This window comes from Streptomyces sp. NPDC043680 (assembly GCF_056436685.1).
The window spans coordinates 522738-738656 of the sequence record NZ_JBWKCE010000001.1 but is presented as its reverse complement, the minus strand read 5'-3'; the positions used below and the strand labels follow the sequence as shown (position 1 = coordinate 738656).

Here is a 215919-nt window from a genome sequence, read left to right as displayed (position 1 = left end):
CCGGACGGGCCGGGGACGCTATGCCGTGACGGGCTGTGTAGCGATCTGACGCGATGGTGGCCCTTGTGGGCCCCGGATGCCCATCTGATTGGCGTTGTCTGCGGCTTGACCCGGGCTGGGCTCGGAAAGGGGGATCTATCGGCCCCGGATGGGGACATGGCAGCCGGGATCGGCCCGTGGATCGCTGACGGGCCCGCTCCTGGACTTTGACCCCCCGGCCATCCTTCGGGGGCTTCCCGGCAGTCTGTTGTCTTTCCGGGGCGGGCCGGGCAGTCAAGGGTGGCCGAAGGCCATCGCGAAGCGACGCGACGAAGGAGCGCCCTTGACGGCCCGGACCGACACGGAAGGACAGTGGACTGACGGGTCGCCCCCGGACTTTCTCTGATGCCGGGTGCGGGCATCCCGACCCCCGACGCCCCCGCCTCGCCTTCCACCCCCGCCCGCGGGTTCCCGCCCACCTCGGTCCCGCCCCGCCTCACACCCCCGCCCGCCGGCATCCCGCCCCCTGAAGCCCCCCTGAAGCCCCCCCGAAGCCCCCGCCCCCTCACCGACCCGCCATATGCGCCAGCGGGGTGATCGTGGTTTCTGCCGGGCCTCGGGCGTCTGCCTCGCGTTGGCGTTCCGCGCTGTCGCTGATGCGGAGCAGCAGGGCGACCATCACCCAGTTGGCCAGGAGGGAGGAGCCGCCCTTCGCCAGGAAGGGCAGCGCCTTGCCCGTCAGGGGGATCAGTCCGGTCACGCCGCCCGCCACCACGAAGACCTGGAGGGCCAGCGCCGCCGACAGGCCCACCGCCAGCAGCTTGCCGAAGGGGTCGCGGGCGCCGAGGGCCATGCGCAGCCCCCGCTGCACGAGGAGCGCGTACAGGAGCAGGACCGCCATGACCCCCGCCAGGCCGAGCTCCTCGCCGACCGTCGTCAGGATGAAGTCGCTGCGGCCCGCGAACTTGATCAGCTCCGGGTGGCCCAACCCCAGCCCCGTCCCCGACATCCCTCCGGTGCCGAAGCTGAACAGCGCCTGCGCGGACTGGTCCGAGGTCACCCCCGGCGGCCGGTCCTTCCAGTAGTACGACAGCGGGTTCAGCCAGGCGGCCACGCGCGCCTTCACGTGCGGCTCCGTCGAGCCCACCACGAACGCGCCGCCCGCCGCCATCAGCAGGCCGCACACGATCCAGCTGGTGCGCTCGGTGGCGACGTACAGCATCACCACGAACACGCCGAAGAAGATCAGCGACGTACCGAGGTCGCGCTCGAAGACCAGTACCAGCAGCGACACGATCCACACCGTGACGAGGGGTCCGAGCTGGCGCATCGGGGGCAGCCGCATGCCGAGGAACCTGCGGCCCGTCAGGGCCAGCGAGTCGCGGTGGATCACGAGGTAGCCCGCGAAGAAGACCGCGATCATGATCTTCACGAACTCGCCGGGCTGGAGCGAGAAACCCCCGACGACGATCCAGCGCTTCGCGCCGTACGTGTCCGCGGGCGAGAAGGCCGGCGCGATCAGCAGCACCAGCGCGGCGGCCATCGTGATGTAGATGAAGCGCTGCAGCAGCCGGTGGTCGCGCAGCAGGGCGACCACCGCGATGCAGGCGGCGACGCCGATGACCGTCCACACCAGCTGTCCCGGCGCGTTGGGATCCGCGCCGTACTTCTCGATGTACGACTGGTCCAGCCGGTGCAGCAGCACCAGCCCCAGCCCCGTGAGCAGCATCGCGAGCGGGAGGACCAGCGGGTCCGCGTAGGCCGCGAACCGGCGCACGCCCAGGTGTCCGACCAGGGCGAGGAGGCTCATGCTGAGGGTGAAGCCGGTGAGGTTGGCGGGGAGCGCCCCGTTCATCGCCAGGCCCGCGCTCGCATGCCCGGCGACGGCGATGGCGACGACGAGGACCAGCAGCAGCGCCTCGGTGCGGCGGCGCGCGCCGGCGGTCGTCAGCGGCCTCAGTCCGCGCACGGGACGCCGCCGTCGTCGACGGACGCCGCGGTTGCGGAGGCCATCGGTCCGATCTGCTCGGCAATGCGGCGCTTTATCTTCATATCGACTATGACGTCGAAGACCCCGCCCTGGTTGCTTCCGCGCCCCGCCCTGGTTGCTTCCGCGCCTCGCCCGCGGCCCGCGCCCGGCCCGCGAGGACCCCGCCGGCGCCCCCTGAAAGCCGCCACGCGGTGGACCGTATTGGCACTCCGCTTGACCGAGTGCTAATCGCCGGAATAGTCTCGCACCTGGCACTCGCCCCCGGTGAGTGCCAACACAGCGACGGGCAGGTCCGGCACCCGCGACGACGGATCCACCTGGTCGCCACCTCAGACAGTTAACCCCGTGAGATCTCCGAAGGGGGAGGTCGGATCGTGACGACCGCCAGCTCCAAGGTTGCCATCAAGCCGCTTGAGGACCGCATCGTGGTCCAGCCGCTCGACGCCGAGCAGACCACGGCCTCCGGCCTGGTCATCCCGGACACCGCGAAGGAGAAGCCCCAGGAGGGCGTCGTCCTTGCCGTGGGCCCGGGCCGCTTCGAGGACGGCCAGCGTCTCCCGCTGGACGTCAACGTCGGCGACATCGTGCTGTACAGCAAGTACGGCGGCACCGAAGTGAAGTACAGCGGCGAGGAGTACCTCGTCCTCTCGGCTCGCGACGTTCTCGCGATCGTCGAGAAGTAATCACTGAAGTCACCACTTCTGCACTTCAGCAGAATGCTTTGAGCTGCGCCCCTGGCCACCCCGCTGATCGCCGGGCGGCGAGGGGCGCAGTTCGTTAAACCCGAGTTTTCGAGAGGGCTGAACCGCTCCCATGGCGAAGATCCTGAAGTTCGACGAGGACGCCCGTCGCGCCCTCGAGCGCGGCGTCAACAAGCTTGCCGACACGGTCAAGGTGACGATCGGCCCCAAGGGCCGCAACGTCGTCATCGACAAGAAGTTCGGCGCCCCCACCATCACCAACGACGGTGTCACCATCGCCCGCGAGGTCGAGCTGGACGACCCGTACGAGAACCTGGGCGCCCAGCTGGTGAAGGAGGTGGCGACCAAGACCAACGACATCGCGGGTGACGGCACCACCACCGCCACCGTGCTGGCCCAGGCGCTGGTCCGCGAGGGTCTGCGCAACGTCGCCGCCGGTGCTTCCCCGGCCGCCCTGAAGAAGGGCATCGACGCCGCGGTCAAGGCCGTCTCCGAGGAGCTCCTCGCGACCGCCCGCCCGATCGAGGACAAGTCCGACATCGCCGCCGTGGCCGCGCTCTCCGCGCAGGACCAGCAGGTCGGCGAGCTCATCGCCGAGGCGATGGACAAGGTCGGCAAGGACGGTGTCATCACCGTCGAGGAGTCCAACACCTTCGGCCTGGAGCTGGAGTTCACCGAGGGCATGGCCTTCGACAAGGGCTACCTCTCGCCGTACATGGTCACCGACCAGGAGCGTATGGAGGCCGTCCTCGACGACCCGTACATCCTGATCAACCAGGGCAAGATCTCGTCCATCCAGGACCTGCTGCCGCTGCTGGAGAAGGTCATCCAGGCGGGTGGCTCCAAGCCGCTGCTGATCATCGCCGAGGACGTCGAGGGCGAGGCCCTCTCCACCCTCGTCGTCAACAAGATCCGCGGCACCTTCAACGCGGTCGCCGTCAAGGCGCCCGGCTTCGGTGACCGCCGCAAGGCGATGCTCCAGGACATGGCCACCCTCACCGGTGCCACCGTCATCGCCGAGGAGGTCGGCCTCAAGCTCGACCAGGCCGGTCTCGACGTGCTGGGCTCCGCGCGCCGCGTGACCATCTCCAAGGACGACACCACGATCGTCGACGGTGCCGGCAGCTCCGACGAGGTCCTCGGCCGCGTCAACCAGATCAAGGCCGAGATCGAGTCCACGGACTCGGACTGGGACCGCGAGAAGCTGCAGGAGCGCCTGGCGAAGCTCGCCGGCGGCGTCTGCGTCATCAAGGTCGGCGCCGCCACCGAGGTGGAGCTCAAGGAGAAGAAGCACCGCCTTGAGGACGCCATCTCGGCGACCCGCGCCGCGGTCGAGGAGGGCATCGTCTCCGGCGGTGGCTCCGCGCTCGTCCACGCCGTGAAGGTGCTGGAGGGCAACCTGGGCCTGTCCGGCGACGAGGGCACGGGTGTCGCGGTCGTCCGCCGCGCCGCGGTCGAGCCGCTGCGCTGGATCGCCGAGAACGCCGGTCTTGAGGGCTACGTCATCACCTCGAAGGTCGCCGAGCTCGAAAAGGGCCAGGGCTTCAACGCCGCCACCGGCGAGTACGGCGACCTGGTCAAGGCCGGCGTCATCGACCCGGTCAAGGTCACCCGCTCCGCGCTGGAGAACGCCGCTTCCATCGCCTCCCTGCTGCTCACGACCGAGACCCTGGTCGTCGAGAAGCCGGCCGAGGAAGAGGCCGACGCCGGTCACGGCCACGGTCACGGCCACAGCCACTGACGCAGGCCGAGCCGAGCTGAACCGGTAAGGGCCCCGGTCACCGCTTCCGAGCGGTGACCGGGGCCCTTCGCCGTGTGCGCCGTGTGCGCCGTGTGCGCCGTGTGCGGCGTACGCCGCGCAAGCCGTGCCGGTGCCGGGTCAGGTGTCCATCATGCCGAGCTGCCGCATCAGGCCCATGGCGTCGTAGTGCCACCACCCTTCCTTGAGCATTCCGTCCGCGCAGCGGAAGACCGTCGTGCCGGTCATCGTGCAGGTCTTGCCGGTCGGGGCGACCCCCATGAACTCGCCCTTGTGCTTGCCTGTCCAGGTCCACAACGTGGTGATGTAGTCGTCCTGGGCCATCTGGGCATCGATCGTGAACGTGAAGTCGAAGGCGCCGCGCCACTGCTGGACGTCCTCGCGCATTCCCTCCGGGCCGATCTTGTCCTGGGGGTTGCCGATGTCGTGGTCGCGGTAGTCCGAGGCGAAGATCTCGTCCGCCGCGGACATGTCGCCCTTCATCGCGAGGTCGTTGAACATTCGGTTCGCGAGCATCGTGTTGAGGTGCTCGTCGCGTACGACGTCCAGGTTGGTGAACCTGGGCATCCCGTCGCAGAGGGCCACCATCTCCTGGAACATCTGGTCCGTCTCCGGGAGATGAGAGTTCTTCATGGCCTCTTCATACGACGGGAATTCGACGACGTCGACGTAGTGGGTGTCCGACTCGCGGTCCTTCGCGATGACGCTGTGGGTCACCGTGCGCTTGCCGTTCGTCTTCTCCAGGTACCGGTCCAGGACCTCGTTCAGGTCCTCGGGCCTGCTCGTCTCATAATCGACAATTTGTACGAATGTCATGGCGTCTCCCGGGCTGGATGGGGTATATCCAGTTTAGGAAGAATTAGCCCATAAGGGGCTACTGAGGGCCGTACTTGCGGCCCGTGCGCGAGCTCACCCCGCCCAGCAGCCCGCGCGGCGCCAGCTTCACCACGCCCATCAGCGCCTTGTACCGCGGATCCGGGATCGAGACCGTCTTGCCGCGCGCCAGGTCGGCCAGCGCCGAGGCCACCAACTTGTCGGCGTCCAGCCACATCCAGCCCGGGATGTTGTCCGTGCCCATGCCGGCGCGCTGGTGGAACTCGGTCCGTACGAAGCCGGGGCACAGCGCCATCAGCCGCACCCCGGATCCCGCCAGGTCCTTCGCCGCGCCCTGGGTGAACTGGACGACCCAGGCCTTGCTCGCCCCGTAGGTGCCGCGCGGTACGAAGGCCGCCACCGAGGCCACGTTGACCACTCCGCCCCGGCCGCGTGAGCGCATCGACGCGGTGGCCGCAGAGGTGAGCCGCAGGACGGCCTCGACGTGCACCTTCAGCATGGCCAGCTCGTCGGCCATGGAGACTTCGAGGTAGCGGCCCTTGTTGCCGAAGCCGGCGTTGTTGACCAGCAGGTCCACCGGGTGCGTGCGGTCGCCGAGGCGCTCTTCCACCGCCGCGATGCCCGCGTCGGTGGCGAGGTCGGCGGTCAGCACCTCGGCCTCGATGCCGTGCCGGTCGTGCAGCTCGGTGGCCTGTTCGGCGAGCCGCTCGGTGTCGCGGGCCACCAGTACGAGGTTGTGTCCCTGGGCGGCGAGCCGCCGGGCGAAGGCGGCGCCGATGCCCGCCGTGGATCCCGTAATCAACGCAGTCGTCATAGGCGCAACCTAGCCGCCCCTGGTGACGGGTTCATCAGCCTGCGCGCGTGATGACTGCGCCTGCATGTACGTACGCACCGTCTCGTGGGCCTGCGGCTCCATCGCCGCGCCCGCCGCCAGCGTGCGCGGGAGCAGCGCGCGCTCCGTGGTGAAGGCGCGGAACCAGAGCCCCACCGTCACGTCGTGGTCCGGGCGGTGCACGATCTCGACCGTGTCGCCGGCGCCGACCCGGCCCTCTTGGATCACCCGCAGGTACGCGCCCGGCCGTGCGGCCTGCGTGAACCGCTTGACCCAGGCCTTCTCGCCGAGGACGCCCTGGAAGGTGCGGCACGGGATGCGGGCCGAGGCCACCTCCAGGACCAGGTCCGCGCCGATCCGCCAGCGCTCGCCGAGCAGCGCGCCGGTCAGGTCCATGCCGGAGGTGGTGAGGTTCTCGCCGAAGGTCCCGCCGGGCAGTTCGCGGCCCAGCTCGCGCTCCCACCAGTCCAGGTCCTCGCGTGCGTACGCGTAGACGGCCTGGTGTTCGCCGCCGTGGTGGCGCAGGTCGCAGACGTCGTCACCTTCGACACCGCTGGCGCCGACCCCTCGGGGGCCCGGCGCGAAGACGCGGACGCTGCCGGGGACCGGGCGCTTGCCGATCCCGGTCAGGCCGCCCTTGGCGTCGGTGTGCTCGACGGCGCTGGCGCGGCCGGTGTTCACGGAGAGAACGTGCCTGCGGGGCGGGGTCGCGGTGGTGTCCGGTGCGGCGGTGTCGGGTCCGGCGGCGGGTCCGGGGATCGGAGGCATGGCCGATACCGTAGCCGAGGTCCCCCAAAGGCGGAACCGGGACATTGGCAGTGTGGTCAAAGCAGGGCTTATGCTCGAAGCATGATCGAGGCACGCCATCTCCGGGTCCTGCGCGCCGTGGCAGGTACGGGCTCCTTCTCCGCCGCCGCCCGCGAGCTCGGCTGCACCCAGCCCGCCGTCTCCCAGCAGATGAAGGCGCTGGAGCAGTCCGCCGGCACCCCCCTGCTGGTCCGCACCGGGCGCGAGATGCGGCTGACCCAGGCCGGTGACGCCCTGGTCCGGCACGCCGCCGGGATCCTCGCCGGGCTGACCGCCGCCGAGGAGGAGGTCGCGGCCATCGCGGGGCTGCGCGCCGGGCGGGTCCGCCTCGTTTCCTTCCCGAGCGGCAGCTCGACGCTGGTGCCGACCGCCCTCGCGGCGATGCGGGCCGAGCACCCGGGCACCCGCATCTCGCTGGTCGAGGCGGAGCCGCCGCGTTCGGTGGAGATGCTGCGCGACGGCGACTGCGATGTGGCGCTGGCCTTCCGGTACGCGGGCGCCTCGGCGCCGGTCGCCGAGTGGGAGGACCTGGTGGTGCGGCCGCTGCTGACGGACCGGCTCGTCGGGCTGGTGCCCGAGGGGCACCGGCTGGCCGGTGCGGAGCGGCTCGGCATGGCGGAGCTGGCCGACGAGCCGTGGATCGCGGGCTGCCCGCGCTGCCGCCGGCATCTGGTGGAGGTCTGCGAGGGCGCGGGCTTCACCCCTCGGATCGACTTCGCCACCGACGACTATCCGGCGGTGGTCGGCCTGGTGGGGGCGGGGCTGGGGGTCGCCGTGCTGCCGGAGCTCGCGGTGGAGTCCGTACGGGCCAAGGGGGTGGCCACGGTGGCCGTGGAGCCGGCCGTCGAGCGCGAGGTCGTGGCGCTGACGCTGCCCGATCTGGCCCGGGTCCCGGCCGTGGCCGCGACCCTGACCCAGCTGGAGCGCGCCGCCACGCGCTGACCGAACCGCCCGTACGGCGGTACTGCGGTTCGGCCGAACGGGTGGCGTGCAGAACCGCTCCCGAGGAGGGAAACGTTACTTCGTACTCTCCAGTCAGTTACCGGTCAATGAGGGGTGGAGGGTCCGATCGTGGTCGATGCGGGGATCAGTCGATGGCGGGCGCGGCCCATCAGTTCCTCGCGCTCGTCCTCGGTGAGGCCGCCCCACACCCCGTAGGGCTCGCGGACGGCGAGTGCGTGCGCGGCGCATTCCGAACGCACCGGGCATCGCATGCAGACCTCTTTGGCCGAGGCTTCGCGCGCACTCCTGGCCGCGCCCCGCTCGCCTTCCGGGTGGAAGAAGAGGGAGCTGTCGACCCCGCGGCAGGCAGCGAGCAGCTGCCAGTCCCAGAGATCGGCGTTCGGTCCGGGGAGGCGGGAGAAATCTGCCATGGGTAGTCCTCTTGGTCGCCGGTACTGAGACGGTTACGGTCCAAGTCTCCACACCTACTGTCGTAGTAGATGTAAATATGACTCATTGGGAATCTAGCCTCAGTCACGTGCCAAACGGAAGGAAAGCCGCCAAATAGGGCATAGCTCCAGATGGTGGACGCGTGTCGAGTGGTTCCGGCATCGTGATCGCTTCCTCACGTAGAGTGCCGAAGGTGTTCGTCCAACCCGTAACTCTTTCGAGTGACCATCGTTGAGAGTGCGAAGGCGGTTGAACCAAGAAGTTCCCGGACAGGTGTCCGAGAGCATCGACCGCACAGGTGACGATACGTACCAGCCTGGAGGCTCAAGGTGACGCGCATCAGCAGCTGCGGAGGGCGGTCATGACATCCGTCCTCGTCTGCGACGACTCCCCGCTTGCCCGAGAGGCGCTCCGTCGCGCGGTTGCCACCGTGCCCGGCGTCGAGCGTGTGACGACGGCTGCCAACGGCGAGGAAGTCCTCCGCCGCTGGGGTGCCGACCGCTCCGACCTGATTCTGATGGATGTACGGATGCCCGGGCTGGGCGGTGTGGAGACGGTGCGCCGACTTCTCTCGGCCGACCCCGGCGCCCGCATCATCATGCTGACGGTCGCCGAGGACCTGGACGGCGTGGCCCTCGCGGTCGCCGCCGGCGCCCGGGGCTATCTGCACAAGGACGCCTCGCGCGCCGAACTGCGGGCCACGGTCACCCAGGCGCTCGCCGACCCCACCTGGCGCCTGGCCCCGCGCCGGCTCCGCTCGGCCGAGATGGGCGCCGCGCCCACGCTCACCGCGCGGGAGATCCAGGTGCTGGAGGGCATGAGCCACGGCCGGTCCAACGCGGAGATCGGGCGCGAGCTCTTCCTCTCCGAGGACACGGTCAAGACGCACGCCCGCCGGCTCTTCAAGAAGCTCGGCGCCTCGGACCGGGCGCACGCCGTGGCCCTCGGGTTCCGCTGGGGCCTGGTCCGTTGAGCGTGCGCTCGCCCGCCGGCCGCTGACCAGCTGACGGAGAGCGGTCCCGTCCGCCACCGGCGGGCGGGGCGGCACGTCCCGACGCGCCGGGCGCCGCCCCGGGAGGACGTCGACCCGCCGGGGGATTGGCGGCGCTCGATCCGGGGGACGTGTCGCTTCGAGCGCGATGCCGCATCCTTGAGGTGTGGCGCATTTTCTGGGATGGGGCCTCAGGGAGTATTCGGGCGAGCGGGAGGGGAGGGCGCAGTGATGAGTTCAGGCGCACCCGCTCATAACGCTTCGATGCACAACACGGACCGTGGTGCCGCGAATGCTCCGGCGCCAAGGCACCATGGATTGATGCGCGACGACGAGGCCCTGGGGTCACCCGCGGCCACAGGACCCACCGGCGCCGCCAAGGGCGGCAGCGCCGGGGCCGTCAGCGCGCTCGTACGCAGGGCGGTCGAGGGCGACGAGCAGGCGACGCACGATCTGCTCGCCTTCGTGCACCCCCTCGCCATCCGCTACTGCCGCACCAGGCTCTCGCGCCTGCCGGGCGATGCCCGCCACTTCGTGGAGGACCTGGCACAGGAGGTCTGCGTCGCCGTCCTTATGGCGCTGCCGCGCTACCGCGACACCGGGCGCCCCTTCGAGGCCTTCGTCTTCGCCATCGCCGCGCACAAGGTGGCGGACCTCCAGCGGGCCGCCATGCGCCATCCCGGCAGTACGGCCGTGCCCTCGGACGAGATGCCGGAGCGGCCGGACGACTCGCTGGGCCCGGAGGAGCGGGCGCTGCTCAGCAGTGACGCCGCCTGGGCCAAGAAGCTGCTCGCCAACCTTCCGGAGAACCAGCGCGAGCTCCTCGTCCTGCGGGTCGCCGTCGGCCTGACGGCGGAGGAGACGGGCCAGATGCTCGGCATGTCCCCGGGAGCGGTCCGGGTGGCACAGCACCGGGCGCTCAGCCGACTGCGCGCGCTCGCCGAGCAATAGCAGAGTCGTAGGAACAGACGAAACTTCTGCTTGACCTTGGTCGTGGAATGAGACGCCTCGGTATCCCGTTAGCATGGACATCCGCGCTGAGCAAGACCATTTGGGAAGGTGTCATGACTGTGAACGCCGACGGAGTGCCCGACAAATTCGCCACCCTCGGGCTCACTTATGACGATGTCCTGCTGCTGCCGGGCGCGTCCGACATGGCACCGGACGAGATCGACACCTCCTCCCTCATCTCGCGCAACGTCCGGGTGAACGTTCCGCTGCTGTCCGCAGCCATGGACAAGGTCACCGAGGCCCGGATGGCCATCGCGATGGCCCGCCAGGGCGGCGTCGGCGTCCTGCACCGCAACCTTTCGATCGCCGACCAGGCCAACCAGGTCGACCTGGTCAAGCGCTCCGAGTCCGGCATGGTCACCGACCCGATCACGGTGCACCCGGACGCGACGCTGCGCGAGGCCAACGAGCTCTGCGGGAAGTTCCGCATCTCCGGCGTCCCGGTCACCGACCCGGCGGGCAAGCTCCTCGGCATCGTCACCAACCGCGACATGGCCTTCGAGCCGGACCGCAGCCGCCAGGTGCGCGAGGTGATGACCCCGATGCCGCTGGTCACCGGCAAGGTCGGCATCTCCGGCGTCGACGCCATGGAACTGCTGCGCCGGCACAAGATCGAGAAGCTGCCGCTGGTCGACGACGCGGGCGTCCTCAAGGGCCTCATCACGGTCAAGGACTTCGTCAAGGCCGAGCAGTACCCGAACGCCGCCAAGGACAAGGAAGGCCGACTGCTCGTCGGGGCCGCCGTCGGTGTCGCCGGCGACGCGTACGAGCGCGCCCAGGCCCTGATCGAGGCGGGCGCCGACTTCATCGTCGTCGACACCGCCCACGGCCACTCCCGCCTGGTCGGCGACATGGTCGCCAAGATCAAGTCGAACTCCTCCGTCGACGTCATCGGCGGCAACGTCGCCACCCGCGACGGCGCCCAGGCGCTCGTCGACGCGGGCTGCGACGGCATCAAGGTCGGCGTCGGCCCGGGCTCCATCTGCACCACCCGCGTCGTCGCCGGCATCGGCGTCCCGCAGGTCACCGCCATCTACGAGGCCGCACTCGCCGCCAAGGCCGCGGGCGTCCCGGTCATCGGCGACGGCGGCCTGCAGTACTCCGGCGACATCGCCAAGGCCCTCGTCGCGGGCGCCGACACGGTGATGCTCGGCTCGCTGCTCGCCGGCTGCGAGGAGTCCCCCGGAGAGCTGCTCTTCATCAACGGCAAGCAGTTCAAGTCGTACCGCGGCATGGGCTCGCTCGGCGCGATGCAGACCCGCGGCGACCGCAAGTCCTTCTCCAAGGACCGCTACTTCCAGGAGGGCGTGGGCGGGGACGACAAGCTCATCCCCGAGGGCATCGAGGGCCAGGTCCCCTACCGCGGCCCGCTCTCCGCGGTCGTGCACCAGCTCGTCGGCGGCCTGCGCCAGTCGATGTTCTACGTCGGCGGCCGCACGGTGCCCGAGCTCCAGGAGCGCGGCCGCTTCGTCCGCATCACCTCGGCGGGCCTCAAGGAGAGCCACCCGCACGACATCCAGATGACGGTCGAGGCGCCGAACTACAGCCGCAAGGGCTGACCGGGCCGGAACAGTGATCGCACCGAGGGGCGGGTCCGCACGGACCCGCCCCTCCGCGTGCGTCCGAAGAGCGGTCAGCGGAACGCAGGTCCCCGGCGTTCGGGGATACTGGACGGGCAGACCCAGAGGAAAGGCCACCACACGTGACTGAGATCGAGATCGGGCGCGGCAAGCGCGGCCGCAGGGCGTACGCGTTCGACGACATCGCCATCGTCCCGAGTCGGCGTACGCGGGACCCGAAGGAGGTCTCCATCGCCTGGCAGATCGACGCGTACCGCTTCGAGCTCCCGTTCCTGGCCGCCCCCATGGACTCGGTCGTCTCCCCGCAGACCGCCATCCGCATCGGCGAGCTCGGCGGCCTCGGCGTGCTGAACCTCGAAGGCCTGTGGACCCGGTACGAGGACCCGCAGCCCCTGCTCGACGAGATCACGGAGCTGGACGAGGACGCCGCGACGCGCCGCCTCCAGGAGATCTACTCCGCCCCGATCCAGGCCGACCTGATCCGGCAGCGGATCAAGGAGGTGCGCGACTCGGGCGTCGTCACCGCCGCCGCGCTGTCCCCGCAGCGCACCGCCGAGTTCTCCAAGGCGGTCGTGGACGCGGGCGTGGACATCTTCGTGATCCGCGGCACCACGGTCTCCGCGGAGCACGTCTCCGGCGCCGCCGAGCCGCTGAACCTGAAGCAGTTCATCTACGAGCTCGACGTCCCGGTCATCGTCGGCGGCTGCGCCACCTACACCGCGGCCCTGCACCTGATGCGCACCGGCGCCGCGGGCGTCCTGGTCGGCTTCGGCGGCGGCGCCGCGCACACCACGCGCAACGTGCTCGGCATCCAGGTCCCGATGGCCACCGCCGTCGCGGACGTCGCCGCGGCCCGCCGCGACTACATGGACGAGTCCGGCGGCCGGTACGTGCACGTCATCGCGGACGGCGGCGTGGGCTGGTCGGGCGACCTCCCCAAGGCCATCGCCTGCGGTGCGGACGCCGTCATGATGGGCTCCCCCCTGGCCCGTGCCACGGACGCCCCCGGCAAGGGCAACCACTGGGGCATGGAGGCCGTCCACGAGGACGTGCCGCGCGGCAAGAAGGTGGACCTGGGCACCGTCGGCACCACCGAGGAGATCCTCACCGGCCCGTCGCACACCCCGGACGGCTCGATGAACCTCTTCGGCGCCCTGCGCCGCTCCATGGCCACCACCGGCTACAGCGAGCTCAAGGAGTTCCAGCGGGTCGAGGTCACGGTCGCGGACTCCCAGCACAGCCGCTGATCGACGCGTGGACGAAGGGCCGGCACCCCGCAGGGGGCGCCGGCCCTTCGGCGTCCGTCCGCCGTACGCGGCGGCGGGTCCGTTCCTCCCCTTCTTCCGGCTTCCGGCGTTCCAGGCAGATGCCCCACGGGACCAGGAAGACGGCCGCGGCGAACAGCCACTTGAGCACGTACTGCGCGTCGTACCGGGACATGTGTGAGTGCGCGGCGCCCCTTTTCGTGCGCCGCGAAGGCGGCGGACACGGCGTCCCAGTCGCGGCGCCGGACGGCCTCGCGCAGGGCGCCGAGGGCGGGGATGCGGTCGGCGGGTTCGAAGACGGGCCGGCTGGGCGGAAGATGAGCAGACACGCGCGGATCATGGATCATAGGGCCGCAGGTGCGGCCGTCAACAGCAGTTTCTTCCGATCGTGCCTGCTCAGGGCCCCTGGGTCAGGCGGCGATCTTCTTGGCCGTGCCGAAGGCGGCATAGGCGCCGATGGCCAGGAAGGCGTAGGTCAGCGGGTCGGCGTCTTCCTTCCAGGCGTCGACGAGGAGGTTCACGCCGAGGCCCAGGACGTCGAGGACGCCGGTGCCGAGCTCGTCCGCGCCGATGAGGGCGATGCCGAAGATCTGGCCCGCGAAGACCGACACCAGCGCGAGCAGGGCGCTGACCACCGGAAGGACGGGGTTGCGGCCGCCGAGCTTGCCGGCGGCGAAGCCGACGAGGGCGCCGACGCCGACCGCGGCGTAGCCGATCTGGTACTTGCTGGCGCCGATGATCCCGCCGTAGACACCGGCCGCGACCAGGGCCGCGGCCACGGCGGCGGCGATGCCGAGCGGGACGTTGCCGGGGCGGCCGGGCGCCTGGGCGGGGGCCGGGGTGAAGCTGTCGGGCGCGGGCGGCGTGAACTGCTGGCTCATGCGGAGATCCCCCCTGGGATGCGGATGCACGTCTGTCCAGGGGACATAAGTGCGAGATAAGTCGCCGCAGGCTAGCAGTCGGCACCGACATCCGCAGGGGGGATTTACCGGTTCAGAGGCGGTGGGCCGCTCCCGCCGGGCTGGCGCCGCGGGTGTCCAGGAGCAGCTGGGCCTTCACCGCCAGGCCCTGGAGGTCGTAGGTGCGGTGGTGCTGGAGCAGGATCGTCAGGTCGGCGTTGGCCGCGGCCTCGTACAGCGATTCGGCACGGGGCACGGGCTGGTCCCGGACGCGCCAGCCCGGGATGTACGGGTCGTGGTAGCTGATCAGGGCTCCCAGGTCGAGGAGGCGGCTGGCGATCTCGCCGGCGGGGGAGCCCTCCTGGTCCGCGAGATCGGGCTTGTACGTCACCCCGAGCAGCAGGACGCGCGCCCCGCGCGCCGATTTTCCGTGCTCGTTCAGCAGGGTGGCCGAGCGCTGGATGACGTACTGGGGCATCCGGCTGTTGATCTCCTGCGCCAGGCCCACCATGCGCAGGGGGTGTCCCGGGGTGCGGGTGGTGTGGGGGAGGTAGTTGGGGTCCAGGGGGACGCTGTGGCCGCCGACGCCGGGGCCGGGGCGGAAGGCCTGGAACCCGTACGGCTTGGTCTCGGCGCACCGGATGACGTCCCACAGGTCGACGCCGAGGTCATGGCACAGGACCGCCATCTCGTTCATGAGGGCGATGTTGACGTGCCGGTAATTGGTCTCCAGCAGCTGTACGGTCTCGGCCTCGCGCAGCCCGCGGGCGCGGACCACCTTCTCGGTGAGGCGGGCGTAGAAGGCGTGTGCCGACTCGGTGCAGGCGGGGGTGAGGCCGCCGATCACCTTGGGGGTGTTGGCGATGCCGTACGTACGGTTGCCGGGGTCGTGGCGGCTCGGGGAGTACGCGAGGTGGAAGTCGCGGCCGGCGCGCAGGCGGGAGCCGGCTTCGAGGATCGGGCGCAGGTAGTCCTCGGTGACCCCCGGATGCGCGGCGGATTCGAGGATGACGGTGGTGTGCGGGCGCAGCCGGGCGGCGAGCGTGCGGCCCGCCTCACCGACGGCCCCGAGGTCGAGCGCACGGTCGGCGCCGAGCTGGGTGGGGGCGCAGATGACGGCCGTGCGGACCCGGCCGAGCTCGGCGGGGTTGGTGGTGATCCGGAAGCCGGCGGCCGACATGCGGCGGACCTCGGCGGCGGTGAGGTTGGAGTCCGTGGCCGGACCGCTGTCGTAGCCGACCGTCTCGATTCCGGCGGCGACGGCCGCCTGGGCCAGAGGGAGGCCGAGGTGGCCGAGTCCGATGACGGCGAGGTCTGCGGGCATGGGTTGCCGTCCCTTCCCTGACATGCATGAGGGGGCTGGGTGCGCAAGTCCTGTGGACCGGAGGAGTGGCCTGACGAAGCTGGCGCGATGTCAGACTAGGCGTATATATGACCGAAGTGTCGTATTACGGGGTGGTAGTCACCCTTGTGTTGTCCACAGGCGGTGGCTGATGTCGCACGGGCGGGTCAGAATCGAGGACGGGGGATGTGAGCCCGCACCGAGCGGGAGACGTCCGTACCGAGCGGGAGACACCCGCACCGACGGGAGGCAGCCGTGAGGACAGCGACACTGGGGCCGGAGCAGCGTGCGAAGGCACTCGCCGGCATGGCCGAGCGGGAACTGGACGTCCTGGTCGTGGGCGCGGGCGTGGTCGGCGCCGGCACCGCCCTCGATGCTGCCACCAGGGGACTCGCGACCGGACTCGTGGAGGCGCGGGACTGGGCCTCGGGCACCTCCAGCCGGTCGAGCAAGCTGATCCACGGCGGCCTGCGCTATCTGGAGATGCTCGACTTCGCCCTCGTACGGGAGGCCCTCAAGGAGCGCGGGCTGCTGCTGGAGCGGCTGGCTCCGCACCTGGTCAAGCCCGTGCCGTTCCTCTACCCGCTCCAGCACAAGGGCTGGGAGCGGCTGTATGCCGGCTCGGGCGTGGCGCTGTACGACGCGATGTCGGTCTCCAGCGGACACGGCCGGGGCCTGCCGGTGCACCGGCACCTGACCCGCAAGCGGGCGCTGCGGGTGGCACCGGCGCTGCGCAAGGACGCGCTGGTGGGCGCCCTGCAGTACTACGACGCCCAGATGGACGACGCCCGCTACGTCACCACGCTGGTGCGGACGGCGGCCGCGTACGGGGCGCAGTGCGCCAACCGGGCGAGGGTGGTCGGCTTCCTGCGCGAGGGCGAGCGGGTCGTCGGCGCGCGGGTGCAGGACGTGGAAGGGGGGCGGGGGCGTACCGGGGAGTACGAGATCCGTGCGAAGCAGGTCGTGAACGCGACGGGCGTGTGGACGGACGACACGCAGGCGATGATCGGGGAGCGCGGCCGGTTCCACGTCCGGGCGTCCAAGGGCATCCATCTGGTGGTGCCGAAGGACCGGATCAATTCGAGCACCGGGCTGATCCTGCGGACCGAGAAGTCGGTGTTGTTCGTCATCCCGTGGGGCCGGCACTGGATCGTGGGCACCACGGACACCGACTGGGACCTGGACAAGGCCCATCCGGCGGCCTCCAGCGCGGACATCGACTACCTGCTGGAGCATGTGAACGCGGTGCTGGCGGTGCCGCTGACGCGCGATGACGTGGAGGGCGTGTACGCGGGCCTGCGGCCCCTGCTGGCCGGCGAGTCGGACGCGACGAGCAAACTTTCGCGCGAGCACACCGTGGCGCACCCGGTACCGGGGCTGGTGATGGTGGCGGGCGGCAAGTACACGACGTACCGGGTCATGGCCAAGGACGCGGTGGACGAGGCGGTGCACGGGCTGGACCAGCGGGTCGCGGACTGCGTGACGGAGGACGTGCCGCTCGTGGGGGCGGAGGGCTACCGGGCGCTGTGGAACGGCCGGGCCGGGATCGCCGCCCGGACAGGTCTTCATGTGGTGCGGGTGGAGCACCTGTTGAACCGGTACGGCTCGCTGACGGACGAACTGCTCGACCTGGTCGAGGCCGACGCGTCCTTGGGTGAACCGCTGACCGGCGCGGACGACTACCTGCGGGCCGAGGTGGTGTACGCGGCCTCGCACGAGGGGGCGCGCCATCTGGACGACGTGCTGACGCGGCGGACGCGGATCTCGATCGAGACCTTCGACCGCGGGACGCGGACGGCGAGGGAATGCGCGGAGCTGATGGCTCCGGTTCTGGGGTGGGACAAGCAGCAGATCGAGAAGGAAGTGGAGCACTACGAGAAGAGGGTGCAGGCGGAGCGGGAATCGCAGCGTCAGCCGGACGACCAGACGGCGGATGCGGCGCGGTTGGGGGCGCCCGACATCGTTCCGTTGTAACTCCGGGATGTGCGGTAGGGAACCGTGGACCCGGGGCTCCCGTCCGTTGCGGAGTGAGGAACAATGAGGGTTCCGCCGGGGCGGGTTACCGCGCGGGTTCTCCCGGGGCGGGCCACCGGACACCCCGGCGGCTCCCGGGGCAGCCGGAGCAGGCGGCACGATCGCAGAGGGGACGCATGTCGAAGCCGGAGCACACCGAGTCGTCTGCGCAGAAGCAGGACCGGGCGGAGCCGGCGGTCCCGCCTGCCACCTCGCCCGGGGCGGAGCCTGAGGACGCGAAGCCGGCGGCGGCCGAGCCGGACCTGGCGAAGACCCCGGTGGTCCCGCCCGAGGCGGAGCCGCAGGCCGCCAAGCCCGCAGTGGCGAAGCCGGACCTGACGCAGCCTGAGGACGCGAAGCCCGTACCGGCGAAGCCGAGCCTGGCGAAGCCGGACCTGGCGAAGCCTGCGGCGGAGCCCGCGGAGGCGAAGCCCGACTCGGCGAAGGCGGATCCGGTGAAGCCCGCTGACGCGAAGCCGGCTGCGCAGCCGAGCCTGGCGAAGCCTGCGGCGGAGCCCGACTCGGCGAAGGCGGATCCGGTGAAGCCCGCTGACGCGAAGCCGGCTGCGCAGCCGAGCCTGGCGAAGCCTGCGGCGCAGCCCGCGGACGCGAAGCCCGGCGCGGCGAAGGCGGATCTGGCCGAGTCCGCTTCGGCGAAGCCCGCGGGCGCGAAGCCGGTCGACCCGAAGCCGGTGGTGGCCAAGGCCGGTTCGGGGGAGCCCGTCAAGAACCCCGTGGTCGAGAAGGCCGATGCCGTGGCCGCAGCCGTCAAGGCGGCCGCCGCCAAGGCCGCCGCGGACGGGCAGGACGAAGGCCGGCTGCTCGCGCGGCGGTACCGACTCCGCTCGGTGCTCGGCAAGGGCGGCATGGGCACCGTCTGGCGCGCCGAGGACGAGACCCTCGGCCGCACCGTCGCCGTCAAGGAACTCCGCTTCAGCACCGGCGTCGACGAGGACGAGAAGCGCAGGCTCATCACCCGTACCCTCCGCGAGGCCAAGGCCATCGCCCGGATCCGCAACGACGGCGCCGTCACCGTCTTCGACGTGGTCGACGAGGACGGCCGTCCGTGGATCGTCATGGAGCTCATCGAGGGCCCCTCGCTGGCCGAGTTCATCCGGGAAGAGGGCCCGCTGAGCCCCCGCCGCGCCGCCGAGGTCGGCCTCGCCGTGCTCGACGTGCTGCGCGCCGCGCACGGCCAGGGCATCCTGCACCGGGACGTGAAGCCGTCCAACGTCCTCATCGCCCGCACCGGCCGCGTCGTCCTCACCGACTTCGGCATCGCGCAGGTCGAGGGCGACCCCTCCATCACCTCCACCGGCATGCTCGTCGGCGCCCCCTCCTACATCTCGCCGGAGCGCGCCCGCGGCCAGAAGCCCGGGCCGCCCGCCGACATGTGGTCGCTCGGCGGCCTGCTCTACGCCGCTGTCGAGGGCGTGCCCCCGTACGACAAGGGCTCCGCGCTCGCCACCCTCACCGCGGTCATGACCGAGCCGGTCGACCCGCCGAAGAACGCCGGGCCGCTGACCGAGGTCATCTACGGCCTGCTGGTCAAGGACCCGGCCCGACGGCTCGACGACCAGCGCGCACGCGCCATGCTCACGGCCGTCATCAACGCGCCGGAGGAGGTCCCCGCCCCGGTCCTCGCCCCCGCCGTCGAGGAGACCCGGCAGATCTCGCTGGCCGATGCCAAGGAGGCCGCGGCCAAGGCCGCCGCCGAGAAGGCCGCCGAGAAGGCCGAGAAGAAGGAGCGCGAGCGGCGCGAGCGCGAGCAGCGCGAGCGCGCCCGCGCGGCACTGAAGGCGGCCCGCAAGGCCGCCGCGACGGCTGCCGCGACGGCCGCCGCGACGACGACCGCCTCCGCCGCCGAGCCCCCGGTGCCCCGCAAGTCCTCGGTCCCGGCTCCGCTCACCGACGTCATGTCCCGCCGTACGATCGCGCTCGCGATAGCCGGCGTCTTCGTCGCGCTGGTGGCCATCGGCTCGCTGATCGCGTACGTCTTCAGCGGTGACGACCCGGCCGACAAGAAGGACCAGGGCAAGGGCGGCTCCGGCCCGGCCGCTTCCGGCAGCCCCAGCCCCGGCGGCTCCGCCAAGAACGGCGAGCCCGGCGCCACTGCCGGCAAGGGCAGCGGCGCAGGCAGCGGCGGCACCGCACAGGGGCAGACGCCCGACACCGGTCAGCAGGGGCAGAGCCAGGGACAGGGCCAGAGCCAGGGTCAGGGCGCCACGCCGGGCGGTCCCGCAGCCGGCGGACTGCCCGCCGGGTACACGATGGTGACGGACCCCGGGTTCCACTTCTCGATGGCGATGCCGCAGGGCTTCCACCAGACCGGCATAGCGGGCGAGAACTCCGGCGGGATATACAGCCGTGACGGCGGCTTCCCGCGCATCCAGGTCGACCACACCTCCAAGCCCGGCACCGACGCCCGCGCCGCTTGGCTCGAATCGGTCGCCAACGTGGCCGATAGCAGTACGAACTACCGGACCATCCGCATCGACACGGTGGACTACCGCGGCTACCCGACCGTCGCGGACTGGGAGTTCGAGCGGGAGCAGAAGGGCATCAAGGTCCGGGTGCTCAACCGCGGCTTCAGGGTCGACGCGAAGAACGGCTACGCCATCATGATCAGCTGCGCCGCCGACCAGTGGGACGGCGCGGAGTGCACGCAGATGCGCAACACGGCGTTCCAGACCTTCCAGCCGCTCGCCTGACGAGCCTTCCCAGCCCCGGGACGCGGGCGCCCTGCGCGACGTATCGTGTCAGCGGGGCCACGGAGAGGCGTGACCCGGGCACTCGGGGGAGGCGAAGTGGAGGACTACGCGGGCCGGATCCTGGCCGGCCGCTACCGCCTGCCGCTGCCGCCCTCGGACGCGTACGAACTGGTCGAGACCCGCGCCTTCGACACCCGCAGCGGGCAGGAAGTCCTGGTGCGCCAGGTGCCGTTGCCCGAAGTCGTGGACGCCGAACTGCTCGACGGGGACGGGCCGAGCGCGCCCGCAGGGGCCGCGGGGCGGCGCCCGGCGGGTGAACTGCCGGCCGTGCGGCGGGCCATCGCGGCCGCGCAGGCGGCGGCGTCCGTGCCGGACCATCCACGGCTGGACCAGGTCTTCGACGTGTTCGCCGAGGACGGGTCGCTGTGGATCGTGAGCGAGTTGGTGCCGGCCCGTCCGCTGGCGGCGCTGATCGCCGACGAACCGCTGACCCCGTACCGGGCGGCCGAGGTGGCCTCGGACGTGCTGACCGCGCTGCGGGTGCTGCACGCGCACGGCTGGACCCACCGCAACATCACGGTCCGGACCGTCTTGATATGCGATGACGGGCGGGTCGTCCTCACCGGGCTGGCGGCGGGGGCCGCGGAGGACGCCCTGTGCGGGTACGAGCCGGTACCGGCCGAGACCGCCGCCCAGGGCTGGGGCGCACCGGCCCCCGCCGTACGCCCGACGCTGCCCGATTCCGGTACGGCCGCTGTCGGTTGGGCGAGCCCGGAAGCCCTGGAGGGCCGGCGTCACCCCGGAGCCGACCCGGCCCCCGCACCGGACGGCCCTGGCCACCCCGGCCCCGCCCCGCGGCCGGGCGTCGGCTTCGACACCGGTACGCCGGCCCCCGGCCCGGAGGGGCGTGCCGAGCACGAGGCGCGGGACATGCGGGACGTGCGGGACGTGCGGTACGCGCCGCTGGTGGCGCCGGGTTACGACACCGGGCCGCGGTACTCCGACCACATCACCCCCGACCGGCCCGAAGACCGGCCCGAAGAGCGGCCCGAAGACCGGCCCGAAGAGCGGCCCGAGGACCGGCCCGAGCTGCGTGCCGCCGCGCGGGCCGGGGCCATCGCCGCGTACCGGGCGGGGGCGCAGGCCGCGGCCGCCCGGGTCATCGAACAGCGCAAGGCCGGGGCCGAACCGGCGCCGGAGCGCCGCCCCGAGGGATCGGCCCTGCCGCAGGGGTACTCCTACCCGTACGGCGACCCGAAGTCGGATTCCGGCAACGGCGGCTCCTGGCACGGCGCCACCCCGCGCCGCCAGGCCCTGGCCCGGGCCGCGGAGGCGGAGACCGAGCCCGCGTCGCCCGAAGCTCCGCCCGCCGGCGCGGAGCCCGCGCGGCCCGTGCTGCCCGCCCCGCTGGCCCTGCCCCAGGGCTACCGCCAGGCCGAAGCCGAGACCCGGGCCGCCGCCCCGACCCCGACCCCCGCCCCCGCCCCCGCCCGCCCGGGCCTGCCCGAACGCCACCCGCAGCCGGACACACCCCTGCTCCGGCCCGCCCCGCCCCGGCAGCGGCTGCCAGAGGCCGCGCCGGCACCTCAGGCCGGACCGGTTTCGCAGACCCCGCAGACCCCGCTGACCAGGCAGGACCGGGGCGGGAGTTGGAGCGGAGGGCCCCGGAGCGGGCTGGGGGCCGAGCGGGCGCGGCAGACGCGGATGGCCGTCGTCGGGGCCGTCACCGAGCGCTGGGCGCCCGAGCAGGCCCGCCCCGCCACCGGACCCTGGCAGCTCGCCGCCCCCGTCGGGCCCGCCACCGACCTGTGGGCGCTGGGCGCGCTGCTCTACCGGGCCGTGCAGGGCCACGCCCCGTACCCCGAGGACAGCGTCGCCGAGCTCGTCGAGATGGTCTGCGCCGAGCCCCCCGCCTTCGCGGAGGAGTGCGGTCCGCTGCGCCCCGTCGTGGAGTCGCTGCTGCGCCAGGACCCCACGGAGCGCCCCGACTTCGAGGAACTCCGCGGGTGGCTGCGCTCCCTCGTGCGCTCCGCGCCCGAGCCGGACGCCCGCTACGGGGTCCTTCCCGTGCCGGAGCCGGATCCCGCGCGGCTGCCCGTCGTACGCAGGCGCGGCGACCTGCACGGCCGCCACCGCAGCCCGGAACGCAGCCGCGCGCCGCGCTCCCTCGGCCGGATCCTGCTGCTGGGCGTCCTCGCCCTGCTCGCGGGGGCCGTGGCGTACGCAGTGCTCTTCATGCCGAAGTCCGCACCGGACGGCGTCGCCGGCCCGGCCGGGTCCGCCACGCCGGCGCCCGCGCAGCCCTCCGCGGGCCCCTCCCGTACCCCCACCGGCACGCCGCAGTCCAAGCCCGCCCCGCAGACGGCCGCACCCGCGCCCGCTCCGCCCGGCTACACCACCCAGCAGGATCCCGAGCACTTCGAGATCGCCGTACCCGCCGGCTGGGAGCGCCGCGGCATGAACGAGGCGGGCCAGGTCCGCTACACGGACGGGGAGTACGTCCTGACGGTGGTCCCCGGCCGGGACAAGGTCGAGGGCTCCCCGGACCCGGCGACGTACCAGAAGGACAAGGAGCCGGAGCTCGCCCCGTACCGCTCCTCCACCTGGGCGAGCGGCGGTGACGTGAAGACCACCAAGGTCGGGCAGCAACTGCGGGCCACCGGCCGGTACACGTGGATCGACGGCAACGGCCGCAGCGTCGTCGCCCGCAACTTCGTCGTCGCGCTCGGCGGCAGCTACCACGTCGTCATGGTGACGGGCCCGCAGGACGGCGAGGGCAAGGTCACCGAGGTCTTCGAGAAGGCCACGGGGAGTTACCGCGCGGGCGGGTGACGGGGAATCAGTACGGCAATTGCGTCACAGTGCTGCCGGAACCGCGCGTTCGCGGTTCCGGCAGCCCCCCGGGCTCCGTAATCTGGCCCGGAGTGCACAGAGTGGCGGGGTTTCGTGGAACAGCAGACAGGTGCGGGCGCGGTGCTCGCTGGCCGGTACCGGCTCGTGGAGCCCATCGGCAGCGGCGGCATGGGCAAGGTGTGGCGCGCGCATGATGAGCTGCTGCACCGGACCGTGGCCGTCAAGGAACTGACGGCGGGTCTGTACGTGGCCCAGGCCGACCGGGAGGTGCTGCACGCCCGGACGCAGAAGGAGGCCCGGGCCGCGGCCCGGATCCAGCACCCTGCGGTGGTGACCGTCCACGACGTGCTGGAACACGACGACCGGCCGTGGATCGTCATGGAGTACATCGACGGCCCGTCCCTCGCCGAGGCGGCCAAGGCGGCCGGCCGGATCGAGCCGCGCGAGGCGGCCCGGATCGGGCTGCACGTCCTCGGGGCGCTGCGCGCCGCGCACGCGGTGGGCGTACTGCACCGGGACGTGAAGCCGGGCAACGTGCTGCTCGCCAAGGACGGGCGCGTCCTGCTCACCGACTTCGGGATCGCGGCGATCGAGGGCGACTCCTCCATCACCCGCACCGGCGAACTCGTCGGCTCCATCGACTACCTGGCCCCGGAGCGGGTCACCGGCGGCGCCCCCGACCCGGCCTCCGACCTGTGGTCGCTCGGTGCGACGCTCTACACGGCCGTCGAGGCCCGCTCGCCCTTCCGCCGGACCTCGCCCATCTCCAGCCTGCAGGCCGTGGTCAACGACGAGCCGCCGGCCCTGAAGCAGTCCGGGGCGCTCGGCCCGGTCATCACCGCCCTGCTGCACAAGGATCCGGCCGGGCGGCCCTCGGCCCAGGAGGCCGAGCGGATGTTGATCGAGGCGATGGAGGGCCGCGAGCCGAAGGCGGCGCAGGCGTACGTGCCCACGCGCGCGGTGAGCCCGCAGGAACTCGCCAACGCGCGGGAGCCCGACACCGACCGGACGGCCGACCAGGCGCGTACGGCCCCGCTTCCGGAGCAGCCCGCATCGCCGCCGGCCCCCGCGCGCCGGGCCGGCGGCCGGGTCAAGCGGGCCGCGGCCGTCGCGCTGGTGGCGGCGCTGGTCGGCGGCGGAGCCGTCTTCGGCGTGCTGAAGTTCACCGGGGACGCGGACGCGGAGAAGGGCGGCTCCGGCAAGAACGCGAGCGCCCCCGACCGGCAGGACGGCGACGGTGACGACGGGCAGGCGGCGGTCGCCCCGCCCGCGGGGTGGAAGGAGGTCACCGACCCGACGGGCTTCGCACTGTTCGTGCCGGACGGCTGGAAGCGCCAGATGGACGGCAACCAGATCGACTACACCGCGGACAACGGCAAGCACTTCATCCGGATCGCCTCCGACCCGACCCCGGACTACGAGAACCCGTACATGCACGTGCTGGACCTGGAAAAGCAGGTGAAGCAGCGGACGGACTACAAGCGGCAGAAGCTGAACCAGAACACCTTCCGGGACAGCACCCGCGCCGCCATCTGGGAGTTCTCCTGGACCGAGAAGGGGACCCAGGCCGGTCCGCGCCGGGCGATCGAGCAGATGTACATCGCCCCGGACGGCACCGAGTACGCGGTGTACATGTCCGGGCCGGCCGCCGACTGGGCGGTCACGCGCGCGCAGTTCGACACCGTGCTCAGCGGCTGGCAGCCCCCCGTGAAGAAGGGCTGAGGCGCCACCTCGGGACGGACCCGGCCATCCTGCCAGCGATCGCTGGCAGAAATGGCAAAATCCGGTTACCGACGGGTACCCAAAGCGTCGCGGGCGCAATACGCTCACCGCCATGACGGACTCGCAGGCCCCGGCCCCCCTCCGCAGCGCACCGCAGCCCACCAACCCGGTCGCCCCCGCCCCGGCCGGTGCCCGCACCGCCGCCGACGTGGTGACCCCCGACCTGGTCACCCGGCTCACCCGCGGAGTGCTCGGCTCGGGCCGCACTGCCAACCACACCCCCTTCACCGGGGCCAAGCTGGCGGACTTGCCCGAGGCGACCCCCGAGGACGTGGCCGAGGCCTTCGACCGGGCCCGCGCCGCGCAGCCGGCCTGGGCCGCCGTCCCCGTACGCGAGCGGGCCGCCGTCCTGCTCCGCTTCCACGACCTGGTGCTGGCCCGCCAGGCCGAGGTGCTCGACCTGATCCAGCTGGAGACGGGCAAGGCCCGCCTGCACGCCCACGAGGAGGTCCAGGCCGTCGCGGTCGCCGCCCGCCACTACGGCCGCAAGGCCCCCGCGTACCTGCGCCCCAAGGGCCACACCGGCGCCATGCCCACCCTCACCAAGGTCACCGAGCTGCGCCAGCCGCGCGGGGTCGTCGGCCAGATCGCCCCCTGGAACTACCCCCTCGAACTGTCCGTCGGCGATGCGCTGCCCGCCTTCGTCTCCGGCAACGCCGTCGTCATGAAGCCCGACACCGAGACCGCGCTGACCGCGCTGTGGGCCCGTGACCTGCTGATCGAGGCCGGGCTGCCCGCCGAGGTCTTCCAGATCGTGCTCGGCGAGGGCCCGGTCGTCGGCCCCGAGGTCGTCCGGCACGCCGACTACGTCTCCTTCACCGGCTCCACCCGCACGGGGCGCGAGGTGGCCCGCGGCGCGGCCGCCCGCCTGGTCGGGGTCTCGCTCGAACTCGGCGGCAAGAACGCCATGCTCGTCCTGCACGACGCCGACGTGGAGAAGGCCGCCGCCGGCGCCGTCCGTGCCTGCTTCTCCTCCGCGGGCCAGCTCTGCATCTCCATCGAGAGGCTGTACGTCCACGCCTCGATAGCCGACGCCTTCGTCGAGCGCTTCGCCGCCCGGACGAAGGCCATGCGGCTCGGCGCCTCCCTCGCCTACGGCGCGGACATGGGCTCGCTGGTCGGCGAGCGCCAGCTGGAGACCGTGCAGCGGCACGTCGACGAGGCCGTCGCCAAGGGCGCCACCCTGGTCGCGGGCGGCACCGCCCGACCCGACATCGGCCCGCTGTTCTACGAGCCCACCATCCTCGACGGCGTCGAGGCGCCGATGGCGGTGTGCGGCGAGGAGACCTTCGGCCCGGTCGTCTCGATCTACCGGTTCACCGACGAGGACGAGGCCGTCGCCCAGGCCAACTCCACCGCCTACGGCCTCAACTCCAGCGTGTGGACCAAGGACGCCCGCCGCGGCCACGCCGTCGCCGCCCGCCTGCGCACCGGCACCGTCAACATCAACGAGGGCTACGCCCCCGCCTACGGCAGCGCGCAGGCGCCCATGGGCGGCATGAAGGACTCCGGCCTCGGCCGCCGCCACGGCTCCGAGGGCATCCTCAAGTACACCGAGGCGCAGACCGTCGCCCACCAGCGGCTGCTGCCGATGGCGCCCTCGCTCGGCATGGACGACGAGAAGTACGCGGCGTTCATGACCCGCAGCCTCAGGGTCATGAAGGCTCTGCGCCTGCGCTAGACCCCCACCGCGGCCGCCAAGGAGGCGCGTCAGTGTCAGAGTCGTACGACTACGACGTCATCGTCATCGGTTCGGGCTTCGGAGGGTCGGTCGCCGCGCTGCGGCTGACCGAGAAGGGCTACCGGGTGGGCGTCCTGGAGGCAGGGCGCCGCTTCACCCGCGAGAGCCTGCCGAAGAACAGCTGGGACCTGCGCAACTACCTGTGGGCCCCGGCCCTCGGGCTGTACGGGATCCAGCGGATCCACCTGCTCGGCAAGGTGATGGTGCTCGCGGGCGCCGGGGTGGGCGGCGGCTCGCTCAACTACGCCAACACCCTGTACGTGCCGCCGACCGCCTTCTTCGAGGACCGGCAGTGGGCGTCCATCACCGACTGGCGCGAGGAACTCACCCCGTACTACGACCAGGCCAAGCGGATGCTCGGCGTACGCCTCAATCCGACCATGACCCCCTCCGACGTCCACCTCAAGGCGGCCGCCGACAAGATGGGGGTCGGGGACTCCTTCCACATGGCCCCGGTCGGCGTCTTCTTCGGCGACGGCGCCGATGCCGAGGGCGGCCCCCAGGTCCGGCCCGGCCAGGAGGTGCCCGACCCGTACTTCGGCGGCGCCGGACCCGCCCGCAGGGCCTGCACCGAGTGCGGGGAGTGCATGACGGGCTGCCGGCACGGTGCGAAGAACACCCTGAACGAGAACTACCTCCACCTCGCCGAGCGCGCGGGCGCCGTCATCCACCCCCTGACCACGGTCACCGCCCTCGCCGAGCACCCGGACGGCGGCCACCGGGTCCGCACCGTCCCCACCGACGCCCGCCGCAAGGGCCCGGCCAAGGAGCTGCGCGCCCGGTACGTGGTGGTCGCGGCGGGCACGTACGGCACCCAGACCCTGCTGCACACCATGAAGGACAACGGGCTGCTCCCGCGGATCTCGGGCCGGCTCGGCGAGCTGACCCGGACCAACTCCGAGGGGCTGGTCGGCGCGCAGACCGACGACCGCCGCTACCGCAGGCGGCACGGCGGCGACCGGCGGACGCGGGCCGATTTCACCCGGGGCGTCGCGATCACCTCGTCCGTGCACCCGGACGCCGACACCCACATCGAGCCCGTCCGCTACGGCAGGGGCTCCAATGCGATGGGGTTCCTGACCGTCCTGCAGGTGCCGTACCACCCGCGCCGGGTCCGGGCCTGGTTCGTGCGGACCGCGAAGCACCCGGTGCAGCTGATGCGCTCGCTGTCCAACCGGCGCTGGTCGGAGCGGACGATCATCGGCCTGGTCATGCAGTCGCTGGACAACTCCCTCACCACCCACCGCAAGGCGGGGGGCCTGGGGAAGGGTCTGCTCACGGCCCGGCAGGGGCACGGCGCGCCGAACCCGGTGCAGATCGAGGAGGCCACCCGGGCGGCGACCCTGCTCGCCGAGGAGATCAACGGCTTCCCCGGAAGCAACATCGGCGAGCTGATGGGCACCCCGCTGACCGCGCACTTCCTGGGCGGCTGCCCGATCGGCGCCTCGCCCGAGCAGGGCGTCGTGGACCCGTACCACCGGCTCTACGGGCATCCCGGGATCTCGGTGGTGGACGGCTCGGCCGTCTCCGCGAACCTCGGGGTCAACCCGTCGCTGACGATCACGGCGCAGGCGGAGCGGGCGATGGCGTACTGGCCGAACAAGGGTGAAGCGGATCCGCGGCCGCAGCAGGGGGAGCCCTACACGCGCCTCGCGGCGGTGGAACCGGTGCGCCCGGCCGTTCCGAAGGAGGCGTTCGGCGCACTGCGGCTGCCGTTCCTGGCCGTGCCGGAGATTCCGCCGCGGGTACCGCGCTCCCCCTCCGAGCGCGGTACCCGCCGCGACACATAAGTGACAGGTGCTCAACTCTGAAGGTTGTACCGGATTCCGGTTGGCATGACTGTGGTGTCCGTCACACAGTGAACCGCGGGGGTGCGGGAGGGCGCGGGGGAGCACACGGAACGGCCGGCCCGGGGCGTCCCCTGGGCCGGCCGTCCTTGTGGGGTGACCGGGCTGCTGTCCCCTGCCGTCCGGTCACGCGATGGAGCGAGGTCCCACGACGCACGTCCCACGGGTCGTACGTCTCATCGCTCCGGCGGAGCCACGCGTGGTGTTGCGCCCCGCGCCTGGCTGACGCGGACATCCACACCAACGAAGGCGCCGGGGGCCGGTCACGGTCCGGACGAGTGACGAACAGGCGTCAGACCCGGCCCCGGCACAGTTCCAGCAAGGTCATCGCGACCGCGGTGCCGGACTTCCCGAGAGCATCGCTCCAATGCGAGAGCACCTCCATCTCGCGCGAGAGGTGCACCCGGCGTCCGCCGGAGGCGATCCGGGCCTCCTGGATGACCGTCGAGACGGCCATCCGCTCCTGGATCAGGCCGATGATCCGGTCGTCGATCGCGTCGATCCGCTCGCGGGAGTCGGCGATCAGCTGCTCGGGGGTGGTGGTGAGGGTGGTCATGGTCTCTCCTGAAGGGTTGTGCCGACAGGAGCGGGAACGCAGAGCGCCCCGGTCCTGTCGGACCGGGGCGCTCTGGGAAGTCAGTGGCTCAGGCGAGCATCACGAGGACCCATGGCGACCGGACCGGCCGGTGCCATAGGTAAAGAGGAAGCTCAGCTGCTTGCGCACGAACCGGATTATTGCCCCCCGCCCCCCTCCGGGCCAACCCGGCCCGGATGCTGAGACGCCCCGGCGGGGCGCGCGACGCGGGCGTGGTCCGTGCACACCCGTCGGAACAGGTCGTGCCCGGTCCGCTCCGGTACCGGTGAGCACGGACTATCAGCAGGCGCGGGAAGCGCTCGGCACACGGTTGCGCGAACTCCGTCTCGCGGCTGCCGGCGGTCGGCTCACCGGTGCGGCGCTGGCCCGGCGGCTGGGCTGGCCCCAGCCCAAGGTCGGCAAGCTGGAGAACGGCAGACAGACCGCGACCCCGGACGATCTGCGCGCCTGGGCGGACGGGACCGGTCAGCCGGAGGTGTACGACGAACTGCTCGCCCGGCTCCGGGGCTTCGAGAGCCACATCCGCTCATGGCGACGCCGGCTCAGCTCCGGGCACAAGCGCGTGCAGGACACGCACCTCACGGCGCACGCCGACGCCACCGTGCTCCGCGGGTGGGAGACGTCCATGATCATGGGGATCCTGCAGACGCCCGACGACGCGCGGTCCCTCTTCACCCGGTATGCCGAGCTCCAGCAGTCGCCCCGGGACGCCGAGGAGGCCGTCCGCTCGCGGATGCGCCGGCAAGAGGCGCTCTACGACCCCGCCAAGCGCTTCCACCTGCTGATGCGGGAGGCGGCGCTCCACGCGCGCGTGTGCCCGCCCGCCGTGCTCGCGGCGCAGCTCGACCGGCTGCTGGGGGTGGTCGGCCTCGACACCGTGGAGCTGGCGATCGTGCCCTTCGGCGCGCCGCTGGAGATCCCGCCCGCCACGGCGTTCTGGATCTACGACGACCGTCAGGTGATCGTGGAGACCTGCACGCAGAGCTCTGGCTGGACGACGCCGACAGCGTCGCCACCCACCTCCGCGTCTGGCAGACGCTCCGCGAGTCCGCCGTGCACGGGGCCGACGCCCAGCGGGTGATCGGCGAGGTGCGCCGCGCGCTGTGACAGCGGCGTTGCCCTCTGTCGCCGGCCGCGCCGCCGCGCTCCCGCGTTCGGATGGTGAGACGAATCGACCCCCGCGTCCCCCGTTAGAATCGACAAAACAGCCCCTCTTCCGCCGGAAGGCCGCCCCCGTGCCAGAAGCACCCTCCGCCGCCCACGACAGCGCCGCCCCGGACACGGTTCTCGTCGTCGACTTCGGCGCCCAGTACGCCCAGCTCATCGCCCGCCGCGTCCGCGAGGCACGGGTCTACAGCGAGATCGTGCCCAGCACGATGCCCGTGGCCGAGATGCTGGCCAAGGACCCCAAGGCGATCATCCTCTCCGGCGGCCCGTCCTCCGTCTACGAAGAGGGCGCCCCGCAGCTCGACCGCGCGATCTTCGAGGCCGGCGTCCCCGTCTTCGGCATGTGCTACGGCTTCCAGCTGATGGCGACGGCCCTCGGCGGCACCGTGGACAACACCGGTGCCCGCGAGTACGGCCGTACGCCGCTCGCCGTCTCCAAGTCGGGCTCCACCCTCTTCGAGGGCACCCCCGAGAACCAGTCGGTGTGGATGTCGCACGGCGACGCCTGCTCCGCCGCCCCGGAGGGCTTCACCGTCACCGCGTCGACGAACGTCGTCCCGGTCGCGGCCTTCGAGAACGACGAGAAGAAGCTGTACGGCGTGCAGTACCACCCCGAGGTGATGCACTCCACGCACGGCCAGCAGGTGCTGGAGCACTTCCTCTACCGCGGCGCCGGCCTGGCCCCGACCTGGACCACCGGCAACATCGTCGAGGAGCAGATCGAGGCCATCCGCCAGCAGGTCGGCGACAAGCGCGCCATCTGCGGCCTCTCCGGCGGTGTGGACTCCGCGGTCGCCGCGGCCCTCGTGCAGAAGGCCATCGGCCCGCAGCTGACCTGTGTGTACGTGGACCACGGCCTGATGCGCAAGGGCGAGACCGAGCAGGTCGAGAAGGACTTCGTCGCCGCGACCGGCGTGCAGCTGAAGGTCGTCGACGCGCAGGAGCGCTTCCTGAACGCGCTCGCCGGCGTCTCCGACCCCGAGACCAAGCGGAAGATCATCGGCCGCGAGTTCATCCGCGTCTTCGAGCAGGCCCAGGCCGAGATCATCGCCGAGGCCGAGGGCGGCCCGGACGTGGCCTTCCTGGTGCAGGGCACCCTCTACCCGGACGTCGTCGAGTCCGGCGGCGGCACCGGCACCGCGAACATCAAGTCCCACCACAACGTGGGCGGCCTCCCCGAGGACATCGAGTTCGAGCTCATCGAGCCGCTGCGCCAGCTGTTCAAGGACGAGGTCCGGATGGTCGGCCAGGAGCTCGGCCTCCCGGACGAGATCGTCCACCGCCAGCCCTTCCCGGGCCCCGGCCTCGGCATCCGCATCGTCGGCGAGGTCACCAAGGAGCGCCTGGACCTGCTGCGCGAGGCCGACGCCATCGCCCGCCACGAGCTCACCGCGGCCGGCCTGGACCGCGAGATCTGGCAGTGCCCGGTCGTGCTGCTCGCGGACGTCCGCAGCGTGGGCGTCCAGGGCGACGGCCGCACCTACGGCCACCCGATCGTGCTGCGTCCGGTGTCCTCCGAGGACGCGATGACCGCGGACTGGACGCGCATGCCGTACGAGGTGCTCGCGCGGATCTCCACCCGCATCACCAACGAGGTCAAGGACGTCAACCGCGTGGTCCTGGACTGCACGAGCAAGCCCCCGGGCACCATCGAGTGGGAGTAGGACTCCCCGCTCACCGCAGCTGACGAAGCCGCCGCTCCCGGGCAGGGGAGCGGCGGCTTCGCCGCGTGTATGGCCACTTCGGGCGCGCGCCGGTACCTTGCGCCGCGACCGAAGGAGGGATCATGGCCGAGCGACCCGCACCCGTGCCCGTGGAGCGGCTGGCTTTCGAGCTGCCGCCGGTGCACGAGGACCCCGCCGAGGAGCGCGCGTACCGCAAGGAGCGCCTCGCGCTGGCGCTGCGGCTGCTGGGTCGGCTGGGGTACGAGGACGGGGTGGACGGGCACGTCAGCGCCCGCGACCCGGAGTTCGAGGACTGCTATTGGGTGAACCCCTTCGGGCAGCCCTTCGGCGTCCTGGCCGCCGAGGACCTGCTCCTGGTCGACGGGGACGGGCGGGTCCTGCACGGAGAGCGGCGGGTCAACGGGCTCGCCTTCGCCGTGCATGCGGCCGTGCACCGGGCCCGCCCCCGGGCGGTGGCCGTGGTGCGCACGTACGGCCCCTATGGCCGGGCACTGGCCGTACTCGGCGAGCTGCTCGCCCCCATCAGCCCGCAGGCCTGCGCGTTCTACGAGGACCACGCCCTCCTCGGCGGGTATGCCGCAGCCGAGGACGCCGACCGGATCGCCCGGGCGCTCGGCCCGTACAAGGCGCTGGTCCTGCGCCACCACGGGCTGCTGACCGTCGGGGACTCGGTGGACGCGGCCGCCTGGTGGTTCGTCGCGGCGGAGCGCGCCGCGCAGGTGCAGCTGATCGCTCGGGCCGCAGGGAAGCCGGCGGTGATCGACCACCGCGGGGCGGCCGCCGCGCGGGAGCGGTTCGGGACCGATCTCGCCGCGTGGGTCAACTACCAGCCGCTGTCCCGGCAGGTGGCGTCAACATCATGAACGGTTAATCACCTGCTCTGACATCGTGCGCAATCCGGAGCACTGCCCCAGTGGTGCACAATTCGCTGGCATTGCACCGAAGTTCAGAGAGGCGGCAGGCACGTGGCTGTCCAAGAGATGTCCCGAAGCACCCACGGCGGATCCTGCACCTGCGACGACTGCCCGCACGGCGCACAGGAGGGGCACCGGCGCGCGGTCGCCGCGTTCCTGGAGAAGCGGGACGAGTTCGCCGCCGGGCAGGGGCTGCCGGCCGCGGTGGCCCGCTCCGCGGGCGCGTCCCGGCAGTGGGTCTCCGACGAGCTGACCCTGTCGGCCCGTACGGTCGCCGACCGGGGCAGGGAGGCCGGCAACTCCTGGCTGTACCTGTTCTCGCGACGGGCCGTCCTCGCCGTGTGGATCGCCGCCGGGGTGCTGCTGCTGGTGCAGGTCGGCACCGCGCTCGGCACCGGCTGGTCCACCACCCGCACCGCCGGGCTGCTGGCCGCGGTGGTGCTGGCCGTGCTGCTGACCGTCGCCGCCCGGGCCCAGTCGCTGCGCGGCGGGCTGCTGGCGCCCCTGGTGGGGGAGGACAACCGGCTGTCCACCTCGAAGGCGGTGCCGAGCGCCTGGGTGGTGCTGACCGCGTTCGCCGCGCTGCTGCCCGCGCTGCGGCTGGCCGCCTCCTCGCCGGGCCCGGAGCGGCAGGCACTGTACGCGGGGCTCTCGCTCGGGCGGGCGCTGCCGCTGCTGGCGGTGGTCGCGCTGACCTCGGCGGTGGCGGTCCTGGTGCGCCGGGTGGTGGCCGTACGGATCATGGCCCAGCGGTTGCAGAAGCTGCCCGCGGACCGGCCGCGCGGGGTGGACCTGCTGACGGACGACGCGGGCCGGGGGAGCTTCCCCGACGCGCAGTACGTGCTGGTCTCCACCGTGGTGCTGGCCTTCGCGGCGGTGTCCCTGGCCCGCTTCCCCGACCGGCTGCCGCGGCTGCCGTGGGCGCTGGCCCTGCTGGTGGCCCTGTCGGCGGCCGTGTACCTGGCGGCGAAGTTCGCGGAGGTGACCCGTCCGCTGGTGCTGTCGGTGGTCCGCAAACGCGAGCCCGGCGATCTGGACGCGGCGATCCGGCCGGGGGACGACATCGAGATCCGGGGCGTGGGGTTCGTACCGCCGGGCGCGCAGACGCCGGAGATGCTGGCCCGGCTCGTGGTCCGCATCGGCGCGGTGCACGTGCACGTGCCGCTGGTGCCGGTGGCGGGCGGATTCACCAACCCCTCCGACGCGGTGCTGACGGTGCCGGTGCCGGCGGAGGTGGAACCGGGGCGCATCGAGATCCAGGTGGTCACCGCTGCCGGGGTGGAATCCAACCGCTGCACCATCGACGTGGCCGAGTGAACGGGGTACACATGGGGCGTGAACCGAACTGATGTGTCCGCCGGTGACGTCGGCGACGTCTCCCGCGGCCCTGCCCATGCCGCCCGCGGAGCCGCTCCCGGGCTGCGGGAACGGGCCGCCCGGTACGCGCTGCTGCCGCTGCGGGTCTTCCTCGGCGTGACGTTCGTCTACGCGGGTCTGGACAAGCTGACCGACTCCGCGTTCCTGTCCGCTTCCGGCAACGGCTCGATCGGCGAGCTGATGCGCGGCGTGCGCGACACCTCCGCCGTCCCCGTCCTCGTGGACTGGGCCCTGCTCTCTCCCGTCGGTTTCGCCGTGCTGCTGGCCATCGGGGAGATCGCGGTGGGCCTGGGGGTGCTGGTGGGCCTGCTGACCCGGATCGCGGCCACCGGTGGGGCGCTGATCTCGCTCAGCCTGTGGCTCACGGTGTCCTGGCAGGTGTCCCCGTACTACTACGGCAACGACCTGGCCTACCTGATGGCGTGGATCCCGCTGATCCTGGCCGGGGCGCCCTATCTGTCGCTGGACTCGCTGATCCGGTCGCGCCGGTCGCGGCGCACGGCGTAGGTCACCATCCCCACCAGGGCCGCGAGGACCAGCCCGCCCGCCGCCATCGGGATGACCAGGAACCAGGGCAGGTCCGCCTCGCCGGTCGCGTCGAGCAGGTACAGCACGCCCGCGGCCAGCAGGACCAGGCCCGCCAGGAGCCGTCCCGGCTGGAACTCATGACGCCGCACGGGCCACCTCCACCTGTCCCACACCCGCGCTCAGGTGCAGCTCGATCGTGCCGCCGGCCTCGGTGCCGGGCAGCGGCTTGAGGGTCTGCTGCTGGGTTTCGCCGTCGCTCTTGATGCGTACGTCCTGGCTGCTGTCCCCGGGCATCCGGATGTCGCCCAGCTCGACCGAGACGTCGGCCTGCGCGGTGACCTCCCGCGGCACCACCACCTTGAGCCGGCCCGCCTCGATCGTCGCGCGGACCGTCAGCGTGGTGCCCTTGGGCACGTCCAGCCGGCTCAGGTCCAGCGTGGCGAGCCCGGTGCCCGAGGAGTACACCGGCCGTACGTCGGCCACCGCGGCCGGCCGCCACCGCACGTCGTGCCAGTCGGTGCCGATCTCGCGGGGCAGCGCGGACGCCCCCGCCAGCAGCCCGGCGGTGAGCAGGGCCAGCAGGACGGTGCCGAAGCCGGTGCGGCCCTTGACCGAGCTGACCGCAAGACCGAGACCGAAGACGGCCAGCGCCGAGGCCAGACCGATCTGCAGGGCGTACGAGAGGGTGCTGCCCTGCCACACCGAGGCGCAGGCGACGCCCCCGCCCAGCACGGCCAGGACGAACACCCGGCCGCCGATGCCGCCGCGCGGCGCGCGGGCAGCGGCGGCGGCCGGCGCCGCCCGGCCCCGGCCGCCGCCCGCGGTGTCCGCCGCGACCGCGTCGGCCGAGTCGTCCGGCCCCCACAGGTAGCCGCTGGACCCGACCGGCCCGGTGGTGCCGTCCTTGACCAGCGGATCACGCCACCAGGACGGGCCGGCGACGGTGGGCGGAGCCTGGGTCTCCGGCGGGGCCGGGCGGTGCGCGGCCTGGGGTTCCGCCTCGGGGGGCCCGGCGTGGCGGCGGCGCTGCGACCAGTACGCGGCGCCGCCGAGCGCCAGGACCACCAGGACGGAGAACGCCGCGAGCCCGCCGTTGTCCAGCATCGACAGGAACAGCGCGCAGCCCACCAGGGCCGCGAAGACCGCGGCCAGGGTGGCACCCTCGACCCGGCCGGTCAGCAGCTTCTTCGCCTCGCTGTCCTCCTCGCCGTCCACCGGCAGCAGCAGCCACGCGAACCCGTAGAAGATCAGCCCCACCCCGCCGGTGACCGCGAGGACACCGAGCACGATCCGGAAGATCACCGGGTCCAGGTCGAAGTACCGGCCGAGGCCGCCGCACACCCCTGCGAGGACCTTGTCGCGCTTGCTGCGGCGCAGGGGCGGGCGCTCGGCGGTCCGCTCGCCGACGGGCGCGGCGGGCGCGGCGGCAGCCCCGGCAGCCGGGTCGCCCGGCGGGGAGTCGTGCGTGGTCATGGGTCCATGGTGACGGGCCGCCACGCCCCGCGGCACCCGGCCCGACCCTGGTGCAACCCTGATATCCCCCCGGTCGAACTGGGGGGATGCCCTGATGCCCGGGGCCCCGCCACGTGTGACCATCGGTGCCATGCCCGCAGCCGCCGCCCTCCGTACCCCGCACCCCCCCGAGTCCGACGACGTCCCCGTGCGCAGGCTCTACCGCAGCGCCGACGGCCGGATGCTCGGCGGAGTCGCGCGCGGACTCGCCGGGCACCTGGGACTGCCGGTCGTCTGGGTCCGGCTCGCCTTCCTCGGCCTGTTCCTGTGGGGCGACGGGCTCGGCGTGCTGCTGTACGCCGCGTTCTGGGTCTTCGTACCGCTCGGGGTCGGCGGCCGCACCGCGCACCGCCCCTTCTTCGAGACCCTCCCCGACGGCAGCCGGCGCCTGCGCAAACCCGAGAAGGGGCAGATCACCGCGCTCGTCGCCCTGTGCATCGGCGCGGGGATCTTCGTCTCCAAGGTCCAGGTCGGCGGCACCTCCGGCCGCTACGTGTGGCCGACGCTGCTGGTCGGCGCCGGTGTGGTCCTCGTATGGCGGCAGGCCGACAACGCCCGCCGCGCCCACTGGGGCGAGGTCGCCGGGCGCAACCGGCGCTGGCTGCAACTGGCCCGGGGGCTCGCCGGCGTCGCGCTGGTCGGGGTGGGGCTGACCGTCTTCCTCGTCGTACGGGGCTCGGCCGCGCAGCTCGGGAACGTGCTGACCGCCACCCTCGCCGTGCTCGTCGGCGTCGCCCTGCTCGCCGGACCCTGGCTGATCCGGATGACCCAGGACCTCTCCGAGGAACGCCTGATGCGCATCCGCGCCCAGGAGCGCGCCGAGGTCGCCGCCCACGTCCACGACTCGGTGCTGCACACCCTCACCCTGATCCAGCGCAATGCGGAGGACGTGGGCGAGGTACGCCGTCTGGCGCGGGCCCAGGAGCGCGAGCTGCGCAACTGGCTCTACAAGCCCGAGGGCACCGGCAAGGACGAGGCCGAGGAACCGGCCACCCTCGCCGAGGCGGTGAAGAAGACCGCGGCCGAGGTGGAGGACCACCACGGGGTCCCGATCGAGGTCGTCGTCGTCGGCGACTGCCCGCTCGACGAGAAGCTGGGCGCACAGATCCAGGCCGCGCGCGAGGCGATGGTCAACGCCGCCAAGTACGGTGGCGAGGCAGGGGCGGTGCAGGTGTACGCCGAGGTGGAGGGACAGACGGTGTTCGTGTCCGTACGGGACCACGGGCCGGGCTTCGACATCGACGCGGTACCGGACGACCGCATGGGCGTACGAGAATCGATCATCGGCCGGATGCAGCGCAACGGCGGAACCGCAGTGCTGCGGCCCGCGCCCGACGGCGGCACGGTGGTCGAGCTGGAGATGGAGAGGGCGGCGAAGGCAGCATGACCGAAGAGACCGGTACCGGGGCAGGGGCGGCGACCAGGCACGCGCGGGTGGTGCTCGTCGACGACCACCGGATGTTCCGCACGGGCGTCCAGGCCGAGATCGGCGACACGGCCCGGACCGGCGTCGAGGTCGTCGGGGAAGCCGCCGACGTGGACCAGGCCGTCACCGTCATCACCGCCACGCGGCCCGAAGTGGTCCTCCTCGACGTGCACCTGCCAGGCGGCGGAGGGGTCGAGGTGCTGCGGCGCTGCGCCCCGCTGATGACGGGGGAGCAGCCGGTGCGCTTCCTGGCCCTGTCGGTGTCGGACGCCGCCGAGGACGTCATCGGCGTCATCCGCGGCGGCGCCCGGGGCTACGTCACCAAGACCATCACCGGGACCGACCTGGTGGACTCGGTCTTCCGCGTGCAGGACGGGGACGCGGTGTTCTCGCCGCGGCTGGCGGGCTTCGTGCTCGACGCGTTCGCCTCGACCGACGCGCCGCCGGTCGACGAGGACCTGGACCGCCTCACGCAGCGCGAGCGCGAGGTGCTGCGGCTGATCGCGCGCGGGTACGCGTACAAGGAGATCGCCAAGCAGCTGTTCATCTCCGTGAAGACCGTCGAGTCCCACGTCTCGGCCGTGCTGCGCAAGCTTCAGCTGTCGAACCGGCACGAGCTGACCCGCTGGGCGACGGCGCGCCGCCTGGTCTGAGACCGTGGGGTCCGAGCCCGTGTGATCCACGCCGCAGCGGGCGGGGGCAACCGGAGGGGGCCGCGCCGCCCTCTTGGGTGGCGTGATGAGCTTGACGGGGACCCCCCTCTTCGCGACGGCGATCGCCCTCACGGCGATCGCCGTCGTCCTGCCGCTCGCCGTGTGGAGCAAGGTGCGCGGCCCCGCGGTCGTACGCGTCGCGACGCGCGCGTCGATGCTGGTCTTCGCCCAGGCCACCGCCATCGCCCTGGTCTTCCTCGGGCTCAACCGGGACATGAACTTCTACGCCGGCTGGGGCGACCTGTTCGGGACCGGCTCGTACGTCACGGCCGCCCCCGACCTCGGCCCGGACGGGCTCGGCGGCAAGAAGGCCGAGCAGGTCAAAGAGGCCCCGAAGGTGGTCCAGCACTTCGAGCCCGTGGAGGGCCTCGGCGGCCGGGTCAAGAAGACCGAGCTCGACGGCAAGATCTCGGGGGTCAAGGGCGACGTCATGGTGTGGCTGCCGCCGCAGTACGACGACCCGGCCTACAAGGACAAGAAGTTCCCCGTCGTCGAGCTGATCCCGGGCATACCCGGAACGGGCAAGTCCTGGTTCCAGGGGCTCAAGGCGCACGAGGTGCTGGAGCCGCTGATGAAGAGCGGCAAGGTGCAGCCGTTCATCCTGGTCTCGCCGCGCGCCATGCTGCTCGGCAACGCCGACACCGGCTGCGCCAACCTCACCGGCAAGGTCAACGCCGACAGCTGGTTCAGCGTCGACGTCCGCAAGATGGTCACCGACAACTTCCGCACCTCCGGCGAGGCCCGCACCTGGGGCGTGGCCGGCTACTCGGCCGGCGCGTACTGCGCCGCCAAGCTGGCGATCCTGCACCCCGACCGCTACAGCGCGGCCGTCTCGCTGTCCGGCTACAACGACCCCGGCCAGGAGCCCAGCTCGCTGGTGGCCCAGGACCCGGAGCTGCGCCGCACCCACAACCTGAAGGCCCTGCTGAAGGCGGCGCCCACGCCGCCGCCGGTCGCGCTGTGGATGTCGGGAGCCGAACAGGACGGCTACCTGTCCGGCACCGACCTCAAGGCACTCGCGCAGAGCCCGACCGTGGTGCACGCGGAGAAGGTCATCGGCGGGCACAACCTCGACTCGTGGTCGAAGCAGCTGCCGCAGACCTTCGGGTGGTTGAGCGCGCAAGTGAAAATGCCGTAGCGGAGGGAACCCGCCGACTGGCAGGGGCGGCGGTGATCGGTGACGATGGAGTTGTCCCGTGAAGTCATGCCGTTTGTGTGGTGAGCCGTCACCGGCCGCCGGGACGGAGAGACATGTCGGGTGCCGTCATTCTCGTCATCGTCATCGCCCTCGTGTGGATCATCTGGTTGTGGTCGGCGTCCCGTCGCCATAAGTCGGAGAGCCGCCCCCTGGTCGTCGAGGAGAACCTTCCGGCGTTCCAGGTCGTGGCACTGGGGCTGCAGGGCTCCGGCAAGACCCTGCTGCTGGCCAGCATGTACCACCGGCTCCAGACCCCGGCAGGCCAGAGCTACTTCCTCACCGCGTCGCACGAAGACGTCCTGCAACTCAACCAGTGGTTCAGCCAGATGGCGGACACCGCGTCGGCGGACAGCTGGCCGCCCGGAACGACGAAAGGTGAATCACGGCATTTTTCGTTCACCGCCAAAACGCGCACGGCCGAAGGTTTTCGCCCCATCCTTGAGCTGAAGTACCTGGAGTACGCGGGAGAACTCCTCACCGAGCCGCAGGCTCCCGGATCGACCGTGCAGCAGGACCTGTTCGAGCACATCCGCCGGGCCGACGCGCTGCTCGGGATCATCGACGGCAACCACATCCGGCAGCATCTGGACGGCGTTCCCATGGGTTTGATGCGTCTGGAGCAGACCCTGGACGCCCTGGTGCCGGCCATGATCGAGGCGACCTGTCCGGTCAGCTTCGTCATCACCAAGTGGGACCTGCTGACGGGTCTGCACCCCGACGAGAGCACCCGGTTGGAGCTCGTGCACGACCTGTTGACGTCCAACGACCACTTCCGGTCGCTGGTGAAGATCCACGGCTCCACCCGGGTGGTCCGTCTCATCCCCGTCAGCGCGCTGGGTCCGGGATTCGCGACGGTGGACTCCACCGGAAGGATCGTCAAAGTCCCTCACGGGACGCTGCACCCCACCCGCGTGGACGTTCCGCTGTCGGCCGTGGTGCCCGACTTGTTCGACCAGGTCGAAGCCCGACTCGACCGGGAGGCCCGCTCGGCCTTCTACGACGAGGTGCGCCAACGCAGCCGGCTGACCCCGATGGAGGCGATCGCCTCCATGGGCACCTTCGCCGGCAAGGCGGCGGGCCAGGCCGTGGTCGCCGCGTTCGGCTCCTCCGCGGCCACGCTGACGGGGAACGCCCTGATGAGCCTCTTCCTCGACTCCCACCGAAGGGCGCGCCAGCAGTCGCACGACCGGCTCGACCAGGAGCTGAGCCAGGCCGAGCAGAGCATCGAAGCCCTTCGGGAAGCGCGGCGGCGGGTCATCGAGGACATGCGCCGCAAAGTAGCGGTCCTGGAAGACCAGTTGCCCCACTCCAGGCTGTCCTGAGATGGCCGGCCCCTCATCCCCCCGGCGGGGGTGGCCGTTCCTCGTGGCCCGTGGCCGGTACCACGGCTACCGGACCCTGCTCGCACCCGACGTCCTGCTCGCCGCGCGCGACTACGGAGTGCTGGACGACTCCCTGGTACCGAGCACGGTGGAGGACCAGGCACAGGTCATGCAGGTGGTCACCGCAGGCGGACGCCCGCTCACCGTCGTGCACGCTACGCACCGGGTCACCGCGGCCGACGTCGCGGAGCCGGGAACCGAAGCCCTCGACCGGCCACCACGCGACGAGTACGGCCGCCCCCTCGCCTTGATGTACGGATACGTCTGCGAGGGCGGCGGGGACGTCGCACCGCAACAGGCTGACCTGGCCTTCTGCCGGGAGACCGCGCTCGGCGTCTACCGGCGGTTCCTCGGGGACGAGGAGGGCTTCGCGGTCGAGCCCGGGCCGGCGTTTCCCCTGCGATCGGCCGTAGCCGTGAGCCCGGGCGCCGGGGAGGAAGGCCCCCGGCACGCGCCGACCCGGTCCACCCGCTTCGGGCCCCCTCCGGGCAGGCGGTTGATCGCCGCTGCGATCCTGGCGGCCGTCGTGATCCTGGTCTACGTGGTGTGGGCCGTCATCACCCCGTCGACGCCACCGGGGCCCACCCCCACGCCGACTCCGACTTCCACGTCCACGACGCCGGAGCCACAGCACTCCTGTCCCTCGCCCGACGTCTTGCTGCCCACCTGTCCCTCCGGCCCGTACGACCCGAACGGCGGCTACGGCTACGGCTACGACGAGCGCGGCGACCAAGGCGACCACGGCGAGCGCGGCGACTGAGCCGGGACTACGCAGGGCGGGCCGCGCCCGCCCAGGGCATGGAGTCGATCGGGGCCATCCGGACCGTCGAGCCGGGGCGGGGGGCGTGGATCATCTGGCCGTTGCCGATGTACAGGCCGACGTGGGTGACACCGGAATAGAAGAACACCAGGTCACCGGGGGCGAGCTGATCACGGGAGACCCGGCGGCCCGCGTTGATCTGGGTGTAGGTGGTGCGGGGCAGCGAGACCCCGGCCGAGCGCCAGGCCGCCTGGGTCAGGCCCGAGCAGTCGAAGGAGCCCGGCCCCGTCGCGCCCCACACGTACGGCTTGCCGATCGCCCCGTACGCGAAGGCCACCGCACGGGCGGCGCGCGAGCCGTCGGCAGGCGGGGCCGGGGTCGCGGCGTGCGGGCCCGCGGGGGTGGCGGTCGGGGCCGGCCCCGCGGTCCGGGCCTCGTACGCGGCACGCTCCTCGGCCGTGAGCCGGGCCAGCAGCCGCTTGGCGGTGCTCAGCTTGCCCTCGATGACGGCCTTGGCCTCGGCGATCTCGCGCTCGCGGGTGCGGAGGTCGGCGAGCCGCCCGGCGGCCTGGTCGCGCAGCTGCCCGACCTCGTCGAGCCGGCGGCGTACGGCGGAGACCTCGGCGGCGTTGCGGTCCCCGGCCCGGGTGAGGAACGAGGCCCGGTCGAGGTAGTCCTGCGGATCGTCGGACATCGCCAGCTGTACGGCCGGGCCCAGGGCCCCGCTGCGGTACTGGGTCGCGGCCAGCGAGCCGAGGGCGCTGCGGGCGCTGTTGAGCCGGTCGGTCCTGCGGGCCGTCTCGTCGCGCAGGGCGTCCAGTGCGCGCTGCGCCTCGTCGGCCTTCTCCTTCGCCCCGTTGTACCGCTCGGTCGCGGCCTCCGCCTCCTCGTAGAGCCGGTCGACCTCCGCCTTGACCTGGGAGGGGGTCTGCTGCGGGTCGGCCTGCGAGGTGCCTTCGAACGCGGTGGCGGTGGCAGCGCCCGCGAGGGCGAGGGTGGCGGCGGTCCGTACGGGGCCGCCGGAGAGCGGGCGCTGCCTGGGCTTTCGGTGACTGGCCACGAGGGCCTCACGTCCTTCCTCGCTCGGGGGCTCGGTGCTAGGAGGAGGACGCTAGACCCGTAGGTAACGGGCAGATGACGGGATGATCGTAAGTGGTCTGATGCGACCGGATACGGCCGTGTGTGGCGGTTGCGGATCAGCGCCAGAGGACGGCGACAAAGATATTGATCACGGTCAGTCCGCCGACCGCGCCGAACAGCGCCTTCTCCACCCGCTCCTCGTCGCGCTTGACGTACACCAGGGCGAGGATCACGAAGAGGACGGCGAGCTTCACGCCGATCTTGATGTTGTTGACGTGCCCGCCGTCCATCTCCCGGAAGCCGACCAGCAGCACGCCGGTGACCAGCATGGTCAGCGCGCCGTGCAGCATCGCGGGCACGAAGCGGGCGGTACCTGCCCCCATCGCCTTCATCTGGGTCAGGAAGCCACCGAGGAGCGAGGCGATCCCGATGATGTGCAGGCCGACGAAGACGTTGATCAGTACGCTCATGGCTTCGAGCGTACGGGGCCGATTTTCCGGGGGCGGGGCCGGGTGTCGGTCCGGCCCCCTAAACTCGGAAGGCGATGAGCAGCCTCTTTGACGACAGTTTCCTGGCAGACCTCACCCCCTCCGACGAGGTCCCGCCGCCGCCCGAGGAGTACGCCGCCCCGGAGCCGGGCGCCGACGACCTCTTCGGGGGCCGCTTCGACGTGCCCATGAGCGGCGCCGCGTACTACCGGGACGGCTCCCCGAAGCCCGTCATCGACCCGGCGACCCTCCTGGACGGGCTGAACGAGCAGCAGCGCGCCGCCGTGGTCCACGCGGGCTCGCCCCTGCTCATCGTGGCCGGCGCGGGCTCCGGCAAGACCCGGGTGCTGACCCACCGGATCGGCCACCTGCTGGCCGCGCGGAACGTCCACCCCGGCCAGATCCTGGCGATCACCTTCACCAACAAGGCCGCCGGAGAGATGAAGGAGCGGGTCGAGGGCCTGGTCGGCCCGCGGGCGAACGCCATGTGGGTGTCCACCTTCCACAGCGCGTGCGTGCGCATCCTGCGCCGCGAGTCGAAGCGGCTCGGCTTCACCTCCTCCTTCTCGATCTACGACGCGGCCGACTCCAAGCGCCTCATGGCGCTGGTCTGCCGCGACCTGGACCTGGACCCGAAGAAGTTCCCGCCCAAGTCCTTCAACGCCAAGATCTCCAACCTGAAGAACGAGCTGATCGACGAGGACGCCTTCGCGGCGCAGGCCGTCGACGGCTTCGAGAAGACCCTCGCCCAGGCGTACGCGATGTACCAGGGGAGGCTGCGCGAGGCGAACGCGCTCGACTTCGACGACATCATCATGACCACGGTCCACCTGCTCCAGGCGTTCCCGGACGTCGCCGAGCACTACCGGCGCCGCTTCCGGCACGTGCTGGTGGACGAGTACCAGGACACCAACCACGCCCAGTACACGCTCGTGCGCGAACTCGTGGGGACGGGCTACCCCGACCTGCCGCCCGCCGAGCTGTGCGTGGTCGGTGACGCCGACCAGTCGATCTACGCCTTCCGCGGCGCCACCATCCGCAACATCCTCCAGTTCGAGGAGGACTACAAGGACGCGACGACGATCCTGCTGGAGCAGAACTACCGCTCCACGCAGACCATCCTGTCCGCGGCCAACGCGGTCATCGAGCGCAACGAGAACCGCCGCGCCAAGAACCTGTGGACCCAGGCCGGCGCGGGCACCGTCATCACCGGCTACGTCGCCGACACCGAGCACGACGAGGCCCAGTTCGTCGCCGACGAGATCGACCGGCTGACGGACGCGGGCGAGGCGAAGGCGGGCGACGTCGCGATCTTCTACCGGACCAACGCGCAGTCGCGTGTGTTCGAGGAGATCTTCATCCGCGTCGGACTCCCGTACAAGGTCGTCGGCGGCGTCCGCTTCTACGAGCGCAAGGAGGTCCGCGACGTCCTCGCCTACCTGCGCGTCCTCGCCAACCCCGAGGACAACGTCCCGCTGCGCCGCATCCTGAACGTGCCCAAGCGCGGCATCGGCGAGCGGGCGGAAGCGATGATCGACGCCCTCGCGTTGCGCGAGAAGATCACCTTCCCGCAGGCGCTGCGCCGGGTGGACGAGGCCTTCGGCATGGCCGCCCGCTCGACCAATGCGGTCAAGCGGTTCAACGTGCTGATGGAGGAGCTCCGTACGATCGTGGACTCCGGCGCCGGCCCGGCGGTGGTACTGGAAGCGGTCCTGGAGCGGACCGGCTACCTCGCGGAACTCCAGGCCTCGACCGACCCGCAGGACGAGACGCGGATCGAGAACCTCCAGGAACTCGCCGCGGTGGCGCTCGAATTCGAGCAGGCCCGCGGAGAGGAGGCCGGGACGGCAGAGGCTGCCGCCTCGGGCGGCACGCTCGCGGAGTTCCTGGAGCAGGTCGCGCTCGTCGCCGACTCCGACCAGATCCCCGAGGAAGACACCGAGGGCACGGGCGTCATCACGCTGATGACCCTGCACACCGCCAAGGGCCTCGAATTCCCGGTGGTCTTCCTGACCGGCATGGAGGACGGCGTCTTCCCGCACATGCGCGCGCTGGGGCAGACCAAGGAGTTGGAGGAGGAGCGCCGCCTCGCCTACGTCGGCATCACGCGCGCCCGGGAGCGGCTGTACCTGACGCGCTCCGCGATGCGCAGTGCGTGGGGCACCCCCTCGTACAACCCGCCGTCGCGGTTCCTGGAGGAGATCCCGGCCGAGTACCTGCAGTGGAAGCGCACGGGCGCGAAGCAGAAGCCGGCCGGACCGATGCGCGGTTCCGGATCCGGCTACGGTTCGGGCTCCGGCGGGGGCAGGGCCACGTTCGGCACCTCGCCCGAGGCGTTCCTGTCGTCCTCGCGTACCAAGTCGGGGCCGTCCGGGTTCGCGACGCGCCGGGCCGCCGACAAGCCGGTCGTCGCCCTGTCCGTCGGAGACCGGGTCACGCACGACCAGTTCGGGCTGGGCACGGTCATGGAGGTCAGGGGTGCCGGCGCGGACGCGCAGGCCACCATCGACTTCGGGGACGACAAGCCGAAGCGCCTGCTGCTGCGCTACGCGCCGGTGCAGAAGCTGTAACGGTCCTTCGGGACAACGGCCGTTGGGGGACAGCGGTCGTTGGGGCGCAACGGCCGTTGTGAGGCGGACGTTGCGGCCCGGCGCCCTTCGGGGCCGGTGCGGGCCGGTTCCGTCAGGTCGGGTCCAGGCCGTGGCTGCGCAGCCACGCCAGGGGGTCGATCGCCGACCCGCCGCCGGGCCGGACCTCGAAGTGGAGGTGCGGTCCGGTGGAGTTGCCCGAGTTGCCGGAGTACGCGATGACGTCGCCGGCCTTGACCTTGCCGGACCGGATCTTGGTGCTGCTGAGGTGGCAGTACCAGGTCTCGGTGCCGTCGGGCGAGGTGACTATGGCCATGTTGCCGTAGGCGCTGTTCCACTGGGTGCGCACGGTGCCGTCGGTGGCGGCCATGACCGGGGTTCCGTAGCCGACCGGGAAGTCGATGCCGGTGTGCACGGACATCCACATGCCGCCCGCCTGGCCGAAGCTGGCGCTGAGGCCGTGCTGGGCGACGGGGATCGCGAACTTGGGGCGGGCCGCTTCCTTCGCCGCCTCCTCCTCCGCCTTCTTCTTGCGCTCCTCGTCCTGCCGCTGGCGCAGGTCGATGCGCTCCTGCGTGCGGCTCGCGCGGTCCGCGAAGTCACCGGCGTCGGCGCTGAGCGCGGCCAGCTGGGTGTCGAGCTTGCTGTTCGCCGCGACCGGCTTCACCGAGGCCGGGTCGGGCGCGGCCATCGTGGTGGTGTCCTCGGCGGCCTTCTCCGTGCCGGTGAGTCCGCCGACGGAGGCGGCCGCGACTCCGGCCACACCCATCACACAGGCGGACGGAACGGCGACGGTGAGGAGGGCGGAACGCTTCGCCGGGGTGCGGCGGCGGCTGCTGCCGGCAGACCTGGCGCCGGATGCGGCTGCGGCCTTGGCGCCGCCCTTGGCTCCGGCGCGGCGCGAGGGGCGCGGGGCGGCGGGTGCGTCCGGCGCGGCCGGGGTGACGGGCATCGCCTGAGTCGGCAGGTCGTGTACAGGGGCGAACTCCAGGTCCGGCTCCGGCTCGGCGTCGGGCTCGGGCGCCCCGTCGGCGAGGACCTCGAAGACGGCGGTCTCGCTGTACGCCTCGGCGGCCGCGTACCCGTACTCCGCCGTGGGCTCCTGCGGCTGTTCGTGCGGGTACTGCTGGTACTGCGGCTGCTGCTGTTCGCCCTGGAACTCGCCCTGGAACTCAGCCTGGTACTCGTAGGCGAAGGTCTGCGTCTGCTGTTCGTGCGCGACGGTGTTCCAGGCGGTGGCGTCGTACGCGCCTGTCTCGGTGCCCGTGGTGCCGTAGCCGGGCATCGCCCACTGCCCGGTCTGCTGCTCGTAACCGAAGGCGGTGGACTGGTAGTCCGTGCTCGGCGTGTGCCAGCCGTGCCCGTCGTTCTGGGCGGGGATGCTCGACAGGTAGGCGTTGTCCTGCGGGTAACTCTCCTGCGGGGCCCAGGCCGTGGTGTCGTAGGCGCCGGTGTCGTAGGAGCCGTAAGAGGCTTGGTCGTAGCCCTGAGCGTCCGCTCCGCCCTGCGTTTCATAGGAAACGTAGGGCGAGTCACCAGCGAAAGTGGTGGTGGAAAGGCCGTCGTACCCGGAATCGGGGTACAGGCCCGACGAGGGGCGGTCGTTCACCAACTTCTCTTTCGCCTCGGCAGTGGGGGCCTGGGTGGCCAGGGAACGAGAGGTTCCCTGGGGAGAGCAGTGGCGTGACTGTACCCGGCGGTTACTCGCAACGACAATCTTCGGAGGGTTTCCGACTGCGTGGAACCGGGCATTCGGCCGTCTTTCGGTCGGCGAAAGGCAGAGCCTTGGCCTTGAGTTCGAAATTCGTTCGAGTGGGGGGGCGGTCGTCGTTCACGCGACGGAAGCGGCCCCGCCCGGTCGCGTGACCTCGGTGGGAACCGGTCCGTCGAGGACCCGCCGGACCGCGGACGTCACTGCGGGATGCGCGGCCAGGGCCAGGTGTCCGATACCGATGACCTGCACGTTCTCCGCCTGTAGATCCGGGTGCTCGATCCGCGCCGTTCGGGGCGGATCCATCAGTTCGTCGAACTCGCTCCAGAACGCCACGCATCGGGTCCGACAGCCGGGCGCCGGTGCACGCAACTCGTCCATCACTGCCGATTCCGGGCGCATCTGCCGGACCAGGGGGTGGGCGTTCATGAAGGGGGCGACCCGCGTGCCCGAATGCGGGGTGCCGAGGGTCACGAGGGTGCGGACGCGCCGGTCGCCGCCGAGCCGCTGCACGTAGTACCGCCCGACCAGCCCGCCCAGGCTGTGCCCGACGAGGTCCACCTCCTGGTGGCCGGTCCGCGCGCACAGCTCCTCGACGTACCGGGCGAGATCGCGGGCGGTGACGCGCAGGTCGCGGGTGAACGGCGAGTAGTTGTACGTCTCCACGCGCCTGAGACGGCCCGCCGCGAGGGCGCGGCGCAGCAGGACGAAGACGGACCGGTTGTCGGTGAACCCGTGCAGCAGGAGCACCGGCGGTCGGCCACCGGCGCCGGAGGTTTGGGTCGTTTCACGGCATGTGGAGCGCTTCTCCTGGTACACCCCGGTCGGGTACAGCAGCAGGTGTCCGCCGAGCACGACCATTTCCAGTAATCCGGCGCGCAGTGCGGCACCGGACACGGGTATGCACAGCCCCATCGACGGCCTCCCCTGAGCCCCTTGGGACTGCAGCCTTCTGGCACTCGGGCCGCGCCACCGTGCCGTGCGGCTGTCGGTACGGTGGCGCGGCGACCCCGGTGCGGCTCTCCTGGCGGTGAATCAACGCCGTCCCACGTGTGATTTCCCCCTCGTGCTTGACCGTGAAACGGCGGTGTGCGCGATGCTGTACTTAACGTTCGTTCACTCGGGAGGCAGTGCGATGGGTGTGACCGGTCCGATCCGTGTGGTGGTGGCCAAGCCGGGTCTCGACGGCCACGACCGCGGCGCCAAGGTGATCGCGCGGGCGCTGCGGGACGCGGGCATGGAGGTCATCTACACCGGCCTCCACCAGACTCCCGAGCAGATCGTGGACACCGCCATCCAGGAGGACGCCGACGCGATCGGCCTGTCGATCCTCTCGGGGGCCCACAACACCCTGTTCGTCCGGGTGCTGGAGCTCCTCAAGGAGCGGGACGCGGAGGACATCAAGGTCTTCGGGGGCGGCATCATCCCGGAGGACGACATCGCCCCGCTGAAGGCGAAGGGCGTGGCCGAGATCTTCACCCCGGGCGCCACGACGACCTCGATCGTCGACTGGGTCCACACCCACATCCGCCACCCCTGACCCCACCGGCCCGACCCGGCCCCCCTGCCCCCGCCGGGCCAGCCCTCTGGCGGGGTCCGGCCCGGGGGCAGGCCGGGCCTCCGCCGGCGGTTCGGTCCGGCGCCGGGTGGGCCCGGGTCAGAACGCCCCCGTGGCCGGCGGCCAGGTCGGCGCTGCGCCGAGCGGGTAGGCCGCGTGGGGGCGGTCAGGCCGGGGGGCTGAGCTCCGTGAGCATCGACGCACGGACTCTGAGGGTGGCCACCAGCCGCTCGAAGGCCTCGGCCCAGTACGCCGCCGCGCCCGGCGAGGTGTCCGCTGCGCCCCGTGACGAGGCGGTCAGCGACTCCAGCCGGTCCGCCTCCGCGGGATCCAGGCAGCGCTCGGCCAGCCCCATCACCCCGCTGAAGCTCCACGGGTAGCTGCCCGCCTCCCGCGCCGCGTCCAGAGCGTCGACCACGGCCCGCCCCAGGGCCCCCGCCCACGGCACCACGCACACGCCGAGCAGCTGGAACGCCTCCGACAGGCCGTGGGCCCGTATGAACTCCGCGACCCACTCGGCCCGTTCCCCCTCGGGCAGGACCGAGAGCAGCTTGGCCCGCTCCGCGAGCGACGCCGTGCCCGGGGCCGTCGCGGTCGGAGCGGCCGCCGAGCCGAGCAGGGCCTTGGACCACTCGGGGTCGCGCTGGCGCACCGCCGCCCGGCACCACGCCGCGTGCAGTTCCTCCTTCCAGCCCTCGCCCTCGGCCACCGGCAGCGCGACGATCTGCGCCGGCCCGAGGCCCCCGAACCGCTCCCGCCAGCAGGACAGCGGCGCTGCCTCCACCAGCTGGCCCAGCCACCAGGCCCGCTCCCCGCGCCCGGCGGGGGGCCGCTCGACCACCCCGTCGCGCTGCATCCCGGCATCGCACTCGGCCGGCGCGGTCACCCCCTCCGGCCCTACGCAGGCCAGCGCCCGCCGCGCCATCCGCCCGGCCAGCGCCGACCCCGGCAGCGCCGACAGGAGCTCGGCGGCGGTCGCCCGGACATTGCGGCTCCGGTCGCCCAGGGCCGCCTCCAGGAAGGGCTCGTCCTCCTCGGCCAGCCCCACCCGCAGGGAGTCGAGGAACATCAGCCGGTCCTCGGCCCGCTCGGTGGCCCAGCTGGTCGACAGCAGCCGTATCGCGGCCGCCGGCTCATGCGCCCGTACGGCGCCGAGCAGGGCCACGCGCTCCGCGAACAAGCCCTCCTGCCACAGCCGTTCCACCGCGGCCCCGTCCGTGGGCGCGGGCAGCTCCCCGCTGCCGCCCGCCCCGCCGCGCAGCGCGAACCGCCAGTCCGGATTGAACCGGGCCAGCCACAGCCCGCGCGCCCCGGCCAGGGCCAGGGCCTGCGGACGCAGGTCCGTACGGGCCCGGGCCGCGTCCAGCAGGGCGGGCACCAGCGAGGCCGGTGCGCGGTAGCCGTGCCGTACGGCGGCGGCCAGCCACTGGGGCAGCAGCTCCGTCAGATCCGGAGCCGAACCACGCCGCCCGCCGCCGCTGCCCGCACCGCCCCGGCCGGCCAGCAGCTGGGCGAGCCGGCGCCGGGCGGCCTCCGGGGGAACCGGGCGGGGGTCGTGCGGCGCGGGCTCCGGCCGCGGACCGGCCTGGGCCGGCCGCAACCCGGCCCGGCGCCGCAGGGTGTGCACGGCGGCCGCGTCGAGCAGGGCCCCCGGGCTGCCCTGCCGCCGCTCGGTGCCCAGCAGCGCGGCGCCGACCAGCTCGTCCCAGTCCCCGTATGCCGAGTCCGCGGCAGTGGCGCTGGCTGTGGCGGTCATCGGTCCCTCCCTCTTCCCTGATGGTGTTCCGTGCTCCGGTCCCGCCCCCTCCGCGGGACCGGAGCGGTCCCTGGGCCGTTGCGCCCCGTTCGTCCTGCCCTTCAGCTGGCGTGGTTGTCGTCCACAGAAGCCCCCCGGCTCAGTCGTTTCGTGCACGACGACGCCCCCGCGCCGCCGTTCCCCGCATATCCCCCTGCCGGCGGCGCCCCCGTGGCCCCGGTCAGACCAGGGCCACCGGCTCCGCCGTGTCCGGCGGCCAGGCCGTCAGCGGCGTGAAACCGCGATGGCCGCATTCGCCGAAGACCGTGACGGGCCCGCCGCCCGAGAGGGCGGCCAGTTGCCACAGCCCTGCGCGCGAGGCGCCCCCAGGCAGGGGGACCGGCAGCGCGGAGGTGCCCTCCGCATCCGCCAACTGCCAGCCCAGCTCTCCTGGTATCGGAATCACCGGACCCAGCACCACCGGCCAGGAGTCCAGCCACGGGTCCTCCCGCAGCGCCGCTCCGTACGCCTCCAGTGCCTCGGCCGTGCTCACCCCCGCCGGAGCCTGCGCGCCCGGGGCAGCCGCCACATGCCTGTCCCCGAGGTCGGCCCGCAGCCCTGCCGACCCGGGCCGGAAGCGGGCCTCCGCCTCCAGCACCAGACCCACGGGCAGCGCCAGACCCGGTGGCCGCCCGGGCGGTCCGAAGTCCAGCACCAGGGCCGGGCGCCCGCTCTCCAGCCCGCGCAGCCATATCCGGCGGGTGGTGAGCCGGCCGTCCGGCGACACCGTGTCGTACTGGGACAGCACGAGCCAGCGGTCCCGTACGGCCTCCCCCTCCGCGGCGGCACCCGGCAGCCCCACCCTGCTGCGCACCGTCGCGGCGAGCGGTTGCGGCAACCCGGCCAACCCCAGCCAGCCCCGGTTCAGCAGGTGCAGCAGCGCGCTCTCCTCCAGCATCCGGGCGGGCCAACCGGGACCGCAACTGGGTATCGTCCCCAACTCCCGCACCCGCGCGGCCAGTCCCGGCGCCTGTGCATCGACCATCCGGGCGGCGGTCTCCTCCCAGGCCGCGTACCCGCTCTGCTCCTGGCCGGCCAGGCCCCCGCGCAGCAGGTCCACGAGCCGCTGCTCCAGCTCGGTGACGCCCCCGCCGATCCGGGCCGCCCGCCGCTCGGCCCGCCTCCGGGCAGCCTGCGCGTCCACCGGACGGGCCTCCGCGGCGGCCGGACGGGCCGCCTTGGCTGCCCGCTCCGCCAGCCACTCACCGGCCCAGTCCGGCGCCTCTCCGGGCTCGCCGAGTCCCTCGGCGGCCCAGAGCAGCAGCAGCCCCAGCGCGTGCTTGCACGGGAACTTCCGGCTCGGGCAGGAGCACTTGTACGCCGGACCCGCCAGGTCCACGACCGTTCGGTACGGCGCTTTGCCGCTGCCCTTGCACAAGCCCCACACCGCACCGGAAGCGGAACCTCCGGTCTGCGACCAAGGACCCGCCCCGCCCAGCTTGCCCCCTGCCTTGCGTGACGCCTCGTCAGGAGCCAGAGCCAGTACCTGTTCCGCCGTCCAGCGGACCCCCTGCTCAGTCATGGAACAACCGTAGAGACCCCCACTGACAATCGCCCTGACCTGCAACGACGAGGTGTGCAGGGCCCGTTGTCAGTGCCGTGGTGCACCGTGGGAACAGCAGTCGGGAGCGGCTGCGGAGCATTGGAGGGGGACCATGAGCACGAACGGGATCGACACCGGAGCCGAGGCGCTGCGCCCGCACGCCGAAGACGCCTTCGCGGACGAACTGAAAGCCCTGGCGGCCGCCGACGACCGGCCCCGCCCGGCCCGCTGGAAGCTCTCCCCGTGGGCGGTCGCCACCTACCTCCTGGGCGGCACCCTGCAGGACGGAACCGTCATCACACCCAAGTACGTCGGCCCGCGCCGCATCGTCGAGGTCGCCGTCACCACGCTCGCCACCGACCGCGCGCTGCTCCTGCTCGGCGTCCCCGGCACCGCCAAGACCTGGGTGTCCGAACACCTCGCCGCAGCCGTCAGCGGGGACTCCACGCTCCTGGTCCAGGGCACCGCCGGCACCCCCGAGGAAGCGATCCGGTACGGGTGGAACTACGCCCGCCTCCTCGCCCACGGGCCGAGCCGCGAAGCCCTCGTACCCAGTCCGGTCATGCGGGCCATGGCCGACGGCATGACCGCCCGCGTCGAGGAGCTCACCCGCATCCCCGCCGACGTCCAGGACACCCTCATCACCCTCCTGTCCGAGAAGACACTGCCGATACCGGAGCTCGGCGAGGAGGTGCAGGCCGTACGCGGCTTCAACCTCATCGCCACCGCCAACGACCGCGACCGCGGGGTCAACGAGCTCTCCAGCGCGCTGCGCCGCCGCTTCAACACGGTCGTGCTGCCGCTGCCCGCCACCGCCGACGCCGAGGTCGACATCGTCGCCCGCCGCGTCGACCAGATGGGCCGCTCCCTCGAACTGCCCTCCGCACCCGAGGGCCTGGAGGAGATCCGCCGCGTCGTCACCGTCTTCCGCGAACTGCGCGACGGGGTCACCGACGACGGACGGACGAAGGTGAAGACGCCGAGCGGCACCCTTTCCACCGCCGAGGCCATCTCCGTCGTCACGGGCGGCCTCGCGCTGGCGGCCCACTTCGGGGACGGGGTCCTGCGCCCGTCCGACGTGGCGGCGGGGATCCTCGGCGCCGTGGTCCGCGACCCCGCCGCCGACAAGGTCGTCTGGCAGGAGTACCTGGAGACCGTGGTGCGCGAGCGGGACGGCTGGAAGGACTTCTACCGCGCCTGCCGGGAGGTGACGGTATGAGCCCGACGGGGCGTTCGGGGCCGCTGCTGCTCGGCGTACGGCACCACGGGCCCGGCTCCGCCCGCGCGGTGCGGGCCGCCCTCGATGCGGCCCGGCCCGCCGCCGTGCTCATCGAGGGGCCGCCCGAGGGCGACGCGCTGCTGGCGCTGGCCGCCGACCCCGGGATGCGGCCGCCCGTCGCCCTGCTCGCCCACGCCGCCGACGACCCGGCAAGGGCCGCCTTCTGGCCGCTGGCCGAGTTCTCGCCGGAGTGGGTCGCCATCCGCTGGGCGCAGGAGCAGGACGCGGCGGTGCCGGTGCGGTTCATCGACCTCCCGGCCGCGCACACCCTGGCGGCGCAGGAGGAGGCCGACGCGCCCGATTCCGTACGGCTGGACCCCCTGGCGGTGCTCGCCGAAACCGCCGGGTACGACGACCCCGAGCGCTGGTGGGAGGACGTGGTTGAGCACCGGGGCGACGGCGCGGCCGATCCGCCGGCGGCGTTCGAGGCGCTCGGTGAGGCCATGGGCGCCCTGCGCGAGGCGTACGGCGACGGCGGTCACACCCGCGACCTGGTGCGGGAGGCGTTCATGCGGCAGCGGATGCGGGCCGCCCGCCGGGAGTTCGGCGAGGACTACGCCGTGGTGTGCGGGGCCTGGCACGTCCCGGCGCTCCGCGCGAGGACCACGGCGGCCGCGGACAAGGCCCTGCTGACCGGGCTGCCGAAAGTCAGGGTGGAGACCACCTGGGTCCCCTGGACCCACCGGCGTCTCGCCCGGGCCGGGGGGTACGGGGCGGGCATCACCTCGCCCGGTTGGTATGCCCACCTCTTCGCGGCCCGGGACCGGCCGGTGGAGCGCTGGCTCACGAAGGTCGCCGGCCTGCTCCGGGAGGAGGACCGGCAGGTCTCCTCGGCGCACGTCATCGAGGCGGTCCGGCTGGCCGAGACGCTGGCGGCGGTGCGCGGCCGGCCCCTGCCCGGGCTGGCGGAGACCCTGGAGGCCGTCCGGGCGGTGATGTGCGACGGCTCGGACGTACCGCTCGCGCTCGTCGAGGACCGGCTGGTCGTCGGTGACGTCCTGGGCGAGGTGCCCGACGCGGCCCCCGTCGTCCCGCTCCAGCGGGACCTGACCCGCCAGCAGCGCTCGCTGCGGCTGAAGGCGGAGGCGCAGGACCGCGAGCTGGAGCTCGACCTGCGCAAGGACACCGACGCGGCGAAGTCCCGGCTGCTGCACCGGCTGCGGCTGCTCGGCGTCGACTGGGGCACCCCGGCAGCCTCCCGCGGGAGCACCGGCACCTTCCGCGAGACCTGGCGGCTGCGCTGGGATCCGGAGCTGTCGGTGCGGGTCGCCGAGGCGGGCATATGGGGGACCACCGTCCTCGCCGCCGCCACGGCCAAGGCCGAGGCGGATGCGGCCGGGGCAGCGGAGCTGGGAGAGGTCACCACGCTGGCCGAGCAGTGCCTGTTGGCCGGTCTGGCCGGCGCCCTGCCCGGCGTGTTGCGCGCCCTCGCCGACCTGGCCGCGCTGGACACCGACGTGGCCCGGCTCGCCAAGGCGCTGCCCGCACTGGCCCGCTCCCTGCGCTACGGGGACGTCCGCGGGACCGACGCCTCCGCCCTGGGCACGGTGGCGAGCGGCCTGGCCGAGCGGATCTGCGTCGCGCTGCCGCCCGCCTGCGCCGCCGGCCTCGATGCCGACGGGGCGGCGGAGCTGTGCGGCCACGTCGACGGGGTGCACGGGGCGATCGGGCTCCTCGCGGACACCGGCGCGGCCGGCGGCCTGCGGGAGCGCTGGTCGGCGGTGCTCGGCGCGCTGGCCGGCCGGGACACGGTCCCCGGGCTGATCCGCGGCCGGGCGGCGCGGCTGCTGCTGGACGACGGACGGCTGCCGGCCGAGGAGACGGCCCGCCTGATGGGCCTGGCCCTGTCCCCGGCCGCCGCACCCGCGGACGCGGCGGGCTGGATCGAGGGCTTCACCGGCGGCGGAGCGGGCGGCGGCACCCTCCTGGTCCACGACGACCGGCTGCGGGGACTGATCGACGCCTGGCTGGTCTCGGTGCCGGAGCGTGCGTTCATCGACGTACTGCCGCTGCTGCGGCGGACCTTCGGGGCGTTCGAGCCGGGCGTGCGCCGCAGCCTCGGCGACCTGGTCCGCCGCGGGCCAGGCGCCGCCCCGGCCGCCCGATCGGGCTCCGGCTCGGCCCCGGCGGGCTTCGCCCCGGACCTGGACCCGGCCCGCGCCGACGCGGTGCTCGACGTGGTCCGGCTCCTGCTCGACGGGCCGGAGCGCATACCGGCGACACCCGGCTGAGCGGAACCGCACCCGGGCCGACACGGCCCGGGCCCCAAGCCCACCGGCGCCGGGGCCGACCGGCCGCTCAGGCCCGCACGCCCGGCCCACGGGCCCGGCACTCGGAGCCAGCACACAGGAACGACACGGACAGGGGGACGGACAGATGGTCGGTACGGGAATCCCGGCGGCGCCGAGCGGGGCCGAGGAGGCCGCCCAGGCAGGCGAAGGCGACCGGCTGCGGCGGTGGCGGATGGTGCTCGGCGGCGGCGAGGCCGACGGGACCGGCTGCGCGCTCAGCGGGCGGGACGCCGCCATGGACGCCGCACTCGGCGCGCTGTACGGGGGCGCAGCCGGCGGCAGCCGCTCCCGCAGGGCGGCGGGGGAGCGCTCGGCGGGGCTCGGCGGGTCCGCGCCCAACGTGGCGCGCTGGCTCGGTGACATCCGTACGTACTTCCCCAGCTCCGTCGTCCAGGTGATGCAGCGCGACGCCATCGAGCGCCTCGACCTGTCCGCGCTGCTGCTGGAGCCCGAGATGCTGGAGGCCGTCGAGCCCGACGTGCACCTCGTCGGCACCCTCCTCTCCCTCAACAAGGCCATGCCGGAGACGACCAGGGAGACGGCCCGCGCCGTGGTCCGCAAGGTGGTCGAACAGCTGGAGAAGAAGCTGGCCTCCCGGACCCGGGCCACCCTGACCGGCGCGCTCGACCGCTGCGCCCGGATCAGCCGGCCCCGCCACCACGACATCGACTGGGACCGGACCATCCGGGCGAATCTGAAGAACTACCTGCCCGAGTACCGCACCGTGGTCCCCGAGCGGCTCATCGGGTACGGCCGTTCGGCCCAGTCGGTGAAGAAGGAGGTGATCCTCTGCATCGACCAGTCCGGTTCGATGGCGGCCTCGGTCGTCTACGCCTCCGTGTTCGGGGCGGTGCTCGCCTCCATGCGTTCGGTCGCGACCCGCCTGGTCGTCTTCGACACGGCCGTCGTGGACCTGACAGATCAGCTCGACGATCCGGTGGACGTTCTCTTCGGAACCCAGCTCGGCGGCGGCACCGACATCAACCGCGCCCTCGCCTACTGCCAGTCGAAGATCACCCGGCCTGCCGACACCGTCGTGGTCCTGATCAGCGATCTGTACGAGGGCGGGATACGCAACGAGATGCTGAAGCGGGTCGCCGCGATGAAGGGGGCGGGCACCGAGTTCGTGACCCTGCTCGCGCTGTCCGACGAGGGCGCGCCCGCCTACGACCGCGAACACGCCGCGGCCCTTTCCGCACTGGGCGCCCCGGCCTTCGCCTGCACCCCCGACCTGTTCCCGGAGGTGATGGCCGCCGCTCTGGAGAAGCGTCCGCTCCCGGTCCCCTGAACGGCCGCCCCCAGCACCTCGCGCGGTCCTCCGCCCATCGGCAGATCACACGAAGTTCCAGTTCAACCGTGAGGTGTTCTGTGACAGGTATCACCGCTCAGGTGTGAGCTGCGATTTAGGGACCCACGGCCCGCGGGGATAACCTGCGGGACGGACATGCCGCGTCCACGGTGACCGTGTGCGCATCCCCTGTGACAGCGCCGTCACGTTGCCCTCCGCGGCACGCCCACGCAGATAGCAGACAACCGCGATCACTGCGAATCTTAAAAAAGACAAGGGACGGACGCGCGTGGACCTGTTCGAGTACCAGGCGAGGGACCTCTTCGCCAAGCACGGTGTACCGGTGCTGGCCGGTGAAGTCATCGACACGCCTGAGGCGGCTCGCGAGGCCACCGAGCGGCTGGGCGGCAAGTCGGTCGTCAAGGCGCAGGTGAAGGTCGGCGGCCGCGGCAAGGCCGGTGGCGTCAAGCTCGCCGCGACCCCGGACGAGGCCGTCGCCCGCGCGACGGACATCCTGGGCATGGACATCAAGGGCCACACGGTCCACAAGGTGATGATCGCGGAGACCGCTCCCGAGATCGTCGAGGAGTACTACGTCTCCTACCTGCTCGACCGCACCAACCGCACCTTCCTGGCCATGGCCTCGGTCGCGGGCGGCATGGACATCGAGCAGGTCGCCGAGGAGACCCCCGAGAAGCTCGCCAAGGTCCCGGTGAACGCCAACGAGGGCGTGACCATCGAGAAGGCCCGCGAGATCGTCGCCCTGGCGCAGTTCCCGGCCGAGGTCGCCGAGAAGGTCGCCGAGGTCCTCGTGACCCTGTGGAAGACCTTCATCGCCGAGGACGCGCTCCTCGTCGAGGTCAACCCGCTCGCGAAGGTCGCCTCCGGCGAGGTCATCGCGCTCGACGGCAAGGTCTCCCTCGACGAGAACGCCGAGTTCCGCCAGCCGGGCCACGAGGAGTTCGTGGACCACGCGGCCGCGAACCCGCTTGAGGCCGCCGCCAAGGCGAAGAACCTCAACTACGTCAAGCTCGACGGTGAGGTCGGCATCATCGGCAACGGCGCGGGTCTCGTCATGAGCACCCTCGACGTCGTCGCGTACGCCGGCGAGAACCACGGCGGCGTCAAGCCCGCCAACTTCCTGGACATCGGCGGTGGCGCCTCCGCCGCCGTCATGGCCAACGGTCTTGAGATCATCCTCGGCGACCCGGACGTCAAGTCCGTCTTCGTCAACGTCTTCGGTGGCATCACCGCCTGCGACGAGGTCGCCAACGGCATCGTCCAGGCGCTGGCCCTGCTGGAGGAGAAGGGTGAGGCGGTCACCAAGCCGCTCGTCGTCCGTCTCGACGGCAACAACGCCGAGCTGGGTCGCAAGATCCTCTCGGACGCCAACCACCCGCTGGTCCAGCGCGTGGACACCATGGACGGTGCGGCCGACAAGGCCGCCGAGCTCGCGGCTGCGAAGTAAGGGCAGAGGTCACAGACTCACATGGCTATCTTCCTCAACAAGGACAGCAAGGTCATCGTCCAGGGCATGACCGGTGCCACGGGCATGAAGCACACCAAGCTGATGCTGGCTGACGGCACGAACATCGTCGGCGGCGTGAACCCGCGCAAGGCCGGCACGACCGTCGACTTCGACGGCACCGAGGTCCCGGTCTTCGGCTCGGTCGCCGAGGCGATGGAGAAGACGGGCGCCAACGTCTCCGTCCTCTTCGTCCCGCCGGCCTTCGCCAAGGCCGCCGTCGTCGAGGCCATCGACGCCGAGATCCCGCTGGCCGTCGTCATCACCGAGGGCATCGCGGTGCACGACTCCGCCGCCTTCTGGGCGTACGCGACCGCCAAGGGCAACAAGACCCGGATCATCGGCCCCAACTGCCCGGGTCTGATCACCCCCGGCCAGTCCAACGCCGGCATCATCCCGGGCGACATCACCAAGCCCGGCAAGATCGGTCTCGTGTCCAAGTCCGGCACGCTGACCTACCAGATGATGTACGAGCTCCGCGACATCGGCTTCACCTCCGCCGTCGGCATCGGTGGCGACCCGGTCATCGGCACCACGCACATCGACGCCCTGGAGGCCTTCGAGGCCGACCCGGAGACCGAGCTGATCGTCATGATCGGCGAGATCGGCGGCGACGCCGAGGAGCGCGCGGCGGACTTCATCGCGAAGAACGTCACCAAGCCGGTCGTCGGCTACGTCGCGGGCTTCACCGCCCCCGAGGGCAAGACCATGGGCCACGCCGGCGCCATCGTCTCCGGTTCTTCCGGCACCGCACAGGCCAAGAAGGAAGCCCTTGAGGCCGCAGGCGTGAAGGTCGGCAAGACGCCGACCGAGACCGCCAAGCTGGCGCGCGAGATCCTGAACGCCGCGCAGTAGTCTCCTGCCGCTGCGGTACGTAGGTACGTACGTGCATATGGGCGTGGCCCGCATCCCTTCGGGGGTGCGGGCCACGCCCCGTTTCCGCGCCTGCCTGCCTGCGTGCCTTCCCTTGTCGTCTCGCCGCCTACTCCATCTCGGGGGCGAGGCGGGCGGGCCCGGCGTCCGGATCGGCGCGCAGTTTGTCGTGGAGCTCCTTGCTCTGCTGGGTGAGCTGCTGGGGGCCGCTGAGCGGAGGCACGCCGGAGACGCTCACGCCCGGGGCGATCGGGGGCTCGTACTGCCGGGGCGCGGTCACGGTGGTGTACGCCGTCGCGACGGCGATCACCGCGGTCAGGCCGAAGACCGCCCGGCTCCAGCCGCGGGCCCGGTACTCGGCGGCCCTGCGGACGACGGCCGCGGGGCGCGGCACCAGCGGTCCCGGGGGCCGCACCGCACCGAGCCGCTCGCGCAGCACCGCGGACTGCCGCTCGGGCGGGGTGGCGGCCAGGTCGGGGATCCGGTCGGCGAGCTCGGTGTGCGCGGTGAGGAGGCGGTAGCCCGCGATGGGGGTGCTGCACTCGGTCTCGGCGGCGGTGTCCGGGAGGTCGAGGCCGACGCCGTCGTAGAGCAGGACGGTACGCCGGTGGGTCGGCGGCAGCGCGAGCATCGCGTCCATCACGATCCGGTCGGCGGGGTCCGCCGGGGGCTGGTCGGGGTGCTTGTGGGCACGGCGGAAGCGGTGCCAGGGGGAGAGGGCGTACTCGTACGCGACCGCGCGCACCCAGCCGACGGGATCGGGATCGGTGGCCACCTCGGGCCAGCGCGCCCAAGCCTGTTGGAACGCCCGCTCCACGGTCTCCTGGGCGAGCTCGCGGCGTCCGGTGAGCAGGTAGATCTGCCGTACGAGGGAGTACGCGGACGCCCCGTGCAGCCGGTCGAACGCCCCGGCAGGCCCCCGCTCCACGGGCCCCACGGCAGCCACCTCGGCCTCCGCGGGAGCCGCCGCCTCCGAGTCCCCGGGGACGGTGTCGCCACCGGCCCCCTCAGCCCCGGCCCCGAGGTGCACGACTCCGCACCCGACGCCGCCCCACGCCCCCACCCCGAACACGACCTCGGCCGCAACGCCGGGATCGAGCACGCCCTCGGACTCGGCGTCACCAGCCTCAACCCCGGGCCGGCCGTCGGCCCCGTGACTGGCGTCGGCCCCGGCCCCAGCCGCGTGCCCGGCCTCGGCGCGGGTCCCGTCCTCGGCACCTTGCCCGCCCTCAGCATCGGTCCCGTGTCCGGCCTGGGCCCCGTCCTCGGCGCCGTCCCCGTCCTCGGGCCCGGCACCGCTCACGTGCCCGGCCTCGGGACCGGTCCCGGTCTCGGCGTCGGCACCGGCCTCGGGCTCGGCGTCGGGACCGGTCCCAGCGCCGGGCCGGGCGTCTGCCCCGTGACTGGCGTCTGCGCCGGTCTCAGCCCCGTGCCCGGCCTCGGCGCGCGTTTCGGCCTCGGCGCTTTGCCCGGCCCCCGCATCGGCCCCGTGCCCGGCCCCGGCACCCTGCCCGGCCTTGGCATCGGTCTCGACCCCGTGACCGGCCTCAGCCTCAGCCTCAGCCTCGGGCCGGGCCTCGGCCTCGGCACCGGTCTTGTCCACGGGCCGGGCATCGGCGCTGGCCTCGGGCCCGGCGTCGGGGCCGGTCCCACCGGGCTCGCCCTCCGGCCGGGTGCGGGGCACGGCCCCAGCCACGGGCTCGGGCGCGCCGTCGGCGCCGTGAGCGGCGTCAGCACAGGTCTCGGGCCCGGGAGCGGCTTCGGCATCGGTCGTGGTGCCGGCGGTGGCGGGGGCGCCCGGGGCGGAATTGGCGGCGCCGGCCTCTGCGGCCGTATGGGGGAGAGGCTCGGCTCCCGGGTGGGGCTCGCCCTCGGCGTCGGGAGGGGCCGGGGCGGGGGCCTCGGGGCCGGCCGTGGTCCCGAGGCGGGGTGAGCGCTCGCCGCTCGCTTCGGCGCCACGGGTTCGGGTGGTGGCTGACGTGTCGCCGGAGGGGGCGGCAACGGGGTCGTGGTAGCCGGGAGCGGACGCGGCGTCAGCCGGGGTGGGGCGGCGCAGGGGGGACAGGAAGGCGGCGTACACACGGCGCTTGCGGCCGCGGGGGGTCGTGCGGCCCGCTTCCCAGGAGCGGACCGTCGTGGCGGTCACCCCGACCGCCGCCGCCACCTCCGCACGCGTCAGGCCCGCCGCCTCGCGCAGTCTGCGGCGTTCCTTCGGCGAGGGGAGCCTCGGCTCCTCGACGCTCTGTGTCATGCCACGCTCCCCGCGACCTTCCGGCAGTCCTGGGCGAAAAAATACATAAAACGTATATTGGGCGACACCACGGACATTCGCCTATTACCCGCCCATAGCGCGTGTCGTTGGCACCATGTCGGGGTGACCCAAGTGACCGAACGCGGGACCCCGTTGCCCCCGGGCCCGCAGCCTCCGGCTCCGCTGCCCACGGCCCCGCGCCCCGCCGCCCGGCGGCGCCGTTCGCCCGCGGCCGCCGCCTGTGTCCTCGGCGGTGCCGTCGCCGCCGGGCTGGGGCTCGGCTTCCTCGCCGTGCTCGTGATCGTGCTGTGGATCAGCTCCCCGTACCCCGACAGCGGCCCTGGCGGCGCCCTGCACCTCGCCGCCGGGCTGTGGCTGCTCGCCCACGGGACCGAGCTGGTCCGCTACGAGACCCTGTCCGGGACGCCGTCCCCGGTCGGGCTGACCCCGCTGCTGCTCGTCGCGCTGCCCGCGCTGCTCATGCGGCGTGCCGCGCGGCTCGGCAGCGCCGCCGACGACGGGGACGAGGTCCTGCCCGCCAGTGCCATCTTCTCGGCCGTGACCTGCGGTTATCTCGGTGTCGGCTCACTGGCCACGGTGTACGCGGCCGGCGGCCCGATGCCCGCCGACCCGCTCAGCGCCGCCTGGCACGTCCCGCTCGTGGCCGTCCTCGCGGCGGGCGCCGGCGTGTGGTCGGCCAAGGGGCGCCCGCTCGGGCCGTTGCCCTGCTGGGTGCCCGGGGCGCTCCGGCAGGCCGTCGCCCGGCCCCGGTACGCGCTGGCGCTCCGGGCGGGGACCGCCGGGGCCCTCGTGCTGCTGGGCGGCGGCGTGCTGCTCGTCGGGGCTTCGCTCGTCTGGCACGGCGCGGAGGCGCGGACCTCCCTCATGGCGCTGACCGGGGTGTGGTCGGGCCGGTTCGCCGTCCTGCTCCTCGCCCTCGCGCTGCTGCCGAACGCCGCGGTCTGGGGCGCCGCCTACGCCCTCGGGCCCGGCTTCGCCCTCGGGACGGGCGTGACCGCCACCCCGCTCGGCCTGGCCCATCCGCCGCAGCTGCCTAGCTTCCCGCTGCTGGCGGCGCTGCCGCCCGAAGGGCCCGGCACCCTGCTGACCTGCGCGACTGCGGGGCTGCCGGTGCTGGCCGGGCTGGTGGTGGGGTGGTTCGCGGTCCGCCGGGCGCGTGAAGTTCCCTGCGGTGAAACCGCGCTGACGGCGACTCTGGGGGCCGTGGTGTGCGGGTTGCTGATGGCCGGCCTCGCCGCCGCCTCGGCCGGGCCGCTCGGCTCCCGGCAGCTGGCGAGCTTCGGGCCGGTGTGGTGGGCGACCGGGGTGGCGGCCTTCGCGTGGACACTGCTGCCCGCCGTACCGGTCGCGGTGGCGGTCCACTCCTGGCGCAATCGCCCCGCCCGCAGGGGCGCCGCCGTGGAGGACGACTGGCACGACAGCGGCGTACGGGAGGTCCGCTGGGAGGCCCTGCGCCGCACGGCGGTGGCCCTGGTGCCCGAACTGCCCGGGGAGACCGCCCCGGCACCGGTACCGGCCCCGGCCGCCGACCCGGATCCGCCCGCACCGGCGAAAACACCGCGGAAGGTCAAGGTGGTGACGGGGATTCAGCTGGACCTGGCCTCGCTCAAGGCTTCCGCGAACCCGCCCGGCCCGAATCCGCCCGCCCCGAGTCCGACCGGCCCGAGTCCGGCCGCCCCGCTTGCGGCCGCCCCGCAGCCGGCCGACCCGGTGCATCCGGCCGATCCGCCGGCGCAGCCGCAGGCCGTCGGGGCGCCGCTCGTACCACCCGTCGCGGGCGCGCGCGTCCTGGCCCGCCGCAGGCCCCCGGCCTGAGCCGAAGGGCGTCCTGGCCCGGCATGATCCGGGCCAGGCCCCCCAGGCCAGGTCCCAGGCCGGGCCCGGCCCAGGCCCTAGGTCCGGACCTTCAGGTACCTGCCGAGCAGGTTGTCCGGCAGCAGCGTGTTGCACTGCAGTTCCGCCGTCTGCGTGAGGGCGTCCTCGCGGCAGACGTAGAAGTCCTTGTACGCGAGCTGCACGGCGTACGAGCTCAGCGCCAGCAGGATCGCCAGCGAGGCCGTGACCAGGCCGCTGATCGCAGCGGTCCGCTGGGGCCGGGCGGCGGGCCCCAGGGCGGCGAGCCCGCCCCGGGCCGCCGTGCCGTCGGAGCCCGGCTCCACCGGCGCCGCGGGCCTGCCGCGCAGACCGCTGATCCCCCAGTACAGCGCGAGCGCACCGAGCAGCAGCCCGACCGAGGGGATGTCGAAGAGCCCGAAGAAGAAGCCCCACATGCCGGCCAGCAGTGCGTAGCGGGCGTGGCGCTGGATCGGGTCCGTCGGATCCCAGCGCACCGGCCCTTCGGGGCCCGGGCCGGGTTCCCCGGTCGGGCGGCCGCCGTCACCGCCGCCGCGCGGCTGCCACGGCTGGTCGGGCCGGCCTTCCGGGGGAGCCGCGAAGGGGTTGTCGTCGGTGGAGGAGTCGGGCTGACGGCGGTCCGGCATCGAGTGCGTTACTTCCCCTGTGTCGTGGACACCCGTGGTGGGCGTCGAGTGCGGCGCGGGCGTTTACGGCATGTATGCCGCACGCTACCCCTCGGCCGTCCCCCCGTCCCTCGGGGGCTGTCCGGTGTGCCGGTATCGTTGCAGGCGGTCGGTGGCTTCGTATGGTCCCCCGTATACCGGGGTCCCGAAGTTTCGTATGACCACACAAGACGAACGACGTGATTCCGCGAGAAAGGGCCTCCCATGGCCGCCTCCCGCCTGGTCGTGCTGGTCTCCGGCTCCGGCACCAACCTCCAGGCCCTGCTCGACGCCATCGACGCCCACCCCGGGGGGCCCGAGGGCTTCGGGGCCGAAGTCGTCGCCGTGGGGGCCGACCGCGAGAACATCGTCGGCCTGGAGCGGGCCGAGAAGGCCGGGATCCCCACTTTCGTGTGCCCGGTCAAGGCGTACGCGAGCCGCGAGGAGTGGGACGTCGCCCTCACCGAGGCGACCGCCGCCCATGCACCGGACCTCGTGGTGTCCGCCGGGTTCATGAAGATCGTGGGCAAGGAGTTCCTCGACCGCTTCGGCGGCCGGTTCGTCAACACCCACCCCGCCCTCCTCCCGGCTTTCCCGGGCGCCCACGGCGTACGGGACGCCCTCGCCTACGGCGCGAAGGTCACCGGCTGCACCGTCCACTTCGTGGACTCCGGCGTGGACACCGGTCCGATCATCGCCCAGGGTGTGGTCGAGGTCCGGGACGAGGACGACGAAGCCGCTCTCCATGAGCGCATCAAGGAAGTCGAGCGCCAGCTGCTCGTCGATGTCGTGGGGCGCCTGGCCCGGCACGGCTACCGCATTGAGGGACGAAAGGTAACGATCCAGTGACCGCCGTAGAGAGCAGCACCACCTCGTCGAAGCGACCGATCCGGCGCGCGCTCGTCAGTGTCTACGACAAGACGGGACTGGAGGAGCTGGCCCGCGGCCTGCACGAGGCGGGCGTCACGCTCGTCTCCACCGGCTCCACCGCCTCCCGGATCGCCGGGGCCGGCGTGCCGGTCACCAAGGTCGAGGAGCTCACCGGCTTCCCCGAGTGCCTGGACGGCCGGGTCAAGACCCTGCACCCGCGCGTGCACGCCGGCATCCTCGCGGACCTGCGCCTGGAGGACCACCAGCGCCAGCTCGCCGAGCTGGGCGTCGAGCCCTTCGACCTGGTGGTCGTCAACCTGTACCCCTTCCGGGAGACCGTCGCCTCCGGCGCCACCCCCGACGAGTGCGTGGAGCAGATCGACATCGGCGGCCCGTCCATGGTCCGCGCCGCCGCCAAGAACCACCCGTCCGTAGCCGTCGTGACCAGCCCCGACCGCTACGCCGACGTCCTCGCCGCGGCCCAGGGCGGCGGCTTCGACCTCACGGCGCGCAAGCGGCTGGCGGCCGAGGCCTTCCAGCACACCGCCGCGTACGACGTCGCCGTGGCCTCCTGGTTCACGAATGCGTACGCCCCGGAGCCGGAGGCCGTGCTGCCCGAGTTCCTGGCCGGCGCGTGGGAGCGCAAGTCCACCCTCCGCTACGGCGAGAACCCGCACCAGGCCGCCGCCCTCTACACCGACGGCCGGCCGGGCGGGCTCGCGAACGCCGAGCAGCTGCACGGCAAGGAGATGTCCTTCAACAACTACGTGGACACCGAGGCCGCGCGCCGCGCCGCCTACGACCACGACGGGCCCTGCGTCGCGATCATCAAGCACGCCAACCCGTGCGGCATCGCCGTCGGCGCGGACGTCGCCGAGGCCCACCGCAAGGCCCACGCCTGCGACCCGCTCTCCGCGTTCGGCGGCGTGATCGCCGTCAACCGCCCCGTGACGGTCGAGCTCGCCGAGCAGGTCGCGGAGATCTTCACCGAGGTCATCGCCGCCCCGGCGTACGAGGACGGCGCGGTCGAGATCCTCGCCAGGAAGAAGAACATCCGGGTCCTGAAGGTGGACGGCCACCCGCACCAGCCGGGCGACCTCAAGCCGATCTCGGGCGGCGTGCTGCTCCAGCAGTCCGACGTCTTCCAGGGCGAGGGCGACGACCCGAAGAACTGGACCCTCGCCACCGGCGAAGCCCTCTCCGCGGAGGAGCTGGCCGAGCTCGTCTTCGCGTGGAAGGCCTGCCGCGCCGTCAAGTCCAACGCGATCCTGCTCGCCAAGGACGGCGCCTCGGTCGGCGTCGGCATGGGCCAGGTCAACCGTGTGGACTCGGCGAAGCTCGCCGTCGAGCGGGCGGGCGCCGAGCGCGCGCAGGGCTCGTACGCCGCCTCCGACGCGTTCTTCCCCTTCCCGGACGGGCTGGAGATCCTGACCGCGGCGGGCATCAAGGCCGTGGTCCAGCCGGGCGGTTCGGTCCGTGACGAGCAGGTCGTCGAGGCCGCGAAGGCGGCGGGCGTGACCATGTACTTCACCGGGACCCGGCACTTCTTCCACTGATCTCCGGACCCCGAATACGGCGAAGGCCGCCATCCGCAGCAGCGCGGGTGGCGGCCTTCGCCGTACGCCGTGAGGACGGCGGTGCTTCGAGCGTTGCTTCTAGTACTGCGGGCGGCGGAAGTACGCGCCGGCGGCCGAGTTGGCCAGGCCGACGAGCACCCACAGGGCCAGGCCGAGCTGGATCAGGGCCAGGACCAGCGAGAACACGACTGCGCCCGCGGCCTGGTCGCTGCCGAGCGCGGCGAGGTTCATGATCACGCTGAGGCCGGAGAAGAGGGTCATCAGCGAGCCGTAGATGATGCCCGAGACGCGGACGCCGCCGCGGCCCTTGCCCAGCTTGGCGGCGGTCAGGATCGGCCACAGCGCGAAGCCGAGGCAGACGATGCCGACGACGATGACCACGCCGCCCGCCAGGGCGCCCACGTCGCTCGCCGAGGAGCTGGAGGAGTCCGAGAAGAGGGAGGCGAAGAACGCCCCGCCGAGGAGCAGGAACACACCGCCCAGGGCCTGCAGGCCTCCGACGATGAACAGGATGACCCGGGCCGCCTTCACACCGCCGGGCATGGGCATCTGCGCGCCCGGGGCAGGGTATCCGCCGGGGCCCGCCGGGTACGCCGGGTAGCCCTGCGGGGCCTGCTGCGGGTAGGCGTAGCCACCCTGCGGCGGGACGCCCTGCGGGGCCTGCTGCGGGTAGCCGTAGCCGGGCTGGCCCTGGGGCTGCTGCCCGTAGGGGTTGTTCGGGTCGCCGAAGCTCATCTGGGGTGTTTCCTCCGTGGAAGTGCGGGGACGCGCGGCACGCGCGGAGGAAAAACACCCTGTTCTACGGTCCGCCCCCCGGCACTGCCCGCGGCACTCTTTCGGCCATCGTCTTCCGAGCGGGCGGGACTTGTCCAGCGAGCGCGTCATCGGTCCGTCACTTGTTGTGCAAGTGCAATGAATGGTTCAAGCCTGTGACGAACCGGCGGGCAGCGCCGCCACGACTGGAACCGGGGCCACTCCATCCGGGAGGATGGGTGCATGACCGCCCAGATTCTCGACGGCAAGGCCACGGCAGCCGCGATCAAGTCCGAACTGGCCGCCCGCGTGTCGGCCCTCAAGGCCCGGGGCATCACCCCCGGACTCGGCACCCTGCTGGTCGGCGACGACCCGGGCAGCCGCTGGTACGTCAACGGCAAGCACAAGGACTGCGCGGAGGTCGGCATCGCCTCCATCCAGCGCGAACTGCCCGGGACGGCCTCCCAGGAGGACATCGAGGCGGTCGTACGCGAGCTCAACGCGAACCCGGAGTGCACGGGCTACATCGTCCAACTCCCGCTGCCCAAGGGCATCGACACCAACCGGGTCCTGGAGCTGATGGACCCGCTGAAGGACGCCGACGGCCTGCACCCGATGTCGCTGGGCCGGCTCGTGCTGAACGAGCCCGGCCCGTTGCCCTGCACCCCGTACGGGATCGTCGAGCTGCTCCGTCACCACGGTGTGGAGATCAACGGCGCGCACGTCGTGGTCCTCGGCCGCGGCATCACGGTCGGACGCTCCATGGGACTGCTGCTGACCCGCAAGTCGGAGAACGCCACGGTGACCCTGTGCCACACCGGCACCCGCGACCTGCCCGCGCAGCTGCGCCAGGCCGACATCGTCGTCGCGGCGGCCGGAGTGCCGCACCTGGTCAAGCCCGAGGACGTGAAGCCGGGCGCGGCCGTCCTGGACGTGGGCGTCAGCCGCGACGAGCACGGCAAGATCGTCGGCGACGTGCACCCGGGCGTCGCCGAGGTGGCGGGCTGGATCTCCCCGAACCCGGGCGGGGTCGGGCCCATGACCCGCGCGCAGCTCCTCGCCAACGTGGTCGAGGCGGCGGAACGGACCACGACCAGTGCAGGCTGAGCACGACGCGCAGGAGCCCGCGGCCCCCAGGTCCCGGCGCTTCCCGCCCGTCACCCAGGACACCGCCCGCCCCGAGGGAGCCGGCCGCGCCGCGCCCGGGGACGCGCTCGCCGCCCGCCAGTGGCCGATGCTCAGCGTGCTCACCGCGACCGCGGTGGGCCTGCTGATCACCGCGCTCGGGCAGCCGCGGGTCGGCTGCCTGGTGATCGGTGTGGCCCTCATCGCGGCAGCCGTGCTGCGGCGCGTCCTGCCCTCCGTGGGCATGCTCGCGGTGCGCTCCCGCTTCACGGACATGGTCACCTACGGGGTGCTCGGCGTGGCGATCACGCTGCTGGCGCTGGTGATGGAGCCCCAGCCGTGGCTGGAGATCCCCTTCCTGGAGAGCGCGGTCCGCTTCACCGTCCGCTGAGCCTGCGTACACCCGTCCGGCGGGTCCCGGCGGTCCCGGAATCCCGGGCCAACCCCCGCTCGTGCCTTCGAACTCCCGGTCCGTGTGCCGTGCACCACACGGACCGGGGGATTGGGCCGCTCCAAGGTCGGATAGCCTGACGCCGGATGTCTCTTCACATCAAGATTCGCAGGGGAGCGGCGTCCGCCAGCACATGGGGCACGGACGCCCCACCGCCAGCTGTCTAACGGAGAAGGCCATGACCCGCACTCCCGTGAATGTCACCGTCACCGGCGCCGCCGGCCAGATCGGCTACGCGCTGCTCTTCCGCATCGCCTCCGGCCACCTGCTCGGCGCGGACGTGCCGGTCAAGCTCCGCCTCCTGGAGATCCCCCAGGGCATGAAGGCCGCCGAGGGCACCGCCATGGAGCTCGACGACTGCGCCTTCCCGCTGCTGAAGGGCATCGACATCTTCGACGACCCGAACCAGGGCTTCGAGGGTGCGAACGTGGCCCTGCTCGTGGGCGCCCGCCCGCGGACCAAGGGCATGGAGCGCGGTGACCTGCTCTCCGCCAACGGCGGCATCTTCAAGCCGCAGGGCGCCGCGATCAACGCCCACGCCGCGGACGACATCAAGGTCCTGGTCGTGGGCAACCCGGCCAACACCAACGCGCTCATCGCGCAGGCCGCCGCCCCGGACGTCCCGGCCGAGCGCTTCACCGCGATGACCCGCCTGGACCACAACCGCGCGATCTCGCAGCTCGCCAAGAAGACCGGCGCCGACGTCACCGACATCAAGCGCCTGACCATCTGGGGCAACCACTCGGCCACCCAGTACCCCGACATCTTCCACGCGGAGATCGCCGGCAAGAACGCCGCCGAGGTCGTCGCCGACGAGCAGTGGCTCGCCGACACCTTCATCCCGACCGTCGCCAAGCGCGGCGCGGCGATCATCGAGGCCCGTGGCGCCTCCTCGGCCGCCTCCGCCGCCAACGCCGCCATCGACCACGTCCACACGTGGGTCAACGGCACCGCCGCGGGCGACTGGACCTCCATGGGCATCCCGTCGGACGGCTCCTACGGCGTCCCGGAGGGCCTGATCTCCTCCTTCCCCGTCACCTGCAAGGACGGCAAGTACGAGATCGTCCAGGGCCTGGACATCAACGAGTTCTCCCGCGCGCGCATCGACGCGTCCGTGGCGGAGCTCGCCGAGGAGCGCGACGCGGTGCGCGAGCTCGGCCTCATCTGATCGGACCCCCGTCCGAGCGGATCGCCTGACGGAACCACCGAAAGCCCCGGCGCGGCGCGCGCCGGGGCTTTTTGGCGCGATCAGCCCTGTCTCCGGGGCGAGCGCGGCCGTAGGGTTCCCTCCTCCCGAGCGAGGAGCACCCGTGAACGGCCCACCGCACGGCAGAGCACCCGTCGACCCGTCGGACACCGAGGCGGGGCGCCTGCTGTGCGCCGGCGTCTACCTCGACGCCTCCTACCGCGACCGGGTGATCGAGGAGCTGTACGTCCACGAGGAGCGGTTCCCGGCACCCTCGTACGGGTTCGACGCCGCCCGCGTCCTCGCCCACGCCCTGCGCGCGCTGCGCACCGAAGTGGCCTGGTCGACGGCGGTCGTCGCGGTGTGGGGCTTCGGTCTGCTGCTCACCCGTACGTTCTTCGTCTTCCTGCTCGTCCCGGCGCTGCTGCTGAGCGGTGCCGGACGGCTCAAGAAGCGCCGGGAGCGGACCGGCCGCGGCGCCGGCGGACGCATCTTCGAATGGATCCTCCTCGGTTACGCCTGCCTGCTGCTCGGCCGCGTCCTCTGGGGGGTGCTGCGGGGCTTCTTCACGGACGACGTGCGCCGGGAGACGCTCCCCGACCTCGCCGGACTCGGCTCCATCCTGGGACGGATGGTGCAGGCCGACCCGCTCGGCATCTTCCTGGAGGTACCGAGGATCGGCCAGATCTACGGCACGGCCTACTCGTGGACGGTCGTCCTGATCGCCGTGCTCGTCACGGTGCTCACCGGCTTGCGGCGGGGGCACTTCGCACAGATCATCCACGCCTCGCTGAGCCGGTCGCAGTACACCGGCCCGGCCGCCGACCCGCCGGGCGGCCGGCGCTTCCGGCGGGCCCGGGACCGGATTTGGCGCACCCAGCACGCGCCCGTGGTCCTGTACGAGGTGGACAACCCGTTCTGCGGAGCCGGCCAGGCCCACCTGCCGTGGCAGCTGGCCGTCGAACTGCGGCCCCGGGACGGCGGCCACGCCCAGCCCCTCGACAACGCACGGATCATCGAGCGGATCCGGCCGCAGCTGGAAGCGCTGCGGGTGCCCTCGCCGCACGGCTCCCCCGAAGCGGAGGAGGCCGTACTCGACCGGCTGCGCGAACTGGTCGTCGACGAGTGCGTGTTCCTGCCGGCCGCCGGGCTGCCCGACGTGGACGCCGTGGACCTGTCCGAGGAGGCGTTCGCCGCGCATCGCGCCGCCGCAGTCGAGGAAGGCGGGGAGCGGCGCCGGCACTTCCTGCGCGTGCGCATCGGCGGCTGGGACGAGAACCTCGTCATCACCGTCTTCATCCGGGTCCACACGCAGGGCGGAATGCTGATGCTGGAGGTGGCGCCCCACGTCCTGCTGCCCGTACGGCCCGACTTCCAGCGGGCCGACGACATCGCCCGGCGGCACCGGCGCAACACCCCCCTCGCCAAGGTGCTCCTGGCGCTCGGCCACGCCCCCGGCTCGCTGGGCGTGGCCGTCGCCACCCTGGCCGGGGCCTGCCGCGTCCCGTGGCGGCTGCTCACCGCCGGACACGGTGTGGCGTACGCGGCTGGGCCGGCGGCCTCCGTACGCGAACTCGCCGCGCAGGAGGACGGATCGCTGTTCCAGCTGATGGACCTGGACCGGTACCTGAAGACCATCCAGGAGCGGATCGTGGGCGGGGTGACCCTGGCGCTGCACGAGGCGGGCTGGCACACGGAGGAGTTCGCGGAGCGCGCGGTCAACGTCGCGGAGGGCGGGGTCTTCATCCAGTCGGTGAGCAACAGCGCCTTCGGTATCGGCGGAGTGAGCCACAACAGCGCCGTGAACAAGGCGCCGGACCAGGCGGAGCGGAAGGACAGACGGATGCGGACGGCCAAGGAGAGCAGACATGGCGGCTAGCGAAGGGAGCGGGCGGGAGCCCGCCGTGCGGATCGGCGAGGTGGGCGGCAGTGCCTTCAGCATCGGCGGGACGCACGTCACCAACACCGTCCACCACGGCGGCGGTCCGGATGCGGCAGGACCGACCGCGGAGCAGCTGCTGGAGGCCGTACGCGACCTGCGCGCCGCCCTCGTGCGGCTGCCCCGCAGCGACGGACGGACCGCGCTCGACGCCGAACTGGACACGGCGGCGGAGGAGCTGACGGAGGCGGAGACGGTCAGCCCGGGCCTGGCCGCCCGGCTGCGCGCGGCGCTCGAACGGTGGTCCCCTTTGGTGGACTCGCTGAGCGCGGCGACCGCGCTGACCGCGCTGCTGACCTCGTTCGGGGGGTGAGCCATGGCCTCGGGGGGCGGCCCCGCGCGCTGGAACCCGCGGTCGCAGCAGTGGGAGCACCCGCAGGCGCGCCCCGAGGCGCAGCCGACCGGAGCGGACTCCGGGCCGCCGTCGCGGCCCGCGTACCCGCCGGGCCGGGCTGCTTCGGGTGCTGCGGGCACCACGGCCGGCGCTCCGGGCACTCCGGCCGGTGCTGCGGGTGCCCCGCCCGGCGAGGCGGGGGATCCGGCCGAAGCTGCGGCCGGTGTGGGTGCGGACCCGGCCGGTGCGCCGTCCGGGCGGCGCCGGGTGCGCCGGTGGGTCGCGGTGGCCGCGACCCTCGGCCTGGTCCTGCTGCTGGGCGGGGCCGCCCTGGCGGGGTGGCTGCTGCTGCGGACGGACCCACCGGCCGTGCCGTCCGGCTACCAGGTGGTGCACGACACCGGGGCGGGATTCCGGGTCGCGGTCCCGGGGGACTGGCAGCTCAGCAGCTCCGAGTCCGGCTCCGGGGCCGGGGCGGTCTACCGCCCCGCCGGGGGCGGGACCGCCTTCCTCCAGGTCTTCCAGGTCACCGGGGGTCCCGCCAACGCGTGCGAGGTGCTCGTCGAGGGGACGAGCGCACTGAGCGCCCGGGACGGCTACCGGAGGCTGTCCCTCACGACGACGCCGGGCCCGGGCTGCGAACTCGTCCACGAGCTCCCCGACACCCCGTCCGGGGACACCGGCCGCGGCATCGGACGGCTCGTCGCCGCCCCCGACGGAAGCCGGTGGGTGCTCATGGCCTACGGGCCGGCCGCGGAGGCCGCCTCCGTCCGGACCCGCATCACGGCGGCCCTGGCCTCCTTCCGGCGGGAGTGAGCGCCCCGGTCAGTTGTACATGCCCGGGGTGTAGTGGCCCGGGACCATGCGGGTGCTGACGGCGAAGCGGTTCCAGACGTTGATCGTGGCGATGACGGCGATGAGGTGCGTGAGCTCCTTCTCCTCGAAGTGCTTCGCCGCCTTCTCGTACACCTCGTCGGGAACGAACCCGTCGGTGAGGACGGTCACCGCCTCGGTCAGCTCGATCGCGGCGACCTCCTTCTCCGTGTAGAAGTGGCGCGACTCCTCCCAGGCGCTGAGCTGGACGATCCGCTCCACGCTCTCGCCCGCCGCGAGCGCGTCCTTCGTGTGCATGTCGAGGCAGAACGCGCAGTGGTTGAGCTGCGAGGCGCGGATCTTGACCAGTTCGACGAGGAGCGGGTCCAGGCCCTTCTTCGCGGCGATCTCCAGGCCCACGACGGCCTTGTAGACCTCGGGCGCGTGCTGTGCCCAGCGCATGCGGGGGGTGTGCTCGGGGGCGTACTCGGGGGTCTGGTCTGCGGTGTTCGCGTTCGTCTGCGTCGTCATGCGATCAGCCTACGAAGCGGGCGGCCCACCGATATGGTCCATCTTCATGAAGGAATCCTGGGCCACTTTCGGTGCCGACCTGCATCTTGACCTCTCCGCCGGACGCGGCCTGCGGGCCGGGCTCGTCGAGGCGTTGCGGGAGGCCGCGCGCAGCGGGCGGCTGGCCCCCGGGACCCGGCTGCCGTCCTCGCGCACCTTCGCGGCCGACCTCGGGATCGCCCGGAACACGGTTGCGGAGGCGTACGCCGAGCTCGTCGCCGAAGGCTGGCTGACGGCCCGCCAGGGCTCGGGCACCCGGGTCGCGGAACGGGCCAGGCCGCGTGCCCGGCCGGCGGCGGCGGCCCGGGTGCGCAGCCCCGCGCGGCGGGGGTCCGCGTACAGCCTGCTGGCCGGCAGTCCGGACCTCGGCGGGTTCCCGCGGGCGGCCTGGCTGTCGGCGGCCCGGCGGGCCCTGACCGACGCACCGAACGAGGCCTTCGGGTACGGGCTCGACCCGCGCGGCCGGGTCGAGCTGCGGGAGGCCCTGGCGGGGTACTTGTCGCGGGCGCGCGGGGTGTACGCGGACCCGGAGCGGATCGTGCTCTGCGCGGGGTACGCACATGCACTGATGCTGCTGGCGGGGGTGCTGCGGGCGCGGCGGGTACGGGAGGTGGCGGTGGAGGGGTACGGCCTCGGCGAGCACCGGGAGCTGCTGACCGGGGCGGGGCTGCGGACCCGGCCGCTTCCGGTGGACGGGGCGGGGGCGTGCACGGCGGAACTGCCCGACGGGGTGGGGGCGGTGCTGTTGACTCCGGCGCACCAGTTCCCGACCGGGGCCGCGCTGACCCCGCAGCGGCGGGCGGCGGCGGTCGACTGGGCGCGGACCACGGGCGGGCTCGTCCTGGAGGACGACTACGACGGCGAATTCCGCTACGACCGGCAGCCGGTGGGGGCGCTGCAGGGGCTCGACCCGGAGCGGGTGGCCTACCTCGGCACGGCGAGCAAGTCGCTGGCGCCAGGGCTGCGGATGGGGTGGATGGTGCTGCCGGCGGGGCTGGTGGACGAGGTCGTCGCGGCGAAGGGGCGCATCGACTGGACGTCGAGCGCGCTGGACCAGCTCACGCTCGCGGAGTTCATCCGGTCGGGGGCGTACGACCGGCACGTGCGGGGGATGCGGCTGAGGTACCGCCGCCGGCGCGACGAGCTGGTGGCGGCGGTCGCGGGGCGGGTGGCGGTGTCGGGGATCGCGGCGGGGCTGCACGCGGTGCTGGACCTTCCCGAGGGGACGCAGCCCGCGGTGCTGCGGGCCGCGGCCTGGCAGGACCTGGCCCTCGAAACCCTGTCCCGCTACGCCCATCCGGAGGCGGCGCTCCCGCCCCGCGAGGCGCTGGTGGTGGGCTACGGCACCCCCTCGACCAGCGCCTGGTCCCCCACCCTGCGGGCCCTGGTCGCCGCGCTCCCGTGAGGTCAGGCGGGGTCGGGCCCCGGCGGGGGCTCGCCGAAGCGGGACAGGGCCAGGGCTCCGCACACCGCCACCGCGAAGCCCAGGACGGCCAGCCAGACCAGACCTTCGCGGGTGCGGTCGCCGAGCCACGCCACCCCCACCGCCGCCGGCCCGATCGTCTCGCCCAGCACCATCCCCGCGGTGGCCGCCGTCACCGAGCCGCGCTGCAGCGCCGAGGTGAGCAGCAGGAAGGCCGCACCGCCGCCCAGCAGCAGCGCGTACACCGCCGGATCGGAGAAGGAGATCCCGTCGATGAGGCGGACGGCCACCTCGACCACCCCGAAGCCCGTCCCGGCGGCCAGGCCGAGGACCAGCGACCGCTGCCGGTCCGGCAGGCCGCCCGCCACCGCTCCCACCAGCAGCACCAGAGCGGCCACCCCGAGCAGCCCGAGCTCCAACACGAGGGAGCCCGTCCCGGACCCCTCCTCGCCCGAGGACAGACCCAGCATCGCCAGCCCCGCGCACACCGCCGCCACCGCCGCCCACTCGGTCCGGCTCAGCCGGGTCCGCAGCAGCCGCGCCGCGACCACGGCCGTCACCGCGAGGCTCGCGGACAGCGCCGCACCCACCGCGTAGATGGGGATGTGCTTGAGCGCCACGATCTGGAGGACGAAGCCGACGGCGTCCAGGGCGAGGCCCGCCACGTACCGCCACTGCCGCAGCGCCCGCAGGAGCAGTGCCGTGTCCACTCCCGAGCCGGTCCCCGGCTCCGCGGCCCGGGCCGCCATCGCCTGCAGGACCGATGCCGTACCGAAGCAGACCGCCGCACCGAGCGCACAAATCATCCCAAGGAGCACGAATTGACTCTAGGTCATGGAGGCGCGGCGAGGGTTTGGGCGGCCGGATTCCATCGCCTTGCCGCCCCGTTCTAGTCTGTCGCCCATGGTCATGGACAGCACGAGTACGAGCAGCAGCACCGCCCGCCGCCGCATGCGGTCCGGCGCCGTCGCCCTCGGCGGGATGGGACTGCTGGCCGCCGCGCTCGTGGCCTGCGGCAAGAGCGACGAGCCCGACAAGCGCTGCGTGGACCGCGTCACGCTGGAGAAGCTCAACAGCAAGGAGTGCAAGAGCGGCAGCAGTAGCAGCCGCGGCGCGTACTACTACGGCGGGAGCGTCCGCAACAACAAGGTCAGCGGCGGCAGCTTCGACAAGTCCGCCGTCACCCGCGGCGGCATCGGCGGCCACTCCAGCTCCAGCGGCGGCTGAGCCCGTGCGGCGCCACACCATCGAGCCCCGCCCGGACTGGCAGCGGACCGTCGAGGAGCAGGGGCTGATCTACCCCCTCACCCGCTACCCGGACGACTCCCTGCGCCCCTACTGGGACGAGAGCGCGTACTACTCCTTCTCGCTGCCCGAGGTCGAGGCCTTGGAGGACGTCGTCGAGGAGCTGCACGCCATGTGCCTGGCCGCGGCCGCGCACATCGTCGAGCACGACCGCTTCGCCGACCTCGGCATCACCGAGCCCGGCCTCGCCGCCCTGATCGCCGAGTCCTGGCGCAGGCGTGCCGAACAGCCGTCCCTGTACGGCCGGTTCGACCTGCACTACGACGGCTCCGGCAGCCCGGCCAAGATGCTGGAGTACAACGCGGACACCCCCACCTCCCTCGTCGAGGCGGCGAGCCCGCAGTGGTTCTGGATGGAGGAGCGCTTCCCCGGCGCCGACCAGTGGAACTCCCTGCACGAGCGGCTCGTCGACGCCTGGCGCCGGCAGGCGGAGCTGCTGCCGCCCGGACCGCTGCACTTCGCGCACTCCGAGACCGACGAGCTCGGCGAGGACCTGATGACGGTGGCCTACCTCCAGGAGACCGCCGAACAGGCGGGCCTGGAGACCGAGGCGCTGTCCGTCGAGCAGATCGGCTGGGACAGCCTGTCGGGCCGGTTCGTGGACCAGAAACTCCGCTTCATCCGCAGCTGCTTCAAGCTCTACCCGTGGGAGTGGCTGGCCACCGACACCTTCGGCCCGCAGGTCCTCGGCACGTACGACCACGGCGGCGGATCCGGCAGCACCTGCTGGATCGAGCCGCTGTGGAAGATGCTGCTGTCCAACAAGGCGCTGCTGGCGATCCTGTGGGAGCTCTTCCCCGACCACCCCAACCTGCTGCCCGCCTACCTCGACGGCCCGCGCGAACTCGCCGACACCACCGGCTACGCGGCCAAGCCGCTGCTGGGCCGCGAGGGCGCCGGGGTCACCCTCCACGAGGCCGGTCCGGGCGGGGAGCCGTTCGTACCGGCCGATGGGGAGACGTACTGCTTCCAGGCCCTGGCCCCGCTGCCCGACTTCGACGGCAACCGGGTCGTGCTCGGCGCGTGGGTCGTCGAGGAGGAGGCGGCGGGGCTCGGCATCCGGGAATCGGCGGGGCCGGTCACGGACGAGTACGCCCGCTTCCTGCCCCACGTCATCCTCTGATCACCCGGCGAGCACGGCCCGCAGCTGGTCCAGGCCCCAGTCCAGGTCCTCCTTGCTGATCACCAGCGGCGGGGCGATCCGGATCGTCGCCCCGTGGGTGTCCTTGACCAGCACGCCCCGCTGCATCAGCTGTTCGGAGACCTGCCGGCCGGTGCCGTGTCCCGGGGCGATGTCCACACCCGCCCACAGGCCGCGCCCGCGGACGGCGGTCACCGCGCCGCCGCCGACCAGCAGGCCGAGCTCGCGGTGCAAGTGGTCGCCGAGTTCGGCGGCGCGCTGCTGGTGCTCGCCGGTGCGCAGCATCGCGATCACCTCCAGGGCGACGGCGCAGGCCAGCGGGTTGCCGCCGAAGGTGGAGCCGTGCTCGCCGGGGCGGAACACCCCGAGCACGTCCCGGTCGGCGACGACCGCGGAGACCGGGACCACACCGCCGCCCAGGGCCTTGCCGAGGATGTAGACGTCCGGCACGACCCCTTCGTGCTCGCAGGCGAAGGTCGTGCCGGTCCGGCCCAGGCCCGACTGGATCTCGTCCGCCATGAACAGCACGTTGCGCTCGCGCGTCAGCTCCCGCACGCCCGGGAGGTATCCGGGCGGCGGCACGAGGACCCCCGCCTCGCCCTGGATCGGCTCCAGCAGTACGGCCACGGTGTTCGAGGTGACGGCGTGGGACAGCGCGGTGAGGTCCCCGTACGGCACGATCTCGAAGCCCGGCGTGTACGGACCGAAGTGGTCGCGGGCCTCGTGGTCGGTCGAGAAGCTCACGATGGTCGTCGTACGGCCGTGGAAGTTGTCGGACGCGACCACGATCTTGGCGTGGCCGTCCGGCACGCCCTTGACCTCGTAGCCCCACTTGCGGGCGGTCTTCACCGCCGTCTCCACCGCCTCCGCGCCGGTGTTCATCGGCAGCACCATCTCCTTGCCGCACAGCGCGGCCAGCTCGGCGCAGAACTCGGCGAAGCGGTCGTGGTGGAAGGCGCGCGAGGTGAGCGTGACCCGCTCCAACTGCGCGTGGGCCGCGTCGATGAGACGGCGGTTGCCGTGGCCGAAGTTGAGCGCCGAGTAGCCCGCGAGCATGTCGAGGTAGCGACGGCCTTCGACGTCGGTCATCCACGCGCCTTCGGCGGACGCCACGACGACGGGCAGCGGGTGGTAGTTGTGCGCACTGTGGGCCTCGGCGGCACGCAGGGCATCAGCGGTTGTCGACACGGGGTCTCCGATCGTCGGTCGTGCGGGCGGGCCGGCCGGCCCCGGATGACGAGTGGTGGCGCCACCCTGTATACGGGTATACGGCTATACGTCGCTCGTATACCGGGCGCGGAAACCTTTCTTGTGGCCCGCCCGCTATGGTGGGCGGTACGCACGGCGACTGGCGTACGGAGAACCAACTCCGGGGGAGTCGTGCGCGGACGACCGCACACAGGGCCGCTCGCCTGGGCCTCGCGGGGACGAGAACTGACATCGACCCCGGAGGAGCCGCCGTGAACGCGCGCCGCCATCCCGCCCTTTCCGCGACCGACCCCGAGCTGGCGTCCTTCGTCGCGGCGGAGGAGACCCTGCAGGCCGAGACCCTGCGCCTGATCCCCAGCGAGAACTACGTGTCGGCGGCGGTGCTCGAAGCCTCCGGCACGGTGCTGCAGAACAAGTACAGCGAGGGCTACCCCGGCCGCCGCTACTACGAGGGCCAGCAGAACATCGACCGCGTCGAGGCGCTCGCCGTCGAGCGGGCCAAGGGCCTGTTCGGGGTGGACCACGCGAACGTCCAGCCGTACTCGGGCTCGCCCGCGAACCTGGCCGTGTACCTGGCCTTCGCGAAGCCCGGCGACACGGTGATGGGCATGGCCCTGCCGATGGGCGGCCACCTGACGCACGGCTGGGGCGTCTCGGCGACGGGCTCCTGGTTCCGCGGCGTCCAGTACGGCGTCCGCGCCGACACCGGCCTCATCGACTACGACGCGGTCCGCGACCTCGCCCTCGCGGAGCGACCCAAGCTGATCTTCTGCGGTGGCACCGCGCTGCCCCGCACGATCGACTTCGAGGCCTTCGCCTCGATCGCCGCCGAGGCGGGCTCGGTCCTCGTCGCGGACGTGGCGCACATCGCGGGCCTCATCGCGGGCGGGGCCCACCCGTCGCCGGTCGGGCACGTGGACGTGGTCTCCACGACGACCCACAAGACCCTGCGGGGCCCGCGCGGCGCGATGCTGATGTGCAAGGAGGAGCACGCCAAGGCCATCGACAAGGCGGTGTTCCCGGGCCTCCAGGGCGGCCCGCACAACCAGACGACGGCGGGCATCGCGGTGGCCCTGCACGAGGCGGCGCAGCCGTCGTTCGTGACGTACGCGCACGCGGTCGTCGCCAACGCCAAGGCGCTGGCCGCGCAGTTGCTGGGCCGGGGCTTCGACCTGGTGTCGGGCGGTACGGACAACCACCTGATCCTGGTGGACCTGACCTCCCGGGGCGTGCCGGGCAAGGTGGCGGCCAAGGCGCTGGACCGCTCGGGCATCGTGGTGAACTACAACACGGTCCCGTTCGACCCGCGCAAGCCCTTCGACCCGTCGGGGATCCGGATCGGCACCCCCTCGCTCACCTCCCGCGGCCTGACCGAGGAGCACATGCCGCTGGTGGCGGACTGGATCTCCCGCGCGGTGGACGCGGCGTCCGCGTCCGACGAGGCGGCCCTGTCCGTGATCCGCAAGGAGGTCACCGCCCTCATGGCCACCCACCCGGCCCCGGGCCTCCCGGTCTCCTGACCGCGCGGGGCCGCTGCGCGGCGGGGTGGTGCGGGGGCCGGGGGCGGTGACGGGGTGGGGTGTCGTCCGGGGCTGATGATTTATGGCGCCTGATCCGGATCGCCTTGGTGATCGGGATCAGGCGCCAACAAATCACGTTCTACGCCCCGGTCAACACCCCACCCCGCCCCCGCCCGGGCGTCCCGCAGCCGGGGCCGGCACTCGCAGGGCCAAAGCGGTCGCTTGCTTCGGGCAAGATCCGGACGCGCCGCTACGCGGCGGTACCCGCAGCCGCCGCCCGCCCGGCACGGCCCGCCCGCCCGGCGCCCCCGCAAGGACCCGGCGGCTTCCGGCCACGGAACGGCCGGAGTCGGCCCCCGCACCTGAGAGAATGGAGCCATGGCTTCTGATCGTCCTCGCGCGCTCTCCGGCATCCAGCCCACCTCCGGCTCGTTCCACCTCGGGAACTACCTCGGAGCCATCCGCCAGTACGTCGCCCTGCAGGAGACGCACGACGCCTTCTACATGGTCGTCGACCTGCACGCGATCACCATGCCGCAGGATCCGAAGGACCTCCGCGCGAACACCCGGCTCTCGGCCGCGCAGCTCCTCGCCGCCGGCCTCGACCCCGACCGCTGCACGCTCTTCATCCAGAGCCACGTCCCCGAGCACGCCCAGCTCGCCTGGGTGATGAACTGCATCACCGGCTTCGGCGAGGCCAGCCGGATGACCCAGTTCAAGGACAAGTCCGCCAAGGGCGGGGTGAACAGCGCCAGCGTCGGCCTGTTCACGTACCCGATCCTCCAGGTCGCCGACATCCTGCTCTACCAGGCGAACGCCGTCCCCGTCGGCGAGGACCAGCGCCAGCACATCGAGCTGACCCGCGACCTGGCCGAGCGCTTCAACCAGCGCTTCGGCGAGACCTTCACGCTGCCCGCCGCGCACATCGTCAAGGAGGTCGCGAAGATCTACGACCTCCAGGACCCGTCGATCAAGATGTCGAAGTCCGCCTCGTCCCCCAAGGGCCTGATCAACCTCCTCGACGAGGCCAAGGCCACCGAGAAGAAGATCAAGAGCGCGGTCACCGACACCGAGGCCGAGGTCCGCTTCGACACCGCGGCCAAGCCCGGCGTCAGCAACCTGCTCACGATCTACTCCACCCTCACGGGCGAGAGCATCCCCGCCCTGGAGGCCAAGTACGAGGGCAAGGGCTACGGCGCGCTGAAGACCGACCTGGCCGGTGTGATGGTCGATTTCGTCACACCGTTCAAGCAGCGCACCCAGGAATACCTGGACGACCCGGAGACGCTGGACTCCATCCTGGCCAAGGGCGCGGAGAAGGCCCGCGCCGTCGCCGCCGAGACCCTGGCGCAGGCGTACGACCGGCTCGGTCTGGTGCCCGCCAAGCACTGACCACCGGGGCCCCTGGCAATCCGGGGGGTTTCGGCCCCACACTGGGGCGGCAGGCCGCACACAGCATTCGACGGAGGAGACATACGTGGGGACCGTAACGCTCGGCGTTTCGATCGCGGTCCCGGAGCCGTACGGCAGCCAGCTCCAGCAGCTGCGCGCCGGCTTCGGGGACGCCGCCGCGCACGGCATCCCCACGCATGTCACCCTCGTCCCGCCCACCGAGGTGGAAGCGGAGCGGCTCCCGGAGATCCGGGCCCACCTGGCCGAGGTCGCGTCCGCCTGCGGCCCCTTCGTGATGCGCCTGGCGGGGACGGGAACCTTCCGTCCGCTCTCGCCGGTCGTCTTCGTCCAGGTCGTCGAGGGCGCCACGGGCTGCACCCGGCTCCAGGGCCTGCTGCGCGACGCCGGCGGACCGCTCCAGCGAGAGCTGGCGTTCCCCTACCACCCGCACGTCACCGTCGCCCACGGGATCTCCGAGGAGGCGATGGACCTGGCGTTCGACACCCTCGCCGACTACGCGGCCGAGTGGATGTGCTCCGGATTCGCGCTCTACGAGCAGGGCCCGGACGGGGTCTGGCGCAAGCTGCGCGAGTACCCCTTCGGGAGCGGCCCGGCCGGCGGTGTCCCGGCGCAGCTCGGCTCACCGGTCGACGAGGCGACGGGGGCGAACGGGCCGGGCGCGTCCTCCGCGCCGCGCTCCTGAGGCAGCGGCCGCGAGGTCTGCCGCAGGGCCCGGCGGACATGGAACGAGAGCGTCCGCAGGACCAGCGTGTGGAACGGACGAGCCGTGGGGCGAAAAGTCACAATCGACGACCGTAGTGCCCAAAAGCGACAATCTCTGCTATTTCCGTCGGCTCCTTTACGGTGACCCCATGGACTGGCTGACGAAACTCCCGGTGATCGGCCCGCTCGCGGCCCGTCTGATGCGCACCCACGCATGGCGCGCGTACGAACGCCTCGACCGCGTCCACTGGACCCGGCTGGCCTCCGCGATCACCTTCATCAGCTTTCTCGCCCTCTTCCCGCTGATCACCTTGGCCGCGGCCGTCGGCGCCGCGCTGCTCAGCCAGGGCCGGCTCGACCGCCTGCAGAAGACCATGGCCGAGCAGGTCCCCGGCATCTCCGACCAGCTCGATCTCAACAGCCTCGTCGCGAACGCGGGCACGATCGGCCTCGTCGCCGCGGCCGTCCTGCTGTTCACCGGCATCGGCTGGGTCGGCTCGATGCGGGACTGCCTGCGGGCGGTCTGGGAGAAGGACGACGAGGACGAGGGGAACCCCTTCGTCCGCAAGGGCAAGGACGCGCTCGTCCTCCTCGGCCTCGGCGGCGCGGCCCTCGGCTCGGCGGCGGCCTCCGTCATCGGCTCGATCGCCGTCGGCAGGTTCGGCACGTGGCTGGGCATCCCCCCGCACGGGGCGGGCGGCGTGCTCCTGCGCATCGGGGCCTTCCTCGTCGGCGTCCTCGCGGCCTTCCTCCTGCTGCTGTACCTCCTGAGCCTGCTGCCCGGGGTCGAACCGTCCCGCAGCCGTCTGATCCAGGCCTCCCTGATCGGCGCGGCGGGGTTCGAGCTGCTCAAGCTCTTGCTCAGCGGCTATATGCGCGGGGTCGCGGCGAAGAGCATGTACGGGGCCTTCGGCGTGCCGGTCGCCCTGCTGCTCTGGATCAACTTCACCTCGAAGCTGCTGCTCTTCTGCGCGGCCTGGACGGCCGCGGGCGCGCCCGCCGGCCCCCGGGCGCCGGAGTCCCGGAGCGCCGGAGCCCCGGACGCGGGGGAGTCCTAGACGAGGGTGGTGTCCTGGCCGCTGCGGCGTCCGCGCGGGCTGCGCGGCCAGCGGCGGTTGACGGCGTACGCGCCGGCCGCCACCACCGCGAGCGCCCCGCCCGCGACCCCGAGCGCGGTGCCGGCACCGCCGCCGGAGCCGGCGGCCGACGCCGTCGACGCGTCGTGCTCGTGCGACTGGGCCGGGGAGCCGAGGGAGGTGGTGTCGGCGCTCTTCGGCGGCACCAGTTCCCCCACCGGCTTGACCTTGCCGAGGGCGGCGAAGCCCCAGTCGAAGAGCGCGGCGGTCTCCTCGTAGACGGAGTTGAGGCCCCCCGCGGCCGGATTCATCACCGTGACGAGCAGCTTGTTGCCGCCGCGCTGGGCCGCGCCGGTGAAGGTGGAGCCGGCCATCGTGGTGTTGCCGTTCTTCACCCCGGCGATGCCCTTGTACGGGGTGATGCCGCCCGCGCCCGTCATCAGCCGGTTGGTGTTCTGGATCTCGAAGTACTCGCGGGGCTTCCCGGCCTCCTGGAGGCCGGGGAACTTGGCGCTCACCGTCCCGCAGTACTCCCGGAAGTCCTCTTTCTGCAGGCCGGAGCGGGCGATGAGCGTGAGGTCGTACGCGCTCGACACCTGCTCGGGGGCGTCGTACCCGTCGGGCGAGACCACGTGGGTGTCGAGGGCCTGCAACTCCTCGGCGTGCGCCTGCATGTCCTTGACGGTCTTCCCGATGCCGCCGTTCATGGCGGACAGCACGTGCACGGCGTCGTTCCCGGACCGCAGGAACACCCCGAGCCACAGGTCGTGGACGCTGTACTCGTGGTCCTCCTTGACCCCGACCAGGCTGGAGCCCTCACCGACGCCGGACATGTCCTCGTCGGTGACCTTGTGGACCGCGTCCTTGGGGAGGGTGGGCAGCACCGTGTCCGCGAAGAGCATCTTCATGGTGGAGGCCGGGGGCAGCCGCCAGTGCGCGTTGTTCGCCGCCAGGACCTCGCCCGTCTCCGCGTCGGCCACGATCCACGACCGGCCCGTCAGATCCGTCGGCAGGGCCGGCGCACCGGCGAGCGGATTCACCTGCACCCCGGGCTTGCCGAGGGCGGCTCCGCCGACCGTGGACATGGAGGCGGGCGGCGCTGCCGCCTTGGGGGCCTGCAGGCCCTTGGGCGGCACTCCCTTCCCGTCGGGAGCGGGCGACGGCGGCGCGGCATGCGCGGGCGCCACGAGCACGGCGGGGACCAGCAGCGCGGCGGAAAGGACCGCCAACGCGGTCTTCTTGGCAGACACGCAGGTGAACGTACATCCCGATGGGCTGTCCGGCGCCACGGCCCGGCCCACGTGTCGGAACCACTGCCGGGACAGCCCACCCGGACGCGTCCGTCCTGGGGACGAAACCCATACTGGGAGCATGAAACTCAGCCGCGCCGCCTCCTGGTTCCTGCTCGCCTTCGGAGTGTGGAGCTGGGTCATCTGGGCAACCTTCGTCAAGAACCTGTGGCAGGACGCCAGTGGTCTGGCGTTCGATGCGGCGGGCGAACCGACGGCCTACTTCTGGGTCCACCTTCTCCTGGCCGTCACGTCCTTTCTCCTGGGGACGGCCGTTGGTGTGATCGGGTTGCGCAGTGTGCGGGCGCTGCGGCGCGGATCCCGCGAGGACACCCCCGCGTGAGGATCGCGGTCTTCGCGGCCGTGGCCCTGCTGGTCCTGGGCCTCCTGGCGCTGGTCCACCGCTGGCTGTGGATCCGGCTGGTCCGCGACACGACCCGGCCGGGCGGGCCGGCCCGCCGGGCGGGCACCGCTCTCGCCTTCGCCCTGCCGCTGCTCTCCTTGGCCGCCCTGACGGCGGGCCGGGCGGGGGCGCCGTTCCCGCTCCAGCAGGCGGTGTCCTGGCCGGGCTACCTGTGGCTCGCGGTGCTCCTGTACCTGACCCTGGCCCTCCTCGTGACGGAACCGGTCCGCGCCCTCCTCCTGCGGGGCAGCGCCGCGGCGGCCGGACCGGAGCCCCGGGTGCGGGCGGGGGCGGCGGCCGGCGGTGAAGCACCCCCGCAGGGCCGCGACACCGACCCCGACACCGACACCGACACCGGTCCCGGCACCGCACCGGCCACCGCGCCCCCGGCCACCCGGGACACCGCGGCCCCCGCTCCCGGGGACAGCGGGGACAGCGGGGGCGGCGGGGTCACCCGGCGGCGCTTCGTGGCGCGGTCGCTCGGCGGGGCCGCCGCCGCAGCCGCCCTCGGCACCGTCGGCCTCGGCACGTACGGCGTCCTGCGCGGCCCCCGCGTCAAGCACGTCCGCGTCCCCCTCGCCAAACTCCCGCGCGCCGCCCACGGCTACCGGATCGCCGTCGTCAGCGACATCCACCTCGGCCCGGTCCTCGGCCGCGCCCACACCACCCGCATCGTCGAGACGATCAACCGCACGCAGCCCGACCTGATCGCCGTCGTCGGCGACCTCGTGGACGGCAACGTCCACGACCTCCGCTCCGCCGCCGAGCCCCTCAGGTGGCTGCGCGCCCGCCACGGCTCGTACTTCGTCACCGGCAACCACGAGTACTTCTCCGGCGCGCAGCAGTGGATCGACGAGGTGCGGGAACTGGGCCTGACCCCCCTGGAGAACGCCCGCCGGGCCCTGCCCCACTTCGACCTCGCCGGAGTCAACGACATCCAGGGCGAGTCGGAGGGCCACGGCCCCGACTTCGGGGCGGCGCTCGGCGACCGGGACCGCGCCCGCGCCGCCGTCCTCCTCGCACACCAGCCCGTCGTCATCCACGACGCCGTCCGCCACGGCGTGGACCTCCAGCTCTCCGGCCACACCCACGGCGGCCAGCTCTGGCCCGGCAACCACCTCGCCGAGCTCGCCAACCCCACCGTCGCGGGCCTGGAGCGCTACGGGGACACCCAGCTCTACGTCTCCCGCGGCGCCGGCGCCTGGGGCCCCCCGGTCAGGGTCGGGGCGCCGTCCGACATCACCGTCGTCGAACTCGCCTCGTACCAGGCCTGAACCCGAACCCGCCGCCGCGGACCGGGCTCAGGCGGCGGCGAGGCGCCGTTCGAGGCCGTCGAGGATGAGCTCCAGCCCGTAGTCGAACTCCGCGCCGTGGTCGTACCCGGGCGCGAGGACGTGCTCCCTGGTGAACTCGGCCAGGTGCGGGTAGCCGTCCACCGGGAACGCGGCCAGGAACTCCGCGGCGGCCCCGCCCGCGTCCTGCGGGTCGAACGGCAGGGCGGCCTCCGTCAGGGCGAACCCGTAGACGTAGCTGTCCAGCAGCGAGTAGGCGTGCGCCGCGAGCGCGAAGGGGAAGCCGCCGCGCCGCAGGGTGGCGATCACGGCGTCGTGGTGGCGCAGCGTGGCCGGGCCGGGGTGGGCGCGCGACTCCATCACCGCGGTCGCCCACGGGTGGCGGCGCAGCACGGCCCGGGCGGAGTGGGCGCGGTGGTGCAGCGCGGTGCGCCAGTCGGCGTCGGCCGGCGGCAGGTCGATCTCGCCGAAGACGACGTCGACGATGCCGTCGATGATCGCCTCCTTGTTGGACACGTGGTGGTACAGGGACATCGGCTTGACGCCGAGCTCCTCGGCCAGCGACCTGATCGTGAGCGCGGCGATGCCGCCGGTGTCCGCGACGCCGACCGCCGCAGCGAGCACCTTGTCCCGGCTGAGCGGAGCCTGCTTGGCCATGTCTCTTCCATAAGGGGTGGGGAGTTGACTGCTGCCCCGAGGTTACCGTACTAAGTAAGTCGTACTTAGTACGGTAGAGAGGGCGTGCGGGATGGGCGGCATGGAAATGAGCGGCATGGAAGCCATGAGGGCGATCGTCCAGGAGGGCTACGGCTCTCCCGACGTGCTGAGGCCGGCCGAGGTGCCCCGGCCCGTCCCCGCGGCCGGCGAAGTGCTCCTGCGGGTCCGGGCGGCCGGCGTGGACCGGGGCACCTGGCACGCCATGACGGGCAGGCCGTACGCGGTACGGCTGGCCCTGGGGCTGCGCGGGCCGAGGAGCCGGGTGGCCGGGCTGGACGTGGCGGGGACCGTCGTCGCGCTGGGCGAAGGGGTGACCGGCTTCGCGGTCGGCGACGAGGTGTACGGCGTCGCCCGCGGATCCTTCGCCGAGTACGCCACCGCCCGGGCGGACCGGATCGCCCCCAAGCCGGTCCGGCTGGGCTTCGAGGAGGCCGCCGTCGTGGCGGTCTCGGCGTGCACGGCGCTGCGGGGACTGCGCGACGCCGGCCGGTTGCGCCCGGGGCAGCGCGTCCTGGTGGTCGGGGCGTCGGGCGGGGTGGGGACGTATGCGGTGCAGCTGGCCAAGGTCTTCGGAGCCGAGGTGACCGGCGTGTGCAGCGCGGCCAAGGCCGACCTGGTCCGCTCGATCGGCGCCGACCGGGTCATCGACTACGCCCGCGAGGACTTCGCGGCCGAGGGTCGCAGGTGGGACCTGGTGCTGGACATCGGCGGGAGCAGCCCGCTGTCCCGGCTCCGCCGGGCCCTCACACCCCGCGGGACCCTCGTCATCGCGGGCGGCGAGGACGCCGGCGACTGGATCGGGATGGGGCGGCAGTTCGCTGCGCTCGCGCTGTCGCCGTTCGTACGGCAGCGGCTGGCCGTGTTCTTCGCGGCGCCGCGCCGGGCCGACCTCGACACGCTGAACGGGCTGATCGAGGCGGGGGACCTGACCCCGGTCGTGGGCGCCACGTACGGCCTGGACGCGGTGCCCGAGGCGGTACGCCGCCTCGCGGCGGGCCAGGCGCGCGGGAAGACCGCCATCACGATCGCCCCGGCGGAACGGGACGCCTCCTGAGGACAGCCCTGCGGATCAGTCCGGGCCCGGGTTCCGCGGGCTCCTCGGGCCGGCTCTACGTCCCCGTTCACCGGACCGGCTACTCGGCCGGTTCGGTTTCCGGGTCCGAGGCGCGCTTCTTGTTCGCCACGGCGGTCTGCGCCATGCCCGGCAGAAAGTCCGCGAACAGTTCGTGCAGCTCGCGCACCAGCGGCCGCAGCACCCGGAACCGGGCGAGGACGATGCCCCGCGTGGTCAGCTGCGCGCCGCGCTCCGCGAGCTTGCGGGTCTTCTCGCTGCCCGGCGACCGGTCGAAGACCCAGTACAGGACGAGTCCCATGTGCGAGAGCCACATCAGCTCCGGCAGCACGTCGGCCAGTTCGGCCGGCACCTTCGTCTTCGCGCCGGCCAGCACCTCGCGGTGCATGTCGATCGCCGCCCGGCGGGCGGGTTCCGATTCCGTGGAGAAGGGGCTCAGCGGACTCTCCGGGTCCGCCGCGTTCTTGAAGAACTGCGAGGCGAACTCGTGGTACGGCTCGGCGATGTCCAGCCAGCTCGTCAGCACGCCCGCGAGCCGCTTCTGCAGATCGCTCTCGCGTTCCAGGATGGGCCGGACCGCCGCCTGGTGCGCGGCGCCGATCCGGTCGTAGAACCCCTGGACCAGGTGTTCCTTGGACTCGAAGTAGTAGTAGGCGTTGCCGACCGAGACCCCCGCCTCCTTGGCGATGGCCCGCATGGTCGTCTTGTCGAAGCCGCGCTCCTGGAAGAGACGGAGCGCGGTTTCGAGGATGAGCGTGCGGGTCTGCTCGCTCTTGGGAGCCTTCTGATCAGTCACGGTGTACGAGCCTATCGGGGCGCGCAGTGGTCGTCACAGGCCGGTTCCGCCACCTCCGCCTCGTCCGCCGGCCCGCCTTCGGTCCGTACGGCCTGCCGCCACGCGGAGGCGGTGTACATGGCCGCCCGGGCGAAGGGCCGGCCCGCCGGGGTGGCGAGCCAGTTCGCCTTCGGCCGGTGCTCGGCCAGCGCCCACAGGCACACGATGAAGGCGTCGGTGCCGGTCCACACCTGGCCCCTGTCCCCGACGACGGTGATCTCGCGGAGCGTTTCCGCGTGGGCGAGGTGCGGGAACAGCCGGCGGGCCTCGGCGGACGCGGCGGGCACGAGCCGGAGCGGCACCAGCTGCTGCTGCCCCAGCAGCCAGTGCCGGATGTGGACGCAGAGCGGGCAGTCGGCGTCGTAGAGGACGGTCAGGTGCCGGGTGGCCGGCGCGGCCGGTGCCATCGGTCAGGCCCCGGCCGGAGCGGTCCACCCCTGCGGGGCCACCGGCGGCGTCTGCTGGCGCTCCATGATCCCCCGGCGGCGCATCTTGTTCAGCACCCAGACGTTGCCGAGGTGCATGACGCCGAGGACGAGCAGGACCACACCGAGCTTGACCGAGAGCGCCTCGAACAGCCCGCGGGCGTCGAGGATGGCATCGGCCGACCGCAGGTAGAGGGCCACGAAGCCGATGTTGACGAGGTAGAAGCCGACCACCAGGAGGTGGTTCACGGCGTCCGCCAGCTTCTCGTTCCCGTGCAGGACGTCGGCGATGAAGATCCGCCCGTTGCGGCTGAGGGTGCGGGCCACCCAGATGGTGAGCCCGATGCTGATGAGCAGGTAGATGACGTATGCGACGACGGTGAGGTCCATGCCCTCGCCCCCCTTGAACGTGTTCAACTCGTTGGCATGCCTGACTGTAGACCTCTTTTTGAACAGGTTCAAGCGCGGGTGGGAGCGGACGGGTCCACAGCCGTGGATCAGCAGGGCGGCCGCAGCCCGTCGTACGGGCCAGGCGGTCGGGCCGCCGAGACGATCGCCGCCTCGGGGCGCGGCATCGGGGTGCCGTCGGGGAGCAGGAGGGGGCCCGGCTCCAGGACGGTGCCGACCTCGGCGCCGCGGCGGGCGGTGTTCTTGGCCGTGACGCGGGTCAGGGGCGTGGGCGTGAGCGTCTGCTTCTCGCGGACGTACGCGACGAAGCTCTCGAAGTCCCGCTGGTGGCGGTACGGCGCCTGGAAGCCGGAGAGCGCCGGGTAGCCGTCGTTCGCGAGGAACGTGTACGACGGGGCCGCGAGCCGGTAGGTGCGGGCGAGGTCGAGCGGCGCGCCGTCGATGAACACGTCGGCCGGGTTCACGCGGTCGCCGACCCTGCCCAGGGCGGTGAAGGAGTAGCGGACGTTCTTGGAGACGGCCAGGGGCGCGAAGAGCAGCTCCCCGCTCGCCGCGGTCGTCCACTGCTCCTCCAGGGCGTCGTGGATCTGCTGCCCGGTCACCGTCGCGCTGACGATCGGGTCGCCGAAGCCGACGGCCTTCCAGGCGTGGCCGAAGGTGACGGCGCCGGCCGAGGCCCTGTCGCGGACCAGGTCGCCGGCGATGAGGGCCTGCCCCACCCGGGGGGCCGCGGCGACCACGGCGAGCTGGGCCGGGACGTTGGGGTGGATGTTCGCGTCGTTCTCGGGGTCGGTCGGCCGGCTGCCCGCCCACAGGGCCCAGTCGGCCACGAGGTCGCCCATGGTGCTCTCGCCGGCGGTGCTGCGCGTCCGCAGGAACGAGCCGGTCTGCGTGCCGATCCGGGAGGCGTCGCGCGCGGCCGCCTGGCCGGCCCAGTGGTCGACGACCTCCTTGAGGGCCGGATCGGGGGTGACGTCACGGGTGTTGGGATGGTTGGTGGACACGGTCAGCTCGCGGACCACCCTGCCGGTGAGCGGGTCGAGACGGAGGTTGATCTCGTTGACGAGCTGGCCGTAGCAGCCGGCCTCGACGAACGGGCGGGGTACGCCGTTCGGGTCGGGGAGCATCATGTTGAACCGGGTGTGCCAGTGGCCGGTGACGATCGCGTCGATGTCGGGGGAGACCCGCAACGCCAGGTCGAGGGCCGGGCCGGAGGGGTCGGAGCCGCTGTTGAAGTCGGCGCCCGCCACTGCTCCGTCGTGCATGCTGAGCACGATCGCACCGACGCCCTGGGCCTTGAGCAGGGCCGCGTGGGAGTTGGCGGTGGCGATCTCGTCGAGGGTGGCCAGGCCGGGCTGGTAGGAACCGGGGAAGAGCTCGGTACCGAGGGCGGTGAGGTGGATGAAGCCGATCTGCAGTTCCCGGCCGGCGGCAGTGCGGACCGTCTCGATGCTGTACGCGGGCAGGACGGTGCGCCGGTCGGCGCCCCAGACGGTGTTGGCGCTGTAGTAGCGGAAGTCGGAGCCGTGGAAGCGGGCGCCGGAGGAGTCGGTGAAGGAGGCGTCGCGGCCCTCGACGGGGAACGGGACCCCCTGCTCCATGTGGCGTTGCAGCATGGCGGGCGACTTGTCGAACTCGTGGTTCCCGGCGGTCGCGAAGGCGAGCCCCATGAGGTTGAGGGCCTCGATGGTCGGCTCGTCGGCGAAGGCGGCCGCGTCGAACTCCCAGCCCGAGAAGGCGTCTCCGCAGGAGAAGAAGAACGAGTTCGCCCGCCCGGCGCGCAGGCGGGCGAGGTGGGCGGCCATGTAGGCGGCACCGCCGACGGTATAGGTCTGTCCGCCGTTCCCGGTGATGGTGGCGTTGCTGCCGGGGGCGGCCTGGAGGTAGCCGTGCAGGTCGGTGATGTCGAGGAGCTGGACGTCGACGTACTCGTCGGCGGTGGCGGCGTCGCGCGCGTGGTCGGTGGCGTAGGCGGGGACGGCGGTCGCGAAGGTGGCTGCGAGGGTACCCATGGCGGTGAGGAAGTCCCTCCGGCCGAGGTGGGTCCTGGAGTGCGGTGGCCTCGTCACGCAGGCATCGTCCCGCCGGCCGCCCCCGCTGTCGACGCGCCGCTCCGGCCGTCCACCACGGAGGGGCCAACCCCGCGGCCGTCACCGCCGGGGTGACGGGTCCCCGCCCTCCTGCCCTCCGGGGCGGAGACCGGCTACCTGCCCTTCGAGGGCGACCGGACCCCGGCGCTGATCCTCGGCAAGGCGGTGGCGGACGACACGGGGATCACCGACCCGACGATCACCCGGCAGATCCTCAGATGCTGACCGACCGGGCGTAGTTGACCTGGCTCATCACCCAGTGGAAGGTGCCCGGGTCGGTGGCCGGGACCATGGTGGAGTGGTGGCGTCCGCCGCTGGTGACCGTGACCTGGATGTAGCCCGTGGTGGTCCGCTCCTTCATCAGGAGGAAGAGCAGGCCGAGCAGGCAGAACAGGAAGAAGATGATCGCGAGCACCACCGCGTGCGTCGGGATCTTCGTCTCGGTGCGGGAGAAGTCCGTGGCGTTCCACATCGCGCCCCTGAGCGGCATGGCGCCGGACGGGGTGATGATCTGGTCCCCGGCGATGGTGATGTCGCCGAGGGAGAAGCCGCTCGCGCCCGCGCCGCCGCCCATCGCCGGGGCCGGAGCGTAGGCCGGCGGCTGACCCGTCGGCATCGCCGGAGGTGTGGCGGGGGGCATCGCCGGCGGCTGGGCCGGGGCCTGCGGCTGGGCCGGAATGCCCGCGCCGCCCACGGTCGGCTGGTAGCCGGGCGCCGCCGGGTAGGGCTGGGGATAGCCGTAACTGGGGTTGCCGGGGCCCCCGTTGTCGCTCGTGTACGGATTCGGCTGCTGCTCGCTCATGCGGCCGATCTTTCCACAACGGGCGAGGCCCCGGGCCCCCGAGGTGAATTCGGGGGCACGGGGCCTCGTAGGACCGGGCGCGGCGGTCAGAAGCGGCGCGTGATCAGAGCGCGCTTGACTTCCTGGATCGCCTTCGTGACCTCGATGCCACGCGGGCACGCGTCGGTGCAGTTGAAGGTCGTGCGGCAGCGCCACACGCCGTCCTTGTCGTTCAGGATCTCCAGCCGCTGCTCGCCGGCCTCGTCGCGCGAGTCGAAGATGAAGCGGTGCGCGTTGACGATCGCCGCCGGGCCGAAGTACTGGCCGTCGTTCCAGAACACCGGGCACGAGGACGTGCACGCGGCGCACAGGATGCACTTGGTGGTGTCGTCGAAGCGCTCGCGGTCCTCGGCGGACTGCAGGCGCTCACGCGTCGGCTCGTTGCCGGTGGTGACCAGGAACGGCATGACGTCGCGGTAGGCCTGGAAGAAGGGCTCCATGTCGACGACGAGGTCCTTCATCACCGTGAGGCCCTTTATGGCCTCGACGGTGATCGGCTTCTCCGGGTTGATGTCCTTGATCAGCGTCTTGCAGGCGAGCCTGTTCTTGCCGTTGATCCGCATCGCGTCGGAGCCGCAGATGCCGTGCGCGCACGAGCGGCGGAAGGTCAGCGTGCCGTCGAGGTCCCACTTGATCTTGTGGAGACCGTCGAGCACGCGCTCCTTCGGGTCGATCTCGATCTGGAAGTCCTGCCACTGCGCCTCGTCCGAGATCTCGGGGTTGTAGCGGCGGATCCGGAAGGTGACCGTGATGTACGGGGAGGCCGCGGCCGCCTCTTCCATCTTGTCCAGGGTGGGGGTAGCCATCAGTACTTACGCTCCATCGGCTGGTAGCGGGTCGTGACGACCGGCTTGTAGTCGAGCCGGACCGAGTCCGAGCCGTCGGCTCCGACCTCGCGGTACGCCATGGTGTGGCGCATGAAGTTGACGTCGTCGCGGTTCGGGTAGTCCTCGCGGTAGTGACCGCCGCGGGACTCCTTGCGCGCCAGCGCGGACACGGCCATGACCTCGGCCAGGTCGAGCAGGTTGCCCAGCTCGATGGCCTCCAGCAGGTCCGTGTTGAAGCGCTTGCCCTTGTCCTGGACGGACACGTTCTTGTAGCGCTCGCGCAGCTCCGCGATCTTCTCGACCGCGGTCTTGATGGTCTGCTCCGTACGGAAGACCATCACGTTCGCGTCCATCGTCTCCTGGAGCTCCAGGCGCAGGTCGGCGACCCGCTCGTTGCCCGTGGAGTTGCGCAGCCGCTCGACCTGCTCCACGACGAGGGAGGCCGGGTTCTCCGGCAGCTCGACGTAGTCGTTCTCGGCGGCGTACCGGGCCGCCGCGATGCCCGAGCGCTTGCCGAAGACGTTGATGTCCAGCAGCGAGTTGGTGCCCAGGCGGTTGGCGCCGTGCACGGAGACGCAGGCGACCTCGCCGGCCGCGTACAGGCCCGGGACGACGGTGGTGTTGTCCGCCAGGACCTCACCCTCGACGTTCGTCGGGATGCCGCCCATGGCGTAGTGCGCGGTGGGCTGGATCGGGATCGGGTCCGTGTACGGCTCGATGCCCAGGTACGTACGCGCGAACTCGGTGATGTCCGGGAGCTTCGCGTCGAGCTGCTCCGGCGGCAGGTGGGTGAGGTCCAGGTACACGTGGTCGCCGGCCGGACCGCAGCCGCGGCCCTCGCGGATCTCGGTGTAGATGGAGCGCGAGACGACGTCACGGGACGCGAGGTCCTTCATGACCGGCGCGTACTTCTCCATGAAGCGCTCGCCGTCCTTGTTGCGGAGGATGCCGCCCTCACCGCGGGCGCCCTCCGTCAGCAGGATGCCCATGCGCCAGATGCCCGTCGGGTGGAACTGGAAGAACTCCATGTCCTCCAGCGGCAGGCCGCGGCGGTAGCAGGCCGCCTGGCCGTCACCCGTGAGGGTGTGCGCGTTGGAGGTCACCTTGAAGAACTTGCCGGTGCCGCCGGAGGCGTAGATGACGGCCTTGGCCTGGAACACGTGGATCTCGCCCGTGGCGAGCTCGTACGCGACCACACCGGCCGACTTCTTGACGCCGTCCTCCTCGACGATCAGCTGGTCGAGGACGTAGAACTCGTTGAAGAACTCCACGCCCTCCTTGACGCAGTTCTGGTACAGCGTCTGGAGGATCATGTGGCCCGTGCGGTCCGCGGCGTAGCAGGACCGGCGCACCGGGGCCTCGCCGTGGTTGCGCGAGTGGCCGCCGAAGCGGCGCTGGTCGATGGTGCCGTCCGGGGTGCGGTTGAACGGCAGGCCCATCTTCTCCAGGTCGAGGACGGCGTCGATGGCCTCCTTCGCCAGGATCTCGGCGGCGTCCTGGTCGACCAGGTAGTCACCGCCCTTGACCGTGTCGAAGGTGTGCCACTCCCAGTTGTCCTCCTCCACGTTCGCCAGCGCGGCGGCCATGCCGCCCTGCGCGGCGCCCGTGTGGGAGCGGGTGGGGTAGAGCTTCGTCAGCACGGCGGTGCGGCTGCGCTTCGTCGCCTCGATGGCGGCGCGCATGCCCGCGCCGCCGGCGCCGACGATGACGGTGTCGTACTTGTGGATCTTCATTGGTTTGCGCCTCAGCCCCGTTGCCTAGCGGATGTTCGGGTCGAAGGTGAAGATCACCAGCGTGCCCAGAAGGATGGTGAACACCGTGGCGGTGTAAAGCAGGCCCTTCAGCCACAGCCGCGTGCCCGCGCGCTCCGCGTAGTCGTTGATGACGGTACGCAGACCGTTCGCGCCGTGCAGCATGGCCAGCCACAGCATGAGCAGGTCCCAGACCTGCCAGAACGGGGACGCCCAGCGGCCGGCCACGAAGGCGAAGCCGATCTTGGAGACGCCGCCGTCCAGCACCAGCTGGATGAGGAGGTGGCCGATGACCAGGACGACGAGCACGATGCCCGACAGGCGCATGAAGAGCCATGCGGCCATCTCGAAGTTGCCGCGGGTCGAGCGCGGCGTCTTGCCGGTGCGCTTGCGCGGGGCCTCGATGTAGGGCGCCGGGTTGTCGACGTCGTAGAGGGAAGCGCCCTCCACCTCACCGATGGCCTGGGCGGAAGAAGTGTCAGTGGACATGCGCGTCACTTCCCGAACAGCTCAAGGTAGGCGTGGGTGAGGACCGGGATGATGGCGCCGATCATCAGCAGGGCCCAGAGCGCCAGGACGGACCAGAGCATCTGCTTCTGGTACCGCGGGCCCTTGGACCAGAAGTCCACGGCGATGACACGGAGACCGTTGAGCGCGTGGAAGAGGATGGCGGCCACGAGGCCGTACTCCAGCAGCGCGACGATCGGAGTCTTGTAGGTAGCCACCACGTCGTCGTACGCCTCGGGGGAGACGCGGACGAGAGCGGTGTCGAGGACGTGTACGAACAGGAAGAAGAAAATGAGGACGCCGGTGACTCGATGAGCCACCCAGGACCACATTCCTTCCCGGCCGCGGTACAACGTTCCAGCCGGCACGGAAAACCCTCCGGAAGCGGGGCGGGGGCCAGCCGGCTTCGTTGTCGGTCGGGCCCGGCCGGGTACGGTCCTCCGGCCCCGGACATCGTAGCGACGCTTTGTCGGTTCCTTCGCGCGGGGGTCATCGGTGTGATCAAACAGGCACGGACGGGCTATCCCACAGGGCGGAATGGCCCGAATCGGCCGCGGACGCCCCGTCCGGCGAGGTCAGCCAATGTGTCAGGTCGGCGAGCCGCGCCTGTGCCAGACGGCGCAGCTCGTCCGCGGTGATCGCCCGCTCCTCGTCCGCGTCGAGCCCCATCCGCCGCCGGATCGCGGCCAGCAGCTGGGACGCCTGCTCCTCCTGCGGATGCCCGTCCAGGCAGATCACGAAGGCGTGGCCGAACTTGCGCTCGTACTCCGCATGGGCGGCGTCCAGCGCCAGCAGCGCGGCGTACGGGGCCCCGTGGCCCAGCTCCGCCGGGGGCTCCAGGGCCAGTGCCTCGCTCAGGTCCGCCTGCGCCAGGTCGTACGAGGCCTCGTCGGCGGCGGCGCGCAGCGCCCCGGCATCCGGGTAGGGCCGGTGGGCGGCCACGCGCTGGGCCCACCGCCGGCTGGCGCAGCAGTGCAGCAGGACGGCCTCGGCGGCTTCGCGGGTCAGGGCGTTGAACCGCGCCAGGCCCGGGCCGCCCGCGGCGTCCGCGCCGCAGGGGTCGGAGCATCCGCGGGCCTGTGCCGGAAGGTGGCTGGACAGCGGGGGGCTCCTCGGGGCGAGACGCGGGTGTACCGCCACGCTAGCCACGTGGGGACGGGCCTGTCGTACCCATCCGAGGTTTTCACCCGTAAGTGAACCGAAAGGATGACCCGGGCGGGTCGAGGGCGAGCTGAGGCCCCGTCGCCTCGGGTGGCCGGAGGGGCGGGAAGGGGACCCGGGCGGAGCGGCGAGGAGGCGAGCCCCGAAGATGAACGGAGGGGCCGGAGAAGGAGGAAGACGACCGAGGCCGCCACCCCCCACAGGAGAGGCCCCGGTCGTCGTCCGTACGGGCTCGTGCGACAAGCCCGTATCCCTGTCAGCGCCGCGCGTGCGTTTTGTGTCACACCCCGCTTCGCGCACGATTGGTTGCTGCCTGTACAACTCGTGGACGAAGGTACTTGAAAGCCGTAACGTGCTGATTTGCGCCACACATACAGGACACTGAACGGGTTGGGGACTTTGCTGGGGGACGACGCGGAGCTGACCGCCGCGGTGCTCGCGGCACAGGGCGGCGACGAGAACGCGTTCCGTGCTGTGTACCGCGCCGTGCACCCGCGCCTGCTCGGATACGTACGCACGCTCGTCGGGGACGGCGACGCCGAGGACGTCACCTCCGAGGCCTGGCTGCAGATCTCCCGCGACCTCGCCTCCTTCACCGGTGACGCCGACCGCTTCCGCGGCTGGGCCGCCCGGATCGCCCGCAACCGGGCCCTGGACCACATCCGCATGCGCGGGCGCCGTCCGGCCATCGGCGGCGACGAGACGGAGCTCACAGGGCGCGCCGCGGACAGCGACACCGCGGGCGAGGCGATGGAGGCCCTCTCCACCGGCCGGACCATGGCGCTGATCGCGCAGCTGCCCCAGGACCAGGCCGAGGCGGTGGTGCTGCGGGTCGTCGTCGGCCTGGACGCCAAGAGCGCGGCCGAGACCCTGGGCAAGCGGCCGGGTGCCGTACGCACCGCCGCGCACCGCGGCCTGAAGAAACTGGCCGAGCTGCTCGGCGCGGAAGCCGGTTCCGGGACGGGCGTGGACGCCGGAGGGGACGGGGGCTCGGACCCCGCGCGGGCCGTCGGCCATAATGCCGGTGGGCCGGCGCCGGCCGGCGGGGCCGTGCGGGATCTCGACGCCGTTCCCGCACAGCGCGGCCGAGGTGGGGGCCTCGTGGAGAAAACCGGTGTGACGCATTCACGTTGGCGGACGCAGAAGGACATGTGATGGCCGACGAGCGCAACAGGTGGCTGGACAGAGCCGCGGCGGAACGAGTGCTGCGCGGCGGGCCGGTCGCCCCTGTCGCCGATCACCACGCCCGCGAAGTGGAGGCCCGGCTGAGGGACGCCCTCGACTCCTTGAGGGTCCCGCCCGCGAACCCCGGTGAGCAGCTGCCCGGCGAGGCCGCCGCGGTGGCCGCCTTCCGCGCGGCGCGCGGCGGAGCCGCCGCGACCACCGCGGACACGGCCGTCTTCGACGAACCCCTGATCGACCTCGGCACGGTCGCCCCCGCCCCCGTCCCGGTCCGGGCGTTCGGCTCCGGGCGCAGCCGCGCGCTGCGGTTCGGGCTGGCCGCGGCGCTGGCCGGGGTGGCCGTCGGCGGTCTCGCCGCCGCCGCGGGCGCCGGCCTGCTGGACCGGATCACGCACGACAGCGCGGGTCCGGCACCGGCCGTGTCCCTCAGCGCGGACGAGGACCCGCAGCCGAGCGGTGACATCACGGGCCCGACGCCCGGACCGCAGCTGCGGCCCACCCCGCTGCGCGACGGCTTCGCCCCCACCCCGGGCGCGCCCACCACCCCGGGCCCCGACGGGAACCCGTGGACCGGAAGCGGAACGGGCTCCGGCGCCGGGACCGGCACCGGTCCGGGAAGCACCCCGGGCTCCGCCGCGGGCGGCGCCGTCGGCAAGGACAAGTCCTCGGGCGCCACGGACTTGCTCCGTGACACCGACAAGGAGAGCCGCCTGAAGGCGGTGGACCTGTGCGAGGCCTACCGCTCGGGCCACATGACCGCCGACCGCCGCGAGCGGCTCTCGAAGCTGGCCAAGGGGCTGGCGCGCATCCCGCACTACTGCGAGGCGCTGCTCGACGACCCCGCCGCCCCGCGCAGCTCCGGCGACGGCAGCATCGTCCTCAAGGCCCCGCGGGTGGCCTCGCCGACCGCCTCGCCGAGCCCGAGCAGCCCGTCGGGCGGTCTGCGCCTCCCGCGCTGACGTCCGGCGCGTGAGCCACCCGGTCGGGGTTCGCGGCGCTTCGCGCGCGGCGTGCACCCCTCGGCATGAACGGCCTGTAACACTTTTCGAACCTGCGGCGCAGTACACAACGAGCCGACTGGTCATCGGCCGCGCATGAGCCGGGGTTCCCCCCGTACCCCTGGGCTCTGCGCACCCGGCGCGGGCGGGGTTCGTTCCCCCGGCCCTGCCCGCGCCCCTTACTTCTCCGACCTTCCCGCCCGGGCCTCGGGCCTTCGGGGCTCGTGCGCCCCTCCGGCCCGCCGCGACCGGATCACCAGTAGACGACGACCTTGTCGCCGACCTGCACCTGCTCGAACAGCGCCGCCAGCTTGCCCTTGTCCCGGACGTTGACGCAGCCGTGCGAGGCACCCGCGTAACCGCGGGCCGCGAAGTCCGCCGAGTAGTGGACCGCCTGGCCCTGGCTGAAGAACATCGAGTAGGGCATCGGCGTGTGGTAGATCGTCGACGTCCAGTCCTTGGCCTTCCACTCCACCTTGAACTGGCCCTCGCGGGTCGGGGTGTTCTCGGAGCCGAACCGGACGTCCATGGTGGAGATGATCTTGCCGTCGATCATCCAGGCGAGCGTGCGGCTCTCCTTGCTGATGCACATGACGCGGCCCGTCATGCAGCGCGGGTCCGGCGCGTCGACCTCGTTGACGGTCGGCGGGCGCAGCTCTTCGGCGGTGGGCTTCTTGCTCACGCGCTGGATCTTCTTCCAGGTGGCCTCGTCGACCGCACCGGAGGCGGTGAGGCCGTTCTTCGCCTGGAAGGCCTTGACCGCGGCCGTCGTCTTGGAGCCGTAGAAGCCGGTGGGCGCCACCGTCATGTACTTGAGCTGCTTCAGGCGCGCCTGGAGCTCGCGCACCTGCTCGCTCTCGTCGCCGTTCGCCATGATCGCCTTGACCGTCGGGGAGGGCGAGGCGGACGGCGAGGCCGACTGCGAGGCGGACGTGGAGGGGGAGGGGTCGGCGGGCTTGCTGTCCGGCGACGGGGAGGAAGGGGAGGAGCCCGCCGTGGACGCGGACGGGACCGAGGAGGCGGAGCCGGCCGGCTCCGTCTTCTGCGGCCCGCAAGCGGTCGCGGCGAGCGCGACGGCGGTGGCCACCCCGAGCGTGCGGATTATGACTCTCTGGCGGTGCATCGCATTCCCCCGATTTCGGTGTCGTGTCATGTAGGTGATGCCTGGCGGGCGTGGAGAGTTGCGGATGATCGCCGGATGTTGCGCCATTGTGACCAGCTGCCCCGGCCTCCCCAGCGGTGGACGGAGGAGGTTGTATCAGCCCCGGACCCGTTTGCTCCATGGAGGGTTTCGTCACATGGCAGGAACCGAGAGCGGATTTCCCATCGAACCGGTCTACGGGCCGGGCGATCTGACGGGGTGGGACCCGGAGGCCAAACTGGGTGAACCAGGGGCGTATCCATACACGCGGGGGATCTACCCGACGATGTACACCGGCAAGCCGTGGACCATGCGGCAGTACGCCGGGTTCGGGACCGCCGCCGAGTCCAACGCCCGCTACCGCCAGCTCATCGCGGGCGGCGGCACCGGCCTGTCCGTCGCCTTCGACCTGCCGACCCAGATGGGGCACGACTCGGACGCCCCGCTCGCCCATGGCGAGGTCGGCAAGGTCGGCGTCGCGATCGACTCCCTCGACGACATGCGGGTGCTGTTCGACGGGATCCCCCTCGACCGGGTCTCCACCTCGATGACCATCAACGCTCCGGCGGCCCTCCTGCTGCTGCTGTACCAGCTGGTGGCCGAGGAGCAGGGGATCGGCGGCGGGAAGCTGACCGGGACCATCCAAAACGACGTCCTCAAGGAGTACATCGCCCGGGGGACGTACATCTTCCCGCCCGGGCCCTCGCTCCGGCTGACGGCCGACACCTTCGCGTACTGCCGCGCCGCGGTCCCGCGCTGGAACACCATCTCCATCTCCGGCTACCACATGGCCGAGGCCGGGGCCTCGCCCGCACAGGAGATCGCCTTCACCCTCGCCGACGGCATCGCGTACGTCCGTACGGCCCTGGCCGCCGGGATGGCGGTGGACGAATTCGCCCCCCGGCTGTCCTTCTTCTTCGTCGCCCGCACCACCCTGCTGGAGGAGGTCGCCAAGTTCCGGGCCGCCCGGCGGATCTGGGCCCGGGTCATGCGGGAGGAGTTCGGCGCCCGGGACCCGAAGTCGCTGATGCTGCGCTTCCACACGCAGACGGCAGGGGTCCAGCTGACGGCGCAGCAGCCCGAGCTGAACCTCGTACGGGTGGCCGTGCAGGCGCTGGGCGCCGTGCTGGGCGGCACCCAGTCGCTGCACACCAACTCCTTCGACGAGGCGATCGCACTGCCGACGGAGAAGGCGGCCCGGCTGGCGCTGCGCACCCAGCAGGTGCTGGCGTACGAGACGGACGTGCCGCACACCGTGGACCCGTTCGCCGGCTCCTACGCGGTCGAGCGGATGACGGACGAGGTGGAGGAGGCGGCGCTGGCGCTGATGCGGCGCGTCGAGGACATGGGCGGGGCGGTCGCCGCGATCGAGGCCGGCTTCCAGAAGGCGGAGATCGAGCGGAGCGCCTACCGCATCGCGCGGGAGACCGACAGCGGCGAGCGCGTGGTCGTCGGGGTCAACCGCTTCGCCCTGGACCAGGAGGAACGCTACGAGCCGCTGCGCGTGGACCCGTCGATCGAGACCCGCCAGCGCGCGGCCCTGGCCGAGCTGCGCGCCACCCGCGACGCGGCGGCGGTCGCCTCGGCCCTCGCGGCCCTGCAGGAGGCGGCGGCGGGCACGGACAACGTTCTGTACCCGATGAAGCAGGCCCTGAGCGCCCGGGCCACGGTGGGCGAGGTCTGCAATGCCCTCCGTGAGGTATGGGGAGCCTACGAGCCGGCCGCATCCACATGGTGAAATGCAGTGGCGGGACAGGTGCAAGCCCATGGGACACTCCTGCCCATGCTGGGTGTCACCGATCTGCCGACCTACCTCCTCGGGCTCGTCCTGATCATTCTGCTGCCGGGGCCGAACTCGCTCTACGTGCTCTCCGTCGCCGCGCGGCGCGGAGTGCGCACCGGGTACAAGGCCGCCGCCGGGGTGTTCAGCGGGGACGCCGTGCTCATGGCGCTCGCCGCCGGAGGCGCAGGGGCGCTGCTCCAGACCAGCCCCGTGCTGTTCGGCATCGTCAAGCTGCTGGGGGCCGGGTACCTGACCTGGCTCGCCGTGGGGATGATGCGCGGCGCGTGGGCGCTGTGGCGGTCGCGGACCGAGCGGTCCGAGCGGTCCGAAGAGGAGACCGGTCCCGAGGCGGACGCCGGGGAGCTGGAGCGCCCCTACCGGCGGGCGCTGCTCATCAGCCTGTTCAACCCCAAGGCGATCCTGTTCCTGGTCTCCTTCTTCGTGCAGTTCGTCGACCCCGCGTACGCCTACCCGGCGCTGTCCTTCCTCCTGCTGGGCACGCTGCTCCAGCTCGGCAGCTTCCTCTACCTGACCCTGCTGATATTCGGCGGCACCCGCCTGGCCGCGGCCTTCCGCCGCCGCAAGCGGCTGTCCGCCGGGGCGACCTCGGCGGCCGGTGTGCTCTTCCTCGGCTTCGCCGCCAAGCTCGCCACCGGTTGAGCAGTCCGCGCGGCCGCGGGGCCGCCCGCCGCTGCGGCGCTCACCTCGGGCGGGCCGCGCGCAGCCGGCGCACCGCCCGGCGGACGACCGGGTTGTGCGGGAGGAACGACAGCCGGGCCGGGATCCCGCCCGGCAGGCCGAGGGCGGTCAGCCGCCGCCGCTTGAAGTAGCGCCGGGTCCGGTCGTCCAGGTGCCGGGCGAGGTAGGCCTCGGCCTCCGGCCGCCGGGCCGCCAGGACCTGCGGCTGCATGGTGAAGCCGACGGCCGTGAGGAGTCCCGTCAGCTCGGCCGCGACCCGGTCGGGGCCGGGCGGGCTCCCCGCGCGACCGCTTCGGCGTCCGCGAGCGGCGGCAGCAGCGCGTCCACCACGGTCAGCGGGATCCGGTTGCTGTTCTGGTAGGGGGCGAGGCGGGCCAGTACGGCCTCGGTCCCGGTACGGGCGACCGACAGCCCGTACAGGGGGGCGGCGGCGCACCGCCGGGAATCCCCGGAGACACTGCGCGCGCTGAGCGTGGCGAGCGGGCTGGAGATCGTACGGCCGGACCTGCCGCTGGAGCTGATCGCCCGGCGCGGACCCGTCGGCCGGACGATCGTCAGCTTCCCGTCCACGGTCGTCCACACCCTGCCGTACGCCCTGACCGGAACCGGTGTGACCGTCGCCGTATGCGATGTGGACCCGGCCTGGCTCACCGGCTCCGCCTCGCCGCGCGCCCGCACGTTCCTCGCCGGGGTCACGGCGAGCGCCCGTGATGTGCGCAGACTCCCTGCCCGGACGGCCTCTGCGGCCGGATGAGCGCACGAGTTTACCCTCCGGCGCATCCGGTCATGCGTCCAGAGGTCTGGTTTTTTTCCCCTAACGGCATGAACTTTTGGTGATCTCCAGCCATTTGGGCCATCCGTGCGCCTACCCTTCAACGGGTGAACCAGTTGATGTCCCGCGAGTCCCAGACCGCCCTGCCCGGCACGCCCGACCGGCCCGAGCTGCCCGGCAAGCTTCCGGACCACCTGCGTGCCGAACTGATCGCCTTCCGCCGGGACTTGCACATGCATCCCGAGCTAGGACACCAGGAGTTCCGCACCACGGCGGCGATCAAGGCCCGGCTGGAGCAAGCCGGCCTGCGCCCGCAGGTGCTGAAATCCGGAACCGGGCTGATCTGTGACGTGGGCACCTGGGACGGGGGCCGGCCGATGCTGGCCCTGCGCGCGGACATCGACGCCCTGCCCATTCCGGACGCCAAGACCCACGTGGCGTACCGCTCCACCTTCCCGGACCGCGCCCACGCCTGCGGCCACGACGTGCACACCGCCGTCGTCCTCGGCGCCGGCCTCGTCCTCGCCGAGCTCGACCGGCAGGGCCTGCTGCCCCGGCCCGTGCGGCTGCTCTTCCAGCCCGCCGAGGAGGTCCTGCCCGGCGGAGCCACCGACGCCATCGAGTCCGGGGTGCTGGACGGCGTGGGCAAGATCGTGGCGGTGCACTGCGACCCGCGGGTCGACGCGGGGCGGATCGGCCTGCGGCCCGGCCCCATCACCTCGGCGTGCGACCGCCTGGAGGTCACCCTGGAGGGCCCCGGCGGCCACACCGCCCGGCCGCACCTGACCACCGACCTGGTCACGGCCGCCGCCCGGGTCGCCGTCGACCTGCCCGCCGTCCTGTCGCGCCGGATGGACGCCCGCTCCGGCATGTCGGTCACCTGGGGCCGGATCGAGTCGGGGCACGCCTGCAACGTGATCCCGATGCGCGCGGAGCTGTCCGGAACCATCCGGTGCCTGGACCTGAACGCCTGGCACGAGGCCCCCGACCAGATCCACGCGGCCATCGACGAGATCGCCTCCGTGCACCGGGCCAAGTCGGAGATCACCTACGTGCGCGGGGTGCCCCCCGTGGTCAACGATCCGATGGTCGCCGAACTGCTGCGGGAGGCCATGGCCTCCCGGCTCGGCCCGGAGTCCGTCGAGGACACCGAGCAGAGCCTGGGCGGCGAGGACTTCTCCTGGTACCTGGAGCACGTCCCGGGGGCCATGGCCCGGCTGGGGGTCCGCACTCCCGGCGACAGCGCCAAGCGGGACCTGCACCGGGGTGACTTCGACGTCGACGAGTCGGCCATCGCCGTCGGCGTGGAGTTCTTCACGGCCGCCGCCCTGCTCGACGGGCGCCGTACGAGGCCGATCGGGTAGTACTCCGTACAACATCTGAGCGGCGCCTGTCGCAGCTGTCCAGCCCTTGGTGCACAAGGGCTGGACGCATGAGGAGTTACTGATCGGTCACTGTCCGGTTCGCGACGATCCGATAACGACTCATGAACGGGCCTTTAACTGACATCTACGCGCGTTACGATCGCCGCGAAACCAGCGCCGGTCGTGGCGCTTCGGTCAGGTTTTGAAGGAGCCTCCCCTTGCGCCGGATCACCAGGATCGCCACCGTGGGCATCGCGTCCGCGGCGCTGGCCCTCTCGGCCACCGCCTGTGGCGGAAAGAAGTCTTCGGACACCGGATCTTCGTCCTCCGCCACGAAGGAATCCACCACCGCCATCGCGTACGACATCGGCGGCCGCGGCGACCAGTCGTTCAACGACGCCGCCTTCGCCGGCCTGGAGAAGGCCGAGAAGGAGCTGGGCGTCAAGGGCAGCGAGGCCGAGCCCACCGAGGGCGAGGGCGAGGCCGACAAGGTCCAGCGCCTCACCGAGCTGGCCCGCAAGGGTTCGAACCCGGTCATCGGCGTCGGCTTCTCCTACGCCCCGGCCATCAAGAAGGTCGCCCCGAAGTTCCCGAACACCACGTTCGGCATCATCGACGACACCTCGGTCACCGGCGCGAACATCGCGAACCTGGTCTTCAACGAGGAGCAGGGCTCCTACCTGGCCGGCGTCGCCGCCGCCAAGGCGTCCAAGACCGGCACGGTCGGCTTCATCGGCGGTGTCGAGGTCCCGCTGATCAAGAAGTTCGAAGCCGGCTACACCCAGGGCGTCAAGGACACCAACCCGAACGCCAAGGTGCTGTCCGCCTACCTGACCCAGCCGCCGGACTTCGGTGGCTTCTCCAAGCCCGACCTCGGCAAGGCCGCCGCGCAGGGCCAGCTCGACGCGGGCGCCGACGTGGTCTACGCCGCCGCCGGTCTGGCCGGTTCCGGTGCCATCGAGGCCACCGCCGGCAAGGGCAAGTGGGCCATCGGCGTCGACTCCGACCAGTACAACCAGGCCGGTCTGTCGAAGTACAAGGAGCACATCCTGACCTCGGTCACCAAGGACGTCTCCGCGGCCGTCTTCGACCTGATCAAGTCCGTCAAGGACGGCAAGCCGGAGAGCGGTGAGATCCGCTACGGCCTGGACAAGAACGGTGTCGGCCTGGCCGACTCCAACCCCGAGTACAAGACGATGGCCGACGTCATCGCCGCGGTCGAGAAGGCGAAGGCCGACATCATCGCCAAGAAGATCACCGTCAAGACCGCGCCGTAAGGCAGTTCCTGACATGCAGTAGTGGTCTCCGGGGTCCGGGAAGCGGTCTCTGCCGCTCCCGGGCCCCGAGCCGTGTTCTACGGTGTTCCTTGTGGCCCGTTGGCTGCAAGTTTTCACTTCTGACAGTGCTACGCGCGTAGAGGCATCGTGGACGCGATACCTTCTCCAACCGCCCTGTCCTCCCCTGCCTTCCGGCTTTCCAGCTCCTTCCGCGCCAAGGAGAGTGCGTCATCAACGCGTCCAGCCCGCCCCCCGCAGTCGAACTGCACGGCATCACCAAGCGCTTCCCCGGCGTCGTCGCCAACAAGGACATCGCGATCACCGTCCGCAAGGGCACGGTCCACGCCCTTGTCGGTGAGAACGGCGCCGGCAAGTCGACCCTGATGAAGATCCTCTACGGCATGCAGAAGCCGGACGAGGGCACCATCGCCATCGACGGGGAGCAGGTCTCCTTCAGCAGCCCCGGCGACGCCATCGCCCGCGGCATCGGCATGGTCCACCAGCACTTCATGCTCGCCGACAACCTCACCGTCCTGGAGAACGTCGTCCTCGGCGGCGAGAAGCTGTACGGCATCGGTGCCAAGGCCCGCAAGAAGATCAAGGAGATCTCGGACGCGTACGGCCTCGGCGTGCGCCCCGACGCCTTGGTCGAGGACCTGGGCGTGGCCGACCGGCAGCGCGTGGAGATCCTCAAGGTCCTCTACCGCGGAGCCAAGATCCTCATCCTCGACGAGCCGACCGCCGTGCTCGTGCCGCAGGAGGTGGACGCGCTCTTCGACAACCTGCGCGAGCTCAAGGCCGAAGGCCTGACCGTCATCTTCATCTCGCACAAGCTGGGCGAGGTGCTGAAGGTCGCCGACGACATCACCGTCATCCGCCGCGGCACCACGGTCGGCACCGCCGATCCGCGCACCACGACCACCAAGCAGCTCGCCGAGTTGATGGTCGGCTCCGAACTGCCCTCCCCCGAGACCCGCGAGTCCACGGTCACCAGCACGCCGATGCTCCGCGTCGAGGACCTGCGGCTGGCCGCCACCGACCCGGAAGGCATCGTCCGCGAGGTACTGGCCGGCATCGACTTCACCATCCACAAGGGTGAGGTGCTGGGCATCGCCGGTGTCGAGGGCAACGGCCAGACCGAGCTCATCGAGGCACTGATGGGCATGAGCATCCCGGACGGCGGCACCATCACGCTGGACGGCACGGACATCTCCACCCTGGCGACGCGCAAGCGCCGCGAGGGCGGCATCGGCTACATCCCCGAGGACCGCCACCGGCACGGCCTGCTGCTGGAGTCCCCGCTGTGGGAGAACCGCATCCTGGGCCACGTCACCGAGCAGCCCAACTCCAAGCGCGGCATCATCGACCCGAAGGCCGCCCGCAAGGACACCGAGCGGATCGTGCGCGAATACGACGTCCGCACGCCCGGTATCGAGGTCACCGCGGCCTCCCTCTCCGGCGGCAACCAGCAGAAGCTGATCGTCGGCCGCGAGATGAGCCACAATCCCAAGTTCCTCATCGCCGCCCACCCCACGCGCGGTGTGGACGTCGGTGCGCAGGCGCAGATCTGGGACGCGATCCGCGAGGCCCGCCGCGAGGGCCTGGCCGTCCTGCTCATCTCCGCGGACCTGGACGAGCTGATCGGCCTGTCCGACACCCTGCGCGTCATCTACCGCGGCCGCCTGGTCGCGGACGCCGACCCCGCGACCGTCACCCCCGAGGAGCTCGGCACCGCCATGACGGGCGCCGCCTCCGGGCACCTGGAAGCCCCCGACAACCGCTCCGCCGCCGGTACCGACGCTGGTACCGACTCCCCGGAGGACGAGGCCCGATGAAGAAATTCGACAAGGACCGGCTGCTCCTCGGCTTCGCCGGGCCCGCACTCGCTCTGGTCACCGCCTTCCTGCTGACCATGGTCGTGCTGGCCGCGACGGGCGTGGACCCGATCGAGCCGCTGCGCCTGATGGTGGAGAACGCCGGCTACGAGGACGTGCAGGTCCTCATCGTGAACCAGGCCGGCACGTATTACCTGGCGGCCTTGGCCGTGGCCATCGGCTTCCGCATGAACCTCTTCAACATCGGCGTCGACGGGCAGTACCGCCTGGCGGCGATGCTGTCCGCCGTCGTCGGCGCGGCCGTCACGCTGCCCGGCCCGCTGCAGATCCTGCTGATCGTGGTCGTCGCGATGTGCGTCGGCGCCTTCTGGTCCGGTATCGCCGGCATCCTCAAGGCCCGCCGCGGTGTGAGCGAGGTCGTCTCCACGATCATGCTCAACGCGATCGCGACCAGCCTGATCGCCTGGCTGATCCTGCCGAAGAACCTCGGTGTCCAGCCGGCCGGCTCCAACGACCTGACCACCGGCGACATCCCGGAGGCCGGCTGGTTCCCGGCCGTCTCGCTCGGTGACGGCCTGGAGATCTACGGCTTCACCTTCATCGCCTTCGCCCTCGGCATCGTCTACTGGTTCGTGCTCAACCGCACCCGCTTCGGCTTCGACCTGCGTGCCACCGGCGCCAGCGAGTCCGCCGCCCAGGCCTCAGGTGTGGACGCCAAGAAGATGATCATCACCTCGATGCTCATCTCCGGTGCCGTCGCCGGCCTCGCCGGCATGCCGGTGCTGCTGGGCGAGAGCCACACGTACAGCCTGTCCTTCCCGGTCGGCGTCGGCTTCACCGGCATCACCATCGCGCTGCTCGGGCGCAACAGCCCGATCGGCATCCTCTTCGCCGCGTTCCTGATGGCCTTCATCGACAAGGCCTCGGCCTCGCTCGACACGGCCGGCTACGCGAAGGAGATCGGCACGATCATGAAGGGCCTGATCGTGATCGCGGTCGTCGTCTCGTACGAGCTCGTACGCCGCTACGGCATCCGCCGCCAGCAGCAGAAGGTCGGCGAGGAGCTGGCCGCAGGCCACGCCATCAAGACCGAGAAGGAGGTCGCGGCGTGAGCACCAGCACCGTCTCCGCGACGAGTGCCGCCCCGAAGAAGTCGGGCGGCCGCAAGAAGCTCACCCTGCCCTGGATCCTGCTGATCATCGCGGGCGGCCTCGCGCTGATCTCGCTGGTCCGCCTGATCAGCGGCGCCAACGACCTGACCTCCGTCGGCCAGGTCTCCGGCGCACTTCAGCTCGCCGTCCCGATCGGCCTCGCCGGCCTCGGCGGTCTGTGGGCCGAGCGTGCGGGCGTGGTCAACATCGGCCTTGAGGGCATGATGATCCTCGGCACCTGGTTCGGTGCCTGGGCCGGCTACCAGTGGGGCCCGTGGACCGGTGTCGCGATGGGCATCGCCGGCGGCGCCATCGGCGGCCTGCTGCACGCGATCATCACCGTCACGTTCAACGTCAACCACATCGTCTCCGGTGTGGCCGTGAACATCCTGGCGCTGGGCTTCACCCAGTACCTGTCGAACTTCACCTTCGCCGAGGCGCCCGGCGGCTCCTCCAAGCAGTCGCCGCGCATCGAGCCGATCTACAAGATCACCATCCCTGGGCTGTCGGACTGGATGTCCGACCTCCAGGCCAAGCACTGGTTCTTCGTCTCCGACCTCGCCGGCGTCATCGGCGGCCTGGTCACCGAGCTGTCCCTGCTGACCGTCGTCGCGCTGCTGCTCATCCCGGGCACCTGGTGGGTGCTGTGGCGGACCACCTTCGGCCTGCGCCTGCGCTCCTGCGGGGAGAACCCGATCGCCGCGGAGTCGCTGGGCGTCAACGTCTACAAGTACAAGTACATCGCCGTGATCGTCTCGGGCGCCCTGGCGGGCCTCGGCGGCGTCTTCCTCTCCGAGGTCGCCAGTCCGATCTACCAGGAGGGCCAGACCGGAGGCCGCGGCTACATCGGTCTCGCCGCGATGATCTTCGGTAACTGGATGCCGGGCGGCATGGCCCTGGGCGCCGGCCTCTTCGGCTTCACCGACAGCCTCAAGCTGCGCGGTGGCGCCCAGAACGTCCACGCGATGCTGCTGCTCCTCGCGATCCTCCTCGTACTGGTCGTCGCCTGGCAGCTGTACAAGAAGAAGTACCTCCAGGCCGGCATCTCGGCGGCTTGCTCGGCCGGCCTGTTCCTCTGGTACGCGCTGACGGATGCCGTGCCCAGCCAGTTCGTGGACGCGGCCCCGTACCTGACGACGCTGCTCGTGCTCGCCCTGTCGGCGCAGCGGCTGCGGATGCCCAAGGCCGACGGTCTGCCCTACCGCAAGGGCCAGGGCAAGTGACCAGCGTGGACTGGGAGGCCCTGCGGGCCGCCGCCCGGGAGGCCATGTCCCGGGCGTACGCTCCGTACTCGGGCTTCCCGGTCGGTGTCGCCGCCCTCGTGGACGACGGCCGCACCGTGGTCGGCTGCAACGTCGAGAACGCGAGTTACGGGCTCGGCCTGTGCGCCGAGTGCGGACTGGTCTCCGCCCTCCAGGCCACCGGCGGCGGCCGCCTGACGCACTTCACGTGCGTGGACGGCAAGGGGGAGATCCTCGTCCCGTGCGGGCGCTGCCGCCAGCTGCTCTTCGAGTTCGGCGGCCCCGAACTCCAGGTGGAGACGCCGGAGGGCGTCATGCCGCTCTCGGCGATGCTGCCGCAGGCCTTCGGGCCGGACCACCTGAGATAGCCGTGTCGACGGCCCTTCGCCCCGCGGGGCGGAGGGCCGTCGCCCTTCCGTCTTTCCCCTCATCTCTATGCGCGTAGAAGGAAGCACCACATGGACGTCATCTCCGTCATCCGTACCAAGCGGGACCGCGGCGAGCTGAGCCCCGAGCAGATCGACTGGGTCATCGACGCCTACACCCGCGGTGTCGTGGCCGACGAGCAGATGTCGGCCCTGGCGATGGCCATCCTGCTCAACGGCATGAACCGGGCCGAGATCGCGCGGTGGACCGCCGCGATGATCGCCTCGGGCGAGCGGATGAACTTCGACTCCCTGTCCCGCCCCACCGCCGACAAGCACTCCACCGGCGGTGTCGGTGACAAGATCACCCTGCCGCTGGCCCCGCTCGTCGCCGCCTGCGGCGCGGCCGTGCCGCAGCTGTCCGGCCGGGGCCTGGGCCACACCGGCGGCACCCTCGACAAGCTGGAGTCCATCCCGGGCTGGCGCGCACTGCTGTCCAACGAGGAGATGCTGCACGTCCTGGACACCACGGGCGCGGTCATCTGTGCGGCCGGCGACGGCCTCGCGCCCGCCGACAAGAAGCTGTACGCCCTGCGCGACGTGACGGGCACGGTGGAGGCCATTCCGCTGATCGCCTCCTCGATCATGTCGAAGAAGATCGCCGAGGGCACGGGCTCGCTCGTCCTGGACGTCAAGGTCGGCAGCGGCGCCTTCATGAAGAACATCGAGGACGCGCGCGAGCTCGCGCGGACCATGGTCGGCCTGGGCACCGACTCGGGCGTCAAGACCGTGGCCCTGCTCACCGACATGTCCACGCCGCTCGGCCTCACCGCGGGCAACGCGCTGGAGGTCCGCGAGTCGGTGGAGGTCCTGGCGGGCGGCGGCCCGGCCGACGTGGTCGAGCTGACCATCGCGCTGGCCAAGGAGATGCTGGAGGCGGCGGGCATCAAGGACGCCGACCCGGCCAAGGCCCTGGCCGACGGCTCCGCGATGGACCACTGGCGCCGGATGATCGCGGCCCAGGGCGGCGACCCCGACGCGGCCCTCCCGGTGGCCCGCGAGCAGCACGTCGTCACCGCCGCGGCTTCGGGCGTCCTGACCCGGCTCGACGCGTACGCCGTGGGCGTCGGCGCCTGGCGCCTGGGCGCGGGCCGCGCCCGCAAGGAGGACCCGGTGCAGGCGGGCGCGGGCATCGAACTGCACGCGAAGCCGGGCGACACGGTGACCGCGGGCCAGCCGCTGATGACCCTGCACACCGACACTCCGGAGAAGTTCGAGTACGCGCTGGCCGCGCTGGAGGGCTCGCACGACATCGCCCCGGCGGGCACGCCGTTCACGCCGAACCCGATCGTCCTGGACCGCATCGCCTGACCTGCACTCACTCGTGCGGCTGAACGGGACCGGTGGACCACCACCGGTCCCGTTCGGCATGCTGGGTCTCCAAGCTGAACGGCTACGCCGCGGCGGGCGTACCGCTCTACCTGCTCATCGACCCGCACGCGACGGGCAGTCCCACCATCCACCTCTACGGCGAGCCCGACGACGGCAAGTACCGCGTCCTCCACGCGGGCAAGTTCGGCGAGAGCGTCCGTCTCCCCGAGCCGTTCGGCCTCACTCTCGACACCTTCGGCTTCTCCCACCCGTAGCGCAGTGGGCGGCCCACGGCCCACCGATGATTTCCGGCGGCCCGGGCAGTCACCCTCTCGTGGAGACCATCCGACTCGTGCTGCCCGGACCCAGCCCGACCGCGCGCGACGCCGTACCCCTGTGCACGCGCCTGTCCCGGCTGTACGAGGACGGCGCACACGCGGTGGTGTGCGACGCCGCCGCCGTCACCGCGCCCGGGCTCGGCGCCGTCGAGGTACTGGCCAGGCTCCGGCAGACCGCCAAGGGGTGCGGGCGGGGTCTCGCCGTGCACGGGGCCGCGCCCCGGCTGCGGGCCCTACTGGAGCTCGTCGGACTCGTCGAGCTCCTCGGGGAGGCCGAAGAGGGGGAACCAGCGGGCGGTGTCCAGGAAGGCATTGAGCCCGACGATCCTGCCCTCTGAAACCTCCAGCACCTGGAGCGCCCACGGGACGTGCCCCGGCGTCCCGTCCTCCCGCGGCCGGTACTGGCCGAAGGCCGGCAGACCGTTGGCCGTGGTCGGGACGAGGCGCGAGCCCTTGCAGCCGATGCCCTGGTTCAGGTGCCAGGCCGCGATGTCGGCACGCCCCTGGAGCCACAGGTCGAATGGCGGCATCGACAGCACCGCGTCCTCGTGGAGCAGCGTGGTCAGGCGCGAGATGTCGTACGCCTCGAAGGCGGACAGGTACTGCTCCAGCAGCTTCGCCTGGTCCGCGTCCAGCGGGTCCGCCGGCTCGCTCTCCCGGATGTGCCGGCCGGCCAGCGTGGCCCGGGCCCGCTGGAGGGCGCTGTTCACCGAGGCCACCGTCGTGTCCAGCAGCGTCGCGACCTCGTCCGCCTTCCAGGCCAGCACCTCGCGCAGGATCAGCACCGCCCGCTGCTTCGCCGGCAGGTGCTGGAGGGCCGCGACGAACGCCAGCCGCACGGATTCCTTCGCCAGCGCCATCTCCGCCGGGTCCGCGGTCTGCGGGACCACCCGCGCGTCGGGCACCGGCTCCAGCCAGGTCACCTCGGGCCGCTCGTTCAGCACGGCGGAGGCCTGGTGCTGCGGGGCGCTCAGATCCATCGGGCGGGCCCGCTTCTTCCCGGCGCTCAGCAGGTCCAGGCAGACGTTCGTGGCGATCCGGTACAGCCACGACCGCAGCGAGGAGCGGCCCTCGAACTTCTCGTGGCTGCGCCAGGCGCGGACGTACGTGTCCTGCACCGCGTCCTCGGCGTCGAAGGACGAGCCGAGCATGCGGTAGCAGTAGCCGGTGAGCTCGACCCGGTAGCGGTCCATCGCCGCATCCAGGTCCAGCTCCGGTGGTGTGGTGGCGAGGTCGCTCATGGCTGTCGTTCCCCCAGCTCGGTCCGATACCTCGGAAACTACCCGAGGGGTCCGACAACGGCAGCCGGAAGCGCCTACGTGCCCGGCTTGCGACCGTACACGTACACGTCGTCACCGTTCCCGAGCAGGTTCCAGTACGCCTTGGCGTCGGCGGCCCGCATGTTCACGCAGCCGCCCGAGCCCGGCGGGTTCCACATGCTCTTCGTGGTGGAGTGGAAGGCGATGCCCCCGTCGAAGAACTGCGCGTAGGGCATCGCCACGTCGTAGAGCGTCGACCAGTGGTCGATGCTGCGGTAGTAGATCTTCTTCAGGCCCGTCCGGGTCTCGGTGCCGTCCTTGCCGGTGCGCACCGTGACCGGGCCGTAGCGGAGAGCGGCGCCGTCCTGGACCCAGCTGAGCTGGCGGGTCAGGTCCACGCAGGCGATCCGCCCGAGGTTCACCGGGCAGCTGCCGTCCCGGTTGGGGGTGGTACCCGCCGCCCGCTGGGCCAGCATCGTGCTCATCGTCTGCCAGGTCAGCGGTCCGGCGTAGCCCGCGGTCGGGGTGATGCCGTGTGCGGCCTGGAACGACCGGACGGCACTGCAGTCCGCCGCCGACTGCCTCCCGTCGACCGGCCGCCCCAGGAACTGCTCGACCTGCCGCTGGTACGGCCCGGTGGTCAGGTTGCAGGAGGCGGCCTGCGCCGTCCCGCCCCCGACGGCCACCAGCGGCGCCGCCAACGCCGCCGCCGCGCAGACCAGTGCCGCCCCGTGTCGCTTCGTACGCACCCGCATGGATGTCATGTCGGCCTCCCGCCCCACTTCTTCCCGGCGGGAAGGCGCAACGCGCCGGAGCCCGGAGCGGGTTGGCCTCCGGGCTCCGTAAATCACCTCGTACCCCTGCCGTACGGGCGGGTACGCGCCCGGTCGTATCAGCGCGCGGCGGCCAGCGAGGTGTGGCGCCGCTCGGCACGGGCCGCGCGGGAGCCGTACAAGGTGATCGACACGACGCCGAGGACCGCCAGCAGGGCGATGCCCACCGTGGCCGCCCAGCCCGCCCCGTGGTAGGCGAGCGCGCCGAGCGTGCCCCCCGCGCTGGAGCCGAGGTAGTACGCCGACTGGTACAGCGCCGAGGCCTGCGCGCGGGCCGTCTTCGCCGTCCGGCTGACCGCCGCGGACGCCACCGCGTGCCCCGCGAAGAAGCCCGCGGTGATCAGGACCAGTCCGAGCAGGACCGCGGGCAGCCGGTCCGACAGCGAGAACAGCAGCCCCAGGGCCGTCGTGGTCACCGCCAGGTACAGCGCGCCGCGCCGCCCGGCCCGGGCCACCAGCCGCCCGGCCGCCGCCGAGGAGACCGTACCCACCAGGTAGATCAGGAAGATCGACCCGACCACGCCCTGTCCGAGCGAGAACGGCTCCTCCACCAGCCGGTAGCCGATCACCGTGTAGACGGCGCCGAACACCGTCATGAACAGCGCGCCGATCCCGTACAGCCGCAGCAGCAGCGGATCGCGCAGATGGCCGGCGACGGCGGCGGCGACCGCGCGCGGCGCCGCCCCGGCCGGGCGGAAGAACCGCGCCCGGGGCAGCAGGACCAGGAAGGCCACCGCGCAGAGCAGCGCCATGGCGCCGACGGCCGCGAGCCCGCCCCGCCAGCCCCACGCCTGCGCGGCCCAGCCGGTGACCAGGCGGCCGCTCATGCCGCCGATGGAATTGCCGGCCACGAACAGGCCGATCGCGCCCACCAGCGCCTTCGCCTCGACCTCCTCCGCCAGGTAGGCCATCGCGGAGGCCGGGATGCCGGCGATCGCCGCCCCCTGCACGGCGCGCAGCGCCACCAGCCACTCCAGGCCCGGGGCGAACGGCACGAGCAGTCCGACGCCCACGGCCACGACCATGGACACCGTCATCATCCGGGTCCGGCCGAACCGCTCGGACAGCGCGCTCAGCGGCAGGACGAACAGGGCGAGCGCCCCGGTGGCCGCGGACACCGTCCAGCTGGCCTGACCCGCCGTCACGCCGAAGCCGTCCGAGATCGCGGGCAGCAGCGCCTGGGTGGAGTAGAGGAGGGCGAAGGTGGCCAGTCCGGCGGCGAAGAGCGCAAGGCTCATCCGGCGGTAGCCGGGGCGGCCGGGGGCGCGGGGCGCGGGGTTTGCGGCGGGGTGCGGGGACAGCGAGGTGGAGGCGCCCGGGATGACGGGCGCCCCGGTATGAGCGGGAGGCATGCAACGACCGTAGACCCGGCCCGTTTCATGCGTCCAATGCACAAATTCGCGATAATCGATGCACTGACGCATCAGCACAGCTCAGAGGGGCGCATGTCAACGAACCGTTACGAAGAAGACATGGCGGTGACAACTCTGCTGGCCCCGCGCCTCGCCTACTTCGCCGCCGTCGCCCGCCACGAGCACGTCACCCGTGCCGCGCAGGAGCTGGGCGTCCCGCAGTCCACCCTGTCGCGGGCCATGGTCCGGCTCGAAGAGGACCTCGGCGTCACGCTGTTCGCCCGCAAGGGCCGTACGGTGGCGCTCACCACCGCGGGCCGGACCTTCCTGGCCTCGGCCGAGCAGGCCCTCGCCGAGATCGCCCGCGCCGCCGGATCCGTCCAGCAGGACGCCGATCCCGCCTACGGAAAAGTGGCGTTCGGCTTCCTGCACACCCTCGGCCCCGAGACCGTACCCGGCCTGATCCGGGCCTTCCGCGCCGACCACCCGCGGGTGCGCTTCTCCCTGGTGCAGAACTACGGCGAGGCCATGCTGGAGCGGCTGCGCGCCGGCGAGCTCGACCTCTGCCTGACCTCACCCCTGCCCGATGCGCCCGACCTGGTGGTCCGCCGCCTCGACGAGCAGCGGCTGCGCCTGGTCGTTCCCGACGACCACCGCCTCGCCACCCGCAAGCGGATCCGCCTCGCGGAGGCCGCCGAGGAAACCTTCGTCACCCTGGAGCCCGGCTACGGCCTGCGCCGCATCACCGACGACCTGTGCGCCGAAGCCGGGTTCACCCCCCGGGTGGCCTTCGAGGGCGAGGAGGCCGAGACCCTGCGCGGGCTGGTCGCGGCCGGCCTCGGCGTGGCCCTGCTGCCACCGCCCGCCGTGCCCCGCCCCGGCGTGGTCGAGCTGACGGTGACCGCCCCGCGCGCGGTCCGCGAGATCGGCGTGGCCTGGCTCGACGGACACCCCGACACCCCGCCCGTCGCCGAGTTCAAACGCTTCCTGCTGTCCCGGCGCGGCCGGCTGATCCCCGAACTGGCCGGCGGCCCCGGTCAGGACCCGGCCTTGCCGTCCGGGACCGGTGCGGGAGCCGCGGCGGAGAGCAAGGAGAGCAAGTAGCCCGCCTGGAAGCGGGACTTGGCGCCCACCGCCCGCATGATCTCCGCGATGTGGCGCTGGCAGGTGCGCTCCGACATGCCGAGCCGGCGGGCGATCACCTTGTCCTCCAGCCCCTCCGACAGCAGCCGTACGATCGTCTGGCGCAGCTCGTCGGAGAGCGAGCGCGCCGCGTCCGGGCTCACCGTCGTGGGGAAGGGCTCCGCCCCCGGCCAGGACCGCTCGAAGGCGGACGTCATGAAGTGCACGACGCTCGGCCCGCGCACCGCACCCAGGTCGGTGACCAGCTCCAGTTGCTCCGCGCTGCTGCGCTGGCGGTGCGCCGCCCCGGCCTCGTACGCCGGGATCAGCGTCTCCAGCCGTCCCCGCAGCCGGTCCATCTCGTCGTGGGTCTCCCGCACGAGCAGCGCCGGGGGGGGGGCAGCGCACGGGCAGCCGCCGCCCGCGGTGCCACCGCGCACCACCGCTCCGGCCCGCTGCCGGGGGCCCGCTGAAGCAGATGGGCGGCGGCCGGCTCGGTGATCGTCGCACCCGCGCGGGCACCCAGGGCCGCGGTGGCCTCCGCCGCGGCGAAGGAGTGGCGCTCGACGGCAAACGCGTACAGCCGCCGGGCGGCGGGGCTCGGATCGCCTCCGTTTGAGGGGTCGACTGCGTCGGCTGGCATGGCCGTATTCGTCCCGACGTGCGGATTTACAGACCCTCGTGTTCCCGCAAGGCGGCAAGACGACGCCCGAACCGGCGGTTACGGCATATGCCGGACCGGCACAGTGGAGGCAGCGGTGAACGGGGAGCGCGGTAACCGGGGGAGCGCCCGGCCGGACAGGCGCACGCCGTGGTGGTCACGCCGGTCCATCGATGCCGTCCGACCACGAGGGGGCGGAGCGGCAGGCACGGACGGACCGGCGCGACCACCGCCGCGCCCGGCACGCCCGCGACCACCCCCGCGCCCGGCACGGCGCCGTACTCGGCACTCCGCGGGGCCCGGGTGGGCACGCCCCGCCCGGGCGGCGGTACTTCCCTAGGCGCCCGCGGCCTTCGCGTAGTCCCCGAAGCCGGTCCAGTCCACGGCCACGCACGGCTCGTCCCCCACGACCCACGCGTCGTGCCCGGGCGAGATCTGCATGAAGTCACCGGGGCCGTAGTCCTCGGCCGCCCCGTCGTCCATGACGACGTGCATCCGCCCGCTCACCACGTACCCGGTGTGGGCGGACTGGCAGCTGTCCGTCCCGGCCAGCGGCTTGATGTGCTCCGACCAGCGCCAGCCCGGCTCGAACACGGCGCGGCCCACGGGTCCGCCGTCCGCCTGGATCAGGTCCAGCCGGCCCTTGCCGTCGGTGAACGGACGGGTCTCGTCGGCGCTGTCGAAGCTCCTGCGCACCATCGGCGCCATGGCAGTACCTCCCGGAAAGAGCGCTCCCCGAGTCCACTCCTCACCTTACGCTCGGGGCCCCCACCCCTCATCCCCTCAGCGAACGCCCGAAACCGGAGGCCAGCGGCATCCGCAGACCCAGCGGGGGAGGAGCCGCCAGCGCATCGGTGACCGGCCGCGAGTACCGCCCCGTCACCATCGCACCGAGCACGAAGTCCACGGCCAGCGCCACGACTTCCGCCTGGTGCTCCCGTAACCGGTGCCCGTCGGAGTGCACCTCGAACCGGCACGTCGCCCGGTTCGCCTTCTTCGCCTGCGCCGCCAGCCGAAACGACGCCTCGGGGTCGCTGTGCGCGTCGTTCGTCCCGTGCACGATCAGCACCTGCCGCCCCGAGAGCTGCCTGACCGGTTCGGGCGAGCCGTCCGGCGGCACCCCGTCCAGCGAAGGGGCGAGCGCCAGAACCGAGTTGACGGCGTCGTGGCCCGCCGCCCGCAGCGCCGCCCGGCCGCCCGCGTCGTAGCCGGCGAGGCACACCGGTACGTCCCCGTACCTGCGCACCACCTCGTCCGCCGCCCACCGGGCGTCCTCCACGCGGTCGGCCCCGCGGCCGTGGAGGACGGAGTGCGTGACCAGGCCTTGGGCCCGGCCCGCCCGGGCCAGGGCCCGCGCGAGGCCGCGCAGCGGGCCGGGGGGCCATCTGGACGCGCCGGGGAGCAGCAGGACCGCCCCGTTGACCGTGATGTCCGTCGAGACCGAGCCGTTCACGCGGGCCACCCGCCCCAGGCGGGCCCCGCGCGTCGGCGGCGCATGCTGTGCCATGGCGGAACAGTCTCAGACTGACAGGTGTACGCCACCCGTCCGTACGGTCTCTGTTACATATCGACCCCCGCCGCCGACGCGGTGCTCTACGCGCGTAGGAGTTAGAGTGCGCAGATGACGAGCGAGACCTCCAACCTGCCCACCCCGGATCAGATCCGCCGCTCCCCGAAGGTGCTGCTCCACGACCACCTCGACGGTGGACTGCGCCCCGGGACCATCATCGAGCTGGCCCGCGAAGCCGGCTACGAGAACCTGCCCGAGACCGACGCCGACAAGCTCGGCATCTGGTTCCGCGAGGCCGCCGACTCCGGCTCCCTGCCGCGCTACCTGGAGACGTTCGCGCACACCTGCGCCGTCATGCAGACGAAGGCCGCGCTGTTCCGCGTCGCCGCCGAGTGCGCCGAGGACCTGGCCGAGGACGGCGTGGTGTACGCGGAGATCCGCTACGCCCCCGAGCAGCACCTCGAAGCCGGCCTGACCCTCGAAGAGGTCGTCGAGGCCGTGAACGAGGGCTTCCGCGAGGGCGAGCGCCGCGCGAAGGCCAACGGCCACCGGATCCGCGTCGGTGCCCTCCTCACCGCGATGCGCCATGCCGCCCGCGCCCTGGAGATCGCGGAGCTCGCCAACCGCTACCGCGACAACGGCGTGGTCGGCTTCGACATCGCCGGCGCCGAGGCCGGGTTCCCTCCCACCCGCCACCTGGACGCGTTCGAGTACCTCAAGCGCGAGAACAACCACTTCACCATCCACGCGGGCGAGGCCTTCGGCCTGCCGTCGATCTGGCAGGCCCTCCAGTGGTGCGGCGCCGACCGTCTGGGCCACGGTGTGAAGATCATCGACGACATCGAGGTCGCCGCGGACGGCTCGGTGACGCTGGGCCGCCTGGCCTCGTACGTCCGGGACAAGCGCATCCCCCTGGAGATGTGCCCCACCTCGAACCTGCAGACCGGAGCGGCCGTCTCCTACGCGGAGCACCCCATCGGCCTGCTCCGCAAGCTGCACTTCCGGCTGACGGTCAACACCGACAACCGCCTGATGAGCGGCACCAGCATGAGCCGCGAGTTCGAGCACCTCGTCAGCACCTTCGGCTACACGCTCGACGACATGCAGTGGTTCACCGTCAATGCGATGAAGTCCGCGTTCATTCCTTTCGATGAACGACTGGCCATGATCAACGACGTGATCAAGCCGGGCTATGCCGAGCTGAAGTCGGAGTGGCTGTTCCGGCAGACCGCTTCGACCAGCGGTTCCGTATCGGCCTAGGCCACGGCGTAACAGACGGAAAGCGTCCGGGAAGCACAATTCCCGGACGCTTTCTCGTATTTACAGATGTTTGCGGGCGGGGGTTTGAAGTGACTAGTTTGCGGAGCCGATCAGTTCCCCTTCGCAAGGACTAATCTTCATGAAGAAGTCAGCTGCCAAGACTCTCGGTGTCGCCGCCCTCGGCGCCGCCTTCGCCGCCGTCGCCGCCGGCACCGCATCCGCCGCTGTCCCCGCCATCGGGCTCTCCGACGCGCTGGGTACGGTCACCGGTGCCGCGCAGGGGCTCACGAGCCAGCAGCAGGTGAGCTCCGGGGAAGGCCGGCAGTCCAGCGACCCGGCTGCGCCGATCGGTGAGCTCGCCAACGCGATCGGCCCCACCCTCGGCGGCCTGCCCGTCGGTGGTGCCCTCGGCGGCTGATCCGCGCCGGATTCGTACGCGGGCACGCGTGGCGCACGCCGGTTCGATCGGGTGTGTGCCACGTCGTGCCGTGTGCCACGATCGCCGTCAACCGCCCGCCGACGGCGGGGGAGAGAGGTCATCGGTCATGCGCCTGAAGGCACGCGCCACGGTCACGGCGACCGCCGCCGCACTGCTGCCCGCCCTCCTCCTGGGAGCCGTGGGCTGCGGCAAGGGCGCCACTGCGCCCGACAAGGCACCGGACCCCAAGGACTCCGCCCCCGTGAGCTCCTCGTCGGCCTCCCCCGCGGGTTCGGCCGCGCCCAAGGCCGCCGCGAGCAAGCTGGAGCGGTCCGCGCTGGAGCAGGGCGACGTGCCCGGCTACCAGATCTCGGCGCAGGGCAAGAACCCCAACGCCCCCGACGGCCAGCCGCAGGCCGACCGCAAGGCCTGTCAGCCGCTGGCCGACATCATGGGCGACAAGCCGGACCCGGCGGCGCAGGAGACCGTCAACCGGGGCGTCGGCTCGCAGAAGCAGGTCGGACTCGCCGTCTCCGCCTCCGTCAGCTCCTACGCCGAGCGCGACGCCAGGGCGCTGATCGCCCGCCTCAAGGACGCGGTAGCCGCGTGCGGTAGGGGCTTCACCGCCACCATCGAGAAACAGAGCGGCAGCTACCGCGAGGTGCGGCCCGCCGAATACCGGACGTCCGGCGACGAGAGCGTCAGCTGGACTACGACCGCGGCCGCCCAGGGCGTCTCCGCGGAGGTCCACCTGGTCGTCGTGCGCCAGGGCTCCACCATCGTGCGGCTGATGGCCCTCAACGTGGCCGCCGGCCGGCAGAAGGCGCAGGTTCCGCACGAGGTGGCGGACAAGCAGCTGGAAAAGGTGCGCGCCGCGCGCTGATCACCACGCGGTGGAAGCGGACTTCTCGTTCGGCAGCAGCACCCACAGCGCCAGGTAGATCAGGAACTGCGGGCCGGGCAGCAGACACGAGACGACGAAGATGAGCCTCATCGTGTTCGCGGAAATACCGAATCGCCGCGCCAGTCCGGCGCAGACGCCGCCGATCCAGCGGCCGTCACGGGGGCGAACAAGGGCGCTCATGGATTCTCCTCTGGGGCCATCGCGGGACCTTTTCCCGCGATGCCTCAATACTCCCGTGGAACCGCGGACAGTACCTCGGTCCAAGGGCCGAGTCCGACCCTGGTAATTCTCGGGGTGGATCCCTGAGACTTCCGTGCGTGCAGCGACCGCCGCAGCCGCGCCCGCAGGACCGGTACGACGGCCACGTGCGCCAGCACCACCCCGACCGTGTTCAGCAGCACCGAGTCAACGTCGACGACCTGGCCGGCCACGCCGCTCTGCATCATCTCGATGCTGAGCGAGACCAGCACGCCCGCGGCGGTGGTCCGCCCCAGCGAGGACCACGCGGCCAGCGGCGAGGGCGCCAGCGTTCCGCTGACCAGGGGCAGGAGCACCCCGAGCGGGGCGAGCAGAGCCAGCGCCTCCCCGATCCGCCGGGCGGCCTCCAGCGGCCCGTAGGCGAGGTCCGCCCTGATCCCCTCCAGCGGGGTCAGATTGGCGGCTGCCGCCCAGGGCACGTCGAGCGGACGCAGAGTGAGCCATCCGACGAGGACGAGATGAGCGACCAGCAGGGCCCCGCCCAGGAGCCGGAGCCGGAGGTGTATGGCGGTGGCGGCTCGGTGGCCGACCTCTTGACGCTGCACACCTGCAAGGACGCAGCTCCCGGTGGCCGCGGTTCCGGTCGGTTCGGGTGACCGCCCGAAAAAACGGCGGCGGCGCCGCACTCCGCCACCCGTACCCGTGCTCTCACGCACGGTGACCGCACTGCGGGTTCAGCGGGTCGCGTAGAGCACGATCAGCAGCACTGCGCCCGCCACGGCGGGCGCAATGATCTCGTACGACCAGTGCACGCTCACGCTGCCCTGCGCTCCCGCACGGGAGGCGCCGCGCTCGGCCAGCTCGCGCAGCTCGTCCACCACCCGGTCGGCGTGGGCGCGCTGCGGCTCGGCGGCCGCGCCGGGCTGCTCGGGCGCGGCCAGCCCCTTGCCGGTGAGCCCGCCGCGGCGGCTGAACTGCTGCCTGCTGGCCTTCTTGCGCTCGCGCAGCGAGACGGGAACCGACCAGAGCTGGTACTTCGCCCCCTCGGCCAGCACCTCCGCGGAGTACCCGGCGCGCACGGCGTCCACCGCAGCCCAGGGCAGCTCGATCACCCGGAACGGGTTCCGTACGCGCATCCGGTCGTCGTTGGCGAAGACCGCCGGGCGGATGGTGAACGCCACCGTCAGCGGGACCAGGAACAGCGCGATGGCCAGGGCGAACCACGGGGTGTTGCCCGACCCCCGTACCACCGCGTCCCCGCACAGCCACGCGATCAGTGCGAGCAGCAGCGCTCCGGTGACGATGGCCATGGGAGAGCGGTAGACCCGGTCGTCGTACACGGGCTCGTCGGCGGGCTGCTGGCTGCTCATGCGCCCGATTGTGCCTCACGCCGTCTCAGCCCACGAGATCGGCGTACACGATGATGTTGTCGGGGCGGTGGCCTGCGGTGAGCTCCCCGCCGCAGGTGATCAGCCTCAGCTCCGGGCGGGCGGTGTTCCCGTACACCTTGGCGGTCGGGAAGCTCTTCTTGTCGACCTGTTCCAGCTCGCGCACCCGGAAGACCGCGGCGCGCCCGTCCGCCCGGCTGACGGTGATCTCGTCACCGGCGTGGATCTTCGAGACGTTGCGCAGGACGGCCGGGCCGCGCACGGTGTCGAAGTGCCCGATCAGCACGGCCGGCCCGGTCTCGCCCGGCGTGACGGCCTGCGTGTACCAGCCGATCCGGTCCCCGTCCGCGGCGGGGGGCACCTCGACGGTGCCGTCGGCGGCCAGGCCCAGCTTCAGCAGCGGGCCCGTGTCCACCCCGGCCGCGGGGATCCGTACCCGTACCGGCTCCGCGGCGGGCAGCGGGGCGACCGGCGCGGCCGGCGTCGGGGCGGGCGGGGCGGTGGCCCGTGCGGGCGCGGCGGCGGGGTCGGCGATGTGCGGCGGGGGTGTGGGCGCGGCGGGGGCGCCGCCGCAGCCGGTCAGGGCGGCGAGGGCGAGCGGACCGAGCAGGGCGGCGGCGAGCAGGGGGCGGACGGGACGGGCCATGGGGCGCTCCGGGAAACGGGCCCGGCGGGCCGCCGTGGAGGCGGCCCGCCGGAAGGGGGAACGGGAGTCGTGCGCAGGGGCAGGTGTTGCTCAGGCGCCGTTGCGGGCGCGGCGGGAGCGGACCATCAGGGCCGCACCGAGCGCGGCGAGGATCGCGACGAGACCGGCGCCGGCGGCCAGAGTGGTGCTGTTGTCGGTGTCCTCGGCGGCGAAGTCCGCGCCGGCGGCGACCGCGCCCTGGGGGACGACCACGGTCTGCGCGCCCGTCTGCGGCTTCACGTCGGCGGCCGGCTTGACGGGGGTCTTGGCGGTCGGCTGCGCGGAGGGCTTGGCGGAGGGCTCGGTCGAGGGCTTGGCCGACGGCTTGGTGGTCGGCGCGGTGGTCGCCGTGGCCTCCGGCAGCAGGTAGAAGTCCGAAGCGCCCTCGCCCTTCCGGTGGACGTTGAGCCCGTAGCGGCCCGCGTCGGTGAGCGTGTACTCGGTGCCCTCGATCACCGCGCGGCGGTGGGAGAGGTCCAGCTTCGCCAGCACGCGGCCCGCCCAGCCGTCGGCCGGCTTCCAGTCCTCGGAGGAGGCGCGGAGCCAGACCTCGGGGCCCTCGGACTCGTTGCGCAGCACCGCGAGCACGTGCTTGTCGACGAGGTGGAGCTCGCCGTCGAAGCGGCCCTTGTCCGCCGCGCCCGCGGAGACCGTGGTCACCGCAGACACCGGGGTGGCGGCCTGCGGGGCGGGCGCGGCGAGCGCGGTCGCAGCCGGCGTGAGCAGGGCCCCGGCGAGGGCGGCGGTGACGATCGAGGTGCGGAGGGCGGAACGCATAACGACTCCTGAAGCTGTGTCGCGGATAGGGGGAGAGTCGCATGCCGCGTTTTCTCTGTCGGGCTTTCATCCGGTGAGGTCTGGCGGGCTGCTGAAGAGAAATTTACGGATCTTGTTCGACTGGATCATGGGGTTCCTGTCTTCGCCGTGTAACAGGAAAAGCGGAGGTCAGCGGTCCGCAGGCGAGGCCGCAGCAGGCCCCTTGCCCCGCCCGGATGTCGCCCGCCCCGCACAGATGTGCACGGGCAGGGGGTGACAGGTCGCTACGCGCGTAGATATGCTCATCTGGTGACCATGCCCACCACCCTCACCGCATTCGCTGACGTGACGACGTCCGACAGTGCGCTGCGCCGCTTCCTGCACGGGCTGCCCGGCGTAGACGCCGTCGGCCTGGAGGCCCGCGCGGCCGCGCTCGGTACCCGTTCGATCAAGACCACGGCCAAGGCGTACGCCATTGACCTGGCCATCTCGATGATCGACCTGACCACGCTTGAGGGTGCGGACACCCCGGGCAAGGTGCGGGCCCTCGCCGCCAAGGCCGTCATCCCCGACCCGACCGACCGTACGACCCCCATGACCGCCGCGGTCTGCGTCTACCCGGACATGGTGGCCACCGCCAAGGCCGCCCTGAACGGCGCCGACGTGAAGGTGGCGTCCGTCGCGACCGCCTTCCCGGCCGGCCGCGCCGCGCTGCCCGTCAAGCTCGCGGACACCCGGGACGCCGTCGCCGCCGGCGCCGACGAGATCGACATGGTCATCGACCGTGGCGCCTTCCTCGCCGGCCGCTACCTGGAGACGTACGAGCTGATCAAGGCCATCAAGGAGGCGTGTGTCCGCGAGGACGGCAGCGCCGCCCGGCTGAAGGTCATCTTCGAGACCGGCGAGCTGTCGACCTACGACAACATCCGCCGCGCCTCCTGGATCGGCATGCTCGCGGGTGCCGACTTCATCAAGACCTCCACCGGCAAGGTCGGGGTCAACGCCACCCCCGCCAACACCCTGCTGATGCTCGAAGCCGTCCGCGACTTCAAGGAGCAGACTGGAATCCAGATCGGCGTGAAGCCGGCCGGCGGCATCCGGACCACCAAGGACGCCATCAAGTTCCTGGTCCTGGTCAACGAGACCGTGGGCGCGGACTGGCTGACCAACGAGTGGTTCCGCTTCGGCGCCTCCAGCCTGCTGAACGACCTGCTCATGCAGCGCCAGAAGCTGAGCACCGGGCGTTACTCCGGTCCCGACTACGTGACGGTGGACTGAGACCATCATGAACAAGCCTTCCCCCTTCGAGTACGCGCCGGCTCCCGAGTCCCGCTCGGTCGTCGACATCGCCCCCTCCTACGGCCTCTTCATCGACGGTGAGTTCACCGACGCCGCCGACGGCAGGGTCTTCAAGACCGTCTCGCCGTCGTCCGAGGAAGTCCTCTCCGAGGTCGCCCAGGCCGGCGCCGCCGACGTGGACCGCGCCGTCAGGGCCGCCCGCAAGGCCTTCGAGAAGTGGTCCGCGCTGCCGGGCTCCGAGCGCGCCAAGTACCTCTTCCGCATCGCCCGGATCATCCAGGAGCGCAGCCGCGAGCTGGCCGTCCTGGAGACCCTGGACAACGGCAAGCCGATCAAGGAGACCCGCGACGCGGACCTCCCGCTCGTCGCCGCGCACTTCTTCTACTACGCGGGCTGGGCCGACAAGCTCGACCACGCGGGCTACGGTGCGAACCCGCGTCCGCTCGGCGTCGCCGGCCAGGTCATCCCGTGGAACTTCCCGCTGCTGATGCTGGCGTGGAAGATCGCCCCGGCGCTCGCGACCGGCAACACCGTCGTCCTCAAGCCCGCGGAGACCACCCCGCTGTCCGCCCTGTTCTTCGCGGACATCTGCCGCCAGGCCGGCCTGCCCAGGGGTGTCGTCAACATCCTCACGGGCTACGGGGACGCGGGCGCGGCCCTCGTCGAGCACCCCGACGTCAACAAGGTCGCCTTCACCGGCTCGACCGCGGTCGGCAAGGCCATCGCCCGCCAGATCGCCGGCACCGACAAGAAGGTCACCCTGGAGCTGGGCGGCAAGGGCGCCAATATCGTCTTCGACGACGCCCCCATCGACCAGGCCGTCGAGGGCATCGTCAACGGCATCTTCTTCAACCAGGGCCAGGTCTGCTGCGCGGGCTCGCGCCTGCTGGTCCAGGAGTCGATCCACGACGAGCTGCTCGACTCCCTCAAGCGGCGCCTGTCCACGCTGCGCCTCGGCGACCCGCTGGACAAGAACACCGACATCGGCGCGATCAACTCCGCCGAGCAGCTGGCCCGGATCACCGCGCTCGCCGACACCGGTGAGGCCGAGGGAGCCGAGCGCTGGTCCCCGGCGTGCGAGCTGCCGTCCGCCGGCTACTGGTTCGCCCCGACGCTCTTCACGAACGTCACCCAGGCGCACACCGTCGCCCGCGACGAGATCTTCGGCCCGGTGCTGTCCGTGCTGACCTTCCGCACGCCCGACGAGGCCGTCGCCAAGGCCAACAACAGCCAGTACGGCCTGTCCGCCGGCATCTGGACCGAGAAGGGCTCGCGCATCCTCGCGGTCGCGAACAAGCTCCGCGCCGGCGTGGTGTGGGCCAACACGTTCAACAAGTTCGACCCGACCTCGCCCTTCGGCGGCTACAAGGAGTCCGGCTTCGGCCGCGAGGGCGGGCGCCACGGCCTGGAGGCTTACCTCGATGTCTGAGTCGACGACCACGCGTCTTTCCGTCTTCAAGACCTACAAGCTGTACGTGGGCGGGAAGTTCCCGCGTTCCGAGAGCGGCCGGGTGTACGAGGTGAGCGACTCCAAGGGCAGGTGGCTGGCCAACGCCCCCCTCGCCTCCCGCAAGGACGCCCGTGACGCGGTCGTCGCGGCCCGCAAGGCCTTCGGCGGCTGGGCGGGCGCGACCGCCTACAACCGCGGGCAGATCCTCTACCGCATCGCCGAGATGCTGGAGGGCCGCCGGGACCAGTTCGTCCGCGAGGTGGGCGAGGCCGAGGGCCTGTCCAAGTCCAAGGCGGCGGCGGTCGTCGACGCGGCCATCGACCGCTGGGTCTGGTACGCGGGCTGGACCGACAAGATCGCCCAGATCGCGGGCGGGGCCAACCCGGTCGCGGGACCCTTCTTCAACCTGTCCACCCCGGAGCCGACCGGTGTCGTCGCCGTCGTCGCTCCGCAGGACTCGTCCTTCCTGGGCCTGATCTCCGTCATCGCCCCGGTGATCGCCACCGGCAACACCGCGGTCGTCATCGCCGGCGAGAAGGCGCCCCTGCCGGCCCTCTCCCTCGGTGAGGTGCTGGCCACGTCCGACCTGCCGGGCGGCGTGGTCAACATCCTGTCCGGCAAGGCCGCCGAGATGGGTCCGCACCTGGCGGCCCACCAGGACGTCAACGCGATCGACCTGGCGGGTGCCGACCCGGCGCTCGCGAAGGAGCTGGAGATCGCGGCGGCGGACAACCTCAAGCGCGTCCTGCGTCCACAGCCTGTGGACGACTGGAGCGCCGACCCGGGCACGGCGCGGATGACGGCCTTCCTGGAGACCAAGACCGTCTGGCACCCCACGGGTTCGCTGGGCGCGTCGGGCTCGTCGTACTAGACGGGCCGCGCGAAGAACCGGCCCCGGCAGCGTCCAGCGCTGCCGGGGCCGTTCGCTCGTTCCCCGTCTTCCGCTTTACGTTCTCCGTTTTCCCCTTTCCGCCGGCTACTTCGCGCCGGGGAGCAGTGGCCCGAGCAGTGAGGACGCGGCGGCCTGGGGCAGTTCGCCGACCGAGGGGCCCTGGGTCAGGGTGCCCGTGACCATGCCGGTGCCGAGCGCGGGGAAGTCCGCGACCTTGGTGCCGATGCCGTTGTCCAGGGGATCCACTCCGGTGTGGGCCAGCGGGTTCACCTTGAGGTTCGCGATCGGGTCGGTGACCCCGGCGAGGGCCGCCGGCACCGAGAGCTCGCCCGCCTGGGCGCCGCTCGCGGCCATCGCGAGGGCCGCGCCGGCCATCGAGAGGGTGAGGCCTGCGGTGCGCAGCGTGGAGCCTGTGGAGCGCTGGGGGGCTGCGTGACGTGCCATGGTTTCCCGCCTGTGGTCGTAGTCGCGTGCGCACGCAGCGTAGTTGAGGTGTGATCCTGGATACCAACCGGTCACCGGGAGGATCCCCTACGCGGGGTAATGCTTCACACTGGTGTCCCGTGAGCTCTCCTCTGCCTACGCGTGTCGTGCTGCTGACCGGACCTTCGGGATCCGGCAAGTCCTCGCTCGCGGCCCGGTCCGGGCTTCCGGTGCTGCGCCTGGACGACTTCTACAAGGAGGGCGACGACCCGACCCTGCCGGTGGTCGAGGGAAGCTCCGACATCGACTGGGACTCCCCGCTGTCCTGGGACGCGGACGTCGCCGTGGCGGCGGTCGCGGAGCTGTGCCGGACGGGACGTACCGAGGTGCCGGTGTACGACATCGCCACCTCCGCGCGCACGGGCACCGAGACGCTGGACATCGCCCGCACCCCCCTGTTCATCGCGGAGGGCATCTTCGCGGCGGACATCGCGGCCCGCTGCCAGGAACTCGGACTACTGGCCGATGCGATCTGCCTGCGGGGCCGCCCGTCGACGACATTCCGGCGCCGCCTCGCCCGCGATCTGCGCGAGGGCCGCAAGTCGGTGCTCTTCCTGCTGCGTCGGGGCTACCGGCTGATGCGGGCCGAGCGGAGCATCGTGGCCCGCCACATCGCCCTCGGCGCGTACGCCTGCGGCAGTGACGAAGCCCTGGGCCGTCTGGCGGCAGCCGCAGCCGGCCGCCACCGGACCGCCGCCGCGACCGTGTAACCGCCGCGTCGCGCACCACGGCGCCTGCGTCTGCGGCCTGCGCCTGCGCCCGGGCATGACGAAAAGGCGGGACCGTGCGGACCCCCGGCCGCTCGATCCCGCCTTCTCCCCCCGTGGCCCCCGCCCCACCCCCGAAGGGCGGCCCCCCTGGCCGGTGGTCTGTGTGGGCCCTGCGGCCCGTGGTCCCCTGTGGCTCCGTCAGGCGACGAGCTCCTCGAAGGATTCCGCCTCGTCGCGGCCGAAGCTCAGCACCTCGTCGTCCCGCAGGCGCCGCAGCGAGCGCCAGATGCTGGACTTCACGGTGCCGACGCTGATGCCGAGGATCTCCGCGATCTCCGGGTCCGTACGGCCCTCGTAGTAGCGCAGGACCAGCATCGTGCGCTGCGGCTCCGGGATGCGGGCCAGCGCCTGCCACAGCACCGCGCGCAGTTCCGTACCCCGCATCGCGTCCGTGTCGGTGGCCGTCTCCGGCAGCTCCTCCGTCGGGTACTCGTTCAGCTTGCGCCGGCGCCACGCGCTGATGTGCAGGTTCGTCATCGTCCGCCGCAGGTACCCGCCGACGGCCGCCTTGTCGCTGATCCGGTCCCACGCCCGGTACGTCGAGAACAGCGCGCTCTGCAGCAGGTCCTCGGCCTCGTAGCGGTCACCGGTCAGGTGGAAGGCCGTCGCGTAGAGGGCCGCCCGGCGCTCCTGGACGTAGGCCGTGAACTCCGCCTCCGAGGTGGAGGACGGCGACGGGGCCGGTGCCGGAGCCGAGGAGGGCGTGCGGTACGTGTTCGCGTCGATGGCCACCGTGTGCGCCGGCCGCGGACGGGCGACCGTCGCCGTACGGACACCCGCCCGGCGGTTCACATCGTGCAGCCGCGTGACAACCGCGCTGGTGCTGGTGCTGTGCAGCGTGTTCATCTCGCGCCCCCCGTCGTGGAGTCTGCTTCGGATCCTGCTGGGTCCCTGTTTCGTTGACAGAAGCCTGCCCGGCCGACTTAACCGGGGTGTCCGCCGACTGTCACAGGCCTGTCACAGCGGCCGCGCCGAGATCAGTCGCGCCCGACGGTCGAACTCCCAACCGCCGATGGGACAGAATGAGCCCGTGCCTTTCCTGTTGCTGATCGAGGACGACGACGCCATCCGCACGGCCCTCGAACTCTCCCTGTCCCGCCAGGGCCACCGTGTGGCCACCGCGGCGACGGGCGAGGACGGTCTGAAGCTGCTGCGCGAGCAGCGGCCGGACCTGATCGTGCTCGACGTCATGCTGCCCGGGATCGACGGCTTCGAGGTGTGCCGGCGGATCCGCCGAACCGACCAGTTGCCGATCATCCTGCTCACCGCCCGCAGTGACGACATCGATGTCGTCGTCGGACTGGAGTCCGGCGCCGACGACTACGTCGTCAAGCCCGTCCAGGGCCGGGTGCTCGACGCACGCATCCGCGCCGTGCTGCGCCGCGGCGAGCGGGAGGCCAGCGACTCCGCCGTCTTCGGGTCCCTGGTCATCGACAGGGCGGCGATGACCGTGACGAAGAACGGCGAGGACCTCCAGCTCACTCCGACGGAGCTGCGGCTGCTGCTGGAGCTCAGCCGCCGGCCCGGACAGGCGCTCTCCCGCCAGCAGCTGCTGCGACTCGTGTGGGAGCACGACTACCTCGGCGACTCCCGGCTCGTGGACGCCTGCGTGCAGCGGCTGCGCGCCAAGGTGGAGGAAGTGCCCTCCTCGCCGACCCTGATCCGGACCGTCCGCGGAGTCGGCTACCGCCTGGACTCACCGCAGTGACCGCACCCCCGTTCGCGGGCCGGCGCTGGACCAGCCTGCGGCTGCGCCTCCTCGTCGTGTTCGCGCTCGTCGCCCTGACGGCCGCGGTCTCCGCCTCGGGCATCGCGTACTGGCTCAACCGCGAGGCGGTGTTGACCCGGACCCAGGACGCGGCCCTCGGCGACTTCCGGCAGGAGATGCAGAACCGGGCCGCGGCGCTGCCCGCCGACCCGACGGCCGAGGAGCTGCAGCGCACCGCCGAGCTGATGGCCGGCAGCAGCCCCGGGTACAGCGTGCTGCTGGTGCACGAGCGCAAGGACCGCCGCAAGGTGTTCGGCGCGGCCGGGCCCGACTCCTTCGGGCTGGACGACGTACCCGCGTCCCTCCAGCACGCGGTGAACGACCGGCAGAAGACCACGGCGGCGAACGACGCCGAGTACCACATGTACTGGCAGCGCACGAAGCCGCGCGGCAATCCGTACCTGGTGGGCGGCACGCGCATCGTGGGCGGCGGGCCGACCGGCTACATGTACAAGTCCCTCGCCCAGGAACGGGACGACCTCAACGCGCTGGGCTGGTCGCTGACCATCGCCACGGGGCTCGCCCTGCTCGGCTCGGCGCTGCTGGCACAGGCCGCCGCACGGACCGTGCTCAAGCCCGTACAGCGGCTGGGGGACGCGGCGCGCCGGCTCGGCGAGGGGGAGCTGGACCACCGGCTGGACGTGTCGGGGACGGACGAACTCGCGGACCTGTCACGCACGTTCAACAAGACGGCGGAGGCGCTGGAGAAGAAGGTCGCCGACATGAGTGCGCGCGAGGAGGCGAGCCGGCGCTTCGTCGCCGACATGTCGCACGAGCTGCGCACGCCGCTGACGGCGCTGACGGCGGTCGCCGAGGTGCTGGAGGAGGAGGTCGAGGACCTCGACCCGATGATCGCACCGGCGGTCGGGCTGGTGGTCAGCGAGACCCGGCGGCTCAACGACCTGGTGGAGAACCTGATGGAGGTCACCCGCTTCGACGCGGGGACGGCGCGGCTGGTGCTGGACGACGTGGACGTCGCCGACCAGGTCACGGCGTGCATCGACGCGCGGGCCTGGCTCGACGCGGTCGAACTGGACGCCGACCGGGGCATCGTGGCGCGGCTGGACCCGCGGCGGCTCGACGTCATCCTCGCCAACCTGATCGGGAACGCCCTCAAGCACGGCGGTTCGCCGGTGCGGGTGTCGGTGCGGGTGGAGGACGAGTGGCTGGTGATCGCGGTCAAGGACAACGGGCCGGGCATCCCGCAGGAGGTGCTGCCGCACGTCTTCGACCGGTTCTACAAGGCCAGCGCCTCCCGGCCGAAGTCGGACGGCAGCGGGCTCGGCCTGTCGATCGCCATGGAGAACGCGCACATCCACGGCGGGGACATCACCGCCGCCAATGCTGCGGAGGGCGGCGCGCTGTTCACGCTGCGGCTGCCGGTGGACGTGGGGAAGGTGATCGCCGGTGACGCGGGCACGGACGCGTAGGGCCCTGCCGGGCGCGGTGTTGGTGGTGCTGCTGACGGCGGCTGCGACGTCGGCCTGCGGGATCCGGGCGACGACGGTGCCGGTGGACGTCGGGGCGGCGCCGTCACGGGTGTCGTGCGACGTCCCGGTCGAGCAGAACGGCGTCCAGGGCTTCCGGGCGACGATTGAACTGGTGTGCGGCTCGCAGCTGGTGGGCGTGGAGCGGGTGGTGCCGATACCGGAGAAGAAGACCACCCGGGACCCGGCGTCGCTGGCGGCGCAGGCGCTGCTGGAGGTGCTGGAACGCGAGCCGTCGGCGGAGGAGCGGGACGCGGGCTTCTCGACCGGGGTCCCGGACGGCCTGGCGGTCGCCCCGGCGCGGACCGGTGACCCGGCGGGCACCATCCGGCTCAGCCGCAAGCCGGAGGACCTGCCGCCGGTGGCGTTGTCGCAGATCGTGTGCACGCTGGCGGAGAGCGAGGCCGTCTCGGCGGGTCCGGGGCCGGTCGTGCTGGGCGGCCCGGACGCGGATCCGCCGCGGGCGTGGGAGTGCACCGAGGCGGTCCGCTCCCGCCCGGAATCGGTCGCCACGCTGGGCGACGTGGTCCGCCCGGGCACCTCCCCGTCGGCGTCCCCGTCCTGAGGGCCGTCTTTCCAAGGCCGCCGGGGTGCCCTCTTCTCGCAGGTTCCTACCGCCGACCGGGCCGCTCCCGCTCCCGGGGCCGGTCCGGACCGGGGAGTCCGTAGGCGCCGGCCCCGGCGCGACCCGGTCGTTTGCCGGGGACCGGCCCCGAGGCGGGAGCGTGAAGGCGAAGGGGGGCGGGGGCACCAGCCGGTGACCCGGACCGGCCCCGGCAGCGGGACAGGGGCCGGTCGGTGGTCGAGAAGAGGGGGCCCGTGGGCGGGTGCGGGTTTGTGGGGGCCGCTGCTGTTCAACGCCGCCGGGGTGCCCCCTCTTCTCGCAGGTTCCTACCGCCGCCCGGCCGGTTCCTGCTCCCGGGGTCGGTCCGGACCGGGGGGTCTGTACGCGGCAGCCGTGGGCGGAGACGGCAGCGGCCCCCCGAGACGGGTCTCGGGGGGTCGGGTGGCAGCGGGGCCCGTCGGACGGGACGGGCCCCGCTGCCGCCGCACCGGCGGACGGAGTCCGGTGCGGCGGCGCGGAGCCGTGACGCGCGGAGCGTCAGATGCCGGCTGCTGCCGCGAGGTCCTTCTTGATCGCGTCCAGGACCTCCTGGCCGCGGGTGCGGGCCGCCGCCAGGTCCGCGGCGTCCGCGACCGGCACCACGACCTCCAGGTAGCACTTCAGCTTCGGCTCCGTACCCGACGGCCGCACGATCACCCGGGCCTTGTGGTCACCGTCCAGGTAGTAGCGCAGGCCGTCCGTCGGCGGCAGGGACGGCGTCCCCCGCGTCAGGTCCTCCGCCGAGGACACCCGCAGGCCCGCCAGGGCCACCGGCGGCTGCGCCCGCAGCTGCGCCATCGCCGAGGCGATGACCGACAGGTCCGAGACGCGCACCGACAGCTGGTCCGTGGCGTGCAGGCCGTGCTCGACCGCCAGGTCGTCCAGCAGGTCGGTCAGGGTCCGGCCCTGCTCCTTGAGCTCCGACGCCAGCTCCGCCACCAGCAGGGCCGCGGTGATGCCGTCCTTGTCCCGGACGCCCTCCGGGTCCACGCAGTAGCCGAGCGCCTCCTCGTACCCGTAGCGCAGGCCCTCCACCCGGGCGATCCACTTGAAGCCGGTGAGGGTCTCCTCGTACCCGAGGCCCGCGGCCTGCGCGATCCGGCCCAGGAGGGAGGACGAGACGATGGACTCGGCGAAGACGCCCCGGGCGCCCTTGTGCACGAGGTGGGCGGCCAGCAGCGCGCCGACCTCGTCGCCCCGCAGCATCCGCCAGCCGCCCGGCGCCGCTTCGTCGGGGACGGCCACCGCGCAGCGGTCCGCGTCCGGGTCGTTCGCGATCACGACGTCCGGACCCACCTCGGCGGCCTTGGCGAAGGCCAGGTCCATCGCACCCGGCTCCTCCGGGTTCGGGAAGGCCACCGTCGGGAAGGCCGGGTCGGGCTCGGCCTGCTCGGCGACCAGCACCGGCTCCGGGAAGCCGTGCCGGGCGAAGGCGGCCAGGACGACGTCCTTGCCCACGCCGTGCATGGCCGTGTAGACGGTCCGCACGCCCCGGGCGGAGCCGGGGGTCAGCACGGCGTCCGTACGGGCCAGGTAGGCCTCCAGGGCCTCGTCGCCGAGCTGCTCCCAGCCGGACTCCGGCCGCGGTACGGACGCGAGGGTCGTCACGCGGGCGATCTCGGCCGCGATCTCCACGTCCGCGGGGGACACGATCTGCGAGCCGTCGCCGAGGTAGACCTTGTAGCCGTTGTCCCGGGGCGGGTTGTGGCTCGCGGTCACCTCGACGCCGGCGACGGCCCCCAGGTGCCGTATGGCGTACGCGAGGACGGGCGTCGGCAGGGGCCGGGGCAGGACGGCCGCACGGAGCCCGGCGCCGGTCATCACGGCGGCGGTGTCGCGGGCGAAGTCCGCCGACTTGTACCGCGCGTCGTAGCCGACGACGACCAGGCCGCCGGCGTGGCCCTGGGCCTTCAGGTAGGCCGCGAGGCCCGCCGCCGCCCGGATGACCACCGAGCGGTTCATCCGCATCGGACCCGCGCCGATCTCGCCGCGCAGTCCGGCGGTGCCGAACTGGAGGGTGCCGGAGAAGCGGTCCGCGAGGGCGGCCGTGTCACCGGCCTCGATGAGCGCGGCCAGCTCCTGCGCCGTCTCCGGGTCCGGGTCCTCGGCCAGCCAGGCCTGGGCCCGTGCGATCAGGTCGTCCTGCACTTCCTGCACTACTTCCGCCTTACCTCTCGTACGGTCGCTCAGATACGGGCGAGAACCTGGGTCAGCAGCGTGCCCATGCGGGCGGCCGAGTCACGGCCGGCCTGCAGCACCTCTTCGTGGTTCAGCGGCTCGCCGGACAGACCCGCCGCCAGATTGGTGACCAGGGAGATGCCGAGCACCTCGGCGCCGGCCTCACGGGCGGCGATGGCCTCCAGCACGGTGGACATGCCGACCAGGTCGGCGCCCATGACGCGGATCATGTTGATCTCGGCCGGGGTCTCGTAGTGCGGGCCGGGGAACTGGACGTAGACGCCCTCTTCGAGGGTGGGGTCGATCTCCTTGCACATGGCGCGGAGCTTCGGCGAGTACAGGTCCGTCAGGTCCACGAAGTTCGCGCCGATGATCGGCGAGGCGGCCGTCAGGTTCAGGTGGTCGCTGATCAGGACCGGCTGGCCGGGCTTCATGCCCTCGCGCAGACCGCCGCAGCCGTTGGTCAGCACGACGGTCTTGCAGCCGGCGGCGACGGCGGTACGCACACCGTGGGCGACGGCGGCGACGCCGCGGCCCTCGTAGTAGTGGGTCCGGCCGAGGAAGAGCAGCGCGCGCTTGTCGCCGATCTTGTACGAGCGGATCTTGCCGCCGTGGCCCTCGACGGCGGGGGGCGGGAAGCCGGGCAGCTCGGTGACGGGGAACTCGGCCTCGGGGGCGCCGAGCGCCTCCGCGGCGGGGGCCCAGCCGGAGCCCATGACGAGGGCGACATCGTGGGTCTCGGCGCCGGTCAGCTCACGCAGGCGGGCGGCCGCGGCGGCGGCGTCGGCGAAGGGGTCGGTAACAGATGCGTTCACGCTGACGAGCGTAACCGCTCTGAGCCTACGCGCGTAGATGGCGCAGCTCACGGTGTTCGGATCGTTGCCTTGTCGTTTCCGCCGAAACGTCCCGGATGGGCCGGGTGGGGCGTCTGGCAGGCCTCAGCAGGGGCGCTTGCGGAGCTCCATCACGTAGTCGTGCGGCGCGCCCGCCGACTCGGCCGCGTCCGCGATCTCGCCGAGGTAGCGCGCCGAGGGGAGGCCGCCCTCGTAGCCGTTCAGCACGTAGCACCACGCGGCCTCTTCGCCGTCGAGGGTGTGGACGCGGATCCGCATCCGGCGGTAGATGTCGAGGCCGACGCCCTCCCACCGGTCCATCGAGTCCTCGTCCAGCGGCGCGATGTCGTACAGGGCGACGAAGACCTGGTGGCGCGGGGCCTCGACGATCGTCGCGAGGGCCCCCTCCCAGCCCATCTGCTCGCCGCCGAAGGTCAGCCGCCAGTCGTTGATCCAGCCCGTGCCGCGCAGCGGCGAATGCGGGGCGCGGCGCGTCATCAGCCGCGGGTCGAGGTTGCCGGCGTACGCGGCGTAGAGCGACATGACGTCGAGGGTACGGGAGGGGTGGCGATGACGGCGTGCCCGGATGGCCGGACCGGGGGAGAAGCACCTTGAAGCGTGCGGGACAATGGAGCACGGAATGCATCCCCCGGGGACACCCCCCGGAAGCCCCGGCCGGGGCGGCAGCCGGCCGGGTAGACGTGAGGCGGAGTTTTCGTGACCCGGATCGTGATCATCGGCGGCGGACCCGGCGGGTATGAGGCGGCCCTGGTAGGGGCCCAGCTCGGCGCGGAGGTGACCCTCGTCGACTGCGACGGCCTCGGTGGCGCCTCGGTCCTCACCGACTGCGTACCCTCCAAGACACTCATCGCGACCGCCGAGGTCATGACGACCTTCGACTCGTCGTACGAGGAGCTCGGCATCGTCGTCGCCGACGACACCCCGCCCCTGGAGCAGGCCGCGCGGGTCGTGGGCGTCGACCTCGGCAAGGTGAACCGGCGCGTCAAGCGCCTCGCCCTCGCCCAGTCGCACGACATCACCGCCTCGGTCACCCGGGCCGGCGCGCGGGTCATCCGCGGCCGCGGCAAGCTCGGCGGCCCGCAGGGCATCGACGGCACGCGCGACGTCATCGTCACCGCCGCCGACGGCACCGAGACCGTCCTCACCGCCGACGCCGTGCTGATCGCGACCGGCGGCCACCCGCGCGAGATCCCGGACGCGATGCCCGACGGGGAGCGCATCCTGAACTGGACGCAGGTCTACGACCTGGAGGAGCTCCCCGAGGAGCTGATCGTGGTCGGCTCCGGTGTCACCGGTGCCGAGTTCGCCGGTGCCTACCAGGCGCTCGGGTCCCGGGTCACGCTGGTGTCCTCCCGCGACCGCGTGCTGCCCGGAGAGGACCCGGACGCCGCCGCCGTCCTGGAGGACGTCTTCCGCCGCCGCGGCATGAACGTGATCGGACGCTCCCGCGCCGAGTCCGCCAAGCGGGTGGGCGACCGCGTCGAGGTCACCCTCTCCGACGGCCGGGTCATCGGTGGTACGCACTGCCTGATGGCGGTCGGCGCGGTGCCCAACACCCATGGCATGAACCTGGAGGAGTCCGGGGTCCGCCTCAAGGACTCCGGCCACATCTGGACCGACAAGGTCTCCCGCACCTCGGCGCCGGGCGTGTACGCGGCCGGCGACGTCACCGGGGTGTTCGCGCTCGCGTCCGTCGCCGCCATGCAGGGGCGCATCGCGATGTACCACTTCCTCGGTGACGCGGTGGCCCCGCTGAACCTGAAGACGGTCTCCTCGAACGTCTTCACCGACCCCGAGATCGCCACCGTCGGCTACACGCAGGCCGACGTGGACGCGGGCAAGATCGACGCCCGGGTGGTGAAGCTCCCGCTGCTGCGCAACCCGCGCGCCAAGATGCAGGGCATCCGGGACGGCTTCGTGAAGCTGTTCTGCCGCCCGGGAACGGGCATCGTGGTGGGCGGCGTGGTCGTGTCGCCGCGCGCCAGCGAGCTCATCCACCCCATCTCGATCGCCGTCGACAACAACCTGACGGTCGAGCAGATCGCAAACGCGTTCACCGTGTACCCCTCGCTGTCCGGATCGATCGCCGAGGTGGCGCGGCAGTTGCACACGCGGAAGGCGGGCGGCGAGGCGTAGGGGCGGCAACGCCCGCCTCCCACAAGGGGAGTTGGGGCGGGGTGCGGGGTGCGCGGGCCGGTGTTCACCTGGCCGACCGGCCGCGTATACCACTACTCACCCCGCCTTATGGACAACTTCGGTATTCCGGTGCAAGGAGCTGAAAGCAGACGGTCGCCCGGGTTACTGTCAGTTTCGTGTTCGCTGCAGAACGTCGCCAATTGATTCTCGAAATGGTGCGGGCCAACGGAGCGGTATCGCTCCGGGAGCTCGCCCGCGTCGTCCAGACCTCCGAAGTGACCGTACGGCGGGACGTGCGGGCACTGGAGGCAGAAGGACTCCTCGACCGCCGACACGGCGGTGCGGTCTTGCCGGGCGGTTTCACGCGGGAGTCCGGGTTTCCGCAAAAGTCCCATCTCGCGACGGCGGAGAAGACCGCCATCGCCGATGTCGCGGCCGGCCTCGTCGAAGAAGGCGAGGCCGTCGTCGTCGGCGCGGGCACCACGACCCAGGAGCTGGCCCGCCGGCTCGCCCGGGTGCCCGGACTGACCGTCGTCACGAACTCCCTCCTGGTCGCGCAGGCGCTGGCCCACGCCAACCGGGTGGAGGTCGTCATGACGGGCGGAACCCTGCGGGGCTCCAACTACGCGCTGGTCGGCAGCGGGGCCGAGCAGTCCCTGCAGGGGCTGCGGGTCTCGCGGGCCTTCCTCTCCGGGAGCGGTCTGACCGCCGAGCGCGGGCTGTCCACGTCCAACATGCTCAGCGCGAGCGTGGACCGGGCGCTGGTGCAGGCCGCCGCGGAGGTGGTGGTGCTGGCCGACCACACGAAGCTCGGCACCGACACCATGTTCCAGACCGTGCCGACGGACGTGATGACGCGGCTGGTCACGGACGAGCCGCCGGCCCACGACGACCGGGCGGCGACGGAGCTCCAGGCGCTGGCGGACCAGGGCGTGCAGATCACGGTGGCGGGAGCGGTGGCCTCCGGCGGTGGCGACGGCATGGTCGGGCGCCGCCCGCGCCGCGAGTCGCCCCTGCCGGTGCAACGCCGCGGCGGCCCGACGGCGCAACTCCGCAGCGCGCCCGCCCCCCTACTGGACCAACCCCCCACGGACCGCCCCCGCCTGGCCGACCTCCGCCGCCGCTGAACCGGGGGCCCGGCCCCGGGCGGCGGTGCTCGGCTGGACCGCTGCTGCGGGGCATACCGGGCGGTGGCCCGGCGCGGCCTGCCCAGTCCGCTGGCCCGGCGGTGGTGCCCGGCTCGGTGCCTGCTGCCCGGCATGCCCGGCGCGGCCGGTCCGCCCGATGGCCCGCGTTCCCGATCTGCTGCGCCCGGCTGCCCCGCCCGGCGGCCGGCGCGGTGGCGGCCCGGCGTGGCCCGGCGCGGCTCGCTGGTGCCGGGCAAGCCTGGCGCGCCTGGCTCGACTCGCTGCTGCCCGGCGTGACCGCCGACCCGGCGTGCCCCGGCCCGGGCGTTGACGCGGCGGTCGGCCCGCCCGGTCCGCCCGATGGCCCGGCGTGTGCTCCGGTGGCCTGCGTGCCCGATCGGCTGTGACCGACCTGACCGGTGGCCCGGTGTGTTTTGACCGGCCGCCTGGTGCGCCTGGTTGCCCCGCCCGGCGGCTGGCCTGTCCGGCCCGGCTCGGACGGCCCGACTTGGTCTGCCCACCGGTCCTGCCCGGCCCCGGCTGCCCGTGTGCCCGGCCCGGCAGTGTCCGGCGTGTCCTGTCCAGCCGCCTGACGGCCCGACGGGTCCGGCTGCCCGGCAGCCCCAATCGGCCGGTACGCCCGAGGCCCGGCTTTCCCGCCTGGCGGTTGCTTGTTCCGTTGTGCGCGGTGGTCCGGCGTGTCTTGCCCGGCTGCTGTGCCCTGGGGCCGTGTCCATGCCTCGGCCGCTGGCTGCGCGGCGGCGCCCCGGGAAACGGGCTGCGCGGGCTTGGATGCGCACAGCGGCCGACGACCCCCGGGCAGAGCCCGGGAGCACGCGCCGCCTGGCAAGGGGTCTGGGGCGGAGCCCCAGGGAACGGGGAACCCCGCAGGGCCCGGGCTCCGCCCGTCGGCCGGGCGCCCTGCCCCGCTTCCCGAGGCTTTGCCGCGCACGGCGGATGCTGACCGGCGGCGGGCCGGCGCGCGCCCCGCCCGCACCCTTTGCCGTGTGTCGGTGTGCCTCCGGGCTTCGCCCGTGGGGCGACGGCTCGCCGTGCGCATCCCGCGCGGGCCGCCCCTCGGCCCCGCGCCGTTTGCCGCCTGGTGGTGGGCGGCGTGCTTCCCGGCTCCGCCAGGAAGGCGACGGGCCAGTGTGCGCCTCCGTCCGGGCCGTCGGCCCCGTTTCGCCGGGCTCCTCCCGCCACCCTTGCCGTGTGGCGGGGTGCGCCCGGGCCTCGCAGGTGGGCCGGGCGCCCTGCGCGTGCACCGCCGCCACGCTTCCCGCGGCGCTGCCGCGTGTGGGCGTGGCCCGGGCTCGGCCCGTCGGGCGGGCGTCCCGCGCGTGCGGCTTGCCCCGGGCTGCCGCCGGGCTCCGTGGTTCGCGTGGCGGCGTGGCCCCGGTTCGGGAACGGGAGAGGCCCGGGAACCCCGTGAGGGGTTCCCGGGCCTCGGTGGTGCGAGGGGTCAGTCCTTGATCTCACAGATCGTCGCGCCCGACGTGAGGCTCGCGCCGACCTCCGCCGTCAGGCCCACGATCGTGCCCGTGCGGTGGGCGTTCAGGGGCTGTTCCATCTTCATGGCCTCCAGGACGACGACCAGGTCGCCCTCGTTGACCTGCTGACCCTCCTCGACCGCGACCTTGACGATCGTGCCCTGCATCGGGGACGCCAGGGTGTCGCCCGAGGCGGCCGGACCGGACTTCTTCGCCGCGCGGCGCTTCGGCTTCGCGCCGCCCGCCGCCGCCGTGCGGGCCAGGGTCATGCCCAGCGAGGACGGGAGGGAGACCTCCAGGCGCTTGCCGCCGACCTCGACGACCACCGTCTCGCGGCCCGGCTCCTCGTCCACGTCCTCGGCCGCGGGGGCCGAGAAGGCGGGGATCTCGTTGACGAACTCCGTCTCGATCCAGCGGGTGTGGACCGTGAACGGGGTGCCGTCGGTCGGGGCGAAGGCCGGGTCGGCCACCACCGCGCGGTGGAACGGGATGGCCGTGGCCATGCCCTCGACCTCGAACTCGGCGAGCGCGCGGGCGGCGCGCTGCAGGGCCTGCTCGCGGGTGGCGCCGGTGATGACGAGCTTCGCCAGCAGCGAGTCCCAGGCCGGGCCGATGACCGAACCCGACTCGACGCCCGCGTCCAGGCGGACGCCCGGGCCCGTCGGGGGGGCGAACTTCGTCACCGTGCCGGGGGCCGGCAGGAAGTTGCGGCCCGGGTCCTCGCCGTTGATGCGGAACTCGAAGGAGTGACCCCGCAGCACCGGGTCCCCGTAGCCGAGCTCCTCGCCGTCGGCGATGCGGAACATCTCGCGCACCAGGTCGATGCCGGTGACCTCTTCGGTGACCGGGTGCTCGACCTGCAGACGGGTGTTGACCTCCAGGAAGGAGATCGTGCCGTCGGTGCCGACCAGGAACTCGACCGTGCCGGCGCCGACGTAGCCGGCCTCCTTCAGGATCGCCTTCGAGGCGGCGTACAGCTCCGCGTTCTGCGCCTCGGAGAGGAACGGCGCGGGCGCCTCCTCCACGAGCTTCTGGTGGCGGCGCTGCAGCGAGCAGTCACGCGTGGAGACGACGACCACGTTGCCGTGCTTGTCGGCCAGGCACTGGGTCTCGACGTGGCGCGGCTTGTCGAGGTAGCGCTCGACGAAGCACTCGCCGCGCCCGAAGGCGGCGACGGCCTCGCGCACGGCGGAGTCGTAGAGCTCCGGCACCTCATCCAGGGTGCGGGCGACCTTCAGGCCGCGGCCGCCGCCGCCGAAGGCGGCCTTGATCGCGATCGGCAGGCCGTGCTCCTTGGCGAAGGCGACGACCTCCTCGGCCCCGGAGACCGGGTCCGGCGTACCGGCGACCAGCGGCGCGCCGGCGCGCTGTGCGATGTGCCGGGCGGCGACCTTGTCGCCGAGGTCCCGGATGGCCTGCGGGGGCGGGCCGATCCAGGTCAGGCCCGCGTCGATGACGGCCTGCGCGAATTCGGCGTTCTCGGAGAGGAAGCCGTATCCGGGGTGGATGGCGTCCGCGCCGGAGTCGGCGGCGGCCTGCAGGACCTTGGAGATGTCCAGGTAGCTCGCGGCCGGGGTGTCACCGCCCAACGCGAAAGCTTCGTCGGCCGCGCGGACATGCAGAGCGTCCCGGTCCGGATCGGCGTAGACGGCTACGCTTGCGATTCCGGCATCCCGGCAGGCCCGAGCAACGCGGACAGCGATTTCGCCACGGTTGGCGATGAGCACCTTGCGCACGATGGCTCCCTCCTTGAAACAAGCTGAGTTTAGGGACAGCCCACACGGCCTTTCGACCCTTATCCAGAGGTGACCTTGCCCACACGGAGTGTGATTCGAGTCCACCTTGAGCCGGAAAGGCCTTGTGGTGCCCCAGGTCAGGGGGATCCCCGACTGCACAGTAACCCTGTGAGACATACGAGGTCTCTGTCCGCCGGGTCAGCGGCCCCGGGTGATTCTTTGTCGAGTCCCTACGAACGGCCCATGCTTTCTTTGCTTGATCGCCTTCCGCTCGGCGTGTTCCCGTAACGATGCGGCCCGGCCCCTTGTCCGCACGTTTACCCGTTAGTAGCCTCCAGGCGTCGAACAGGCTTGTGCTTGTGAGGGGTGGTGTGTGGGGTGGGGGCTGCCGTGCTGCGCAGACTCGTGGCCGCCGCGGCGGCGCTCGTGATCGCGGCGGAGGCCGTGCTGCTCGTCTTCGTCCACATCGTCCTCGGCCGGACCACGCAGAACCAGTCGATGTCCGTCGCGGGCATGGATCCGGATGTCATGTCCGCAACAACCTACGCGATGGGGGCGGGCATCGGAGCCTTCCTCCTGCTGTGCTCCGTGCTGCTGGTCTACGCCGCCCTGCGCGACCGGGCTCCGGGCCGCTTCGCCCGGATCGTCCTCATCACCGCCGCCGTCACCCACGGGCTGCTCGGCGCCCTCGCCGTCGGACTGGTCGGCTGGGGCGCCTTCGCGGCGATGATGCTGATCCTGTGCCTGCTCGTGCTGACCCTGACCCTCTACGCGGCCCCCAGCCGCCCTGAGGCGGACCTCCAGGAGCTCAGGCCCACAAGTCCGTGATCGACACGCCGAGTTCGCCCAGGAGGGAGCGCAGCAGCGGCATGGAGAGCCCGATGACGTTGCCGTGATCACCGTCGATGCCCTCGATGAAGGGCGCCGACAGCCCGTCCAGGGTGAACGCCCCCGCCACGTGCAGCGGCTCGCCGCTCGCCACGTACGCGGCCACCTCCGCGTCCGTCGGCTCGCCGAAGTGGACCGTCGTGGAGGCCGTGGCCGAGACCTGGCGCCCGGTCGCGGTGTCGATCACGCAGTGCCCGGTGCGCAGCACCCCGGAGCGCCCGCGCATCGCCTTCCAGCGGGCGGTGGCCTCCTCGGCGTCCGCCGGCTTGCCCAGCGCCTCGCCGTCCAGCTCCAGCACCGAGTCGCACCCGATCACCAGGGCACCCGCCGCCTCGTCCTGGGCCGCCACCACGCCGGCCTTCGCCTCGGCCAGGGCCAGGGCCAGTTCGGCGGGGGTCTCGGCGCTGAGCGCGTCCTCGTCGAAGTGGCTGACGATCACGTGCGGGGCGAGCCCGGCCTGCCGCAGCAGGTTCAGCCGGGCGGGGGAGGCGGAGGCGAGCACCAGGGCGCGGGCGCGGGGTTCGGCAGTCATGCCCGCCATCGTAGGCGCGGCCCCGGGGCCCGCGGCACGGCCGGTGGGGCCACGCTGCTGCCCGCGCTGCGGCCCGGAGCCGCGGCCGGGCGCCGTACCGCGGTACGGCCGGGGCAGCGCCCCGCGACCCGGCCCGGCCCGCGCCCACGCGCCGCCCCGGAGGCCCCGTCAGAAGCCCACGCCCAGGACGTACACGACCACGAGCATCGCGAGGGCGACCACCAGGGTCAACCGCCGGAGCATCGCCTGCGCGTCGCGCATGTCCTCGGGCGGCTCGTTCTTCGGGTCTGACCAGAGCATGCCCCGATCCTGGACCCGGGCAGCGCAGTGGCGCCTGAGTACGGGTACTCAGGCGCCACCCTCCGTTCACCCCATCTTCCGCCCGGGCCGTCCTAGCCCGGCCAGTACGTACGCGCCCACGCGCGCGGTCCCGGCTGCGGCAGCGTGCGCCGCGCGACCCGGGACGGCGCCGCCCACGCGTCCGCCATCCGCTGCGCGTCGGGCGGCACCGAGGCCAGTGCCGCCGCGCGCGCTTGGACCACCGCCAGTGCGGCGGCCAGCTCCTCCGGGGTCGGGTTCCCCTTGACGACCTTGATCACCACAGGACTGACCTCCTAGAGGGGGATGTTGCCGTGCTTCTTCGGGGGCAGGGACTCCCGCTTGGTGCGCAGCTGACGCAGCCCCTTGACCACGTGCGCCCGGGTCTCGGACGGCATGGCCACCGCGTCGATGTAGCCGCGCTCGGCGGCCGTGTACGGGTTGAGGAGGGTGTCCTCGTACTCGGCGATGAGCCGCGCCCGGGTCTCCTCGGCGTTGCCCGCCTCCTCCGCCTCCGCGAGGGCGCGGCGGTGCAGGATGTTGACCGCGCCCTGGGCGCCCATGACGGCGATCTGCGCGGTCGGCCAGGCCAGGTTCAGGTCCGCGCCGAGGTGCTTGGAGCCCATGACGTCGTACGCGCCGCCGAAGGCCTTGCGGGTGATGACGGTGATCAGGGGGACGGTGGCCTCGGCGTAGGCGTAGATCAGCTTCGCGCCGCGCCGGATGATTCCGTTGTACTCCTGGTCGGTACCCGGCAGGAAGCCCGGTACGTCCACGAACGTGAGCACCGGGATGTTGAAGGCGTCGCAGGTCCGCACGAAGCGCGCCGCCTTCTCCGAGGCGTCGATGTCCAGGCAGCCGGCGAACTGCATCGGCTGGTTGGCGACGATGCCCACCGGGTGGCCCTCGACCCGGCCGAAGCCGGTGAGGATGTTCGGCGCGAACAGGGACTGCGTCTCCAGGAACTCCCCGTCGTCGAGCACGTGCTCGATCACGGTGTGCATGTCGTACGGCTGGTTGGCGCTGTCCGGGATCAGGACGTCGAGCTCGCGGTCGGCGTCGGAGACCTCGGTGTCCGCCTCCTCCGGGAAGGCGGGCGGCTCGGAGAGGTTGTTCGACGGCAGGTACGCCAGCAGGGACTTGACGTACTCGATGGCGTCCTTCTCGTCCCCGGCCATGTGGTGGGCCACGCCCGAGGTGGAGTTGTGGGTGCGGGCGCCGCCCAGCTCCTCGAAGCCCACGTCCTCGCCGGTGACCGTCTTGATGACGTCCGGACCGGTGATGAACATGTGCGAGGTCTGGTCGACCATCACGGTGAAGTCGGTGATGGCGGGGGAGTACACGGCGCCGCCGGCGCAGGGGCCGACGATCAGGCTGATCTGCGGGATCACCCCGGAGGCGTGCACGTTCCGGCGGAAGATCTCGCCGTACATGCCGAGGGCGCTGACGCCCTCCTGGATGCGGGCGCCGCCGGAGTCGTTGATGCCGACGAGCGGGCAGCCCGTCTTCAGCGCGAAGTCCATGACCTTCATGATCTTCTGGCCGTAGACCTCGCCGAGGGCTCCGCCGAAGACGGTGAAGTCCTGCGAGAACACGGCCACCGGGCGGCCGTCCACCGTGCCGTAGCCGGTGACGACGCCGTCGCCGTAGGGGCGGGTCTTCTCCAGCCCGAAGTTGGTCGACCGGTGCCGGGCGAACTCGTCGAGCTCGACGAACGAGCCCTCGTCCAACAGCAGGGCGACCCGCTCACGCGCCGTCAGCTTCCCCTTGGCGTGCTGCTTCTCCACCGCCCGCGCGGACCCGGCGTGGGTGGCTTCGTCGATGCGGCGCTGCAGGTCCGCGATCTTGCCCGCGGTCGTGTGCATGTCGATCGGCTCTGAGGGTTGTGACATCGGGGTCGCGGCTCCCTGTGTGGTGTCAACTGCCTGGTCAATTGATTGACTACTGCTGGCTACTGGTGCGTAGCGTATCGGCGGGCATGGCGCTCGGCAGTGCGGCGTTTGACACACCTACTGTGGGTTGCATGACGCCATCAGATGCATCAGGAGCAGCTACCCCAGGACCCTCCGAGGACCGCTGGTCGAGCCTGGAACGGCCGCCGCTGAACGCCGCCGCCCTGCAGCGGGCCCTGGTCACCGGGGAAGGGCTGTGGTCCTCCGTGGAGGTGGTCACCGCCACCGGGTCCACGAACACCGATCTCGCCGCCCGGGCCGGGGAGCTGCCCGAGGGGGCCGTGCTCGTCGCCGAGGAGCAGACCGCCGGCCGCGGCCGCCTCGACCGCAGCTGGGTCGCCCCGGCGCGGTCCGGGCTGTTCTTCTCCGTGCTGCTGAAGCCGGGAGGGGCCGTCCCGCAGGAGCGGTGGGGGTGGCTGACCCTGCTGGCCGGGGTGGCCGTCACCACCGGCCTGTCCCGGGGCGCCGGGGTGGACACCGCCCTCAAGTGGCCCAACGACCTGCTGGTCAACGTCGGGGGCTCGGAGCGCAAGACGGGCGGCATCCTCGCCGAGCGGGTGGCCGACGGCGTGGTCCTCGGGATCGGGCTGAACGTGTCCCTGACCGCGGAGGAGCTGCCGGTGCCGGAAGCCGGGTCCCTGCTGCTGGCGAAAGCCGCGGTGACGGACCGGGAGCCGCTGCTGAAGGCCGTGCTGCGCTCCCTGGAGCAGTGGTACGGGGACTGGCGGGCGGCGGGCGGCGATCCGGCCGCCAGCGGCCTGCAGGAGGCGTACGCGACGCACTGCGCCACCCTCGGCCGGCACGTGCGGGCCGAGCTGCCCGGGGGCCGCACCCTCACCGGGACGGCCGAAGCGGTCGACACGGACGGGCGGCTGGTGGTCCGGACCGCGGAGGACGCCCACGAGGCGGTGGGCGCGGGCGACGTGGTCCACCTGCGGTCGGTGCACTAGCCGTCGGCCGCAGGAGCGCCCCGTGGTGGGGGAGCCCCCGACTGAAGGAGTGAGCTACGGCACACCTGCCGTATGGTTTAGGCGATCCCGGTGCTCGCGGTGATCACCCGGTTCGGCAGGGCAGTGCGCACGGAATGGACAGGAGGCGGCCCTTGACCGTCGACGACCCTACGTCCGGCGCGTCCGCCCCCGGGTCCCCCGGCCCGGGCACTCCCATCGGGCGCGACCAGCACACCCCTCACCACGAGGTCGACCACACCGTCCAGCCGACGGCGGACCCGCTCGCCATCCGGCTGGAGCAGCTGATCCTGGGTGCCGAGCGCCGGTACACCCCGTTCCAGGCGGCCCGCAGCGCCGGGGTGTCGATGGAGCTCGCCTCGCGCTTCTGGCGGGCGATGGGCTTCGCGGACATCGGCCAGGCCAAGGCCCTCACGGAGGCGGACGTCCTGGCGCTGCGCCGGCTCGCCGGCCTGGTGGAGGCGGGGCTGCTGAGCGAGCCGATGGCCGTGCAGGTGGCGCGCTCCACGGGGCAGACCACCGCCCGGCTGGCCGAATGGCAGATCGACTCCTTCCTGGAGGGGCTGACGGAGCCGCCGGAACCGGGGATGACCCGTACGGAGGTCACGTACCCGCTGGTCGAGCTGCTGCTGCCGGAGCTGGAGGAGTTCCTCGTCTACGTGTGGCGCCGCCAGCTGGCGGCCGCCACCGGGCGGGTGGTGCAGGTCGCCGACGACGAGGAGATGGTCGACCGGCGGCTCGCGGTGGGCTTCGCGGACCTGGTGGGCTTCACCCGGCTGACCCGGCGGCTTGAAGAGGAGGAGCTCGGCGAGCTCGTCGAGTCCTTCGAGACCACCTCGGCCGACCTGGTGGCGGCCCACGGCGGCCGGCTGATCAAGACGCTCGGTGACGAGGTCCTGTACGCCGCCGACGACGCGGCGACGGCGGCGGAGATCGCGCTGCGGCTGATCGAGACGATGGAGGCCGATCCGCAGATGCCGGAGCTGCGGGTCGGGATCGCCTTCGGGACCGTGACGACCCGGATGGGCGACGTCTTCGGGACCACGGTGAACCTGGCGAGCCGGCTGACGTCGATAGCGCCGAAGGACGCGGTGCTGGTGGACGGGGCGATGGCGGAGGAACTCGGCCGTACGGGCGCCGCGCCGGTCTCGGAGAAGGAGGCCGAGGCGGAGGAGGGCGGCGGTGCGTACCGCTTCGCGCTCCAGCCGATGTGGCAGCGGCCAGTGCGTGGTCTGGGGGTCGTGGAGCCCTGGTCGCTGACGCGGCGGAAGCCTAAGATCCCGGGATAACGTTCGTTAACCGGGAGGGTTCCAGTGTCGGTGCAGTCGGAGTTCGTCAGCGTACGTCGGCATGGCGGCGACGGGGTCGTGGAGCTGGTCCTGGACCGGCCGAAGGCCATGAACGCGGTGTCGACGGACATGGCGCGGGCCATCGGCGCGGCCTGCGCGGAGTTGTCGGCGGACCCGTCGGTACGGGTGGTGGTGCTGTCGTCCACCGCCGAGCGGGCCTTCTGCGTCGGGGCCGACCTCAAGGAGCGCAACTCCCTCTCGGACGCCGAGCTGGTGCGCCAGCGGCCGACGACGCGGGGTGCGTACGGGGGCGTACTGGAGCTGCCCGTGCCGACGATCGCGGCCGTGCACGGCTTCGCGCTGGGCGGCGGCTTCGAGCTGGCGCTGGCCTGCGACGTGATCGTGGCCGACGAGACGGCGGTGGTGGGCCTGCCCGAGGTATCGGTGGGCGTGATCCCGGGCGGGGGCGGTACGCAGCTGCTGCCGCGGCGGGTGGGCGCGGCCCGCGCGGCCGAGCTGATCTTCACGGCCCGGCGGGTGGAGGCGGCGGAGGCCCTGTCCCTGGGCCTGGTCGACGCGGTGGTGCCGGCCGGGCAGGACCGCGACGAGGCGCTGGCGCTGGCCGCGCGGATGGCGGCCAATTCGCCGGTCGGGCTGCGGGCCGCCAAGCGGGCGCTGCGCCTGGGGCACGGGATGGACCTGGCGGCCGGCCTGGAGATCGAGGACGCGGCCTGGCGGACGGTGGCCTTCTCCGGGGACCGGGCCGAGGGCGTGGCCGCCTTCAACGAGAAGCGCAAGCCGAACTGGCCCGGGGTGTAGCAGGGATCCGCGCCGGGGCGGCGGCTCCGCCGGGGCGCAGGCGCGGCGACCCGTCGGCCCAGGGCCTCCCGGCGCCGGCCCGGGCGGCGGCCGCCGCGGCCCGGCGAGCGGGCCCCGGGCGGCCCGCGCCGGGCGTCCCCGGATGCCGCAGCCGAGCGTCACCGAATCGGACATGTTTCCCTAGGCTGGGGTGATGGGAGTCGACGGGCGGCTGCGAGCCGTCGTGGGCCTTGCGCAGGCCATGGCCGCCGCGTGCGCGCCGCGGGACAGCGTGCGGGCGGCCGCCCGGGGTGCGCGCCTGGCGATGGACGGGTCGTTCGCCGCGATCTCCGCCTGGGAGCGGGAGCGGGGCCGGCTGCGGGTCCTCGTCAACGAGGGCGAGCGGCGGCCGGGGGAGGAGGAGTTCCCCGAGGACGAGTCGTACCCCGTCCACGACTTCCCCGAGATCGCCGAGTTCCTGCACGAGCGGTGGGCCGGCGGCGGCGGTCCCCACGCCTGGGTCGAGAGCGCCGGCGGCGGCCGCCCGGGCCGGCGCGGCGAGGCCCTGCGCCGGCGGGGCCGCGGCACCTGCGTGGTCGCGCCGATCGTGCTCAGCGGGCGCGCCTGGGGCGAGCTGTACGTGGCCCGGGACGAGGGGCTGCCCGACTTCGACGAGGACGACGCCGAGTTCGCGACCGTCCTCGCGGCGGTCGTCGCCGCCGGGCTCGCGCAGAGCGACCGGCTGGAGGAGGCCCGGCGGCTCGCCTTCACCGACCCGCTGACCGGGCTCGCCAACCGCCGGGCGGTGGACATGCGGCTCGACGAGGCCTTGGAGGAGCACCGGCGCACCGGGATCGCGGTGAGCCTCGTGGTCTGTGACCTGAACGGGCTCAAGAAGGTCAACGACACCCTCGGGCACGCCACGGGCGACCGGCTGCTGGAGCGGTTCGGGTCGGTGCTCAGCCTCTGCGGGGCCATGCTCCCGGGCGCGCTCGTCGCCCGGCTCGGCGGTGACGAGTTCTGCCTGGTGAGCGCCGGACCCCCGGCCGACGAGGTGGTCCGGGTGACCGAGGAGCTGTGCCGGCGCGCCGCCGAGCTGGAGCTCGGGGAGGGCGTGGCCTGCGGGGTGGCCTCGACGGGGGACCCGATCGGGCAGGTGACCTCCTCGCGACGGCTGTTCCGGCTGGCGGACGCCGCCCAGTACAAGGCGAAGGCCGCCCGCTCGCCCGAGCCCGTCGTCGCCGGGCGGGACACCGCCGTGGTCCTGCTGGCCGACGCCGCCCAGCAGGAGGCGCGCGGCGAACGGCGGCGCTTCCGGGGGCGGGCGTAGGGGAGGGGGCGTGGCAGAGGGGGCGTGGCAGAGGGGGCGAGCATGTTGCCCGGGCCCGCTCGCGAAGGCGTAAGGGGCCCTCGTGAAAGTCGCTAGTGACATGAAGCGATTCAGTCCGTAGGGTGCTGAATATGGATATGCACACTGTCGTGGTGGGGACGTCCGGGACCACTGCCGAGGACGTCATCGCCGTAGCCCGCGGCAACGCGCGCGTCGAGCTGTCCGGGGAGGCGCTCGACGCCCTCGCCCGCGCCCGCGAGATCGTCGATGCCCTCGCCGCCAAGCCCGAACCCGTCTACGGGGTGTCCACCGGGTTCGGCGCCCTCGCCTCCCGGCACATCAGCCCCGAGCTGCGCGCGCAGCTCCAGCGCAACATCGTCCGTTCGCACGCCGCCGGCATGGGCCCGCGCGTCGAGCGGGAGGTCGTGCGCGCCCTGATGTTCCTGCGGCTGAAGACCGTCGCCTCCGGACACACCGGCGTCCGCCCGTCCGTCGCCCGGACGATGGCCGACGTGCTGAACGCGGGCATCACCCCCGTCGTGCACGAGTACGGCTCGCTCGGTTGCTCCGGCGACCTGGCGCCGCTCTCCCACTGCGCTCTCGCCCTGATGGGCGAAGGCGACGCCGAGGGTCCCGACGGGGTCGTCCGGCCCGCCGGCGAGCTGCTCGCCGAAGCGGGGATCGAGCCGGTCGAGCTCCGCGAGAAGGAGGGCCTGGCCCTCCTCAACGGCACCGACGGCATGCTCGGCATGCTGATCATGGCCCTCGCCGACCTCGGCAAGCTCTACACCTCCGCCGACATCACCGCGGCGCTGACGCTGGAGGCCCTGCTCGGCACCGAGAAGGTGCTCGCGCCCGAGCTGCACGCCATCCGCCCGCACCCCGGCCAGGGTGCCTCCGCCGCGAACATGGCCGCCGTCCTGGAGGGCTCCGGGCTGGTCCGCCACTACCAGGAGGAAACCGCGCCGCGCGTCCAGGACGCCTACTCGGTGCGGTGCGCCCCGCAGGTCGCCGGCGCGGGCCGCGACACCATGGCGCACGCCGCCCTGGTGGCCTCGCGGGAGCTGGCCTCGGCCGTCGACAACCCGGTGGTGCTGCCCGACGGGCGGGTGGAGTCCAACGGGAACTTCCACGGCGCGCCGGTCGCGTACGTCCTGGACTTCCTGGCCATCGCCGCCGCCGACCTCGGCTCGATCGCCGAGCGCCGCACGGACCGCCTCCTCGACAAGAACCGCTCGCACGGGCTGCCGCCCTTCCTCGCCGAGGACGCGGGCGTCGACTCCGGGCTGATGATCGCCCAGTACACGCAGGCCGCCCTGGTCAGCGAGATGAAGCGGCTGGCCGTCCCGGCCTCCGCCGACTCGATCCCCTCCTCCGCCATGCAGGAGGACCACGTCTCGATGGGCTGGTCGGCCGCGCGCAAGCTCCGTACCGCCATCGACAACCTGACCCGGATCATCGCGATCGAGCTGTACGCGGCCACCCGGGCCATAGAGCTGCGCCACGGCCTCACCCCGGCCCCGGCCAGCCGGGCCGCCATCGCGGCGGCGCGCGCCGCCGGTGTGGCGGGCCCCGGGCCGGATCGTTTCCTCGCCCCCGACCTGGCCGCCGCCGACGCGTTCGTCCGTACGGGCGGGCTGGTCGCCGCGGTGGAGCCGGTGACGGGTCCGCTCGCCTAGGACCCGCCGGCCCCGGACGGGGTACGCGCGAAGGGCCGCCCCCGGGAGTCGATCCCGGGGGCGGCCCTTGCCGTGTGCGCGGACCGCGCTAGACGGCGCGTGAGCGGCGTACGGAGAAGGTGACGAAGCCGGCCCCGAGGCCCAGGCAGAGCGTGCCGCCCAGCAGGTACGGGGTGGTGTCGATCCCGCCGGTGTCCGCGAGGGCCAGGGAGGCCTGCCCCGCGGTCTGCGGGGCGGCGCCCCGGCCCGAGCCGGGGCCGGCCTGGGGGTCCGCCTGCGCGTCCGTACGCGCGATGGCGGTCACCGTCCCGGACGCGGGCGCGTTCGCCGGCTCGGGAGCGCCGGAACCGGCCCCCGCGGCCCAGGGCGCGGTGGCGTTCGCCGACGGGACGAACCAGAGGGCGGCGAGGAGGGTGGTCGCTCCGAGAGCGGTGAGCAGCGGTCGGCGTGCGGACACGGGGCGATCCCCCTTGCGGAAGCAGCGAATTGGCCGTGTGCGGTGATGCTACGGACAAGGGCGGGTCGTGGGAAAGTCGGGGCCTGCGCGGGCTTACGCTCCGTCGTATGAACCCTTCTGACACATCACGGTACGTAAGGCTTCGGGTGGATTTGGTGCTGGAAGTACCGGATTCCGAGGCGCTCACCGCAGCCGCGCTCGCACACATCGACGCCGACGAGTTCATGCCGGACGAGGAGCGCGGCCATGCCGAGTCGGCCGTCCGCGAGGACGAGTCGGAGGCCCTCGCGTACCTCGTCGACCCCACTGACCTGGTCGTCGAGATCCCCGGCGTGGAGCTGGCCCAGGCCTCCTGGAGCAGCGAGCCCGTGGAATACGACCCCGAGTCCATGGAGTGGGACCTGGACGAGGAAGATGGGGACTTCGACGAAGAGACAGCCGACAACGCCTGACCGTGGGGTTGCCCACATCCGAACGGATGTGGAACCGATCCGGGCCTTCAACGCGTTGACTGGTGTGCGAGGCAGGGGGCCTGTCCCCCTGCCCCGAGGCTCGGGGGTTCAGGCAACGATGGAGTGGCGTGTGAGGACGGACAGCAAGCGGCGGAGAAGGTCCCTGGTGGCCGTATCCGCCGTTCTCGGTGGCGTACTGGTGCTCTCGGCGTGCAACGGCGGAGGGGACGACAAGCCCAAGGGCGGCGGGGACGCGACCAGCAAGTCCCAGTCGGACGTGGACGCGGCGGCGGCCAAGGACGCCTCCAAGGCCAAGATCACGATCACGCCCAAGGACGGCTCCACCAACGTCGGGTTGAACGACGCCACGAACGTCGCCGTCAGTGACGGCACGCTCACCTCGGTGGAGCTGAAGACCTCCGAGGGCACCGCGGTGCCCGGCAAGATAGCCGCCGACGGCAAGAGCTGGAAGCCGGAGGGAGCCCTCAAGCGCTCCACGAAGTACGCCCTGGCGGCGACGGCGAAGGACGCGGACGGCAAGGAGGCGCACGAGAACGCCTCGTTCACCACCGTCTCCCCGGAGAACAGCTTCGTCGGCTCGTTCATACCCGACGACGGCCAGACCGTCGGCGTGGGCATGCCGGTCTCGATCACCTTCAACAAGCCGATCAAGGACCAGAAGGCGGTCCAGTCGGCGATCAGCGTGAGCTCCAGCAGCGGCCAGGAGGTCGTCGGCCACTGGTTCAACGCGCAGCGGCTGGACTTCCGCCCCGAGCAGTACTGGAAAGCGGGCTCCACCGTCACCCTGAAGCTGGCGCTGGACGGGGTGCAGGGCGCCCCCGGCGTACAGGGCGTGCAGAACAAGACCGTCACCTTCAAGATCGGCCGGAGCCAGGTCTCCACGGTCGACACGAAGACGAAGAAGATGACGGTCACCCGGGACGGCGCGGTCCTCAAGACCATCCCGATCTCGGCGGGCTCCCCGGACAACCCGACCTACAACGGCCAGATGGTGATCTCCGAGAAGTTCAAGGAGACCCGGATGGACGGCTCCACCGTCGGCTTCAAGAACGACGAGGGCAAGGGCGAGTACGACATCAAGGACGTCCCGCACGCGATGCGGCTGTCCACCTCCGGGACCTTCATCCACGGCAACTACTGGGGATCCGACTCGATCTTCGGCAGCGTGAACACCAGCCACGGCTGCGTCGGTCTGAACGACGCCAAGGGCGCCGACGACCCCAACCAGCCCGCTGCCTGGTTCTTCGACAACTCGCTCATCGGCGACGTCGTCACGGTGGTCAACTCCCCGGACAAGACGATCAAGCCGGACAACGGGCTCAACGGCTGGAACATGAGCTGGGCGGACTGGAAGGCCGGCTCGGCCGTCTGACTCCTCCTGATCCCATGTGACGAGATCCGATGTCACGGCCGACCCGACACTCGACTCGGGGCGGGATGGCGGGAAGCCCCCCGGCTCCCCGCCATCCGCGTCTCCGGGCCCGTCCGCCGAACGGAAGCCGGATACCGGAAGACCGCCCACCGAGGCGCCCGCCGGAAGGCCGCGCCCGCCCGGAAATCCCGGGCGGGGTCGCAGGCCCCCGGCTAGGGTCCCGATCATGACTTCCGCCGTGATCCGCGCCCTGATCCCGCCCCTTTCCGAAGCCGACGCGCGGGCCTGGTCCCCCGTCGTGGCCGATGCCCACGCCGCCGACCTGCCGGGTGTACCCGCGCCGACCCCGGTGGAGATCGCCGGGCGGCTGCGGATCCCGTCCGTGAACAGCCGCTTCGCCCTGTGGGCCGCCGAGGAGGGAGTGGCCGCGCTCCAGCTGTTCACGGACGCGGGCAACGCGCACACCGCCCACCTCGACGCGCTGGTGGTACGGCCCGGCGCCCGGCGCAACGGCTTGGGCGCGGCCTTGTGGGAGCGGGTCCGGGCCGAGCTGGTGGCCCAGGGCCGCAGCTCGGTCAGCACCGTCCTGGACCTCGGCGGCCCGGGCGAGGCCTTCGCGAGCTCGCTGGGATTCCGCAACGTCCTGCCCCTGGCCTGGTACGTCCAGGAGGTGTCCGGCCGCGCGACCGGCCAGGTGCCCGGTGGCCGGGGGGAGGCCGCCCGGACGCCCGGCTACGAGCTGGTGCTCTGGGACGGGCTCGTACCCGACGCCTGGGCGGCGGCCGCGGCCACGGCCCACGGGGCGATGGAGGACGCGCCGAGCGGGGACATGGACGCCCGGCCGCCGGTCTGGACGCCCGAGCGCCTGCACACCGTGCAGCAGGTGGTGCTGGACCGGGGCGGCCGGATGCTGATGGCGGCGGCCGTCACCCCGGACGGCGAGGTGGCCGCGTACACCTGCCTGGTCCTCCTCGACCCGGCGGGCCCGCGCGCCCTCCAGTACGACACCGTCGTCGTCCCCGCCCACCGCGGCCGGGGCCTCGGCCGCGCCGTCAAACTGCACATGCTGGCGCAGGCCTCCGCCCGCTGGCCCTCCCTGCGCGAGATCACCACCTCGGTCGCGGACGAGAACACGCCCATGCGCGCGGTCAACGAGGCCCTGGGCTACCGCCGCGAACGCGCGGCGGGCGTCTTCCAGCTCAGCCTCTAACCGCCCGGTCCTCCGCCGGCACCGGGGCGGCCGCCCACGAGGACAGCAGGCGCAGGGCGTCCGCCGACGGGGAGCCGGTGGCGGCATGGAAGGCGACCAGGGACTGCTCGGGGTCGTCCGGCAGCGTCAGCGTCTCGAAGGACAGCTCCAGCTCGCCGACCAGCGGATGCCGCAGCCGCTTCACGCCGTGCGACTTGTCCGCCACCGTGTGCGCCGCCCACAGCCGGCGGAACTCCTCGTTCTTCACCGACAGCTCCCCCACCAGCGCGGGCAGCTGCTCGTCCTCGGGGTGCCGGCCGGCATACATGCGCAGGTTGCTCACCACCTCGCAGGCCCGGCACTCCCAGTCCGCGTACAGGGCCGAGGTCGCCGGATCCAGGAACACCAGCCGCACGAGATTGCGCTCCTGCGGCGGCAGCGCCCCGAAGTCGCCGAACACCGCCACCGCCAGCCGGTTCCAGCCGATCACGTCCTGCCGCCGCCCCACCAGGTACGCCGGTACGCCCTCCATCGCCTCCAGCAGCGTGCGCAGCTGCGGGCGCACCTGCTGCGGGCGGTGGGGCCGGTTGCGCTGCCTGCGGGGGCGGGGCCGGGCCAGGTGGGTCAGGTGGGCCGTCTCCGTGCCGTCCAGGCGCAGCGCCCGGGCGATCGCGTCCAGCACGTCCGCCGACACGTTCTGCCCGTGGCCCTGCTCCAGCCGCGTGTAGTAGGCCACCGACACCCCCGCCAGCTGCGCCAGCTCCTCGCGGCGCAGGCCAGGCACCCGCCGGTGGCGGCCGTGGTCGGGCAGGCCGACGTCCTCGGGGCGCAGCCGGGCGCGGCGGGTGCGCAGGAACTCGCCCAGTTCGGTGCGCTGATCAAGCTGGTCCATACGGCCAGTATCCCGGGACGGCCCGCGGCGGCGGCGGGTGCGTGCCTGACCCCGCCAAGGGTAGGACTGCCAGTCCTAGGCAGGGCAGGGGGCTGGGTGGCACGGCCGGGGTCCGGCATCGTGGGGTCCATCCCCAGGATCTTTCCGCCGTGTGAGGAGCGCACCCCCATGTCCGACACCCAGGACACCCGGACCACGACCACGCAGACCACCCAGACCACGCCGACCGCGCCGCTCACCGAGGTCGCCGCCTACGCCGCACCCGGCGCCAAGGCCCCGCTGGAGCGCACCACCGTCCCGCGCCGCCCCGTGGGTGCGCACGACGTCCTCATCGAGATCAAGTACGCCGGCATCTGCCACTCCGACATCCACCAGGCCCGCGACGGCTGGGGCGAGGGCATCTACCCGATGGTCCCGGGCCACGAGATCGCCGGCGTCGTCACCGAGGTCGGCCCGGCGGTCACCCGATTCGCGGTGGGCGACCAGGTCGGCGTCGGCTGCTTCGTGGACTCCTGCCGGGAGTGCGAGTACTGCCTGCGCGGCCAGGAGCAGTACTGCGTCCGGGGCATGACCGGCACCTACAACGCCCGTGACAAGCAGGGCGAGCCCACGTACGGCGGCTACTCCACGCACATCGTCGTCGACGAGAACTACACCGTCCGCATCCCCGACGGCCTCGCCCTCGACGCCGCCGCGCCGCTGCTGTGCGCGGGGATCACCCTGTACTCCCCGCTCAAGCACTGGCAGGCGGGCCCCGGCAAGAAGGTCGCGATCGTCGGGCTCGGCGGCCTCGGCCACATGGGCGTGAAGATCGCGAACGCGCTGGGCGCCGAGGTCACCGTCCTGTCGCAGTCGCTGCGCAAGAAGGAGGACGGCCTGCGGCTGGGCGCCTCCCACTACTACGCCACCAGCGACAGGACGACCTTCGAGGAGCTGTCCGGCACCTTCGACCTGGTCATCTCGACCGTCTCGGCCCCGATCGGCCTCGACGCCTACCTCGACCTGCTGAAGGTCGACGGCGCGCTGGTCAACGTCGGCGCCCCGGAGGAGCCGGTCGAGCTCAACCTGTTCTCCGTCATCGGCGGCCGCAAGACCCTCGCCGGCTCGATGATCGGCGGCATCGCCGAGACCCAGGAGATGCTGGACTTCTGTGCCGAGCACGGGCTCGGCTCGGAGATCGAGCTGATCCGCGCCGACCAGATCAACGAGGCGTACGAGCGGGTCCTGGCGAGCGACGTCCGCTACCGCTTCGTCATCGACGCCGCGACGATCTGAGCCCGCCGGCGCCCACGTCCCGGGGCCACGCCCCGGGACCAGTGCGCCCAGTGGCACGGCGCGGGGCCGGACGGTCGCACGGCGCGGGGCCGACGGGCCTTATTCCCAGCCGCTCAGTGCGCGCTCTGCGTTGTCGGCCAACTCCTTGTAGGTCACGACGTCAACGCGACTCATGTGAGTGTTGAGTGTGCGCAGCGCTTCATTGATGTCTTCCTCGGCCACGTCCGGCTGTACGGAGGGGTGGCCGATCAATACGAGAGCGCTCGCCCGGCGCGTTTCGATGCCCAGTTCATCCCTGATCCGGAGGCGATGTTCGTCCAAGCCGACCAGGTAGTTGACTGCCTGGCTCACTGCGTCGTGCACTTCAGCCGTCGGCACCCAGCATCCCCGGTGTCTCTTGACCAGGGAGCCACGAAGGCTCATGGAGCGCTTCAACTCCACGATGTGGAGGGAGCCGTCCCCGCGGATCAGCGGGATGTCGACCTCGTCTCCGGGCACGAGTCTGCGCTGCACCGCTTGGCTTGCGAACTGTCCACCGAAGATCCAGTACTGCCCGTCCAGCGCGCGTTGCAGGTCTCCCTCGCTCGCTCCGGGATCTTCCACCGTCTCGCGCAGCTTCTTGAGGCCCCGTCGGCGCCGCTGGACTTCTGCTGCCTGCAGGAGCAGTTGGCCCTCCTTGTCCGCTGCCAGGATCGCCAGAGCGTCAGGGGACATCACGATGCGGCGGGCGACCTGCTCCGGGTCTTCCACATCCACCCGCCCGTGGAAGACCTGCTCAAGCCACGCGGCCACCTCGCTGCTGCCGCGAAGGATCCGATACCGCCCGGGGCGTTCCTGCGACTGCTGCATGTACCGTGCGTCCCGACCGACGGCCTTGACATGGGCAAGTACCTCGCTCGGGTTCGCCGCAGGGTGCTGACTGAGGTAGTCGTCAGCCAGTTGCGAGAAGAATTGCAAAGTCGCAGAGAGCGTCCGCGCCAAGTAGTCCTGGTGAGAGCTCAACGGCTGTGTCGATCGCTGGAACAGCCGGTACCGCTCCTCGAAGTCGGGCCGGAGAATGCGGCCTTCGGCGTAGTCCAAAGAGTCTTGGATCAGCCGCACGACCTGCCACTCATCCGTCGTAGCTGCCGTCGAGCGCACCTCCTCCAGCAGTGTGATGAGTGCTCTGCCGCCTCTGCGACTGCGGCTCCGGCCTCCGGTCATGTGCTTGAACACGGCTTCGAGCGCATCCTCGACCCGGGGATCCAGGGCAAGCTCGGCGACGTGCTGCAGCTGAAGCTGCAGCGCAAAATCAGACCTCACATCCACGCGGACGAGTGTGGGGCCTGGCACTGACAGTGGGTGCTTGAGCGGTGGGCGGGAGCGACGGCAGTCGGTCCCGCCCCCAGTGCTGCCGGTGGCATCGGCGTGACGCCGGTGCTCAGCCGTCGGCGGCGGCCACGCCGATGGGGCAGGAGACACCGGTGCCGCCGATGCCGCAGTAGCCGCCCGGGTTCTTGTCGAGGTACTGCTGGTGGTAGGGCTCCGCCGGCCAGAAGGGGCGGTCCGCGGACGGGAGGACCGCCGTGGTGATCGGGCCGTAACCCGAGCCCGTCAGGACCTGCTGGTAGGCGTCCCGGGAGGCCTCCGCCGTGGCCTGCTGGGCGGGGGAGTGAGTGTAGACCGCGGAGCGGTACTGGGTGCCGACGTCATTGCCCTGGCGGAAGCCCTGGGTGGGGTCGTGGGACTCCCAGAACAGCTTCAGGAGGGCGGCGTACGAGACCTGCGACGGGTCGAAGACCACGCGGACGACCTCGGTGTGGCCGGTCAGGCCCGAGCACACCTCCTCGTACGTCGGGTTCTCGGTGAAGCCGCCCTGGTAGCCGGCCAGGGTGGTCCACACCCCCGGCGTCTGCCAGAACTTGCGCTCCGCGCCCCAGAAGCAGCCCAGCCCGAAGTCGGCCACCTCCAGGTGGTCCGGGTAGGGGCCGGCCAGCGGGTTGCCGAGCACCGTGTGCTTCTCGGGCAGGCCGAAGGCGGGCTCCGCGCGGCCGGTCAGGGCCTCCTCGCGGGTGGGGAGCTCGGGCGTACGGCGGTACGAAAACATGGGTTCCTCCTCGTGGTCTTCCTTCAACGGGAAAGGGCGGGCCGGGATTCCTCCCGGCCCGCCCCCTGCGCGCGGCGTCGGACTCACGTCGTGTCCCCACCGCCCGCCCGCCGCTCACAGGCCCGGAGTGACCTCGCGTACGCACCAGTCGCGGGCCGTCACGTACCGGTTCCGCGGCGAGGCCGCATAGCTCCACGGAAGCGCGCCGACGTACCCGTCGATGTGCCGGAACTGCACGACCGCCTCCTCGTCGCGGTCCTGCATCCACAGCATCCACGCCAGAAGGTGGCGCAGCCGCACCGCCCGCCGGTCGTCCGCGGAGGCGGCCGCCAGGTCGGCGAGCGCGGCGTCGACGGCGGCGAGGATCTCCGGCTCCTTGAGGAACACGTCCGCCTTGAGGTCCTTCTCGTACGTCTGCTGCTCGAAGTACGCGATCAGCGGCAGCAGGGAGAGCAGCTCACCGGGTGCACCGGCGGCCGCCGACGCGCGGGCGAAGGCCAGTGCCAGCTCGTGGGAGCCGCGCCACTTCCGGCACCAGTACTGCAGGGCCGTGGTGTGCGCGCTGAGGATCTTCGGGTCGCGCCGGGTGATCTGCGCCCACAGCTCCTCGTACTGCTCGTGCGGGTAGCCGAGGCCCTGCGCGATCGGCTGCTCCACCATGTACGGGACCGGGTCGGCCGGGTCGGCCAGCCGCTGGGCCGCGTGCGCGGACTCCTGCGCCCTGAGCAGCAGCTCCCGGAAGAGCCGGAACTGCTCCTGCGTCGTGCGGCTGCCGGCCTGGCTGCCGCGCACGTTCCAGGCGACGTTCACGGCGGCGTCGGCGTCGACCAGGGCCGCGGTCGGGTCGGACGGGTGCTCCGCCCGCCAGGCCAGCAGGAACGCGTCGTCCTCGGCCGCGACCTCCGCCAGGGCGCGGACGCGCTGCCAGCGCTCCTCCCAGTCCGAGCCGACCGCGGCGACGTAGGCGGCGCCGGCCTCCCAGTCGCCGGCGCGGACGGCCGTGACGGCCGCAGTCCGCTCCGGGGGCACCGGCTGGGCGTTCTCGGTGTCGAGGTCGGCCTCGGCGACGAAGCCCAGAGCGACGACCGCGGCCGCCTCCCGCGCCTTCTTCTCGGCCTTCTCCGCGTCGGTGGCCGCCGCCTCCTCCGCGCCGGTCCCGGCCGGGCGGGTCTTCGTACGGGCGGTGATGAAGCGGTACGCGGCCCCGCCGAGCAGGAGGAGACCGAAGATGATCAGGCCGAGCATCAGACGAGCACCAGCTTTCGCAGCGGTTCGGTGTCGGGCAGGTCCGCCACGAACGCGTCCAGGGCGAGCTCCAGCCGGTCCTCGAACCCCTCGGCCGTGTACTGCAGGGCGGCCGAGTCCGACCAGGACAGCTGCCAGCGGGCCGCTCCGCGGGCCGTCAGCTCGGCGGTGACCAGCTGCTTCACGGCGCGCCGCAGGACGGGCCGGGCGAACTCGCGGGCGGCGCGGCCGGTGGCGGCCGCCGCCTCCTCGGACTTCGGGAAACGGTCGGCGATCCGCCAGCGCAGCGCCGGGTCGGCGTCGACCGCGTCCAGGAGGGCGGCCGGTTCCGGGGACGCGCCCTCGGCGACGACGGCCTCGCGGATGTCCTGCGCGCCCTGACCGACGTAGCGGGTCATGCTCTCGTGGACGAGGTCCGCCCAGTCCACCCGGGTGAGCGCGAGGGCCTCGGGGGTCAGGACCGCCTGCTCCAGCGCGGCCAGCGCGGCCTCGGGGTCGGCCAGCAGCGCGAGCGCGGGACCGGCCTGCCCCCGGCCGCGGCCGTCGTCCGGCAGGGCCTCGATGCGGGCGACCCGCTCGGCGAGCGCGGGGTGGGAGTCGTACGGGGAGGCCGGCTCCTGCGGCAGCTCGCTGCGCAGTCCGTCCAGTTCCTCCGTACGGGCGTCGAGCAGCTGCCGCAAGCCGCCGAAGACCTGGCCGGGCCGCGGCAGCAGGCCGGCGCCGACGCCCAGGGTGGCGTAGGAGTCCATGTAGAACTGGTGCGCGGGTGCCAGGACGTTCAGCTCGCGCAGGGCGGAGGCGGCGGAGTCGCGGCCGGCGACGCGGACCGAGGCCAGGTCGGCGGCGAGCTCCTGGCGGCGGCTTCCGGAGAGGGTGGCCCGCATGTAGAAGTGCGCGTACCCCGTGTAGATCTTCGCCATGGCGCGGTACATGGCGCCCTGGCCGGCCGTGTCGACCTCCTTGGCCTTCTTGCCCTTGGCGAGGCGCTTCTCGGCGGCCTTCTCCTGGCGGGCCCGCTCCTTGGCGACCTTGGCGTCGGCGCGGTCGTGGAAGTGCCCGATGGTGCGGATCAGCTGCGCGCGGCCGCGGGCGATCAGCGGGGTGAGGCGGGTGTCGAGGTTGGCGTAGTGGCCCATCTCGTGGGCGAGCACGGCGCGCAGCTGCATCTCGTCCAGGCCCGTCATCAGGGGCAGGCCCAGGTAGAGGCGCCGGGTGCCGGGCAGCAAGCCCAGCAGCCGGGCGTCCTCGCCGACTGCCGCGTTGACCTCGTCGATCAGCAGGATCTCGTCGGGGGCGCGGGTGCCGACCTGGGCGGCGATCTCGCGGACGGTCCGCCACAGGACGGGCTCCTGCTGCTCGGTGACGAGGACGCCGGGCTGCGGCTCGCCCTTCGGGGTGCGCAGCATGAACATGCCGCGCACGATCGGGACCGCGAGGACCACCGAGACGATGAGGATCTTGCCGGCGATGCCGCCGTGCAGCCAGGTGACGGTGGCCCAGTCGACGGCCGCGAGGACGGCGAGCAGGACGAGGCTCAGCAGGTAGAAGCCGGCGAGCAGAACGAGGGCGCGCAGCGCGCGCAGTGAAGCGCCCATACGGACGGGGTCCCCCCACGGGATGAAGTGGTGCAGGTGTCGGTCACGGCGCGCGGTGCGCCGCGGTGCACGGCTCTGGCCGTGCTCGGCGCATCATGCGCGGTACCGGTCACTTACAGCAACCTTATGGCCGTGGGGGCCCGCGGCGGGGCCGCCGGGCTGCGGCCGGGCCCTGTCCTGCCGGCTCCTGCCGGCTCAGTGCGGCAGGGTCGCCGGGGAGCCGCCGTTCGCCTCGTAGCCCGCCACCGCCAGCGCGCGGTACACCGCGTACTGCGCCGCCGGATCCGCCGAGACCGACCACGGCAGGGCGCCCACGTACCCATCCACGTGCCGGACCTGCTCCATCGCCTCCGCCCAGCGCTCCATCGGCACCAGGAACGACAGCAGCATGTGCCGTACGTGCGCCAGCATCGGGTCGTCCTGGCGCGCCGTGTGCACCGCGTACAGCGCACCCTCCACCGCCCGCGCCACGACCGCGCCCCGCCAGAAATTGGTCAGGACGACCTCGGGGATGTGCTCGTACACCGCGAACAGCGGCAGCGCCGCCAGCAGCGAGCCCTGCGGGGCCCGGGCCGCCGCCGCGTGCGCGAAGGCGTCGGCCTGCTCCCGCGAGCCGTGCCACTTCTCGCACCAGTAGTGCAGGGCCGCCAGATGCGCGCCCATGTGCGCCGGAGCCACGTCGATGATCTTCGCCCAGAGCGCGTCGAACTCCGCCTCCGAATATCCCAGCGCCCGCGCGACCGCCAGCTCCGTGATGTGCGGGACCGGGTCGCCCGGCGCCAGCAGCGCCGCCTTGCGGCACGCCTCCCGGGCCTCCTCCAGGATGATCCGGTGGTCCGCCGAGCCCACCCCGCCCGAATGCCGCCACGCCTGCTGCACCAGCAGCTCGGCGTGCACCTGGGCCCCGCCCGCGTCCTTCTCGGCCTCCAGCCGCCACGCCTTCAGCCACTGCGCGCCGCTGCCCGGCTGCCGGACGAGCTCCAGCGCCGCCGCCCCGCCGAAGGCCTGGACCCGCTGCCAGCGCAGCTCCCCCTCCTTCGGGGTCCCGGCCAGCAGCTGCGACGCCGCCTGCCACCGCCCGGTGCGCTGCACCGCCTCCAGCGCGTCCATCAGGTCCTCGTCGGGCCCCGGGACGCGGACGTCCAGCTGCTCCTGGCGGGCGAAGCCGTAGTTCTCGGGGTCCGCCGCGTCGGGGCTGCCGGGCTCGACGAGCCGCAGGCCGCCCCGCCTGCGCCGCAGGTACGGGCTGAAAGCGGCCAGCAGCAGGCCCATCGCGAGCAGGAACCAGAGAATCTCCATGGCCCCCAGCGAACCAGACCACCGGGGTCAAACGCCAATGCGAAAGAGGCCCGTGGCGCAAGCGGGGCATAGCATCTGCCTCATGAGCGACGACAGCCACGAGCACCAGAGCTTCGAGACCCGCGCGATCCACGCGGGCAACACGGCGGACCCCCTGACGGGTGCGGTCGTACCCCCGATCTACCAGGTGTCCACGTACAAGCAGGACGGGGTCGGCGGACTGCGCGGCGGCTACGAGTACAGCCGCAGCGCCAACCCCACCCGGACCGCGCTGGAGGAGAACCTCGCGGCGCTGGAAGGCGGCCTGCGCGGCCTCGCCTTCGCGTCCGGGCTCGCCGCCGAGGACTGCCTGCTGCGTACGCTGCTCACCCCGGGCGACCACGTGGTCATCCCCAACGACGCCTATGGCGGAACCTTCCGCCTCTTCGCGAAGGTCGTCTCCCGCTGGGGCGTCGAGTGGTCGGTGGCCGACACCTCGGACCCCGACTCCGTACGCGCCGCCCTCACCCCGAAGACCAAGGCCATCTGGGTCGAGACCCCCTCCAACCCGCTGCTCGGCATCACCGACATCGCCGTCGTGGCCGACATCGCGCGCACGGCCGGCGCCAAGCTGGTCGTCGACAACACCTTCGCCTCGCCCTACCTCCAGCAGCCCCTCGCCCTGGGCGCCGACGTGGTCGTGCACTCCCTGACCAAGTACATGGGCGGCCACTCCGACGTCGTCGGCGGCGCCCTCGTCACCGCCGACGCGGCGCTCGGCGAGGAACTGGCCTACCACCAGAACGCGATGGGCGCCGTGGCCGGCCCCTTCGACTCCTGGATCGTGCTGCGCGGCATCAAGACCCTCGCCGTCCGCATGGACCGCCACGCGGAGAACGCCTCCAAGGTCGCCGAGATGCTGACCCGCCACCCCAAGGTGCACACGGTCCTCTACCCGGGCCTGCCCGAGCACCCCGGCCACGAGATCGCCGCCAAGCAGATGCGCAACTTCGGCGGCATGATCTCCTTCCAGGTCACCGGCGGCGAGGCCGCGGCGGTCGAGGTCTGCAACCGAGCCAAGCTCTTCACCCTGGGCGAGTCCCTCGGCGGTGTCGAGTCCCTCATCGAGCACCCGGGCCTCATGACCCACGCCTCGGTGGCCGGCTCGGCCCTGGAGGTCCCCGCGGACCTGGTCCGCCTCTCCGTCGGCATCGAGAACGCCGACGACCTGATCGCGGACCTGACCCAGGCCCTGGGCTAGGACGAAGGGCGCGCCGCCGGGCGCGGGCTACCAGCCCTCCAGGGGCGGGGAGACCTCGCTCGGCGGCACCTCCCACGGGCGGGTCAGCGACGCCCACACCGCGAAGGCCACCGCAGCCGCGCACAGCAGCACCCAGCCGGCCCGGCGCAGCGCCCGGCGGCGCCGCAGCAGCCGGTCGCCCCGGGCCGCGGCGCTCGCGGCGAGCCCGGCCGGCACCACCGGGTACGGGCCCTCCATCAGCCGCCTGACCTGGGCTTCCTTACGGTCCGGGAGACTCATGCGGCCGTCTCCGCGGAGCGCATCGCGGCCACCGCCCGGCTGCACAGCACCCGTACCCGCTCGACCGGCAGCCCCAGCTGCGCGGCGGTGACCTCCTCCGCGACCCCCTCGTACACGCGCAGCACGAGGACGAGCCGCTCCAGCGGGCCGAGCCGGGCGAGGACTCCCCGGCCGCCGTGCAGGCGCCGGCCGGTGCGGGCGAAGGCCGTGCACAGCTCCTGGCGCGTCGCGGCGTACGGGTCGTCGCCGCGCAGCCTGCGCCAGTTCGCGTACGTGTGCGCCAGCGCCCCCGCGAGCAGGCGCCGGGCGGCGACCGGCCGGTCCGGCGGCTCGGCCGTCAGCAGCAGGGCGACATGCAGGAGCCGGCCCGCCGCCCCCGCGACGAAGGCCTCGAACTCCGCGTAGCCGCCCGGCCGGTGGTCGTCCACAGGGCACATAGTGCGGGCAGCGCCACCGCCCCGGTCAAGGGGTCGTACGCACCGGATCGGCCGCCGGCTCGGGACCCGGCCCGGGATCTGGTTCGGGACCGGACGGGACCGGCTCAGGAGGCCGGGCCGGCCTCCGCGACGGCGCCCATCAGCTCGGACAGCGAGACGTTGAAACGGGTCAGCAGCGCGGTGAACGACTCGCGCTCCTCCTCGGTCCAGTCGTCCGTCACCCGGGCCATCAGCTCGCGCCGCGAGGAGCGCACCTCCTCCAGCCGCGCCTGCCCGCGCGGGGACAGCGCGAGGACCACGGCCCGCCCGTCTTCCGGGTGCGAGGTGCGCTTGACCAGGCCGCTGTCCACCAGCGGCGCGACCTGACGGGTCACGGTGGAGGAGTCGATGCCCATGCCGCCCGCGAGCGCCTTGACGCCCATCGGGCCTTCCAGGTCGAGCCGGTTCAGCAGCAGGTAGGCGGCCCGGTCCATCGAGTTGCGGGCCTGGCCGACCCCGCCCAGGCGGGTCTGCTCGGCGCGGCGGGCGAAAACGGCCACCTGGTGCTGGAGCGCGTCGAGGAGACCGGCTTCGGCGGGCGTCTCGGCCGCCTTGGACAGGTCGGAATTGGCCGGGATGGAGGGCATGGCCGTGAGCTCTCTTCGCGTGGGGCCGACAAGGATGGGGGACAGAGTACGCGGCCGTGCGGGCGCTCGTACGCCGCGTACGAGAACTGGTACGGGCAGTGCGGACCCGGCCCGCGGACCTGTCCCGGATGGCGGGATTTCGCCCCTGTACGACCCCCCACCGCCGTCCTGAGCCGTGCCCCGCACGGACTGCGAGACTTGCGGCATGAGCTACCGCGTGCCCCAGCCCGTCCCACAGGTCATCCTCGACGACGTCCGGGGGGCCCAGAAGATGCTCTCCGGTGTCTCCCGGGTCACCCCGATGGAAGGCAGCAGGCACCTCTCCGCCCTCACCGGCTCCCCCGTCCACTTCAAGTGCGAGAACCTCCAGCGCACCGGCTCCTTCAAGCTGCGCGGCGCGTACGTGCGCATCGCGGGCCTGCGCCCCGAGCAGCGGGCCGCCGGCGTCGTCGCCGCCAGCGCCGGCAACCACGCGCAGGGCGTGGCCCTCGCCTCCTCCCTGCTCGGGGTCCACTCGACGGTGTTCATGCCGGTCGGGGCGCCCCTGCCCAAGGTGGCGGCGACCCAGGAGTACGGAGCCGAGGTACGGCTGCACGGGCAGGTCGTCGACGAGACCCTCGCGGCCGCCCAGGACTACGCCGACCGCACCGGAGCGGTCTTCATCCACCCCTTCGACCACCGCGACATCATCGCCGGCCAGGGCACGGTCGGCCTGGAGATCCTGGAGCAGTGCCCGGAGGTCCGCACGATCCTCGTCGGCATCGGCGGCGGCGGCCTCGCCGCGGGCATCGCCGTCGCCGTGAAGGCACTGCGGCCGGACGTCAAGGTCATCGGGGTCCAGGCCGCCGGGGCGGCCGCGTACCCGCCCTCGCTGAAGGCCGGGCACCCGGTGTCGATCGACAACCCCGTGACGATGGCGGACGGCATCAAAGTCGGCCGCCCCGGCGACGTCCCCTTCAAAATCATTGGCGAACTGCTCGACGAGGTCCGTACGGTCTCCGAGGACGCGCTCTCCAGCGCGCTGCTGCTGTGCCTGGAGCGGGCCAAGCTCGTCGTCGAGCCGGCCGGCTGCAGCCCGGTGGCCGCACTGCTGAGCGAGCCCGAACTGTACGGCGACGGTCCGGTCGTCGCCGTACTGTCCGGGGGCAACATCGACCCGCTGCTCCTCCAGCGCATCCTGCGCCACGGCATGGCGGCCGCGGGCCGCTACCTGTCGCTGCGGCTGCGCGTGGCCGACCGGCCGGGGGCGCTGGCCGGACTGCTGGCCGTGTTGTCAGTGGTGGATGCGAACGTGTTGGACGTGAGCCATGTACGGACCGACCCGCGGCTCGGGCTCACCGAGGTGGAGGTGGAGCTGCACCTGGAGACGAAGGGTCCGGAACACTGCGCCGAGGTCGCGCGGTCGCTGCACAGCGCCGGGTACGGGGTCATGGGCTGAGTACCGGATGAGTGACGTGGCAGTCCGCTGAGGAATACGAACACACTTCACACTGGGAGAACCTGTATGCCAGGCGCCATCTACGCCGAAGGCCTGGTCAAGACCTTCGGCGACGTCCGGGCTCTGGACGGCGTGGACCTCGATGTCCCCGAAGGCACCGTGCTGGGCCTGCTCGGCCCCAACGGAGCCGGTAAGACCACCACCGTGCGCGTCCTGACCACCCTCCTCAAGCCCGACAGCGGCAAGGCCGTCGTCGCGGGAATCGACGTCCTCAAGCACCCCAACGAGGTCCGCCGGGCGATCGGCCTCTCCGGCCAGTTCGCCGCCGTCGACGAGTACCTGACCGGCCGCGAGAACCTCCAGATGGTCGGCCGCCTCTACCAGATGGGCGCCAAGGCGGCCAAGGCCCGGGCGGGCGAGCTGCTGGAGCGCTTCAACCTCGCCGACGCCGCCGACCGCACGGCCAAGACGTACTCCGGCGGCATGCGCCGACGCCTCGACCTCGCCGCGGCCCTCGTCATACGCCCGCCCGTGATGTTCATGGACGAGCCCACCACAGGCCTCGACCCGCGCAACCGCCAGCAGCTCTGGGACGTCATCCAGGAGCTCGTCGCCGGCGGCACCACCCTGCTGCTCACCACGCAGTACCTGGAGGAGGCCGACCACCTCGCCCACGACATCTGCGTGGTCGACCACGGCAAGGTCATCGCCCGCGGCACCTCCGACCAGCTCAAGGCCCGCACGGGCGGCGAGCGGGTGGAGGTCGTCGTCCACGACCGCGAGCGCATCACCGACGCCGGCGCCGTCCTCGCGGGCTTCGGCAAGGGCGAGACCACCGTCGAGGAGCACACCCGCAAGCTCACCGTGCCGGTGACCGGCGGCGCCAAGCTGCTCGCCGAGGTCATCCGCGAGCTGGACGCCCGGGGCATCGAGATCGACGACATCGGCCTGCGCCGCCCCACCCTCGACGACGTGTTCATCTCCCTCACCGGCCACGCGGCCGCCCTGGCCGAGGAGGAGAACGGCGAGGCGCCACCGGAAGACGCCAAGGGCCGCACGGCCCCGAAGGAGACGGCCAAGTGACCATCACCTCTCCGAGCCCGGAGCTCTCCGCCCCCCGCCCGCGCGGCGGCATGGTCCGGGGCATCAGCGACTCCCTGGTGATCGCCAAGCGGAACCTGATCCGGATGTCCCGGATCCCGGAGATGATCATCTTCGGGGTCATCCAGCCGGTCATGTTCGTCGTGCTGTTCAGCTACGTCTTCGGCGGCTCGATCAGCGTCGGCGGCAACACCTCGCCGGCGGCCTACCGCGAGTTCCTGATGGCGGGCATCTTCGCCCAGACCGTCACCTTCGCCACGGCCGGTGCGGGCGCGGGCATCGCCGACGACATGCACAAGGGCCTCATCGACCGCTTCCGCTCGCTGCCGATGGCCCGCGGTGCGGTCCTGACCGGCCGCACGCTCGCCGACCTCGTCCAGACCACGCTCACCGTGGTCGTCCTGGCCGTCGTCGCCCTGATCGTCGGCTGGCGCACCCACGAGAACTTTGCCAAGGTGCTCGCCGGCTTCGGCCTGCTGCTCCTGCTCGGCTACGCCTTCTCCTGGATCGGCGCCCTGATCGGCCTCTCCGTGCGTACCCCGGAGGCGGCCACCTCCGGCGGGCTGATCTGGCTCTTCCCCCTGACGTTCATCTCGAACGCCTTCGTCCCCTCCGACAACATGCCGGCCTTCCTGCGGCACATAGCGGAGTGGAACCCGTTCAGCGCCACCGTCCAGGCCGCCCGCGAGCTCTTCGGCAACCTGCCGCCCGGCTACGAGGCGCCCCAGGCCTGGCCGATGCAGCACCCGGTTCTCGCATCCGTCCTGTGGTCGCTGCTGATCATCGCGGTCTTCCGCACCCTGGCGGTCCGCAAGTACCGCTCGGCCACCGCGTAGCGCGCGCCCCGCACAACGCAGGAGCCCCCGCCGGATTACTCCGTCGGGGGCTCCTGCGTGTCCGAGGGTGATCAGCCGGTGAACGGCTTGACGTCCAGGATCTTGACCGTGGCCTTCTTGCCGTTCGGCAGCTCGTACTCGGCGTCCTCGCCGATCTTCTTGCCGAGCACCCCGGTGCCCAGCGGGGACTGCGGGGAGTACGTCTCGAAGTCCGCGGACGCGTACTCGCGCGAGGCGAGCAGAAAGGACATGGTGTCGTCCTCGTCACCGTCGAAGGCGATCGTGACGACGGTGCCCGGGGCCACCTCGCCCTCCGCGGCGGGGGCGGTGCCGACCTTGGCGTTCTCCAGGAGCTGCGTCAGCTGGCGGACGCGGAGCTCCTGCTTGCCCTGCTCCTCCTTGGCCGCGTGGTAACCGCCGTTCTCCCGCAGGTCGCCCTCTTCGCGGGCGGCTGCGATCTTCGTGGCGATCTCCGTGCGTGCGGGACCAGAGAGGTAGTCCAGCTCGGCCTTCAGCTGGTCGTACGCCGCCTGGGTCAGCCAGGTGACGCTCTCGCTCGTCTGGGTCACGGGTGCTCCTCGTCGGTACAGGGGACTACATGGCCGCCAGCGGCGGGCGAAACCACGAGCCTAACAATTCGGGAAGAAAAGGGGGAGGACACCATGGGTATGAAGTGTGTCATTGGGCCCGGTGGGCGGTACGTGCCCGATGGGTCCGCCGGAGCGGCCGCGGGGCCGCAGCAGCCCGGTGCAGGGCTGGTCAGCGTGCCTGACCCTGCGGGCCGGCCGCCTGGCAGCCGACCAGTTCGATCATCACGGCGCGGCCGGTCGTCCGCAGTGAGACGACCTCGTCCACCCGCGAGTCCTCCTGCCCGAAAGTGAAGTCCGCACGCCCGACCTCGCCATGGTCCTTGTCCTGGGAGCTCAGGGTGCACACGCCGGTCACGGAGGGGTCCTTGCGCACCTCCAGGTGCACCTTCACCTCGGTGTCGGACACCACCTGGAACTTGATCACCTCGGCGCTGACGCTCTGCCCGGCCACGTAGTCCCAACCGATCCAGCCGACCACCGCGAGCAGCCCGACCCCGAGGGCCGACCCGACGATCTTCAGCCGCCGGTCCGCACGCTGATCTCCGGACCGCCCGTAGCGACCCTCGGGCAGTCCCTCGCGCACCGCGCTCATGATCTTTCCTTCCGAGAGGGCCGGGTCGCCGCCGATTCCGGGGTCACCCCGGAATTTTTCCACCCCCCGATTCGGTCACTATAGGAGGCATCCGCCCTGACGAATCACAGAGGATCCTGTCTTGACCGAGCAGCTTCGACTGATGGCCGTCCATGCCCACCCCGACGACGAGTCGAGCAAGGGCGCGGCCACCATGGCCAAGTACGTGTCCGAGGGGGTGCCCGTGCTGGTGGTCACCTGCACCGGCGGCGAGCGCGGCTCGATCCTCAACCCCAAGCTCCAGGGTGACAAGTACATCGAGGAGAACATCCACGAGGTGCGCCGCAAGGAGATGGACGAGGCGCGCGAGATCCTCGGCATCCAGCAGGAGTGGCTCGGCTACGTCGACTCCGGACTGCCCGAGGGCGACCCGCTGCCGCCGCTGCCGCAGGGCTGCTTCGCCCTGGAGGACGTGGACGAGGCCGCCGGGCGGCTGGTGCAGAAGATCCGCGCCTTCCGGCCGCAGGTCATCACCACGTACGACGAGAACGGCGGCTACCCGCACCCCGACCACATCATGACCCACAAGATCTCGATGGTGGCCTTCGAGGGCGCGGCCGACACCGAGAAGTACCCGGAGGCCGAGTTCGGCCCGGCGTACCAGCCGCAGAAGCTCTACTACAACCAGGGCTTCAACAAGCCGCGCACCATCGCCCTGCACGAGGCGCTGCTCTCGCGGGGCATGGAGTCCCCCTACGGGGAGTGGCTGGAGCGCTGGAAGGAGTTCGAGCGCACCGAGCGGACGCTCACCACGCACGTGCCCTGTGCGGAGTTCTTCGAGATCCGCGACAAGGCCCTGATCGCGCACGCCACGCAGATCGATCCGGACGGCGGCTGGTTCCGTGTCCCGATGGAGATCCAGAAGGAGGTCTGGCCGACGGAGGAGTACGAGCTCGCGAAGTCGCTCGTCGACACCTCCCTCCCCGAGTCCGACCTGTTCGCGGGCATCCGGGAGAATGCTCAGTCATGAGCGCTACGCAGGCAGCACTGACCCAGCTCCTCCCGCTGGCGGGTGACACCTTCGACAAGAACAAGGTGACGCCCGGCCTCCTGGGCTTCATCGTGTTCGCGGCCCTCGCCCTCGGCGTGTGGGGCCTGATGAAGTCGATGAGCCGGCACATGAACCGCGTCGACTTCGAGGAAGCCCCGGACCCGGCGGCCCAGCCGGCCGGCGGCCGGCCCACCCCGTAGGGAACGCCCCGGGACGCGCCGCCCCGCCGACCGGCGGGGCGGCGGCTTCCGTGTGCCGCCGTCCCCACCGCCCCGGGCCCGGGCCTCTCAGGGAGCGGCCGGCGGCGGCAGCGGGACCCCCATGATCTCCCGCGAGTGCAGGTTCGGGACCATCCCCAGGCGCCAGGCCTGCCAGTCCTCCGCCGGGTCCACACCCCGTCCCAGAGCCACCGCGTACGCGTCGAGGCAGTCCTCCAGCCGGCCGTCCCGCATCGGGTGCGGGCCATCGGCCAGCCGGGCCAGCTCGGCGCGGGCCTCCTCGGCGCCACCGCCCGGGACCGCGTACGGCAGCAGCGTGCAGCGCAGGAAGCGGGCCCAGTCCTCGCCGCGCCGGTCCCCGTACGAGATGAACAGCCGGGCCGCCTCCTCGCACAGGCCGAGCGCCTGCGCCACCCGCCCGTTGCCCGCGTCGACCACCGCCAGCTCCAGGCAGGTCCAGGCCTCGCCGTGGGCCAGGGAGATCCGCCGGAAGTCGGCCCGCGCGTCCACCAGCAGCTGCCGCGCGAACCCGGAGTTCTTCAGGTTCCCCGTCTGCGCGGCGCGCTGGTCGCGGGTGACGCGGCCCGAGTGGTGGCGGGCGTGGGCCAGCCCGTACACGTCCCGCATCCGCGAGAACATCGTGCGGGCCCGTTCCAGCTCCCGGACCGCCTGGTCGCGTTCGCCGCTCTCCTCCAGCGCCTGGCCGAGGTAGTACAGCGTCCACGCCTCGCCGCGCGCGTCCTCCGCCTCCCGGTGCCGGGCCAGCGCCTCCCGCAGGCGTTCCACCGCCGGTCCGGGATCGCCGGCCACCACCCGGGCCCGGCCCAGTTGGGTCAGCGCCCAGGCCTGGCCGCGGTCGTCGCGGGTGCGGCCGTACAGGTCGAGGGCCAGGCGCAGCTCCTCCTCCGCCCGCGGGACCTCGCCGAGCCGCAGGTGGACCTGGCCGAGCTGGAAGTGCGCCCAGGCCTCGCCGTGGACGCTCTCGCTCTCGCGGTGCAGGGCGAGGGACTGCTCCAGCAGCGTCATCGCCTCGGCCAGGTGGGCCCGGTCCCGTTCGACGGCCGCCAGCGCGTGCAGGCCCCACGCCCGGTCGCCCGCCAGCTTGTCCGGTTCCTGGAGGACGAGCGCCTCCCGGATCCGCGCCGCGGCCTCCGGGAGCTGGCCCTGGTGGTGCAGGGTGATGCCGAGGGAGATCAGCGCCATGGCGGCCCCGGCATCCTGCTGGGCCTCGCGGTACTGGTCGACCACCGAGGTCAGCGTGGTGCGGGCCTTGTCCAGTTCGCCGAGCTGGCGGGCCGCGATACCGGTGCGCCACTGCACCGACCGCACGAGTCGGCCCTGGCCGGGCCCCTGGTCCACGGCCCGCATCAGCTCGTCGATCTCGCCGAGCCGGTACAGGTCGCCGCGCAGCAGGCAGAAATCGCACAGCGCGCCCAGCAGGTCGAGTACGGCGTCCTGGTCGACGCCTTCCGAGTGGCGCAGCGCGGCGGTGATGAAGCTGGACTCGTCGTCCAGCCAGCGCAGCGCCGCGTCCAGCGAGGCGAAGCCGTGCCCGCCGAAGTGGTGGGCGCGGGTGGACATCTTCCCGTCGACCATCCGGATCACGGAGTCGGCGAGCTGCGCGTAGTTGCGGATCAGCCGCCCGTGCGCGGCGGTGGCCTGTGCCCGGTCCTCGTCCGCGGCCAGGCGTGCGGCCGCGTACGAGCGCACCGCGTCGTGCATCCGGAAGCGCTCCCCGCGGACGTGGTCCAGCAGCCCGGCCTGCGCCAGCTCGCGCAGCAGCAGCCCGGCCTGGGCCCGGTCGGCGTCGATCAGCGCGGCCGCGGCGGAGGGGCCGAGCGAGGCCCGGCCGGCGAGGGTCAGGCGCCGCAGCAGCCTGCGCCGGTCTTCGGGCAGGGCGGCGTAGGCCAGGTCCAGGGCGTCGTCGAGGCTGCCCGGCCCGTGGGCCGGGCCGTCCGGGCCGGCGGCGCCGACCGGGGCCAGGACGCGCAGTGCCAGCGGCAGGCCGTCGGCGAGCGCGAGCAGGCCGGGCAGGGCGTCCGCCGCGTACGGGGCCGCGTCGGGGGCCTCGGCTCCGGCGCGGAGCAGTGCGGCGGCCTCCGGCTGCGCCAGGCGCTCCACCGGCAGCTGGTGCACCCAGGCCGCGAGGTCCCCGGGCAGCTCCAGCGGCTCGCGGGCGGTGACCAGCACCAGGCTCTCGGACCGCTCGGGCACCAGGGTCCGTACCTGCGCCGCGTCCGAGGCGTCGTCCAGGATCACCGTGACGGGCAGCCCCTGGAGGTGCTGGTGGTACAGCTCGCCCAGGCGCCGGACCTGCTGCTCCGCGGAGGAGCCTTCGCGGAACAGCAGCTGCTCGCGGGGGGCGCCGAGCCGGTTGAGCAGGTGCAGCAGGGCCTCCCTGGTCGGCAGGGGGGCCTCCCCGCTCAGGGAGCCGCCGCGCAGGTCCACCACGCACGCCCCGCGGAACTGGTCGCGCAGCGCGTCCGCGGCCCGCAGCGCCAGCGCGGTGCGCCCGGCTCCCGGCTCGCCGTGCAGGACGACCACCACCGGGCGGGTCTCCGTACTGGCCCGGGCCGCCTGCACCCACTGCGCGATCCGGGTCAGCTCGGTGCGCCGACCGGTGAACGCGGCCGCCGGCTCCGGGAGTTGGCCGAAGGACTGCTCCAGTACGCTGCGCCGCCGGGCTTGCGCACTGCGGTCGGCGCCCCGCAGCTGCGGGGTCGGCCGGGGCGCCCGCGCGGCGGTGGCCACCGCGCGCTGCTGCTCCAGGAACGGCCGTATCCCGCGGACCTCCAGCGCCGACAGCCACTGCAGCCTGAGCTGCTCCGCTCCGCCGGGCCGGCCGAGTTCCCCGGCCCGGCGGTTCGCGGCGGGCAGGTGGAGCGCGGTCACCTTGGCGACGGTGGCCACGGCGCCGGCGATGCCGGTGAGGGCGCCGGCGGTCAGCGCGGCGCCGGCGGCGACGCCGAGCGCGAGGTCGGTCCCGGCGGCCGCGACGGCGGCAACGGCCGTCACCAGCAGGGCGGTCGAGGCGTTCCCGCGCCGGAACGCCTCGCCGAGGGACTGCTCCCCGGCTGCGGCCTCGTCCAGGGCCCGTGCGTACGCCTCGTACTCCTCGGCCGCGCTCGTGGCGAGCGCGTCCAGCGCCTCCCGGCCGCGGGCGAGGAGCGCCGCCTTGTCGACCGGTGCCCCCGCGGCCCGCCGCGCTTCCTCGTCCACGGCCCGTTCCAACAGCCGCTCGGCCTCACCGCGATGGCTGTCCCGCATCGGCATCCCCCTCAAGAGAGCTCCGGCAACGTGCGCCAAGTGTCCGCCGGGAGGCGTGTCCGCGCGAGGAATCTGAGCTAGTTCAGAGGGAGTTGAGCCTTTCCCGGGCAGCCGCGTGCATATATGTACGTTACGAGGGGGTGGGGCGGTGGGCCGAGGCGGGGAAAGGCCTGTACGGGCGGCGGCCGTGCTGCTGATGCTGGTGGCGGCGGGCTCCGGGTGCGCGCAGCCCCCGGCCGGGCGGGGCTTCGAGGTGCGGTACGAGGCGCCTGCCGCGGCCGACGGCGCCGAGGCGCGGTTCCTGCGGGAGCGCAGGGCGGCGGAGCGGGCCGCGGACGCGCTGAACGCCTACCTCGACCTCCCGTACCGGGTCGCCGTCCTGGCCCGCTCCTGCGCCGGGGAGGGCTCGGGCTACGACCCGCAGGCCCGGCGCATCGAGCTCTGCTACGACGACCTCGCCGAGGACCGGGCCCTCTTCGAGGCGGCGGGCCGCCGGCCGGCCGACGACGCGGTGGAAGCGGTGGTCGCCGAGACGGTGCACCACGAGGCGGGCCACGCCCTCGTCGACACGCTCGACCTGCCGGTCGGCGGCGACCGGGCGGAGGAGGACGCCGCCGACCGCTTCGCCGCCCTGATGCTCCTGCGCGAGGGCCCGTCCGGAGAGGCGAAGCTCGGTACGGCCGCGGAGGCCTACGAACTGGCGGCAGCCGAAGGTCCCGGCCCCGGTCGCGACGAGCACGCCCCGCCCGCGACCCGCGCGGCCGCCCACCGCTGCCTCCTGTACGGCGCGGCTCCGGACCGCCACCCGGCACCGGCCGCCGACGCGCAGGGCTGCGCCCCCGCCTGGCCGGAGGTCCGGGCGCAGTGGGAGCGGGCGCTGGGGCCGCTGCTCCGGAAGAGCCCGTAGGGTCCCGGAGCAAGATCAACGCCCTGGGCCGCCTCGACCTCCAGGTGCTCACCGGGCCGCGGCACCTCACCGACCCCGACGTCTCCACCTCCTCCGCCGGGAAGGTGCCCGACACGGTGGACGACCAGCTCGGGATCACGCTGCCCTGTTGCCCGCCGGGAGCCCAGGACGTCTTCGACCGCCTGGAGGCCGCCTCCGATGGCGCCGAGCTGCGCATCCGCCATATGGACCCGTCCGGCGCCATGTCGATCCACGTGTGCACCCGAGCCTGAGGCAGGCCCGCGCGGGTTGCGCGAGGATGGCCCTATGTCGAACCGCCTCGCGAACGAGACCTCGCCCTATCTCCTCCAGCACGCCGACAATCCCGTCGACTGGTGGCCCTGGTCGCCGGAGGCCTTCGCCGAGGCGCGGGAGCGCGACGTGCCGGTGCTGCTCAGCGTCGGGTACAGCAGCTGCCACTGGTGCCACGTCATGGCCCATGAGTCCTTCGAGGACGAGCTGACCGCCGCCGCCATGAACGAGCACTTCGTCAACATCAAGGTGGACCGCGAGGAACGCCCCGACGTCGACGCCGTCTACATGGAGGCCGTGCAGGCCGCCACCGGGCAGGGCGGCTGGCCCATGACCGTCTTCCTCACCCCCGATGCCGAGCCCTTCTACTTCGGCACCTACTTCCCGCCCGAGCCCCGGCACGGGATGCCCTCCTTCGTGCAGATCCTCGAAGGGGTGCGGACCGCCTGGACCGGGCGGCGCGAGGAGGTGTCCGACGTCGCGCAGCGGATCGTACGGGACCTGGCCGGGCGGCAGCTGGACTACGGCAAGGCGGGCGCCCCGGGGCCGCAGGAGCAGGCGCAGGCGCTGCTCGCGCTGACGCGGGAGTACGACGCCGTGCGCGGCGGGTTCGGCGGGGCGCCGAAGTTCCCGCCGTCCATGGTGCTGGAGTTCCTGCTGCGCCACCACGCCCGCACCGGGGCGGAGGGGGCGCTGCAGATGGCCGCCGACACCTGCGAGGCCATGGCCCGGGGCGGGATCTACGACCAGCTCGGCGGCGGGTTCGCGCGGTACTCCGTGGACCGGGAGTGGGTGGTTCCGCACTTCGAGAAGATGCTCTACGACAATGCGCTGCTGTGCCGGGTCTACGCCCACCTGTGGCGCGCCGCCTCCCGCGGCGGGGACGACGCACTCGGCGAGCTCGCGCGGCGCGTCGCGCTGGAGACCGCCGACTTCATGGTCCGGGAGCTGCGCACCGCCGAGGGCGGCTTCGCCTCGGCGCTCGACGCGGACAGCGAGGACCCGGCGAGTGGCAAGCACGTGGAGGGCGCGTACTACGCCTGGACGCCGCAGCAGCTGACCGAGGTGCTCGGGGAGGAGGACGGGGCCCTGGCCGCCGCGTACTTCGGGGTGACGCAGGAGGGCACCTTCGAGCACGGCACGTCCGTGCTCCGGCTGCCGCAGGACGGACCCGCCGTGGAGGCCGAGCGGATCGCCGGCATCCGGGAGCGGCTGCTGCGGGCCCGCGCCGAGCGGCCCGCGCCCGGGCGGGACGACAAGGTCGTCGCCGCGTGGAACGGGCTGGCGATCGCCGCCCTGGCCGAGTGCGGGGCGTACTTCGACCGGCCGGACCTGGTCGAGCGGGCCACCGAGGCCGCCGATCTGCTGGTGCGGGTCCACTTCGACGCGGCGGCCGGCCGGGCCCGGCTCGCCCGGACCAGCAAGGACGGGCATGTCGGCGCGAACGCCGGGGTGCTGGAGGACTACGGGGACGTGGCGGAGGGCTTCCTCGCGCTGGCGTCGGTCACCGGCGAGGGGGTGTGGCTGGAGTTCGCGGGATTCCTCCTCGACCTGGTGCTGGACCGGTTCACCGCCGAGGACGGGTCGCTCTACGACACCGCCCATGACGCCGAGCCGCTGATCCGCCGCCCGCAGGACCCCACCGACACGGCGGCCCCGTCCGGCTGGACGGCCGCAGCCGGCGCGCTGCTCTCGTACGCGGCGCACACCGGCTCACAGGCGCACCGCACGGCGGCCGAGCGGGCGCTCGGGGTGGTGCACGCGCTGGGTCCGCGCGTCCCGCGCTTCATCGGGCACGGACTGGCGGTCGCCGAGGCCCTGCTGGACGGTCCGCGCGAGGTGGCCGTGGCCGGTGACCCGGAGGATCCGGCGACGGCGCAGCTCCACCGGACGGCGCTGCTGGGAACCGCTCCCGGGGCCGTGGTGGCGGCCGGTGTGCCGCAGCCGGAGGCCGCCCGGCCGGACGAGGCCGAGTTCCCCCTGCTGGCCGGGCGCACGCTCGTGGACGGTCGTGCCACGGCGTACGTGTGCCGCCACTTCGTCTGTGCGCGGCCCACGACGGACCCGGCCGAACTGGCGCAGCAGGTGGGCTCGGTCCGCGACTGAAGCAGCCACAGCCCCGCCGGGCCGGTCCCGTCGCCGATTGCGCCGGGGCCGGCCCCGTTTGCGCCCCGGCGGACCGGGCCGGCCCTAGCGCCCGTAGGCGGCCAGGGAGATGCCCACGTAGTGGGCCACGAAGGCGGCCAGCGTCAGCGAGTGGAAGACCTCGTGGAAGCCGAAGAAACGCGGGGAGGGATTGGGGCGCTTGAGGCCGTAGATGACGCCGCCCGCGCTGTAGAGCAGGCCGCCCACGATCACCAGGACCAGGACGGCGATGCCGCCGGCCCGCATGAAGTCGGGCAGGAAGAAGACCGCCGCCCAGCCCATCGCTATGTAGCACGGGGTGTAGAGCCAGCGCGGGGCGCCGACCCAGAAGACGCGGAAGGCGATCCCGGCCGCCGCCGCGATCCAGACCGCCCACAGCAGCGTCCGTCCGGTGGAGGGCGGGAGCAGGAGGACGGTCAGCGGGGTATACGTCCCGGCGATGATCAGAAAGATGTTGGCATGGTCGAGCCGCCGCAGGACGGCCTCGCCCCGCGGTCCCCAGGTGCCGCGGTGGTACACCGCGCTGATGCCGAACAACAAGCAGGCCGTGAGGATGTACACCCCGCACGCCACCCTGGCCCGGGTCGAGTCGGTGGCGGCCATCAACACGAGGCCCGCCACGACCACGGCCGGGAACATCCCGGTGTGCAGCCAGCCGCGCAGGAGCGGCTTGGCCTCGGGAGCAGCCGGCACGGCAGCGGCGTCAGAAGTCATGAACGTCATGCTACCTACGGGTCCGTAGGTTTCAGTTGTGCGCTTTACGGAAGATTGACGGGAGTGGCGATGCTCACGTGAGAGGCCCCCTGGACATATGCGCACATGCACCGGATGATCAGATGAGTGCGGTCGGCACCGGATGAGCGGAGCGCGAAGCGTCCGGGTCGCAGCCCCCACGGGGCATACACCAAACACACCCCTCAACAAGGAGCAATCGTGGCGCGCGACAACGCGGCTCCCACTTCCGTCCCGACGAACCACCAGGCGCTGACCGCCTGGGTGGACGAGATCGCAGCCCTCACCCAGCCGGACCGCGTCGTCTGGTGCGACGGCTCCGAAGCCGAGTACGAGCGCCTGTGCGAGGAGCTCGTCGCCAAGGGCACGTTCAAGAAGCTCGACGAGACCAAGCGCCCGAACTCCTACTACGCCGCCTCCGACCCGTCCGACGTCGCGCGCGTCGAGGACCGGACCTTCATCTGCTCCGAGAAGGAGGAGGACGCGGGCCCGACCAACCACTGGAAGGCCCCGGCCGAGATGAAGGAGATCTTCGCCGGCAAGGGCGAGGAGGGTGGCATCTTCCGTGGCTCCATGAAGGGCCGGACGATGTACGTCGTCCCCTTCTGCATGGGCCCCCTCGGCTCCGAGCTCTCCGCCATCGGCGTCGAGATCACCGACTCCGCGTACGTCGCGGTCGCGATGCGCACCATGACCCGCATGGGCAAGGCCGTCCTCGACGAGCTCGGCACCGACGGCTTCTTCGTCAAGGCGGTCCACACCCTCGGCGCTCCGCTCGCCGAGGGCGAGGCCGACGTGCCGTGGCCGTGCAACACCACCAAGTACATCTCGCACTTCCCCGAGACCCGTGAGATCTGGTCGTACGGCTCGGGCTACGGCGGCAACGCCCTGCTCGGCAAGAAGTGCTACGCACTGCGCATCGCGTCCGTCATGGCCCGCGACGAGGGCTGGCTCGCCGAGCACATGCTGATCCTCAAGCTCACCCCGCCGCAGGGTGAGGCCAAGTACGTCGCGGCCGCGTTCCCGAGTGCCTGTGGCAAGACCAACCTCGCCATGCTGGAGCCCACGATCCCCGGCTGGACGGTCGAGACCATCGGCGACGACATCGCCTGGATGCGCTTCGGTGAGGACGGCCGCCTCTACGCGATCAACCCCGAGGCCGGCTTCTTCGGCGTCGCGCCCGGCACCGGCGAGCACACCAACGCCAACGCCATGAAGACGATGTACGCGAACACCGTCTTCACCAACGTCGCGCTCACCGATGACGGCGACGTCTGGTGGGAGGGCATGACGGAGGAGACTCCCGCCCACCTCACCGACTGGAAGGGCAACGACTGGACCCCGGAGTCCGAGACCCCGGCGGCCCACCCGAACGCCCGCTTCGCCGTCCCGGCCTCCCAGTGCCCGACGATCGCCCCCGAGTGGGAGGACCCCAAGGGCGTCCCGATCTCCGCGATCCTCTTCGGCGGCCGCCGCGCCTCCGCCGTGCCGCTGGTCACCGAGTCCTTCGACTGGAACCACGGCGTCTTCATCGGTTCGAACATCGCCTCCGAGAAGACCGCCGCCGCCGAGGGCAAGGTCGGCGAGCTGCGCCGCGACCCGTTCGCCATGCTGCCGTTCTGCGGCTACAACATGGGCGACTACATGGCCCACTGGATCAAGGTGGGCGCCTCCGCGGACGCCGCGAAGCTCCCGAAGATCTACTACGTGAACTGGTTCCGCAAGAACGACGCGGGCAAGTTCGTGTGGCCCGGCTTCGGCGAGAACAGCCGCGTCCTGAAGTGGATCGTCGAGCGCCTCGACGGCACCGCCGAGGGTGTCGAGACCCCCATCGGCATCCTGCCGACCAAGGACTCGCTCGACCTCGACGGCCTGGATCTCCCGGCCGAGGACCTGGACTTCCTCCTCACCGTGGACAAGGAGGTCTGGCGCGAGGAGGCCGCCCTGGTCCCCGAGCACCTGAACACCTACGGCGACCACACCCCCAAGGAGCTGTGGGAGCAGTACCACGCGCTCGTCGAGCGCCTGGGCTGAACGAGCCCGAACGAGCCCGCCCGTAAAGGGCGCATGGATGTGGGAGCCCCCGACCAAGCGGTTCCCACCGCTGCACCGACCACCTGTCGCGTCTGTCAGTAGCCCTCGGGCTCCTGCAGACAGGTCGTGTGCGCCTGCTGACGGCGGGCCTCCCTTGTCAGGAGGCCCGCCGTCACGCGTTCCGCCCCCTCGTACAGCAGCGCCAGCCGCTGCTCCAGGTGGCGCTCTCCCCGGTCAGCTGTTGCCGGGTGCGGTCCTCGCCGGCGGTTCACGGAAACCCACTTCCGCGCGAAGTTGCACGAACGTCCGGTGTCCAGGCGGTCCCACTTCGAAATGCTGTGTGGGTCGAACGGTGCTGGCAGGCGGGGCGGCAGGCCGGGAGGATCGTGCCATGGGCGTGAGCGCATTGAAGTGGCAGGGCTGGCTGGTCGGCCTCGTGGTCCTGGCCGGAATGCTGGTGTTCGCCCCGTTGGGCCTGTACGTGTGGGCCAGCGCCGAGCCGGCCCCGGCGCCGGCGCGGCCCGCGGTGGAGGACGTACGGATCACGGGGTGCCGGATCGACGCGGCGAGCCGGCGCGTGGTCGCGGCGATGGAGGTGACGGGCAGCCCCGCGGGGCCCGGCGCGTACGTGGTCACGGTGGAATTCCGCGACACCGCCGAGCCGGCGCCGGGCGCACGGACGGCCCAGACGCTGGTGCGGGTCCCGGGCGTGGCTCCGGGCGCGCAGGAGCACAGCGAGGCCGTCGGCCCGGTGTGGCCGGTCGCCACCGCGGCGTGGTGCGGGGTCGCGGGGGCGGAGTTCACGCCCGTGCCGTGAGCGCGGGGCGGGCGTGGCACCCGGTCCGGAGCCTCCGCGGCCCCGGACCGGGGCCGTCAGAGGGCGCCGGCCAGGTCCGTGGAGGCCAGGGCGGCGGCGTGGGCGTCCATGCGCTGGGCGGCGAGGATGGCGACGGTGGTGTCGGCGCGGGACGCGGCGACGACCAGGGCGCGGCCGGCCAGGTCATGGGCCTTGCGGTGGAGCGCGGGGAGCTCCTCTGCGGGAGCCTTCGGGGCGCGTGCGGGCTCGGCTCCGCCGCGCAGCCGCGTCACCTGGGCGGCGATGCGGGCGGCCTCGCCGTCGAGCCCGAGCTCGTCGGTGACGGCGAGCAGGGCCGCCAGGTGTCCGGCGAGCTGGGAGTCGAGCGCTTCGGCGCGGCTGCTGTGCGGATAGCCGGTGTGGCTGTCGGTGTGACGGCCGCCCACTCGGTGGACGACCGACTTGGTACGGATCGGCTCGTACATGAGGAGGCCTCCTGCGTGGTCAGGAGGCCATCCTACATTGGATTGGTTCTAAAGTTGTGCTCGATCCGGCACTGATACGGATCCGGCCGGGTCCGACCGGATCCGACCGGTTACGGCTGGCCGTATCCGTCGAGGAACTTGCCGATCCGGATCACCGCGTCGCCCAGGTCCTTGGCGTTCGGCAGCGTCACGATGCGGAAGTGGTCGGGCTCGGGCCAGTTGAAGCCCGTACCGTGCACGACCATGATCTTCTCGGCCCGGAGCAGGTCGAGGACCATCTGCCGATCGTCCTTGATCTTGTAGACGGTCGGATCGAGCTTCGGGAACAGGTACAGCGCGCCCTTGGGCTTCACGCACGTGATGCCGGGGATCTGCGTCAGCAGGTCGTACGCCGTGTCGCGCTGCTCCAGCAGCCGTCCGCCGGGGAGCACCAGGTCCTCGATCGACTGGCGCCCGCCGAGGGCGGTGGCGACGGCGTGCTGCGAGGGCATGTTGGCGCACAGCCGCATGTTCGCCAGGATCGTCAGGCCCTCGATGTAGGAGGCGGCGTGCTTCTTGGGGCCGCAGACCGCCATCCAGCCGGCCCGGTAGCCGGCGACGCGGTAGTTCTTGGACAGCCCGTTGAAGGTGAGGGTCAGCAGGTCCGGCGCGATCGCGGCGGTGTTCGTGTGCGTGGCACCGTCGTAGAGGATCCGGTCGTAGATCTCGTCCGAGCAGACGATCAGGTTGTGGCGGCGCGCGATGTCCGTGAGCCCGCGCAGCATCGCGTCGTCGTAGACGGCACCGGTCGGGTTGTTCGGGTTGATGATCACGATGGCGCGGGTGCGGTCGGTGACCTTGCGCTCGATGTCGCCGAGGTCGGGCATCCAGTCGGACTGCTCGTCGCAGCGGTAGTGCACGGCGGTGCCGCCCGCGAGGGAGACGGAGGCGGTCCAGAGCGGGTAGTCGGGCGCGGGCACGAGCACTTCGTCGCCGTCGTCCAGCAGGGCCTGCATCGACATCTGGATCAGCTCGGAGACGCCGTTGCCGAGGTAGATGTCCTCGACGTCCAGGTCGATGCCCTTGGTCTGGTAGTGCTGCATGACCGCGCGGCGCGCGGAGAGCAGCCCCTTCGCGTCTCCGTACCCGTGGGCGTTGCTCAGGTTGCGGAGCATGTCCTCAAGGATCTCGGGCGGGCACTCGAAGCCGAAGGCCGCGGGGTTGCCGGTGTTGAGCTTGAGGATGCGATGACCTGCTGCTTCGAGCCGCATGGCCTCTTCGAGGACGGGGCCGCGGATCTCGTAGCAGACATTGGCGAGTTTCGTTGACTGGATCACCTGCATGACGGGAGCTTACGGGCCCGGCGGCGCGCCCGCTGCGGTATTGCGGCCAGGAGTGGAGGAGGGATATGCCCCGTTTCGCGTGATGGGCGGGTGGCGTACGGCCTCCCCCTTGGAAAAAGCGGCCGCACCCCGCTGCGGCCTGCGGAATGGGTGAGCGCGATCCGGGGGAAGCACGGCGGGTGTTGCGCTCGTCACGTGCCTGCTCTGTCAGCGCGCTGCCTCGAAGTGCTGGGAGGGCATGCGGTCGGGCTCGGGGCGTCCGTCCACATGCCCCCGATCGGCTGCGGACTCGCGGGCGGCACTTGGCCGCGGATCGAGCCGCTGATCACCGGGGCGCTGTGTGCGCGGGGCGTGGCGGTGACCGTCTACGACAGGGACTCGATGATCACCAGCGGGAGCTCGCGGGGTGCGGCCGCCGCCTGGTAGTCGTCGAAGAGCGGCCACAGGGCCGTCATCGCCGGCCAGTACGCGTCCCGCTCCACCGGGCACGCCGTGCGCGCCGTGGCCTGGAAGGCGGCCGGGCCGACCTGGAGGCGCACCTCCGGGTGGGCGGTGAGGTTGCGGTACCAGGCCGGGTGGTCCGACGCGCCCCAGCCCGCTGCCACCACCAGGTGGCGGCCGCCGTCCTCCGCGTAGATCAGCGGGGTCCGCACGGTGCGCCCGGTGGCGCGGTGGACGGTGGTGAGCAGGAGCGTCGGGACCCCGTGCCACAGGTGCCCGTCGAGGCCGCCGGTCGTGACGTAGTCGCGTACGTGCTCCCGCTCGCGGACCGGCTTCGGGTCGGCGGGGTGGTCCCAGTCGATGGTGACCGTCTGCATGCTGCCTCCGAGTAACGACCCCCGCCAGGCTTAACGATCCTGCACCCCTCTGGATGCGGTCGCCCCGGCGCACAGTCGGGCCCCGGCCCGGGCGCGCGCTGCCCCGGACCGGGGCCCACCAGCAGCCACCGCGGCGCTGCGGCCCGCCCTGGGGTCGTGTCCCTAGGGCAGGTAGCGCTCGATGACCGTCGGACCCTCCTTCTCGATCAGCCGCCGGGCCTTCTCGACCCGCTCCGGAGTCGGGTCGGCGCCCGTCGCCATGACGAGGTCCTCGGGGTCGTAAGGCCGCTCACCGCCCGTCCACAGCTTCGTGGGACGGTCGGCAGTGGGCTGCTGGTCCGATTCACTTTCCATCGGGTACCTCCTCGAAGTGCCCCCCGGTCCCCCCCATCCTCCGGCGGCGGCCCCAAGAACGCACTTCGGGCCGGTCAGCGCCCCCGGAAGGGCGGGCGGCGGACCGCCCGCCCGGCCAGGACGTCCGTCCTGCGGCCCTCCCGCACCACGAACCGCCCGTCGATCAGGACGTGCGGGATGCCCGTCGGCAGGGCGCGGGGCTCGTCGTACGTAGACCCGGCTGCGACCGTCCGCGGATCGAAGAGGACGAGGTCGGCGCGGTGGCCCGGGCGGACCAGCCCCCGGTCGGGCAGGCGCAGCCGGGCCGCCGGGCGCCCGGCCAGGTGCGCCACGCATTCCTCCAGCGACAGCACGCCCAGCTCGCGCACGTAGTGGCCGAGGTAGTGCGGGAAGGTTCCGTACGCCCTCGGGTGCGGCTTCGCGCCCTGGAGGATGCCGTCGGAACCGCCGGTGTGGACCCGGTGCCGCATGATCGCCCGGACGTTCTCCTCGTGTCCGACGTGCTGCAGGACCGTCGGCCCGAGCCGGTCCCGCAGCAGCAGCCGCCGGGCGGTGTCCCAGTCGGGCAGGCGCGTGCCGACGTACGCGGCGAGCGCCGGATCGGTGACGCCCGAGACCTCGATCGTCGACCAGTCGACGGGCACCCCGTGGCAGCCGTCGGAGCCGGTCACCTCCAGCGCGTGGCGGATCCGCTCCGCCCCGGCGTCGTCGCGCAGCCGGGCGAGCACCGCCTCGGGGCCGCCCTCGCCGGCCCAACTCGGCAGCAGTGCCGCGAGGGTGGTGCAGCCGGGCGTGTACGGATAGCTGTCGAGGGTGATGTCGCAGCCCTCGGCGAGCGCCGCGTCCAGCAGCGCGAGCAGCTCGGGCGCCCGGCCCCGGTTCTCGGCGAAGTTCAGGGTGGCGTGGGCCAGGTGCAGCGCGCAGCCGGCCTCCCGGGCCAGGGCGACCACCTCCGCATAGGCGTCGAGCGCGCGGTGCCCGTACGAGCGGTGGTGCGGGCAGTAGTAGCCGCCGTACGCCGCCACGACGCGGCACAGCGCGGCCAGCTCGGCACCCTGCGCGTACATGCCGGGGGTGTAGGTGAGCCCCGAGGACATCCCGACGGCGCCCTGCGCGAGGCCCTCGGCGACCAGCGTCCGCATCCGGTCGAGCTCCGCCGACGTGGCGGGCCGGTCCTTCCAGCCCAGGACGTACGCGCGGACGGTGCCCTGGGGCACGAGGTAGGCGGCGTTGACGGCGATGCCCGTGCGGTCGAGCCGGTCCAGGTATCCGCCGACGGTGCGCCAGTCGAAGTCCACGTCGTCGCCGGGGCCGTTCCAGCCGGTGATGGCAGCCCGCACCTCGGCCAGGGTGCGCTCGTCCACGGGCGCGTACGAGAGCCCGTCCTGGCCGAGCACCTCCAGGGTCACGCCCTGGGCGGCCTTCGCGCTGTGGTCCGGGTCGCGCAGCAGGGCGAGGTCGCTGTGGGCGTGCATGTCGGTGAAGCCCGGGGCGAGGGCGAGGCCGTACGCGTCCAGGGTCCGCCGCCCCCCGGACCGGATCCGGCCGATCCCGGCGATCCGGCCCTCGTGCACCGCGACGTCGGCGGTGTACGAGGGGCCGCCCGTGCCGTCGACGACCCGGGCCCCCCGGATCACCAGGTCCACGGCGGCGGCTAGAAGAAGGTGCGCACGTAGTCGGTGACCGTGCCGTCGGCCTCCACCACCGGGATCAGCGGCCACTTCTCGAAGATGGTGCACGGGTGGGACATGCCGAGCGCCACCCAGTCCCCGACCCGGACACCGTCCGCGGAGTCGGTCTCCAGCCAGGCGTGCTGGTCGGACAGCTTGACCACGCGGATGCCGGTGGCGGGAAGCTCGGCGCCGGTGAGCGGGTCGCGGACCAGCTCGGCCTCGGGCAGGCCCAGGTCGTAGGCGACGTCGCGCTTGCCGGCGTTGACGAAGGCCTGGGTGGCGGTCGGGCGCGAGACCACCTGGGTCCACAGGCGGAAGGCGGGGCGCAGGCCGCCCTCCTCGGGGACCCGGTTGAAGGGGGTCAGGCGCGTGTACCAGCCGTGGTCGTGGGAGACGTACGCCCCGGAGCGCAGCAGCCGCAGGACGGGCCGGGACAGCTCGGGCAGTTCCCCGAACACGTCGGCGACGGCGTCGAACCAGGAGGAGCCGCCCGCGCTGACGACGATCTCGTCGACGCCGGCGCCGAACCGCCCGGCCTTGTCGAACTCGACGGCCAGCGCGGTGAGCCGGCGCAGGTAGGCGTGGACGCCGTCCGGGTCGGCGTCGGGGACCTCCGCCTCGTACCCGGCGACGCCGACGAGGCGCAGGGTGGTGGTCGCGGCGACGGCGTCGGCGACGGCCCGGCAATCGTCCTCGGTCCGCGCACCGGTGCGGGCGCCCTCGCCGGCGCCCAGTTCGACGACGACGTCCACGCGGCGCCCGGCGGGCCCGGTGTGCTCCCGCAGGGCCCGGTCCATGAGCTCGGCGCCGCGTACGGAGTCGACGTAGCAGACGAACCGGAAGTCCGGGTCGGCGGCGAGCTCGTCGGCGACCCAGCGCAGCGCGACGGGGTCGACGAGCTCGTTCGCCAGGAAGATCCGCTGGATGCCGAAGGCGCGGTAGACCCGGGCCTGGTGGGGGACGGCGGCGGTGATGCCCCAGGCGCCGTGGTCGAGCTGGCGCCGGAACAGCTGGGGCGCCATGCAGGTCTTGCCGTGCGGGGCGAAGGCGAGGGAGTGGCGGGCGGCGTACGCGCCGAGGGCGGTGAGGTTGTGCTCCAGCGCCTCGGCGTCGAGGGTCAGCACGGGGGTGGTGAAACCGCCGGTGTAGAGGTCGCGGCGTTCGGCGGCCAGCTGCCCGACGGTCAGGCGGGCGCGTTCGGCGTCCGGGGGCAGGCCTTTGAAACGGTGGTCGACCGGTTCGTCGGCGAGCCGCCGGACTGCATCGCTGCCCATGCCAGGTCCTCCTTGCGTTGCGTGGTACGCAACGGTCGTTGCAGGTTGTGCCGCTGGCTGTCTAACATCCCGCGTGACGGCGGGTCAACATCGCGCCGCACCGGCCCGGGAGGCCCCCCGAAGGGACGCAGGAGGGACACGGCGTGAGTCAGTCGGTGGAGCGGGCGCTGCGGATCCTCCCCGCACTGGCCGGCGGACCCGCGTCCCTGGGGGACGTCGCCGACGAGCTCGGCGTGCACAAGAGCACGGCCCTGCGGCTGCTGCGCACCCTGGACGCGCACGGTTTCGCCTACCGGCAGGCCGACGGCCGCTACCGGCTGGGGGCCCGGCTCTTCGAGCTGGCCGCCGAGGCCGTGGAGGGCCTCGACGTCCGCGGGATCGCCCACCCGCACCTCGTCGAGCTGGCTCGGGCCACCGGGCACACGGTCCACCTCGCCCTGCACCAGGACGACGAGGTGCTCTACGTCGACAAGGTCGACAGCCGCCGTCCGGTCCGGATGTACTCCCGCATCGGCAGGCCGGTCGCGCTCACCGTCGCCGCCGTGGCCAAGGTCCTGCTCGCCGACCTCCCCGAGGCGGAGCGGGAGGGCCTCGCGGCGCGGATCGAGTACCCCGCGTACACCCCTCGCTCGACCCCCGATGCGGCCGCGTTCCTGCGCGAGCTGGCACTCGTACGGGAGCAGGGTTGGGCCGCCGACCTCGGCGGCCACGAGGAGTCCGTCAACTGTGTGGCCGCGCCCGTGCGCGGTCCCGGCGGGCGGGCCGTGGCCGCGCTGTCGGTCTCCGCCCCCGCGGTGGTCGCCGGCGCCGAGGAGCTGCTCGGACTGCTGCCCCTGGTCCTGCGCACCGCCGACACCGTCAGCCGGGAGTACTCCGGCTCCGCACCCGAAGAAGAGGCCCCGCGTGACTGAGAAGACCGCCGTCCTTCCCGCCACCCACAACCCCCCGCCGGCGCGCTTCTCGCACGGCGTGCGCAAGGGGAACATCCTCCAGGTCGCCGGCCAGGTCGGCTTCCTCCCGCATGTCGAGGGGCAGCCCCCGACCCCGGCCGGCCCGACCCTGCGCGAGCAGACCCTCCAGACCCTGGAGAACGTCCGGGCCGTCCTGGAGGCCGGCGGGGCGGGCTGGGACGACGTCGTGATGATCCGGGTCTACCTCACCGACACCGGCCACTTCGCCGAGATGAACGAGCTCTACGACGCCTACTTCGACGCGCAGGGCCTGAAGCAGGCCCCGGCCGCCCGCACCACCGTGTACGTCGGCCTGCCCGCCGGGCTGCTCGTCGAGATCGACGCGCTGGCCGTGCTGGGATGACCGCAGGGGCGCCCTCCCGGTGGGAGAGCGCCCCTCGTTCACCCGGCCCGGACTCCTAGACGCAGTACTGCGCCTGCTTGCCGATCGAGCGGTACATGCAGTCCGCGTTCTCCAACAGCTGGAGCACCGCGTCCCGGTTGCGCGCCGTCTCGCGGTCGATCACCTCGTCGGGCGGGTAGAAGCCGCCCCCGCCGCCGGTGTCGGACGGGTACATCTCGAAGGTGTAGGCGAAGATCTTCTGGTTGCCCCACAGCCAGTCGTCGATCGTCCCGTCCGTGATGTACAGGTCGCTCGACTGCTCCGGCGTGTAGCCGTTGCTGCGCGCCATGCTCGTGCCGATGGTCTTGTACACGGCGAGGTCGTCGGCGGTCAGGCCCGGAGCCGTGTCGTTGTACGTCCACCCGAACGGCCACAGCACCAGCTCGCTGTACGTGTGGAAGTCGATGGCGGCGGTGATCTGCTGCTTGCCGCCGACCACGCGGCTGCGGACGAAGTCCGCGACCACCTTCACCTCGGGGGCCGACTCGGCGGCCGCGCCCCGGTAGGTCTCGGAGCTCTTGCTGCTGCTGGATCCGCCGCAGCAGCCCCACTTGTAGTTCCAGTTCCGGTTCTGGTCGGTGCCGACGTACGAGGAGCCGGAATTGGGCTGCCGGTTCTTGCGCCACGAGCGGTACGAGCCGGTGGCGATGTCGTACTCGCCGCCGTCCGGGTTGACGTCCGGCACGATCCAGATCTCGCGCGCGTTGACCATGTTGGTGACCCGCGCGTCGGTGCCGTACTTGGAGCCGAACTCCTTGAGCAGGTAGAGCGCCATCTCGACGGTCAGGTGCTCCCGGGCGTGCTGGTGGTGCGTGAAGAGCACCTCGGGCTCGTTCTCGTCGGTGGCGACGTTGTCGCTGATCTTGATCGCGATGATGTCCCGGCCCTGGTACGACTTCCCGATCACCTTCTTGCTCATGATCGAGGGGTACTGGGCGATGCGCTGGTCGATCTCGGCGTTCGCCTCGGCGTAGTTGTGGTAGAGCGAGTCCTTGGACGGGAAGTCCATCGGGCTCGCCGCCACGCCGCGCTCGGAGCGGTCCGGCGGCCCGGGCAGGGCGACCAACGTGTAGCCGAGCGCCCGCAGGGTCTTGGCCTGGAGCGGGTCGGCGCTGACGACGACCGAGCGGGCGTCGACCTCGTCGATCGAGACGCCCGTGCGGAGCAGGGCCGTGCGCTCGGCGGCGGTGGACGGGCCCTGGATCTCGTACTGGGCGATCGCCTCGTCCTGGGTGGCGGTGGACGGTGTGGGCGGTGGGGCCGCCGTCGCGCTCATGCCGTAGGCGGGTGCGCCGAGCGCGAGAGCGAGCAGGGCCGCCGTGACGGCGGCCCTGTGTCGGGTGTGGAGCCGCATGCGTTCTCCTGGGTGGGAGTGTGGGGGTAGCCGTGCGGACGCGCACAGCGTGCTCTTGTGGCATGTTCGGGTCAAGACCCGCCGTGCACTTATCAGACACGCGGCCGGTCTGCCGTACGGCCACCCCACAGGTACCGCCTAGGGGAGGCCGTGGACCTTCGGACCCACCGCGTTGGACCAAGCACCACCCGCCTTGGCGTCCCAGTTGGTCGACCAGGTCATCGCCCCGCGCAGCCCCGGGTAGGTCTTCGAGGGCTTGAAGGAACCGCAGTTCGTGCCCCGGGCCAGGCAGTCCAGCGCGTTGTTGACGACGGTCGGCGAGACGTACCCGCTGCCCGCGCCGCTCGGCGAGGCCGGGACGCCGATGCCCACCTGCGAGGGGTCGAGGCCGCCCTCCAGCTGGATGCAGGCCAGCGCGGTGAGGAAGTCGACCGAGCCCTGGGAGTAGACCTTGCCGTCGCAGCCGTTCATCGAGCCGCTGTTGTAGTACTGCATGTTGACGACGGTGAGGATGTCCTTGATGTTCAGCGCCGTCTTGAAGTAGCCGCCCGCCGTCGACTGCATGTCGATGGTCTGCGGGGCCATCGTGATGACCAGGGAGGGCCCCGCCTTCGCGGACAGCGCGCGCAGCGCCTGCGTCATGTAGGTGGGGTTGAGGCCGTTCTCCAGGTCGATGTCGATCCCGCTGAAGCCGTACTCCTGCATCAGCGCGTACGCCGAGTTCGCCAGGTTGGCCGCGGAGGCCGAGTCGTTCACCGAGATGGTGCCCTTCTCGCCGCCGACGGAGAGGATCACCGAGGCGCCGGCCGCCTTCTTCGCGGCGATGTCGGCTTTGAACTGCGCCACCGTGTAGCCGCCCAGGCCCGCCGAGTCGAGGGTGAAGGAGATGGCCCCGGGCGTGGCGGTGGCGTCGGCGAAGGAGACGGCGATGATGTCGTACTGGGACGGGACGTCGGAGATCTTCTGGACCGTCGCGCCGTTGTTGAAGTTCTGCCAGTAGCCCGTCAGGGCGTGCTTGGGCACCGACGGGTTCGGGTGGGGGCTTCCGCCACCGGTCGTGGTGCCGGTCACCGCCGACGACTTGGGGCCCTCGCCCGCCGCGTTGTACGCGCTCACCTGGAAGGAGTACGAGGTGGCGGCGGCGAGCCCGGTGATCTGGGCGGGGGAGGCGGAGACCGTCCGGACGCGGACGCCGTCCTGGTACACGTGATAACCGGTGGCCCCGCCGACCGCGTTCCACGAAAGCGTGAGCCCGTCGGCGCTCTGGCCGGAAACGGCGGGCTGCGCCGGGGCGCCGGGGACGGACGGGCCGGGGTCGGTGCCGCCGCCGTCCGGGCCGAAGACGCTGAACTCGTCGGCGAAGTAAGCGGGCTGGCCGTACCAGCCGTGCGTCCAGACGGTGACCTTCGTGGTGCCGGGGCCGGTGGTGAAGGTGGTGGAGAGCTTCTGCCAGCCGCCGCCCGAGCCGGGGGTCCAGGTGGACACGTCCTGGGTGCCGGTCCCGGTCGCGCCGAGGTACACGTACGAGCCCTGGACCTGCGCGCTCAGCGTGTACGTGGAGTTCGGCTTGACGGTGACGGTCTGGCTGCACAGCGCGTTGTCCTGGCCCGCCGGGGTGGCCTTGAGCGCGCCGGAACCGGTGTGGACGGGCGAGGGGACGGCGGCGCCGCTGCCCGAGGTGCAGGTCCAGTCGGCGAGGCCGGACTCGAAGCCTCCGTTGCGGGCGACGTTGACGTCGGCGGCCTGGGCGGTGCCGGTGGCGAGGGCGGTCAGGCCTCCGGCGGTGAGGGCGGCCGCGCCGATGAGGGCGAGGGAGCGTATGCGGTTCACGTGGGCTCCGTGGGGGGAGGAAGGAATGCGAAGGGGGTGGTGCAACGGGGGTGTTGAGGAGCATGTGGGGGATCCCCGCAGATCGGTGCGCCCCAAGTTGGTCCAGACCAATCCGCGTGTCAAGGTTCTTTGCAATGTGGCTTGAAGTGATCGGGGCCCCGGTCCCGGTTGCCCGGGTTTCCGGCCACCTGTGACAGGGGGTCGGCAGGCGGGAATCACCAAGGGCCTGACCTGCCCCGGACGACGCGGATATGGTGCTGGGGCACGGGGGATGTGCGTCGATCGTTTGCGGTCGCGCAGGGTGCGCGCGTACGGGACGGGCGCACCGACACATGTGGCGTACGGGGTGAACAGGGGGATTCGCGTGCCGACCGCCATTGCCGTCACCAGCACCGATCTGGTGCTGCCGGCCCCTGACCGGCACACGCCGCCGGCCGTCGTGCTGCGCCCGCCGGGGCAGCTCGACCTGGAGGGTGCGCTCGCCGAGACCAACGCCCTGCTGGAGCGCCACGGCCACCTCGTGGCCGTCGTCCCGGACTGGCTGCCGCCCGCCGCGGTCCGCCGGCTGCACACGGTGCGGGCCATCCTCGAAACCGACCGGATCGCCCTCGTCGACACCGCCCTGCCCCCGCTCGCCACCGCCCTGCTGGTACGTCAGCTGCGCCAGCTCAGCGTGTGCGACTTCAGCCCCGGTGTCGTGGCCTCCGCCGCCCGGCTGCTGTCCCACTACATCCACGCGGGGGCCCTGCTGGGCTCGGTGGCCCGGCTGGACCGGGTCGCGGTGAGCCTCAAGGCCCACGCGAGGTCCTGGTCGCCGAGCGCGCAGTTCGCCGTCCTCGCCCACCCGGCCCCGCACCTGCTCAAGCTGGGCGGCTCCGGCTCGGGGACCCACCGCAGCGGCGGACTGCCCCCCGGCCCCGACTTCGCCACCCACCTCACCTTCGCCCGCGGTCAGCTCGCCTCCGACTGGGTGACGGCCGAGCTCGCCCCCGCCTGGCGGGTCCAGGGCGTGATGGAGAACCCGCTGCCGGCCGACTCGGCCGCCTGGTGGGCCACCCCCAAGCTCGTCGAGTTCGCCGCGGCCATCCCGGACCTGTCCGTGCTCTACCAACTGGTGGCATCCGTACGCCGCGAGGAGTGCCGATGGTGCGGCTTCGAGCTGATCGGCGACCGCTGCGGCTTCTGCGCCGCACCCCTCGCCGCGCCCCCGCCCGCCGCGCCCGCGAGCGCTTCCGGTGCTTCCGGCGCTTCCGGTGCCGGCAGCCCTTCCAGGCCTTCCAGCTCTTCCAGATCGTGACTCCGACCGGCCCGAACGAACGAAGAACGGCGAGGTAGTACGGCTCATGAACTCACGCCAGCGCCGCGGCGTCATCCTGCTGCTCCTGTCGGCCCTGTGCGCCCTCGCGGCGTTCGGCGGGGTTCTCGTGGTGATCGGCGACGTCAATTCCAAGGTCGGCTCCGAGGTCGTCGCGTACCGCGCCAAGGCCGACATCGCGCCGTACAGCCCCCTGGCGGCCGGCCAGTTCGAGGAGGTCGCCATCCCCAAGCGCTGGTTGTCCGCGACCGCCGTCACCGACCTCGGCCAGGTCAAGGACAAGATCGCCCTCACCACCCTGAGGAAGGGCTCACTGCTCCAGGCGGACATGTTCGTCGACAAACCGCAGCTCCAGCCCGGGGAGCAGGAGATCGCCATCATGATCGATGCCGCCACGGGTGTGGCCGGCAAGATCTATTCCGGAGCCAAGGTCAACATCATCGCCACGTTCAAGGGCGCCAAGGACACCGAGCCCTCCCGTTCGGTGATCATCGTGGCCAACGCCCGCGTCCTGAACGTCGGCAAGCTCACCCCCCTGGACCGGGACAGCGACAAGAAGGGCCCCGCCGAGGCCGTCCCGATCACCTTCGCCCTCAACACCAAGGACACCCAGCGCGTCGCGTACGCCGAGTCCTTCGCGGAGCACGTCCGCCTGGCCCTGGTGGCCCCCGGCACCGACTCCGCGCCCGGCGCAGCCGACCGCACGTACACCCTCGACGGGGACAAGTGAGGCCCGGATGACCACGCGAATCCTCCCCGCGGCCGGCGACCCCGACGCCGCCCGCGCCCTCTCCACCCTCCTTGGTCGGCTCCCGGGCGCCGAACCGGCCGCCCCGGTCCCCGACTCCGCCTCCCTGCTGGACACCCTGGCCCGGCTGGCCGCCGACTCCATCGACGAACTGCCCGAGGTCGTCCTCCTCCACGAGCGGATCGGCCCGGTACCGGCACTCGACCTCGTCCGCGAGGTCGCCCTGCGCTTCCCGGCGGTGGGCGTGGTCCTGGTGTCCTCCGACGCCGGCCCGGCGCTCTTCTCCGCCGCCATGGACGCGGGCGCGCGCGGTCTGGTGGGACTGCCGCTCGCCTACGAGGAGCTCGCCGCCCGCGTCCAGTCCGCCGCCCAGTGGTCCGTGGGCGTACGCCGCCACCTGGGCCGGGGGCCCGAGCCGTTCACCGGCCCCGGCGGGCGGGTGGTCACGGTCACCGGAGCCAAGGGCGGCGTGGGCACCACCTTCACGGCGGTGCAGTTCGCGCTGGCCGCCACCGCCGCCGGGCGGCGTACCGCGCTGGTCGACATGGACCTCCAGGCGGGCGACGTCGGCTCGTACCTGGACGTGCAGTTCCGGCGCTCCATCGCCGACCTCGCCGGCATCCAGGACATCTCGCCGCGCGTCCTGCAGGACGCGGTCTACGACGACCGCACCGGCCTGGCCCTGCTGCTGGCCCCGGCCGACGGCGAACGCGGCGAGGAGGTCGACGACCGGGCCGCCCGGCACGTCCTCACCGCCCTGCGCAGCCGCTACGAACTCGTCGTCGTCGACTGCGGAACGCAGGTGACCGGCGCGAACGCCGCCGCCGTCGAGATGGCGGACGTGGCCGTCCTGGTCACCACCCCCGACGTGGTCGCCGTACGGGCGGCCAAGCGGATGGTCCGGATGTGGGAGCGGCTCCAGGTGCGCAAGGCCGAGGACACCGCGATGGTCGTCAACCGCTGGAGCAAGCACACCGAGATCCAGCCGCCCCTGATCGCGAAGATCACCAAGACCCGGCCGACGCGCACCCCCGTCCCGGCGGCCTTCAAGGAACTCCAGGCCGTCGTCGACGCGGGCCGGGTGCAGGACCTCGACAACCGCTCCACCGTGAAGCAGGCCCTGTGGGCGGTGGCGGGCGAACTGGGCCTGCTGGCGGCCTCGGACGCCGACACCGCAGCCAACGGAGCCTCCGGCGCGGCCCTGGCCGTACGGGCCTCCGGACCGGTGGCCCGGCTGCGGGCCGGCGACCGGGGCGCCCTCGGGCCCTGGCTGCGCCGCGGCCGGGAGGGCTGAGCGATGCCCGGCGCCCGCGGGGACCGCGGCCAGGTGGCCGTCGAGTTCGTCGGCACGGTCCCGCTGATCCTGCTGCTCGTGGCGGCGGTGTGGGAGTGCGTGCTGATCGGGTACGCGTTCTCGCTGGCGGGGAACGCGGCGGACGAGGCGGCGCGGGCGGGCGCCGTGCACGGGGGCGGGGCGTGCACGGCCGCGGCCGGCCGGCACATCAGCGGCGCCTGGGCCATGGAGGCGTCCTGCACGGAATCGGGCGACCTCGTCAAGGCCACCGTCACGCTGCACCTCCCGGTGCTCCACCCGGGGCTGAGCATCGGCGTCCCGATCACGGGCGAGGCCGCCGCGGCCAAGGAGAGGGAGAACTGAGATGCCTCATCGGCTCGTCCCGGGCCCCGGCCGGACTCCCGGCGTCGTCCCCGGCGCGCGCGACCGCGGCCAGGTGGCCCTGGAGTACATCGGGTTCATCCCCATCCTGCTGTTCGTGGCGCTGTGCGGGATCCAGCTCGGCTGGGTCGCGTACGTCCACGAGCAGGCGGACACCGCCGCCCGTACCGCGGCGCGCGTGGAGGCCCGCACCGGCCGCGGCGGCGAAGCCGCCGGGCAAGCGGCCGTCAAGGGGGGCCTGCATCCGGACGTGGTCGTGTCCAAGTCGGACGACGCGGTCACCGCCACCGTGACCATCACCGTCAAGTCCATCGTCCCCGGGCTCGCCCTGGACCCGGCGAAGGCCACGGCCGTCATGCCGAACGACGACCCGGAGGTGACCGGCCCATGAGCCTGCGCGCCCGCGTCAACACCCCCGACGACCGCCACGGTCCGCGCGAGGACGGCCGACTGGTCTCCTCGTACCGCGCGAAGCTGCTGGAGGAGATCGACCTCGCCGAGATGTCCGCGCTCGCGCCCGCCGAGCGCCGGGCGCGGCTGGAGCGCGTCCTCGGGCACATCATCAGCCGCGAGGGCCCGGTCCTGTCCACCGTCGAACGGGCCCAGCTGATCCGCCGGGTCGTGGACGAGGCGCTCGGCCTCGGCGTGCTCGAACCGCTCCTCGAAGACCCCTCGATCTCCGAGATCATGGTCAACGGCCCGGACCAGATCTTCGTGGAGCGCGCCGGCCGTGTCGAGCAGCTCCCGCTGCGCTTCGCCTCGCACGAACAGCTGATGCAGACCATCGAGCGCATCGTCTCCACCGTCAACCGCCGCGTGGACGAAGCCAACCCCATGGTCGACGCCCGCCTCCCCAGCGGCGAACGCGTCAACGTGATCATCCCGCCGCTCTCGCTGACCGGGGCCACGCTCACAATCCGCCGCTTCCCGCGCGCGTTCACCCTCCACGAGCTGATCGCCCTCGGCTCGCTCGACGAGCAGATGCTGCTGCTGCTGTCGGGGCTGGTCCAGGCGAAGATGAACGTGATCGTCTCCGGGGCCACCGGCACGGGCAAGACCACCCTCCTCAACGCCCTGTCCGGCCTGATCCCCGAGGGCGAGCGGATCATCACCATCGAGGACTCGGCCGAGCTCCAGCTCCAGCAGGCCCACGTCATCCGCCTCGAATCCCGCCCGGCCAACGTGGAGGGCAAGGGCCGGATCACCATCCGCGACCTGGTCCGCAACTCCCTGCGCATGCGCCCGGACCGCATCATCGTCGGCGAGGTCCGCGGCGGTGAGACCCTCGACATGCTCCAGGCGATGTCGACCGGCCACGACGGCTCCCTGGCCACCGTCCACGCCAACAGCGCCGAGGACGCCCTGATGCGCCTGCAGACTCTGGCGTCGATGTCCGAGGTGGAAGTGCCCTTCGAGGCGCTCCAGGACCAGATCAACAGCGCCGTGAACGTGGTCGTCCAGCTCACCCGCTTCGGCGACGGCTCCCGCCGCATCACGGAGATGGCGATCCTCGACTCGCACGGCCGCGAACCCTTCCGGCTCACCACCGTGTGCCGCTTCGCGGCCCAGCCGATGGCCGCCGACGGCCGCGTCCACGGCCGCTTCGAATACCACCCGCTGCCGCGCCGGATCGCGGACCGCCTCTACATGAACAACCAGCCGATCCCGCAGGCCTTCGGGGTCGCCCTGTCGGACGACGCACTCGCCACCCGCATCACCCGGACCGTCCTGTGAACCCACTCATCCTCCTCACCCTCGGCGCCACCCTGCTGGCCTGCGTGCTCGTCGTCGCAGGCGTCCACGCGTACGCCGCCGGCCGGGCCCAGCGCGCCGCCCTCGTCGAACGCCTCTCCCAGGAGGGCGCGCCCCCGCCGGCCGGCCGCCGACGCCGCTTCACGGGCGTGGACCGCCGACTGCGCCGGACCGCGCTGGGCCGCCGGATCGAGCTGAAGCTCGCGGTGACGGGCCTCGACCTGACCCCGGGCGAGTTCTTCGTCTACATGCTGGCCTCCGTGGCCGGGACCTGGCTGATCGCGGCGAGCTTCCTGGCGCCCTTCTTCGGCCCGGTGGCCGGGCTGATCGGCCTGTGGGCCGCCAACGCCTTCCTCAACTGGCAGCGGGCCCGGCGTACCGAGCGCTTCATCAACCAGCTCCCCGAGCTCGCCCGGATCCTCGCCAACGCCACCCAGGCCGGCCTGGCCCTGCGCACGGCCATCGCCATGGCGGCGGAGGAACTGGAGGCCCCCGCGGGCGAGGAGCTCTCCCGGGTCGCCGACCGCCTGGCCGTCGGGCACTCGATCGAGGAGTCGCTGGGCGAGATCGCCGAGCGGCTCCCCTCGCGCGAGCTGGTCGTCCTGGTCTCCACCCTGGTCCTGTCAGCACGGGCCGGCGGAGCGCTCGTGGGCAGTCTGCGCAATCTGACGGTGACGCTGGAGCAGCGCAAGGAGACCCGGCGCGAGATCCGTACCCAGCTCTCCCAGGTGACCGTGACCGCCTACCTGGTGCCGGCGATCGGGCTCGGATCGCTGCTGCTGGTCAACCTGATGATGCCGGGCGCGCTGGACCGGATGACCGGCGCGTTCATCGGCCAGACGGCCGTGCTCGTCGCGCTCGGCCTCTTCACGCTGGGCTTCGTCCTCATCCGCCGCCTGTCGAAGATCGATGTGTGAGGGCCGGTCATGACTGCTCTGCTGCTGGCGCTCGCGGCCGCGGTGTCGATCCTCGGCGTCTTCCACGGCGTCCGCCTCTACCGCGCCGACGTGAAACTCCCCTCCGACCTGGCCCTCGCCCTGGAGGTCGGCGCCACCCGCACGACGGCGGTCGGCTCCGCCGTCGACCGGATGGGCATCCGGTGGGCGCCGCTGGTGCTGCGCCTGATGGGCCCGAACCGGGTGGCGCGCAAACGCCGCCAGATCGACATGGCGGGCAACCCGGCCGGCCTGACCATCGACCGCTACGCGGCCCGCCGTGCGGTCTACGGCTTCCTGGGCGCCCTCGGCGCCTTCGCGATGCTGATCAACGGCCGGCTCGTACCGGCGCTGCTGATGGTGGCCTTCGGCCTGTTCTGGATCGAGGTCGGCCTGTGGTCGGCGATCCGGGTCCGCCGCGACCACATCGAGCGGACGCTGCCCGACTTCCTCGACGTGCTGGCGGTGGTGGTGAGCGCGGGGCTCGGCTTCCGGCAGGCGCTGGAGCGGGTGGCCGGCAAGTACGAGGGCCCGTGGTCTGACGAGATCCGCATCACGCTCCAGCAGATGGACATGGGCGTCAGCCGCCGCCAGGCCTTCGACGAGCTGCGGCGGCGCAACGACTCCGAGCAGGTGGCCCAGTTCGTCACCGCGCTCCAGCAGGGCGAGGAGCTGGGCTCCCCGATCGTGGAGACGCTGATCGCCATTGCGGAGGACATGCGCCGTACGGACGCCCAGAACGCGCGGCGGCGGGCGGCCCGGGCCGTGCCGAAAGCCACCTTCGCGGTCACCATGTTCATGCTGCCGGGGACGCTGATCCTGCTGGTGTGCGGGTTCGTGTACGGCGCGAACGTCGACTTCGGCGCGATGCTCGGAGGCGGATGAGCCATGGCGGTACTGGACATCGCGGCCGGGGCGCTCGGCCGGCACCGGTCGCAGACGGCGACGGCCGCGGGGGCGGGGGCCGGGGGAGCGGGGGCCGGGGGAGCGGCGGAGGCTCCGGCTCCGGCCCTCCAGGCGGGGGCGCTCCAGGCGCTGAGCCGCCAGGTCTTCGCCTTCCGGATGGTGATGATCGGCCTGGGGGCGCCACTGGCCCTGGGGCGCACGGCCCCCGGTGGCCCGACGTACCTCGTCGGCGGCGCGATCCTGCTCACCTTCATGCTCTCGTACGTCCTGTTCCGCGACTGGGAGCGGTTCGGGCCGCTGCTGCTGCGCCACCGGTGGCTGCTGGCGGCCGACATGGCGTTCAACGCCCTGCTCCTGGCCACGGCGACCCCCGAGTCCCCGCTCGGCTTCGTCTCCCTGTGCACCCCGCTGCTGGCCGGACTGGTCTACGGCTGGCGGGGCTCGGCGGTCTACGCGGCCCTGCAGGCGGCCCTGGTGGCGGCGTCGGGCGGTGCCCTGTCCCTGGCCGGCCTCTGCCTCCTGGCGGGCGCGGCCGGTTCCTGCCTGCGGGACCTGCTGTTCCGCTTCGGGGCGGCGAGCCGGGCCCTCACCGAGACACGGGCCCGCCTGGCGGTGGCCGAGGCGGTCCGGGCCGAACGGGACCACCTGGCCCGCGAGATGCACGACTCGGTGGCGAAGACCCTGCACGGCCTGGCGCTGGCCGCGGACGCCCTCGCGCGCACCACGGACCCTGAGGCCGTCCGCCGCCAGGCGGCACTCCTGGCGGGCGCGGCCCGCCTCGCGGTCGCGGAGTCCCGGGAGCTCCTGACCGACCTGCGGCGCGATGCGGACGCGCCGGGCGTCTCCCTGCTGGACGAGCTGCGTGGGATGACCGCCCGCGGTGTGGAACTGCGCACGAGCGGAACCCTGCCGCCGGTCCCGGCCGCGGTGGCCCGCCACCTCCTGGCGGTGGCCTCGGAGGCCCTGGAGAACGCCCGCCGCCACGCCGGAGCCTCGGCCGTGACGGTCACGGCCGGGGTGGAGGGGGGCCACCTCGCGCTCACCGTCGAGGACGACGGCCGCGGCCTGCCGGACACCGCCCCCGACCTCGCGGCCCTGCACCGCGCCGGCCGCTTCGGCCTGGTCGGCATGGCGGAGCGCGCGGCGGCCCTCGGGGCCCGCCTGCGCATCGGCCCCCGCCCGGCCGGCCCCGGCACCGAAGTGCGTCTGGAGCTCCCGCTCGCGGCCCTGACCGGGGAGGAGACCCCGTGATGCCGCTCCGCGTCCTGATCGCCGACGACAACCCGGTCGTCCGCGCCGGCCTCACGGCCCTCCTGGCCACCGCCGGTACCGTCGAGGTCGTCGCCCAGGCGGCGGACGGCCGCGAGGCCCTCAGCCTGACCAGGCACCACGCCCCCGACGTGATCCTGCTGGACGTCCGCATGCCCGGCGTCGACGGCATCTCGGCCCTGCCGCACCTGGTCCAGCTGGCGCCGGTGCTGATGCTGACGTACAGCCAGGAGGCGCAGATCGTCCGCGAAGCCCTGCTCCTGGGCGCGGGCGGCTACCTGGTCCACGGCGAATTCACGGCCGACGACCTGCTGCGAGCGGTCCACGACGTCCGCGAGGGCCGTGCCCACTTCACCCCGACGGCGGCCACGGCCCTCCTCGCGGAACTCCGCACCTCTTCGCAACCGCAACGAACTGTGGCACAGTCTTCTGAGCGGCTGCACAACTTGGCGCTGTTCGGGCTGAGTTCGCGGGAGGTGGAGATCATGGATCTGATCGCGTCCGGGATGAGCAACCAGCAGATCGCGGCGGCGTGCTTCATCAGCGAGAAGACGGTCAAGAACCACATCAACCGCATCTTCGCGAAGCTCCAGAGCACCACCCGCAGCGAGGCCATAGCCCGCTGGCTGGGAACCGCCCGTCCAGGAGTGACCGGCCATGGGTAGACGGAGTGCGCAGTGGGTCCGTAATTGGGCCCCGGGACCCTTGGTGATGACTCGTCACTCGCCGTACGGTCCGCGAACCAGCACCGTCACCGGCCCGGGAGGAAACCCCCATGCTGCAGAACACCCTGGCAAGGCTGCGGAACCGCCACACCCCCCGCCGCACGGGGGACCGGGGCCAGACGGCCTTCGAGTACCTCGGCATCATCCTGGTGGTGGTGGTCATCATCGGCGCCATCGTCGGCACGGGCATCGGCCAATCCATCACCAACAAGATCAAGGACCAAATCACGGCCATCACTGCCGGCAAGTGATTCGGTGCCGCCCGGGCGACCAAGGGCAGGCCTTCCCGATCTACGTCGTGGCGGTGGCCGCTCTACTGTTCGCCGCGCTGGCGTTCTTCGTCGTCGGCATGGCGGGCACCACCCGAAGCAACTCGCAAGGGGCTGCGGATGCAGCGGCATTGGCAGGTGCTCGGGAAGTCAGGGACAACGCCTTTCTAGGCCTCGACCTGCTCCACCTCACTCCTTCCGACTGGACGCGGATCGTCAATGGCGACCTTCTCAGTGCGCATGGGGCCTGCGGGAAGGCTGAGGAGTTCGCTGCCTTGAACGATGCCGTGGCGGAATGTGAAGTGGCCATACCCGTTGTCACCGTCGCGGTGACAACCAATGGAACCGTCGGGCAGTCGGTTGTGCCCGGTAGTGAGGGAATGCACGGCAGGGCCACTGCCAAGGCCAGGATTGACCCGCGGTGTTCCCTGACCTCGGCCCCAAATCTGGCCCCGCCCACCCCGACGCCTAGTGCAACGCCGAGCCCGACACCGTCACCGCAAGCGGGGCGGGTTGCCTTCCTGTGCGACGGGGGCTCCCTCACTTTGGATCCATCTGATCCGGGCCCGCTGCCCCAGTTGGCGAGGACACTCTTCGCCGTACGGCTGATCGACTGAGATCGAACGAGAGACAAGGAAGCTGCGTACATGAGCATTCGGCACACGGTGAGGGTCCATGGGGGAGTGGCTGTTGTAGCGACAGCAGTCTTGGCCCTTACTCTCGTCGGATGTAGTGGCGGGGACGATCCGAAGGGTGCGCCAAGCTTGTCCACCCCCAAGACGTCGGCAGATAAGCCCCAAGGGTCCCCTTCTGGCGGCCAGCAAAGCTCCGCGCCGCCCGTTGTCATCGCTACGGTGAACGGTGAGGAGGGCATCGTTCTAGAGGTGAACGAAGCCAAGCGTGATGCGGGCGGGTTTCTTACCGTGTCGGGTCAGCTCAAGAACCCGGGTGCCAAGGACTTCAATCACACGACGGCCTGGCGTGGAAACGAGCTCACCGGTAGTGGTGAATCGGTTGCTGGGGCCACCTTGGTGGACAAGGCCGGGAAGAAGCGCTACTACGTGCTCCGTGACATCGACGGACGGTGTCTCTGCACTACCGGCGTGAACACGATCGGAGCGGGCAAATCAATGCCGTTCTTTGCTCAGTTCCCCGCACCGCCCGCCTCCACCAGCGAGGTGGAATTCAGTCTGCCGACCTTCGCCACGGCGACCGTCAAAATCTCCGGGTGACCCCATGACACAACGCCACCGCACCACCGCTGCGACGGTAGTCGTCGGGCTCGTCATCGCCGGGGGGCACTTCCTCGGCGCGGGCAGCGCGTACGCCGACGACGTCAAGCCGTCCGTGCCGCCCGGCACCGAGCCCTCGGCCGCGGCGCCCGTGCCCATCGACTCCAATGCGCCCGGGCTGAAGATCCCCCAGGGTGGGACCCTGGCACCCATCAAGGTGCTGGACATCGCCGAGGTCGTCGAAGACCTCGGCGGGGAGCAGCGGCGGCAGGAGACCAACCAGACGGTCATGATGGCGCTGCAGTCCGAGGTGCTGTTCCCCGAGAACAGCGCGGTCTTCAACGCGCAGGCCGCCGCACGGATACAGGCCATCGCCAACGAGATCAACGCCCAGAAGGCCACCCGCATCCGGGTCTTCGGGTTCACGGACGACCAGGGCAGCTACGAGCACGGCAAGGAGCTCTCCAAGCAGCGCGCCGACGCCGTGCAAGCCGAGCTGGCCAAGACCGTGACCAACCCCGGTGTCATCTACGACGTCCGGGGTTACAGCGAGGACTACCCGATCGCCGACAACAGCACCGAGGAAGGCCGCAAGAAGAACCGCCGCGTCGAGATCACCTTCCCCCGCAGCGTCGGCAACTAGGCCCCGGCTCCGGTTTCCGCCCCGCCGCCCGCCCTGGCTCCCGCCCCCGCCCCGGCCGCCGTCAGGGCGGACGCCGCGGCGCGGGCCCGGTGGGCCGGTTCGGGGCCGGGGGTGAGGGCGGCCACCGCCGTCGCGCCCTCGACCAGGATCAGCAACTGGTCCGCCAGATCGGGCCGGTCGGGGCCGGCCAGGTCGGCCAGCAGGGTCCGCAGCTCCGCCTTGTGGCGGCGTACGACGTCCAGGACGCCGGCGGGGCCGGTGCCCATCTCCCCGTAGGCGTTCAGGAACGCGCAGCCCCGGAAGTCCGGCTCCGCGAACCACCCCGCCAGCCAGTCGAAGACGGCTCCGACCGGGTCGGCCGCGCCCGCCGCCACCGCCTCGCGCAGGCTGTTCATCCAGCGCCGGTCGCGCCGGTCCAGGTAAGCCGCGACCAGCGTCTCCTTGGCGGGGAAGAGCTTGTAGAGCCGTTTGAGCGGGACGCCCGACTCCGTGCGGATGCGGTCCATGCCGACGGCCTGGATGCCCGCTGCGTAGAACAGCGCCTCCGCCGTGTCCAGCAGCCGGGTGCGGGCCTCTTCGTCGTCCATGCGGGGAGCGTAGCCCAGAACCGCTTGCGCAGAGAACGCTCGTTCTCTACGGTTTGAGAACGAGCGTTCTCTTTGCCGAGCTTCGAGAGGTACCGCATGGCCGTGCCCGTACGCCCGCCCCTGCCCCCCTTCACCGAGGAGTCCGCCACCGCGAAGGTTCAGGCGGCCGAGGACGCCTGGAACTCCCGCGACCCCGAGCGCGTGGCCCTCGCGTACACCGAGGACTCTGTGTGGCGCAACCGCGACCGCTTCCTCACCGGCCGCGCCGAGATCCGGGAGTTCCTCGCGGAGAAGTGGGAGCGCGAGCGCGACTACCGCCTGCGCAAGGAACTCTGGGCGTACACCGGCAACCGCATCTCCGTCCGCTTCGAGTACGAGTGGCACGACGCCGCCGGGCAGTGGTGGCGCAGCCATGGCAACGAACAGTGGGAATTCGACGACAACGGTCTGATGCGCCGCCGCGAGGCCAGCATCAACGACGTCCCCATCGCGGAATCCGAGCGCCGCCTCCACCGCCCCATCTCGTGAGGCCTGTTCGTCGTGAGGCCTCTTCGTCCCTCAGGCTCTCGTCGCTCCCAGGCCGACCAGAGCACGGGTGACCAGGTCTGCCTGGTGGGTGGTGCCCCGGAGGTTCGGGTGGAGCACGGTGCAGGCCTCGCCGGATGAAGGGATCGCCCGGCAGAGGACGGACGGCTCGTCGCTCTGGCTTCCCGGGCCCGTCAGCTCGTCCTTGATGCCGTACATCCAGCGCTGCTCAGCGCTCGCACACACCCCGTGCCCGGCGCTGGAGGTGTACGTGTCCACATAGGCCGCGCCCGCCTTGTGGGCCTGCTCGCGCAGGACGGTGTTCACCCGCCGCTCCGTGCTGTCCAGCCACGGGAGATCGCCCTTGGTGGCGGTGCCGAACTGCTGCCACGCGCCCCAGCGGCAGCCGGCGCTGTCATCGACGAGGGCCGGATACCCGACCAGCGCGACCCTGGCTCGCGGCGCGCGGGCCCGGATGGCCTGCATGAGGGTCGCCAAGTCGGCCTCCAGCGAGGCGAACCGGCCGTTCAGGGCGGCGGCCCCCGCCCCCGTGGTGTAGTGCGAGGTGCACGGCTTGCCCATGCCGAAGGCGGCGACGCCCTGCGCGACGCACTGCTCCACGATCTCCTTGAAGCCGACCGAGTTGCCCCCGATGCCGACCGTGACCAGGTCGGTGGCGGCCGAAAGCGCGTTGATCTGGGCCGGTTTGACGGGCCAACCGCCGGGTGGCGGCACCGAGGGCGGCCCGGTCATGTCGGTCTGCCGCTCCAGCAGGCCCGCTCTGACCTCGGCGGCGGAGCAGGTCACGTCGGTGAGGCGCACCCGCAGCTGCCGTGCGGCCTGCTGTGGGTAGCTCAGGGCGGAGCGCCCGCAGCCGTCGTCCGTCGCCCAGGGCCGGACGAAGGCGCCCGCGCTGTACGAGTCGCCCATGGCGACCCAGTTGAGAGCCTTGGGCGGGGAAGCGGCCGCCGCGGGGCTCGATGCAGCCGTGGTGGAAGTGGCGACGGAGAGGGTGGCGAGTGTGGTCGCGGCGGCGAGCGCCAGCCGGGTACGGGTGGTGAACATGGCGGTGTCCTCTGGCTCGGGCGCCCGAGGCTCGTCCCCCCACCGGCGCGTTTCACCAAAAGTAACCGGCGTCCTCACCGAGAGTAATCGCTCGATCGGGTGATCCCGACCCTCGCCCACAGTACGAACGGGCCCGTCCTCGGCCGCAGTCCGCCCCGCGTCACCGCTCGTGGTGCGCCCGCGTGATGAGGTCGGTGGCGACCTCCAGCGCCGCCAGCCGGGTCTCCTCCGGGTCGCCCTCCACGTGCTGGAGGAACATCATCCCTGCGTGCAGCGTGAACAGGGCGCTGACGCAGCGCACCTGGTCCACCGTCGGGGCGCCCTCCGTGCGCAGCAAATCGACCAAGGTGAAGAGCCGGCGCTTGACCGTCTCGCCGATGGTCAGCTCCCGCATCGTCGCCTGGTTCTCCTGCATGAAGCGGTACAGCGGGGCGCCCGCCACCATCGCCTCGCTGTAGCGCCGCAGCACCTCGCGCTTCGTCTCCAGCGTCCGCGGCTGCTCCTTCGCCCACTCGATCAGCTCGTCGATGGGGCGCGTCAGGTCTTCGAAGACGCTGATGATGATGTCTTCCTTGGTCTTGAAGTGGTAGTACAGCGCCGCCTTCGTGACCTCCAGCCGCTCCGCGATCTCCCTCAGCGAGGTCTTCTCGTACCCCTGCTCGGCGAAGAGCTCCAGTGCGACGTCCTGGATGCGCTGACGCGTGTTGCCACGACGCGCCTGCGGACTGCTGCTGGACATGGCTCTCCCAATTACTTACTTGACGCCCGGCTAGTGACGGGTCTACCTTCCCCAGTGTAGTGAACTAGCCGGGCGGCAAGTAAGTGCCCGGGAGCGGGTGCGACGGGGAGTGGACATGGTCGATATCACCAAGGCGGCGCAGACCTCGGAGGAGGTGAAGCCGCGCAGCGTCCGTGTGGTCCTCATGGCGCTCATGATCGCCATGCTGCTGGCCATGCTGGACAACATGATCATCGGTACGGCGATGCCCACCATCGTCGGCGAGCTCGGCGGGCTTGAGCACCTCTCCTGGGTGGTCACGGCGTACACGCTGGCGACCGCGGCCTCCACCCCCATCTGGGGCAAGATCGGCGACATGTACGGGAGGAAGGGCTCCTTCCTCACCTCCATCGTGATCTTCCTCATCGGCTCCGCCCTCAGCGGCATGGCCCAGGACATGGGCCAGCTGATCGGCTTCCGCGCCATCCAGGGCCTCGGTGCCGGCGGCCTGATGGTCGGCGTCATGGCGATCATCGGCGACCTGATCCCGCCCCGCGAACGCGGCAAGTACCAGGGCATGATGGCCGGCGTGATGGCCCTCGCCATGATCGGCGGCCCGCTGGTCGGCGGCACCATCACCGACCACATGGGCTGGCGCTGGTCCTTCTACATCAACCTGCCCTTGGGCGCCGTCGCCCTCGCGATGGTCACCGCCGTCCTCCACCTGCCGAAGAAGACGGGACAGGGGGAAGGACGGAAGATCGACTACCTGGGTGCGGCCCTGCTGACCGTCGCCATCACCTCGACCGTGCTCGTCACCACCTGGGGCGGCACCGAGTACGCCTGGGGCTCCGGCGAGATCGTCGGCCTGATCATCCTCGGCCTGCTGTCGATCGCCGCGTTCCTCTTCGCCGAGACCAAGGCCGCCGAGCCGGTCATCCCGCTGCACATCTTCCGCAGCCGCAACTTCACGCTCATGTCGGTGATCGGCTTCCTCGTCGGCTTCGCGATGTTCGGCGGCGTGCTCTACCTGCCGCTGTTCCAGCAGGCGGTCCAGGGCGCCTCCGCCACCAACTCCGGCCTCCTGCTCCTGCCGATGCTGCTCTCGATGATGGTCGTCTCGCTGATCGCGGGCCGCGTCACCACCAGCAGCGGCAAGTACAAGATGTTCCCGATCATCGGCGGCGCGCTCATGGTCGTCGGCCTCTTCCTGCTCGCCCAGATGGACACCGGTACCAGCCGCCTGGTCTCGGGCGTCTACATGGCCGTCCTCGGCGCCGGGCTCGGCTTCCTGATGCAGATCACCATGCTCGTCGCGCAGAACAGCGTCGACATGAAGGACATGGGCGTCGCGTCCTCCTCGGCCACCCTCTTCCGTACGCTCGGCGGCTCCTTCGGCGTGGCCCTGATGGGTTCGCTGTTCACCAGCCGGGTCACGGAGACCATGGGTGAGCGCCTCGGCCCGGAAGCGGCCGGCGCCGCGGGCTCCGCCCAGCTCGACGCGGCCAGCCTGGCGAAGCTGCCGGAAGCGGTCCGCGACGCCTACCAGCACGCGGTCGCCGCCGGTACGCACTCCGCGTTCCTGCTCGGCGCGTTCATCGCCGTACTGGGCTTCGCGGCGGCCTGGTTCGTCAAGGAGGTCCCGCTCCGGGGCGCGGGTCCGCAGGCCGGCGGCGCGGGCGCGGACAAGGCGGCCCAGGCTGCACAGGAGTCCGTCTCGCACTGAGCGGGCGCGACCGGCCGGCGCGAGCGGCCAACAGAACGACCGGCCAACAGAACGACCGGCCAACAAAACCAGCGGCCCCGGCGGACGGCAATCGTCCGCCGGGGCCGCGGCACGTCCCGGAGTCGACGGTCGCTCAGGGTCCTCGGGCGAATTCGGGACCAAATCGGTGCGATCAAGGACCAAGGTCCTATTGCCTGAAATCCGGCCGAAATCGGTGGGAACCCTTCCGCCTCGCCACACGTCCTGAACGGGAGAGTGATCGCGAAGGCGGAGGGAAGTGGACCGTCCATGGGCTTCATGGCGCGCACCGACCGGCAGGGCCTGCGGGCCAGGATGGCCGTCGCGGCCTCGGCCGCCGCCGTGGCGGCGACGATGGGAGGAGTCACCACCCTGGTGGCCTCGGACGGTCCCGCCCCGGGCGGCGCCGCGAGCGGCAGGCAGGTGTCACCGCCTCGGGGCGACCCGGCGCCGCAGGATCCCGCACACGGCGGCGCCCCGCCGCAGGCACGCATACCCGACGGCATAGCCCACGCCTCGGAGAGCGGCGGCAGCGCCGTCAACATCACCATCGACGACGGCCCCGACCCCGCCTGGACCCCCCGGATACTCGACGTGCTGGGGAAGCACGACGTCAAGGCGACCTTCTGCATGGTCGGACCGCGGGCCGCGGCCCACCCCGACCTGGTCAAGCAGGTCGTGGCGGGCGGCCACCGGCTCTGCGACCACACCGTGGACCACGACACCGCCATGGCCAAGAAGCCGGCCGCCTACCAGGAGAAGCAGATCCTCGACGCGAAGAAGATGATCGAGGAAGCGGCGGGCGGCGCGGCCGAGGTGGAGTACTACCGGGCCCCCGGCGGCGCGTTCACGCCCGACAGCCGCCGCACGGCCGCCGCGCACGGCATGCGCCCGCTCGGCTGGAACGTCGACACCAAGGACTTCCACAAGCCCGGTGTCGCCGCCATCGTCAACACCGTCAAGAAGGAGCTGGGCAACGGCCCGACGGTCCTCTTCCACGACGGCGGCGGCAACCGCGGGCAGACCGTCGAAGCCCTCGACCAGGTCCTGTCCTGGCTGCGGGAGCAGGACCGGCCCACCGGATTCCCCGTCCGGACCACCCCGTAGGCCCCCACACGTCGGTCGTCTGACACGCCGTCCGGCGGCGAACGGGTGAGGATCGGCGCCCCGGCGCCGCCCGCGGTGTTCCCTGGTCGCACCCGCACCACCCGTACGACCGGCCAGGAGGCCTCCGTGATCGCGCCGAGCAAGCTGTCCGACCCCGCCGTCAGGGCTTTCGTCACCGCCGTCAACGCGCACGACCAGGCGGCCTTCACGCAGGTGCTGACAGCCGACGCGAGCATGTCCGACGACGGCTCCGACCGCGACCTCGCCGAGTGGACCGACAAGGAGATCTGGTCCTCCAACGGCCACATGGACGTCGTCTCCGAGTCCGACGGCGGCCACCGCCTCATCGTCGACTACCGCAACGACACCTGGGGCGAGATGCGCACCGCATGGCGGTTCACGGTCACCGGCGACGGGCGCATCAGCCGGTTCGAGACCGGTCAGGCCTGAGCCGCCTCCCCGGCCGCCGCCCCCGCGGCCGGACCGCGCGCGATCCGCAGCACCGCCGCCGTCAGGGGCACGTTCTCCGGGGCCGCCCCGCCCGGGAAGCCGAAGCGGCGGCGCGTGTATCCGTAGGCGAGGCCGGTCGCCGGATCCGCCCAGCCCAGCCCGCCGGCCGCGCCGCTGTGCCCGAACGCCCGCGGCCCCACCGCGGGCTGCTGCTCGAAGCCCAGCCCGAAGTGGTCCGGCTCCGCGGTGACCCGGTCCTCGCCCGGGGTGTGCAGCCTCGCGAACTCGGCCGCCGTCTCCGGCTCCAGCAGCGGAGCCCGGCCGTCCACCTCGCCGATCGCCGCCGCGTACAGCCGGGCCACCCCGCGCGCCGTGCCGATGCCGCCGGCCGAGGCCGGGCCCAGCGCCTTCACCTTCGGGTGGTTGGCGTACACCACCAGGTCCATCGGCCGCTTCCCGTGTGCGTTGAAGGCCACCGGCAGCAGCTCCGGGACCTGCGCCCCGCCCGCCTGCGCGGCCGCCAGCTGCTCGGGCGTCGGGAGCATGTCCAGCACCGGCTTCCACCGCCCCTCCAGCGCGCTGGGCAGCCCCATGTAGAGGTCCAGGCCGTACGGCGCCCGGATCCGCTCCTCGTACACCTGGGGCAGGGACCGGCCGGTCGCCCGTCGCACCAGCTCGCCGGTCAGCGCGCCGATCACGAAGGCGTGGTACCCGTACGCCGTCCCGGGCTCCCAGTACGGCTTCTGCCCGGCCAGCCGCGCCGCGATCAGCGCGTCGTCCGCGATCTCCTCGTAGTCGAAGCCCTCGGGGGTGCTGAGCAGGCCGGCCTGGTGGGACACCAGCTGGCGTACGGTCAGCCGCTCCTTGCCGCCGCCGGTGAACTCCGGCCAGTACGCCGACACCGGCCGCTCCAGGTCGAGTACGCCGTCCTGCACGAGCAGCGCCACCACCAGGTAGGCGGCGCCCTTGGTGATCGAGTAGACGCCGGTCAGCGTGTCGGCTCCGGTGTCCTCGCCCGCCCACAGGTCGACCACCCGACGGCCGCCGTGGTGCACCGCCAGCTGCGCCTCGGGGGAGTGCGCCTCGGCCGCGACGAAGGCCTCGAACTCCTCCCGTACGGACTCCCAGCCCGCTGCCACCGTGCCGTTCACCTTCGCGCCCATGGGGCCCCCTGTCGCCGTACTCCGTCGGTTCGGCACGCACAACGGGAGATGATCATGGGATATTCCGGGGCCGGCTCCCGTACGGGTGAAAGCCCGCCCGGTGTCGTTCCAGCCCGCCGGGGCCTCCCGTTGGACCGGACATGAAGCGCACCCGCATTGCCGCTCTCGCCCTCGCCGCGTCCGCGGCGGCCCTCGCACCCGCCTTCGGCCAGGGCGCCGCCACCGCCGCCGAGGGGACCTACCTCCAGGACCCGGCCGGCGGCGAGAAGACGATGAAGTCGCTGTGGACCAAGGACGAGATGCACAGGGTGGAGGGACAGCTGCGCTTCTACCCCGGCATCCAGTACAAGACGGTCACCCGCCGCGGCCCCGCGGCCGCACCGGACTTCCCGCACCAGGCCCCCGACCCGAAGTCACTCGCCTGGTTGCCCTCGTTCGATTTCGGGTGGGCGGTGTCGGACTCGACCGTGGTGAAGAAGGCGGTGACCACCAAGGAGGGCACCCACCCGATCGTCGTGCACGCCGTCCTGCTTTCGGCGGACCAGGCCGAGGTGGTCGAGGTGCGCCAGGAGCTGCAGGACCAGTCCGCGACCGGACGCGCCAAGGTGCCGGGCGGCAAGCGGGTCGCCTGCGACACGGGTGAGTACACGGTGGAATGGTCGGTCACGCGCTCGGGCTACGGGACGCTGACGGGCTCGCTGCACTGGGACTCCAGCTGCGAGCAGCACCGGACGGCCTTCGCGGCGGAGCACGGTCCGCAGTAGGCCCGCGGGCCGGCGAAGAGAAAGCCGGCGGGAGAGAGGCCCCGTGGGAGAGGGGCCGGCCGCCCCTGCGCCTTGTGGGCACTCGGCGGGGCGACTGGACCGCGGCCTTGGATCAAGAGCCGTGGACCATCATGCCGCATGGGGTGGGATGCGACGGGGGCCGGAAGTCCCGTGTTCGATGGGATGTTCGGCGGAGCGGGCGGTGTTCCGCGCGCCCGCTCAGTGCTTGCGCCCGGCCTCGTTCGCCTTCGAGGCGATGTCCTCCAGGACGCTCTTCGCGTCACCGTTCGGTTCCACCGCGCGGCCGATGTTGCGCTTGATGGTGTCGCTGACCGTCACCCACGAGGGGTCGTTCACCGGGTAGAGCTGCGCACCGCGCAGGGCGGTCAGGAACTGCGTGTCGGTGCTGTCGATGCCGCCGTCCAGGGTTCGGGAGGCGGAGACGGTGGAGGGCAGCAGGTGGTAGCGGCCCGCGAAGTCCGACATGTTCTTGTCCTGGTAGACGAAGTCCAGGAACTTGCCGATCTCCTTGCCCTTGTCGTTCTGCTTGAACGCCATCATCCAGTCGGCCACGCCCACGGTCGGCGGGATCTCCCCGGAGCCGAGCGAGTCCGCCACCGGCATGGACACCGTGCCCACGGTGATGCCCTTCGCACGCGCCTCGTGAACGAGCGAGGGGTAGCCGTTGACCATGCCGACCTCGCCGCGTACGAACGCGGCGAACGCGTCGGCCCGGTTGAGCTGGGACGGCGCGACCGGCCCCGTCAGGCCGGGGGTCACCAGGTTGTCCTTGACCCAGCGGAAGGTCTGGATGTTCTGGTCGGAGGCCAGGCTGTAGTTGCCGCTGCTGTCGGCGTAGCCGCCGCCGTTGCTCAGCTCCCAGATCAGCGCCTCGGCGTGCGCCTCCTCCGGCCCCAGCGGGAGGGCGTACGGGAACTTCACGCCCTTGTCCTTGAGGGCCTTGGCGGCGGACTTCAGCTCGGACCAGGTCTTGGGCGGGTTGCTGATGCCCGCCTTCGTGAACAGGCTCTCGTTGTAGAAGAGGAGGCGGCTGCTCGCCACCCAGGGCAGCCCGTAGAGGGTGTTGCCGATGGAGCCGGCCTCGGCGAGCGGCTGGAGGAAGTTCGCCTCGGCGGTGATGGAGAGGAGTTCCTCCGCGGAATACAGCTTTCCCTGCGCCGCGAAGTCGGAGTAGGAGCCCATGAGGGCCATGTCCGGCGCGTTTCCGGCCTTGACCATACGGGTGACCTCGCGGTCGATGTCGGCCCAGGGCAGGAGCTGCACCTCGACTTTGATGCCGGGATTGGCCTTGGTGAAATCAGCCGTCACCTTGTCCCAATAGGCCTTGGAGCTGGTGGCCTGGCTGTCGCCGTACTCCGCGGCCACCAGGCGCAACGTACCGCTGTCGCCTGCACCGTCGCCCGAACCGCTGCATCCGGCCAGTGGGATCAGCAGACCGAGTACGACCGCGGTCGCGGCCGTGCCGAAGATTCTTCGTCGCACGGGTGTATTCCCCTGAATTTCTTTTGAGTCCCGTTACTGCTTATGAGTTGCTCCGGGCTGGGGTGTCCCTCCGCGGCCCGTTGGCCGGAATTCTCTCCTGAAGCGGGGCGATTGATTCCATTGGGTCGGTACTTGTGGTCAATGCTCCAAGTGCGGCATTTCCGGCTGGTGTTTTCCCCTAGCTGATCCACGAATCGGACGCGCGTAGACATGCTGAAACGCCCGTTTCACGCGCATGTGCGCTCTGCAACGGGTGGGACGGTGCGAGGAGGGGGCCGGCGGGTGTGGCGGGCTCAGGGCGTGAAGTCGCCCGCGTACGGATCGGGCTCGCCGGTCTCCGGGTTGCGGCCCTCCTGCCAGCGGCGCTGGGCCTTGCGCCAGTGGACGAAGCTGAGGTGGCCCCCGTCCCAGAAGGTGATGCTGACCGGGCTCACGTCGAACTCGTCCGAGCAGAGCCGGTAGAGGAACTCGGCCATGCCGTACGGATACACGGCGAAGGAGTCGGCGGTGTGCCGGCCGACCACCAGGACGGGCCAGCGGTCCGGATCGGGGTCGTTCCTGAGCCAGCAGAGGATGTCGGCCCCGCCGGTGACGCCCCAGGCGATGATCGACTCGGGGTCCAGGTCGA

Annotated in this window: 202 protein-coding genes, 3 pseudogenes and 1 riboswitch (1 of these 206 cut by a window edge); of the genes and pseudogenes, 119 read left to right on the top strand and 86 right to left on the bottom strand. The window is 72.3% G+C overall.

From position 1 onward, the window contains the following. Positions 1-544 precede the first annotated feature (544 nt). Complete coding sequence (locus AC0666_RS03400; protein ID WP_478706980.1) at positions 545-1948, bottom strand: FtsW/RodA/SpoVE family cell cycle protein; 1404 nt, start codon at positions 1946-1948, stop codon at positions 545-547. Between the two features lie 395 nt (positions 1949-2343). Between AC0666_RS03400 and groES the strand changes: the two genes are divergently transcribed. After that, the gene (gene groES, locus AC0666_RS03395) at positions 2344-2652 is read left to right on the top strand and encodes a co-chaperone GroES (RefSeq protein ID WP_007265952.1); all 309 of its coding nucleotides are present in this window, start codon (positions 2344-2346) and stop codon (positions 2650-2652) included. Between the two features lie 130 nt (positions 2653-2782). Beyond that, positions 2783-4411 carry a chaperonin GroEL gene (gene groL, locus AC0666_RS03390; protein ID WP_468962885.1) on the top strand — a complete coding sequence of 543 codons (1629 nt, stop codon included), beginning with the start codon at positions 2783-2785 and terminating at the stop codon, positions 4409-4411. Positions 4412-4549: 138 nt separating this feature from the next. Here groL and AC0666_RS03385 read toward each other — a convergent pair whose 3' ends face one another. From AC0666_RS03385 to AC0666_RS03375, 3 genes are read right to left on the bottom strand one after another with little or no spacing between them, the layout of a single operon-like run. After that, positions 4550-5245, bottom strand: coding sequence for an ester cyclase (locus tag AC0666_RS03385; protein ID WP_468582589.1), 696 nt, complete (start codon positions 5243-5245; stop codon positions 4550-4552). A gap of 58 nt (positions 5246-5303) precedes the next feature. Next, complete coding sequence (locus AC0666_RS03380; RefSeq protein ID WP_468582588.1) at positions 5304-6077, bottom strand: SDR family NAD(P)-dependent oxidoreductase; 774 nt, start codon at positions 6075-6077, stop codon at positions 5304-5306. Positions 6078-6086: 9 nt separating this feature from the next. Further along, complete coding sequence (locus tag AC0666_RS03375; protein ID WP_468962887.1) at positions 6087-6863, bottom strand: MOSC domain-containing protein; 777 nt, start codon at positions 6861-6863, stop codon at positions 6087-6089. A gap of 81 nt (positions 6864-6944) precedes the next feature. Between AC0666_RS03375 and AC0666_RS03370 the strand changes: the two genes are divergently transcribed. Further along, positions 6945-7844 (top strand): LysR family transcriptional regulator, encoded by a 900-nt coding sequence (locus AC0666_RS03370; RefSeq protein WP_468582586.1) that lies wholly within the window; start codon positions 6945-6947, stop codon positions 7842-7844. 104 nt (positions 7845-7948) lie between these two features. On the opposite strand, the gene AC0666_RS03365 is transcribed toward AC0666_RS03370, so the two are convergent. Further along, positions 7949-8275: a WhiB family transcriptional regulator gene (locus AC0666_RS03365; protein WP_356845024.1), complete on the bottom strand. Its 327-nt coding sequence runs from the start codon at positions 8273-8275 to the stop codon at positions 7949-7951. Between the two features lie 380 nt (positions 8276-8655). Here AC0666_RS03365 and AC0666_RS03360 point away from each other — a divergent pair, with 380 nt between their 5' ends. The 4 genes from AC0666_RS03360 to AC0666_RS03345 all read left to right on the top strand — a co-directional run bounded on the left by AC0666_RS03360 (position 8656) and on the right by AC0666_RS03345 (position 13123). Continuing rightward, positions 8656-9267 (top strand): response regulator transcription factor, encoded by a 612-nt coding sequence (locus tag AC0666_RS03360; RefSeq protein WP_003948568.1) that lies wholly within the window; start codon positions 8656-8658, stop codon positions 9265-9267. A gap of 339 nt (positions 9268-9606) precedes the next feature. Further along, entirely contained in the window at positions 9607-10236 is a 630-nt protein-coding gene (locus AC0666_RS03355; protein ID WP_266574431.1) for a sigma-70 family RNA polymerase sigma factor, read from the top strand. 113 nt (positions 10237-10349) lie between these two features. Continuing rightward, complete coding sequence (guaB, locus tag AC0666_RS03350) at positions 10350-11855, top strand: IMP dehydrogenase (RefSeq protein ID WP_468582585.1); 1506 nt, start codon at positions 10350-10352, stop codon at positions 11853-11855. 143 nt (positions 11856-11998) lie between these two features. Further along, positions 11999-13123 (top strand): GuaB3 family IMP dehydrogenase-related protein, encoded by a 1125-nt coding sequence (locus tag AC0666_RS03345; protein ID WP_468582584.1) that lies wholly within the window; start codon positions 11999-12001, stop codon positions 13121-13123. Between the two features lie 428 nt (positions 13124-13551). Here the strand turns inward: AC0666_RS03345 and AC0666_RS03340 are convergent, their stop codons facing one another. Both AC0666_RS03340 and AC0666_RS03335 read right to left on the bottom strand, forming a co-directional pair. Further along, complete coding sequence (locus AC0666_RS03340) at positions 13552-14022, bottom strand: hypothetical protein (RefSeq protein ID WP_478706979.1); 471 nt, start codon at positions 14020-14022, stop codon at positions 13552-13554. 112 nt (positions 14023-14134) lie between these two features. After that, positions 14135-15364, bottom strand: a complete 1230-nt coding sequence (locus tag AC0666_RS03335; RefSeq protein ID WP_468962891.1) for a nucleotide sugar dehydrogenase — start codon at positions 15362-15364, stop codon at positions 14135-14137. 273 nt (positions 15365-15637) lie between these two features. Here AC0666_RS03335 and AC0666_RS03330 point away from each other — a divergent pair, with 273 nt between their 5' ends. The 6 genes from AC0666_RS03330 to AC0666_RS03305 all read left to right on the top strand — a co-directional run bounded on the left by AC0666_RS03330 (position 15638) and on the right by AC0666_RS03305 (position 28272). Further along, positions 15638-17356 carry a glycerol-3-phosphate dehydrogenase/oxidase gene (locus AC0666_RS03330; protein ID WP_361723934.1) on the top strand — a complete coding sequence of 573 codons (1719 nt, stop codon included), beginning with the start codon at positions 15638-15640 and terminating at the stop codon, positions 17354-17356. A gap of 176 nt (positions 17357-17532) precedes the next feature. After that, on the top strand, positions 17533-20106 hold the full coding sequence (locus AC0666_RS03325; RefSeq protein WP_478706978.1) for a serine/threonine-protein kinase: 2574 nt from the start codon (positions 17533-17535) through the stop codon (positions 20104-20106). Positions 20107-20175: 69 nt separating this feature from the next. Beyond that, the gene (locus tag AC0666_RS03320) at positions 20176-22938 is read left to right on the top strand and encodes a protein kinase family protein (protein ID WP_478706977.1); all 2763 of its coding nucleotides are present in this window, start codon (positions 20176-20178) and stop codon (positions 22936-22938) included. Between the two features lie 114 nt (positions 22939-23052). Further along, positions 23053-24681, top strand: coding sequence for a serine/threonine-protein kinase (locus AC0666_RS03315; protein WP_478706976.1), 1629 nt, complete (start codon positions 23053-23055; stop codon positions 24679-24681). Positions 24682-24793: 112 nt separating this feature from the next. After that, entirely contained in the window at positions 24794-26422 is a 1629-nt protein-coding gene (locus tag AC0666_RS03310) for a succinic semialdehyde dehydrogenase (RefSeq protein WP_468962897.1), read from the top strand. Between the two features lie 32 nt (positions 26423-26454). Beyond that, on the top strand, positions 26455-28272 hold the full coding sequence (locus AC0666_RS03305) for a GMC oxidoreductase (RefSeq protein WP_478706975.1): 1818 nt from the start codon (positions 26455-26457) through the stop codon (positions 28270-28272). A 349-nt stretch (positions 28273-28621) separates the two neighbouring features. Here AC0666_RS03305 and AC0666_RS03300 read toward each other — a convergent pair whose 3' ends face one another. Continuing rightward, positions 28622-28885 carry a chorismate mutase gene (locus AC0666_RS03300; RefSeq protein WP_468962901.1) on the bottom strand — a complete coding sequence of 88 codons (264 nt, stop codon included), beginning with the start codon at positions 28883-28885 and terminating at the stop codon, positions 28622-28624. A gap of 304 nt (positions 28886-29189) precedes the next feature. Between AC0666_RS03300 and AC0666_RS03295 the strand changes: the two are divergent. From AC0666_RS03295 to AC0666_RS03275, 5 genes and pseudogenes are all read left to right on the top strand, one after another. Continuing rightward, a pseudogene (locus tag AC0666_RS03295) lies at positions 29190-30031 on the top strand (helix-turn-helix domain-containing protein). 128 nt (positions 30032-30159) lie between these two features. Continuing rightward, positions 30160-31755, top strand: a complete 1596-nt coding sequence (guaA, locus tag AC0666_RS03290; RefSeq protein WP_468962903.1) for a glutamine-hydrolyzing GMP synthase — start codon at positions 30160-30162, stop codon at positions 31753-31755. Between the two features lie 122 nt (positions 31756-31877). Further along, complete coding sequence (locus tag AC0666_RS03285) at positions 31878-32639, top strand: class II aldolase/adducin family protein (RefSeq protein ID WP_468962905.1); 762 nt, start codon at positions 31878-31880, stop codon at positions 32637-32639. 117 nt (positions 32640-32756) lie between these two features. Beyond that, a complete protein-coding gene (locus AC0666_RS03280; protein WP_468962907.1) occupies positions 32757-34007 on the top strand; it encodes a hypothetical protein in 1251 nt (416 codons plus the stop codon). Between the two features lie 102 nt (positions 34008-34109). Continuing rightward, positions 34110-34574, top strand: a complete 465-nt coding sequence (locus tag AC0666_RS03275; protein WP_468963500.1) for a DoxX family membrane protein — start codon at positions 34110-34112, stop codon at positions 34572-34574. On the opposite strand, the gene AC0666_RS03270 is transcribed toward AC0666_RS03275, so the two are convergent. Both AC0666_RS03270 and AC0666_RS03265 read right to left on the bottom strand, forming a co-directional pair. After that, positions 34520-34744 (bottom strand): hypothetical protein, encoded by a 225-nt coding sequence (locus AC0666_RS03270; protein ID WP_468962909.1) that lies wholly within the window; start codon positions 34742-34744, stop codon positions 34520-34522. The two genes, AC0666_RS03275 and AC0666_RS03270, sit on opposite strands and share 55 nt — an antisense overlap. After that, the gene (locus AC0666_RS03265; protein WP_468962911.1) at positions 34731-36068 is read right to left on the bottom strand and encodes a PspC domain-containing protein; all 1338 of its coding nucleotides are present in this window, start codon (positions 36066-36068) and stop codon (positions 34731-34733) included. Before AC0666_RS03265 ends, AC0666_RS03270 begins: the two co-directional genes overlap by 14 nt. A gap of 130 nt (positions 36069-36198) precedes the next feature. Between AC0666_RS03265 and AC0666_RS03260 the strand changes: the two genes are divergently transcribed. From AC0666_RS03260 to AC0666_RS03240, 5 genes are all read left to right on the top strand, one after another. After that, positions 36199-37494: an ATP-binding protein gene (locus AC0666_RS03260; RefSeq protein ID WP_361712235.1), complete on the top strand. Its 1296-nt coding sequence runs from the start codon at positions 36199-36201 to the stop codon at positions 37492-37494. Continuing rightward, positions 37491-38186: a response regulator transcription factor gene (locus AC0666_RS03255; RefSeq protein ID WP_361712233.1), complete on the top strand. Its 696-nt coding sequence runs from the start codon at positions 37491-37493 to the stop codon at positions 38184-38186. Before AC0666_RS03260 ends, AC0666_RS03255 begins: the two co-directional genes overlap by 4 nt. 85 nt (positions 38187-38271) lie before the next feature. Beyond that, positions 38272-39384 carry an alpha/beta hydrolase gene (locus AC0666_RS03250; protein ID WP_478706974.1) on the top strand — a complete coding sequence of 371 codons (1113 nt, stop codon included), beginning with the start codon at positions 38272-38274 and terminating at the stop codon, positions 39382-39384. Positions 39385-39497: 113 nt separating this feature from the next. Further along, complete coding sequence (locus AC0666_RS03245; protein ID WP_468962917.1) at positions 39498-40766, top strand: TRAFAC clade GTPase domain-containing protein; 1269 nt, start codon at positions 39498-39500, stop codon at positions 40764-40766. A 43-nt stretch (positions 40767-40809) separates the two neighbouring features. Beyond that, the gene (locus AC0666_RS03240; protein WP_478706973.1) at positions 40810-41586 is read left to right on the top strand and encodes a hypothetical protein; all 777 of its coding nucleotides are present in this window, start codon (positions 40810-40812) and stop codon (positions 41584-41586) included. A 7-nt stretch (positions 41587-41593) separates the two neighbouring features. Here AC0666_RS03240 and AC0666_RS03235 read toward each other — a convergent pair whose 3' ends face one another. After that, the gene (locus AC0666_RS03235; protein ID WP_468962921.1) at positions 41594-42646 is read right to left on the bottom strand and encodes a C40 family peptidase; all 1053 of its coding nucleotides are present in this window, start codon (positions 42644-42646) and stop codon (positions 41594-41596) included. A gap of 136 nt (positions 42647-42782) precedes the next feature. Further along, a complete protein-coding gene (locus tag AC0666_RS03230) occupies positions 42783-43136 on the bottom strand; it encodes a hypothetical protein (protein ID WP_468962923.1) in 354 nt (117 codons plus the stop codon). Between the two features lie 74 nt (positions 43137-43210). Between AC0666_RS03230 and pcrA the strand changes: the two genes are divergently transcribed. After that, the gene (gene pcrA, locus AC0666_RS03225) at positions 43211-45724 is read left to right on the top strand and encodes a DNA helicase PcrA (protein ID WP_468962925.1); all 2514 of its coding nucleotides are present in this window, start codon (positions 43211-43213) and stop codon (positions 45722-45724) included. A 112-nt stretch (positions 45725-45836) separates the two neighbouring features. Here the strand turns inward: pcrA and AC0666_RS03220 are convergent, their stop codons facing one another. Both AC0666_RS03220 and AC0666_RS03215 read right to left on the bottom strand, forming a co-directional pair. Continuing rightward, positions 45837-47351, bottom strand: a complete 1515-nt coding sequence (locus AC0666_RS03220; protein ID WP_478706972.1) for a M23 family metallopeptidase — start codon at positions 47349-47351, stop codon at positions 45837-45839. Positions 47352-47573: 222 nt separating this feature from the next. Further along, complete coding sequence (locus AC0666_RS03215; protein ID WP_478706971.1) at positions 47574-48368, bottom strand: esterase/lipase family protein; 795 nt, start codon at positions 48366-48368, stop codon at positions 47574-47576. A 220-nt stretch (positions 48369-48588) separates the two neighbouring features. Here AC0666_RS03215 and AC0666_RS03210 point away from each other — a divergent pair, with 220 nt between their 5' ends. Next, entirely contained in the window at positions 48589-48993 is a 405-nt protein-coding gene (locus AC0666_RS03210) for a coenzyme B12-dependent isobutyryl CoA mutase small subunit (RefSeq protein ID WP_468582547.1), read from the top strand. A gap of 184 nt (positions 48994-49177) precedes the next feature. Here AC0666_RS03210 and AC0666_RS03205 read toward each other — a convergent pair whose 3' ends face one another. Both AC0666_RS03205 and AC0666_RS03200 read right to left on the bottom strand, forming a co-directional pair. Further along, positions 49178-50767: a DUF5691 domain-containing protein gene (locus AC0666_RS03205; protein WP_468962931.1), complete on the bottom strand. Its 1590-nt coding sequence runs from the start codon at positions 50765-50767 to the stop codon at positions 49178-49180. Positions 50768-50987: 220 nt separating this feature from the next. Then, positions 50988-52328: an SWIM zinc finger family protein gene (locus tag AC0666_RS03200; RefSeq protein WP_478706970.1), complete on the bottom strand. Its 1341-nt coding sequence runs from the start codon at positions 52326-52328 to the stop codon at positions 50988-50990. Between the two features lie 133 nt (positions 52329-52461). On the opposite strand from AC0666_RS03200, the gene AC0666_RS03195 reads away from it, so the two are divergent. The 5 genes from AC0666_RS03195 (at position 52462) to sucD (ending at position 59587) form a co-directional block, all read left to right on the top strand. Next, the gene (locus tag AC0666_RS03195) at positions 52462-53568 is read left to right on the top strand and encodes an ATP-binding protein (RefSeq protein WP_478706969.1); all 1107 of its coding nucleotides are present in this window, start codon (positions 52462-52464) and stop codon (positions 53566-53568) included. Beyond that, entirely contained in the window at positions 53565-55859 is a 2295-nt protein-coding gene (locus tag AC0666_RS03190; protein ID WP_478706968.1) for a DUF5682 family protein, read from the top strand. The genes AC0666_RS03195 and AC0666_RS03190 overlap by 4 nt, the downstream gene beginning before the upstream one ends. Positions 55860-56091: 232 nt before the next feature. Further along, a complete protein-coding gene (locus AC0666_RS03185; protein WP_468963501.1) occupies positions 56092-57207 on the top strand; it encodes a vWA domain-containing protein in 1116 nt (371 codons plus the stop codon). 289 nt (positions 57208-57496) lie between these two features. Further along, positions 57497-58675 carry an ADP-forming succinate--CoA ligase subunit beta gene (sucC, locus tag AC0666_RS03180; protein ID WP_361712207.1) on the top strand — a complete coding sequence of 393 codons (1179 nt, stop codon included), beginning with the start codon at positions 57497-57499 and terminating at the stop codon, positions 58673-58675. Positions 58676-58696: 21 nt separating this feature from the next. After that, positions 58697-59587 (top strand): succinate--CoA ligase subunit alpha, encoded by an 891-nt coding sequence (gene sucD / locus AC0666_RS03175; protein ID WP_030710487.1) that lies wholly within the window; start codon positions 58697-58699, stop codon positions 59585-59587. Positions 59588-59714: 127 nt separating this feature from the next. Here sucD and AC0666_RS03170 read toward each other — a convergent pair whose 3' ends face one another. Then, the gene (locus AC0666_RS03170) at positions 59715-61856 is read right to left on the bottom strand and encodes a helix-turn-helix domain-containing protein (RefSeq protein WP_478706967.1); all 2142 of its coding nucleotides are present in this window, start codon (positions 61854-61856) and stop codon (positions 59715-59717) included. Between the two features lie 123 nt (positions 61857-61979). On the opposite strand from AC0666_RS03170, the gene AC0666_RS03165 reads away from it, so the two are divergent. Then, positions 61980-63692: a cell division protein PerM gene (locus AC0666_RS03165; protein WP_468962942.1), complete on the top strand. Its 1713-nt coding sequence runs from the start codon at positions 61980-61982 to the stop codon at positions 63690-63692. Between the two features lie 77 nt (positions 63693-63769). Here AC0666_RS03165 and AC0666_RS03160 read toward each other — a convergent pair whose 3' ends face one another. After that, entirely contained in the window at positions 63770-64357 is a 588-nt protein-coding gene (locus tag AC0666_RS03160; RefSeq protein WP_468962944.1) for a hypothetical protein, read from the bottom strand. 243 nt (positions 64358-64600) lie between these two features. On the opposite strand from AC0666_RS03160, the gene purN reads away from it, so the two are divergent. Both purN and purH read left to right on the top strand, forming a co-directional pair. Beyond that, a complete protein-coding gene (gene purN, locus AC0666_RS03155; RefSeq protein WP_356845089.1) occupies positions 64601-65224 on the top strand; it encodes a phosphoribosylglycinamide formyltransferase in 624 nt (207 codons plus the stop codon). Next, entirely contained in the window at positions 65221-66801 is a 1581-nt protein-coding gene (gene purH, locus AC0666_RS03150) for a bifunctional phosphoribosylaminoimidazolecarboxamide formyltransferase/IMP cyclohydrolase (RefSeq protein ID WP_468962946.1), read from the top strand. The genes purN and purH overlap by 4 nt, the downstream gene beginning before the upstream one ends. 99 nt (positions 66802-66900) lie before the next feature. Here the strand turns inward: purH and AC0666_RS03145 are convergent, their stop codons facing one another. Beyond that, entirely contained in the window at positions 66901-67557 is a 657-nt protein-coding gene (locus AC0666_RS03145) for a hypothetical protein (RefSeq protein WP_468962948.1), read from the bottom strand. Between the two features lie 261 nt (positions 67558-67818). Here AC0666_RS03145 and AC0666_RS03140 point away from each other — a divergent pair, with 261 nt between their 5' ends. The 6 genes from AC0666_RS03140 (at position 67819) to AC0666_RS03115 (ending at position 73426) form a co-directional block, all read left to right on the top strand. Continuing rightward, positions 67819-68682, top strand: a complete 864-nt coding sequence (locus AC0666_RS03140) for a bifunctional methylenetetrahydrofolate dehydrogenase/methenyltetrahydrofolate cyclohydrolase (RefSeq protein ID WP_361712197.1) — start codon at positions 67819-67821, stop codon at positions 68680-68682. Next, on the top strand, positions 68672-69091 hold the full coding sequence (locus AC0666_RS03135; protein WP_361712196.1) for a DUF3017 domain-containing protein: 420 nt from the start codon (positions 68672-68674) through the stop codon (positions 69089-69091). The genes AC0666_RS03140 and AC0666_RS03135 overlap by 11 nt, the downstream gene beginning before the upstream one ends. Before the next feature lie 238 nt (positions 69092-69329). After that, positions 69330-70319, top strand: coding sequence for a malate dehydrogenase (locus tag AC0666_RS03130; RefSeq protein ID WP_361712194.1), 990 nt, complete (start codon positions 69330-69332; stop codon positions 70317-70319). A 142-nt stretch (positions 70320-70461) separates the two neighbouring features. After that, positions 70462-72216: a hypothetical protein gene (locus AC0666_RS03125; protein WP_468962951.1), complete on the top strand. Its 1755-nt coding sequence runs from the start codon at positions 70462-70464 to the stop codon at positions 72214-72216. Beyond that, positions 72206-72589, top strand: a complete 384-nt coding sequence (locus tag AC0666_RS03120) for a hypothetical protein (RefSeq protein ID WP_468582522.1) — start codon at positions 72206-72208, stop codon at positions 72587-72589. The genes AC0666_RS03125 and AC0666_RS03120 overlap by 11 nt, the downstream gene beginning before the upstream one ends. A 3-nt stretch (positions 72590-72592) precedes the next feature. Further along, entirely contained in the window at positions 72593-73426 is an 834-nt protein-coding gene (locus AC0666_RS03115; RefSeq protein ID WP_478706966.1) for a hypothetical protein, read from the top strand. A gap of 9 nt (positions 73427-73435) precedes the next feature. Here the strand turns inward: AC0666_RS03115 and AC0666_RS03110 are convergent, their stop codons facing one another. After that, a complete protein-coding gene (locus tag AC0666_RS03110) occupies positions 73436-73954 on the bottom strand; it encodes a carboxymuconolactone decarboxylase family protein (RefSeq protein ID WP_468582519.1) in 519 nt (172 codons plus the stop codon). Positions 73955-74000: 46 nt separating this feature from the next. On the opposite strand from AC0666_RS03110, the gene pdxR reads away from it, so the two are divergent. Continuing rightward, a complete protein-coding gene (gene pdxR, locus AC0666_RS03105; protein ID WP_478706965.1) occupies positions 74001-75398 on the top strand; it encodes a MocR-like pyridoxine biosynthesis transcription factor PdxR in 1398 nt (465 codons plus the stop codon). 2 nt (positions 75399-75400) lie between these two features. Here the strand turns inward: pdxR and AC0666_RS03100 are convergent, their stop codons facing one another. Further along, positions 75401-76222: a DMT family protein gene (locus AC0666_RS03100; protein ID WP_478706999.1), complete on the bottom strand. Its 822-nt coding sequence runs from the start codon at positions 76220-76222 to the stop codon at positions 75401-75403. Positions 76223-76319: 97 nt separating this feature from the next. Between AC0666_RS03100 and AC0666_RS03095 the strand changes: the two genes are divergently transcribed. Beyond that, positions 76320-76643 carry a hypothetical protein gene (locus tag AC0666_RS03095; RefSeq protein ID WP_468962959.1) on the top strand — a complete coding sequence of 108 codons (324 nt, stop codon included), beginning with the start codon at positions 76320-76322 and terminating at the stop codon, positions 76641-76643. Positions 76644-76647: 4 nt separating this feature from the next. Continuing rightward, positions 76648-77844: a glutathionylspermidine synthase family protein gene (locus AC0666_RS03090; RefSeq protein ID WP_478706964.1), complete on the top strand. Its 1197-nt coding sequence runs from the start codon at positions 76648-76650 to the stop codon at positions 77842-77844. On the opposite strand, the gene rocD is transcribed toward AC0666_RS03090, so the two are convergent. Then, complete coding sequence (gene rocD / locus AC0666_RS03085) at positions 77845-79050, bottom strand: ornithine--oxo-acid transaminase (RefSeq protein WP_361712185.1); 1206 nt, start codon at positions 79048-79050, stop codon at positions 77845-77847. Positions 79051-79196: 146 nt separating this feature from the next. Beyond that, a riboswitch (ZMP/ZTP riboswitch) is annotated at positions 79197-79287 on the top strand. A 35-nt stretch (positions 79288-79322) separates the two neighbouring features. Between rocD and AC0666_RS03080 the strand changes: the two genes are divergently transcribed. The 4 genes from AC0666_RS03080 (at position 79323) to AC0666_RS03065 (ending at position 83764) form a co-directional block, all read left to right on the top strand. Continuing rightward, a complete protein-coding gene (locus AC0666_RS03080) occupies positions 79323-80591 on the top strand; it encodes a serine hydroxymethyltransferase (RefSeq protein WP_478706963.1) in 1269 nt (422 codons plus the stop codon). 378 nt (positions 80592-80969) lie between these two features. Next, entirely contained in the window at positions 80970-81983 is a 1014-nt protein-coding gene (trpS, locus tag AC0666_RS03075; protein ID WP_356845117.1) for a tryptophan--tRNA ligase, read from the top strand. Positions 81984-82068: 85 nt separating this feature from the next. Beyond that, the gene (locus AC0666_RS03070; RefSeq protein ID WP_468582507.1) at positions 82069-82686 is read left to right on the top strand and encodes a 2'-5' RNA ligase family protein; all 618 of its coding nucleotides are present in this window, start codon (positions 82069-82071) and stop codon (positions 82684-82686) included. 169 nt (positions 82687-82855) lie between these two features. Continuing rightward, positions 82856-83764 carry a YihY/virulence factor BrkB family protein gene (locus AC0666_RS03065; protein WP_468962965.1) on the top strand — a complete coding sequence of 303 codons (909 nt, stop codon included), beginning with the start codon at positions 82856-82858 and terminating at the stop codon, positions 83762-83764. Here AC0666_RS03065 and AC0666_RS03060 read toward each other — a convergent pair. Then, entirely contained in the window at positions 83761-85032 is a 1272-nt protein-coding gene (locus AC0666_RS03060) for a D-alanyl-D-alanine carboxypeptidase family protein (RefSeq protein WP_468962967.1), read from the bottom strand. The genes AC0666_RS03065 and AC0666_RS03060 overlap by 4 nt on opposite strands. Before the next feature lie 121 nt (positions 85033-85153). On the opposite strand from AC0666_RS03060, the gene AC0666_RS03055 reads away from it, so the two are divergent. Together AC0666_RS03055 and AC0666_RS03050 are read left to right on the top strand one after the other, a co-directional pair. Beyond that, positions 85154-85414 carry an SCO4848 family membrane protein gene (locus AC0666_RS03055; protein ID WP_361712180.1) on the top strand — a complete coding sequence of 87 codons (261 nt, stop codon included), beginning with the start codon at positions 85154-85156 and terminating at the stop codon, positions 85412-85414. Next, entirely contained in the window at positions 85411-86748 is a 1338-nt protein-coding gene (locus tag AC0666_RS03050) for a metallophosphoesterase (RefSeq protein ID WP_478706962.1), read from the top strand. Before AC0666_RS03055 ends, AC0666_RS03050 begins: the two co-directional genes overlap by 4 nt. 27 nt (positions 86749-86775) lie before the next feature. Here AC0666_RS03050 and AC0666_RS03045 read toward each other — a convergent pair whose 3' ends face one another. Then, positions 86776-87423 (bottom strand): TetR/AcrR family transcriptional regulator, encoded by a 648-nt coding sequence (locus tag AC0666_RS03045; RefSeq protein WP_468962972.1) that lies wholly within the window; start codon positions 87421-87423, stop codon positions 86776-86778. 115 nt (positions 87424-87538) lie between these two features. On the opposite strand from AC0666_RS03045, the gene AC0666_RS03040 reads away from it, so the two are divergent. Then, on the top strand, positions 87539-88537 hold the full coding sequence (locus AC0666_RS03040; protein WP_478706961.1) for an NAD(P)-dependent alcohol dehydrogenase: 999 nt from the start codon (positions 87539-87541) through the stop codon (positions 88535-88537). Between the two features lie 79 nt (positions 88538-88616). On the opposite strand, the gene AC0666_RS03035 is transcribed toward AC0666_RS03040, so the two are convergent. The 4 genes from AC0666_RS03035 to AC0666_RS03020 form a co-directional block, all read right to left on the bottom strand. Further along, positions 88617-89351 carry a TetR/AcrR family transcriptional regulator gene (locus AC0666_RS03035; protein WP_468582495.1) on the bottom strand — a complete coding sequence of 245 codons (735 nt, stop codon included), beginning with the start codon at positions 89349-89351 and terminating at the stop codon, positions 88617-88619. A gap of 11 nt (positions 89352-89362) precedes the next feature. Next, positions 89363-89797: a thiol-disulfide oxidoreductase DCC family protein gene (locus tag AC0666_RS03030; protein WP_468582493.1), complete on the bottom strand. Its 435-nt coding sequence runs from the start codon at positions 89795-89797 to the stop codon at positions 89363-89365. Between the two features lie 3 nt (positions 89798-89800). Next, complete coding sequence (locus AC0666_RS03025) at positions 89801-90205, bottom strand: hypothetical protein (RefSeq protein ID WP_361712174.1); 405 nt, start codon at positions 90203-90205, stop codon at positions 89801-89803. Positions 90206-90312: 107 nt separating this feature from the next. After that, complete coding sequence (locus AC0666_RS03020) at positions 90313-92235, bottom strand: bifunctional metallophosphatase/5'-nucleotidase (RefSeq protein WP_468962977.1); 1923 nt, start codon at positions 92233-92235, stop codon at positions 90313-90315. Positions 92236-92403: 168 nt separating this feature from the next. Between AC0666_RS03020 and AC0666_RS03015 the strand changes: the two genes are divergently transcribed. Beyond that, entirely contained in the window at positions 92404-92538 is a 135-nt protein-coding gene (locus AC0666_RS03015; protein WP_478706998.1) for a DUF7737 domain-containing protein, read from the top strand. Here AC0666_RS03015 and AC0666_RS03010 read toward each other — a convergent pair. The 6 genes from AC0666_RS03010 to AC0666_RS02985 form a co-directional block, all read right to left on the bottom strand. After that, entirely contained in the window at positions 92528-93115 is a 588-nt protein-coding gene (locus tag AC0666_RS03010; protein ID WP_478706960.1) for a hypothetical protein, read from the bottom strand. The genes AC0666_RS03015 and AC0666_RS03010 overlap by 11 nt on opposite strands. Positions 93116-93201: 86 nt before the next feature. Next, entirely contained in the window at positions 93202-93960 is a 759-nt protein-coding gene (locus tag AC0666_RS03005) for a succinate dehydrogenase iron-sulfur subunit (protein ID WP_361712171.1), read from the bottom strand. Next, positions 93960-95714, bottom strand: coding sequence for a succinate dehydrogenase flavoprotein subunit (gene sdhA / locus AC0666_RS03000; RefSeq protein ID WP_468582487.1), 1755 nt, complete (start codon positions 95712-95714; stop codon positions 93960-93962). Before sdhA ends, AC0666_RS03005 begins: the two co-directional genes overlap by 1 nt. Positions 95715-95738: 24 nt before the next feature. Continuing rightward, complete coding sequence (locus tag AC0666_RS02995) at positions 95739-96221, bottom strand: succinate dehydrogenase hydrophobic membrane anchor subunit (RefSeq protein WP_356845141.1); 483 nt, start codon at positions 96219-96221, stop codon at positions 95739-95741. A gap of 5 nt (positions 96222-96226) precedes the next feature. Next, entirely contained in the window at positions 96227-96607 is a 381-nt protein-coding gene (gene sdhC / locus AC0666_RS02990) for a succinate dehydrogenase, cytochrome b556 subunit (RefSeq protein WP_468962982.1), read from the bottom strand. Positions 96608-96740: 133 nt separating this feature from the next. Beyond that, entirely contained in the window at positions 96741-97379 is a 639-nt protein-coding gene (locus tag AC0666_RS02985; protein WP_468582484.1) for a 2-oxo-4-hydroxy-4-carboxy-5-ureidoimidazoline decarboxylase, read from the bottom strand. 420 nt (positions 97380-97799) lie between these two features. On the opposite strand from AC0666_RS02985, the gene AC0666_RS02980 reads away from it, so the two are divergent. Continuing rightward, entirely contained in the window at positions 97800-98555 is a 756-nt protein-coding gene (locus AC0666_RS02980; protein WP_468582652.1) for an RNA polymerase sigma factor, read from the top strand. Further along, positions 98555-99541: a hypothetical protein gene (locus tag AC0666_RS02975; protein ID WP_478706959.1), complete on the top strand. Its 987-nt coding sequence runs from the start codon at positions 98555-98557 to the stop codon at positions 99539-99541. The genes AC0666_RS02980 and AC0666_RS02975 overlap by 1 nt, the downstream gene beginning before the upstream one ends. A gap of 292 nt (positions 99542-99833) precedes the next feature. Here AC0666_RS02975 and AC0666_RS02970 read toward each other — a convergent pair whose 3' ends face one another. After that, positions 99834-100667, bottom strand: coding sequence for a L,D-transpeptidase family protein (locus AC0666_RS02970; protein WP_478706958.1), 834 nt, complete (start codon positions 100665-100667; stop codon positions 99834-99836). A 211-nt stretch (positions 100668-100878) separates the two neighbouring features. Between AC0666_RS02970 and AC0666_RS02965 the strand changes: the two genes are divergently transcribed. Together AC0666_RS02965 and leuE are read left to right on the top strand one after the other, a co-directional pair. Beyond that, positions 100879-102459 carry an acyl-CoA mutase large subunit family protein gene (locus tag AC0666_RS02965; RefSeq protein WP_468962986.1) on the top strand — a complete coding sequence of 527 codons (1581 nt, stop codon included), beginning with the start codon at positions 100879-100881 and terminating at the stop codon, positions 102457-102459. A gap of 45 nt (positions 102460-102504) precedes the next feature. After that, complete coding sequence (leuE, locus tag AC0666_RS02960) at positions 102505-103164, top strand: leucine efflux protein LeuE (RefSeq protein WP_468582477.1); 660 nt, start codon at positions 102505-102507, stop codon at positions 103162-103164. 40 nt (positions 103165-103204) lie between these two features. On the opposite strand, the pseudogene AC0666_RS02955 reads toward leuE, so the two are convergent. Next, positions 103205-103632: pseudogene (locus tag AC0666_RS02955) on the bottom strand (hypothetical protein); the annotation flags it as partial. A 1-nt stretch (position 103633) separates the two neighbouring features. Here AC0666_RS02955 and AC0666_RS02950 point away from each other — a divergent pair. From AC0666_RS02950 to AC0666_RS02905, 10 genes and pseudogenes are all read left to right on the top strand, one after another. Then, positions 103634-103957: pseudogene (locus tag AC0666_RS02950) on the top strand (hypothetical protein); the annotation flags it as partial. 137 nt (positions 103958-104094) lie between these two features. Next, positions 104095-105339: an amidohydrolase gene (locus tag AC0666_RS02945; protein WP_468963505.1), complete on the top strand. Its 1245-nt coding sequence runs from the start codon at positions 104095-104097 to the stop codon at positions 105337-105339. Positions 105340-105557: 218 nt separating this feature from the next. After that, positions 105558-106616, top strand: a complete 1059-nt coding sequence (locus AC0666_RS02940; protein WP_468962988.1) for a BMP family lipoprotein — start codon at positions 105558-105560, stop codon at positions 106614-106616. A 230-nt stretch (positions 106617-106846) separates the two neighbouring features. Then, positions 106847-108451, top strand: coding sequence for an ABC transporter ATP-binding protein (locus AC0666_RS02935; protein WP_361712269.1), 1605 nt, complete (start codon positions 106847-106849; stop codon positions 108449-108451). After that, entirely contained in the window at positions 108448-109563 is a 1116-nt protein-coding gene (locus AC0666_RS02930; protein ID WP_468582472.1) for an ABC transporter permease, read from the top strand. Before AC0666_RS02935 ends, AC0666_RS02930 begins: the two co-directional genes overlap by 4 nt. Next, positions 109560-110825 carry an ABC transporter permease gene (locus AC0666_RS02925; RefSeq protein WP_361712161.1) on the top strand — a complete coding sequence of 422 codons (1266 nt, stop codon included), beginning with the start codon at positions 109560-109562 and terminating at the stop codon, positions 110823-110825. The genes AC0666_RS02930 and AC0666_RS02925 overlap by 4 nt, the downstream gene beginning before the upstream one ends. Beyond that, positions 110822-111211 (top strand): cytidine deaminase, encoded by a 390-nt coding sequence (locus AC0666_RS02920; RefSeq protein ID WP_361712160.1) that lies wholly within the window; start codon positions 110822-110824, stop codon positions 111209-111211. The genes AC0666_RS02925 and AC0666_RS02920 overlap by 4 nt, the downstream gene beginning before the upstream one ends. A 90-nt stretch (positions 111212-111301) precedes the next feature. Further along, positions 111302-112579, top strand: coding sequence for a thymidine phosphorylase (locus AC0666_RS02915; RefSeq protein ID WP_468582469.1), 1278 nt, complete (start codon positions 111302-111304; stop codon positions 112577-112579). A 32-nt stretch (positions 112580-112611) separates the two neighbouring features. Next, positions 112612-112854, top strand: a complete 243-nt coding sequence (locus AC0666_RS02910) for a Uma2 family endonuclease (protein ID WP_468962990.1) — start codon at positions 112612-112614, stop codon at positions 112852-112854. Positions 112855-112913: 59 nt separating this feature from the next. Continuing rightward, a complete protein-coding gene (locus AC0666_RS02905) occupies positions 112914-113255 on the top strand; it encodes an STAS domain-containing protein (protein WP_468962992.1) in 342 nt (113 codons plus the stop codon). Here AC0666_RS02905 and AC0666_RS02900 read toward each other — a convergent pair. The 3 genes from AC0666_RS02900 to AC0666_RS02890 all read right to left on the bottom strand — a co-directional run bounded on the left by AC0666_RS02900 (position 113151) and on the right by AC0666_RS02890 (position 116361). After that, entirely contained in the window at positions 113151-114158 is a 1008-nt protein-coding gene (locus AC0666_RS02900; protein WP_468962994.1) for a sigma-70 family RNA polymerase sigma factor, read from the bottom strand. The genes AC0666_RS02905 and AC0666_RS02900 overlap by 105 nt on opposite strands. Before the next feature lie 74 nt (positions 114159-114232). Further along, positions 114233-114931 carry a L,D-transpeptidase family protein gene (locus AC0666_RS02895; RefSeq protein ID WP_478706997.1) on the bottom strand — a complete coding sequence of 233 codons (699 nt, stop codon included), beginning with the start codon at positions 114929-114931 and terminating at the stop codon, positions 114233-114235. 137 nt (positions 114932-115068) lie between these two features. Continuing rightward, entirely contained in the window at positions 115069-116361 is a 1293-nt protein-coding gene (locus AC0666_RS02890) for an MFS transporter (RefSeq protein ID WP_468962995.1), read from the bottom strand. 63 nt (positions 116362-116424) lie between these two features. On the opposite strand from AC0666_RS02890, the gene AC0666_RS02885 reads away from it, so the two are divergent. Further along, positions 116425-117465: a LysR family transcriptional regulator gene (locus AC0666_RS02885; protein WP_468963507.1), complete on the top strand. Its 1041-nt coding sequence runs from the start codon at positions 116425-116427 to the stop codon at positions 117463-117465. Here the strand turns inward: AC0666_RS02885 and AC0666_RS02880 are convergent. The 3 genes from AC0666_RS02880 to AC0666_RS02870 all read right to left on the bottom strand — a co-directional run bounded on the left by AC0666_RS02880 (position 117399) and on the right by AC0666_RS02870 (position 119651). Beyond that, positions 117399-117863 carry a helix-turn-helix transcriptional regulator gene (locus AC0666_RS02880; RefSeq protein ID WP_478706957.1) on the bottom strand — a complete coding sequence of 155 codons (465 nt, stop codon included), beginning with the start codon at positions 117861-117863 and terminating at the stop codon, positions 117399-117401. The two genes, AC0666_RS02885 and AC0666_RS02880, sit on opposite strands and share 67 nt — an antisense overlap. A 617-nt stretch (positions 117864-118480) precedes the next feature. Beyond that, a complete protein-coding gene (locus AC0666_RS02875) occupies positions 118481-118852 on the bottom strand; it encodes a cupin domain-containing protein (RefSeq protein WP_468582460.1) in 372 nt (123 codons plus the stop codon). A 67-nt stretch (positions 118853-118919) separates the two neighbouring features. Then, positions 118920-119651 (bottom strand): alpha/beta hydrolase, encoded by a 732-nt coding sequence (locus tag AC0666_RS02870; protein WP_468962999.1) that lies wholly within the window; start codon positions 119649-119651, stop codon positions 118920-118922. 114 nt (positions 119652-119765) lie between these two features. Here AC0666_RS02870 and AC0666_RS02865 point away from each other — a divergent pair, with 114 nt between their 5' ends. From AC0666_RS02865 to AC0666_RS02855, 3 genes are all read left to right on the top strand, one after another. After that, the gene (locus AC0666_RS02865; protein ID WP_468963001.1) at positions 119766-120914 is read left to right on the top strand and encodes an adenosine deaminase; all 1149 of its coding nucleotides are present in this window, start codon (positions 119766-119768) and stop codon (positions 120912-120914) included. A gap of 139 nt (positions 120915-121053) precedes the next feature. Further along, a complete protein-coding gene (locus AC0666_RS02860; RefSeq protein ID WP_468963003.1) occupies positions 121054-121332 on the top strand; it encodes a hypothetical protein in 279 nt (92 codons plus the stop codon). A gap of 127 nt (positions 121333-121459) precedes the next feature. After that, on the top strand, positions 121460-122215 hold the full coding sequence (locus AC0666_RS02855; protein ID WP_468963005.1) for a hypothetical protein: 756 nt from the start codon (positions 121460-121462) through the stop codon (positions 122213-122215). On the opposite strand, the gene AC0666_RS02850 is transcribed toward AC0666_RS02855, so the two are convergent. From AC0666_RS02850 to AC0666_RS02830, 5 genes are all read right to left on the bottom strand, one after another. Further along, positions 122216-122416, bottom strand: coding sequence for a PspC domain-containing protein (locus AC0666_RS02850; RefSeq protein ID WP_356845188.1), 201 nt, complete (start codon positions 122414-122416; stop codon positions 122216-122218). Positions 122417-122460: 44 nt separating this feature from the next. Next, a complete protein-coding gene (locus tag AC0666_RS02845; RefSeq protein ID WP_468963007.1) occupies positions 122461-123039 on the bottom strand; it encodes a VanZ family protein in 579 nt (192 codons plus the stop codon). Positions 123040-123168: 129 nt separating this feature from the next. Beyond that, positions 123169-123804, bottom strand: a complete 636-nt coding sequence (locus AC0666_RS02840) for a PH domain-containing protein (RefSeq protein ID WP_468963008.1) — start codon at positions 123802-123804, stop codon at positions 123169-123171. 25 nt (positions 123805-123829) lie between these two features. Then, entirely contained in the window at positions 123830-124468 is a 639-nt protein-coding gene (locus AC0666_RS02835; protein WP_468963010.1) for a class F sortase, read from the bottom strand. 90 nt (positions 124469-124558) lie between these two features. Continuing rightward, positions 124559-125284: a hypothetical protein gene (locus AC0666_RS02830; protein WP_468963011.1), complete on the bottom strand. Its 726-nt coding sequence runs from the start codon at positions 125282-125284 to the stop codon at positions 124559-124561. A 294-nt stretch (positions 125285-125578) separates the two neighbouring features. Here AC0666_RS02830 and deoC point away from each other — a divergent pair, with 294 nt between their 5' ends. From deoC to AC0666_RS02815, 3 genes are read left to right on the top strand one after another with little or no spacing between them, the layout of a single operon-like run. Then, the gene (gene deoC / locus AC0666_RS02825) at positions 125579-126541 is read left to right on the top strand and encodes a deoxyribose-phosphate aldolase (RefSeq protein ID WP_468963508.1); all 963 of its coding nucleotides are present in this window, start codon (positions 125579-125581) and stop codon (positions 126539-126541) included. Between the two features lie 7 nt (positions 126542-126548). Next, the gene (locus AC0666_RS02820) at positions 126549-127991 is read left to right on the top strand and encodes an aldehyde dehydrogenase family protein (RefSeq protein WP_468582445.1); all 1443 of its coding nucleotides are present in this window, start codon (positions 126549-126551) and stop codon (positions 127989-127991) included. Beyond that, positions 127984-128883, top strand: coding sequence for an aldehyde dehydrogenase family protein (locus AC0666_RS02815; RefSeq protein ID WP_468582443.1), 900 nt, complete (start codon positions 127984-127986; stop codon positions 128881-128883). The genes AC0666_RS02820 and AC0666_RS02815 overlap by 8 nt, the downstream gene beginning before the upstream one ends. A 105-nt stretch (positions 128884-128988) precedes the next feature. Here AC0666_RS02815 and AC0666_RS02810 read toward each other — a convergent pair whose 3' ends face one another. Then, entirely contained in the window at positions 128989-129348 is a 360-nt protein-coding gene (locus AC0666_RS02810; RefSeq protein ID WP_468963013.1) for a hypothetical protein, read from the bottom strand. Positions 129349-129401: 53 nt separating this feature from the next. On the opposite strand from AC0666_RS02810, the gene AC0666_RS02805 reads away from it, so the two are divergent. Further along, positions 129402-130097, top strand: a complete 696-nt coding sequence (locus AC0666_RS02805) for a uridine kinase family protein (protein WP_478706996.1) — start codon at positions 129402-129404, stop codon at positions 130095-130097. Positions 130098-130295: 198 nt separating this feature from the next. On the opposite strand, the gene AC0666_RS02800 is transcribed toward AC0666_RS02805, so the two are convergent. Then, a complete protein-coding gene (locus AC0666_RS02800) occupies positions 130296-131003 on the bottom strand; it encodes a SigE family RNA polymerase sigma factor (RefSeq protein WP_468963015.1) in 708 nt (235 codons plus the stop codon). A 184-nt stretch (positions 131004-131187) separates the two neighbouring features. Between AC0666_RS02800 and afsQ1 the strand changes: the two genes are divergently transcribed. The 3 genes from afsQ1 to AC0666_RS02785 are packed head-to-tail and all read left to right on the top strand — an operon-like array spanning position 131188 to position 133977. Further along, a complete protein-coding gene (gene afsQ1 / locus AC0666_RS02795; RefSeq protein ID WP_180291024.1) occupies positions 131188-131865 on the top strand; it encodes a two-component system response regulator AfsQ1 in 678 nt (225 codons plus the stop codon). Then, positions 131862-133355, top strand: coding sequence for a sensor histidine kinase (locus tag AC0666_RS02790; protein WP_468963016.1), 1494 nt, complete (start codon positions 131862-131864; stop codon positions 133353-133355). Before afsQ1 ends, AC0666_RS02790 begins: the two co-directional genes overlap by 4 nt. Continuing rightward, on the top strand, positions 133333-133977 hold the full coding sequence (locus AC0666_RS02785) for a hypothetical protein (RefSeq protein ID WP_468582435.1): 645 nt from the start codon (positions 133333-133335) through the stop codon (positions 133975-133977). The genes AC0666_RS02790 and AC0666_RS02785 overlap by 23 nt, the downstream gene beginning before the upstream one ends. A 537-nt stretch (positions 133978-134514) precedes the next feature. Here AC0666_RS02785 and AC0666_RS02780 read toward each other — a convergent pair. The 3 genes from AC0666_RS02780 to AC0666_RS02770 all read right to left on the bottom strand — a co-directional run bounded on the left by AC0666_RS02780 (position 134515) and on the right by AC0666_RS02770 (position 137570). Further along, positions 134515-136164: a phospho-sugar mutase gene (locus AC0666_RS02780; RefSeq protein WP_478706995.1), complete on the bottom strand. Its 1650-nt coding sequence runs from the start codon at positions 136162-136164 to the stop codon at positions 134515-134517. A 38-nt stretch (positions 136165-136202) separates the two neighbouring features. Then, entirely contained in the window at positions 136203-137009 is an 807-nt protein-coding gene (locus AC0666_RS02775) for a purine-nucleoside phosphorylase (RefSeq protein ID WP_356845206.1), read from the bottom strand. Between the two features lie 123 nt (positions 137010-137132). Continuing rightward, positions 137133-137570 carry a gamma-glutamylcyclotransferase family protein gene (locus tag AC0666_RS02770; protein WP_053786320.1) on the bottom strand — a complete coding sequence of 146 codons (438 nt, stop codon included), beginning with the start codon at positions 137568-137570 and terminating at the stop codon, positions 137133-137135. Between the two features lie 174 nt (positions 137571-137744). Here AC0666_RS02770 and AC0666_RS02765 point away from each other — a divergent pair, with 174 nt between their 5' ends. Beyond that, positions 137745-139184, top strand: a complete 1440-nt coding sequence (locus AC0666_RS02765; RefSeq protein ID WP_478706956.1) for an NAD(P)H-quinone dehydrogenase — start codon at positions 137745-137747, stop codon at positions 139182-139184. A gap of 176 nt (positions 139185-139360) precedes the next feature. Continuing rightward, on the top strand, positions 139361-140311 hold the full coding sequence (locus tag AC0666_RS02760) for a DeoR/GlpR family DNA-binding transcription regulator (RefSeq protein WP_478706955.1): 951 nt from the start codon (positions 139361-139363) through the stop codon (positions 140309-140311). A 1462-nt stretch (positions 140312-141773) separates the two neighbouring features. Here AC0666_RS02760 and AC0666_RS02755 read toward each other — a convergent pair. After that, on the bottom strand, positions 141774-143537 hold the full coding sequence (locus tag AC0666_RS02755; RefSeq protein WP_468582430.1) for an acetyl/propionyl/methylcrotonyl-CoA carboxylase subunit alpha: 1764 nt from the start codon (positions 143535-143537) through the stop codon (positions 141774-141776). 390 nt (positions 143538-143927) lie between these two features. Between AC0666_RS02755 and AC0666_RS02750 the strand changes: the two genes are divergently transcribed. Beyond that, entirely contained in the window at positions 143928-144365 is a 438-nt protein-coding gene (locus tag AC0666_RS02750; RefSeq protein ID WP_468963021.1) for a hypothetical protein, read from the top strand. On the opposite strand, the gene AC0666_RS02745 is transcribed toward AC0666_RS02750, so the two are convergent. The 4 genes from AC0666_RS02745 to AC0666_RS02730 form a co-directional block, all read right to left on the bottom strand. Then, positions 144346-144957, bottom strand: coding sequence for a Maf family protein (locus AC0666_RS02745; RefSeq protein WP_468582428.1), 612 nt, complete (start codon positions 144955-144957; stop codon positions 144346-144348). The genes AC0666_RS02750 and AC0666_RS02745 overlap by 20 nt on opposite strands. Before the next feature lie 168 nt (positions 144958-145125). After that, on the bottom strand, positions 145126-145257 hold the full coding sequence (gene mmpB, locus AC0666_RS02740) for a morphogenic membrane protein MmpB (RefSeq protein WP_468963023.1): 132 nt from the start codon (positions 145255-145257) through the stop codon (positions 145126-145128). A 92-nt stretch (positions 145258-145349) separates the two neighbouring features. After that, positions 145350-145559, bottom strand: a complete 210-nt coding sequence (locus AC0666_RS02735; RefSeq protein WP_478706954.1) for an acyl-CoA carboxylase epsilon subunit — start codon at positions 145557-145559, stop codon at positions 145350-145352. A 12-nt stretch (positions 145560-145571) separates the two neighbouring features. Continuing rightward, positions 145572-147167, bottom strand: a complete 1596-nt coding sequence (locus AC0666_RS02730) for an acyl-CoA carboxylase subunit beta (protein ID WP_468582426.1) — start codon at positions 147165-147167, stop codon at positions 145572-145574. A 131-nt stretch (positions 147168-147298) separates the two neighbouring features. Between AC0666_RS02730 and AC0666_RS02725 the strand changes: the two genes are divergently transcribed. The 5 genes from AC0666_RS02725 to hutH all read left to right on the top strand — a co-directional run bounded on the left by AC0666_RS02725 (position 147299) and on the right by hutH (position 153291). Then, positions 147299-148177, top strand: a complete 879-nt coding sequence (locus tag AC0666_RS02725; protein WP_468582424.1) for a biotin--[acetyl-CoA-carboxylase] ligase — start codon at positions 147299-147301, stop codon at positions 148175-148177. Between the two features lie 152 nt (positions 148178-148329). After that, positions 148330-149484 (top strand): adenylate/guanylate cyclase domain-containing protein, encoded by a 1155-nt coding sequence (locus tag AC0666_RS02720; protein WP_468582422.1) that lies wholly within the window; start codon positions 148330-148332, stop codon positions 149482-149484. Positions 149485-149508: 24 nt separating this feature from the next. Beyond that, positions 149509-150303, top strand: a complete 795-nt coding sequence (locus AC0666_RS02715) for an enoyl-CoA hydratase/isomerase family protein (RefSeq protein WP_468963026.1) — start codon at positions 149509-149511, stop codon at positions 150301-150303. Between the two features lie 193 nt (positions 150304-150496). After that, complete coding sequence (locus tag AC0666_RS02710) at positions 150497-151612, top strand: GGDEF domain-containing protein (RefSeq protein WP_468963028.1); 1116 nt, start codon at positions 150497-150499, stop codon at positions 151610-151612. A gap of 137 nt (positions 151613-151749) precedes the next feature. After that, entirely contained in the window at positions 151750-153291 is a 1542-nt protein-coding gene (gene hutH, locus AC0666_RS02705; RefSeq protein WP_361712253.1) for a histidine ammonia-lyase, read from the top strand. Between the two features lie 88 nt (positions 153292-153379). On the opposite strand, the gene AC0666_RS02700 is transcribed toward hutH, so the two are convergent. Next, positions 153380-153748, bottom strand: coding sequence for a hypothetical protein (locus AC0666_RS02700; protein ID WP_468963030.1), 369 nt, complete (start codon positions 153746-153748; stop codon positions 153380-153382). Between the two features lie 155 nt (positions 153749-153903). On the opposite strand from AC0666_RS02700, the gene AC0666_RS02695 reads away from it, so the two are divergent. The 3 genes from AC0666_RS02695 to AC0666_RS02685 all read left to right on the top strand — a co-directional run bounded on the left by AC0666_RS02695 (position 153904) and on the right by AC0666_RS02685 (position 156803). Next, complete coding sequence (locus AC0666_RS02695; RefSeq protein WP_468582417.1) at positions 153904-154200, top strand: hypothetical protein; 297 nt, start codon at positions 153904-153906, stop codon at positions 154198-154200. A 118-nt stretch (positions 154201-154318) separates the two neighbouring features. Continuing rightward, positions 154319-155593 carry a L,D-transpeptidase gene (locus tag AC0666_RS02690; RefSeq protein WP_468582415.1) on the top strand — a complete coding sequence of 425 codons (1275 nt, stop codon included), beginning with the start codon at positions 154319-154321 and terminating at the stop codon, positions 155591-155593. Between the two features lie 226 nt (positions 155594-155819). Beyond that, positions 155820-156803 carry a GNAT family N-acetyltransferase gene (locus AC0666_RS02685; RefSeq protein ID WP_478706953.1) on the top strand — a complete coding sequence of 328 codons (984 nt, stop codon included), beginning with the start codon at positions 155820-155822 and terminating at the stop codon, positions 156801-156803. On the opposite strand, the gene AC0666_RS02680 is transcribed toward AC0666_RS02685, so the two are convergent. Next, positions 156793-157674 (bottom strand): helix-turn-helix transcriptional regulator, encoded by an 882-nt coding sequence (locus tag AC0666_RS02680; protein ID WP_478706952.1) that lies wholly within the window; start codon positions 157672-157674, stop codon positions 156793-156795. The genes AC0666_RS02685 and AC0666_RS02680 overlap by 11 nt on opposite strands. 168 nt (positions 157675-157842) lie before the next feature. Here AC0666_RS02680 and AC0666_RS02675 point away from each other — a divergent pair, with 168 nt between their 5' ends. Next, positions 157843-158949, top strand: a complete 1107-nt coding sequence (locus AC0666_RS02675; protein WP_478706951.1) for an NAD(P)-dependent alcohol dehydrogenase — start codon at positions 157843-157845, stop codon at positions 158947-158949. Positions 158950-159048: 99 nt separating this feature from the next. Here the strand turns inward: AC0666_RS02675 and AC0666_RS02670 are convergent, their stop codons facing one another. The 5 genes from AC0666_RS02670 to AC0666_RS02650 all read right to left on the bottom strand — a co-directional run bounded on the left by AC0666_RS02670 (position 159049) and on the right by AC0666_RS02650 (position 165174). Continuing rightward, positions 159049-160257 (bottom strand): Shedu anti-phage system protein SduA domain-containing protein, encoded by a 1209-nt coding sequence (locus AC0666_RS02670; RefSeq protein ID WP_478706950.1) that lies wholly within the window; start codon positions 160255-160257, stop codon positions 159049-159051. Positions 160258-160369: 112 nt separating this feature from the next. Further along, entirely contained in the window at positions 160370-161035 is a 666-nt protein-coding gene (gene msrA / locus AC0666_RS02665) for a peptide-methionine (S)-S-oxide reductase MsrA (protein WP_468582407.1), read from the bottom strand. A 114-nt stretch (positions 161036-161149) separates the two neighbouring features. Then, positions 161150-162280 carry a hypothetical protein gene (locus AC0666_RS02660; protein ID WP_478706949.1) on the bottom strand — a complete coding sequence of 377 codons (1131 nt, stop codon included), beginning with the start codon at positions 162278-162280 and terminating at the stop codon, positions 161150-161152. Continuing rightward, positions 162280-163875 (bottom strand): M48 family metalloprotease, encoded by a 1596-nt coding sequence (locus AC0666_RS02655; RefSeq protein WP_478706948.1) that lies wholly within the window; start codon positions 163873-163875, stop codon positions 162280-162282. The genes AC0666_RS02660 and AC0666_RS02655 overlap by 1 nt, the downstream gene beginning before the upstream one ends. A gap of 195 nt (positions 163876-164070) precedes the next feature. Continuing rightward, entirely contained in the window at positions 164071-165174 is a 1104-nt protein-coding gene (locus AC0666_RS02650) for a hypothetical protein (RefSeq protein ID WP_468963043.1), read from the bottom strand. Positions 165175-165256: 82 nt separating this feature from the next. Between AC0666_RS02650 and AC0666_RS02645 the strand changes: the two genes are divergently transcribed. Continuing rightward, positions 165257-166414: a cystathionine gamma-synthase gene (locus AC0666_RS02645; RefSeq protein WP_468963045.1), complete on the top strand. Its 1158-nt coding sequence runs from the start codon at positions 165257-165259 to the stop codon at positions 166412-166414. Between the two features lie 27 nt (positions 166415-166441). Here AC0666_RS02645 and AC0666_RS02640 read toward each other — a convergent pair whose 3' ends face one another. The 3 genes from AC0666_RS02640 to AC0666_RS02630 all read right to left on the bottom strand — a co-directional run bounded on the left by AC0666_RS02640 (position 166442) and on the right by AC0666_RS02630 (position 167756). Further along, positions 166442-166693, bottom strand: coding sequence for a hypothetical protein (locus AC0666_RS02640; RefSeq protein ID WP_468582397.1), 252 nt, complete (start codon positions 166691-166693; stop codon positions 166442-166444). Continuing rightward, positions 166690-167121 (bottom strand): sigma factor-like helix-turn-helix DNA-binding protein, encoded by a 432-nt coding sequence (locus AC0666_RS02635; RefSeq protein ID WP_468963047.1) that lies wholly within the window; start codon positions 167119-167121, stop codon positions 166690-166692. Before AC0666_RS02635 ends, AC0666_RS02640 begins: the two co-directional genes overlap by 4 nt. Positions 167122-167234: 113 nt before the next feature. Then, positions 167235-167756: a MarR family winged helix-turn-helix transcriptional regulator gene (locus tag AC0666_RS02630; RefSeq protein ID WP_361712112.1), complete on the bottom strand. Its 522-nt coding sequence runs from the start codon at positions 167754-167756 to the stop codon at positions 167235-167237. Positions 167757-167961: 205 nt separating this feature from the next. On the opposite strand from AC0666_RS02630, the gene ilvA reads away from it, so the two are divergent. The 3 genes from ilvA to AC0666_RS02615 all read left to right on the top strand — a co-directional run bounded on the left by ilvA (position 167962) and on the right by AC0666_RS02615 (position 171131). Further along, positions 167962-169194: a threonine ammonia-lyase gene (ilvA, locus tag AC0666_RS02625; protein ID WP_478706947.1), complete on the top strand. Its 1233-nt coding sequence runs from the start codon at positions 167962-167964 to the stop codon at positions 169192-169194. A gap of 66 nt (positions 169195-169260) precedes the next feature. Next, complete coding sequence (locus tag AC0666_RS02620; protein WP_478706946.1) at positions 169261-170277, top strand: ATP-binding cassette domain-containing protein; 1017 nt, start codon at positions 169261-169263, stop codon at positions 170275-170277. A gap of 50 nt (positions 170278-170327) precedes the next feature. Next, positions 170328-171131: an ABC transporter permease gene (locus AC0666_RS02615; RefSeq protein WP_478706994.1), complete on the top strand. Its 804-nt coding sequence runs from the start codon at positions 170328-170330 to the stop codon at positions 171129-171131. Between the two features lie 71 nt (positions 171132-171202). Here AC0666_RS02615 and greA read toward each other — a convergent pair whose 3' ends face one another. Both greA and AC0666_RS02605 read right to left on the bottom strand, forming a co-directional pair. Further along, a complete protein-coding gene (gene greA / locus AC0666_RS02610) occupies positions 171203-171700 on the bottom strand; it encodes a transcription elongation factor GreA (protein ID WP_356845263.1) in 498 nt (165 codons plus the stop codon). Positions 171701-171890: 190 nt separating this feature from the next. Continuing rightward, a complete protein-coding gene (locus AC0666_RS02605; protein ID WP_361712107.1) occupies positions 171891-172313 on the bottom strand; it encodes a DUF4307 domain-containing protein in 423 nt (140 codons plus the stop codon). 121 nt (positions 172314-172434) lie between these two features. Here AC0666_RS02605 and mca point away from each other — a divergent pair, with 121 nt between their 5' ends. Both mca and AC0666_RS02595 read left to right on the top strand, forming a co-directional pair. Continuing rightward, positions 172435-173322, top strand: coding sequence for a mycothiol conjugate amidase Mca (gene mca, locus AC0666_RS02600; protein WP_361712106.1), 888 nt, complete (start codon positions 172435-172437; stop codon positions 173320-173322). Next, on the top strand, positions 173319-173543 hold the full coding sequence (locus AC0666_RS02595) for a hypothetical protein (RefSeq protein ID WP_361712105.1): 225 nt from the start codon (positions 173319-173321) through the stop codon (positions 173541-173543). Before mca ends, AC0666_RS02595 begins: the two co-directional genes overlap by 4 nt. Positions 173544-173630: 87 nt before the next feature. Here AC0666_RS02595 and AC0666_RS02590 read toward each other — a convergent pair whose 3' ends face one another. After that, positions 173631-176828 (bottom strand): tetratricopeptide repeat protein, encoded by a 3198-nt coding sequence (locus tag AC0666_RS02590; protein WP_468963054.1) that lies wholly within the window; start codon positions 176826-176828, stop codon positions 173631-173633. Between the two features lie 196 nt (positions 176829-177024). Between AC0666_RS02590 and AC0666_RS02585 the strand changes: the two genes are divergently transcribed. The 3 genes from AC0666_RS02585 to AC0666_RS02575 are packed head-to-tail and all read left to right on the top strand — an operon-like array spanning position 177025 to position 180132. Beyond that, on the top strand, positions 177025-177735 hold the full coding sequence (locus AC0666_RS02585; RefSeq protein WP_468963512.1) for a DUF4344 domain-containing metallopeptidase: 711 nt from the start codon (positions 177025-177027) through the stop codon (positions 177733-177735). Further along, positions 177693-178007: a hypothetical protein gene (locus AC0666_RS02580; protein WP_468963056.1), complete on the top strand. Its 315-nt coding sequence runs from the start codon at positions 177693-177695 to the stop codon at positions 178005-178007. Before AC0666_RS02585 ends, AC0666_RS02580 begins: the two co-directional genes overlap by 43 nt. Before the next feature lie 34 nt (positions 178008-178041). Further along, a complete protein-coding gene (locus tag AC0666_RS02575) occupies positions 178042-180132 on the top strand; it encodes a thioredoxin domain-containing protein (protein WP_478706945.1) in 2091 nt (696 codons plus the stop codon). An 84-nt stretch (positions 180133-180216) separates the two neighbouring features. On the opposite strand, the gene trhA is transcribed toward AC0666_RS02575, so the two are convergent. Next, the gene (trhA, locus tag AC0666_RS02570; protein WP_468582383.1) at positions 180217-180885 is read right to left on the bottom strand and encodes a PAQR family membrane homeostasis protein TrhA; all 669 of its coding nucleotides are present in this window, start codon (positions 180883-180885) and stop codon (positions 180217-180219) included. 219 nt (positions 180886-181104) lie between these two features. On the opposite strand from trhA, the gene AC0666_RS02565 reads away from it, so the two are divergent. Beyond that, positions 181105-182937 carry a phosphoenolpyruvate carboxykinase (GTP) gene (locus tag AC0666_RS02565; protein WP_361712099.1) on the top strand — a complete coding sequence of 611 codons (1833 nt, stop codon included), beginning with the start codon at positions 181105-181107 and terminating at the stop codon, positions 182935-182937. A gap of 95 nt (positions 182938-183032) precedes the next feature. Here AC0666_RS02565 and AC0666_RS02560 read toward each other — a convergent pair whose 3' ends face one another. After that, positions 183033-183209, bottom strand: a complete 177-nt coding sequence (locus AC0666_RS02560; RefSeq protein WP_468963061.1) for a hypothetical protein — start codon at positions 183207-183209, stop codon at positions 183033-183035. 125 nt (positions 183210-183334) lie between these two features. Between AC0666_RS02560 and AC0666_RS02555 the strand changes: the two genes are divergently transcribed. Further along, positions 183335-183754 (top strand): hypothetical protein, encoded by a 420-nt coding sequence (locus AC0666_RS02555; RefSeq protein ID WP_468963062.1) that lies wholly within the window; start codon positions 183335-183337, stop codon positions 183752-183754. Between the two features lie 56 nt (positions 183755-183810). Here AC0666_RS02555 and AC0666_RS02550 read toward each other — a convergent pair whose 3' ends face one another. The 6 genes from AC0666_RS02550 to AC0666_RS02525 all read right to left on the bottom strand — a co-directional run bounded on the left by AC0666_RS02550 (position 183811) and on the right by AC0666_RS02525 (position 189659). Further along, complete coding sequence (locus AC0666_RS02550) at positions 183811-184218, bottom strand: SCO4983 family protein (protein WP_468582378.1); 408 nt, start codon at positions 184216-184218, stop codon at positions 183811-183813. A gap of 110 nt (positions 184219-184328) precedes the next feature. After that, the gene (locus tag AC0666_RS02545; RefSeq protein WP_478706944.1) at positions 184329-185540 is read right to left on the bottom strand and encodes a pyridoxal phosphate-dependent aminotransferase; all 1212 of its coding nucleotides are present in this window, start codon (positions 185538-185540) and stop codon (positions 184329-184331) included. Between the two features lie 365 nt (positions 185541-185905). Then, positions 185906-186358: a nitroreductase family deazaflavin-dependent oxidoreductase gene (locus AC0666_RS02540; RefSeq protein ID WP_468963065.1), complete on the bottom strand. Its 453-nt coding sequence runs from the start codon at positions 186356-186358 to the stop codon at positions 185906-185908. Between the two features lie 162 nt (positions 186359-186520). After that, positions 186521-186712 carry a hypothetical protein gene (locus AC0666_RS02535; RefSeq protein WP_361712093.1) on the bottom strand — a complete coding sequence of 64 codons (192 nt, stop codon included), beginning with the start codon at positions 186710-186712 and terminating at the stop codon, positions 186521-186523. Between the two features lie 74 nt (positions 186713-186786). Further along, positions 186787-188358, bottom strand: coding sequence for an N-acyl-D-amino-acid deacylase family protein (locus AC0666_RS02530; RefSeq protein ID WP_478706943.1), 1572 nt, complete (start codon positions 188356-188358; stop codon positions 186787-186789). Positions 188359-188366: 8 nt separating this feature from the next. Beyond that, positions 188367-189659, bottom strand: a complete 1293-nt coding sequence (locus AC0666_RS02525) for an alanine racemase (protein ID WP_478706942.1) — start codon at positions 189657-189659, stop codon at positions 188367-188369. Between the two features lie 143 nt (positions 189660-189802). On the opposite strand from AC0666_RS02525, the gene AC0666_RS02520 reads away from it, so the two are divergent. Together AC0666_RS02520 and AC0666_RS02515 are read left to right on the top strand one after the other, a co-directional pair. Further along, positions 189803-190570, top strand: a complete 768-nt coding sequence (locus AC0666_RS02520; protein ID WP_478706941.1) for an IclR family transcriptional regulator — start codon at positions 189803-189805, stop codon at positions 190568-190570. Then, positions 190563-190973 (top strand): RidA family protein, encoded by a 411-nt coding sequence (locus tag AC0666_RS02515; RefSeq protein ID WP_468582368.1) that lies wholly within the window; start codon positions 190563-190565, stop codon positions 190971-190973. The genes AC0666_RS02520 and AC0666_RS02515 overlap by 8 nt, the downstream gene beginning before the upstream one ends. 55 nt (positions 190974-191028) lie before the next feature. Here the strand turns inward: AC0666_RS02515 and AC0666_RS02510 are convergent, their stop codons facing one another. Both AC0666_RS02510 and AC0666_RS02505 read right to left on the bottom strand, forming a co-directional pair. Beyond that, positions 191029-192366 carry a M14 family metallopeptidase gene (locus tag AC0666_RS02510; protein ID WP_468963074.1) on the bottom strand — a complete coding sequence of 446 codons (1338 nt, stop codon included), beginning with the start codon at positions 192364-192366 and terminating at the stop codon, positions 191029-191031. A gap of 138 nt (positions 192367-192504) precedes the next feature. Further along, complete coding sequence (locus tag AC0666_RS02505; RefSeq protein WP_478706940.1) at positions 192505-194196, bottom strand: chitinase; 1692 nt, start codon at positions 194194-194196, stop codon at positions 192505-192507. 364 nt (positions 194197-194560) lie between these two features. On the opposite strand from AC0666_RS02505, the gene AC0666_RS02500 reads away from it, so the two are divergent. The 14 genes from AC0666_RS02500 to AC0666_RS02435 all read left to right on the top strand — a co-directional run bounded on the left by AC0666_RS02500 (position 194561) and on the right by AC0666_RS02435 (position 205665). Continuing rightward, positions 194561-195493, top strand: coding sequence for a hypothetical protein (locus AC0666_RS02500; protein ID WP_478706939.1), 933 nt, complete (start codon positions 194561-194563; stop codon positions 195491-195493). Positions 195494-195539: 46 nt separating this feature from the next. After that, on the top strand, positions 195540-196241 hold the full coding sequence (cpaB, locus tag AC0666_RS02495) for a Flp pilus assembly protein CpaB (protein ID WP_468582362.1): 702 nt from the start codon (positions 195540-195542) through the stop codon (positions 196239-196241). 7 nt (positions 196242-196248) lie between these two features. Further along, complete coding sequence (locus tag AC0666_RS02490; protein WP_468963080.1) at positions 196249-197553, top strand: AAA family ATPase; 1305 nt, start codon at positions 196249-196251, stop codon at positions 197551-197553. Between the two features lie 3 nt (positions 197554-197556). Beyond that, positions 197557-197916, top strand: coding sequence for a TadE/TadG family type IV pilus assembly protein (locus AC0666_RS02485; protein ID WP_468582358.1), 360 nt, complete (start codon positions 197557-197559; stop codon positions 197914-197916). Position 197917: 1 nt separating this feature from the next. Next, on the top strand, positions 197918-198325 hold the full coding sequence (locus tag AC0666_RS02480) for a TadE/TadG family type IV pilus assembly protein (protein ID WP_468963082.1): 408 nt from the start codon (positions 197918-197920) through the stop codon (positions 198323-198325). Then, positions 198322-199668 carry a TadA family conjugal transfer-associated ATPase gene (locus AC0666_RS02475; RefSeq protein WP_361712081.1) on the top strand — a complete coding sequence of 449 codons (1347 nt, stop codon included), beginning with the start codon at positions 198322-198324 and terminating at the stop codon, positions 199666-199668. The genes AC0666_RS02480 and AC0666_RS02475 overlap by 4 nt, the downstream gene beginning before the upstream one ends. Further along, a complete protein-coding gene (locus AC0666_RS02470; protein ID WP_468963085.1) occupies positions 199665-200603 on the top strand; it encodes a type II secretion system F family protein in 939 nt (312 codons plus the stop codon). The genes AC0666_RS02475 and AC0666_RS02470 overlap by 4 nt, the downstream gene beginning before the upstream one ends. A gap of 9 nt (positions 200604-200612) precedes the next feature. Beyond that, positions 200613-201506 (top strand): DUF5936 domain-containing protein, encoded by an 894-nt coding sequence (locus tag AC0666_RS02465; protein ID WP_361712079.1) that lies wholly within the window; start codon positions 200613-200615, stop codon positions 201504-201506. Between the two features lie 3 nt (positions 201507-201509). Beyond that, entirely contained in the window at positions 201510-202778 is a 1269-nt protein-coding gene (locus AC0666_RS02460) for a sensor histidine kinase (RefSeq protein WP_478706938.1), read from the top strand. Then, on the top strand, positions 202778-203461 hold the full coding sequence (locus AC0666_RS02455; RefSeq protein ID WP_469154290.1) for a response regulator: 684 nt from the start codon (positions 202778-202780) through the stop codon (positions 203459-203461). The genes AC0666_RS02460 and AC0666_RS02455 overlap by 1 nt, the downstream gene beginning before the upstream one ends. 110 nt (positions 203462-203571) lie before the next feature. After that, complete coding sequence (locus AC0666_RS02450) at positions 203572-203772, top strand: hypothetical protein (protein WP_471230178.1); 201 nt, start codon at positions 203572-203574, stop codon at positions 203770-203772. Continuing rightward, on the top strand, positions 203769-204407 hold the full coding sequence (locus AC0666_RS02445; RefSeq protein ID WP_478706937.1) for a pilus assembly protein TadG-related protein: 639 nt from the start codon (positions 203769-203771) through the stop codon (positions 204405-204407). Before AC0666_RS02450 ends, AC0666_RS02445 begins: the two co-directional genes overlap by 4 nt. Positions 204408-204644: 237 nt before the next feature. Continuing rightward, positions 204645-205022 carry a hypothetical protein gene (locus tag AC0666_RS02440; protein WP_478706936.1) on the top strand — a complete coding sequence of 126 codons (378 nt, stop codon included), beginning with the start codon at positions 204645-204647 and terminating at the stop codon, positions 205020-205022. 4 nt (positions 205023-205026) lie between these two features. Beyond that, positions 205027-205665, top strand: a complete 639-nt coding sequence (locus AC0666_RS02435) for an OmpA family protein (RefSeq protein ID WP_468582345.1) — start codon at positions 205027-205029, stop codon at positions 205663-205665. On the opposite strand, the gene AC0666_RS02430 is transcribed toward AC0666_RS02435, so the two are convergent. Further along, entirely contained in the window at positions 205662-206252 is a 591-nt protein-coding gene (locus tag AC0666_RS02430; protein WP_478706935.1) for a TetR/AcrR family transcriptional regulator, read from the bottom strand. The two genes, AC0666_RS02435 and AC0666_RS02430, sit on opposite strands and share 4 nt — an antisense overlap. Before the next feature lie 102 nt (positions 206253-206354). On the opposite strand from AC0666_RS02430, the gene AC0666_RS02425 reads away from it, so the two are divergent. Continuing rightward, positions 206355-206780 carry a nuclear transport factor 2 family protein gene (locus AC0666_RS02425; RefSeq protein ID WP_478706993.1) on the top strand — a complete coding sequence of 142 codons (426 nt, stop codon included), beginning with the start codon at positions 206355-206357 and terminating at the stop codon, positions 206778-206780. Positions 206781-206810: 30 nt separating this feature from the next. On the opposite strand, the gene AC0666_RS02420 is transcribed toward AC0666_RS02425, so the two are convergent. Further along, positions 206811-207842 (bottom strand): SGNH/GDSL hydrolase family protein, encoded by a 1032-nt coding sequence (locus AC0666_RS02420; protein ID WP_468963097.1) that lies wholly within the window; start codon positions 207840-207842, stop codon positions 206811-206813. 160 nt (positions 207843-208002) lie between these two features. Further along, on the bottom strand, positions 208003-208581 hold the full coding sequence (locus AC0666_RS02415; protein WP_468582340.1) for a TetR/AcrR family transcriptional regulator: 579 nt from the start codon (positions 208579-208581) through the stop codon (positions 208003-208005). Between the two features lie 115 nt (positions 208582-208696). Between AC0666_RS02415 and AC0666_RS02410 the strand changes: the two genes are divergently transcribed. From AC0666_RS02410 to AC0666_RS02400, 3 genes are all read left to right on the top strand, one after another. After that, on the top strand, positions 208697-210286 hold the full coding sequence (locus AC0666_RS02410; protein ID WP_468582338.1) for an MDR family MFS transporter: 1590 nt from the start codon (positions 208697-208699) through the stop codon (positions 210284-210286). Positions 210287-210583: 297 nt separating this feature from the next. Further along, positions 210584-211411, top strand: coding sequence for a polysaccharide deacetylase family protein (locus tag AC0666_RS02405; RefSeq protein WP_478706934.1), 828 nt, complete (start codon positions 210584-210586; stop codon positions 211409-211411). Positions 211412-211537: 126 nt separating this feature from the next. Next, on the top strand, positions 211538-211861 hold the full coding sequence (locus tag AC0666_RS02400; RefSeq protein ID WP_468963102.1) for a nuclear transport factor 2 family protein: 324 nt from the start codon (positions 211538-211540) through the stop codon (positions 211859-211861). Here AC0666_RS02400 and AC0666_RS02395 read toward each other — a convergent pair. Then, positions 211852-213024, bottom strand: a complete 1173-nt coding sequence (locus AC0666_RS02395) for a serine hydrolase domain-containing protein (RefSeq protein WP_468963104.1) — start codon at positions 213022-213024, stop codon at positions 211852-211854. The genes AC0666_RS02400 and AC0666_RS02395 overlap by 10 nt on opposite strands. Positions 213025-213164: 140 nt before the next feature. Here AC0666_RS02395 and AC0666_RS02390 point away from each other — a divergent pair, with 140 nt between their 5' ends. Beyond that, positions 213165-213788 carry a hypothetical protein gene (locus AC0666_RS02390; protein WP_468963106.1) on the top strand — a complete coding sequence of 208 codons (624 nt, stop codon included), beginning with the start codon at positions 213165-213167 and terminating at the stop codon, positions 213786-213788. A gap of 219 nt (positions 213789-214007) precedes the next feature. Here AC0666_RS02390 and AC0666_RS02385 read toward each other — a convergent pair whose 3' ends face one another. Together AC0666_RS02385 and AC0666_RS02380 are read right to left on the bottom strand one after the other, a co-directional pair. Further along, positions 214008-215291, bottom strand: a complete 1284-nt coding sequence (locus tag AC0666_RS02385) for an extracellular solute-binding protein (protein WP_468963108.1) — start codon at positions 215289-215291, stop codon at positions 214008-214010. Positions 215292-215584: 293 nt separating this feature from the next. Then, on the bottom strand, positions 215585-215919 hold the 3' portion of the coding sequence (locus AC0666_RS02380; protein WP_468963110.1) for an SMI1/KNR4 family protein. The gene runs 283 nt beyond the window's last position; 335 of the gene's 618 nt are visible here — the last part of the coding sequence; its start codon lies beyond the right edge, outside the window — the gene reads right to left on this strand; the stop codon is at positions 215585-215587.

Excerpts from the sequence above, each read along its gene's own strand:
- groL (WP_468962885.1), top strand. The coding sequence starts at position 2,783 with ATGGCGAAGATCCTGAAGTTCGACGAGGACGCCCGTCGCGCCCTCGAG.
- AC0666_RS03385 (WP_468582589.1), bottom strand. The coding sequence starts at position 5,245 with ATGACATTCGTACAAATTGTCGATTATGAGACGAGCAGGCCCGAGGAC.
- AC0666_RS03380 (WP_468582588.1), bottom strand. The coding sequence starts at position 6,077 with ATGACGACTGCGTTGATTACGGGATCCACGGCGGGCATCGGCGCCGCC.
- AC0666_RS03375 (WP_468962887.1), bottom strand. The coding sequence starts at position 6,863 with ATGCCTCCGATCCCCGGACCCGCCGCCGGACCCGACACCGCCGCACCG.
- AC0666_RS03370 (WP_468582586.1), top strand. The coding sequence starts at position 6,945 with ATGATCGAGGCACGCCATCTCCGGGTCCTGCGCGCCGTGGCAGGTACG.
- AC0666_RS03365 (WP_356845024.1), bottom strand. The coding sequence starts at position 8,275 with ATGGCAGATTTCTCCCGCCTCCCCGGACCGAACGCCGATCTCTGGGAC.
- AC0666_RS03360 (WP_003948568.1), top strand. The coding sequence starts at position 8,656 with ATGACATCCGTCCTCGTCTGCGACGACTCCCCGCTTGCCCGAGAGGCG.
- AC0666_RS03355 (WP_266574431.1), top strand. The coding sequence starts at position 9,607 with ATGCGCGACGACGAGGCCCTGGGGTCACCCGCGGCCACAGGACCCACC.
- guaB (WP_468582585.1), top strand. The coding sequence starts at position 10,350 with ATGACTGTGAACGCCGACGGAGTGCCCGACAAATTCGCCACCCTCGGG.
- AC0666_RS03340 (WP_478706979.1), bottom strand. The coding sequence starts at position 14,022 with ATGAGCCAGCAGTTCACGCCGCCCGCGCCCGACAGCTTCACCCCGGCC.
- AC0666_RS03335 (WP_468962891.1), bottom strand. The coding sequence starts at position 15,364 with ATGCCCGCAGACCTCGCCGTCATCGGACTCGGCCACCTCGGCCTCCCT.
- AC0666_RS03325 (WP_478706978.1), top strand. The coding sequence starts at position 17,533 with ATGTCGAAGCCGGAGCACACCGAGTCGTCTGCGCAGAAGCAGGACCGG.
- AC0666_RS03310 (WP_468962897.1), top strand. The coding sequence starts at position 24,794 with ATGACGGACTCGCAGGCCCCGGCCCCCCTCCGCAGCGCACCGCAGCCC.
- AC0666_RS03300 (WP_468962901.1), bottom strand. The coding sequence starts at position 28,885 with ATGACCACCCTCACCACCACCCCCGAGCAGCTGATCGCCGACTCCCGC.
- AC0666_RS03285 (WP_468962905.1), top strand. The coding sequence starts at position 31,878 with ATGGCCGAGCGACCCGCACCCGTGCCCGTGGAGCGGCTGGCTTTCGAG.
- AC0666_RS03280 (WP_468962907.1), top strand. The coding sequence starts at position 32,757 with ATGTCCCGAAGCACCCACGGCGGATCCTGCACCTGCGACGACTGCCCG.
- AC0666_RS03265 (WP_468962911.1), bottom strand. The coding sequence starts at position 36,068 with ATGACCACGCACGACTCCCCGCCGGGCGACCCGGCTGCCGGGGCTGCC.
- AC0666_RS03260 (WP_361712235.1), top strand. The coding sequence starts at position 36,199 with ATGCCCGCAGCCGCCGCCCTCCGTACCCCGCACCCCCCCGAGTCCGAC.
- AC0666_RS03255 (WP_361712233.1), top strand. The coding sequence starts at position 37,491 with ATGACCGAAGAGACCGGTACCGGGGCAGGGGCGGCGACCAGGCACGCG.
- AC0666_RS03250 (WP_478706974.1), top strand. The coding sequence starts at position 38,272 with ATGAGCTTGACGGGGACCCCCCTCTTCGCGACGGCGATCGCCCTCACG.
- AC0666_RS03245 (WP_468962917.1), top strand. The coding sequence starts at position 39,498 with ATGTCGGGTGCCGTCATTCTCGTCATCGTCATCGCCCTCGTGTGGATC.
- AC0666_RS03230 (WP_468962923.1), bottom strand. The coding sequence starts at position 43,136 with ATGAGCGTACTGATCAACGTCTTCGTCGGCCTGCACATCATCGGGATC.
- pcrA (WP_468962925.1), top strand. The coding sequence starts at position 43,211 with ATGAGCAGCCTCTTTGACGACAGTTTCCTGGCAGACCTCACCCCCTCC.
- AC0666_RS03215 (WP_478706971.1), bottom strand. The coding sequence starts at position 48,368 with ATGGGGCTGTGCATACCCGTGTCCGGTGCCGCACTGCGCGCCGGATTA.
- AC0666_RS03210 (WP_468582547.1), top strand. The coding sequence starts at position 48,589 with ATGGGTGTGACCGGTCCGATCCGTGTGGTGGTGGCCAAGCCGGGTCTC.
- AC0666_RS03205 (WP_468962931.1), bottom strand. The coding sequence starts at position 50,767 with ATGACCGCCACAGCCAGCGCCACTGCCGCGGACTCGGCATACGGGGAC.
- AC0666_RS03200 (WP_478706970.1), bottom strand. The coding sequence starts at position 52,328 with ATGACTGAGCAGGGGGTCCGCTGGACGGCGGAACAGGTACTGGCTCTG.
- AC0666_RS03195 (WP_478706969.1), top strand. The coding sequence starts at position 52,462 with ATGAGCACGAACGGGATCGACACCGGAGCCGAGGCGCTGCGCCCGCAC.
- AC0666_RS03190 (WP_478706968.1), top strand. The coding sequence starts at position 53,565 with ATGAGCCCGACGGGGCGTTCGGGGCCGCTGCTGCTCGGCGTACGGCAC.
- AC0666_RS03185 (WP_468963501.1), top strand. The coding sequence starts at position 56,092 with ATGGTGCTCGGCGGCGGCGAGGCCGACGGGACCGGCTGCGCGCTCAGC.
- sucD (WP_030710487.1), top strand. The coding sequence starts at position 58,697 with ATGGCTATCTTCCTCAACAAGGACAGCAAGGTCATCGTCCAGGGCATG.
- AC0666_RS03170 (WP_478706967.1), bottom strand. The coding sequence starts at position 61,856 with ATGACACAGAGCGTCGAGGAGCCGAGGCTCCCCTCGCCGAAGGAACGC.
- AC0666_RS03160 (WP_468962944.1), bottom strand. The coding sequence starts at position 64,357 with ATGCCGGACCGCCGTCAGCCCGACTCCTCCACCGACGACAACCCCTTC.
- purN (WP_356845089.1), top strand. The coding sequence starts at position 64,601 with ATGGCCGCCTCCCGCCTGGTCGTGCTGGTCTCCGGCTCCGGCACCAAC.
- AC0666_RS03145 (WP_468962948.1), bottom strand. The coding sequence starts at position 67,557 with ATGAGCTTCGGCGACCCGAACAACCCCTACGGGCAGCAGCCCCAGGGC.
- AC0666_RS03140 (WP_361712197.1), top strand. The coding sequence starts at position 67,819 with ATGACCGCCCAGATTCTCGACGGCAAGGCCACGGCAGCCGCGATCAAG.
- AC0666_RS03130 (WP_361712194.1), top strand. The coding sequence starts at position 69,330 with ATGACCCGCACTCCCGTGAATGTCACCGTCACCGGCGCCGCCGGCCAG.
- AC0666_RS03120 (WP_468582522.1), top strand. The coding sequence starts at position 72,206 with ATGGCGGCTAGCGAAGGGAGCGGGCGGGAGCCCGCCGTGCGGATCGGC.
- AC0666_RS03115 (WP_478706966.1), top strand. The coding sequence starts at position 72,593 with ATGGCCTCGGGGGGCGGCCCCGCGCGCTGGAACCCGCGGTCGCAGCAG.
- AC0666_RS03110 (WP_468582519.1), bottom strand. The coding sequence starts at position 73,954 with ATGACGACGCAGACGAACGCGAACACCGCAGACCAGACCCCCGAGTAC.
- pdxR (WP_478706965.1), top strand. The coding sequence starts at position 74,001 with ATGAAGGAATCCTGGGCCACTTTCGGTGCCGACCTGCATCTTGACCTC.
- AC0666_RS03100 (WP_478706999.1), bottom strand. The coding sequence starts at position 76,222 with ATGATTTGTGCGCTCGGTGCGGCGGTCTGCTTCGGTACGGCATCGGTC.
- AC0666_RS03095 (WP_468962959.1), top strand. The coding sequence starts at position 76,320 with ATGGTCATGGACAGCACGAGTACGAGCAGCAGCACCGCCCGCCGCCGC.
- trpS (WP_356845117.1), top strand. The coding sequence starts at position 80,970 with ATGGCTTCTGATCGTCCTCGCGCGCTCTCCGGCATCCAGCCCACCTCC.
- AC0666_RS03065 (WP_468962965.1), top strand. The coding sequence starts at position 82,856 with ATGGACTGGCTGACGAAACTCCCGGTGATCGGCCCGCTCGCGGCCCGT.
- AC0666_RS03055 (WP_361712180.1), top strand. The coding sequence starts at position 85,154 with ATGAAACTCAGCCGCGCCGCCTCCTGGTTCCTGCTCGCCTTCGGAGTG.
- AC0666_RS03045 (WP_468962972.1), bottom strand. The coding sequence starts at position 87,423 with ATGGCCAAGCAGGCTCCGCTCAGCCGGGACAAGGTGCTCGCTGCGGCG.
- AC0666_RS03040 (WP_478706961.1), top strand. The coding sequence starts at position 87,539 with ATGGAAGCCATGAGGGCGATCGTCCAGGAGGGCTACGGCTCTCCCGAC.
- AC0666_RS03030 (WP_468582493.1), bottom strand. The coding sequence starts at position 89,797 with ATGGCACCGGCCGCGCCGGCCACCCGGCACCTGACCGTCCTCTACGAC.
- AC0666_RS03025 (WP_361712174.1), bottom strand. The coding sequence starts at position 90,205 with ATGGACCTCACCGTCGTCGCATACGTCATCTACCTGCTCATCAGCATC.
- AC0666_RS03020 (WP_468962977.1), bottom strand. The coding sequence starts at position 92,235 with ATGGGTACCCTCGCAGCCACCTTCGCGACCGCCGTCCCCGCCTACGCC.
- AC0666_RS03010 (WP_478706960.1), bottom strand. The coding sequence starts at position 93,115 with ATGAGCGAGCAGCAGCCGAATCCGTACACGAGCGACAACGGGGGCCCC.
- AC0666_RS03005 (WP_361712171.1), bottom strand. The coding sequence starts at position 93,960 with ATGGCTACCCCCACCCTGGACAAGATGGAAGAGGCGGCCGCGGCCTCC.
- sdhA (WP_468582487.1), bottom strand. The coding sequence starts at position 95,714 with ATGAAGATCCACAAGTACGACACCGTCATCGTCGGCGCCGGCGGCGCG.
- AC0666_RS02995 (WP_356845141.1), bottom strand. The coding sequence starts at position 96,221 with ATGTCCACTGACACTTCTTCCGCCCAGGCCATCGGTGAGGTGGAGGGC.
- AC0666_RS02975 (WP_478706959.1), top strand. The coding sequence starts at position 98,555 with ATGGCCGACGAGCGCAACAGGTGGCTGGACAGAGCCGCGGCGGAACGA.
- AC0666_RS02965 (WP_468962986.1), top strand. The coding sequence starts at position 100,879 with ATGGCAGGAACCGAGAGCGGATTTCCCATCGAACCGGTCTACGGGCCG.
- leuE (WP_468582477.1), top strand. The coding sequence starts at position 102,505 with ATGCTGGGTGTCACCGATCTGCCGACCTACCTCCTCGGGCTCGTCCTG.
- AC0666_RS02945 (WP_468963505.1), top strand. The coding sequence starts at position 104,095 with ATGTCCCGCGAGTCCCAGACCGCCCTGCCCGGCACGCCCGACCGGCCC.
- AC0666_RS02930 (WP_468582472.1), top strand. The coding sequence starts at position 108,448 with ATGAAGAAATTCGACAAGGACCGGCTGCTCCTCGGCTTCGCCGGGCCC.
- AC0666_RS02915 (WP_468582469.1), top strand. The coding sequence starts at position 111,302 with ATGGACGTCATCTCCGTCATCCGTACCAAGCGGGACCGCGGCGAGCTG.
- AC0666_RS02900 (WP_468962994.1), bottom strand. The coding sequence starts at position 114,158 with ATGAGCGACCTCGCCACCACACCACCGGAGCTGGACCTGGATGCGGCG.
- AC0666_RS02895 (WP_478706997.1), bottom strand. The coding sequence starts at position 114,931 with ATGCGGGTGCGTACGAAGCGACACGGGGCGGCACTGGTCTGCGCGGCG.
- AC0666_RS02890 (WP_468962995.1), bottom strand. The coding sequence starts at position 116,361 with ATGCCTCCCGCTCATACCGGGGCGCCCGTCATCCCGGGCGCCTCCACC.
- AC0666_RS02875 (WP_468582460.1), bottom strand. The coding sequence starts at position 118,852 with ATGGCGCCGATGGTGCGCAGGAGCTTCGACAGCGCCGACGAGACCCGT.
- AC0666_RS02870 (WP_468962999.1), bottom strand. The coding sequence starts at position 119,651 with ATGGCACAGCATGCGCCGCCGACGCGCGGGGCCCGCCTGGGGCGGGTG.
- AC0666_RS02865 (WP_468963001.1), top strand. The coding sequence starts at position 119,766 with ATGACGAGCGAGACCTCCAACCTGCCCACCCCGGATCAGATCCGCCGC.
- AC0666_RS02860 (WP_468963003.1), top strand. The coding sequence starts at position 121,054 with ATGAAGAAGTCAGCTGCCAAGACTCTCGGTGTCGCCGCCCTCGGCGCC.
- AC0666_RS02855 (WP_468963005.1), top strand. The coding sequence starts at position 121,460 with ATGCGCCTGAAGGCACGCGCCACGGTCACGGCGACCGCCGCCGCACTG.
- AC0666_RS02850 (WP_356845188.1), bottom strand. The coding sequence starts at position 122,416 with ATGAGCGCCCTTGTTCGCCCCCGTGACGGCCGCTGGATCGGCGGCGTC.
- AC0666_RS02840 (WP_468963008.1), bottom strand. The coding sequence starts at position 123,804 with ATGAGCAGCCAGCAGCCCGCCGACGAGCCCGTGTACGACGACCGGGTC.
- AC0666_RS02835 (WP_468963010.1), bottom strand. The coding sequence starts at position 124,468 with ATGGCCCGTCCCGTCCGCCCCCTGCTCGCCGCCGCCCTGCTCGGTCCG.
- AC0666_RS02830 (WP_468963011.1), bottom strand. The coding sequence starts at position 125,284 with ATGCGTTCCGCCCTCCGCACCTCGATCGTCACCGCCGCCCTCGCCGGG.
- deoC (WP_468963508.1), top strand. The coding sequence starts at position 125,579 with ATGCCCACCACCCTCACCGCATTCGCTGACGTGACGACGTCCGACAGT.
- AC0666_RS02820 (WP_468582445.1), top strand. The coding sequence starts at position 126,549 with ATGAACAAGCCTTCCCCCTTCGAGTACGCGCCGGCTCCCGAGTCCCGC.
- AC0666_RS02815 (WP_468582443.1), top strand. The coding sequence starts at position 127,984 with ATGTCTGAGTCGACGACCACGCGTCTTTCCGTCTTCAAGACCTACAAG.
- AC0666_RS02810 (WP_468963013.1), bottom strand. The coding sequence starts at position 129,348 with ATGGCACGTCACGCAGCCCCCCAGCGCTCCACAGGCTCCACGCTGCGC.
- AC0666_RS02800 (WP_468963015.1), bottom strand. The coding sequence starts at position 131,003 with ATGAACACGCTGCACAGCACCAGCACCAGCGCGGTTGTCACGCGGCTG.
- AC0666_RS02770 (WP_053786320.1), bottom strand. The coding sequence starts at position 137,570 with ATGTCGCTCTACGCCGCGTACGCCGGCAACCTCGACCCGCGGCTGATG.
- AC0666_RS02745 (WP_468582428.1), bottom strand. The coding sequence starts at position 144,957 with ATGACTGCCGAACCCCGCGCCCGCGCCCTGGTGCTCGCCTCCGCCTCC.
- mmpB (WP_468963023.1), bottom strand. The coding sequence starts at position 145,257 with ATGCTCTGGTCAGACCCGAAGAACGAGCCGCCCGAGGACATGCGCGAC.
- AC0666_RS02730 (WP_468582426.1), bottom strand. The coding sequence starts at position 147,167 with ATGTCACAACCCTCAGAGCCGATCGACATGCACACGACCGCGGGCAAG.
- AC0666_RS02725 (WP_468582424.1), top strand. The coding sequence starts at position 147,299 with ATGACGCCATCAGATGCATCAGGAGCAGCTACCCCAGGACCCTCCGAG.
- AC0666_RS02710 (WP_468963028.1), top strand. The coding sequence starts at position 150,497 with ATGGGAGTCGACGGGCGGCTGCGAGCCGTCGTGGGCCTTGCGCAGGCC.
- hutH (WP_361712253.1), top strand. The coding sequence starts at position 151,750 with ATGCACACTGTCGTGGTGGGGACGTCCGGGACCACTGCCGAGGACGTC.
- AC0666_RS02690 (WP_468582415.1), top strand. The coding sequence starts at position 154,319 with ATGGAGTGGCGTGTGAGGACGGACAGCAAGCGGCGGAGAAGGTCCCTG.
- AC0666_RS02685 (WP_478706953.1), top strand. The coding sequence starts at position 155,820 with ATGACTTCCGCCGTGATCCGCGCCCTGATCCCGCCCCTTTCCGAAGCC.
- AC0666_RS02680 (WP_478706952.1), bottom strand. The coding sequence starts at position 157,674 with ATGGACCAGCTTGATCAGCGCACCGAACTGGGCGAGTTCCTGCGCACC.
- AC0666_RS02675 (WP_478706951.1), top strand. The coding sequence starts at position 157,843 with ATGTCCGACACCCAGGACACCCGGACCACGACCACGCAGACCACCCAG.
- msrA (WP_468582407.1), bottom strand. The coding sequence starts at position 161,035 with ATGTTTTCGTACCGCCGTACGCCCGAGCTCCCCACCCGCGAGGAGGCC.
- AC0666_RS02660 (WP_478706949.1), bottom strand. The coding sequence starts at position 162,280 with ATGCTCGGCCTGATCATCTTCGGTCTCCTCCTGCTCGGCGGGGCCGCG.
- AC0666_RS02655 (WP_478706948.1), bottom strand. The coding sequence starts at position 163,875 with ATGGGCGCTTCACTGCGCGCGCTGCGCGCCCTCGTTCTGCTCGCCGGC.
- AC0666_RS02650 (WP_468963043.1), bottom strand. The coding sequence starts at position 165,174 with ATGGAGATTCTCTGGTTCCTGCTCGCGATGGGCCTGCTGCTGGCCGCT.
- AC0666_RS02645 (WP_468963045.1), top strand. The coding sequence starts at position 165,257 with ATGAGCGACGACAGCCACGAGCACCAGAGCTTCGAGACCCGCGCGATC.
- AC0666_RS02640 (WP_468582397.1), bottom strand. The coding sequence starts at position 166,693 with ATGAGTCTCCCGGACCGTAAGGAAGCCCAGGTCAGGCGGCTGATGGAG.
- AC0666_RS02630 (WP_361712112.1), bottom strand. The coding sequence starts at position 167,756 with ATGCCCTCCATCCCGGCCAATTCCGACCTGTCCAAGGCGGCCGAGACG.
- ilvA (WP_478706947.1), top strand. The coding sequence starts at position 167,962 with ATGAGCTACCGCGTGCCCCAGCCCGTCCCACAGGTCATCCTCGACGAC.
- AC0666_RS02620 (WP_478706946.1), top strand. The coding sequence starts at position 169,261 with ATGCCAGGCGCCATCTACGCCGAAGGCCTGGTCAAGACCTTCGGCGAC.
- AC0666_RS02615 (WP_478706994.1), top strand. The coding sequence starts at position 170,328 with ATGGTCCGGGGCATCAGCGACTCCCTGGTGATCGCCAAGCGGAACCTG.
- AC0666_RS02605 (WP_361712107.1), bottom strand. The coding sequence starts at position 172,313 with ATGAGCGCGGTGCGCGAGGGACTGCCCGAGGGTCGCTACGGGCGGTCC.
- AC0666_RS02595 (WP_361712105.1), top strand. The coding sequence starts at position 173,319 with ATGAGCGCTACGCAGGCAGCACTGACCCAGCTCCTCCCGCTGGCGGGT.
- AC0666_RS02590 (WP_468963054.1), bottom strand. The coding sequence starts at position 176,828 with ATGCGGGACAGCCATCGCGGTGAGGCCGAGCGGCTGTTGGAACGGGCC.
- AC0666_RS02585 (WP_468963512.1), top strand. The coding sequence starts at position 177,025 with ATGCTGGTGGCGGCGGGCTCCGGGTGCGCGCAGCCCCCGGCCGGGCGG.
- AC0666_RS02575 (WP_478706945.1), top strand. The coding sequence starts at position 178,042 with ATGTCGAACCGCCTCGCGAACGAGACCTCGCCCTATCTCCTCCAGCAC.
- trhA (WP_468582383.1), bottom strand. The coding sequence starts at position 180,885 with ATGACTTCTGACGCCGCTGCCGTGCCGGCTGCTCCCGAGGCCAAGCCG.
- AC0666_RS02550 (WP_468582378.1), bottom strand. The coding sequence starts at position 184,218 with ATGTACGAGCCGATCCGTACCAAGTCGGTCGTCCACCGAGTGGGCGGC.
- AC0666_RS02545 (WP_478706944.1), bottom strand. The coding sequence starts at position 185,540 with ATGCAGGTGATCCAGTCAACGAAACTCGCCAATGTCTGCTACGAGATC.
- AC0666_RS02540 (WP_468963065.1), bottom strand. The coding sequence starts at position 186,358 with ATGCAGACGGTCACCATCGACTGGGACCACCCCGCCGACCCGAAGCCG.
- AC0666_RS02535 (WP_361712093.1), bottom strand. The coding sequence starts at position 186,712 with ATGGAAAGTGAATCGGACCAGCAGCCCACTGCCGACCGTCCCACGAAG.
- AC0666_RS02525 (WP_478706942.1), bottom strand. The coding sequence starts at position 189,659 with ATGGGCAGCGATGCAGTCCGGCGGCTCGCCGACGAACCGGTCGACCAC.
- AC0666_RS02510 (WP_468963074.1), bottom strand. The coding sequence starts at position 192,366 with ATGCGGCTCCACACCCGACACAGGGCCGCCGTCACGGCGGCCCTGCTC.
- cpaB (WP_468582362.1), top strand. The coding sequence starts at position 195,540 with ATGAACTCACGCCAGCGCCGCGGCGTCATCCTGCTGCTCCTGTCGGCC.
- AC0666_RS02490 (WP_468963080.1), top strand. The coding sequence starts at position 196,249 with ATGACCACGCGAATCCTCCCCGCGGCCGGCGACCCCGACGCCGCCCGC.
- AC0666_RS02485 (WP_468582358.1), top strand. The coding sequence starts at position 197,557 with ATGCCCGGCGCCCGCGGGGACCGCGGCCAGGTGGCCGTCGAGTTCGTC.
- AC0666_RS02480 (WP_468963082.1), top strand. The coding sequence starts at position 197,918 with ATGCCTCATCGGCTCGTCCCGGGCCCCGGCCGGACTCCCGGCGTCGTC.
- AC0666_RS02475 (WP_361712081.1), top strand. The coding sequence starts at position 198,322 with ATGAGCCTGCGCGCCCGCGTCAACACCCCCGACGACCGCCACGGTCCG.
- AC0666_RS02465 (WP_361712079.1), top strand. The coding sequence starts at position 200,613 with ATGACTGCTCTGCTGCTGGCGCTCGCGGCCGCGGTGTCGATCCTCGGC.
- AC0666_RS02460 (WP_478706938.1), top strand. The coding sequence starts at position 201,510 with ATGGCGGTACTGGACATCGCGGCCGGGGCGCTCGGCCGGCACCGGTCG.
- AC0666_RS02455 (WP_469154290.1), top strand. The coding sequence starts at position 202,778 with ATGCCGCTCCGCGTCCTGATCGCCGACGACAACCCGGTCGTCCGCGCC.
- AC0666_RS02450 (WP_471230178.1), top strand. The coding sequence starts at position 203,572 with ATGCTGCAGAACACCCTGGCAAGGCTGCGGAACCGCCACACCCCCCGC.
- AC0666_RS02435 (WP_468582345.1), top strand. The coding sequence starts at position 205,027 with ATGACACAACGCCACCGCACCACCGCTGCGACGGTAGTCGTCGGGCTC.
- AC0666_RS02430 (WP_478706935.1), bottom strand. The coding sequence starts at position 206,252 with ATGGACGACGAAGAGGCCCGCACCCGGCTGCTGGACACGGCGGAGGCG.
- AC0666_RS02420 (WP_468963097.1), bottom strand. The coding sequence starts at position 207,842 with ATGTTCACCACCCGTACCCGGCTGGCGCTCGCCGCCGCGACCACACTC.
- AC0666_RS02415 (WP_468582340.1), bottom strand. The coding sequence starts at position 208,581 with ATGTCCAGCAGCAGTCCGCAGGCGCGTCGTGGCAACACGCGTCAGCGC.
- AC0666_RS02410 (WP_468582338.1), top strand. The coding sequence starts at position 208,697 with ATGGTCGATATCACCAAGGCGGCGCAGACCTCGGAGGAGGTGAAGCCG.
- AC0666_RS02405 (WP_478706934.1), top strand. The coding sequence starts at position 210,584 with ATGGCGCGCACCGACCGGCAGGGCCTGCGGGCCAGGATGGCCGTCGCG.
- AC0666_RS02395 (WP_468963104.1), bottom strand. The coding sequence starts at position 213,024 with ATGGGCGCGAAGGTGAACGGCACGGTGGCAGCGGGCTGGGAGTCCGTA.
- AC0666_RS02390 (WP_468963106.1), top strand. The coding sequence starts at position 213,165 with ATGAAGCGCACCCGCATTGCCGCTCTCGCCCTCGCCGCGTCCGCGGCG.